The organism is Corynebacterium qintianiae, from assembly GCF_011038645.2.
Taxonomy (GTDB): domain Bacteria; phylum Actinomycetota; class Actinomycetes; order Mycobacteriales; family Mycobacteriaceae; genus Corynebacterium; species Corynebacterium qintianiae.
Window position 1 is genome coordinate 901998 of sequence record NZ_CP064955.1, and the last position, 230686, is coordinate 1132683.

The following is a 230686-nucleotide window of genomic DNA, read 5'->3' on the forward strand; positions in this document are numbered from 1 at the left end:
AAAGGCGAGAAGGACCGCAGCCGCGACGAGAGCGGGGATCCACCGCGCGACAATGACAAACCAGTTGGGAATGACGGCATCGAACAGCAAAAACACTGCGCACACCGCCGTGATGGCGATAAGGACGGCGACGGCAAAGACCGCGGCCATGGAGTAGTTGGCGCTCTTTGGGGGCTGCACGGGTGAAGCGTAACAATCTCTTCACCGACGCGCTGGGGATCAGCTACCGTAGCATCGCGCCGATGATGTGTCCCAGGTCCCTGATTTGCGTCACTTCGGAGGCGAGGAAGTCCGGCCCGCCGACACGGCCGACGACAAGGACCAGATCCGTGTCGGCCAAGGGCGTGATAGCAAGCGTGGTGTCCAGTAGCCACCACGCCTCCGGCACCCAGGTGTCGGAGTCGCGCTGCAAGATCCGCGCCGTGGTGACGTCGACGAGCGTGGGCTTGGAACCGTCGTCGCCAGGTGCTGCTTGGGAGGCCGCGACGCGCTCCAGCCCCTCGGACGTGTCGCGCAGCACCACCGCCCACGATGACGTCATGGCCTGCGGCATCACGCTGACGAGCTCCTGCGCCGCGGCGGTGACGTCGCCCGTGGTGTCGGCGATGCGGGCGAGCATCTGAATTTGGCCGCGACGATCCACGGTGCCTGTGAATGGGCGAATCGAGTCAACTTCCGTGCCCTCGATTGAGCTGGCTGCGGTGATGAGGGCGTCGACAAGCGTGCCCGTGGGAAGTTCGACGACGATGTCGTCGGTTACTACCCCCGCGCGATCCATCTGAACGATGTCCACGGAGCGAATGTCGGCATCGATCATGCCGAAAGCCTCGGCGAGCTCGCCGAGGCTGCCCGGGACGTCCGGTAGGTGGACGCGGATGAGGTATGACATAACACAAGTTATATCACCGCGCCCAAACACCGCCCCCAACCGGAGTGTCTGGGCCGTGACGTAAGATGAGGTCGTTTTCATCTCCAAGGTTAGGAAAGACATTGTCCGAAATTTCCAGAGACGAGGTCTCGCGCATCGCGCGTCTGGCCCGCATCGCGCTGAGCGATGAGGAGCTCGACCAGATCGCGCCGCAGCTCGACCACATCGTCGACGCCGTGTCCAAGGTGCGCCAAGTCGACACCGAAGGCGTGACGCCGATGAGCCACCCGCACTCCATCGACGCCGGGATGCGCGAGGACGTGGAGAAAAAGACGCTGACCCAAGCGCAGGCGCTGGACCAAGCCCCTGCCGTGGAGGAAGAGCGCTTCGTGGTGCCGCAGATTCTGGGAGAAGGGGACTAACCATGACCAACTACGTCATTCCCACCGACGGGCTCATCTCGCTGCCCGCGCACGAGCTCGCCGCCAAGATCCAGGCCGGCGAGGTGACCTCGCGCGAGGTCACCCAGGCGTTTGCGGACCGCATCGCGGAGACCGACGCCGAGCTGGGCGCGTTCCTCCACGTCAGCGCTAACGCCGCGCTCGCCGCCGCAGAAGCCGTCGACGCCCAGGTCGCGGCAGGCGAGGCCCCGGCCTCCGCGCTGGCCGGTGTGCCCCTGGCGCTCAAAGACCTGCTGGTGACCACCGACGCGCCCACGACCGCGGCGTCGAAGTTGCTCGAGGGCTACATCAGCCCCTACGACGCCACCGTGGTGACCAAGCTGCGCGCGGCCGGCATCCCGATCATCGGCAAGACCAACTTGGACGAGTTCGCGATGGGCTCCTCCGGCGAGAACTCCGCCTACTACCCGACGAAGAACCCGCACGACATCACCCGCGTGCCCGGCGGCTCCGGCTCCGGCACCGCGGCCGCGCTGGCTGCCGGGCAGGCGCCGTTGGGCATCGGCACGGACACGGGCGGCTCGATCCGCCAGCCCGCGTCCCTGACCGGCACCGTTGGCGCCAAGCCGACCTACGGCGGGGTGTCGCGCTACGGCGTGATCGCCAACGCCTCCTCGCTCGACCAGGTCGGCCCCTGCGCCAATAACGTGCTCGACACGGCGCTGCTGCACGAGATCATCGCCGGCCACGACGAGTTCGACGCCACCTCCGTCGACCGCGCGGTCCCTCCCGTGGTCGCTGCAGCGCGCGAGGGCGCCTCGGGCGATCTCAGCGGTGTGAAAATCGGCCGCGTCAAGCAGTTCGCCCGCCCCGGCACCCAGGACGGTGTCAACGAGGTCGTCGACGCCGCGTTCGCCCAGCTCGAACGCCAGGGCGCGGAGATCGTCGAGGTCGACTGCCCCAACTTCGACAACGTCATCGGCGCCTACTACCTGATCCAGACCTCCGAGGTGTCGTCGAACCTCGCGCGTTTCGACGGCATGCGCTACGGCCAGCGCCGCGGCGACGACGGCTCCCGCTCGGCCGAGGAGGTCATGGCGCTGACCCGCAGCGAGGGCTTCGGCGACGAGGTCAAGCGCCGCATCATCCTGGGCACATACGCCCTGTCGGTGGGCTACTACGACGCCTACTACCTGCAGGCGCAGCGCGTGCGCACACTCGTTGCCCGCGACTTCGCCCGTGCCTTCGATAGCGTCGACGTCATCGCCGGCCCGTCCGTGCCCACCACGGCATTCAAGCTCGGCGACAAGGTCGACGACCCGCTGGCCATGTACAACTTCGACCTGTTCACGCTGCCGCTGAACCTCGCTGGCCTGCCCGGCATGTCCGTGCCCGCGGGCACCGCCCCGGATACGAACCTGCCCGTCGGCCTGCAGATCATCGCCCCGGCCTTCGAGGACGACAAGATGTATCGCGTCGGTGCAGCCTTTGAAGCCGGACGCCGCTAGCTCGCCAGTCTCTGCGCTTGCGGCGCTTGCCACGGGCTACTTCCTGATCATGGTCGATCAGGGGATCATGCCCGTACTCACACCGCACCTGCCCTTCGGCGTCGGCGCGGCGGTGTGGCTGACCAGCGTCTACCTCATCTGCACCGTGGTGCCCATGCCGGTTGCGGGCCGCCTCGGCGACCGCTTCGGTCAACGCCGCATCTTCATCGCCGGCATCGCGCTCTACCTCGGCGCGCTGTTGCTCGCCGCCGCGTCGTGGTCCCTGGCCTCGCTCGTCGCGGCCCGCGCGCTCCAAGGCCTCGGCTGCGCGGCATTTTTGCCCCAAGCCTTCGGCATGATTAACCGGTTCGTGCCTAACGACCGGCGCGGCAGAGTCTTCGCGGTGTGGGGCGTCGTCGGCTCCGTCGGCTCACTGCTCGGCCCCATCCTCGGTGGCATCCTCGTCGGCGCCGGCTGGCGCACAGCCTTCGCCGCCCAGGCCGCAATCGCGCTGGTCGGCCTCGTCTTGGCGCTTAAGTTTCTGCCCCAGCTGCCGGTCTCGCCCGCGCGTATCGACGCCCTGTCCACCGCCCTCTCCCTCGCCGGACTCGGCGCACTGGTCTACGGCATCCAGTTCCTGGCCTGGGCCCCGGCGTTCATTGGCGCGGCCCTGCTCGCAGTGTTCTTAGGTATCCAGGCGCGCGGGGGAGACGACGCGCTGGTGCCGGTGCGACTGTTTTCGGACGGCAACTTCGCGGCGGGCACGTTCGGCATTGCCACGATGGGTTTCGCCGTGGCTTCGATGTTCATCCCTGTGATGTATTGGCTGCAGGGCGTGGCCGGGGTGGCGTCGACAAGCGCTGGCCTGCTCACGGCGCCGATGTCGCTGCTCGCGATGGCGCTGACACCGTATGCCGGCGAGCTCAGTGATCGGGTGAGCCCGCGCGTGCTGTCGGCGGTGGGGTTCGGGTTTATGGCCGCGGGTTTGGGGCTCGCGTGGTGGGTGATGCACACGGGCGCGCCTGCGCTGCTCTTCGCCGCGGTGACGTCGCTGCTCGGCGTGGGCAGCGCGTTTGTGTGGGCGCCGAACGCGACAACCACCATGCGGTTCGTGCCCGATCACGCGGCAGGTGCCGCATCGGGGCTGTACAACACTGTGCGCCAGGTCGGGTCCGTGCTGGGCGTGGCGCTGGTGGGGGCAGTGCTCGCCGGCGGCGATGTTTCCTCTACCGCGGCCTCCGCGATCGTGCTGCCGCTGACGGCTATGCTGTTGGGGCTTGTCAGCACAGCATTCCTGCGCAGGGACGTGACCGCCAAAACCCGCTAGGGTATACACCATGCGACTTGCCACACTCACATCAGGTGGAGACTGCCCGGGGCTCAACGCGGTGATCCGCGGAATTGTCCGTACCGCCAGCTCTCAGTACGGCTCCACCGTGGTCGGGTACCTAGATGGTTGGGTCGGCCTCATCGAGGACCGCCGGATCGACCTTTACGACGACGCGTTCATCGACTCGATCCTGTTGCGTGGCGGTACGATCCTGGGCACTGGCCGCCTCCACCCGGACAAGTTCAAGGCGGGACTGGACACGATCAAGCGCAATCTTGACGACGCCGGCATCGACGCCCTGATCGCCATCGGCGGGGAGGGCACCCTCAAGGGCGCGAAGTGGCTCTCCGACAACGGCATCCCTGTCGTCGGCGTGCCCAAGACCATCGACAACGACGTCGCCGCCACCGACTACACCTTCGGTTTCGACACCGCCGTCTCCGTCGCAACTGACGCCATCGACCGCCTGCACACCACCGCGGAGTCGCACAACCGCATTCTCATCGTCGAGGTCATGGGCCGCCACGTCGGGTGGATTGCGCTGCATGCCGGCATGGCTGGAGGGGCCCACTACACGGTGATACCTGAGGAACCCTTCGACGTCGCGGACATTTGCAAGGCGATGGAGCGCCGCTTCCAAATGGGTGAGAAGTACGGCATCGTGGTTGTCGCCGAGGGCGCGGTGCCCAAGGAAGGCACGATGGACGCGGGCCTGGGCGAGGAGGACGAGTTCGGCCACAAAACGTTCAACGGCATGGGCCAGATCATTGCCGACGAGATCAAATCGCGCTTGGGCTACGACGTTCGCACCACCGTCCTTGGACACATCCAGCGCGGCGGCACGCCAACCGCCTACGACCGCGTGCTGGCCACACGTTACGGCGTCAACGCCGCGCGCGCTGTTCACGAGGGCAAATTTGACACCTGCGTCGCGCTGCACGGCGAGAACATTGAGCTGGTGCCGCTCGAAAGCGCGGTGGCGCACCTGAAGCAGGTGCCGGAGGGCCGCTACCGCACAGCGCGCACTATGTTCGGCTAGATGCGTGACCTCTTTTTGGATACTGCTTCATTCTGGATCATCGGCATCAACCCCGGTGTGCTTTCCGAGCGTGTCGACGCCCCCTTCTCCCACCGCGGTAACCGCTTCTGGCCGGCCCTTTTCGAGGCGGGAATGACGCCCTATTTGGTGGACGCCTCCGGGGGTCTGAGCCCCGAGGACGAGCAAATGCTCAGGGAGTCCGGGTTCGGGTTCACGAACATCGTGCCCCGCATGACCGCCCGGGCTGCGGAGCTTAGCCAGCGGGAGTACCTCGACGGCGCGGAGCGGCTGTTTAATCTCGCCGAGGAGCACCGACCGCGGGCGCTGATGTTCGCGGGGATCGGCGCGTACCGCACGGCCTTTCGCCGCCCCAAGGCGGCCAAGGGCCGCCAACCTGAACTTATCGCGGGCGCCGAGGTGTGGGTCGTGGGAAACCCCTCGGGACTCAACGCGCACGAGACGGTGTCAACCCTGGCGGAGTCCTACAAGCAGGCCTGGACCTCCGGTCGACCACATTGACGAGGCGCACGTGAAATCCCTGGCCAACCGTGGCTGAAGTGGCGCAACAGCAATGTGGTCGACCGGGGGCGGGGTGCGGTGTCACACCCTTGTGCTACACCTTTGCGCATGACGTACTCGGGGGACAACAGCGCGGAAGTTGCGCTGATTCACAAGCTTTACAAGGGTTGCCGCACAGCCGTGGTGACGGGGCCCGCGGCTCTGCGGTTACACGGGGTGGCCACGCTCGACTGGGTCAAAAAGATTGACCTGGTCTACCGGGGCCGCAACCGGGCGAAAAGTCGCGGTAAGTGGCGCCGCGCCGCCCATTACCGGAGCGGCTTGCTTGACGACGCCCATGTGACGCACCGCCACGGCCTCCGGACCACATCTGTTGTCATGGCGCTGTTCGACACCTACCGCTACCACGGGCGCCTCCCCGCACTCATTTCCATTGAGTCGGCCCTGTTCCACATACCGTGGTTGACCAAGGCAAAACTTTTGACCTGGGCAGGGGCATTGCCGCAGTCACCGGGGGTGAGGGGTTTTAGGGAATTGATCGGTTACGCGGCCGAGACGTCGCAAAGCCCGCTCGAAAGCTGGGGGAGAGACAGCCTTCTGCAAGCCAGCATCCCGGGCCTGGCCAAGGTGGAGGGGCAGGCCGAGTTCCGCTACACCGTGGGAGGGGAGGAGAAGGCGGGCCGGATTGACCTGCTGCTCAACGAGATTGTGGCGCTGGAACTGGACGGCAGAATCAAGACGGACGGGCGCTACGGGGAGTGGGCGCAGGTCACCGCGAAGGAACGCGCGCGCGAGATTGGGTTGATGCAGTCCGGGAAGTGGGTGCTTCGCGCCGGGTGGGACGACGTCAAATCGGGCAGGCTCGTTCGGATGGTCTCGGATTGTTTGAAGACGTTGGGGTGCACGGGTCCCGGGTTACACTGGGCGCATGAACCAGCACACATCCCGGGGTGCAGATCCCCGCGAAGCGGTCACGATGCAACTCGGGCGGGTGCGGTTGGAGGCGCTCGGTTCGAGCCATGTCAGAGACCTGGGTGAGGCCGTCGGCACGCTAGGGGAGGCCTGGTTTCTAGACCATGTGCCGGCACCCGACGGGGTGGCGGAGCAGGTCCAGTATCTCACCTCGAGTGAGAACTATGTTCCCTGGGCGGTGCTTGTAAACGGCCGCGCCGTCGGCGTGACCTGCATGTACAACATTGACCAGCGCAACCGGCACTGCGAACTCGGTTACACCTGGCTGTCCCAAAAGGTGCAGGGTGCCGGCATCAATCCCGTGCTTAAATTGCTGCTGCTCACCCGCGTCTTCGAAGAACTTGGCTTCATGCGCGCGGAGTTCCGTTGCCACTCCATGAACTGGCAATCCCGTCGCGCCCTGGAGAAACTGGGGGCGACCTGCGAAGGAGAGTTGCGGCGCCACAGGGTCATGAACAACGGTACGGTGCGCAACTCCCGCATCTACTCCATCCTGGATTACGAATGGCCGGCGGTGAAATGCGGTCTGGAGGCCCGCCTCACTCCCGGTCGACCGCAATGAAACTTGCGGCAGAATCGCCAGCTCGGATGTGAAAATAGGCAACCCGTTTTCAATGTGGTCGACCGCAGGAACAGGGTGGCCCGCACCCCACTAGACTGTGGTTCATGACTGCCTACGACCTGATGGATTTTAACGACGTCCTGGAGAAATACGACCCGGTGATGGGTCTGGAGGTGCACGTCGAGTTGGCGACGGAGACGAAGATGTTCTCCACCTCGTCAGCGCATTTCGGGGCAGCCCCGAACACCAACATCGACCCGGTCTCCCTCGGACTGCCCGGGGCGCTGCCCGTGGTTAACGCCAAAGGAGTGGAGTGGGCCATCAAGATAGGCTTGGCCCTGAACTGCACTATCGCGGAGAGCTCCCGCTTCGCCCGGAAGAACTATTTCTACCCGGATCAGCCGAAGAACTACCAGATCTCGCAGTACGACGAGCCCATTGCCTTTGACGGCTACCTGGACGTGCAGCTCGAGGACGGCACCGAGTGGCGCGTGGAGATTGAGCGCGCCCACATGGAAGAGGACACGGGCAAGCTCACGCACCTCGGATCCGCGTCCGGCCGCATTACCGGGGCGACTGCGTCACTCGTGGACTGCAACCGCGCAGGTATCCCGCTCATCGAGATTGTGACCAAGCCGATCATCGGCGCCGGCGAGCGAGCCCCGGAAGTAGCGAGAGCGTATGTGGGCGCGCTGCGCGAGCTGGTCAAAGCCCTCGGCGTGTCCGATGCGCGCATGGACCAGGGGTCGATGCGTTGCGACGCCAACGTGTCCCTGCGCCCCATCGGCCAGGAGAAGTTCGGCACCCGCACCGAGACGAAGAACATCAACTCTCTCAAGTCAGTCGAGCAGGCAGTGCGCTTCGAAATGCAGCGCCAGGCGCACGTTTTAGAAAACGGCGGGGAGATTGTGCAGGAGACCCGGCACTACCAGGAGAAGGATGGCTCCACCTCGAAGGGCCGCCCGAAGGAGGAGGCGTCCGACTACCGCTACTTCAATGATCCGGACCTGCCGCCGGTGATCGCCAAGCCCGAGTGGGTCGAGGAGATCCGCGCGACCCTTCCGGAGTTGCCGTGGGTGCGCCGCGCCCGCATCCAGGAGGAGTGGAGGCTGCCGGAAAAGGAGTTCCGCGACCTAGTCAACGCTGGCGCCCTCGATCTCGTGGTGGACACCGTCGAGGCGGGCACGACACCGGATGAAGCCCGCGCCTGGTGGGTGTCCTACATCACTTCCAAGGCCAATGAGCAGGGCAAGGACCTTGACTCCGTCGGTGTCGAGCCCAAAGATGTCGCTCGGGTTGTCACCCTTGTGAAGGAGGGCAAGCTGACCACGAAGCTGGGACGCCAAGCCATCGACGGCGTGATAGCAGGTGAGGGAAGCGTTGACGAGGTCGTCGCTAAGCGCGGTCTCGAGGTTGTGCGCGACGATTCCGCCATTGAGAAGGCAGTGGACGACGCGTTGGCCGCGAACCCGGACATCGTAGAAAAGTACCGCGCCGGCAACACGAAGGTCACCGGCGCGATCGTGGGAGCTGTGATGAAGGCCACCCAGGGCAAGGCAGACCCGGGTCAGGTCAACCAGCTCATTGCGAAGAAACTGAGCTAGCTCGCTGCGTTCGAGCCGCCGGCACCGCGCTTGGCGTGCTCGGCCTCTTCCGGGGTGACGGCCGGGAAACTACCGGTGTGGTACATCTCGTCGTACGCCTCCCAGTCGATGGGGGCATCGGCCGGGGACTCCGGCGCTCCCTCGTATTCATCGGACTCGGGATTCAGCGCGGGGGTGTCCTCCAGCGAGAACTCGCTCGCGGGGTCGGCGTCGAGGTCGGCCGCAACTTCCTCCTGGACGGACTGCCACAGCTGGGTCTCTTCAACGTGGGACTCGGAGACTAGCTCCTCGACCTCTTCACGCTGGCTGTCGGTTAGCTCCTTCGCATCCGGGTCGAGGGCCTTCTCCGCCAGAGCCGCCAGGCGCTCGCGCCGCTTCGTCTCCTGCTGGATCAAGGTGCGGTCCTTGATCCACGCGTAGACCATGACAACAATGAGTACCATACCGAGGTAGCCGATGACCGGGTAGACCCAGTTCACCAGCTCCGCGAACCCGATAAAGGACAGGGCGAAGCCGATGCCGACCACCGTGAAGTAGATCGGGCGGAAGCGCTCAGGGTGTTTGGCGGACATGCGGCGGGCCATGGCGTAGAACATGCCGACGGCGGTGTTGTAGACCATCAGGTAGATGATGATGGAGACGACGAGGCCGACGGCAGGATGCATGTTGTCGAACACCATGAGCAGCGGGAAGTCTGCGCCGAATACCCCGTCCATGTTGGCGAAGATAACGAACGCCAGGGTCACAAGGAGGACGGAGAAGATAATGCCGCCGAGCAGGCCTCCCAACCCGGCTTCGCGCGGGTTCATCTGGGAGCCGGCGATAACCAGGATCATGGACACGCCGACGAGAACGCACAGGGCGGCGTAGTTCAGCGCGGAGAGGAACCAGTTGCCGAAGACCCCGGAGGCCGGGTCATTCTGCATTGCGAGCTCGTTGAGCGAGCTCATGTGGTCCGGCATGTTCAGGATGGTGACCACGAGAGCGCCGATCACCGCGAGAATGAGGAACGGCGTGATCACGGAGATGACGTTGGTGAGCTTGTCCACGTCGAGGAATCCGGAGGCGACAAGCGCGATGGTCATGATGACCGCGCCGACCCATGTGGGGAAGCCGAACTGTTGCTCGAGGTTGGAACCGGCTCCGGCGATCATGACGAACCCGATGGCAAAGAGAGTGAACATGGTGGACAGGTCCATGAAGGTGGACACCACGGGCCGGGAGACGGACTTGAACACCGCAGAATGGTCGTCTGCCAGGTAGTAGGAACCGAGCTGGAACAGAGTCGTTCCGACGACCACGATGACGATGCCGGCGAGGATCGAGCCGACGATGCCCCAGTATCCGTAGGCCAGGAAGTACTGAATTGTCTCCTGGCCGGACGCGAAGCCCGCTCCGACGAGGAGGCCCACGAAGGCGAGGGCGACTTTAACTGCTTTTCTCACGAAGTTTTCCCAAATACTTTGATGAATAGAAACTTGCAATGTACAAGTCCGCAATGATATCAAAACGTCTAGTCACCGTTTTTGGTGCGAAACGCGCCCGGTGCATTAGTGTTGGCTCGCATGTCGAACATTCGCCCGGCGAAAGCCGAGGTCGCAGCCGAGATCCTCTCCATGATCCGAGAGCTCGCGGAGTACGAGAAAGAGCCCGACGCTGTCGCTGCGGCGGAGCAGGACATTCACGATCATCTCTTCGGTGAGGACCCCAAGGTCTTCGCTCATGTGGCGGATGAAGACGGCCGTCTCGAAGGTATGGTTATCTGGTTTGTCAACTTCTCTACGTGGGAGGGGCGCCACGGCATCTGGATGGAGGACCTCTACGTCCGCGATTCCGCCCGGGGCAAGGGCGTGGGCACGAAGCTGCTCAAGGAGCTCGCGAGTATCGCCGTGGAAAACGGCTACCGCCGCGTGGAGTGGTCTGTGCTCAAGTGGAACGCCCCGTCGATAGGCTTCTACACCTCGATTGGGGCGCACGACATGGGCGACTGGCAGACGATGCGTCTCGACGGCCAGGCGCTGCGTCTCATGGGCGCCTAGCGCTGGAACGGCTCGGGGTTTTTGACCTGCTCGCCGTCGCGCACTGGCCGCGGTTCCGTCACGCCTGAAGCGTAAGGAGAGCCGCCGAAGCGGCCTCGGTCGTGGTTTTCCGCGAGCCAATTGAGGTCCGGTCCCAGTGGGACCACGCCGGTGGGGTTCACCTCGGCGTGGGTGATGTAGTAGTGCTGCTTGATCTCGGTGAAGTCGGTGGTGTCGCCGAAGCCGGGGAGCTGGAACAGCTCCTGCAGGTAGCCTCGCAGGTTCGGCATCTCGGCGATCTTGGTGCGCGATGCCTTGAAGTGACCGTAGTAAACGGGGTCGAAGCGCACGAGTGTGGGGTAGAGGTAAATGTCTGCGAGCGTGACGTGGTTTCCCACTAGATAGCGCTGCTGGCCGAGGCGCTCCTCCAGCCAGTCCATGTGCTCCCACAGCTCGTGGTACGCCTCGTCGTAGGCTTGTTGTGTGGCGGCGAACCCGCAGCGGTAAACGCCGTTGTTTACGTGCTTGTAAACGCGGTCGGTGATCTGGTCGATTTCGTCGCGCAGGTGCTCCGGGTATAGGTCCGGGGCGCCCTCGCGCTGGAATTGGGCCCACTCGTCGTTGAAGTCGACCGGGATCTGGCGGAACCAGTTTGTAACAACCTTGTTGGTGCCCACCTCCACGATCGCGGGCACTGTGATGCCCTCCGGGTAGTCGGGGAAGCGGTTTTCGTAGGCCTCCTTGAGACGGCGCAGACCGGTGACCGGGTCCTTCTCGCTAGGGTCGACGTCGAACACCCACGAATCGGCGTCGTGTGTCGGGCCCGCCAGGCCGAGCGAGATCACGTCCTCGAGTCCGAGGAGACGGCGGGCGATGATCGTGCGGTGCGCCCAGGGGCAGGCGCGGGCGGCCATCAGGCGGTAGCGGCCGGGCTCGACGGGCCAGAGCTTCCCGCTGGATGCGCGGGGCTTGTCGACGTCCGCGACAATGCGGTCCTCGATATACGTCGTGTCGCGCTCGAAGGCGCCGTCGGCGGAGGCGTTTTGGGGGGCGTTCTTCCACTTCTGTTTGTCCATTGCACCTATTGTCCTCACAATAGGATGACAAATCAACAAAAGTTGGGCGGGGCGCGCCGGAATCGCTTCCGCAGAAAACCGGTTTCCTGCAATAAGTTCCTAACTATGACTAGCAAATTCCCCCGCAACAATCCCCGTGACGTCACCCCCGACGACTTCAACAATTTCGAGGATGTCCCCACGTACGGCGAGGCCGGCAGCACCTCGCACATCCGCGCGGGCGAGCCCTCTTCCATCTACGAACGCACTGGGAAGGCCGCTCCGACGGAGGTGTTCCCGAGCTCTGCTATGCAGTCGACTGAATCTCTCGTCACCGATGAATCGACCGTCACCGTCGACCGGCAACCGCTCGAGGTGATGCCCGCCGAACCCGTCTACGCCGAAGAACCGGTAGTAGTGGAGGAGCCCGCGCGCCGCGGCACGATCGACCTCGGTCTGCTCCTGCTGCGCCTCGTTCTGGGCGGCTACCTCATCTTCCATGCGATCCAGACGTTCTTCCGCCTCGGCGCCTCCGACGGCATCACCGGCCTAGAGAACGACTTCTCCGGTTATGCGTACGGCGAGGTCCTCGCCATCGTCGTGCCCACACTCGAACTCGCCGCCGGTGTATTCATCGTTCTGGGGTTGATTGGCCCTGTCGCGGCCATGGTAGCGGTGGCCGTTACCGCGTTCATGAGCGCCCACGCCGTCGCGTCGTCCGGAGCGGGTGCAAACATGCTTATGTGGGACGCCGCGGTGTGGCTTCCAGTGCTCCTCTTCGGTATCTCGCTGGCCCACCAGTTCACCGGGCCGGGCTTCTACGCCGTCGACTCAGGACGTAGCTGGGCTCGCCGACCCCTGGCTTCGTCGTGGATCTTTGCCGTCCTCGGCATCGCCGCGGCCGCCCTCTTGTGGTGGTTCGGCACCGGCATCAATCCCTTCGCGTAGCCGGGGCTCCGCGGGCACGCCACGCAGCGCGAGTGCCCAGGCCCCCATTAGGGCGATTCCCAACCATACGAAGTCCGACACGAGGAACTTCTGCCACAGCGCAAGCTCGTGGACGGCGATGGAGTCGCCGAACCACCACTTCGGCGGCCGCGTCAGCACGAGCGCGGTCCACAGAGTGACCACCCCTGTGAGCAACGGCGGCCACCGCAGCACCGTGGCGCAGCGCCAGGCGGCCACTGGGAGGATCAGCGCCAGCCACACCCAGTGGTGCGACCACGAAACGGGGGAGATAAGTAGCATGACCACGGCGTTGACCAGGGCAGCGTCGATAAGCATGCGGCGGCGGATCAGCGCAGCCATGAGCCAGGCCCCAAGGCCGACCGTGGCCAGCACGAGTGCGAACCAAATCAGGTTTGAACCGAGGGAATGCGCCTCGAGAGATTCCGCGCTGGGGTAAAAGCGCATGACCATGCCCTTGAGCGAGCTGTTCGACTGGTAGGTGGTGTCTACGCCGAATTCCGAGCTGGTGCCCATGCTGAAGAGCGTTACCCCGAAGAATTCCACCGTCGCGTCCCACCTCAATAGCGCCGCGACCACTGTCGCGGCCAAACCGGACACGCCGGCAACGACGATCGCGCGGAAATCCTTGCGCAGCAAGAAGAACAGCAGCATCGCCACGGGGGTGATCTTGATCGCGGCGGCGATGCCGATGAGCGTTCCCTGGGGCAGCCAGCGCTTTCGCGGTACCAGATCGAACACCACGAGGGCCATGATGACCACATTGATCTGGGCGAACATGGCATTGAGCCGCATCGGCTCCATGCACACGCCAGCCGCCCACACGACGGACGTGGCGGCGAGGAGAGTGCGGCGGCCCAGTTTGTCGTTGGTGAGAGCGCGCAGGACGAACCAGAGACAGGCGAACAGCAACGCGGACGACAGGCCGATCATCACGTTGCCGGCTGCATCGTCGGAAAGACCGCTGGCCATCGCCAGCGGCGACAAAACGAGCGCACCGAACGGCGGGTAGATGAAGGGCAGCGCCACATCGGCCGCGTGCATCGGCTCGGAGTAGACGGGCCTGCCCTCGAGGAACGCCCGGGCGCCCTCCCGGTAAATGATCACGTCGACAGGGAAGTCGGTCGCGAGCATCAGGCTCCACGTGGCCGCGCAGCCGACCGCGAGACCCAGTGCCGTGACGAGGGTGAGTAGGTGAGTTTTCACCCGCGTTAGCCTAGTCCACCTGTCGGACAGCGCCCTTGTCGGCGGAGGTTGCCATCTTGGCGTAGGCGCGCAGCGCCTTGGTCACCTCGCGGGTGCGGTTCGGCGTCCACGGGCGCTCGGACGCCTCCATCTTCGCGCGGCGCTCGGCGATGACCTCCTCATCGACGTCCAGACGGATCTCGCGGTTGGACACCGAGATGCTGATGGTGTCGCCGTTTTCCACAAGGCCGATCAAGCCACCGTGCGCGGCCTCCGGGGAGATGTGCCCGATGGACAGCCCCGAGGTGCCGCCGGAGAATCGACCGTCCGTGATCAGGGCGCACTTCGTGCCCAGACCCGCGCCCTTGAGGAAGGACGTCGGGTGCAGCATCTCCTGCATGCCCGGACCACCCGCGGGGCCCTCGTAACGGATGACGATGACCTCGCCCTCCTGGACCTCGCGGTTGAGGATGACGGAGACCGCCTGCTCCTGGGAATCGAGAACGCGGGCGGGGCCACTAAACTCCCACAGGCCCTCCTCGACGCCCGCGGTCTTTAGGATCGCGCCGTCGGGGGCGATGTTGCCGCGCAGGACGACGAGGCCGCCGTCGGAGGTGAAGCTGTGCTCGACGTCGTGGATCACGCCATTGGCGGAGTCCGTGTCCAGCGACTCCCAGCGCGCAGACTGCGAAAACGCCTCGGTGGTGCGCTTGCCGCCGGGCGCGGCGTGGTAGAGCTCGATGGCCTCGGGCAGGGGGGACTCGGCGCGGATGTCCCAGTCCGCCAGCCACTCGTCCAGCGAGGGGTAGGCCACGGTGTGAACGTTCTTGTTCAGCAGCCCGGCCCGGTTGAGCTCGCCGAGGATCGCGGGGATGCCGCCGGCGCGGTGAACGTCCTCGACGTGCGCCTCGCCGTTCGGGGCGACCTTGGACAAGCAGGGGATTGAGTGGGAGAGCTCGTCGATGTCGTGGAGGCTGAAGTCCACCTCGCCCTCCTGGGCGGCGGCGAGGATGTGCAAGATGGTGTTTGTCGAGCCGCCCATAGCCATGTCCAGCGCCATCGCGTTGCGGAACGCGTCGACGGTGGCAACCGAGCGCGGCAGTACCGACTCGTCGCCCTCGCCGTAGTAGCGGTCGCACAGCTTCACAATGGCCTCGCCGGCCTTCTCAAACAGGGCGCGGCGCGCCGTGTGGGTGGCCAGCGTGGTGCCATTGCCCGGCAGAGACAAACCGAGGGCCTCGGTGAGGCAGTTCATCGAGTTCGCGGTGAACATGCCGGAGCACGAACCACAGGTCGGGCAGGCCGCGTTGGCGATCGACTCGAGCTCGGAGTCGGAGACGGCGTCGTTGGCGGACAGGGAGATCGCGTCAATCAGGTCGGACTTCGGCTTGGTCACGCCGCCGACCGAGAACGCCTTGCCGGCCTCCATCGGCCCGCCGGAGACGAACACGGCCGGGATGTTTAAGCGCATCGCGGCGTTGAGCATGCCGGGGGTGATCTTGTCGCAGTTGGAGATGCACACCATCGCGTCGACGGTGTGGGCGTTGATCATGTACTCGACGGAGTCGGAGATGATCTCGCGCGAGGGCAGGGAGTACAGCATGCCGGAGTGGCCCATCGCGATGCCGTCGTCGACCGCGATGGTGTTGAACTCCTTAGGCACGCCACCGGCAGCGCGGACGGCCTCGGCGACGATGTCACCGACGTTTTTCAGGTGAACGTGGCCGGGGACGAACTGGGTGTAGGAGTTAACGATGGCCACGATCGGCTTGCCGAATTCCTTCTCGCCGGTGCCGGTCGCGCGCCACAGGGCGCGTGCGCCGGCGGCCTGGCGACCGACGGTTGTGACTCGTGAGCGGAGGGGGATCACAGCGTTACTCCTTGCTGTCGGTGGGCTGGGCGGTCTCGGGCCGGGGGCCCGGTGTGTCAGGGTGGTCCCGTAGGTACTCGTCGTACTCTTCGCGGCTGAGCAGTACCCTGCGGCCTTCCCTGTCGATGATTTCGTACTTTCCGTCGGCGGCCTCGGCGGATGAGGTAATTACGTCCGTGATGCGCCCGCCTGAGGCCTCGGAAAGTTCCGGAATAGTGTTAAACGTTACACCCGGCATTGGGTGCTCCTTGCCCGCGGAGGTCGTGGCCAGCGCTTTCGCACCCTTGAAAGCGATGCCGGAGAGGTTGTCCCAGGCGATGGACACGTTCGGTCGGAGGGGGTACGTGATGGTGACACCGCGGGTGTCAACCCGCGTAGAAGACCCGAAAACCCAGACCAGGTACGCCGCGGGGATGATCAACAGCCAGCTCAGCAGCAGCGGAGCCCAGGCGATACCGATGAGCGCGATGCCCGTCATCAACACGATGGCGAGGACGTGTTCGCGTGAGGGGCGGAAAACCTGGGGTGCATCAGTCATGGGTACATGCTAGCCAACGGGAGTATCAGTTTGGGAAGGGGGAGTATCGCTAATCGACGCCCCGCCCGGCGCCCCGGCAGCCGTCCCATCCGCCGCGGTTGTGGGCGCATCGGTAGATGCCGTGTCGGTCACGTCGTCGCCAGGCACCGCCGGAGGCTCGGTCGTCTGAGCCACCGTGGGCTCCAGGGCGGTGGTGGGTTGAGGAGTCGGCGGGAGCTCCGTCTCAGCAGCGGCGGTTGACGGGGTGGTGCTCGTCGCGGCGGGAGCGGAATCGGTGCCCGCGCCGGCCTCGGCAGGCTCAAACGTGATGGCCCGAATGACAAGCAGGATGGCGAATGCGCTGAGCAGGACGAGCGTCGACAAGCGCATGGCTCCGCCGAACGCCATGCGCGGCGCGGGTTTCTCCTCGTCGGCGAGCGCGTCGGTGGCGGGATCGTTCTCGGACTCGACGGGGGAGAGGTCGTCGGTGTCGTTGCTGGCGGGCCGGACAGGCGGCATGTATTCGGTCGGGGGAAACTTGTCGAACTGGCCGGTGTGTTCGACCACGTGGTCCAGGCGGGTGCCCTCGATGGTGGTGGCGGAGCCGTACTCGTCCCAGAACTCGTTGAGGATGGACATGCGGATGGCGCGCTCCACCATCCACTGCGAGAGGGGCTCGACGCGGACGATGAAGCGCATGTCCACCGTCCACGGCATCCCCACCGTCACCGGTGGGTTGACGGCCACGGCCGGGTGGACGGCGAGGTCGTCCAAAACCTTCGGGCGGATGTCCGTCCGGGATAGCGCGCGACGGGCGGCGGACTCGGAGCGGGCGACGGCGGCGTCGGCACTGTCGGAACCAAGTAACGGAACCGGGATGACGACCACCGCGGACGACCAGTAGTTGGACTGGTTGATGCAGATCCGCGCCGTGGAGTTCGGGATGCTTACCGTTGCCTGCTCGAGCGTGCGGATCTGGGTCGCGCGCATGGTGATCTGGATGACGTCGCCGGAGACCTTGACGCCGTTGCCCTCGAATGTGACGAAGTCACCCACTCCGTACTGCTTCTCCGAGAGGATGAAGAAACCGGCAACGAAATCCGCGATGATGCTTTGCGCACCGAAACCGATGGCCGCGGAAACGACGGTGGCGGGGATCGCGGCACCGGCCAATGAGAAGCCGAGCTGCTGGAGAAAGAACACCAGGATGAGGAAGAATGCGATCGCCTGGACGATGTAAATGGCCACGCCCGAGATGGCGAGATGGCTCTTCGCCTCGTCCGCATCCGACAGTTGATCCGCGCGGCGCTCGGCGACCCGGTTGGCAAACCGCCCGGCTCGGGGAACCAGCAGGGCGAGGAGGATGAGCAACGCGATGTTGACACCGGTGTCGGCGAACCAGCTTCCGGAAAACCAGTTCCACGCTTCGGCGGCGATGTGAGTGATCGACATAGTGGTTATCAAGGGTAGCGCCTAAGGCGCACCTGTTAATCAACAAATATTCGGGTGCTGTGTATGATGATGCCCATGATCAATGTGCGACTAGTAGTAATTATTCCGGTGCGGCGCTTGCCGTAGCGGTCTGAAATCCTTCTCAGTCCCACAACAAGCGCCCTCGACAGCACACGCGTGCTGGTCGGAGGGCATTTGTGTTTTGGTCTTCAACCTCTCTCCTCCACCCGTTTAACTCAAGGAGCTATCTCCCGTGGCAGCTTCCAAAAAGCCCTCACACAAGGCCCCGAAACACGAAGAGGTCGCGCCCGAGCGCATGACCGGAGCGGACGCAGTCGTCCGCAGCCTCGAAGCGTTGGGTATCGACATTGTCTTCGGCCTGCCGGGCGGGGCGGTCCTTCCCCTGTACGAGTCCCTTTACGCCGCGCGGGAGCTGCGCCACGTGCTGGTACGCCACGAGCAGGGCGCAGGTCACGCGGCGACGGGTTACGCCCAGGTATCCGGGAAGGTCGGCGTGTGCATCGCCACCTCGGGCCCGGGCGCGACCAACCTGGTCACCCCGCTGGCTGACGCGTACCTCGACTCTGTGCCTATCCTCGCCATCACCGGCCAGGTCGGCTCGCCCTTGATCGGCACTGACGCCTTCCAGGAGGCGGATATCAGGGGTATCACCATGCCGATCACCAAACACAACGTCATGGTGCGCAGCGTGGAGGAGATTCCGGCGGCCATTGCCGAAGCGCATCACATTGCCTCAACGGGCCGCCCGGGACCGGTACTGGTGGATATTCCGAAGGACATCCAGAACACCGAGTTCGAGTTCACCTGGCCTCCTGTGCTGGATTTGCCGGGTTACAAGCCGAACACGAAGCCGCACTCACGCCAGGTCGTCCAGGCCGCTCGCATGATCGAGAAGGCGAAGCGCCCGGTGCTCTACATCGGTGGAGGTGTGATCAAGGCTGAAGCGCATGAGGAGCTCCTGGCATTCGCGAACGAAACGGGTGTGCCCGTTGTGACTACCCTCATGGCGCTGGGTGCATTCCCGCAGTCGCACCCGCTGTACATGGGCATGCCAGGTATGCACGGCTCTGTTCCCGCTGTCGGAGCCTTGCAGGAATCTGACCTGCTCATCGCGATCGGCACGCGTTTCGACGACCGCGTCACCGGCGACACCGACACTTTCGCGCCGGATGCGAAGACGATCCACGCTGACATCGACCCGGCCGAGGTGGGCAAGATCCGCGAAGTGGACGTGCCCATCGTCGGAGACGCGAAGCGTGTGCTGTCCCAGCTGCTGGACGCGTTCAAAGACGGCAAGGCGCATGCCCCGAATATCGACGCCTGGATCGAGCGGTTGGGCGACCTGAAAGAGCGCTTCCCCCGCGGCTACGACCCGCAGTCGGACGGGTCGCTTTCTCCCCAGTACGTCATCGAGACCCTTTCCGCCGAGGTCGGCCCGGACGCCGTCTACGTGGCAGGTGTGGGCCAGCACCAGATGTGGTCGGCCCAGTTCCTCGACTTCGAAAAGCCCCGCACGTGGCTGAACTCCGGTGGCCTGGGGACCATGGGCTACGCCATTCCCGCCGCCCTCGGCGCGAAGGCCGGAGCTCCGGACAAGGAGGTCTGGGCGATCGACGGCGACGGCTGCTTCCAGATGACCAACCAGGAGATCACCACCGCCGCCAAGGAAGGGTTCCCCTTCAAGGTCGCCCTGATCAACAACGGCAACCTCGGCATGGTGCGTCAGTGGCAGACCCTGTTCTACGACGGCCACTACTCCCATACGAAGCTCGGCGGCGACGTGTACGTCCCCGACTTCGTCAAACTGTCCGAGGCGCTTGGCGCGGAGTCGATCCGCGTGACCACGGAGGAGGAGGTCATCCCCGCCATCCAGCGCGCGCGGGAGATCAATGACCGCCCGGTGGTAGTCGAATTCATCGTGGGTGAGGACGCGCAGGTATGGCCGATGATTTCGGCTGGCGCCTCCAACTCCGACATCCAGTACGCGCTGAACATCCGCCCGTTCTTCGACCTGGAGGAGCACGCGGGCGAAGCGCCGGAGGACATCGACGATGTCGTCGAGATCGTGACCGAGAAGGGAAACTGACATGAACCGAGATGAGACAACCCGCAACATCCTGTCCGTCCTCGTCCTTGACCTCGACGGCATCATCACACGCGTCACCGCGCTGTTCACCCGCCGCGGCTACAACCTGGTTTCGCTCGTCTCAGCGAACACGGAGACGGAGGGAGTCAACAGGCTCACCATCGTCGTCGACGCGAGCGGGTACCACATCGAGCAAATCACCAAGCAGCTTCATAAGCTCATCCAGGTGCTCAAAGTCGCCAGGCTTGACGACGACAACACCATCGCGCGTTCCCTCCTCCTGGTGAAGGTCAACGCCGACAACTCCAACCGTCCCCAGGTGGTGGACGCGGCGAACATCTTCCGCGCTCGCGTCGTCGATGTCGCCCCGGATTCCGTCGTTATAGAGGCAACCGGAACCCCGTCGAAGCTCAGGGCGTTTCTCGACGTCATGGAGACGTTCGGTATTCGCGAGCTCGTCAGCTCAGGCCAGGTCGCGCTCAGCCGCGGACCGAAATCGATGGGCTCGGGCAAATAGCGCCCACGCCGCGCCGAAAGCGATGCCACCTGTGGCATAATTTGAAACATCCGTCTCACATACTAAGAAAGGTACGTGGTTCATCCATGGCAATCGAAGTCTTCTACGACAAGGACGCTGACCTCTCCATCATCCAGGGCAAGAAGGTCGCCGTGATCGGTTACGGCTCCCAGGGTCACGCACACGCCCAGAACCTCCGCGAATCCGGTGTCGAGGTCGTCATCGGTCTGCGTGAGGGCTCCAAGTCCGCCGAGAAGGCAAAGGAGGCCGGCTTCGAGGTCAAGTCCAACGCCGACGCGGCGGCGTGGGCGGACGTGATCATGCTTCTGGCTCCGGACACCTCTCAGGCGGAGATTTTCAAGAACGACATCGAGCCGAACTTGAACGACGGGGACGCACTGTTCTTCGGCCATGGCCTGAACATCCACTTCAAGCTCATCGAGCCGGCTGACAACATCACCGTCGCCATGGTCGCACCGAAGGGCCCGGGTCACCTGGTTCGCCGCACCTTCGCCGACGGCAAGGGCGTGCCCGCGCTCATCGCCGTTGAGCAGGACCCGGCCGGAAACGGTCAGGAACTCGCGCTCTCTTACGCAGCCGCCATCGGTGGTGCCCGAGCGGGTGTCATCCCCACCACCTTCGAGGCCGAAACCGTCACGGATCTCTTCGGCGAGCAGGCTGTCCTGTGCGGCGGCCTCGAGGAGCTGATCATGAACGGCTTCGATGTCCTGACCGAGGCCGGGTACGAGCCGGAGATGGCGTACTTCGAGTGCCTGCATGAGATCAAGCTCATCGTCGATCTCATCTACGAGGGCGGAATCGCCAACATGAACTACTCTGTGTCCGACACCGCGGAGTTCGGCGGCTACCTCTCCGGCCCGCGCGTCGTTGACGAGGGCTCCAAGGAGCGCATGCGCGATGTCCTGAAGGACATTCAGTCCGGCGAATTCACCCGCCGCTTGGTGGCCAACGTTGAAAACGGCAATACCGAGCTCGAGGGCCTCCGCGACAGGATCGCACAGCACCCGATTGAGAAGACCGGTGCCGAGTTGCGTGACATGATGAGCTGGGTCAAGAACCCACTCACCGAGACCGCGTAAACTACCAGCATAAACAGGATTACGGCACCGCTTTCAGGTGCCGCGATCCCGCAAAAATCCCGCAACCGATCGCGCTGGAGATCGCATCCCGCATCTCACGACCATCCCGGTCAAGGATGTGGGTGTACACATCCAGCGTCATCGACGCGCTACTGTGCCCCATCACGGCACTAACTTCATGAATCGGCCGACCCGCCGTAATCAACGAAGACGCGAAGAAATGCCGCAGGGAATGGAAATGCACCCGCTCCACCCCCGCGAACTTCGCCGCACGCGAGACATACACCGACAACCGAGATGACCTCAAGGCTTGTTCCCGGGCCCCACAGAACACCCAATCTGTGGGGCCCTTCCCATCCATCTGGGCCCGCAACACGACCTCCAACTGAGGAGCAATAGGAATATCGCGCCGGGAGGCCCTGGACTTCAACGGCCCCCGGTTACGGGTGCGGACATCCAACTGCTGGCTCACCCGGATGACTCCCTCATCGAGGTCGATGTCGCTGACGATGAGATCGCAGAGCTCATTGATGCGCATCCCGGTCATCGTGGCGGTGAGCATCATGTCCGCCACCACTGGTGCCGGCTTGGTTGTCGAGACTTGTGGGCCTGTGCCCTTCTTCTTGGTGTCGAGGTATTCCACCCCGCCGTCCCGGACGTAACCGGCGACGGTTAGGATGTCCTCCATGGTGGGGATGTCCTCCCGGCGGACAGCATCACTGTCATCGAGTTTGGGGATCACGACAGGGGAGCGCAGCACGATGCCTTGCTCGATGGCCCATCGGTAGGCAGAGCGTAGCCGGCGGAGTTGATCCCGCGCGGTGCCGGGGGAGAGCCCCGTATCGTTTTTGTCCAACCACTTCCGGCACGTGATCAACGATTGATACCACTGCGCTACGTCCTTCGGTGTGAGCTTGGCGGCGGGGTAGTCAGCGATCGGGGTGAGTTGTAGGCGCAGGGTGTTGTCGTAGAGGTCGAGGGTGGATTGCCGGCGTTACCCACCCTTCGAAGATCTCCCGGACGGTGATGTTGTCATACCCCGGGTCCACCCAGGTGCCGCGGTTGATGGCCTGGAGCTGTTTAGCGTCGTAGTCCTTCGCCGCTTTTTCGGTGTCGAAGGTTCGGGAGTGAAGTGCCCCGGGTTTTGTTCCTAGGCATTTGCCTTGATTTCCATTCTCTCGTGATTTGGGTTGCCAGTCCAAAACTCTTCTTCTACTTCTGCCGGCGTGCGGTAGCCGAGACTTTGGTGAAGCCTTGATTCGTTCCACCACGTGACCCACTCGAAGGTCGCGATTTCTACGTCGACCACATCGTTCCAAGTGCGGGTATGAATGAGTTCATTTTTGTAGGAACCGTTGACATTTTCGGCTAAGGCATTGTCGTAGGAGTCACCGACCGTCCCAGTAGAGGCCGTGATTCCGTGCTCGGCTAGACGCTCGTTGTAGACAATGCTGACGTATTGCGATCCGTGATCTGCATGGTGAACAAGGCCCGCTGTGTCCTTGGCACACACAATGGCTTGATTTAAGCGCCTGCAGCGGCAACGCCTCGGTACGCATCGAATCGGACAACGCCCACCCGACGATCCGACGGGGCCCGAACCCCGGAAAGTGGACACGGGGATTTAATCAAGATGCGATAGTAAGTGTAGCTGATCCGGTGGCCTCGAAGGCGTTCGGCGAGCGGTAACCACACCACGAGTGCAACCGTTGGGTGTTGTACCGGATGCACCACTGGAACACGTCCCGGCGACACACGAGCTGGCTGGCGAAAACAGGCTCGTCCTGAAGGACTTCCCGTTTCAGTGTGGCGTTGAACGACTCCGCCAACGAGTTGTCCGCGCTCGTCCCGATCGTACCCATCGACTGGGTGACACCGAACCGCTCACATAACCTCCGGTACTGCTCAGAGGTATAGACACTGCCGTGATCCGAGTGAAAAATCGCCCCGTCAAGGCTACCTCGGACCCCGTGAGCCATCGTGAGGGCTTCTTCGACCAACTCGGTGCGCATGTGGTCGGCGATCGCGAAACCGGTCAACTGCCGCGAATAGCAGTCGATGACCGTGGCCAGGTACATATTCGACCCGTCCGCGATCGGCAGGTACGTGATATCGCCGACGTAGACCTTGTTCGGTTTCTCCGCGGTGAACCGGCGTTTCAGAAGGTCAGGGAATTTAGGCGCACGTTTCGCGGACACGGTGGTCTTCACCCGGCGTTTCCTGGTGTAGCCGAAAAGGCCCATCTGCCGCATCAACCTGGCAGTGTGCTTGTGATTGAGACGGTCACTATTGCCCCGGTCGTTGGCGGGATCGGCGTTGATGGCCGCAGTCACACGTTTCGCCCCGTAACAGCCGTTCTCGGCCGTGAACACGGCCTTGATCCTCGCTCCCAGCGCCGCGTCAGCGACGAGGCGTCGCCGGCGGGCAGGAGCAGCAGATTTCCATTTGTAATACGAGGACCGGTTGACCTTCAGGACCTCACATAACCGCTTGACCTCGTAGAAGTCTCGGTGGTCATCAACGAACTGAAAGCGGTTCACCAGTTCGTCTCTTTAAGCGAAATATTTGGCCGCCTTGCGCAGGATCTCTCGTTCCTCCCGGAGCTTGACGTTCTCGCGTTCCAACACGCGGATCCGCTCGGCATCGGAGAGTCCTTCAGCCGGGGAGCGTTCGCTGTTGGCTGCGGCGATCGGGCTGGCGACTTTTTCACCGTTGGCGTTGGTTTTGGTGCCGGTGCCGAAGGCGTCGAGCCAGGTGCGCAGGGAGTTGCGGTTGACCCCGAGATCGGAGGCGATCGCGTTGATCGTGGCTCCGGGGGTCGACTCGTACAACGACACTTCCGTCACGCTTGAACTGCTCGGTGTAGGTCTTGCGTGGCATGGTGGAAAGGTACCTTACTTTCCCAGCGAGATGCTGGTTTCAGCGTGTCCACCACCAAGGGGTCAGGTCCCCCCACTTCACGCAGCCTGCTCCACGCTTCGTGGGAGTCGCGGTAGGGGAGGAAGCAGGATCGGGGTAGGGGGTTGTCATGGCGCCTCTATGCCTTGCAGTCCAGCTCGGCATAGCGGCTCTGCGACGAAAACGAACGACCCCGCAACAAAGCCGAGTCGCGCAAAGTTGGTTGGCATGCCCGTCGATGAACCCGTGGCCCCTAAACGACTACTTTGGGGGCATGATTGAAAAGAAGCTGACCACTCTTATTTTCGGAAACCTCGTACTGGAGTCGACACTAACAGCGTGTTACGTACGGGTGTATGCAGATGATAAACGGTCCTTTTCTATGAGCGCAAACCCTCCAGTTGAATTGAAAGTGCCTCTTGATGAATTGAAAAAGAATGCTTCAAGAGAGCAAAAAGAAGCAATCGCCTCTCGCATTTTCGATGAGACTAGACATCTTTTAGATGCAGACTATCCGGGCGGATCTGATGCTGCATCTAGGGAACTACTCGATTGGTTATGTGCACCTTAACCCACATCGCAGGGAAGGTGAATTTCATCGGATAGACCGACTCCTCGATGGTCTCCAGCGTTGATTGTCGCACTTATGCGGTAGTCGTGGCCGATAAGTAGAAGGTGATCTAAATACTCGTAAGCTAACACTCGTGTGAAGCTAGTGAGGCTGTTTTCGGACGTGCTACCCCTAAGAATGCCCCCATCACCTCACGGTGATAGGGGCCGTTCTTATTTCTAAACTTTATTCTGCTATGACTGCTGGAAAATTGATGCTGCAGCCATCGCGATCTTCCTTGCTAGCGTGTGACTGGGCTGGGGAAGGGAAAATATAACTCCAGATATCCCATGCGAACTTATTCTCCTCGGGGAGAAGAGTACGATAATGCTGAAAATTCTAGGCTCTCAGTATGGATAAACTGGTCATAATTGAAATCGAGTGCTGATACAACCTCGGAATGAATCGAAGCGACTTCTGTATTAAGTTCACTCTGAAGATACTGATCGTAGACATGGTCGGCATAATGCTCCCATAGTGCATATTTCGTTCCCAGGGAGACGTCCGAGCCGATGTTGGAACAGATTAACTCGGCTGTCTTCTCAAAAGAGAGATCTTGGCATTGGGTTTGCTTAGGGTCGAGGCCGTGAATTTTGCCCGTAGACCAAGTCCATTCTACCTCAATGAAGTCCTCAGAAGATAGAAGTTCTGCAGGAAGAAGATAGTACAGTGTTAACTCTCGACCTGGTTGATTCCATTCCTGGCATCCAATTCTAATATCGGTTAGATAATCAAGAGCTTCTGCTATGTGGCTACTCTTGAAGTATCTATCCCTTAACTTCGTAGAAAATTTTTGCATTACGAGATTAACTTCGTCAGGGAGCGCCGCTCGGGAATATGCCCGTCCGATTCTACTACTAAGAACTGAAGCTTCTTTACCACTTGCGTAATCGACGGTTTCCCCTACTATCGGGCAACCCACAAGAACATCCCGGGGCACAGAGTGGACTTCCTCGAGATTGGCGGCACGGTTAGGGGAGGGGCCAACTGGAACAAAGAGAGGTTTGCGACCTTTTTTGATATTACTTTGATCGCCCTTGCCAATTTCAATTACTGGTGCAACAGAGACAAATTCCCTATTTTTATTACGCACATCACAGGTCTGGCTGACGACTGCAATATCCCCGTCTGGAATACTGCAGTTGAAACCCGCTGTACTTGGTTGCTCAAGGATGTCACCCTGCTTAAGATTCGCAAGGGCAGGCTCGACTACTTTCTCGCTCATAATGTTAGCCGAGTCTCTCCATTACCGGCAGGGTATGCTGCAGCTGATACCCTTGACGACCCTCGGCTATGAACTGCTCGACCAAGCTTTTCCCACCCGTTGAAGAGAGTAGGAGAGTGCGGCGCTGTTCTGGCGAGTTAACCCCTAAAGAAGAAACTAGAGCATGGAAGGCACGTATGCGCTGCGCGTTACTCACGGATATTGAGCTGCCGTTAGCCCAGTTATGGATCGAACGGCGACTCACGTTGAATACATGTCCTAGTTCCTTGGCAGTTAGTCCGGAAATGTTCTGAAGACTTTTAACAAGAAATGCAGGACTTACCTCAGGCTTCTTGGCTGTTTTAGGGGTTGATGTTGCCGTCTGCTGTTTCAAACCTAGTCCTGACCAATAACGGGTAAATGCTGAATCAGGATAGAGGCTTTTCGTTTGGGCGGGGGCGTGCGCCGTTGGTAGCCACATGGCCGCAGTTGTTATCAGTGCAACACCGAAACCGGTAGTGGTAGACGAAAGTGCCTTAGTTTTAACCTTCATGGTCTCCTCCGAACGCGGTTTCCCCTGCTTCCAAGAGAACATATTTGAAGAAATCGTAACAAGTGTCTGAAAGTGTACCTACGGTCTCCATCACAAAATTGGGTGAGAAGCGTTGATTAGTCACTTGAAATGCATCTAGATCAAGCGCCCAAGCCCGTTTATCTAAAGGGGCTAGAGCTTGGTCGGGGGTTTGACCAGGGGCCATTAATCCGGAGCGGACATTCAGAGCTATACCGTCGAGTTCGTATAGAGCCTGGGATAAAGATCCATGAAGTGTGATCCCTTCAGGAACATCAAGAAATTGGTACCCTAACGCTTCGCTTTTAAAGTGCTGGTTGAGATTGGTAATCTTATTTGCATCTTCTACTCGGTTGACGTAACGCACGCCCACTCGAGAGATCACTTCGATGCCCAAGCATTTGTGAACTGCAAGAAGAATTGGTTCTAATCTGTCAAGGACATCCTGGAACTTATAGTCAGGATAAGCGCCACAGGACAAGCTAATAAACTTTTGATTTAGATGAACAGTCCACACATTGTCGGCACTACTGTATTGATAAGAAACCCCGCCCTGGACTTGCTCTATTCCTTCCGGGGAAATTTTAAACTCAGCCTCAGAGGCTGTGCTGGCGAGAGGGAATCCTTTCAGTTCCGAGCTGAAGGAGTTAATAGCTGCCTCGAAAGAAGAATTCAAATGAGTATGCTCAGGCCATTGAATTTGAGCAATGACCAGCTGGAGTGGAGCGGCATCGAGTCGCACCTTCCGGTTGGTGTCGCCAGTGAAGGGTCGATATTTTTTGCGGATTTCCATACTTCACACCTTACTTCACACCTTCAGATGATTTCAGGTAACCCTCCGTTTCGCAATGATTCTTAGGGGAAATCCTGGGTACGCACCCCATGAGTTACCAATCCGAGCTTGTCGGCCTCTCAAATACATTGAATGGTATATCCGTGAGTGGCGAGCGAGGGTTCATTCGTTATCGTTGCCTAGAAAGATCGTGTTTAGTTGGACTGCGAAAGGGGCTGAATGGTTCCCCGTTCCATCCCGCAAATATCCCGCAGCAGCTGGCCAACAGCCTGATTCAGGTGATTCTGGCACATCATGTGACCATCTCTGACCGGCGTAAACACACCCTCCAGGGGCTACACTCTCATGAGCTGGGTGAAGAACCCCCTCACCGATACCGCTCAGTAAAAACCTGCAACGTCTCTGAAGGCCCCGCTCCTCTACAGGGGAGCGGGGCCTTCTTCTCTGCCCCGGTCTTGCCGCAGTGCGGGGGAGGGCATATGAAAAACCCCGCTTCCAGCGCGGAAGCGGGGAGATGTGCCAGCGGGCGCGGAGCCCGCCTCACATATTAATTGGTGGCGACAGCGCTCTCTGCGGCGTTGCCGGCGCTCTCTGCCGCGTTGCCAGCACCGTTAGCGGCGCTCTCTGCCGCGTTGCCAGCACCGTTAGCGGCGCTCTCTGCCGCGTTGCCAGCGGTGGTGTTGTCGGCAGCCTCGGTCTCGGTGACGTTCTCGGTCTCGGTCGCAACCACGGAGGTGGAGGTCTCGCCGGTGGTGGCAGCCTCGTCGTCGTTGTTGAACAGGGACCACAGCAGCCAGCCGAGGAGCAGCAGGGCCAAGAGGCCGAGCAGCCACTTCCACCAGCCGCTACCCTCGTTCTCTGCAACGGCGGTGGAGCCAGCGGTGTCGCGGGTGGTGCGCTCGGTGGTGACCTTCTCAACGCGGGTCGTATCCGCGTCGCCCACGCGGCGGGTAACTTCCTCGTTGTTGAGGTTGCGGGGGTCCTTCGGATCCGGGGTGAGGTTGTTGTTCGTCATAGCGAGGTCCTTTCGTCTAACGGTCTAATGTGTCGGCGCTGGGCGCCAGCTAAAGCGATCCTGCCGGTTTGCCGTTTGGGGTTCCACCCGGCACCGAACTGGTCGCTTGAATAGGTTAACAACAATCGAAGTTTCCATGCGTTCACGTTTGTGTAACGGAATGGCAACTTCCGACGTTTGCCCAATTCAGAAGCGTTTCGGTCGGCTCACTCGCATTGTCAATAGGTTGCCGATAATGCGGTTAAGCGTTTAGGGTGGGTCACATGAGCCACAGCCACGGTCATTCGCACGGCGGTGCACCCCTTATCACGCTCCTCACTTCCCTCGTAATCACCGTGACGGTGTTTCTCGTCGAATTAGTGGGAAGTTTCCTGTCCGGATCCGTAGCGCTTGCGGCTGACGCTATGCACATGCTCTCCGATTCGGCTGGTTTAATCGTCGCCGTGATCGGTGTCCTAATCGGGCGGCGCGCGGCCACTAGAACTGCCACCTTCGGCTATGCCAGGGCGGAGGTGTTCGCGGCGCTGCTCAACGCTGCCGCCGTACTCGTTGTCACCGGATGGATTGTGTTCGAAGCCGTGTCCAGGTTGCAAGAGCCCGCCCAGATTGAGACGGACACAATGATGGCTGTGGCGCTTACCGGTTTGGTGGCTAACGCGGTCTCAGCCTTCATCCTCAACCGGCAGAGAGGCGCATCGATCACCGTAGAGGGTGCGTTCCTCCACGTGATCGTGGACCTGTTCGCCTCCGTGGCGGTGCTCGTCGCCGGGGCGGTCATCGTGCTCACCGGGTTTCACGCCGCCGATGTCGTAGCCTCGCTCATCATCGCGTCGGTGGTTGTGCCGCGTGCATGGCAGCTGGCCCGCCAATCGGTGCGGGTGCTCTTGGAGCAGGCGCCCCGCGGTTTCGACGCGGACGCCGTTGCAGCTGCGCTCCGCGGCATCGACGGCGTGGCCGATGTGCACGATGCCCACGTCTGGTCGCTCGACGGAACATTCGTCGTAGCTACCGCCCATCTCGTCAGCGACGGCTCCGTGAAGAATGGCCCGCTTCTTGACGCGGCCCAGCAACGCCTCACCGACCTCGGTGTCGACCACCCGACCGTCCAAATCGAACGCCCGGAGCATGCCGAACACGAGCATGTGTGCTGAGATTACTCGGCCGGAAGGTTGGCGTCGTTTGTCTTAGAGTGTGGGCATGAGCTTCACCACGCCGAGCTACTCGTTGACCGACCTCTTCGCACGCGCTCACCGCGGTGAGCTCCAACTCCCCGATTTCCAGCGCGAATACATCTGGGACGTCGACCGCGTCCGCACGCTGGTGACCTCCGTGCTGCGCGGCTACCCGATTGGTTCGTTGCTGGCGCTGGACACGCGCAACGCACCGGTGCGCTTCAAATCGCGCCCGCTCGCTGGGGCGCCAGAAACCCAGGAGGACCCTGGCCTGCTGCTTCTCGACGGCCAGCAGCGCCTGACCTCCCTGTACCATGCGCTGCGCGGCGGCGGGGTTGTGCCGACGGTGGATTTCCTCGGAAACCGCATCGAGCGGCGCTTCTTCGTTGATATCAGGCGCGCCGCCAGCGCGGATCCGATGCCCGTCGAGTCAGTCTTCGCGGTGGATGTCGACGGCCGCGTCCGGTCGCACTTCGGCCCCAATCTCACCGAGGGTATTCGGACAAGGGACGACATGCTCATCCACGGTGTGATTCCAGTGTCCGATCTTCTCGGGGCAGAGGGCAATGCGCTCCTCTTCGACCTCGCCGCCTCGACCGGGGACCCAGCCTTGCGGGAGGCCGCCACCATTTTCCAGGTTCGCGTGATGAACCAGTTGCCGGCGTACGACGTCCCGGTGGTGCGTATCGACCGCGGCACCTCGCTCATCGGGATCGGCCAGATCTTCGCCCACGCCAATTCCGCGGGTGTCCAGATGGACGTTTTTGAGCTGCTCACGGCGCTGTTCGCCCTCCAAGAACCGGGTTTTGTGTTGGCAGAGCATTGGGCGGGCGTCGACAAGCAGCTGCGCGAACACCCCGCACTGGACAACATTGGGCGGATCGAGTTTCTACGTGCGATGTCGTTGCTCGTCACCGGTCGCCGCGGCCCCGCCCGTGGGCACCGCGGCGACATTCTCAGCCTCACGCTCGTGGAGTACCTCGGCCACGCCGACGAGATGGCGGCCGGGTTCGCCGCCGCGGCGGAATTTCTCGCCGAGCGCCGCATGCTGGACACTAGCCAGGTCCCGTATACCGCGCAGGTAATACCGCTGGCGGTCGTGCTCGCGCGTCTGGCCGAAAGACCCGGAGTCCTAGAAGGCGACCAGGCTCGCGACCGCCTGAACCGCTGGTTCTGGTCCGGCGTGTTCGGGGAGCTCTACGGGGCGCACTCACCCATGATCCGCGCGGGCGCCGATGTCGACGAAGTTACGCCGTGGGTGGCGGGGGAGACCGAGATGGTTCCGCGCACCGTGGAAGATGCCCGTTGCACACGGGCGCGTATTGCCGCGGCCGGCCCGGACTCCGGCGTATTCCGCGCCCTGTTCGCGCTGCTCATGGCCAGAGGCGCGCGTGACTGGCGCACAGGGGCGCAGTTCAACCGCGAGACCATGGGTGAACTGCAGCCAGTGTTCGAGCAAGTTTTCCCGGCAGCGGTGTGCGCAGCCCGCGGCGTCGATAAGGCTCTCGCGGAGTCGGCGGTGAACCGCACGCCGATGGGGATTCGCACCCGCATCCTCATCGAGAACAACGTACCGAAGCGCTACATTCCACGGCTGCAGTCCAAGAGCCTCATGGAGGATTCCGAGTTCGACGCAATGCTGACCGCCCACGAGATTGACGTGGCGCACCTGCTGGCCTCAGACATCGGCACGTTTATGGGTGAGCGCCTGCACCGCCTGTCGGCGCTCGTCGAGCACGCCATGGGCAAGCAGGTTGACGCTAGCTGACACAATGGTCGGTATGAGGCGCACCCAGCTCTGCACTGCAGCGACGTTCGTGGCGGCCGCGACCCTCGTGGCGCTCCTAACCGCGTGCGCACCCGAAGCCGGCGTGACTCCGCTCGATGGCGCCCGGGCGCAAAACCAGGCCCGCCACGTCTCCGAACGCTTTGAGTCTCACCCCGTCGTGGTCGACGACCCGTACGGGTTCGAAACTTCGCGGCTGTTTTTCACCGCCTCCGAAACCGTCGTCGTCGCCGACGCGACGGGGGAGGCGCTGTTGCGCGCGGCGTCGTTGGCAGTGACAGCCCACGCGCCCCTGCTGATGTACTCGCGTGACATCCACACGCAGGTGGTGGAGGAGATCCGCCGGCTCGGCGCGCACACTGTCTTAACCGTCGGCAACGTCAACCTCGCGCCGACCAGTGGGCACGTGACAGTACAACGGGACCCGGGCGGGCTCGAGGCGCTGCATAAGATGACGAGCCTGCAGTTCGAGATTCGCGACATCGACGAGCCCGCAGGCGCCGTAGCCGCGGTGGCGGATTTGGCGGGGGATTCGCCGACGTGGCTGCGCACCGCGGACTCACCGGCAACGATGCCGGGGGCTAGCGCCCGGCCTTTCCCACTGCAGTCGCGCCGCGATGCGGACATGGCGCCCCTGGTCGTCGCAACGCCCCGCAGCCCCATTCCGGCCGTGGCCAACGCCCGTAGTTTCGGCGCCAGCGTTGAAGTGGTCGGGGAGCCGGACCCGCGCAAGTCGGAAGAAACGCTGTACGCACTCGCGGGGCTTGACGACGCACCGCTCATCGCGCTCGGTACCCAGTTCGGGTCAGCCGAGGACCTCGCGCAGCGCATCATGCAGGCAGAAGAATATTATTAATGGCGCAGTGTTTCGCCCCGCCACGTCGGGGGTTACGATAACTAGCGTCATCCGCCTCCCAGATATAAACCCAGGAGATCAACCCCGTGTCCAAACCAGTCGTGCTCATCGCTGACAAGCTCGCCCCTTCCACCGTCGACGCACTCGGGAGCTCCGTGGAGGTGCGCTGGGTGGACGGTCCGAACCGCGCCGAGCTGCTGGCGGCCGTTCCTGAGGCCGATGCACTTCTCGTGCGTTCCGCCACCACCGTTGACCGCGAGGTTATCGAGGCCGCGCCGAACCTGAAGATCATCGGCCGCGCAGGCGTGGGTCTGGACAACGTCGACATTGATGCGGCCACCGAGCGCGGCGTCATGGTCGCCAACGCGCCGACCTCCAACATCCACTCCGCCTGCGAGCACGCAATCGCCCTGCTTTTGGCCACCGCGCGCCAGATTCCGGCAGCGGATAAAACCCTGCGTGACGACGAGTGGAAGCGCTCCGCGTTCAAGGGTGTCGAGGTCTTCGGAAAGACCGTGGGCATCGTCGGTTTCGGGCACATCGGCCAGCTGTTCGCCCAACGTCTGGCGGCTTTCGAGACCACGATTATCGCTTACGACCCATACGCCAACCCCGCCCGCGCCTCCCAGCTCGGTGTCGAGCTCGTCGAGCTCGAACAGCTCATGGCCTCCTCCGATTTTGTCACGATCCACCTGCCGAAAACGAAGGAGACTGCGGGGATGTTCAACGCGGATCTGCTCGCAAAGTCGAAAGAGGGCCAGATCATCATCAACGCGGCCCGTGGAGGGCTTGTCGACGAGCAGGCGCTGGCCGACGCCATCGTGGCCGGACGCATCCGTGGCGCTGGGTTCGACGTCTACGCCACCGAACCGTGCACCGACTCACCGTTGTTCGCCCTCGACCAGGTTGTTGTTACCCCCCACCTCGGTGCCTCCACCGTCGAAGCGCAGGACCGCGCGGGCACCGACGTGGCCGACTCCGTACTCAAGGCTCTACGCGGCGAGTTCGTCGCCGATGCCGTCAACATCACCGGCGGCCGCCTGGGCGAAGAAGTCGCCGCGTGGCTTGACCTCTCCCGCAAGCTTGGCCTGCTCGCAGGCAAGCTTATCGACGCCGCCCCGGTGTCCCTGCGCGTCACCGCCCGCGGTGAGTTGTCGACCGAGGACGTGGACACACTCGGCCTCTCCGCCGTGCGCGGTCTGTTCTCCGGCATTATCTCGGAGCCGGTCACGTTCGTCAACGCGCCGTCGATCGCCGAGTCCCGCGGGCTCGACTACGCGGTGGACACCCAGAGCGAGGCGCGCAGCCACCGCAGCGCCCTTGAGGTGCAGGTCGCGTCGGCTTCTGGCGAGGTAGCCACGGTAACCGGCGCGCTGACCGGCCTGGAGCGCGTGGAGAAAATCGTCAACATCAACGGCCGCGGCGTGGACATGCGCGCCGAGGGCCGCAACCTCTTTTTCCGCTACACCGACGCCCCGGGTGCGCTGGGCAAGGTCGGCAGCCAGCTCGGTGACGCCGGCATCAACATCGAGGCGGCAGCAATGACGCAAACGTCGAAAGCTGACGGAGCTGTGCTCATCCTGCGTGTGGAGCGCGAGGTGCCGGAGGATCTCGAAGCCTCCATTGCACGGTCCATCGACGCAAGCTCCATCCAGATCAACCTGGATTAGATCTTCGGTTCGTTCGAACCCGACACCTCCGACCCCGCGCAGCCGGCGTGGATCGGGGGTGTCAGTGTCTTTCTTTCGCATTTTTCGCTTTATGTCTGAAAAATATGAGACGATTCGTCTCACTGCACAAACGTCGGTATCTGAAAGGAACCCCATGAGCACAGTCGTGAATGGCCCAGGCAACCCCAGGGGTTCAGAGTTGAGTGAGCGGCCGGACTTCAACCGCCTCGAGATTTCGATGACGGGAAACGGATGCGAGCACGTTGTCGGTGTGAAGCCGGAGAAGGTGATCGGGCCAGTCGAGCGCGTGGTCATTGCCATCGCGGCCGTACTTGCCGCGCTCGGGTGGGGCGCGCTGGCGCTCAACCGCGACGAGGAGATCAGCTCGGTGTGGCTGGTGTTCGCCGCGATCGGCTCCTACATCATCGGTTACACGCTCTACGCCCGCTTGATCGAGTACAAGGTGGTCAAGCCGCGCAACAACCGCGCCACCCCGGCTGAATACATCGATGACGGCAAGGATTTCGTGCCCACTGACCGGCGCGTGCTATTCGGCCACCACTTCGCCGCCATCGCGGGCGCCGGCCCTCTCGTCGGCCCCGTTATGGCAGCCCAGATGGGATACCTGCCCGGCACCCTGTGGATCATCATCGGCGTGGTTTTCGCCGGTGCCGTCCAAGACTACCTGGTTCTGTGGGTCTCCACCCGCCGCCGCGGCCGCTCGCTCGGCCAGATGATCAACGACGAGATCGGTCGCGTGGGTGGTGCTGCGGGCATCTTCGCCACGATGGCCATCATGGTCATTATTATCGCGGTCCTGGCGTTGATCGTGGTCAATGCGCTCGCGGACTCCCCGTGGGGCGTGTTCTCGATCTCCATGACCATTCCGATCGCTCTGTTCATGGGTTGCTATTCCCGTTTCCTGCGCCCGGGCCGCGTTGCGGAGGTCTCCGCCATCGGCGTCACCCTCCTGCTGGCCGCGATCATCGGCGGCGGCTACGTGGCCGACACCGCGTGGGGCAGTGAGATGTTCACGTTGTCTAAAACGGTGCTGGCGTTCGCGCTGATCGTCTACGGCATCGTCGCCGCCATTCTTCCTGTGTGGCTGCTGCTCGCGCCCCGCGACTACCTGTCTACCTTCATGAAGATCGGCGTCGTGGCGCTGCTTGCCGTGGCCATCCTTGTCGACCGCCCGATGATCCAGATGCCTGCTATCACCCCTTTCGCCGTCGAGGGCGATGGGCCTGTGTTCGCGGGATCTCTCTTTCCGTTCCTCTTCATCACCATCGCCTGTGGCGCCCTGTCTGGCTTCCACGCCCTCATCTCCTCGGGCACCACGCCCAAGTTGATCGAGAAGGAATCCCACATGCGCGCCATCGGCTACGGTTCGATGCTGGTGGAGTCCTTCGTGGCCATTATGGCAATGATCACCGCCGTCATCCTCGACCGGCACTTGTATTTTGCCGTCAATTCCCCGGCGGCCGTCACGGGAGGAACGCCGGAAGGCGCGGCGGATTTCGTCGGCACGCTCAACTTGCCGGGGGACCCGGTGACTGCCCATCAGCTCGCGGACACCGCCGCCGCCATCGGTGAGGCCACTGTGGTCTCGCGTACGGGCGGTGCGCCAACGTTCGCACTCGGCATGTCCGAGATCATGACCAACGTGCTTGGCCACCCGGGTCTGCAGGCCTTCTGGTACCACTTCGCCATCATGTTTGAGGCACTGTTCATCCTCACCACGGTTGACGCGGGCACCCGCGTCGCGCGCTTCATGATGTCGGATGCCCTCGGGCATGTGCCCGGTCTGCGCCGTTTCAGGGATCAATCTTGGACACCGGGTTCGTGGATTTCCACGTTCGTGGTGTGCGGCCTGTGGGGAGCCATCCTCATCATGGGCGTGACCGACCCGCTGGGCGGCATCAACGTGCTGTTCCCGCTGTTCGGCATCGCCAACCAGCTTCTCGCCGCCATCGCGCTAACACTCGTGACGGTCATCCTGGTGAAACAGGGCCTCTACAAGTGGGTGTGGATCCCGGTGATCCCGCTCGTGTTTGACCTCGTAGTCACGCTCACCGCGAGCTGGCAGAAGATCTTCCACTCAAACCCGGCCATCGGTTACTTCGCGCAGAACGCCCGCTTCCGCGACGCGAAGGCGCAGGGTATCACCGAGTTCGGTAGCGTAAAGTCCGCCGAGGCGATCGACGCGGTGATCCGCAACACCTACATCCAGGGCGTTTTGTCAATCCTCTTCGCTTCGCTGGTGATCATCGTGGCCGTCACAGCGCTCGGCGCCATCGCCAACGCGGTGCACGCGCGTGCCGACGGCCACCCAGTGCACACCTCCGAAGAAACCGGCCACCCGTCCACGCGGTTCATTCCCCGCGGCATGTCCGCCAGTGCGGAGGAGAAGCGGGTCGCAGACGATCTCGGACTGACGTTTGCTGAGAGCGGGAGGACGCATTAAATGGTGGTGAAAGTGCTTTCCGGAGTTTCCTGGTACATCAAGGAACTCATGGGCGACAACGATTACAAGAAGTACTGCGCGCACTTCGCGGCGCATCACCCCGGAACGGAGCCGCCGACCGAGAAAGAGTATTGGAAGCAGCGGTGGGCTCGGCAGTCCGCGAACCCTGGCAGCCGGTGCTGTTAGTGCTGCTAGGCTGATGCGGAAAGTCCACTCAGTGAGAAAGGTATTCCAAGGATGAAGATTGCAGTGATCGCCGGCGACGGCATCGGCACGGAAGTGATGGCGGAGGGCCTGAAGGTACTTCACACGGTGCGTGATGATGTCGAGACCACCGAGTACGACCTCGGTGCACGGCGGTACCTGCGAAACGGGGAGCTTCTCACCGACGCGGATCTGGACAGCCTGCGCGGGCACGACGCCATCCTCCTCGGTGCGATCGGTGACCCCGCGCGCGTCCCCGCGGGCGTGCTGGAGCGCGGCCTGCTCCTGCCGCTGCGCTTTAAGCTGGACCACTTTGTCAACCTCCGCCCGTCGCGTCTCTACCCGACGGCTGTGAGCCCGCTGGCCAACCCGGGCGACATCGATTTCGTGGTCGTGCGCGAGGGCACGGAGAGCCTCTACGCGGGCAATGGCGGCGTACTTCGCGCTGGCACGCCCCACGAGGTGGCGTGCGAGGTGTCGCAGAACACCCGGTTCGGCGTCGAGCGTGTCGTCCGCCATGCTTTCGAGCTCGCGATGGAGCGCCGCAAGCACGTCACCCTCGTGCACAAGACCAACGTTCTGGTCAACGCCGGCGGCCTCTGGCAAAAGACCGTCGACGCCGTGTCCGCCGAGTACCCCGAGGTCACCGTGGATTACAACCACATCGACGCCACCACCATCTACATGGTCACGGACCCGCAGCGCTATGACGTGATCGTCACCGACAACCTGTTCGGTGACATCATCACTGACCTGGCGGGTGCCGTCACCGGCGGAGTCGGCCAGGCCTGCTCGGGCAACATCGACGCCTCGCGCACCAACCCGTCCATGTTCGAGCCGGTTCACGGCTCCGCCCCGGACATCGCAGGCCAGGGTATCGCCGATCCGACCGCCATGATCCTTTCCGTTGCCATGATGCTGCGCTGGCTGGGCGACGCCCCGACCGCTGACCGCATCGAGTCCGCGGTAGCGAGGGACGTCGCTGCGCGCAAGGCCGGTCCCGTGGTCACGGCGGAGGTTGGTGACCGCATTGCGGGTGCCCTCGCGTAGGGTATTGCGCGTACCCGTCCCGGATTAAAGAAGGCCTTATATGAGCACCTCCTCCGTTCGTTCGCGCGCCACTTTCGCCCTGGCGATCTCCACCGCACTCGTTCTGAGCGCGTGCGGGCAGAGCGGCACCTCGCTCGGCGGGGCGCCTGCGGAGCCTGAGCGGCTTGAGACGAACGGGCCCGAGGTGCTTGCCGACGGGGACGGAACCGGCATCGAGGTCTCCCGGCGCCTGTTCGAGCAGTCCGACGCGGTCGTGGTGGCGTCGGCAAGTCGCCCGGACCAGCTGAAGGGAGCGGCGGTGGCTGCCTCGCTCGGCGCCCCCATGCTCGTGCGCGTGCCAGGATCAGACGAGGCCGTCGCCGCGGAGATCGAGCGGCTCGGGGCCGAGCGCGTCATCGACGTTCCGGGTCAGGACGAGGCCCTCGCCGCGACCGAACCGGTCGCTTCTGACGCGCCGGAGAAGGATGTCGAGGCGGTCGCGCAGCTCGCGCCCGCCGAGCCCGTCGACCTGATCCTGCCGCCGATGCTGGCCACCCCGGAGACCTCGCTGGCTGCCGTCGCCACCGCGCGCTCCGCCGGCGCCGATGTCACGGTAATCGGGTTGCCGGACCCGCGCCTGACCTCGGAGTCTATGAGCACCGTCACCGGGCAGGACACCCTCGCGCTCGGCCAGCAGTGGGGCACCACGGAGGACTACGCGCGCCACGTCGAGCTCGCCGGCAACGGTGAGCTGCCCGGTGGCGGCGGGTTGGTCTTCCCGGGCCGCCGCATGATCGCTCTCTACGGCCATTCATTCGCACCCGAGTTGGGCGTCATGGGCGAGCAGGACCCGGCCGCCGCAGCGGCGCTGGCCGCGGATTACGCGAAGCAATACCAGCCGATGGAGGAACAGCCAGTCATTCCGGCGTTCGAGATCATCGTCACCGTCGCCTCGGAGTTCCCGGGTGAGGACGGCGACTACTCCAACGAGGCGCCGATTGACACGATCGTTCCCTGGATCGACGCCATCACCGACGCCGGGGGATACGCCGTGCTGGACCTGCAGCCCGGCCAGGGCGATTTTCTACACCAGGCGAAGCTCTACGAAGAGCTGCTCAAGCGCCCCAACGTCGGCCTTGCTCTCGACGCTGAGTGGAAGCTCAACCCGGGCGAGCAGCCGTTGTCGCGCGTCGGCTCTGCGAGCGCCGAGGAGATTAACGTCGTTGCCGACTGGCTCGCCGAGCTGACCCGCGAGAACAACCTGCCGCAGAAGGCGTTCGTGCTGCACCAGTTCCAGGTGGCCATGTTCCCGGACCGGGAGAACATTCAGACGGCGCACCCCGAGTTGGCGTACGTGCTGCACGCCGACGGCCACGGCAGCCCGGAGCAGAAGTTCGAGACGTGGAACGTGCTGCGTCAGGGCCTCGACCCGAACTTCTTCATGGCGTGGAAGAACTTCATCGACGAGGACCAGCCGATGTTCACCCCCGAGCAGACCTACACGGAGGTCGAACCGCGCCCGTGGTTTGTCAGCTACCAGTAAAGTGGGTGCATGACTGTCGAACTCGACGAGGTCCGCGCCTTCCTCGCCGACCACGAGCCCTTTAGCCACCTCCCCGAGGAGACATTGAACGGGCTCCCGCAGCGGATGGGCATCACGTACGTCCGCCGCGGTGAGACCGTGATCAACTACGGGGATGTCAACGACACGCTCTACATCATCCGCTCCGGTGCCGTCGATGTCATCGGCCCTGACAACATGTTGCTTGACCGCCGCGATGCGGGCCGCAATTTCGGCTACTCCACGCTTGTCGACGACCCCCGCTCCCGCTATTTGATGTCCGCGGTGGAGGACAGCGTGCTCTACATGCTGCCCCGCGGTGCGTTCCGGGAGCTCGTTGACGCGCACCCCGAGACCTTGCGCTACTTCGACACTGCCTCGCGACGCGTCAAGGCTGCCGCCGACGAGCTGAGAAAGGACGCCGGGGACTCCGGGGTTCTGCGCATTCCCGTTGGTGAGCTGGTCAGGGAGGCCAACCTGGTCACCATTGACGCGGGTGCTTCGATCGCCGAGGGCGCGCGATTGATGGATACCCACCGCATTTCCAGCCTCGTTGTCACCGGCGGCGGTGAGGTCGGCATACTCACGGACCGTGATTTCCGCTCCCGGGTCGTTGCGGCGGGCGTCGATACGCGAAAACCGCTGGGGGAGGTGATGACGTCGCCCGCGCGGACCATCGCGCAGGACGCGCTCGTGTTCGAGGCGATGCTGGTGATGGGCGAGCTCGGTATCCACCACCTGCCGGTGACGGGCCCGGACGGGATCGTTGGGGTCGCCACCAGCAGCGACATCATGCGCCAGCTCCAGGCGGACCCAATCTACCTCGCCGCGGACGTGCAAAGGAGCGGCCGCGAGGACTTAGAGGGGGCTTTCGTACGAGCCGGCGAGGTCGCGGCGCGCTTCCTCGAACGCGGCGCCTCGGCGTTCGAGTCACAGCGTCTGCTCACCAGCGCCGCCGACGCTATCGCCCGCAGGCTCTACGCGCTGGCTGTTGATGAGCTCGGTGAGCCGCCCATCCCGTTCGCGTTCGTCGCTGTCGGTTCTCAGGCTCGCGGTGAGATGGGCCCGGCCTCGGACCAGGACAACGCCCTAGTACTGGATGATTCCTACGACGAGGCGGCGCACGGTGAGTACTTCGCGCGCCTGAGCGAATACATCTGCCACGGGCTCGCCGACGCGGGCCAGGCCCTCTGCCCTGGTGGGATCATGGCGATGACGCCGCAGTGGCGCATGACTGAGACTCAGTGGAACGAGACTTTTCACCGGTGGGTCACCGCGCCCGACCCGGACGCCCTGCTCAACGCGCAGGTGTTCTTCGACTTCCGCTGCATCTTCGCAACTGCGGGCGGGGAGGACATGGCGCAGCGGGTGCACGACAACGCGGTCGTCGCCGCTCGCGGTTCGAAACGCCTGCACACCCACCTCGCGGCGCTGGCTACGTGGCGCGAACCCCCGATCGGGTTCTTCCGCGGTTTCGTGGTCGAGCGCAGCGGCGAGTACGCCGACACCCTCGACGTGAAGAAGGGCGGCACCGCGGCGGTGGTGCAGATGGCGCGCCTCTACGCCATCACCGCGGGCCTGGGTGAGGTGGACACCCTCGCACGAATTACAACCGCTTCCGGCAAGACGGTCTCCGCCAAAGGTGCGCAAGACCTGCTTGGGGCGTACGAGTACCTGACCAACCTGGCGCTGAAGCAGCAGGCCAGACAAGTTCGCGCTGGTGAGCGTCCGAACTACCACATCGACCCGAAGGCGCTGCCGAGCCGCGACCGCGACGCCCTGCGCGACGCGTTCGGTGTGATCAAGAACCTGCAGTCGGCGCTGGCCAGCAAGTACCCGGTGAGGTCGGTCTAGGTGTTCGGCCGAGGGAAGAAGCGCGAGCTCGTCAGTGGCTCCCTGCTCGCGGTCGATGTCGAAACCACGGGTCTGAAACCGGGGCGTGACCAGCTCGTCTCTATCGGCTGGGTGCCGGTTGACGGCCGGGTGATCGACCTCTCCGGTGCGCGCTATTTCGTCTTCGCCGGAACATCGGTGGGAGATTCTGCGACGATCCACGGTGTGACGGACGATGACATCGCCGCCCACGGGGTTGCGGCCGATACGATTCTGGCTGAGTTCGAGACGGCTTTCGCGGGACGCACGCTCCTGGCGCACTTCGCACAAATGGAGGTCGGTTTTATCGGCCACGCCATGAAGCAGGTGCGCGGCCGGAGTTGGCGGTTGCGCGATACGGAAGTCGCTGACACGTTCGCGCTCGAACGGCGCCACATGGAGCGCATGGCCACCTACCCGCGCGGGGAGGACCTCCGCCTCGCGCGGGTGCGACAGCGCTACGGTCTGCCCGCCTACCGCAACCACAACGCGCTCACCGATGCGGTTGCATGCGCTGAGCTGTACCTAGCGCTGACCGCACCGTAGCGTTCCTGTACGCTCGCTGGCATGCGCTTTGGACGAATTGCAACCCCCGAAGGAATGACGTTCGCGGTCATCGATGACGAAGGAACCACCGCGAAGGCGATTGCCGGAACCCCGTTCACCGAACCCGAGTACACGGGCAAGGAGTGGCCGCTTGCCGACGTCCGCCTGCTGGCCCCGATGCTGCCGTCCAAGGTGGTGGCGATCGGCCGCAACTACGCCGACCACGTCGCCGAGGTGTTCAAGCAGTCCGCCGAGCACCTCCCGCCGACCCTCTTCCTCAAGCCGCCGACCGCCGTGATCGGCCCCGAGGCCGCCATCAAGATCCCCGAGTTCGCCACAAAGGTCGAGTTCGAGGGCGAGATGGCACTGGTAATCGGCTCCCCGTGCAAGAACGTTAAGGCCGAAGACTGGAAGTCCGTTGTCCGCGGCGTCACCATCGTCAACGACGTGTCCTCGCGCGACCTCCAGTTCGCCGACGGCCAGTGGGCCCGCGCCAAGGGCATTGACACCTTCTGCCCGCTGGGCCCGTGGATTGAGACGGACCTAGAGAAGTTCGACTTCACCAACACCCCGATCAAGGCGCACCTCACCCACGACGGCGTGACCGAGACGAAGCAAGACTCGAACTCGAACCAGATGATCATGAACCTCGGTGAGATTATCGAGTTCATCACCGCCTCATTCACCCTGCTGCCGGGCGACGTCATCTGCACAGGCTCACCGGCCGGCACCGCCGAGATGGTCCCGGGTGACCGCATCGAGGTCGAGATCCCGGGTATCGGCTCCCTGTCCAGCCCGGTGGAGAGAGCGTAGCGGCTTCGGCTCTAGCTCAGTCCCAGCGCGCGCATGATCGTGCGCAACTTGGCTGTCGTCTCATCCAGCTCCGCCTGCGGGTCGGAGTCCGCCACCAGCCCGCCGCCGGCCCAGGCGCGGGCCGTGGTGCCGTCGCCGCTGACCTCGGCGCAGCGAATCGCTACCATGTATTCCCCGTCGCCGCTGGCCTCTGTGTAGCCGACAGTGCCGGCGTAGAAGCTGCGGTCCGTCTCAGCAGTGCAAATGAGCGCCTTCGCTGCCTCCGTCGGGGTCCCGCATACGGCCGGGGTGGGGTAGAGCCGGTCAGCCAGATCTAAGGCGCTCGGCGCCGGGTTCTTCAACACGCCCTCAATTGGTGTCGCCAGGTGCCACATCTCGTTCGTCTTGTCCAGGATCGGACGATCCGGCACCTCGAGGTGGGTGCACAAGGGCGCGAGCACTCCGCGAATGTGGTCGACAACAAAGGCGTGCTCCGCCAGGTCCTTGGCCGAATCGTAGAGTGCTTCGCCTGTGGCGCGGTCAGCTGAGGCGTCGTCAAGCACTCGCGGAGCCGAGCCGGCCAGGGGGTACGAGCTGACCTTGTTCCCGCGGCGGCGCACGAGCACTTCGGGGGAAGAGCCGACGAGCATGTGGCCCGTAAACCCTGCCGGGGTGAGGTCGGCGATGAAACCGTCGCGCGTATAAGAAAGATCGATCAACCGTGCGGCGACTAGACGCGGATCCACCGGCGGGTCGAAGGCGATGTCCACCGCGCGGGCCAGCACCACCTTGTCCAGCGCGGAGTTTTGGATGGTGGCCACCGCCGCCTCGATGCGTCGCAGGTGCTCGGACGGGGAGGGATCGAAACCGCAGATACGCGCGCGAAGTGTTGAACCCGCGCCGACCCGGTAGAACGGGTGCGGCTCCAGCGTGCCCGGCTCGCGCACAACCGTCTCCGGTACGGTCAGTGCGGCCTCGGCGTCCTGGTCAAAGGGGAGCGCCCCGACGACCATGTCCACCTTGCCGTCGCTCAGGGCACGAATCGCTTCGTCGACGTCGGTGAACGCCGCCCGGCGGCCCTGGGTGCGCACGGAGCCGTGGCTGCGCGAGAGCAGGAAGTCGGGGGCGGTCGCTGGGCGAGCGGAATGCATGGTAGGCAAGTGTACTTATCGGCGCGCGGGTAGCCGCGAGCGGGCGCGGGCCCGCGCGCTACGATTGGGCGCATGACTAATACCACCCCAACGACTAGCCGAAACCCCGAGATGCGCGTCCGTTTCTGCCCCTCGCCGACCGGAACCCCGCACGTGGGCATGGTCCGCACGGCCCTGTTCAACTGGGCCCAGGCCCGCCACTCCGGTGGCACCCTCGTCTTCCGTATCGAGGATACCGACGCCGCCCGCGACTCCGAGGAGTCCTACCAGGCGATCATCGACTCGCTCACGTGGCTCGGCCTCGACTGGGACGAGGGTGTGGTCAAGGGTGGCCCCCACGAGCCGTACCGCCAGTCGCAGCGGATGGACATTTACAAGGACGTGTTGAACAAGCTTATCGACGCTGGCGAGGTCTACCCCGCGTATTCCACCACAGAAGAGGTCGCCGAGCGCCACAAGGCAGCCGGCCGCGACCCACAGCTGGGCTACGACAACTTTGACCGGGACCTGACCGAGGAGCAGATCGCGGCTTACAAGGAGCAGGGGCGCGAACCCGTGTGGCGCCTGCGTATGCCCGAGCAGGACTGGACCTGGACCGACCTGGTGCGTGGCGAGGTGACCTTCAAGGCCCACACCCAGCCGGACTATGTGGTCGCACGCTCCAACGGCGCGCCCCTGTACACGCTGGTCAACCCGCTTGACGACGCCCTGATGGGCATCACCCATGTCCTGCGCGGCGAGGACCTCCTGTCGTCGACACCGCGCCAGCTCGCACTCTACGAAGCCCTCAAGCGCCTCGGCATCGCTAAGGCCACCCCCGAGTTCGGCCACCTGCCCTTCGTCATGGGCCAGGGCAACAAGAAGCTGTCCAAGCGCGACCCTGAGTCGAACCTGTTCAACCACCGCGACAACGGCATCATCCCCGAGGGCATGCTCAACTACCTCGCGCTGCTGGGCTGGTCGTTGTCGGCGGACCAGGACATTTTCACCGTCGACGAGATGGTCGCTGCGTTTAGCGTCGACGACGTGCTGGGCAACCCGGCCCGTTTCGACCAGAAGAAACTCGAGGCCATCAACGCCGACCACATCCGCCTGCTAGAGCCCGCCGACTTCGCCTCTCGCCTGCGCGCCTACCTCACCGAGTACACCGACTTCCCGGCCGACTACCCATCGGACAAGTTCACGGTCGCCGCCGACCTGGTGCAGACGCGAATCAAGGTGCTTGGCGACGCTTACGGCCTCCTGAAGTTCCTCGTCACGGCCGACGCCGACGTGGTGTTAGACGAGAAAGCCGCGAAGAAGAACCTGAAGGAGGATGCGACCCAGCCGCTGGATGCGGGAATTGCCGCGCTGGAAGGCCTGGGCGAGTGGACCACCGCCACCGTCGAAGCTGCCCTGAACAAGGCGTTGATTGAGGACCTCGAGCTCAAGCCCCGCAAGGCTTTCGGTGCGCTGCGCGTGGGTATCTCCGGCGAGGCCGTGTCCCCGCCGCTGTTCGAGTCCATGGAGCTGCTGGGCAAGGAGTCGACGCTGGCGCGCCTGCGCGCCGCCCGCGCCGTAACACCGTACGAGGCTACGGAGTAGTTACAACGCTGTTATTTACGCCCTTAAGCTGGCGATTTGTCCGCTCTGGGGCGTTCTCGCTATAGTAATCAACGTTGTTCAGAGCGGGAGTTTTTCACAAACAAATGCTCTGGAAAACGATTGGCCTATGGTGTAATTGGCAACACAGCGGTTTCTGGTACCGCCATTCTTGGTTCGAGTCCAGGTAGGCCAGCAGCGGAGTTTCATCCGCGAGTCCTTGCCCCGTTCGTCTAGCGGCCTAGGACGTCGCCCTCTCACGGCGGTAACACGGGTTCAAATCCCGTACGGGGTACACAGTAAAGCAGTCGGTCTTCGCCGGCTGCTTTTTGTATTTCGAACGACCGCAATATGGGGAACGGGGAGTTCGGCCCCGGACGCGTTGCGGTTCAAGGCGCAGTCTTTGATGGACGGGGACGAGCAAATCCGGAATTGCGGGTGAGCACACTAGACTTATTACGGTGTTGCGCACCATGCTGAAATCTAAAATCCACCGGGCCACCGTTACACAGGCCGACCTGCATTACGTCGGCTCCTGCACCATCGACGCCGACCTCATGGAGGCCGCCGACATCCTCGAGGGCGAGCAGATCGACGTCGTGGACATCAACAACGGCAACCGCCTGACCACATACGCCATCACCGGTGACCGTGGCACGGGTGTGATCGGCATCAACGGTGCCGCCGCGCGCCTGATCAGCCCGGGCGACCTGGTCATCGTCATCGGTTATGCCCAGTACGCCCCCGAGGAGCTGGCGGAATACAGCCCGCGCGTCATCTTCGTAGACGAGGACAACCGCCAGGTGGAGAGGGGCGACGACCCGGCCCACGCGCCAGCAAACTCGGGCTTGATCAACCCTCGCCACCCGGAGTAACGGCGTACGACTTCAAGAACAAGCAGAAGGTACTCCACCGCCTCCTGGGGACTAAACTTTCACTCATCGTCGAAGGAGACCCCGATGGTGACGACGGTGCTGCGGCGCCCGGTCCGGCGGGCTCGAGTGAGAGATGTTTCACCCGGCGAAATGTGACCTGGGGAAACTGAGAAATGTCGGGGCACAGACAGCACATTTCTCACAGAATCCGCCCACCCTGCAGAGTCGAGCGGGCTGTGAGAACCTATCCTGTGATGAATCCTCCACAAACCCGAGGTAACGCCCTCGAGGTGTTCCTCGTTTTCCTGCGCCTCGGCCTGACCTCTTTCGGCGGCCCGACGGCCCACCTGGGGTATTTCCGCGACGAGTTCGTGGGGCGGCGCAGGTGGATGAGCGAGAAGACCTACGCGGACCTAGTAGCACTCTGCCAGTTCCTGCCCGGCCCGGCGTCGAGCCAGGTGGGGATGGCCGTTGGTCTGCAGCGCGCCGGTTACCTGGGCATGTTCGCGGCCTGGTTCGCGTTCACCATACCTTCGGTCATCGCCCTGGTTCTCTTTGCGCTGGGTGTCGCGGCCATGGGTGACATTTCGGACGCCGGGTGGCTGCGCGGGCTCAAGGCCGCCGCGGTGGCGGTGGTGGCCCACGCCGTGCTGGGAATGACGAAGTCACTGATCACCGACAAGATTCGCGCCGGGATAGCTCTGGCAGCGTTCATCCTGGTCCTCCTGGTGCCGAGCCCCTTCGTCCAGGTCGGCGCTATCGCCATCGGTATGGGTGCCGGCTTCACCCTGCTCAAGGATCAACCCGGGGTCGACGAGACCCTTGCGTTCACCTCGCGCGTGCCCAGGAAAACCGCGGTGGTGTTCCTGGCGTTGTTCGCCGTCCTGTTCGCGGCCCTTCCCGCGCTTACGGTCGCTGGAAACAGCACCGCGGCCTACATCTTCGATACCTTCTACCGGGCCGGCGCCCTCGTTTTCGGCGGCGGTCATGTGGTACTCCCGCTGCTCGAAGGCGCGACTGTGCCCACTGGTTTGGTCGACCATGACACCTTCCTCGCCGGGTACGGTGCGGCACAGGCGGTGCCGGGCCCGCTGTTCACCTTCGCGTCCTTTCTGGGAGCCTCGGTGCAGGGGGTGCACTGGCTCGCCGGTGCGACCGTCGCCACCATCGCAATCTTCCTGCCCGCTTCGCTGCTCGTGTTGGGAACGCTGCCGTTCTGGGACGATCTGCGCCGCCGCCCTACAGCTTCGCGCGCCATCGCGGGTGCGAACGCGGCCGTGGTGGGGATCCTCGCCGCCGCCCTGTACGACCCAGTGTTCATCGCGGGTGTCACGGACGTGGCCACGATGGCCGTCGCTGCCGCATCATTTACCGCGCTGCAGTCCTGGAAACTCCCCGCGTGGGCCGTTGTGATCGGTGCGGCTCTCGTGGGCTGGGTCGTGCTTTAACCCTCCCAAACCGTTGTCTTCGATGCAGGGCCACGATTGGGCCCGCCCTGGGAAAACCTGGTAATGTTTTGCAGGTGAAAATTTTCTCCCGCCCAGCCGTGGCCCTCTGCGCGGCAGCAGCCCTCACTGCCTCTACCGTGGCCGCCCCGCACGCAGAAGCCCAGTCCTCCGGGTCGTCGTTGTTCACCGGCCAGCCCGCCGACACGAACTCGAGCCTCATCGACGCCTCCTCGGTCGCCGCGGCGTTCTCCAGCTTCCGCTCGGACATCCACCCGGTTGCGCTACCCGCGCTGATCATCTCGGCCCTCATGGGCGGGTTGCTGGGTTACCTTTCCTTCGAGCGTTTCACCTTCCAAGGCAGTTCGAGGCTCGGCTCGAGCAACGTCGACCTGGCCAGCACCTTCCCCGATCCGGATGCGCCGCCGGCGGAGTTCGTCGACCTTGTCCATGTGCGTGACAACCTCTACGAGCTGACGGTGTACTCGCCGTCCATGCAGCGCAACATCACCAACGACCTCGTGCTTCCCGCGGGTGGCGTGGACAACACCACCCCGCGCCCGACCTTCTACCTTCTCGGCGGCGCCGGAGGAGGTGGCTGGACGGGCACGGGCGGCGCGCCCGACTTCTTCCGCGACAAGCTGATCAACGTGGTCACCCCGCGCGGTGCCATCGGCTCCCAGCAGGCGGACTGGGCCGAGGAGGATCCCAAGCTCGGTCTGTACAAGTGGACGACATACCTCACCAAAGAGCTTCCGCCGCTTATCGACGCCCATTTCCACGGCACCGGCAACGACGCCATCGCCGGAATGTCCATGTCGGGCGGGCCTGCCATGCACATCGCCACCATGGACGACCGTTTCAAGGTGGCGGGTTCTTACTCCAGCTGTCCGACGACGACGGGTGTTCTCGGCCAGGCGTTCGCCTCTTCGACCACACGCTTCTACGGTGCGGATCCGGACAATATGTGGGGCAGCTCCGCGGACCCGGCGTGGGCGGCGCATTCCCCGGTGCTCAACCTCGATCAGATGCGCGACCTGAAGCTCTTCGCCGCGGCCTCCCGCGGTGTACCCGCGGAGACGGACCAGGAGGTGAAGGATTCCCCGGCGCCCCTGCTGGTCATCGACGAGCAGTTCAACTACACTTGCACCAGGTACTTCGTGGATGAAGCCCGCGAGGCGGGAGTAGACATCGACTTCTACGAGTTTGATGAAGGCACCCATAACTGGGGCTTGTTCCGGCGCCAGCTTCCTGAGACCTGGAACACTATCGGCCCCGCGCTCGGCGTCGAGTAACGTTCCTGCGCCGGGCCCAGTGAGAAATGTCCGCCCGCACCCTTAACACTTCTCAGTATGCCCAGGTCAGTTTCCGCCGCGGTCAACATTTCTCATAGAGCACCGGTCGGCACCTCCCCCTTACCTGTCTGGTGCAAAACCGCGCCGTGCAGGGCAGATGAGGGGCGGCGGGGTCATACCACCGCAAAATACGGGCAAGGCCTTCCGCAGCCCGTTGTCCGCCGGTAGCATCAGTTTTAGCAGGTCAGAGGGAGTAATTCCCCTTCATCTGCATTGAGAGCCGTTTCCCCGCGGCGAGCGCGTTTCGCCCCCGGAGCTGATTGTTCTCCACAACATTGCGGACGCGGATACGGGCACGTAGCAGCCCGGTCCGGCGATACTTTCGCACTAGAACACCCCGGATGCGGCGATCCAGCTCGTCGCGGGGATTCGTCATTCACCAGCCGATTTGTCCTTGGCGGCCGCTGTGCTCCATGTTTAACAAGTCGCAAACAGCAAGCGAACGCGCCCCGTTCGTCTAGCGGCCTAGGACGTCGCCCTCTCACGGCGGTAACACGGGTTCAAATCCCGTACGGGGTACCATCGTGTGCTTACACATACGAGTACGAAAGTTATTAGAGAAAGCCAGGTCTTCGGACCTGGCTTTTTCTGTTTCTTGAGATATTTCCCCCCCTATAGCCAGGTTCTCGTCCGGTTCTTGTACTAGTACTGGCTCGGGTTGGTGCTCTAAGCCAATTGCCTGGTTCTCGGCGACGTTGGTGGTGCGGAAGACTAGCGTCCAAGGGGCGAGGTGGGCGTGGACGTGGTGGTCTTTGTCCTCAAGGGAGCAGACCAGCACCTTCTCGAAGAAGACCTGGTTCAGAAGACGCTTCTGAGCCGGGGAGGCTTTGGCGTAGGCGGAGTAGCAGTTCGAGGCGAGACGAAGTGCAGTGTCGAGGAGAGCGTCTTGCTCCACGTCGTCACCCTCGAAGGACTTAAGGCGGCGCTCTACCTGAGGGAGACAGCTATGGGAGTAAAAGCTAACCAGATCACGGTCAAGCGGATGAAGACTAAGTGGGGTTCATGCAACCCTGGCAGCCGGAATACCTGGTTTAACCCGGAGCTGGCGAAGAAGAATCCTCGGAGTCTGGAGTACCTAGTAGTTCATGAGCTGGCGCACTTGCTCGAGCGAAGCCATAACGAGAAGTTCGTAGCCATCATGGATCGTTATCTACCGGACTGGACTGCTCGGCGGGATGAACTGAATAAGGCTCCGCTTGCAGCGGAGGATTGGGGTGATTTAGAGAATGTATGAGCTGGAAGAATCTAAAACTGTAGAAACAAGATTCCCGAGGTTGAGCGCAAGCCAGAAGAAGAGAGCAGCGGGACCAGCGATTGATGGGTATCTCTATCAATTTGAACATTCGCTACTGCGAATAAAGGTAACGTCGCCGAAGTCTTCTCCGTCTTCCTCCGCCTCGGGCTGACCTCCTTCGGAGGGCCGACGGCGCACCTCGGCTACTTCCGCGACGAGTTCGTGTCCAGGCGCAAGTGGATGAGCGAGAAGACCTACGCCGACTTGGTCGCCCTGTGCCAATTCCTGCCCGGGCCCGCCTCAAGCCAGGTAGGCATGGCGGTCGGGCTACAACGCGCCGGCTACCTCGGCATGTTCGCGGCGTGGTTCGCGTTCACCATGCCGTCGGTAATCGCGCTTGTACTCTTCGCCCTTGGGGTCGCGGTCATGGGGGACATCTCCGACGCCGGGTGGCTGGCGGGCCTGAAAGCCGCGGCGGTCGCCGTCGTTGCGCACGCGGTTCTCGGCATGACAAAGTCGCTGATCACCGACAAGATCCGCGCGGGTATCGCCCTGGCGGCATTCATCCTTGTGCTTTTAATCCCCAACCCGTTCGTCCAGGTCGGCGCGATCGTCGTTGGTATGGTCGCGGGGCTCGCAGCGCTCCGGGCGACTCCCGATGCAGACGATGACGTTGGGTTTAGCTCGCGGGTGCCGAAGAGCGTGGCGTTCGCGTCGCTCGCGGTTTTCGCAGCCCTGCTCGTGCTTCTGCCTGTGCTCGCGGCCGCGGCCAGCAGCACAACAGCCTTTATCGCTGACACCTTCTATCGCGCCGGTGCGCTCGTCTTCGGCGGCGGCCACGTTGTCCTACCGCTGCTGGAGAGCGCGACCGTGCCCACCGGGCTGGTTGACCACGACACCTTCCTCGCCGGGTACGGCGCCGCGCAGGCGGTGCCGGGTCCGCTGTTCACCTTCGCCTCCTTCCTCGGCGCATCCGCCCAAGGGGTGCACTGGGCGATCGGGGCCGTGGTGGCGACGATCGCGATTTTCCTTCCCGCCGCCCTCCTCGTCCTCGGGGCGTTGCCGCTGTGGGAGGGCTTGCGCAAGCACGCGGCCGCGGCGCGCGCAATCGCTGGTGCGAACGCGGCCGTGGTGGGCATCCTCGCCGCCGCGCTGTACGACCCTGTCTTCATCGCCGGTGTGACCTCCGCGGCCACGATGGCTGTGGCTGCGGCATCGTTTACCGCGCTGCAGGCGAGGAAACTGCCGGCGTGGGCGGTCGTGATCGCCGCCGCCGTCATCGGTTTGATCGCGCTGTAGCTCAATAGAGCAACCTGGCACTTTCCCGTAAGCGGTGTATTCTTGGACACGTACAATAAAAATTTTCATTATAGCAAAGGAAGTGTCATGACTGACATTAAGAACGTTTCCGTCATCGGTGCAGGCGTCCTGGGCGCCCAGATCGCATTCGTCGTCGCCCACGCCGGGTTTAAGGTCACCGCATGGGACATCAACGACGACGCGGTTGAGGCCGCCAAGGGACGTTTTAACTCCATTGGCAAGTCCATGATCGCCGACCTCGACACCGCTAGCGAGGAAAGCGTTGCCAAGGCTCACGAGAACCTCTCGCTGACCACGGACATGGAAGCAGCCGTCGCTGAGGCGGACATTATTATTGAGGCAGTTCCGGAGAAGCTCGACCTGAAGCGCTGCACCTGGGAGAAATTGGGCAAGGCAGCACCGTCGCACACCATCTTCTGCACCAACACCTCGTCGCTGCTCGGCAGCGAGATTGCGGACGCCTCCGGCGACCCGAAGCGCTTCATCAACACCCACTTCGCCAACCGCGTATGGGTCAAGAACATCGTTGAGATCATGCCGAACCCGGAAACGGACCTGAAGTACCGCGACATTGTCGAGGAGTTCGCCCACGAGGCTGACCTCGCACCCGTCGTGCTGAAGAAGGAGCAGCGCGCCTACCTCCTCAACACCATGATGGTTCCGTTCCTGCAGGCAGCGCAGTACCTCTACGTCAACGATGTCGCTGACGTCGACCAGATTGACAAGGACTGGCGCATCTCCATGAGCACCGAAATGGGCCCGTTCGAGATCATGGACATGATCGGCATGCGCTCCATCGTTAACGTTGCTGAGGGTTCCGGCGAGGACCAGCCGGAGTGGAAGAAGAAGTTCACCGAGATCGCCAAGCAGATGATCGAGGAAGGTCGCTCCGGCCAGGGCGACGGCGAGGGTTTCTACAAGTACGACGACAACGGCAACAAGATCGAGAAGTAACCCGCCCGCGGTAGGGGTGCCGGCATGCTGATTTGTCGGATAGCGGGGGCGTGTTCTATCTTTTAGGAGTCGCAAACGACAGAAAGAACGCGCCCCGTTCGTCTAGCGGCCTAGGACGTCGCCCTCTCACGGCGGTAACACGGGTTCAAATCCCGTACGGGGTACAATCGTGTGCTTACACATATGAGTACGCAAGTTATTAGAGAAAGCCAGGTCTTCGGACCTGGCTTTTTCTGTTTCTTCAGATATTTCCACCCCTATAGCCAGGTTCTCGTCCGGTTCTTGTTCTAGTACTGGCTCGGGTTGGTGCTCTAAGCCAATTGCCTGGTTCTCGGCGACGTTGGTGGTGCGGAAGACTAGCGTCCAAGGGGCGAGGTGGGCGTGGACGTGGTGGTCTTTGTCCTCAAGGGAGCAGACCAGCACCTTCTCGAAGAAGACCTGGTTCAAAAGACGCTTCTGGGCCGGGGAGGCTTTGGTGCATGCGGAGTAGCAGTTCGAGGCGAAACGAAGGGCAGTGTCGAGGAGAGAGTCTTGCTCCACGTCGTCACCCTCGAAGGATTTGAGGCGGCGCTCGACCTGAGCCAGGCTCTCCTCCAGTTGCTTCTGCTCTCTGGCCATCAGCTCCATGGGTAGGGCTTGGTCGTAGAAGGCTTCGAGGAGCTTCTCCTGCTTGCGGCGGATAGCTTGCGCCTGAGCCTTGAGCTGTTCGCGCTCTTCGTCTCTGGAAGTGTTATGGAGCTGGAGCTGTTCCTTGAGGCGAGGACGCATCAGACGACCTGATCATGAAGGATAAGGCTCGGCTGCTTAGCCACGATGAGCCAGTCCGTTTCATTTTCTCCCACTCGGCTCTTCGAGAGGGTTGGGATAACCCCAACGTCTTCCAGATTTGTACGCTCCGGGAAATGGGTGGTGAGACAGAACGTCGACAGACCATTGGCCGTGGACTACGGCTGCCGGTGAACCAGGAGGGTGAGCGTATCGCTAATCCTTCAGTTGCTCAGCTGACGGTGGTAGCTAATGAGTCGTATCAACAGTTCGCGAAAAGTCTTCAACAGGAGTACGTCAAGGCCGGCGTGGCGATTGGTTATGTCCGACGTGAGGAGTTCGCCAAGATCCCCCGCCCAGACTCTGAGGCTGGTGAGGTGCTGGGCTACGTTGAGTCTTCGTTGATCTGGGATCAGCTTCATACCAAGGGATTCCTCGACAAAGATGGCCGAGTCACCGAACGTTTCAGACCTGAAGACGAGCACTTCACCTTGGATTTGTCGGAAGGGATTACGTGGCTCGAGCCCTTCGTGACGAAGATTCTCCAGGACAGCAAGATCGAAAAGTTCGTGAAACAGCAGCGGAAGCGCCGCACTCGTAAGCTCAACAAGCAGATCTATGCGTCCCGGGAGTTTGAGGCATTTTGGGAGGCTATTAGTCAGCGCACGACCTACAAGGTCAGGGTCGATCGTGATGACCTCATCGCCAAGTCGATCAAGGCGATTAAACAGGCACCTGACATTGAGCCTTTGCGTGTACAGGTGACTCGAGCGAATCTCAAGGTGGTGCGCGGCGGAGCGCACGGCGAGGAACTAGGTACCAGGTCAGCTGATCTGCGGGGTGGCTATCAACTGCCCAACATAACTAATGAGCTGCAGGAAGCGACCTCACTCACCCGTCAGACCATCATTGATATCCTCGTCGGCAGTGGACGTCTGGATGAGTTTCTCTCCAACCCTCGCAGATCCGCCGGCGCACCGACGTCGTGGGGATCTTCCCGAACCGAGATGCCGTCGTGCGCCTGGTCGGGGCGGTGCTGGCTGAGCAGCACGATGAGAAGGATCCAGCAGAAGCGCTACATGTCGCTGACGGCCCTGGACCAGACGAAGACCATGATGAACGCCAACGTCATCGACGCCGGCGAAGCCACTCAGGAGGTCGCATGAGCCAGTCGCAACACCGGGCTCGTGCCGGTCCCTGAGATCGTCATGCTGCCTGTTTTATCGAAAGGGCAGATACACCACTCGCGTGGACTTGACCTCTTCCACTCGGATCACGGCAGTGTTTATACCTCTGATCAGTACCGGAGACTATGCGTGCGCTTCGGTGTCACCCAGTCGATGGGCGCGATCGGGACGAGTGCGGACAACTCGTTGGCGGAGTCGTTCAACGCCTCGTTGAAGCGGGAAGTCCTGTAGGATGAGTCTGTTTTCGCTAGTCAGTTGGCCTGCCGCCGGGATGTGTTTCGGTGGTGCACGCGGTACAACACCAAACGATTGCATTCCTGGTGCGGTTACCGCTCACCGAACGCCTTCGAAGCCGCCGGGTTAGCTACACTTACTATCGCATCGTGATTAAATCCCCGTGTCCACTTTCCGGGGTTCGGGCCCGTTCCTCTTGCGTTGTCTGGGTAGTTTGTCGCCCATTTCCATGACAGCACGAAAACCGCTGGTCAAAGTGGTATAATATCCCCATATGATTCTATTTGAAGTGGGCCAGGACTCGGCCAAGCAGGTTAAGCCCATGACTACTGTCAATGGAAAGAAGGTTCTGGAGCGAGATATCCAGAAGATCTTCGAGGGCAGCCTTCATGAGATCTTGGGTGTACACTTTCTTGCCAGCGAATATGCCACCAGCTTTGGTGGGCGGATGGATACCTTAGGGATCGATGATGAGGGAAACCCCTGCATCGTTGAGTACAAGAAGGGCCAAAATGAGAATGTCATTAACCAGGGCCTTTCTTATCTGCGCTGGCTGCTCGACCATAAGGACAGCTTCCATGTCCTGTGCCAGCAGAAGGGTGTGGAGAAGGAGGTGCAGTGGGATGCACCTCGGGTGATCTGTGTGGCGGAGAGCTACAACAAGTTTGATACCGACACCGCCGACCTCCTGCCGATCAAGATTGAACTTCTTAGATACCAGCTGTTCGAGAACGGGATGCTGACCCTCGATACCGAGAGCTACCAGAAGGTCAAGATCTCTGGGATGCCAAAGCTCGAGGCTGGGAACAAGGAGGCCATCGAGCCTCTGCAGCAGACCTTCACTCTCGAAGAGCACATCGCCAAGGGCGGGCCAAACAGCCGCAAAATCTTCGCTGACCTCCGGGAACGCATCCTCGGCCTCGATCAGGAGATGCAGGTTGAACCGAAGAAGCTATATGTAGCCTTCAAGATGACCCGCAACGTGGTGGATGTCGTGGTGCAGAAGCCAAAGCTCTGGCTATTTCTTAACGTCAAGACGGGGACACTTGATGACCCCGAGGGTCTTGCGCAAGATCTGGAGACCCCGGTGAAGATTGGTCACTGGGGGAATGGGGATTATCGGGTGGAGATCACTTCGCAGACTGATCTGGACTACGTGATGACGCTGGTCAAGCAGAGCTACGAGATGAATCGGTAGCAATTCATGGGGTGAACTAGAGAAATCGCACCACCCTTCTGCAGAGGGCGGGCATCGCCCTATCGACCATTTGTTTGATAATTGTTATTCTATGTCTAGTATTGGACGTAGACTCTGTCGGTGATGGCCGAGGAGCAAAGGGGAATCTAGATGAGTGCTAGTCAAATTGCTCGTGAACTGGAGCGAGCGCAGAAAGCCAAGACAGAAGCAGAAAAGAAGACGGGGGAGTATCGCACCCTGGAGTCGCAGAAGAGGATGGCAGCCGAAAAGGCCCTTGAGTCCGCGGGGAAGACGACGAGTGACTCCACTCGTCGGATGAGAATCTCAGAGCACGGCCGGCGCCTCAAGGAAGCGCAGGATGCAGGAAAGAAGGCTACACAGTGGCAAAAGAAGGCGTCAGATGCCGCCAAAAAGGTAAGTGATCTGACCACTAGATTGACGAAGGCTCAGTCGGACGAAGCGGCCAAAGCCGAGAAAAAGCGTGCAGCTGAACATGAAAAGGCGATGGCTGAGCTAAAGCGCGAGCAGGCTGCGCTAAAGGCGCGGGTCGTTGAGACCGGAAACTCGGTGGTTGCTCTGGAACAGAGACTGCCGGCCCCTATCGCCGAAAAGCTACGAATTCTTGTCCTTACTTCGGACCCGAAGGGGACGCTACCCGGCGAGAGAGGCCTACGGCTCGGAAGAGAGCAAAAGCGGATCAGCCAGGCGGTAAAGTCTGCGACCCATCGAGATTGGGTGGAGTTCGATTTTCGTACGGCAGCAACACCCGAAGACCTTCTCGACGGGTTGACCGAATTCTCACCTCACGTACTGCATTTCTCGGGCCATAGCAACGAGGAAATTATTCTATTTGAGGAGGACCAGGATGGCTCTAACCCTGGACGAGCCATCTCACCGACAACGCTTTCCAGAGCGCTCGCTGCGGTGGATAATCCACCTTCCCTGGTCGTGCTCAACTCCTGCAAGTCCGCCGGACAGCTGGACACTCTCACTAAATGGGGAATTCCGTTTGTCGTTGGGATGCTGGACTCAATTGGGGATACAGACGCTATCGTATTTTCAGCCCGTTTCTACGCCACGATAGCCAACGGACAGTCTTTGGCTTCTGCGGTGGCCACGGGACAGGTCGCTCTAGAAATGGCAGGTCTTCCGGGCAGTGAGCTACCTGTTCTCGCGCATGCTGGGGACGTAGACCCGTCAAATCTGTTTCTGGTGAAGTCCCCGGAAGGTGAAATAGGCAATCAGTCCTGAGATTTACTAGAGAGATTAAACAAATAATCTGGATCGAGCGGTCTGGAAAATCGCGAGGCACTCGCGCAGCAGCGTGAAGAAGACCACAGTGAGTTCAACGCGCTCTAATAGCAGAAGAGCTGGCAAACGTGCAGCTCAGCTTGATATAATGTCGGTATATGACTCCACTTAAAGCGCCTCAGAGTCACGACCGACAGATGAAGATTACTGCAGATTACACCGACAGCCTGTGGAGCGATTCGCACTACAGAGAAAAGCCCTTGGATGAGGTAGGTCGTTGAATAACTTAGATATCTCCCGTGCTCCTCGAGGCATTATGGCTGCAACAAATCTTGTTGCAGCCGTTGCCAAGCTTGGCGATCTGGCGGAGCGGCACTACCTTGAACTCAAGAGCTCTCTCGACCTATCTCAGAAGAAGGATAAAGAGAAGATTGCCAAGTTCATCCTTGGGGCGGCAAATCGGATGCCGGACATTGCGCAATCTGCTTTTGAGGGCGTGGCCGTCATGATCGTAGGTGTGGCCAAGGGGCAGGTTGAAGGTATTCCGCCGGTGGAGATGATGGATATCTCCAAGGTAGTGCAGAAGTTTCTCGGTGCTGACGGCCCTCGTTGGGATGTCTTATGGGTGCCGCTCGAGGACTCCACGAACCAGGTTTTGGTTGTGCTGGTTGATCCGCCAGTGGTGGGACGAGGTCCGTTTCCCTGCCGTGCTCATGGAGACTCTCTGACTGATGGAAGAGTCTATATCCGGGCAGAGGGGGAAACACGAGAGGCATCCTCGGATGAGCTGGATCTTCTTATCCAACGTGGGAACACAGCCAGTAGGCTCGACCTGGATTTCTCCGTCGAAGTGTTGGGGCAGTGTTAGCGACGCTTGAAAAGTAGCCCACTTGCGACGGTCGAAAAGTAGCCCACCGACAAGATTGGATGGGTGATTTCCGTGGAGGATTGGGCCAAGATCAGGTATCTGTGTCGGCAGGGCCTGTCGATCAGGAAAATCGCGGCTGAAGTTGGCTGCTCGAAAAAGACGGTGGAAAGGGCGTTGGCCTCAGATGCGCCGCCTGTGTACAAGAAGCGTGCAAGCACCGAAAACAGCTTCACCCCGTTTGAATCGCGGGTGCGTGCCCTGCTGGAGCAGACCCCGACGTTGCCTGCCACTGTGATCGCGCAGCGTGTGGGGTGGTGTGGGTCGATCACATGGTTTCGCGATAATGTGCGCCGCATCCGCCCCGACTACCAGCAGGCGGACCCGGTGGACACGCTGATTCACCGCCCTGGTGAGCAAATCCAGTGTGATCTGACTTTCCCCGCTGGCGGGATTCCCGACGGGACCGGGCAGAAAGTGGCGTTTCCGGTGCTGGTGATGGTGGCGTCGTATTCGAGGTTCATGGCCGCGCGTGTGCTGCCGACACGCACGACCGCAGATCTTGTTGCAGGGATGTGGGCATTGTTGTCGACATCGTTTCAGGCCGTACCTGAGCAGTTGTTGTGGGACCGAGAGACTGGAATTGGGCAAAAGGCGCTCACCCAGCCGGTGCTGTCTTTTGCTGGCATTTTGGGCACCAGGATTCAGCAGGCTCCACCTCGTGATCCGGAAACTAAAGGCGTGGTGGAGCGGGCCAACGGGTATCTGAAGTCCTCGTTTTTCCCCGGCCGCGATTTCACGTGCCCAGCAGATGCCCAACGCCAGCTCGACGAGTGGATTACTGAGGTGGCTAACCAGCGTATCCACGCGACCACAAGGAAAATTCCGGCGGTGGCTTGGACAGCCGACAAGGCGCACATGGCCGCTTTGCCGCCGTATCCCCCGCAGATCGATGTGCTACGACAGGTGCGGCTGCCACGTAACTACTACGTCGCCGTCGACGCCAACCACTATTCAGTGGATCCGCGAATGATCAACCGAATTGTCACCGTCCACGCTGGCTTGGAGCAGGTGGTCGTGCGCGCCCCGGACGGGACGATCGTCGCCCGCCACGAACGGGTGTGGGGCACACATCAGACAATCACTGACCCGATGCACGCCGCCACTGCGAAGCAGATGCGCCGCCAACTGGCCACGCCACCTGTTTCGCCGCAGGAGCTCGAGGTCGAACAGGCAGACCTGAACATTTACGACCGGCTGACCGAACTGGAGGTAGAGTCATGACCCGTCCACAACACACCACAATCGACTCCGAACTGGCGTATCTGGCCAGGGCGCTGAAGGCCCCGCGAATCGGATCAGACTATGCGACCATCGCCGAGAAGGCACGCCAAGCGTCGTGGACCTACGAGGAATACTTGGCAGCGGTGCTGTCGGTCGAAGCGTCGGCCCGGGCGGAATCCGGCGCCGCAGGCCGGATAAAAAGGGCGGGCTTTCCCCAGATTAAAACGATTGACGAGTTCGACTTTTCCACCCAGCCCGCACTCGACCGGGCCCGTATCGCCCGGTTGGAAACCGGCGGATGGATCACCGAGGCCGCAAACGTCATCTTCCTCGGCCCGCCGGGCACCGGCAAAACGCACCTGGCAACTGGGTTAGGGGTCATCGCAGCCCGGCAAGGCTACCGGGTCGCTTTCGACACCGCCGCCGGATGGATCACCCGCCTGACCCAAGCCCACAGTACAGGCGGGCTGACAACATTGTTGACCAAACTCAACCGCTACCACCTGCTCATCATCGACGAGGTGGGCTACGTCCCGATCGAGGCAGAAGCAGCGAACCTGTTCTTCCAGCTAGTGTCCAACCGATATGAGCGCGGCTCGTTGATCATGACGTCGAACCTGCCGTTTTCCCGCTGGGGCGAATGCTTCGGTGACGTCACCGTCGCCGCCGCGATGATTGATCGCATCGTCCATCACGCGGAAATCTTCACGCACACAGGCACCAGCTACCGAATCGCCGGCCGAGAAAGTGTCCTACCGTCGATCACCGCTGAACGTCAGGCAGAATAAGAAACACACGAAAATGGGCTACTTTTCAACCGTCGCAACTGGGCTACAATTCGACCGTCGCTAACAGGGCAGATTGCTGCAGTGGAGTGTGATGATACATCGACGGTGGAGGAGTACCTGACCGGTAAGAGCACGGAGCTGCTGGATGCGTTACCGAAGAAGAAGCCGAAGGTAGTGGAGAGAGCAGAACCACAGCGTGGAATCGCGGGTCTAGGTTCAATCTACTCGGTAACTGATTGGGCTGCGGACGAGGCACTACGCGTTAACAGCGTCTTGATGGAGCCGGAGGAGCGCACCGAGGAGGAGTACCGCGCAGAAATTGAAGCTTGGGAAACTCAGGTTCGCGAATCGTGGGCCGGTGCAAAAGCGAAAATAGCTGCCGGAATACTGCAGCCGGCCACCGTCAGGGTTAAGAACAACACCAGCGTATTTCTGCATGACGTGGAGCTAAGACTCCATCTCGAGGGAGATATTTCTGGCCACGACTGGGTAGAGGTTGAGTCCATCCTCACCCCCTCAGCTCTGGAACTGCCGACTCCTCCGCGACGATGGGGGCCGAAGGAGCGACAGCCCTTGGGACTAGCTCATGATCTTTCGTGGGCGAGTCAGATGGGAAACACTTCGGTGCTGATACCGTCCTCCATCAGTTACGAGAATGGAGGTTCAGTCCATCTCACGGTTGACATCGGGGATCTCCGTCCTCGGGGAGTGTTTGAATCCGAAGACAAGGAACTGGTTCTCCTGGTCAACGACAAGGAGATGAAGACAATCCACGGGACGTGGGAGATAACTGCTAGGGGCCATAACGAGGTATTTTCTGGCGAGATCAACCTACCGGTCGAAGACTACAGAGATGTTACTGAGCTGGCCCAGTTTATCCTAGAGGTTGGTAAGAAAGAATAGAATGACTATCTAATGGAGAACCGTATTGTGCCAAAAAGCATTGAACGCATTGTCGAACTCATAGAATCGCAGGCAAATATTCTCACCACTACGGGCACGGGTGGAGGTACATTTGATGATTTTGAAGCCTCCTACAAAAAGCAAGATCGGGAACTTCGTTCAGCTCTGAATTCGTTAGGCATGCGCCCACCATTTCCCTGGCGTTCCCTTTGGGAGTGGCATGGATATTACAAGCAAAACCTACCTACGTATGCCGAGCGACGTACGTGTATCCTTGACCTGCGCAATAAGGCCGAAGATCAGCTGGAGAACCTTGCGACCTCTTCGGGAGTTAGCTCTCCGGAACCAAGCTTTACGAGCGCGGTAGTTCGCCTCTCTCTTCAGGAGGCAGAACGCCAGATAGGTCAAGGTCACCCGCTCTCTGCTGTTGATCGAGTCCATACCGCCATTCACGGACACCTACGATTGCTTTGCGGAGAAGAAGGCATTACTTTTGCCAACGACGCCTCTGTTACGGCGTTGATGAAACTGCTTCGTAAGTACCATCCGGCGCTTACGACGTCCAGCCCCTACGGTGGCGAGATTGGAAAAGTTCTTAATGCAATGTCAAGCATCCTCAACGAACTAAATACCATCCGAAACAACGGCAGTATGGCACACCCTAACGAGAACCTTCTAGGCGAAGCAGAAGCAATGCTTGCCGTAAACGCTGGCCGTACGATCCTCGGTTATCTTGATGCAAAGCTGTCCGCCCCAGTAGCGGAACCGTTTACCAACTAAGCAACCAAGGATGTTCTGTGCAGTTGGTCAAGCAGAGCTATGCGATGAATCGGTAACCTACGCTATCGTCCGACTGTTCGGTAGAAGCGTCCGAATGTGCCTGCGGTGTCGGGAGGGCTTAGTAAGATCGTGAATATTGAACCGCTGACCTCGGAGTCTCGAGGCGATCGAATTCCTCCATGGTGAACTTGGCTGGGATTAGAACAGGAGCTTGCTGTGGACGACAGAACCAACGGCATTGACGAGACCACCCAGGATGATGCTGGCAGCAGCCTGGGTGGCGGTATCAACCTGGAGGATGGATGCGGCGAAGACGGGAAGCTAGACGACACCACCAAGCCCGACGAGGCCGATCAGACCTCGGAGCCCTTTCCGGATGAAGAGGCCGGCGACGACCCCGGCTCTAGCGACGAGGGGGAGGAGGCTTCCGACGGCGGTCTGGAGCCTCTGGAGGTTGAGCTAATTGTGCAGGGCAACGCGGCTATCGTCGCCGGCGGTGATGTAGCTGTGCAAGATTTCTTGAAGTCCCTCGCCGTCCCCGAAAGGAAGAGAGTAAAGCTACAATCCAAATCCCTCGGTCGACTCCGGGATCAGATGAAGAACACTGGCACCATTGCTCAGGGCCTGTCTGAGATCGCAGAGGAGTCCGGCTACTACATCAAGCTCACGAAGGAGAGTGCTGCTCTCCGTAAGGAGCACGGCTTATACGAGACCGCAGGTGGCATCACATATGCGAAGATCGCCAATTTTGAAAAGCCCGGAAAGCCTGGGAAGTGGCTAAAGGTCGACGAAAGCCTCGGCGCGCAGTTCGCCAATCCGGCTGTGCTGTCCGGACTTGGTGGCCTGATGACGCAGGCGGCCTTGGAGCAGGCGCTATCTGAGATAGCCAGCTACCTCAAGCGGATCGATACGAAGCTTGTCGATATCAGCGACACGATCAATGATGCCAATGTTTCGAACCTGATTGGCGTGCATACGGCCATCCAGAAGGAGATTCGTCGGCGAGATAGCGGGATTAGGGTAGACCAAGATACGTGGTCGAAGGTCTCTTCGTATGGCGACAAGCTGTCGGGTCCGCAAGATAACGCTTTAAGGCGGATCGGCGCCATAAGCAAGAAGTTGACGGCCTGTATCAGCATCTCTGAAGCAAACTCGGCGCTGGACTCCGCAATGCGTGACGTGGGGAATTGGCTTGTAGTCCTGGTACACGTTCGCCAGGCGGAGTTGTGGCTAGACGAACTGGAGCTGGAGTATCGCTCCAATGAAAACTCCGCTGACTACGGTAAGTACGTAGATAGTGTTCGCAAGGAGGAGATAGAAAGTCTCGCCAAGGCTAACCAGGGACTGGACAACCCTGGTAGTTGGGTGGTTTTGAAGGGCTCGGCGGCACTTGACAGCACCTCGTATATGTTGCGTGATGTCTGGTGTACAAATAGCCCGGACCTCGAAAAGGTCCGGGCTTTCGCGTTTAACCCTTCGGGCCCAGCTCCGCCTCCAGGACTTCCTGGGCCACTTTCATCGCCGACAGGGCAGCGGGAGCCCCGCAGTAGCCGCTGGCATGAATAATCGCCTCCGTGATTTCTTCCCGGGTCAGGCCGTTGGTCAGCGCTCCGCAGACGTGGCCGCGCAGTTCCTCGGTAGCGCGCAGGGCGACGAGCATGCCGATGTTGAGCAAGCTGCGGTCGCGCCGGCTGAGCCCCTCGCGGGTCCACACCGAACCCCACACCGTTGCGGTGACGTGGTTTTGCAGCTCCTCGCCATCGGAACCGGCGGCGCGGTCAAGCGCAGCGTCGACAAACGCGTCGCCCATCACTTCACGGCGTACCTTGATGCCGTCGTCGAACCTGCTGTCGCGGTGATTATTTTCCATACGGGGAAGTGTAAGCCGTTGCTAGCGCGACGATCCGAAAAAGCTGGACACGTGCGACGAGAACTCGCCGGAACCGTGCGTTTGGGACGGCGGCTCTGGAGTGGGGGCGGGTTGAGCACCGGGGACGGTGACGTAGACCGGGAACGCCGCCGGGGCGTCGATAGGCTGTTTCGCGGGGGCCATGTCCGCGCCGAGGTCCTTGGCAAAGACGAGGCGGGTCGACTCGTAGACGCGCTCGGTGTTTTCGTTGAGCTCGAACACGCGCGCGCCGCGCAGGGTGTGCTGGGCGCGGGTGCCGTCGAGAAGCCCGTAAGGCGCGAAGCCGGTGCCGGGGCAGTACCCGAGCTGGACGCCGTAGTAGTCACCGTAAAAGCTGTTGATGTGGTCATGGCCGCAGTAGATGCCCTGGACGTCGCCGCGGTCGCGCACCGCGGCGTAGATGCCGGAGTTGAAGGAACCGAAGTAAACGTCCTCATGTTTCTCGCCCACGATGCCGTGCTTCTTTTCAGCGGACAGATGGTCGATCGCCGAGCTTTTCGACGGCCCCCCGAACCACATGTCCCGGTGCTCGTACGTCGGGATGTGGAAGTACATCAAACCCGGCACCTTTTGGCCGAAGCGTTCCTCGGCTGCGCGGGAGTTCTCCAGGTACCACTCGATCTGGGCGGGCCGGATGTAATCGTAGTGCGGCATGTCGTCACCGGCCTGGTTCTGGAACTCAGCAGGCATGTAGTTGCCGGAGTCAAGCAGCCAGATCGCGAACGCCGCGCTCGCTGGGTTGGCGGCGGAGCGGACAAGCAGCTGCACGTCGGAGTGACCGAAGGCGCGGTCACCCGCCGGCGGGTTGAGGTTGTGGCGGTAGGTGCGCACGAAATCGGCCATCTGCTTCTCGTGCACGCCGGTACCCGCGTCGTCGACAGAATCCTCGTCGTGGTTGCCGAACGTGATGGCCCACGGGATGGCGCGTTCCTCCATCGGCAGGACCACGTTGTTGATCGCCTGGTAGACCTGTTCTGGGTTTTGCGGTCCACTGCTGATGACGTCGCCGTTGATCAGGGCAAAACCTGGTTTTTCCTGGTCGAGCACGCGGGCCATGAATTCAATAGTGCGCCGGTCAGTCAGGTGGTCGTCCTGGGTGTCGTTGAACTGGACAATTTTGAAGCGGCCGTCGGCGTTGAAGAAAAGGGGGAATGAGGGGTGGCCGGTTGGTTGCGCGGGCAGCTGCTGCTGGGCACCCGCCGTTGCGGTCTTCCCCGTCAACGCGGCTCCCGCCGTCACAGCAGCGATTCCGCCGCCGAGGAGGAGGTTGCGGCGGGACAGGCCCGGGTGCTGAGGCGAGTTTTCGTCCATGGCAGTCTCCGTGTGCTCCGTGAATTCGACGACGCAAACGGTAGACCCTTCGCGTGAACGTGTCAGTGACGGTACGTGAACGTTGCGTGAACCGCCTCTCGAAGACGAACGTTAGTTCGAAAGTGGCGCGGTCGGTGTCGGGGAGGGCTATACAATTTAGGCGTACCCGGAACAACGAACGAGAGGAACCCCTTGACCCCCGTTTCTGTCGCTACCTCTCCGCGCCTGATCAAGGCAATCAATACTGCCGCCTGGGCCCACCGCGACCACGTGCGCAAAGGCACCGACATCCCCTACGTATCGCACCTGTTCGGGGTGATGACTCTTGTTCGGACAGTAACTGAGGACGAAGATGTTCTCGTCGCCTCACTTCTCCACGACGCGCTCGAGGACGTGCCCGAGGAATACGGGGAGGAGCAGATGCGCGCAGACTTCGGAGACCGAGTGGTTGAGCTGGTCAGGGGTGTGACCAAGGACGGCTTTCTCCCCAGCTGGCAAGAGCGCGCGGACGCCTACCTGGCCCACCTTGCACTCGCTAATGAGGGGAGTGTACTTATCTCGGTCGCGGACAAACTGCATAACCTCATCTCCATTCTCTCCGATGTCGAGGTATACGGGGAGGACCTCTGGTCGCGCTTCAACTCCGGGAAGGAACGGCAGCAATGGTGGTACGCGTCTGTGTACGAGCTCGCTGCGGCGCGTTTGCCGGGTAACCCATTGGTAGCGGCTCTGGGTGAGAGGTTGGAAGAATTGAGACGGGTGTAGTCGTTTATGTCACAGTTGCGGAGGGTGACCGGCAATACGCATAAGCTTGCGTTCATGCATTCTCTAAATCAGTCCGGTGTGCTCTCAGCAGTGGGCCGCACGCCGTTGGTCGAGCTCGACATCGCTCCGGGTTCCCGCGTCTGGGCCAAGCTTGAGTCGTTCAACCCCGGGGGCAGCGCGAAGGATCGCACCGCGCGGGCCTTGGTGCAGGACGCTGTCGACCGAGGGGTCATCAGCGCAGGCAGTGTGGTCGTTGAGTCCAGCTCGGGAAACCTCGGTGTCTCCCTCGCCCGCGAGGCGGTCGTTGGCGGGTGGGACTTCCATTGCGTCGTGGACATGCGGACAAACGGTGCGACCCTGGCTCACATAAGGGCACTGGGGGCGACGATCCACGAGGTCACCGAACCGGATCCCGAAACGGGCGACTGGCTCGCGGCACGGCGCACCAAGGTAGCTGAGCTGGTCGAGGAGCTCGGCGCAATCAACCTCGACCAGTACTCCAACCAGGCGGCGTTTACCGCGCATAGCGAAGGGACGATGCGCGAGATCGTCGAGCAACTTGGCCACGCACCGGACATACTCGCCGTCGCGGTAAGCACGACCGGAACTGTCGGCGGGTGCATCCGTTACATTCGAGAGCACGAGCTCCCGACGCGCGTTGTCGCCGTTGACGCCGAGGGCTCCGTCTTGTTCGGCGGCGAGCGCGGTCAGCGCATCCTGCCCGGTTACGGTGCGGGTGTGGTCACAGATCTGTCGACCCGCAACGACCCGGACGAGATCATCCGGGTCACCGCTAGCGACGCGGTCGCCGCGGCGCGGAAGACAGCGCTGACAACAGGGTTCATGCCAGGGGCTTCGGGCGGAGCGGTGGCGTGGGGCGTCGATAAGCTTGCTCGGGAGAATCCGGGCGCGGAGATCGCCGCAATCTTCCACGATGACGGCCGCGCGTACCTGGACACGGTGTACAACGACGAGTGGGTCGAAAGGAACATCTCATGAAGGTAGCCATCATCGGTGCCGGTCCGCGCGGTTTGTGGGCGGCCGAAGAACTCATGGAGAGGGCGCGACAGCGCGGCGCCCGCATCGACCTCACCGTTTTCAACGACGGTCCGCTCGATAGCGTGAGTGGGCCCGGGGCGTTCCAACCAGCGGTTCCCGACGAGTGGCTGCTCAACGTGCCCGCCAGTGTGATCGAGTCCCGCCTCGGATCTTTCAACAGCTGGCGCGGCGCGGAGGATGCGTTCCCGTCGCGCCGAACGGTGGGAGAGTTCCTTGTCGCTTCGTGGCGCGCGCTGTTCGAGAATGTCCCATACGGTTGCAGCGCCGAGTTCCGCGAGTTCGCGGTCACCGAGCTCGTTCCCGACGGCGGCGGCTTCGAGGTAGGGGGCACGCTTTTCCACGAGGTGCTGCTCTGCACCGGCCACGCCCAACCGAGCCCGGTCCAAGGGGCGATCGCCGCGTATCCCCACACCAACCTGGACTCCATCTCCAGAGATGACGTAGCTCTGGTGCGCGGCGCGGCTTTGACGTTCATCGACGTCACCCGCTACGCACAGGCAAAGACCTTCTACCCGGTGACCCGTTCGGGACGGTTAATGGAAGTCAAGGCGTTCCCCACCGACGAGTCAGTGTTGGCGCCCGCTTTTCGACGTTTGGGCGACGCAATCCTCCAAAGCGGCTCGTACGGGGAATTTGTTGGTGCGCTCACCGAGGCCGCGCAAGCGGTACTCGAGGCGCAGTGCGGAGACGGTGACGTTACTGCGGTGATCAACGGTGATGATTTCACCGGTGACGCGGCGGAGGAACTGCGGGTTTCGCTGGCGGCCGCGGAGGGGCGGCGACCGTGGACGGCGGCGCTCGCCGTCGGCTACGCCTTCCGCGCTCTGTACCCGCAGATCGTCGAGCGTGCCTCGTTCGGCGGCCGCGACACGCTGGGCGGCGAGCGCTTCTATGGGCTCACACGCACCCTCGAGCGCGTGGCGTTCGGGCCGCCCCCGGAGACGGCGCGCGGGCTCGTGGCTGCGATTGACTCCGGCCGGGTCCGCACTGACGTGCTGGGCCGGGGCGGTGAGGATCTCGCCGCGCTCGCGCGGGAGGTCGGCGCCACCGTCATCGTCGATTCCGTCACCGCCTCGCCTGGCGTGGTGAAAGGGACGCTCGTGGGCAACCTCGTCGCCGCTGGCTTGGCTCAGACCTATGACGGGTCCGCGCTGATGGTTGGCCGCGACGGGACTGTCGTCGGCCAGGAACACCTCGCCGCGGCGGGCCGGATGAACGAGGGCTGGATCCTCGGCCACGACACGCTGCGCCGCGATGATCACGAGGTCATTCCAGCGTGGGCCGCCCGTGTGTCGGCCGCCGCGATGGGGCAGCCGGAGCGAGTCCACGGCGCGCCGCCGCTTACTGCACGCACGGAAAAGTGGGCCGAGGAACTGCTCGCCGACCCGGAGGCGTGCCAGCGTCTGCTGGACAACTACTCCAGCCCCGTCAATGTTCTGGACCCGGGGCCGATGGAGTCCAACATCGACGAACTAGTCTCCGCGGGCGCTAGCCGCGGGGTGGAGGTCAAGGTGTTCTTCGCCCGCAAGGCGAACAAGGGTCTCGTCTTCGTGGACACGGTCCGCGACGCGGGCCACGGCGTGGATGTCGCCAGCTTCGACGAGCTGCGCCAGGTGATCGGCCGGGGTGTGCCGGGCGAACGGATCATCGTTTCGGCTGCCATCAAGACCGACGAGCTGTTGCGTCTGGCCATCGACAATGGCGTCGTCATCTCCGCCGACAACCGCGACGAGTACGACCGGATTGCAGCCCTGGCCGGGGACAAGATCGCTTTAGTCGCACCGCGGCTTGCCCCGGATCCCGACACGATGCCGCCGACCCGCTTTGGCGAACGCCTCGATGACTGGGCCGCCCACCTGGCGGAACCTCGAGGCAACGTCCGCGTCGTGGGTGTGCACGCCCACCTGCACGGCTACGCGGCCGCCGACCGTTCGGCGGCATTGCGCGAGTGCATGGAACTCACCGACGTGCTCCGCAGCGCGGGCCACGCCCCCGAGTTCATCGACATCGGCGGCGGTGTCCCGATGAGCTACCTCGATGACGCGGAACAGTGGGCCGCCTACCAGGCGGCCATCCAAACCCAGCGCGCAGGCTACGCTGCGCCGTTCACGTGGAAGTCCGACCCGCTGACCACCACTTACCCCTATCACCAGAGGCCAACACGCGGGGAATGGCTTGAACAAGTGCTCTCCGGCGGCGTCGCAGAGGCTCTGATTGAGCGGGGCATGCGCCTGCACCTCGAGCCGGGCCGCTCGCTTCTCGACGGCTGCGGGATCATCCTCGCCCAGGTCGCCTTCGTGAAAACGCGTAGCGACGGCCTGCCTCTGGTCGGCCTGCACATGAACCGCACCCAGTGCCGCACGACTTCCGACGACTACCTCGTCGACCCGATCTTGGTGAAGCGCACCCCGCCGGGTGCGGAGGTCGAGGCGTACCTCGTCGGCGCGTACTGCATCGAGGACGAGGTGATTCTGCGCCGCCGTATCCGTTTCCCGCAGGGCGTGTCCGCCGGAGACATCATCGCCATCCCGAACACGGCTGGTTACTTTATGCACATTCTCGAGTCAGCCTCGCACCAGATCCCGCTGGCGAAGAACGTGACGTGGCCGTCGGGGGAGCTGGACGCCATCGACGTCCGCTAGTCGTTGAACCGGGCCACAGCGGCCGTGAGCTCCGCGCCCCACAACTCGGCGGGGCTGGGGCGCATGCGCTCCACCGGGCCGGAGATGGACAGGACCGCCAGCAAGGTCCCGTCTGCGTCCAGCACCGGGGCGGAGACGCTCGCGAGGCCGACCTCGCGCTCGGCGACGGATTCCGCCAGGTGGGTGGAACGAACGTGGGTGAGGTCGCTGGCGGTGAAGGATGCGTTGGAGGGGGCGTCGATACGCGAAAACGCCGCGAAGACGCGGGCCGCCGAGCCGGCAGTGAGAGGGAGCTTGGACCCGACTGGCACGGTGTAGGTCAGCCCGCTCGGGGGCTCCTCCGCGGCGATACACGTGCGGGTGTCGCCGGTGAGCACGTACAGCTGAACCGATTCGCCGGTGGCGGAGACAAGGTCGCGCATGACCGGTTCGGCTGCGGCGAGCAGGCGCGGGGACGCTTTGGAGGAGAAGCTCGCCAGCGCTGCGCCGATCGTCCACTCACCAGTGGATGTCCGGGTGAGAACTCTGTGCACCTCGAGTGCGGAAGCGATACGGTGGGTCGTCGCCCTGGGCAGGCCGGTATCCTCGCTCAACATAGCCAGTGTTTTGTCGCCTGTGGCGACGGACCGCACAATCGCGATCGCGCGGTCGAGCACCTTAATGCCGGAGTCTTCGCTATACTGTCTCACACGATGGATTCTACCATCCCGCATTTTGGGAATGTGCGGGAAAACGCTGAGGAGGAACACGATGGCTGATCAAGCCCTGACGCTCGCCGAAAAGGTGTGGCGCGACCATGTGGTGACCAAGGGAGAGGGCACGGACCCCGACCTGATCTACATCGACTTCCAGCTCCTCCACGAGGTGACCAGCCCCCAGGCCTTTGACGGCCTGCGCATGTCAGGGCGCACCATCCGCCGCCCCGAGCAGCACCTCGCCACCGAGGACCACAACGTGCCCACCCTCGGCATCAAGACCGGCAACTTGCTTGAAATCCAGGAACAGACCTCGCGCGTCCAGGTCGAGACGCTGCGCACGAACTGCGAGGAGTTCGGCGTGCGGCTGCACCCGATGGGTGATGTCAAGCAGGGCATCGTCCACACCGTGGGCCCGCAGCTCGGAATAACCCAACCCGGCATGACCATTGTGTGCGGCGACTCGCACACCTCCACCCACGGAGCATTCGGCTCCATCGCCATGGGCATCGGCACATCCGAGGTCGAGCACGTCATGGCTACCCAGACGCTCTCGCTCAAGCCGTTCAAGACGATGGCCATCGAGGTCTCCGGCGAGCTCGCCGAGGGTGTCACCGCCAAGGACCTGATTTTGGCCATCATCGCCAAGATCGGCACCAACGGCGGCCAAGGCCACATCATCGAGTACCGGGGCGAGGCCGTGCGCAAGCTCTCCATGGAGGCGCGCATGACGATTTGCAACATGTCCATCGAGGCCGGCGCCCGCGCGGGCATGGTCGCCCCGGACGACAAGACATTCGCGTATGTCAAGGGCCGCGAGTACGCACCGAAGGGCGCGGACTGGGACGCAGCAGTGGAGTACTGGAAGACCCTGCCGACCGATGAGGGCGCCCAATTCGACACCGTCGTCGAGATCGACGGCTCCGCTCTCACCCCGTTCGTCACCTGGGGCACCAACCCCGGCCAGGGCCTGCCCCTGTCCGAAACCGTGCCCGACCCGGAATCCTTCGGCGACGACACTGCGAAGCGCGCCGCGGAAAAGGCCCTGCAGTACATGGACCTGACCCCCGGCACCCCGCTGCGCGACATCAAGATCGACACCGTGTTCCTGGGCTCCTGCACCAACGCGCGCATTGAGGACTTGCGTGAGGCCGCGGCTGTGATCAAGGGCCGACGCATCGCCGAAGGCACACGCATGATGGTTGTGCCGTCCTCCGCGATGGTGAAGAAACAGGCCGAGGAGGAGGGACTCGATGCCGTGTTCACCGAGTTCGGTGCAGAATGGCGCACCGCCGGCTGCTCCATGTGCCTGGGCATGAACCCCGACCAGCTCAAGCCGGGGGAGCGTTCCGCATCCACGTCAAACCGAAACTTCGAGGGCCGCCAGGGCCCGGGCGGGCGCACCCACCTCGTGTCCCCGCTGGTGGCAGCGGCCACAGCTGTTACCGGCCACCTCTCCAGCCCCGCCGACCTCTAAGGAGTAAAGACAATGGACAAGTTCACCACGCACACCGGCGTCGGGGTCCCGCTGACCCGCTCCAACGTCGACACGGACCAGATCATCCCCGCGCGCTACCTCAAGCGCGTCTCCCGTACGGGGTTCGAGGACGGCCTATTCTCCAACTGGCGCGAGAACGAGCCCGACTTCGTGCTCAACCAGGACGCGTTCAAGGTCGGCTCCGTGCTGTTCGCCGGGCCCGACTTCGGCACCGGGTCCTCGCGCGAGCACGCCGTGTGGGCGTTGAACGATTACGGCTTCCGGGCCGTGTTCTCCCCGCGCTTCGCCGATATCTTCCGCGGTAACTCCGGTAAGGCGGGCCTGCTAGCGGGCATCATGAGCGAGTCCGACATCGAGTTAATTTGGAAGCAGCTCGAGCAGAACCCGGGCATGGAGGTTACGGTCAGCCTCGAGGACCGCACCGTCACCGCAGGCGAGAATACCACTACCTTCGACATCGACGACTACACGCGCTGGCGCCTCATGGAGGGCCTCGACGACATCGGCCTGACGCTTCGCGACGAATCGGCGATCGACACCTTTGAGGCGTCTCGCCCGGCGTTCAAGCCCAGCGTCTAGCGCACGCTTGTCGACGCCCTCGCAGCGCGCCCGAAGAACGCTGAGAAGACCTCAGCGCGTTTTCGGGCGTTTTTTGGGTGCGTTTTCGAGTTGAGGTCTTCCACAGGGGCGCGCTAAGGCGCCGGTTGTCGCAACTGTGCCAGCGCCTCGGGTGAGGATTCCTCAAGGTACGTGGTTACCGCATCGACGATGCCGTGGATGCCGGAGCCCATCCAGTCGGCGAACTGCTCGTCCGTGTACTGCCAGAGGCCGGGCAGAACGTAGGTCGCGCCGAAGGCGGTGAGGTCGCGCTTGTCGTCCTTCAACGCCACCGTCGAAGGGAATGCGTGGGCGTTGTTGTACCGCTCGACCCACTCCAGGACATTTTCGAAGCGGTCTCCCGTGATGGCGTCGACGGCGACGGTGCTCACCAGCGCAATGTTCGGCTCCGTGTAGCGGATCTCGAACGTGATACCGGAAAAAGCAGTGATCAGAGAGTATTCGCTGTCCGTCTCGTTGAACTGGTAGTGGTTGGCGCGGAAAAACTCTCGGACGCGGTCGAGATCGTTCTTGCGGGTGGGCGGGTGGGTTTCGGGGTGGGTCATTGCGTTGAATCTTTCTCTGCGAGCTGCGGCAAGCGCTTCTCCAGCTGCGCCTTGACGTGGTGGATGGCGGAGAAATAGAACTCGATCATCGCGGCGAACTGCTCGTCGCTGACGGCGCCCGACGTGAAGAAAGGCGCCTCAATGAGCACGACCGTGCTGCCGTCTTCGCGCCGAACGGGGTGCACGCGCACAAGCGGCAGGGAGCGGTTGAGCTCGTTGACCACGAGGCGGAGCTCGAGGGCGTCAGCGTTGGTGTCGCAGATGGGCAACCAACGCGCGGTCACTTTGAACCCTGCGTCTTCGACTTGGAAGAAACAGACCAGCCCGGGAAAACCGGTGCGGGTCAACCCGTCGGACTCGCCGCGGAAGTGGGTCAGGTTGAGCGTATCCAGGTGACCTTCGATGCGCTCCTGTGTCACGGGTGCAAACATGGCACTAACTCCTAGCGGACGGGGAGGGCGGAGGGCATGTAGTCGGCGCCGGTGAGGTCCTCGCCGTGGAAAGAGAGGACCCAGGCGCCTCCTTTTTTCACGTTGATGGGGGCGTCGATAGGCAACCGGCCGGAGTCCGAAAGCCACGCGATCATGTCGGGCATGATGTGGCCCTGGGCGCAGATGACGCTGGTGCCGCCGAGCTTGACCACGTTCATAAACGCCTCTTTGCACGCCACCTGGTTCTCAATCCAGGCATTGTCACCGAAGTGCTGGTCCACGGTCACGTCGAGGGCGAGCTCGTCAGCAAGAGGCGCGACGGTGGTCTGGCAGCGGTCGGGTTCGGCGGAGAAGATGCGTTCGGGGAAGAAGGGGGCGAGCATGGGCACGAGCATCTCGGATTGGCGCCGGCCCTTCTTGTCCAGGGGGCGCAAGTTGTCGTCACCGCTCCACTTCTCGCGGTCGTGGGCGCGCCCGTGTCGCACATACAAGATGCGCGAGGTTGCCGGCAGACGGAAGCGCTTCTCGGCCTTCTCCAGCACCTGGCGGTCGAGGTCGTAGGTCAGCAGCGGCTTCGCCTCGTCGAGAGGCACCCAGCGAATCTCGTCGACCTCGCTGTTGGGGGTGAACTTACCGCCGGTGACCTCGCCCGTCCAGTAGTAGACCACCTTCGTGGTGTTCTTGACCGGGTAGATCGTCTTGCCCAAGAGCTTGCCCAGGCGGACATCGTAGCCGGTCTCCTCCTTGATTTCGCGCACGGCGGTGGCCACGAGGGACTCACCCGGGTCGACCTTGCCCTTGGCCAGCGACCAGTCGTCGTAGTGCGGACGATGGATGCAGGCAACTTCAATGCTGCTGACATCCGAGACGTCACCGCGCCACAGGACCGCACCCGCGGCCAGTGTCGTTTTCGCGAACTCGCGCTCCGGGTGGCGCGGGATCTCCTGGTGGCGGCCGGTGAGGAACATTTCCCCCCGGTCGTCCTTGTCCGTCTCGTGCAGTTGCGCTGTGGAAGGTGCTGAAGACTTGGAAGCCATACGGACATTGTAGAAACAATGCGCCGCGCACCGGGCGCGAGTGCGGGTGAGCCCCGGCGCGTGTCGGAGCGGGCGTCCCGCTAATCTCGGTAGGGTGCCGAACTGACAAGGAGGACGCGATGGTTAACGTGAGCGTGATGGGTGCGGGCTCGTGGGGCACGACCCTGGCCAAGGTGTTCGCGGACGCGGGCAACGCGGTCGTGCTGTGGGCGAGGCGGGCGGAGCTCGCCAGCGCCATCAACGCCACTCGCGAAAACGCGGACTACCTTCCCGGGGTCGCGCTGCCGGCGGCGGTCTCGTCGACGCCGGACCCGCAGCTTGCCCTCGAGGGCGCCGACATCGTGGTCTTCGCGGTGCCGAGCCAGACGATGAGGGAGAATCTCACCGCATGGCGCGACTACCTCCCAGCGGATGCGACGCTGGTGTCCATCTCCAAGGGCATCGAAAAAGGCACCCACCTGCGCATGTCGCAGATCATCGGAGAAATAACCGGGGCCGACCAGGAACGCATTGCGGTGCTCACCGGCCCCAACCTCGCCCGCGAAGTGGCCGAGGAGCAGCCTGCAGCCACCGTGATCGCGTGCGCGAACCTCAACCGCGCGAAGCTGGTGCAGGCGGCGTGCGCGACGGGGTACATGCGCCCGTACACTAACGCCGACGTGGTCGGCGCGGAGTTCGGCGGCGCGTGCAAGAACGTCATTGCGCTAGCGTGCGGCATGTCGGCGGGCCTGAACTTGGGGAGCAATACCCAGGCCACCTTGATCACACGCGGCTTGGCCGAGATCACACGCCTCGGCGTCGAGCTGGGGGCGGACCCGCGCACATTCGCCGGCCTGGCGGGGATGGGCGACTTGGTGGCGACGTGCACCTCGCCGCTGTCGCGCAACCGCACGTTCGGTGCTGCGCTGAGCGACGGAGCGAGCGTGGAGGAAGCGAAAAAGGCCACCAAGGGCCAGGTCGCTGAGGGTGTCATCTCGTCGCAGTCGATCCACCAGCTCGCAGAGGAAGCCGGGGTGGACATGCCGATCACCGCCGCTGTTCACGCGGTGTGCCACGAGGGCGCCGGGGTGAAAGATGTTATTGTGGCCTTGATGGGGCGCTCGAAGAAATCGGAGTAGCGCCTTGTAGGCTTCGAGGCGTGATTCGCGTAGCAGTAATTTACGGTGGCCGTTCCACCGAACATTCCATCTCCTGCATTTCCGCCGGGGCAATCATGGCGCAACTGCCGAAGGACATCTACGAGGTCGTCCCCGTCGGCATCACGCGCGACGGCACGTGGGTCTCCGGCACCCTAGACCCGGTCGGCGGTGCGACGCTTCCGGAGGTGCCGGGAGGCCGCGAGGTCGTGCTGTCAGCGAACCCGGCGCGGCGCGGAACCTTGTCGGACGTGAAAACCGGCGACGTCGTCGCCCAGGTCGACGTCGCTTTCCCGGTGCTGCACGGCAAGTTCGGCGAGGACGGCACAATCCAGGGGTTCTTCGAGCTCTCCGGTCTGCCCTACGTCGGCCCGGGCGTGTTGGCGTCGGCGTGCGCGATGGACAAGGAGTACACCAAGTTGATCGTCTCGTCGGCGGGTATCGCCGTCACCGACGAAGTGATTCTCCGCCAGGGTGAAACGCTTGGCGACGCCCAGAAACAGCGCCTCGGTCTTCCAGTCTTTGTTAAGCCCGCAAGCGGCGGATCGTCGATCGGCGTGTCCAAGGTCAGCGACTGGGGTGAGCTCGATGAGGCCGTTGCGCTGGCGCGCGAGTCCGACGGCAAGGTCATCGTAGAGGCGGAGCTCGTCGGCGACGAGGTCGAGGTCGGCGTGCTCGAATACCCGGACGGCCGCCGCGAAGCATCGCTACCCGCCAAGCTCAACGGCACGGGTGACAGCGAGGAGGGCTTCTACGGCTTCGAGACGAAGTACCTCGACGACGGCGTCACCGCCACTATCCCGGCACCGTACGGCGAAGCGCAAACGGAACAGCTCCGCGCGCTCGCGATTACGGCGTTCAACGCGCTGGGATGCCGCGGCCTGTCGCGGGTGGATTTCTTCCTCACCGAGCGCGGCCCTGTACTCAACGAGGTCAACACCATGCCGGGGTTCACATCCATCTCGATGTACCCTCAGGTGTGGCAGGCTTCCGGTGTTTCTTACCCGGAGCTTCTGGACACCCTTATTCAGACTGCGCTTGCCGCGCCGGCAGGCTCGCCTCGATAGCCTCCGACAGCGCGGTCACCGCGGCGTTTCCTTCGCCCTGGGGCAGGTGTGCGGCGACGACCGCGTCGCGCCCGAGGGCGAACCACGTCGACGCGCCGGGACTGGGGGAGAGCTGGGTGTCCTCGAACCAGGTCACCCCGTTGATCTGGTAAAGCTGCAGACCCGGCTGGTAGTTCTCCGGGTGGGCGACGTTGCACCTGACCACGATCGGTTCCTTGCCCTCGGCCTGCCACACGATGGCGCCTTCCTCGGAGGAGACGCGGTTGTATCCCTCGGCGATGGAGTCGGGCAGAGCCTCCTGGAGATCACCGCAGTAGGTCCCGTCGGCGGCAGGACCAGCGGCGAGCTGCGACAGGGGTGCGGGTGCAGGGTCGTGCTCGGAACGCGGCAGTGCTCCGGCGTTGAGCTGCGCTACAGGGTCTCCGCCCACAGCTTGCCGGTCCGCAGTCACGGCAAGCACGGGGGAGCGGTCTGTGGTGTACCAGGTGCTCAGGTCCGAACCGGTGACGGGATCGTCGATACGCATCCACTGCGCTCCGCCCGCCTCGAACGTGGGGGTGTACTCGTTGTATTGCAGCGGCATGTCAACGCCGCAGCGCAGCGTGATGCGCTCGTGTGACGACGACTGCCACGCCGCCGCCCCGGCAGGCGCGGGCTCTGCCAGTCTGGCGCGGCGGTGGCCGAGGATTTCGTCGGGCAGGGCGTCGATAAGCGAGGTGCACTCCGGGGAACCCGCCGCGGGCGAGGGCAGCTCGGGCATGGACACCGGCTGGAGCGCGACCCGGTTGAAGTAGACTTTGGCACCGGCGAGGACTCCCACGATCAGCGCGGCCGCGAGGACGAGGCTGACCACCACAAACGTTTTGTTGACCGGGATGGAGGGATCCTTGCTCATGATCAAGCAGTCTAACGAAAGGCCCACGTCACCCGTGATTCACACAGGTTTTCCGGCAGAGGGGCCGACCTTGGGCGAGGTGGGCGAGCACGAGGTCATCCGCGCAATTGTCGACGCCGCCCCCTCGACCTTCAACGGCGATGACGCGGCTGTGCTCACCCCGGCGGTGCCGAATTCGCGGGTCGTGGTCACCACCGACATGCTGGTGGAAGGTCGCCACTTCACGTCTGATCTGACCACGCCTTTCGACGTGGGGCGCAAGGCCGTGGTCCAGAACTTCGCCGACATTGAGGCCATGGGTGCGCGCCCGATCGCGGCAGTGCTGGCGTTCTCCGCGCCGCCGGAGCTGCCCCTCGACGTGGTGCGGCAATTGGCTGCCGGAATCCAGTCGAAGGTGTCGGAGTACTCCTCGGAGCTCGTCGGCGGCGACGTCACAAGTGGCCCGGGCCTGGTGCTGTCGATCTCGGCGGTCGGCTCGCTCGGGGGCAGCCTCCCCGCCCTCGAGCTGCGGCGCGCGAAACCGGGGCAGCGTGTCGTGGCCCACGGGCGGATCGGTTACTCCGCAGCGGGACTGGCGCTTCTGCAGTCGGGTCGAGACATCCCGGAGAAGTTGCACCCGCTCGCCCACGCCTACCAGACGCCGGATGTGACGCCCGGCCGGGGAATGATCGCGCGCGCCGCGGGGGCGACGGCGATGACGGACAACTCGGACGGCCTCATCCACGACATCGGCACCGTGGCGTCGCGCTCGAACGTGTTGATCGACCTTGATGCCGCCGCACTCGCGCCCGACGAGCTGCAGGTCGCGGCGGGTGAGCTCCTGGGGGTTGACCCGTGGCAGTGGGTGCTCTCTGGGGGCGAGGACCACACCCTGTTGGGAACCATCGAAGGCTCGGCGCCAGTGGGTTTCCGCACGATCGGTAGCGTCCGCAAAGGCGCCGGAGTGTTGGTCGGCGGTCAAGCCCCCGCCTACACCGGGGGATGGGAGAGCTTTTCGTGATTGCCGATCACCCCCTGCCCGTCCACGAATCGTGGCAGGAGCCGCTGGAGCCCGTTGCCGAGCGCATCCACGCCATGGGCGACTTTCTGCGGGCCGAGCGCGAGTACCTCCCGCGCGGCAACGACATCCTGCGCGCTTTCGCCGACCCCTTCGATGAGGTGCGCGTGCTCATCCTCGGCCAGGACCCGTACCCCACGCCGGGCCACCCCATGGGCCTGAGTTTTTCTACCCAGCCGGGGGTCGCCCCGCCGCGCTCCCTGGTCAACATCTACAGGGAGCTCAACGATGACCTGGGCGTGCCGCCCCGGCGGGACGGCGACCTCAGCAGCTGGGCGGCGCAGGGAATCCTGCTGCTCAACAGGGTGCTCACGGTCCGGCCGGGCCAACCCGCGTCGCACCGCGGCAAAGGATGGGAGGCCGTGACAGAGACGGCGATCAGGGCGCTGGCCGCCCGCGAGGCACCGCTAGTTGCCATCCTGTGGGGCCGCGACGCGCAGACCGCCGCGGCATTCCTCGGCGACACTCCGCGCATCGAGTCCGCACACCCGTCGCCGCTGTCCGCCAGCCGCGGTTTCTTCGGGTCGCGGCCGTTCTCGCGCGCCAACGAGCTTCTGGCGCAGCAGGGTGACAGCGGTGTCGACTGGGCGTTGTAAACTCGGTTGCCATGGTTAACCCACCCTTGTTCGACGGCGCCCGGCTCCTGTCCTGGGCGCAGCGCTCAGCGGCAGAGCTCGAACGGCGCAGGGTGGAGATCAACCGGCTCAACGTGTTTCCGGTCCCGGATTCGGACACCGGATCCAACATGGCGCACACCATGGCCGCGGCCGTTTCCGAGGCCGCGAAGCTCGAGCCGGGGGCCTCGGCGCGCGACGTGGCCGAGGCGCTGGCGGTGGGCAGCATGCGCGGGGCTCGGGGCAACTCCGGGGTCGTGCTCTCCCAGGTAATCCGCGGCGTTGCCCAGTCAGCGGGCGACGGGGCGTTGTCCGGCCACGTCGTAGCGCAGGCGCTGAGCGCGGGGGTGCAGTTCGTCGACAGGGCCATCGCGGACCCAGTCGAAGGCACGGTGGTGACGGTGCTGCGCGCAGCCGCTGAGGCGGCGACCGCTGCGCAGGACGGCACCCTTGAGGACGTTGTACTGGCCGCCCGCGATGCGGCCCGCGATGCGCTCGCCGACACCCCGTCGCAGCTCGCGGCCTTGCGCGAAGCAGGTGTGGTCGACGCTGGCGGCACCGGTCTCGTGATCCTGCTCGAACAGCTCGCCAACGAGGTGACCGGAGTCGAGGGCGAGGACTACGTGCCCTTGGTCGACGCCCCTGGTGGGAAGGCCCACCTAGAGATCATGTTCATCTTCCGCGGCCCCCTCGACGCGCTGGAGAGGAAGTTGCTCGAGCTCGGGGGCGACAGCCTGGTCATCGCCCGCGCCGGGGGCGCCGAGGGTGACGAGGAGAGTATGGGCAAGGTGCACGTCCACTCCTACAACGCCGGGGAGCTCATTGAGGCCGCGTTTGCGCTAGGCAGCGTCAGCGAACTGCGCCTCGAAATTCTTCCGACCGACGTGGGTGCGGGCAGTCCCGAACGCCTGATCGTGGCGGTCACGCCTCCCGGTTCGCTCACCGAGCTGTACTCCACTGCGGGCGCGGTTACCGTCGCGCCGGGCGGCAATCCCGACGTCACCGGTGAAAGGCTCCTCGAGGTAATCCGCGAGTCGCACGCCAGTGAGGTGATCCTCCTACCCAACGGGTTGATGGGCAACACCAGCCTGGTCGACGTCGAAAAGGCCGCGCGCGCACTAGAGCAGACGCTAACGGTGCTGCCCACCGTGCGGCTGGTTTCGGGCATCGCCGCCCTGGCGGTGTACGACGCCACCCAGCCGCTGGCCACCGTCGCCTTCACCATGTCGGAGGCCGCAGGTGAGATGCGCACTGCCGTAATTCAGCGGGTCAAAGGTCAGGTAACGGTCACCGCCTACGGTGAAACCTCATCCTTCCAAGGTGAGCCCCACGATGCCGTGGCGACAGCCTGCGCGCGCCTGTTGGAGCACGGCGGCGAGCTCGTCTCCGTACTGTTCGACCCACTGGAGATCCCCGAGCTCGACAGCGACACCCTCACAGAGAAGCTGGGCGCCGAGGTTCACGTCTACCCGGCCGACGGCCTGGGTGCGGTGGCGGAGATCGGGGTGGAGTAGCACCGTGCTGGGGACCATCGATTCGCGCCCGCTCAACGTTGTCATCCCCCTTAAGCAGGCCCGCGCCCTGCACAAGCACCTCGGCATGGAAACGTGCGGCGACCTGCTGCGCCACTACCCGCGCAAGTACCTGCACTATGGTTCGGGCAGTGCGCTCGAGGGCACCCGCGAGGGTGACACCGTCAGTGTGATCGGCCACGTTGTGAACGCGCAGCGCATCCCTCGCGGCGGTAAACCGATCTACAAAATCACCGTCAACGACGGCCACCACGCTATCGGGGCGACGTTCTTCGGCTCCCAGTACGCGATGCGCGTGCTCACCGAGGGAAAGCGAGTGATGCTGACAGGGAAGCTCAGCTACTACCGGCAGACCCCGCAGCTCCAGCATCCGGATTTCGTGCTTCTCGACGGACCCACCCAGGCCACCGGGGCACTCAAACAGCTCTCGCACTTCGGTGACTTGGAGGAGATCCTTTCCGGTCGCGAGTGGCTGCCCCTGTACCCGGCGTCGTCGAAGGTGAGCACGTGGACGATTATGGGCGCGGTTCATGCTGTTCTGGCGACTCTGCCAAAGGTGGAAGAACCGCTGGGCTTCACGCCTATCGGGTACAAGTCCCTGGACAGGGCGATCCGCGGCATCCACGAACCCGGGCCCGCGGGACCCGACGCCGCGCGCAAACGTCTAAAGTACGAGGAGGCCAGCGGCATCGCGCTGGTCATGGCCGTGCGCCGCGCCGAGCGCGCCACCGAGGGAGCGGCCGCGCTCCCGCACGTGCGCGGCGGTGACATGGACAAACTCGTCAGACACCTGCCGTTCCCCCTGACGGACGGGCAGAAGTTCGTCCTCGGGGAAATCACCTCCGACATGGAGCGCCAGCGCCCGATGAGCCGCCTGCTGCAGGGTGAGGTGGGTTCCGGCAAGACGATCGTGAGTCTGCTGGCCATGCTGCAGGCCGTTGACAACGGCGCACAGTGCGCCCTGCTCGCGCCTACGGAGGTGCTCACGCTGCAGCACGCGCGCTCCCTGCAGGAGACGACGATGCGCGCCGGGCTGCCCACCCGCGTGGTTGCCCTGACCGGTTCCATGAGCGCGGCGCGCCGCCAGGATGCGTTGCTGAAGATCGTCTCGGGCGAGGCCGATATCGTCGTGGGCACCCACGCGCTTATCCAGGAGGGCGTGGAGTTCTTCCGCCTCGGCCTTGTGGTGGTCGATGAACAGCACCGTTTCGGCGTGGAGCAGCGCGACGCCCTGCGCGCGAAGTCGGGGGAAAATCCGCCCCATCTTCTGGTGATGACGGCCACGCCGATCCCGCGCACCATGGCGATCACGGTGTTCGGTGACTTGGAGATCTCGACGTTGCGCGAACTGCCGGGCGGGCGCAAACCGATCCTGTCGTCACTGGTCCCCGAGTTCAAGCCGAACTGGGTCATGAGAGCGTGGGAGAAGATCCGCGAAGAGGCCGCCGCAGGCCATCAGGCTTATATCGTGTGCCCGCGTATCGACGGCGACGGCGGTGTCCTCGACACCGCCGAGGTGCTGGCCGCGACCCAGTTCGATGGCCTCAGCGTCGGTGTGCTCCACGGCCGGATGAAAGGGGAGGAGAAGGACGCGGTGATGGGGGACTTCGCCGCGGGTGGGACCGACGTGCTCGTCGCCACGACTGTCATCGAGGTCGGCGTTGACGTGCCCAACGCGACTGTGATGATGGTGCGCGAGTCGGAGCATTTCGGGGTAAGCCAGCTCCACCAGTTACGGGGGCGCGTGGGCCGCGGCGGCAACGCTTCCTTGTGCCTGTTCCACACGCTCGCTGAAGAGGGGACATCGGCGTTCGAGCGGGTCCGCCAGGTAGCCGCGACGTCGGATGGCTTCGCGCTCGCCGAGCTAGACCTGCGCAGCCGCCAGGAGGGCGACATCCTGGGGGTGAATCAGTCCGGCAGCAAGCGCACGCTGCGTCTGATCAATTTGGTCGACGACTACGACATTGTTCGCCGTGCTTACGACGACGCCGAGATTTTTGTCGAGCAGCATCCCGAGCTTGCCCGCCGCGCCAAGGATGCGCTTTTGTCCACCGTGCCGGAGGAGTGGGAGTACATAGACAAGAGCTGACAGAGTTAGAGTGTGACGTATGAACCGCATCATTTCCGGCGAGGCCCGCGGCCGCAAGATCAAGGTCCCGCCAGAGGGGACGCGCCCGACATCCGACCGGGCGAGGGAAGGGTTGTTCTCCTCGCTGCAGGTCCGCTTCGGGTTCGTCGGCCAGACGGTTCTCGACCTCTTCGCGGGTTCCGGCGCCCTGGGTTTGGAGGCGGCGTCGCGCGGCGCGGCGGAGGTTGTGCTCGTCGAGAACGACCCGCGTGCCGTGCAAGTCATTGAGTTCAACGCGGGAGTAGTCGGCCACCCGAAGGTGAGCATCGAGCCGGTCAAGGTCTCCACCTACCTCGCCCGGGCGCCGAAAAACTATTTTTCGATGGTGCTCGCTGACCCGCCCTACGCGCTCGCGGACGAATCCGTCGCGGACATGCTCGCAGCACTAGAGCCCGCGCTCGTCAGCGGCGCGGCGGTCGTCGTCGAGCGCCACCGCGACAGTCCCGAAACCGCCTGGCCCGACGCGTTCACCCCGACGACGCAGAAGCTGAAGAAGCGGCTCTACGGCATCGCCCGCATGGACATGGCCGTCTACGAAAGGAATGTGACATGACCACCGCAGTATGCCCCGGCTCCTTCGACCCGGTCACCAACGGCCACCTCGATATTTTCGCCCGCGCCGCGAAACACTTCGACGAAGTCGTCGTTCTCGTCACCGGCAACCCGACCAAGACCTCGGGGTTGTTTACCGTGCACGAGCGCGTGGAGCTCATCGAGCAAGTGCTTGGCGACGTCCCGAACATCCGCGTCGACTTCTGGGGCGGCCTGCTGGTGGATTACACCACCGCCCACCACATCACGGCGCTGGTGAAGGGTTTGCGCTCGTCGCTTGATTACGAGTATGAACTCCCGATGGCGCAGATGAACCGCCGGCTCTCCGGGGTGGACACATACTTTCTTCTCACCGACGAGAAGTTCGGTTACACCTCCTCGTCGCTGTGCAAGGAGGTGGTGAAGTACGGCGGCGATGTGACTGGCCTCGTGCCCGACCTCGTCCTGGAAGCCATGAAGGAAAAATACAGGTGACCGCCGCGGCGATCGGACTGTTCCTGGCGATCCTCGTCGGTTCCTGCCTGCAGCGGATCTCGGGCATGGGAGTGGGGCTCATTGCGGCCCCAATTTTGTCGTTGCTGATCGGCCCGGTGGAGGGTGTGCTCGTGGTCAACGTATTGGCCACCGCTAATGCGGCTCTGACAACGCTTACCGTGCGCGATCGCGTTGACTGGAGCAAGTTCGCGTCTATCGCCCCCTACCTAGTCCTGGGGGCAGTGCCCGGGGCGTTCCTCATCCGCGCCGTATCGACGGATGTGCTCCTCGTCATCGTCGGCGTGATCCTCCTCATCGCGTTGAGCGTGGTCACGCTGGGCAAGCGCTTTGTCCCGGTCGTCGAGGGCCGCGTGCCCGCGGCCGTATCCGGTGTGATCGGCGGCTTCATGAACACCCTGGCCGGTGTCGCAGGACCCGCTATCACCGTGTACTCGCAGGCGGCGCGCTGGGATCAGCGGACCTACGCCGCCACTCTGCAGCCGATTTTCATGGTGGGCGGTGCCGTGTCTTTCGCCATGAAGGAGCTGACCGGCGCCGCTGACCTCGCCGCGGTCGACCCTGTCCTGTGGGTCTCCGGCGGCATCGCCATGGCGGGCGGGATCTTCCTCGGTGTGAGAATCTCCCCCCACGTGCCCAGCGGCAAAGCCCACGCTATCGCGCTGACCCTAGCCGTGCTCGGGGGAGTGACTGCGCTTGTGCGCGGCGGCGCTGGCATGCTCTAGCCACCCGGGCTAGGATCTCCGAAGCGCTAACGCACTTTAAAACAGGGTCGAGAGGAACGACTGAGTACGCTCCTGCTGCGGGTTGTCCAAAACCTGGGCGGGGGCGCCGTACTCGACGATGCGGCCGTCGGCCATGAACGCGACCTTGTCGGCCACCTCGCGGGCGAAGTTCATCTCGTGGGTGACAACGAGCATGGTCATCCCGTCTTCGGCGAGGCGCTTCATCACGCTCAAGACTTCGCCCACTAGTTCGGGGTCGAGCGCGGAAGTGGGCTCGTCGAAAAGCATGAGTTTGGGCTCCATCGCCACCGCCCGCGCGATGGCGACGCGCTGCTGCTGGCCACCCGAGAGCTGGATCGGGTAAGCGCCCGCCTTCGATTCGAGGCCGACCATGGCGAGCAGCTCCATCGCCCGCTCCTTGGCCTTTGCAGCGGGCAAGCCCTTGACGTGGATGGGGGCTTCGATGATGTTCTCCAGCACGGTGCGGTGGCCGAAGAGGTTGAACTGCTGGAACACCATGCCGATGTCGCGGCGTTGGGCGGCCGCGTCTTTTTCGGACATTTCGTGGAGCACACCGTCGCGTTCCCGGTAGCCGATGAGTTCGCCGTCGACGTAAAGGCGGCCCGCGGTGACCTTCTCCAAGTGGTTGACGCAGCGCAGGAACGTGGACTTGCCGGAGCCGGACGGGCCGACGAGGCAGGTCACCGAACCCGGGGCCACATCCAGAGTGATGCCCTTGAGTACGTCGAGGTTGCCGAACGACTTCCAGACGTCAATGGCACGGATCATGGGAGAAGTCATGGTTTAGCGGCCCTTTCGCTCGGTGGCTTCGATGATCTGCACGTTGTGCGGGATGGTTCCTTCGGCGTCGGCGAGGCTGGCCAGTTGACGGGCGGTGAGCTGGCGCGTGGCACCGCGGTCGAAGTACTTCTCCAGGTAGTGCTGGCCGATCATGAGGATCGACGTGATCGCCAGATACCAGGTGGCGGCGACGAGCAACATCGGCACCGGCTCGAAGAGAGCGGCGGCGATGTCCATGGAGCGGCCGTAGAGCTCGAGCGAGTACGGAACGGCGACCACAAGGGATGAGGTTTTGAGCAGGGAGATGAACTCGTTGCCCGTCGGCGGGATGATAATGCGCATCGCCTGCGGCAGCACCGTGCGGCGCATCGTCTGCGTCCAGCTCATGCCGAGCGCCTTCGACGCCTCGACCTGTCCCTCGGGCACAGAAGAGATGCCGGAGCGCACGATCTCGGCCATATACGCCGCCTCGTTGAGTGCCAGCCCCACGACGGCGAGCATGAACGCCGACGACGTGAACGGCTCGAGCGGGACCTGTACAACGCCGAGGTTGATGGTGTCGTAGATCGAACCGATGAGCCCCCAGAAAATCAGCTGGACGTACACCGGGGTCCCGCGGAAGACCCAGAGGAACACCCATGCCACGGCCTTGAAGACGGGGTTGGGCGACATGCGCATCACCGCGAGGATCACGCCGCCGATCACACCCAGCGCCATGGCCAGGATAGTGATGGCGAGGGTGTGAAGCGCGGCGGTGGCGATGCGGGTGTCGAAGAGGTAGCGGAAATACGTGTCCCAGCCGTATGCCTCGTTGCGCGCGGCACCGATGACGAACCAGGCCGCCAGGGCGACGATGACGGCCGCAAGGACCCATCGCCCGGGGTGGCGCAGAGGTGTGGCTTGAATGCGCTCTGGTGTGCTCATTACATATTTCCTTCCACGGGCTGCTCGTTGATCAGCGCTTCTTCCAACAAACCGGACTCGATGTTCCACTGCTTGAGGATGCGCGCGTATTCACCGGTGTTGATCAGGTGCTGCATCGCGGCCGCCATCGCGGGCGCCAGCTCGGAATCCTTGTTCACCGCAAAACCGTAAGGCGCCGCGTCGAACATGTCGCCGACGAGTTCGAGCTCGCCACCGGAGCGTTCCACGGCCCATGCGGTGACGGGGGAGTCGGCGCTAAACGCATCGGCGCGGCCCGTCAGTGCGGCGAGCGCAGCATTGTCGGAGGTGTCGAAGGACAGCACGGTGATGGGTTCTTCACCGCGCTCGACGCATGCGTCGGACTTGGGTCGGACGTCGTCAGTTTCGGACACGGTGGTGCGCTGCACCGACACTGTTAATCCGCACGGGTTCGCTGGATCCACGTCATCGCCAGGTTTCTGCGCCCACTGGATGCCGGCGGAGAGGAAATTGACAAAGTCGTAACTCTCGCGGCGCTCTTGCGTGTCGGTGAACCCGGACATGCCTGCGTCGATGCTGCCGGCCTGCACAGCGGGCAAGATCATGGAGAAATCCATCTCCTGCGGGTCGAACTCGAGGCCCATGACGGAGGCGACGGCGCGGCCGAGGTCGAGTTCGACGCCGATGAGGTTGCCCTCGGAGTTCTTGAACTCGAACGGCGCGAACGGAGGGTTGGTGCCGATGGAGAGTTTTCCGTCCACGGCGGTGCTCTCGGGCACCATTGCGGCGATGTCGGGAACCTCGCCCGGCATGATCGGCTCCCACCCCTCAGGGGTTCCGCCCTCGGTGTTGGTGACGCAGCCGGTCAGTGCCGCAACTGCGGCGAGCCCGCTGATGGTGGCCGCCAGGCGAAGGCCACGCGCGGGAGCCATTATTGCACCAGCCGGAGGCCGCGCATGACGAGCTCGATGGCCTGGCCGATAGCAAGCACGATGAGTCCCCAAATGAAATAGCTACCCGTCAGCTCGCTGGACCCCTGTGCACTGAGAACCACGTCGCCCGAGAACAATTTGGATGACGCGACGATCTCACGGTTGGCGAGGTCGACGGGGTTGAGCGAGTTCGGCAGTGATGATCCGCTGACCCAGGCGTCGAGCACCGGCGTGTCGTTTTCGGAGGAGCCGAGCGCTTTGCCCATCCAGTTACTAGATTGGACGGTCTCCCTCGCTTCCTGGGCGCCTTCGCTTTCGGAGGAGAGGTTCTGGTACGTGTCCGTGCCGAAGCCCTCGACGGAGCTCTCGGCGTTGTCAGATTGGGCGACGGCGGGCACCGCCGTGGCAACAAGGGCGAGGGCGGTTGCTGCTGCGGTTAGGGATTTACGCATGGGTGCATAATAACCATCGCCTGTAAGGTTTGCCCAATTATTTGGGCATTCTTACCCCGCCTGGACCACAATGATCCACACCGCGATGAGGTGGAGTACCGCCGCCACGATGGTGAGCGTATGGAAGTGCTCGTGGTAGCCGTAGATGCGCGCGTGGCGGCCCGGCCACTTGAACCCATACATGATGGCGCCCACTGTGTAGGCGACACCGCCCAAGAATAAGAGCCAGACTACGGCGGGGTCGGTTTCGCGCCATAAGACCGGGATAATGGGCACGACGAGCCAACCGAGAATGAGGTAAACGAGCACAGCCAGCCAGCGCGGGTGGGTGATCCACACCATGTTGAGGATCACCCCCATGATCGCGCCCGCCCACGCAAACACCAACATCCAGGTGGAGTGCGGGCGCTGGAGTAAAATGACGCAGATCGGCGTGTACGTCGACGCGATGAAGACGGCTATGGTGGCGTGGTCTGCCCGCCGCCACCACTGCACTGTGGCGGCGGACCTCCACGGCCAGCGGTGGTAGAGGCTGGAGACCGCGAACAGGAGGATGAGTCCCGCGCAGTAGACGCTGACACTGACTATCTGGGGTGGGGTCAGTGTCATCCATGCGTAGGTAATCAGGACGGCGGAGGCGATTGCAGCGAGGAAAGCGGAGATGAGGTGAGCCCAGCCGCGGGTGGCGGGACGATCGCCGCGGTCCGCCACCGTGTAGGTTCGCTCGATTGTGGTCACTCAGTTAAGGCTACGCGGACGTAGGTTCAGTTGCCAGAGGTTAACGCGCGGTAATAATTCTGCTGGGCGGGGAAGTATGCGTCCCACGCGGGCATTCGCTTATCGACGACCGCCCCAACGAGCCGGTCTAAGTAAAATTCCCATCCCGGGCCGATCTCGTGGAGCTGGTCGAGGTCGACGTCGTAGTGAGTGAAAAGGATCTTCGTGCCCTCCGCCTCCTGCGTCAGGTCGAACGCGACATCCCAGGCGAAACCACCCTGGGACACGAGCCGGAGCCGGCTCGGTCTGTCACACTCGGTGGGGATCATCTCGACGATGTTGTCCCCGTTCTCGAACGCCATAGAAATGCGCACCGGTTTATCCAGCTCGCCCGTACCTACCCAGTGGCCGTACCAGAGCGCGGTCTTCTCTGGGTTGGTAAGAAACGTCCACGCGGCGGCGGCGTCGACGGGTACATCGCGTGAAAGCATGAGGTCGCACGCGGCGGGCTGGCGGTTCAGGATTCCGGTGGGGATCGGATCGATAGTGTGCTCGGTCATGGCGCCGATGGTATCTGGATTTTCGCGCGGGTATTGCGCTGCGCTAAGATGATTCAGCACGCCCCAGTAGCCCAATTGGCAGAGGCAACGGATTCAAAACCCGTCCAGTGTGAGTTCGAGTCTCACCTGGGGCACACAAGCGGGCGGGGGTTTCGGAAAAGTTTCCCAATTTTTTCAGGAAACTACGCTCTAACCCTCGCGGCACGAACCACAGGGACCTTCGGGTCCCTTTTTTCGTTCCACAGGCGACTTCTCACCAAAGTCTCGGCTATCGCACACCGGCTGAGGTTGAGGCGGAGTTTTGGGGGCACAACCCGGCTCACGAAATAATGGAAATCAAGGCACAAGCCTAGGAACAAAACCCGGGGCACTTCACATGAGTTTAGTGCGTTCCACTCCGACCCGCGACAACCGCACCCATCGCTAGAGATGCACCCAGGGATTCCGGTGCGGCAATCATACTACTTGCGACCGTACCCCCAAGGATTCCAGTTTTGAATACACGACTTACTCGTCCGTTGGCATCGAAGCGGAACTAGGACGGGTCCACTCGGCGCGCTCGCTAGACTAGTCGGCGTGACTCAACGCCTTCTGCTTATCGACGGCCACTCCATGGCATTCCGGGCCTTCTACGCGCTTCCGGCGGAGAACTTCTCCACCTCGGGCGGCCAGCACACCAACGCGGTGTACGGCTTCCTCTCGATGTTCTCCAACATCCTCGCCGAGGAGAACCCGACGCACGCCGCCGTTGCGTTCGACGTCGGCCGCAAGACGTTCCGCACTGAGAGGTTTCCGGAGTATAAGGCGCAGCGCGAGGCATCTCCGCCGGAGTTCAAGGGCCAGGTCCCGATCATCGAGGACATTTTGGGCGAGCTCGGCATCGTGACCCTGTCCAAGGAGAACTTCGAGGCGGACGATATCGTGGCCACCCTGGTCACCGAGGCGCGGGCCGCAGGTGATTTCGAGATCGTGCTCGTCTCCGGCGACCGCGACTACATCCAGCTTGTCGACGGTGCAACGACCCTGCTCTACCCGATGCGCGGCGTTTCCAATATGACGCGCTTTACTCCGGAATCCGTGGAGGAGAAGTACGGCCTGACCCCGGTGCAGTACCCGGACTTCGCGGCGCTTCGCGGGGATCCGTCCGACAACCTCCCGTCGGTGCCGAAGGTGGGGGAGAAGACCGCTACCAAATGGATCGCACAGTACGGCGATCTCGAAGGGCTCATCAGCCACGCCGAGGAGATCAAAGGCGTGGCCGGCAGCAACTTCCGCGAACGTGTCGACCAAGTCCGCCTGAACCGGGAGTTGACGCAGATGGTCACAGATGTCGAACTGCCCGTCGGCCCTGAGGACTTGGAGCTTAAGCCCGCAGACGTGTCGGCCGTGGCCGCCTCCTTCGACAAGCTCGAGTTCGGAGTCAATCTGCGCGAGCGGGTGCTTGCCGCCGTCCCCACCGACGGTGCGGCGCCGGAACCGGCAGTCGAGCTCGCCGAGGTCGAGATCAACGACGTGCCGCTCGACGAGTGGCTTGAGGAGCGCAAGGGTCAAGGTCTCGCCCTGTATCTGACCGGCAGCGGCGCGCCGGGCCGCGGGGACGTGTCGGCGCTGGCGGTCGTCGACAAGCAACGCCGCGGCATCCAGAAGGAGGCCAGTGAGCTCTCCCCCGCAGAAGACGCGGCCTTTAAGCGCTGGGCCGAGTCCGAGGACCCGAAGTTTCTGCATGATGGTAAGGCCGCGTTCCACATGCTCAAGGGCCGCGGCATCACCCTCGGGGGCATCGCGCACGATACTGCGATTGCCGCCTACCTGCTACGTCCCGGCCAGCGCACCTACGAGCTCGCTGATGTCTACCAGCGCCACCTGCAACGCCAGCTCGCGCAGGGGGGCGACCAGCTCAGCCTGCTCGGTGATACATCACTGGTCGACTCCGCCGTCGCCGTCCTTGAACTCGCCGAAGAACTTGCGTCCCAGCTGCGCGGGATCGACTCCTACGAGCTCTATGCCGACCTCGAGCTGCCACTAGTCTCCATCCTCGCGGAGATGGAGAATGCAGGCATTGCCGTCGACCTCGATGTGCTCAACGAACAGCTGGGAGACTTCACCGCCAAGGTCGCCGGGGTAGAGGAGGAGGCGCGGCAGCTTGTCGACGAGCCCGCGTTGAACCTGTCGAGCCCCAAACAGCTCTCCGTGGTGCTCTTCGACAAGCTCAACCTGCCCAAGACGAAGAAGACCAAGACCGGTTACTCCACCGCCGCGGGGGAGATTGAGGCGCTGGCGGAGAAGAACCCCCACCCCTTCCTGGACAAACTGCTCGCGCATCGCGAGTACCAGAAGATGAAGTCCACCATCGAGGGCCTGATCAAGGCCGTGCTTGGTGACGGCCGGATTCACACCACCTTCAAACAAACCGTCGCCTCCACTGGGCGTCTGTCGTCGGTGGACCCGAACCTCCAGAACATCCCTGTGCGCACGGAGGCCGGCCGCCGCATCCGCTCCGCCTTCACCGTCGGCACGGGCTACGAGCGCTTACTCACCGCCGACTACTCGCAGATCGAGATGCGCGTGATGGCCCACCTCTCCGCCGACGAGGGCCTTATCGAGGCGTACCGCGCGGGCGAAGACCTGCACAACTTTGTCGGCTCGCGCGTGTTCAACGTGCCCATCGACCAGGTCACCCCGGAACTGCGCCGACGGGTCAAGGCCATGTCGTACGGCCTGGTGTACGGCCTGTCCGCCTACGGCTTGTCCAACCAGCTCTCCATCTCCGCCGGGGAGGCGAAGAGCATCATGGAAAACTACTTCGAGCGCTTCGGCGGCGTGAAGCGCTACCTGGCTGACGTGGTCGAGCAGGCGCGTCGCGACGGCTACACATCCACGGTCTTCGGACGCCGCCGCTACCTGCCGGAGCTGACCAGCGACAACCGCGTCGCGCGCGAGAACGCCGAACGCGCGGCACTCAACGCTCCGATCCAGGGCTCTGCCGCGGACATCATCAAGGTGGCTATGATCCGCGTCGACCATGCTCTCGAGCCGTTCCAATCCCGCGTGCTGCTGCAAGTCCATGATGAACTTGTCGTCGAAGTTGCCCCGGGCGAGCTCGATGAAGTCCGCGAGATCGTCGAGCGCGAAATGGATTCCGCCATCACCCTGCTCGTGCCGCTGGAGGTGTCGGCGGGCACGGGAGCGAACTGGGATGAGGCAGCGCACTAGAGCCCGCGCCCGCCTGCTCTCCCAGCGACTGGTCGGCCAGGGCTGGGCCACCGCTAGTGAAGCTGTGGGCGCGTTCGGGCTCATGCAGGGCCAAGAACCTACGGTGTTCTCCTCGATCGCGCTGCGCACCACCGGCGGCATCGACTCTGTTGCCCAGGCGCTGGACCGCCACGACATCATCCGCGCCTACCCCATGCGCGGTACCGTTTTCGTCGGCCTCGCCGAGGACATGCGGTGGATGACCCAGTTACTGGCAAAGCCCGCCGCCGAACGCGCCCTGCGCAACTGCGAAGCCGCTGGTGTCAGCCCCGCCCAGGTCGACGAAATCCGCGAGGCAGTCTTGCTCGACGGGCCCGTCAGCAACGCGCAGCTCAAGGAGATTGTCACCCGAGTTGCCGGGGGTGTGCCCGAACCGGCGATGATTTACCGCCCCCGCTACCTCTTTCTTGTCGACGGGAGCTGCGCCTATCTCGGGTCTGCCCAGCTCCTCGGCCCCGCGCCGGACGCCCCCGGCATCGCCGAGCGCTTCAACGGGGAGCGCCAGGAGGCCGTCAACGAGGTGGTGCGCCGCTACGTCGCCACGCGGGGCCCAGTCACCTTCGACGACGTTGCATGGTGGTCGAAGCTGCCGGTGCGCGAGATCCGCACGGCTCTCGACAGCCTCGGTGACGGATTCATCGACAACGATGGCGACTACTTCCACGCCTCGCTTATCGACGCCCTTGCTGGCGCACCCGCCTCAGCCTTCCGCACCCCGCATTTGCTGCCAGCCTTCGACGAATACATCCTCGGTTACAAGGACCGCCTCTACGCCATGAGCGAAGACGTGCACACCCATCTTGTGCCGAGCAACATGGGTGTGTTCCGCAAGTCCATCGTGGTCGACGGCATAGTGCGCGGGACATGGAGGGGCGCGGGCGGCACACTCGCCGTCGAGGATGTCGGCGGGCTACCGAAGTACGCGATGCCCGGAATTCGCCGCAAGTTCAGAGATTTTCCCGTACTTCCTGCGACAGCGGTTTAATCTCGCCCTACGATGCTGTACATGAGAAAGTCCCTGTCAGCCATCTCCGCGTTTTCCGTTCTCGCACTCGCCGGGTGCGGTGCGCAGGGTGAGGCGGGTCCGCAAACGGTGACAATGACCACCATCGCATACGTCGACCCTGAAACGCCTGAGGAGCAGGCTAGCGCCGGCCCAGGTGAGCGGCCTGAGACTGCTGAGAAGCAGACCTCTATCCCGGCCAGCCAGGTCGGCGGAGACTGCGGAACTATGGAAAACGGTATTACGGTCACGGCATACACCGCGACATCGTGCGAGTTCGCGCGAGCTATTTACCCGGTGGCTACTTCGGCAACTTACGCACCGGTTACTAAAGACCCGACTGTAACGGCCCTTGACTCCGTCCGCGGACTTCAGGTTGCCAGCCCGGTGACGGGCGAGACCTACACAATTGACTGCTTCAAGTCGTCTGCCGGAGATACGCTGCGGTGTCACGAACCAGGTAACGAAAAAACGGTCGGTGCAGACTACTCGGGTCCCGGCCCGGCGTATTGGCACTCCGTCCAATCCCCGATTTAGTCCACACCAGGGAAGACGTCAACGCATTGTGAGCGCGAGAAATGTGCGGTTTTTCCGCTGACGTCTTCCGACGCCGCAGGCGGTTAGTCCAACGCAGCAGGATCGGGCTTCTCGCACACAAAAATCGCCGTGCCCGGGAAAACTCGCCCGCGCTCTGGTGACCACTGGCCCCAGGAGGCGTCGAGGTCGTCCGGCCACGCGGGCTCGAGGACGTCGAGAAGCGAAAAGCCGCTCGAACGCAGCGCGCGGACCCAGTCACCGAACGTGCGGTGGTATTCCGCGTACGTCAGGTTGCCGGCATCGTCGCGCTCCTCGTACTCGCGCTGGAAGTAACTGATTTCGGCCGTCAGTGAAGCGGGATCGTCGGGGAAAACCCAGCGCATCGGGTGCGTGACGGAGAAGACAAAGCGCCCACCGGGTGCGAGAACGCGGTGGATCTCGGCAAGTGCGGCGTCGAGGTCGCGGACGAAGGGCAGCGCGCCGAAGGCGGAGAATGCGACGTTGAACACAGCGTCGCGGTAGGGGAGAGCGAGCACGTCTGCCTGGGTCAGCGCGGCTTTGCGACGAGCCCGTGCCAGCATCCCGGCCGAAATATCGAACGCGGCGACAAAGCCTGCGCCATGCTCGACAAGCCACGAGGCGCACGGTGCGGAGCCGCACCCGATTTCGAGGACGGCGCTGGTCGAGACGTCGCCAAGCAAGTGCGCATTGGCCTCGGACAACATCTCCGGACACCAGTAGAACCCGTCAAGGTAGGTGGCATGCTCGGCGTGGTAGCGTGCGGCGTCAGCATCCCAGAAGGACCGGTTCGCGCGGGACGGGGATGGCACCGTTGTTGACCTCCCGTTTATTTGCTCTAGCTGGTCAAAATGACTACTCTATCAAGAGCGTATCTGCGTTGAGGGGCGGTTTCGGCTGAATAGGAGGGCTGAGCTGCGCCCGAGATGAGATCACCAGCAGTGAGAGATACGCCCATGTCCATTTTCGATCTCCTATCTTTTCGGAGCACTTTACAAATATGCCCACTTCCAACGCACCCCAGGTTGCCATCAATGACATCGGCAGCGCTGAGGACTTTCTCGCCGCAGTAGACGCGACCATCAAGTACTTCAATGATGGCGACATCGTCACCGGCACCGTCGTTAAGGTCGACCACGACGAGGTTCTCCTCGACATCGGGTACAAGACCGAAGGCGTCATCCCGACCCGCGAGCTCTCCATCAAGCACGACATCGACCCGGACGAGGTTGTCGAGGTCGGCGACGAGGTTGACGCACTTGTCCTGACCAAGGAGGACAAGGAAGGCCGCCTGATCCTGTCCAAGAAGCGCGCACAGTACGAGCGCGCCTGGGGCACCATCGAGGAGCTGCAGAGCAACGACCAGCCGGTCACCGGTACGGTCATCGAGGTTGTCAAGGGCGGCCTGATCCTCGACATCGGGCTGCGCGGCTTCCTGCCGGCTTCCCTCGTCGAGATGCGCCGCGTTCGCGACCTGGACCCCTACATCGGCCAGGAGCTCGAGGCGAAGATCATCGAGCTGGACAAGCACCGCAACAACGTGGTCCTGTCCCGCCGCGCGTACCTGGAGGAGACCCAGTCCGCGGTCCGCTCCGACTTCCTGCACCAGCTGCAGAAGGGCCAGGTCCGCAAGGGTGTCGTTTCCTCCATCGTCAACTTCGGCGCCTTCGTCGATCTCGGCGGCGTTGACGGCCTGGTTCACGTTTCCGAGCTGTCCTGGAAGCACATCGATCACCCGTCCGAGGTTGTCACCGTCGGCGACGAGGTCACCGTCGAGGTTCTCGACGTCGATCTCGACCGCGAGCGCGTCTCCCTGTCGCTGAAGGCGACCCAGGAGGATCCGTGGCGCGTCTTCGCCCGCACCCACGCTGTGGGCCAGATTGTGCCGGGCAAGGTCACCAAGCTCGTCCCGTTCGGCGCGTTCGTCCGCGTCCAGGAGGGCATCGAAGGTCTCGTCCACATCTCCGAGCTGGCTCAGCGCCACGTGGAGGTTCCGGACCAGGTTGTGGGCGTCGGCGAGGAGGTCATGGTCAAGGTCATCGACATCGACCTGGACCGCCGCCGCATCTCCCTGTCGCTCAAGCAGGCTGACGAGGACTACACGGAAGAGTTCGATCCGTCCCGCTACGGCATGGCCGACTCCTACGACGATCAGGGCAACTACATCTTCCCGGAGGGCTTCGACCCGGAGACCAACGAGTGGATGGAGGGCTTCGACGAGGCCCGCCAGGCGTGGGAGGCACGCTACGCTGAGGCAGAGCGCCGCCACCAGGCCCACACTGCCCAGATCGAGCGCCACCGCGCGGCTGCCGCAGAGGCAGCTGAGAAGGGTGAGGACCAGTCGAACTACTCGTCCGAGTCCGCTGACGCTGCAGCTCCGGCAGCATCCGACTCGGAGGAGTCCATCGGTGGCTCCCTCGCCTCCGATGAGCAGCTCGCCGCACTCCGCGACAAGCTTGCCGGCAACTAACATTTAGGAACCCGCAGGACCCCGCCAGGTATTCACCTGGCGGGGTTTTGTCGTCGGGGACGTAAAGCATTTGCATTTTGTGGGGCAGACAACTCGAGGCGCACTAGTATCGTCCGCATGATCAGAATCGGACTGACAGGCGGGATTGGCAGCGGCAAGTCGACCGTGGCGGCGATGTTGCGCGATGCGGGCTACCCCGTTGTCGACGCGGACCAGGTGGCGCGCGACAACATGGAGCCAGGCTCGTCCGTCCTCCAGGAGGTTGCAGAGGTTTTCGGGACCGACATACTCGATGACAACGGTGTCCTCGACCGGGCGGAGCTTGCGCGCAGGGCCTTCTCCAGCGAAGAGCAGACGCAGAAACTTAACGGGATTACCCATCCCGCGATACGGCGTGAGTCGGAGCGTCGATTAGCTCAGTTCGAGAAGGAGGGGGCGCGGGCGGCCGTGTACGACATGCCGCTGCTGATAGAACTTGGGCTGGACGAGTCAATGGATGTGACCGTGGTAGTCGATGCCGATGCGGAAGAACGCGTCCGGCGGCTCGTGCGCAGCCGCGGCCTGGAGGAGCAGGACGCGCGAAACCGCATCGCGCGCCAGATTGACGATGCCACGCGAAAGGCGCGCGCCGATGTGGTGATCGATAACAACGGCCCGCTCACGGAGCTCGAGCCGCAGGTGAACGAACTCGTCGAATATATAGAGAAGATGTTATGAACCGTTAAACTATTGGCTAGATCCCATTAAGGACGGTGGGATAGCGTTGCCACGCATGGGAACGTGGAACTGGGGCCCTTTCGACAACGACATCGCCTTCGACGCCGTCCGGCAGCTCGCCGACGGCACATTCCGCATGGACCAGTTCCGTTTCGATTGCGAGCAGTCCCGCCTGGACACCGAGCAGCTGCAGGTGCTCGTCGCTCTCGCGGCGGTAGTGAACGGGTACGTTCCGGCCCAGTTCGAGAGCGCTCGTGCGTATGAGTTCGGTTTCAAGGACCGCCGCTGGATCGAGGCCAGGGTGCGCGAAGCTGTCGCGCCCACCGGTTCCGAGCTGTACGACATGTGGAAGGACGCTGGCGAGCTGGAGCAGTGGCTGGCCGCCACGAACAAGGTCGTGCGCTAACCCCGCTAGACTGTTAGCATGGCTTTCGCTGCTGAACATCCCGTCATCGCCCACTCCGAGTTCCGCCCGGTCGGTGAGATCGAACGCCGGGAGAAGCCGTTCGAGGTGGTTTCGGAGTTTCAGCCCTCGGGCGACCAGCCGGCTGCAATCCGGGAGCTTGATAAGCGCTTGTCCCGCGGCGAGAAGGACGTGGTCCTGCTCGGCGCGACGGGCACCGGTAAATCGGCGACCGCGGCGTGGTTGATTGAGAAACAGCAGCGGCCCACCCTGGTAATGGCGCCGAACAAGACCCTTGCCGCGCAGCTGGCGAACGAGCTGCGCCAGCTGCTGCCCAACAACTCCGTAGAGTACTTCGTCTCGTACTACGACTACTACCAGCCCGAGGCGTACATCGCGCAGACGGACACCTACATCGAGAAGGACTCCTCGATCAACGATGACGTCGAGCGCCTCCGCCACTCGGCCACCTCGGCGCTGCTCTCGCGCCGCGACGTGGTGGTGGTGGCGTCGGTCTCCTGCATCTACGGCCTGGGTACGCCGCAGTCCTACCTCGACCGCTCCGTCGTGCTGCGCAAGGGGGAGGAGGTCGAGCGTGACCGGTTCCTGCGCTTGCTTGTCGACGTCCAGTATGAACGCAACGACATTGACTTCAAGCGAGGGACATTCCGCGTCAAAGGCGACACGGTAGACATCATCCCCGCCTATGAGGAGGTGGCGGTCCGCGTGGAGTTCTTCGGCGACGAGGTCGATGAGCTCTACTACATCCACCCGCTCACCGGTGACGTACTGAGCAGGGAAGAGGAGGTGCGCATTTTCCCGGCCACCCACTACGTGGCTACGGAGGACCGGATGGAAAAGGCGATCGAGGCAATCAAGCTGGAGCTTGCGGACCGGCTCGAGGAGCTGGAGAACAAGGGCAAGCTGCTTGAGGCGCAGCGCCTGCGGATGCGCACTGAGTACGACCTGGAGATGATCCAGCAGGTCGGTTTCTGCTCTGGCATCGAGAACTATTCGCGGCACATGGACGGCCGCCCGGCCGGCTCCGCGCCCGCGACGCTGATCGACTACTTCCCGGAGGACTTCCTCACCATCATCGACGAGTCCCACGTCACCGTCCCCCAGATAGGCGGCATGTTCGAGGGAGACATGTCGCGGAAGCGAAACCTGGTGGAGTTCGGGTTTCGCCTGCCCAGCGCAGTGGACAACCGGCCGCTGACGTTCGACGAGTTCGAGTCGCGCATGGGCCAGGTGGTCTACATGTCGGCTACCCCGGGTGACTACGAGCTTGAGGCCACCGGCGGCGAATACGTCGAGCAGGTTATCCGCCCGACGGGCTTGGTGGATCCGCAGGTGGACGTCCGACCCACGAAGGGGCAGATCGACGACCTCATCGAGGAGATCCGCCAGCGCGTGGAGAAGAACGAGCGCGTGCTGGTGACCACCCTGACAAAACGCATGGCGGAGGACCTGACGGATTACCTGCTGGACAACGGCATCAAGGTCCGCTATCTGCATTCGGACATTGACACCCTGCAGCGTGTGGAGCTTTTGCGCCAGCTGCGCCTCGGCGAGTACGACGTGCTCGTCGGAATCAACCTCCTGCGCGAGGGCCTCGACCTACCGGAAGTCTCGCTCGTGGCAATCCTCGATGCCGACAAGGAGGGTTTCCTGCGCTCCACGAAGTCGCTCATCCAGACCATCGGCCGCGCGGCCCGCAACGTGTCCGGTTCCGTGATCATGTACGCCGACAGGGTCACCGACTCCATGCGCGACGCTATCGACGAGACGGAGCGGCGCCGCGAGAAGCAGATCGCCTATAACACCGAACATGGCATCGACCCGCAACCGCTGCGCAAAAAGATCGCCGACATCCTCGACCAGGTTTACGAAAACGCCGACAGCGACGGTGCCCGCGGCGGGGAGGCGGCGGTCGTCGAGAAGCCGGATGTGACCTCGATGACGTCCAAAGACGTGCAGAAGCTTATCGACGACCTAACCGCGCAAATGGGAGAAGCCGCCCGTGAGCTCAAATTCGAGCTGGCCGGGCGCTTGCGCGATGAGATTGCGGATCTGCGCAAGGAGCTGCGTGGTATGAAAGAGGTTGGAGTTTAAGAGAGGATTTGACTGATATGCACACCTATTCTTCTATCGCAGTGGGTACCGACGGGTCCGCGACTTCGCTCATGGCGGTCCGCGCCGCCGCCAGCATGGCGCGGGTGTACGACGCCGACCTCACCGTGATCTGCGCCCACTACAGCGCAAACACATCGCTGCTGAACTCGAGCAACGCCGAGCTGTCCCGCGTGGACATTGTCACGGACGACGACGCCGACCGCATCCTCAAGTCCGCAGAAGCCATAGCGAAGGAGGAGCAGGCTCCGCGCGTTAACCTCGTGACCAAGCCAGGCATGCCGGCGAACGTGCTCGTCGAGGCGGTGCAGGAATACGGTGCGGATTTGCTGGTCGTGGGCAACAAGGGCATGCGCAGCCTTGCAGGCAGGATCTTCGGCAACATCCCGGGGGACGTGGCCAAGAAGTCACCGGTCGACGTCGTCCTGGTGGATACGCGGGCCGAGGGGCACCACTAGACCATGGGGGCAGGCACGGACATCGATTACTCCGTTATTGTCGTGGGCAGCGACGGCTCGAAGTCGTCCCTGCTCGCGGTCGAGCGCGCCGCCCGGATCGCCGCTGCCTTCAACGCCGAGCTGATCATCGCGACGGCGTTCTACGAGTCCAAGGAGGACGCGTTGAAAGCGCAGCGCCAGGACTCGGTGACAATTCTCGGCGACGAGCAGGCGCGCGCGAACCTCGAATCCGCGGCGTCCCATGCGCGCAGGGCCGGGGCGGGCAAGGTGCAGATCGCAGCCGCCGCGGGCACACCGGTGGAAGCGCTCATGGCCGTCGTCAACCAATTCGATGCGGACCTGCTGGTTGTGGGCAACAGGGGCATCAACACGCTCACTGGGAGATTGCTAGGTTCGGTGCCAGCGGATGTCGCGCGGCAGTCCGACTGCGACGTGATGATCGTCCACACCGTCAAGTAACTAGCTCAGCGGGAGCTCCCCGATCACCGTCAGCGTTTGCGTCGCGCGGGTCACGGCCACGTACAGGTCCTGCCAGCCTTGGGGGGACGCGCCGATGATCGCCCCCGGATCCACGACGGTGACGTGGTCGAACTCGAGGCCCTTGATATCGGCGACGTTCTCGGCGGTGATAGTAACCGAGGTCCGGCCGTCTTCTGCCGCCGCCGCGATCGCAGGATCCGTTCCGGCAGGTAAGCGGCGCACCGCCTCACCCGTTGAGCGGATCGCCGTCGCTGGCTTGGCCTCCGGGTCGATCTGCGCGAGGATGCGGTTGGCCACCCCCATGATCTCCACGGGCGTGCGGTAGTTCACTGTGAGCTCGTGAACCTTGTATCTCGTGCCCACGAACGGCTCCAGCGACGCCGCCCAGTCGTCGGTGCCCGAGGGTGCGGAGGTTTGTGCCGTGTCTCCCACGAGTGTCATCCACCGGGAGGGGGAGCGGCGGAACACCATGCGCCACTCCATGGGCGAGAGTTCCTGCGCTTCGTCGACGATGACGTGGCCGTATGCCCACGTATGGTCCTCGCGTGCGCGCTCGGCGATGGAGCGCACGTCGACGGCCCGCTGGCGGCGCGCGAGCGTCTCGGCGTCGATGACGTCGTGGGCCGAGAGGATCTCCGCCTCGAACTGGTCGTCGTCATTGTCGGTCGATTCGGACGACGTCAGGATGTCGAGGGCGTCCTCAGCTTCCGCGACGAGGGCGCGCCACTCTTCTCTCTCTTCCTGCCGCTTGGTTTCCGGGTCGGGGAGCCCGATAAGCTCCGCGAGTTCGTCAATGAGTGCGGCGTCCGACGGCGTTGTCGGGGAGCCCGCGGGCCGGTACAAGGCCCCCCGGGTGTAGTCGTCGTAGTCCCCCGCGACATCGGCGATCACCTCCTTGCTGGTCAGTAGGCCGTTTAGCACCGCGAGGGGCTCGAGGTGGGGGAAGTGGGCGTCGATAAGCTCGTGCACCTGCGGCTCCTCAGCGAGCTCGTCGTGGAGCTGGTCGATGTCGGCGGCGCTGAGCAGGTTTGGGCCACCCAGCGGGTCCTCGCCGATGCGGTTGGCCAGGGCTTGCGCGAGCGACTGGGTGAGGTGCTCCGCGAAAACCGGGCGAGCTGAATTGTGGGGTTTTCGTGAACGGCGCGCCCGGGTGCGCGCGGCCCTGACCATTGCCGGGGTCGCCTCGATGGTCACCGAGCCAATCCGCAGCGCCACCGCCGCCTCGGGCACCGTCTCCTGCGCCTGCACCGCGCGCTTGAGCACTGTCACCATCTCCTCCGAACCCTTCACCTCCCGCGCCGCCGCGGGCTCGTGGCGGGCCTCCGGGACGAACCCCGGAACGAGCGTGTCGACGGTCCCGAGAACCACGCCGGTCTCGCCAAGCTCAGGCAGCACCCGGGAGATGTAGTCCAAAAACGTCGCATTCGGACCGATAATGAGCACACCGGTGCGCGAGAGCTGCTCGCGCCAGGTATAGAGCAAGTACGCCACGCGGTGCAGCGCGACGGCAGTCTTGCCCGTACCCGGTCCGCCCTGGACGATGAGGACTCCGCGGGTGGGGTCGCGGATGATTTCGTCCTGTTCGCGCTGGATGGTCTCCACGATGGAGCGCATCCGGCCGGTGCGGGCGGCATTCATCGCGCGGCGCAGTGCTGCCTCCGAGCCCACGTCTGACATGCGGCCGTCGGCGGCTTCACCGGAGAGCACCTCGTCGTCGACAGCGGTTACCGAGCGGCCGCGCATGCGGATCGTGCGCCGCATCTCTACCCCCTCCGGGTGCGCGGTGGTGGCAAGGTAGAACGGCCGGGCCATCGGAGCACGCCAGTCGAGCAGCAACGTGCGGTAGTTGTCGGCGCGGTCCTCGATTCCCAGGCGGCCGATGTAACGGCGGTCGAGGTCGGGCCGGCCCCCGACGGGGTTGTCCGGGTCGTCGTCGGCGATGTCCAGGCGGCCAAACACGAGGCCCACTTCGGCGACGTTGAGAGTGTCCAGTTTGGCGTTCAGCGCGTGGTATTGCGTTTCGCGACGCACCAACGCGTCCGGATCGGGATTGTCGGGATCAACATCGGCCTGGACGTCCTCTAGCTGGGCACGCGCGGCGGCCACTTCGGTGTCGAGGCGCGAGAAAAGCATGTCCGCATGGGCCTGCTCCCGCTCGATCTCCAGCGAACCGCTCACCCGTGAACCTCCTACAAAATCGGAAAGGGCCATTCTACCAACGGGCAAACCCCGCCTCCGCGAAGTCGCGGTGGCGGGGTGTAATGCGTGCAATAAAACTAGCTGAGCTTCTTCTGTGCCTGCTTGACGGCCTTCTCAGCGCGCTTCTGCAACTGCTTGACGTTCTTCTTGGCCTTGCGCTGCTGGCGCTTGGAAGGTGCCAGATCGAGATCGTCGAACGCACCCTGAAGGCTGGAAACTGCGTCTTGAGCGCGGTTCTGCAGCTTAGTGGCCTTGCGCTTCGCCTTTGCCTTGTCCAGAGCGGACGGGGAGAGGCCCTCGAGCGTGGACTGAAGGTTGTCTACGATGTCGTTTGCAGAAGACTTCGCCTTGCGCTTCGCCACGAACCGCTGCACCTTATTCGGCTTCGCGTCGTTGTAGGCGTCCTGAGCCTGATCCGTCGCATCTTCGATCCAGTCCCCGGCGGTGGAGATGAAGTTGGAGGTCTGCTTCTTGGCATCTTTGGCCAGTGCGGTCGCGGATTTCGCCCAGTCGTCCTTGTTCTCACCGACGTAGGAGGTGACCTGGTCAGCGGTATCGGAGATCCAGTTGCCGGCCTTGTTCAGTGCCTTCTCGGACTCCGACTGGGTCGGCAGGGCCTGCTGGACGTTCTTCTTGGCCACGCGAGCGGCGTTCTTCGCGCGCCACTGCAGGCCAGGGTTGCCGGCAGTGTCGACGGAGGCGAGGAGGATTCCGCCAAGGAGGGCGACATCGGTGACCGCTCCGTTGCGACGGCGGGTCTTCTCCTCCTCGTTGGTGGCCTCCCAAAAGGCGTGGCGGCCGATCACAGAAGGAATCGCCGTGGCGGCGAGGAGTGTCGCCGCGGTGCGCGGCGCCTTCCCGAGGGCGAACAGCGAGCCAGCGCCAGCCTTGACGCCACCTACAACCTGCGCCGCGGTCTCCGGGGAGGACGGCAAGTAGGCGCGGTAGGGAGCCGGAACGACGGAACGCAGCTTCTTCAGAACGGATTCAGCGCTCTCGCGGTGCGCGGACGGGTTAACCACGGTCTCGACACCGTCGATCACGTAAACGGATGCGAGCATCGGGCGTGCAAGCTTGCGAATCATAGAAACAGTCCTTCTTCGTATTCGTAACTTTGAGTTGCTTGTCCCACAAGTCTAAACAAAAACGGCTACCAGCGTCGCTGCCACCAATCGTCGAGGGAACCCCGCTCCTCGCCCAGGGTCGTGGGTTCACCGTGGCCGGGGCGAACAACAGTGGCGTCGGGGTAGGCGTCGAAAAGCATTGTTTTGACGTCGTTGAAGAGGCGGGTGAACTCGCCTTCTCCGGCGGTTTTGCCAAGCCCGCCCGGGAAGAGTGAGTCGCCGACGAACGCGTTGGGTGTTCCGTCGACACTGGCGACGACCGCGACACCGCCCGGCGTGTGCCCGCGCAAGATCATCGTGTCTAGGCTCCGGCCTGCGAAGAACACTGCGTCGCCGTCACCCAGCTCTTTGTCGACGGGCGCAGGAAGCGCGGGGGCGTCCAGATGGGATGCCCAATGGCGTGCACCGGTGCGCTGCAGCACCTCGGCGAGGGCGCGGGTGTGGTCGGAGTGGCGGTGAGTGGTCAGCACATCCGTGATCTCGACGCCGGCGGACCTGGCCATGTCAAGAATGGCCGGGGCGTCGGCGGCGGCGTCGATAAGCAACCCCTTGCCTCCTGCCGCGAGCAAATAGACGTTGTTGTCCATGTCGGAAACGGAAATGTGGTGCAGGGTGAATTCGTCAGCCATGCGCCCCAGGGTAGTCAAGCGCTTAGCGGGTGCGCCCTTCTCGCTGGTATGTTCGGAGACTGTTGCTATCTAACCGAAACGAAGGATAAACACAGGTGGCTGACCGTCTGACAGTGCGCGGCGCGCGCGAGCACAACCTCAAGGGAGTCGACCTCGACCTCCCGCGCGACAAAATGGTCGTGTTCACCGGCCTGTCGGGATCGGGTAAGTCCTCGCTCGCTTTCGACACCATCTTCGCCGAAGGCCAGCGCCGCTATGTCGAGTCGCTGTCCTCCTACGCGCGCATGTTCCTCGGGCAGATGGACAAGCCGGACGTCGACTACATCGACGGGCTTTCGCCGGCCGTGTCCATCGACCAGAAGTCCACAAACCGCAACCCGCGCTCGACGGTGGGCACCATCACCGAGATTTACGACTACCTCCGTCTGCTCTACGCGCGCGCCGGCACGCCGCACTGTCCGGTGTGTGACGCCGAGATCAGCCGCCAGACGCCGCAGCAGATCGTCGACCAGATCCTCGAGCGCGAGGAACGCACCAAGTTCCAGGTTCTCGCCCCCGTCGTGCGCAAGCGCAAGGGTGAGTTCGTCGACCTCTTCGCCGACCTAAGCGCGCAGGGTTATTCCCGCGTGACGGTCGACGGTGAGACGTACCAGCTCTCCGAACCGCCGAAGTTAGAAAAGCAGGTCAAGCACACGATCGATGTTGTCGTCGACCGCCTGCAGGTGAAGGAGAGCCAGAAGCAGCGGCTCACCGACTCCGTGGAGACGGCGCTCAAGCTGGCGGACGGCCTGGTGGTGTTCGAGTTCGTCGACGTAGATGAATCCGATCCGGAGCGCTACCGGATCTTCTCGGAGAAGATGGCGTGCCCGAACGGCCACACGCTTGACGTAGAGGAGTATGAGCCGCGCGCGTTTTCCTTCAACGCTCCTTTCGGTGCCTGTCCGGCCTGCGACGGGCTGGGCACCCGCAAGGAAGTCGACATCGATCTCATTATCCCGGACCCCGATGCTCCGGCCGTCGACGCGTTCCAGCCGTGGAACTCCTCTCCGAACAAGAGCTATTTTGTCAAGCTCATCGAGGCGCTAGCGAAGGAGGAAAACTTCGACGCCGGTGCGCCGTTCAGCTCGCTGACCAAGACCCAGCAGAAGCACCTCATCCACGGTTCGTCTACTGAGGTAAGCGTGAAGTACAAGAACCGGTACGGGCGCCAGCGCGGGTTCACGGCCGCCTACGAGGGCGTGATCGGTTACCTCGAGCGCAAATTGGAGCAGGCCGAGTCGGACCACCAGAAAGACAGGCTCCTCGCCTACACCCGCGAGATCCCGTGCCCGACGTGCAAGGGGGCGCGCCTCAAGCCGGAGATCCTCGCGGTGCGGCTTGCGTCGTCAACGCACGGCGAGCTATCAATCGCGGGCCTCGCGGACCTATCTATCGAAGGCGCGTCCGAGTACCTAGACAACCTCGTCCTGGGTTATCGCGAGGAGATGATCGCCGGCGCGGTCTTGCGCGAGATCCAGGCACGTCTGCGCTTTCTTCTGGACGTTGGGTTGAGCTACCTCACCCTGTCGCGCTCCGCAGGAACCCTCTCTGGAGGCGAGGCGCAGCGCATCCGGCTAGCCACACAGATCGGGTCCGGCCTCGCGGGCGTGCTCTACGTGCTCGATGAGCCGTCCATCGGCCTGCACCAGCGCGACAACCTACGGCTTATCCGCACCTTGAAGAAGCTGCGCGACTTGGGCAACACCCTCATCGTGGTCGAGCACGACGAGGACACCATCAACGAGGCTGACTGGCTTGTCGACGTCGGCCCGCGCGCCGGCGAGTACGGCGGTGAAGTGGTCTACCAAGGTGAACCCAAGGGAATTTTGAAGGCCAAGAACTCCATCACCGGTGATTATCTCTCCGGCCGCAAAGAGATCGCGGTCCCGGAACGCCGCCGCGAAACGGACAGGGGCCGCCTTCTGAAGGTCGTCGGGGCGCGCGAGAACAACTTGGACAACGTCAACGTGGACATTCCGCTCGGAGTCCTCGTTGCCGTCACGGGAGTCTCTGGATCAGGCAAGTCCACGTTGGTCAACCAAATCCTTGCCAAGACGTTGCAGAATCAGCTCAACGGCGCCCGCCAAGTGCCCGGACGAGTCAAAAAGATCGAGGGTTTGTACAACCTGGACAAGCTGGTTCAGGTCGACCAAAGCCCAATCGGCCGCACCCCGCGCTCCAACCCCGCAACGTACACCGGTGTCTTCGATAAAATCCGCAACCTTTTCGCCGAAACTCAGGAGGCCAAGGTCCGCGGTTACAAGGCTGGGCGATTCTCCTTCAACGTTAAGGGCGGGCGGTGCGAGGCCTGCCACGGTGACGGCACCATCAAAATCGAAATGAACTTTCTGCCAGACGTCTACGTCCCCTGCGAGGTGTGTGAAGGCGCGCGCTACAACCGCGAAACCCTGGAGGTGCGCTACAAGGGCAAGAACATCGCGGAAGTTTTGGATATGCCCATCTCGGAGGGCGCTGAGTTCTTCGAGCCGATCACGTCGATCCACCGATACCTGAGCACGCTTGTCGACGTCGGCCTCGGCTACGTCCGCCTCGGCCAAGCCGCCACCACGCTCTCGGGCGGCGAGGCGCAGCGCGTCAAGCTCGCCGCTGAGCTGCAGAAGCGTTCCAACGGCCGAACGATCTACATTCTGGACGAGCCCACGACAGGCCTTCACTTCGAGGACATCCGCAAGCTGATGATGGTGCTCAACGGGCTCGTGGACAAGGGCAACACGGTCCTCGTCATCGAGCACAACCTCGACGTGATCAAGTCCGCGGACTGGATCATCGACATGGGCCCGGAGGGCGGTTCCGGAGGCGGAACCGTCGTGGCCCAAGGCACTCCTGAGGACGTGGCGCAGGTCGCGGGTTCGTTTACCGGAGAATTCCTCAAGCAGGTTCTGTAGACGCAGCCGGTCCCGCCCGGATGGGTGGAGACGAAGGTAGACACCGAGGTGGCAACAGGGGTTCCCGGCCGAGTTCAGCGCCCACCCCGGGATCTCGCATGCAAAAGGCAACTTTCGTACACGTTCGCTCACCACACTTTGCCAGGGTTCAGATCGTTCATAACCTCTGTTCAGGAACTGACACGTGGACAGAGGAAACGCCATGAAGAACATAATGATGTCTTTGGCCGTCGCGGCGGCAACCGCAGCGGCGGCCATGGGCGCCGGGACGGCGGCTGCGAGTGCCACGACGGTCCCGCCCATGCCGCAGGGATACCCCGTCAGGGATCTGTATACGCAATGCACGCCAGAACTGGCTCAGGCTGACGGTTACCCTAACTGGCATTACGGGGAAACCGCGCGACGCTACTTGAGCGACGGAGTCGTCGAATTCAAGAACACCACGAGCCAGCCCGTGAAGTACTCGGCGAAGGTGGAGAGTGGCACCAACCACGTCATTTCCGCCAATTCGAAGGCCGAGCTGCCGTCGGGGTGGAGCACCACCGCTCGCTCCGATATCGGCCTGACGACCGACAACGGCTGGGTTCAGGGAGAGACCTTCGGCCCGATTACGCTTGCGCCCGGGGAGTCATTCCGGGTGGAGTTCGGTGTCCTGGAAAAGGACTTCATCGCCATGATGGTGTCCTGCGAGGACGGGGTCTATCGGAATACTGCCGGAGCGAACGTTATCCGGGGCACGGGCCCGGCAGAGCGCTACGCATTCGCCAACATTATCCGCGCTGACGGAAGCGTCGACCCGCAAGCCCTCAACATTCCCGCCCGCGCTCAGGGAGCAAATAGCAAGCCCGTCGACCTGCCCTACAATGCAATAACGGGTCCCAGCCTGGAGAAGATCGCGGACGAGAAACAAGATCGTATCGTCCAGCCTGTCACCACACCGCTCCGCGACCCGGATTGGCCCGAGTTCAGCTCCGTGTGCGACACCGCCTACCCGCGGTGGTACCCGCACGAGATCCACGCAATTGCCCCGACGTACCGCAAACCCGGGTACTCCCAGGACTTCCTGAACTGGTCGGAAGGGGAGCAGACCTACACGCCTGTTGTGGACAATGTCGTGGGTGCGCAGTACAACATCGAAATGAACTACCGGGGCAACGGCGGCCTCCTCCCCGAAGGGTGGTTGGAATCCGTCGGCGCGGTTTACCGCGCGTACATGCCGGTCGGCACCGCTCTCACCCCCATCCAGCTCCAGCCGGGGGAGCGGGTGCGAGTCGAATACGGAACCACCATGATGCGCGTGCAGTTCTCGGAATACTCCTGCGGCGCGTCGGGGGCAAACCGGAAATACGACCGAGTTGTCGAAAAACCGGTCGGAAGCGCTCCTGCCGGTTTCTGGGCAGAGGCGACAATCACGTCAGCCGACGGCACCACCAGAACCGTCGACGTCACACCCCACGAGTTGGCGCAGCTACCCGTTCCAACCCAAACCAACTACTAACGGATCCACCACAAGGAGAACCTCACATGAAGATCGCCACCCGGGCAGCGATTGCTGCCACGACCCTCGCCGTTGCCGCTGGCCTCACCGCCGCCCCCGCCACCGCGCTACCCGTCCGTGACATGGGTACCGCTAACCCGACCACGATTGGAGCCGTGTGCTCGAATCCCGGTGACACCGGACAGACGATCCAGATTGACCGCACCTACTTTGACTCCTCGGCCGGCACCTGGACCGTTTCTAATTACAACTCGACTCCGATCCCGTTGACCCGCTCCATCACGGAGAAGAAGACTTCTGAGTGGAAGGTTTCCGCCGGTGTCGACTTCCCGATTCTCGACCTGATCAAGATCTCCTTCTCCACCAGCTACTCCAAGTCCTCGTCCTACGAAGTGGGCGAAGTTGTCGGGCCGTACGACGTGGCCCCCGGCACCACTGCCGTAATGCGCGCGGGTTGGGTCGTTTCCGACTTCTTCGGAGAGAAAACCGTCTGCGGCACCGACCGCACCTGGCACGGCACCGGCCAGACATTCACGGCGACCTTGCCTGCCGAGCGCCACGTGGAGATCAGCACCCGACAGAACATCAGGTTCGACTAATGCGCAAAGTACTCTCATCGTGCCTCATCGCCGTCGCAGCCGCCTCTGCGCTGTTGCAGCCTGTGGCCCACGCTGAAACCAACGGGCCGGCGGAGTACATCCTCCCGCAGCGATGGAACGACGACTACAAACCCGGCAGCCGGTGCAGCACGCCGGGTCAGGGTGGGATTTACGTCACCGCGGAGCGGCGGTGGTTCGACCAGACGGACGCCGCCAGCGTCGCGAACCGGAACGATTTCGCGGTGCCAGTCACGCATACGGTCACACTGGCGAGGACCACGACTCTGCGAATCTCCGCAACGATCCAGCCCAAGGGGGAGATAGAACGCTACCTAGCCACCGCATACGGACTGAATTACGTCCGCGTTCAGCACTGGTCCGTGGGTGAGACCGTTGGGCCCTATGAACTGGGTGCAGGACGCCAGGGCAAGCTCGTGTGGGGATTCATGATGCTGGACACGGATGCGCAAAATGTCCGCTGCTCCGCAGACCAGCAATGGGTAGCTGAGGGCAAGCCATACTCGGCAACGGTGCCAGAGTCGCGGTACTCGGAACTGCGCGAGGACACAGCACCTGTGTTCGGGTGAGCCTGCGGGGTGAAGGTGCTTGAAAGCCGCTAATACTCGGCGTTGAGCACCTTCACCACGAGGTTCAACCTCGAGGTGGCCCCGAACTGTTCCATGATGTTGGAGACGTACTTCTTGATCGTGGATTCGGAGTACGCGAGGTCGTGAGCGATCTCAGAGTTCGACATTCCCCGGCACAACAGCACCAAGACTTTCTTCTCCGACTTGGTCAGCGTCTGGAGTTTGAGTGCCTCGTCGATTGGGTCCACATGCGAGCTTTGGTGGTCATCTCTCAGGTGCGTAGCCAAGCGAGTCATCGCCTGCGGCGAGACGACCATCCCGCCGTCGACGGCGGCGCGGACGGCGTCGATAAGCATCTTCGGCTTCTCGCTTTTAAGCACGTACCCTGCCCCGCCGTTGCGAATAATGCGGACCATTGTGCGATCTGAGTCAAATGCCGTGACCGCAATGAAGATCGGGTGGGTATCGAGCTGGTTGATGTGTTCGAGCAGCGTTGGCCCGTCCATCGTCGGCATATGAATGTCGGCCAGCACGACATCGACGTCGTGCTGCTCTAACTGAGCAAGGGCTTCCTCGCCGTTGGCCGCCTGGGCGACCACGTGAATGTCGTCTGTGGTGCCGAAGTAGTGGCGGAATGAGCTGAGGACTAGCGGATTGTCATCAACGAGAAGAACGTTAATGCGTTGGCTCATGCGTAGCGGGAGGCGTTAGGGCACCACGGGCGCATGGGGTAGTAGGTGCACGAAAGAATGTCGCTCATGGCGGAGTAATAACCGATGTTCGGCGTTGAATCATCGGAGGCTACCGTCTGCGCGTGAGCGGACGGCATGGAGCTGAAAGCGCTCAGGGTCAAAACGGCGGCAGTGAGGCCGGTGGCGAGGCGATTCTTCACGGCGTTTCCTTCCAAACGATGTACACGACGAATAGTATCTTCGTCCGCCAGAGCGGTCTATGCGTAACCGGGGTCCGAATTGGGTACCAAAGTACCCACCCGTTCGGGTCTAACGCCGGAGTTCGCTCAAAGGAATGGAAAATTCGACGACCCACTGCCCGTTTCTCCGCCCTGCGGTCATGGATCCCCGGTGTTTGGACACCAAGTGGCGGGTTTGGCTGAGACCCAGGCCCGAAGACATATGGGTAGGGGAGGGGCTGGCTCGTACCGAGTTGGCCATGGTGCAACTGATGCCGCTTCCTGTTTGCTCAACAGTGAGATGTATTACGGATCCAGGTTCGCCGTACTTGATCGCATTTGTGGCCAGCTCGGCGAATACTTGTTCAAACCCGGGTGGGAACGACCATGCGCATTCTCTCGCGGTCTCATCCCCGTGGACAGCAAAACCGTGGCTGCGAAGCAACCGGGAAGTCACACTGAACTGGTCTTTAATCGTGCGGTTGATCGACGGAGAATCTTCTAACTCCTCGTCCTGCATGAAGTGGAGGAGATGCCTCACCTCTTGCATCGCCTGGCGGGTCTCGTCCGCGATGAGCTCAGCCGTCCTGCCAATCTCCGGGTCGTGGGTCGAGGTGAGCCCGAGCGTTTCGGCGCGCATCACGACCGACGTGAGAGTAGTCGCTACCGAATCATGGAGTGAGCGGCTCAACCTCTCACGGCGTTCCTCCATCTCCCTCCGCAGATGCTCTTGATGGGTGGCGTGCTGGAGTCGCTGGCGGCGGTAGTAAATGCCGCCCCAAAGCCCCGCGCCGACTGTCGTTGCGTAGATGAACGCCCCAGTGAAGTCATAAGGGAACCACTGCCCGGTGAACGGGCTTGTCGTGGTGATGTACGTGAACAGAAGGCCGAAGACAACCGCGGCACGAGCGTGACCGGAGAGCGCCACCAACGCAACTAAGAACGGTGCCGAGAATATGACAATGAGACTGCGAATCTCTTCCACCGCGGCCGCCCAGACGAACAGGCCCACAAGTAAGCACCCCATCGCCACGGGCCATTTCTGGGCCAGCGCGAGTACAAACACCGCCAGCAGGCTCGCCGCAAGCTTCCACCAACCCATGGGGGAAATCGCCAGCGAGAGCGCGATGACGAGTACACCAATCGCAGCCACTTTCCAATTGATGCCGGAGCGGCCAAAGGCTGCTGAATTTTCCACGCGCCTAGGGTAGCCCGCATCCGCCGTCAAGTCAGACTCGCAGGAGTGCGAACGCGTTTTGTGGCAAAGCCACCCCTCGTGCTACTCTGTTGAGCACTACCGCTCGGGTCGTCGCAAGTCTGGCGTCCCGGGCCGCAAGAGGAGTCACTCCCACCCCAGGCCGCCGATTCCGGTTGGTAAAGGGTAAAGCGTAGTGCGGGCGTCGATAAGCGTCCGCGTTATGTGGAAGAACTCCCGCGACCATCTCTCATGGCGCGGGATTTTCGCGTGGGAGAACTCGTCACCGGTGGTTCGGTAGCGATCAACCTTAACCCTCTAGAGTCTTAGGAGTTCTCATCAGCGCTGACACTCGTATCAACGAACGCATCCGCGTTCCCGAAGTTCGCCTCGTCGGTCCCTCCGGCGAGCAGGTTGGCATCGTCCGCACGGACGACGCCCGCAAGCTGGCTTACGAAGCAGACCTCGATCTCGTCGAAGTGGCTCCCACCGCGAAGCCGCCAGTGTGCAAGATCATGGACTACGGCAAGTTCAAGTACGAGCAGGATCAAAAGGCCCGCGAGGCCCGCAAAAACCAGCAGCAGACCGTGGTCAAGGAGCAGAAGTTCCGGCCCAAGATTGATGAGCACGACTACCTGACCAAGAAGGCAAACGTTGAGCGCTTCCTGGAGAAGGGCAACAAAGTCAAGGTCACCATCATGTTCCGCGGCCGCGAGCAGTCGCGTCCCGAGCTCGGCTACCGCCTCCTCGAGCGTCTCGCAGACGATATCGGGGAGCTCGGAGTGGTCGAGTCCCGTCCGAAGCAGGACGGCCGCAACATGACGATGGTTTTCGGCCCCTCCCGCAAGGCTAAGAAGTAGTTTTCGTTTTCGACTCGAAGGGCTTTCACAATGAAGCAGAAGACCCACAAGGGCACCGCCAAGCGCATCAAGGTTTCCGGCTCCGGCAAGCTGCGCCGCGAGCAGGCCGGTAAGCGCCACCTCAACGAGGGCCTCTCCTCCAAGCGCCGCCGCAAGCTCTCCGGCACCACTGACGTCGCCCCGGCGGACACCAAGCGCATCAAGCGCCTCCTCGGCAAGGCGTAAGACACCTGCCCTGATCAAGCACCATATTCTCGATTTAAGACAAGGAAGTATTGACTGATGGCACGTGTCAAGCGTTCAGTTAACGCCAAGAAGAAGCGTCGCGCGATTCTCAAGTCCGCCAAGGGCTACCGCGGCCAGCGCTCCCGCCTGTACCGCAAGGCCAAGGAGCAGTGGCTGCATTCCCAGACCTACGCTTACCGCGACCGCCGCAAGCGCAAGGGTGAGTTCCGCAAGCTGTGGATCCAGCGCATCAACGCTGCGGCCCGCATGAACGACATCACTTACAACCGCCTCATCCACGGCCTGAAGCTGGCCGAGGTCGAGGTCGACCGCAAGATCCTCGCCGAGCTCGCCGTTAACGACTTCGCAACCTTCTCCGCGATCTGCGAAGTTGCCAAGAACGCTCTTCCGGAAGACGTTAACGCTCCGGCTAACGCCGCCTAGAGCTTTTCGCTTCTCGACGCCCGCCCGGCGCCTTCCCTCCAGGAAAGCGCGCCGCGGTGGGTTTGGCGTTCTTCGGGGTTCGGTAACGTTAGCGGCATGGCTCTCGACTTCTCCCAGGCTTTCACCGAACGAACCCCGCGCATCGTTAATGCGGCGAAGCTGCACAGGGCAGCCGCCCGGAAGAAGGCGGGGCAGTTTATCGTGGAGGGGTCCAACTCCGTGGAGGCGGCTGTTGCGACGGGGGCGGCCACAGACGTGTTTGTCACGGAAAGCGCCGCGGGAGAGTTTGCCGATATTGTCACCACCGCGGGTTACATGGAGGTGTACACGCACGCCATCACCGATTCCGCCGCCCGCCACCTGTCCGACACGGTGACATCCACGGGTATTTTTGCTGTGTGCAAGCCCGCGCTGTGGTCGGTGGGCCAGGCGTTGCGCGGAGGCCCGCAGCTGGTTGCCGTGTGTGTCGAGACAAACGACCCGGGCAACGCCGGCACGCTCATTCGTATTGCGGACGTGTGCGGCGCCGATGCCGTTATTTTTGCCGGTGACACCGTGGACCCGGAGTCGAGCAAGGCCGTGAGGTCGTCGGCTGGCTCACTGTTCCATTTGCCGGTGGCGCGCAGCCGCAAGATCGCGGACGTTATGGGGCAGCTTCGTGCGGCGGGGCTGAAGATTGCCGCGACGACAATGGGAGGTGAGGTTTCCCTCGACGCCGCGGGGGATATGCTCCAGCAACCCACGGCGTGGCTGTTCGGCAACGAAGCCCACGGGTTGCCGCGGGAGTTAATCGACGCGGCCGACTACCGCGTCTCCATCCCCATCCGTGGCCACGCCGAGTCGCTCAACCTTGCCACCGCCGCCGCGATGTGCATGTGGGAGTCCTCGAAGGCCTTGTCCCAGCCGGGGGTAAGCTGATGGGCGGCTTTAACCGTCGCGACTAGTGGAAGGGACAAGCGTGTCCGAAACGCCAGAAACCCCAGAACTGACCGAGGAGGCGCTCAATGCCGCGGCTGACGCCGCCATTGCCGCCTTCGAGCAGGCAGAGGATCTTGCTGCGCTGGAAGATGCGCACCGAACTCACCTGGGGGAGCAGGCGTTTATCCCGCAGGCGCGCCGCGCCCTCGGCCAGCTGCCGAAGGACCAGCGCAAGGACGCGGGCCGCCTGGTGAATATGGCGCGCGGTCGCGTTGAGAAGTTCTACGCCCAGGTGCGCGAGGTCCGCGAGGCCGAATACCGGGAGCAGCGGCTCAAGGATGAGACCGTCGACGTCACCATCCCGACCACCCGCCACCAGGGCGGGGCTATGCACCCCATTACCGCCCTGTCGGAGCACATCGCCGATATCTTCCTCGGCATGGGCTGGGAGGTCGCCGAGGGCCCCGAGGTGGAGGCGGAGTACTTCAACTTTGACGCCCTCAATTTCATCCCAGACCACCCCGCGCGGACGCTGCAGGACACGTTCTACGTCGGTAAAGAGGGCTCACGCCAAGTGTTGCGCACGCACACGTCCCCGGTCCAGGTCCGCACCATGCTCGAGCGTGACGTTCCGGTTTACATTGCCTGCCCGGGCCGCGTCTTCCGCACCGATGAGCTCGACGCCACCCACACCCCCGTGTTTCACCAAGTCGAAGGACTAGCGGTGGACAAGGGCCTGACCATGGCGCACTTGCGCGGCACCCTGGACCACCTCGCCAAAGTGCTGTTCGGTCCGGAGACCGAGACGAGAATGAGAACTAACTATTTCCCGTTCACCGAACCCTCCGCCGAGGTGGACGTGTGGTTCCCCAACAAGAAGGGCGGCGCGGGCTGGATCGAGTGGGGAGGCTGCGGCATGGTCAACCCGAACGTGCTCCGTGCCGTAGGCATCGACCCAGAAGAATACTCGGGTTTCGCGTTCGGCATGGGTCTCGAGCGCACCCTGCAGTTCCGCAACGGCCTGTCTGACATGCGGGACATGGTAGAGGGCGACGTCCGTTTCACCCTGCCGTTCGGTGTGCAGGCGTAGAAGGCAACTGAGAAAGATAACGAGGAGCATATAATGCTGATTTCCCAGAACTGGATTACGGACCTTCTGCGTAACGCCGGCAATGATAACTGGTCGGTGTCGCCCGAGGAGCTCGACGCCGGGTTCGTGCGCGTCGGTTTCGAGACCGAGGGCTACGGCCGCATCGAAGAGACCACCGGCCCGCTCGTAATCGGCCGCGTGCTTGAAATCGAGGAGCTCGAAGGGTTCAAGAAGCCGATCCGTTACTGCCACGTCGATGTGGCTGACGCGAACGGTACCGGCGAGCCTCAAGGCATCGTCTGCGGCGCGCGCAATTTCTCCCAGGGCGACCTCGTTGTCGTCTCTCTACCGGGTGCTGTGCTGCCCGGAGGGTTCGCCATCGCGGCGCGTGAGACCTACGGCAAGATCTCGAACGGCATGATGGCATCTGCCGCCGAGCTGGGCCTGACGCAGAAGAGCGACGGCATTATCACCCTTCCGGAAGGTACCGCTCAACCCGGTGAGGACGCGAGGGAGGTGCTGCAGCTCGACGACACCGTCTTCGAGGTCAACATCACCCCGGACCGCGGTTACGCATTGTCCGCGCGCGGCCTCTCTCGCGAGGTCGCGTCCGCCTTCGACCTGTCTTACCGCGATGTCGCGCAGGAGCCCTCCATCGCGGGCATCGACGTCGCCAGCGTTCCCGCGCCGACGGGTGACCTAATCCAGATCGCGCTCGAGGAGTCCACGAAGGCCCAACGGTTCGGACTGCGCAAGGTCGAGGGAATCGACCCGGCGGCCCAGGCACCGTTCTGGATGCAGCGGGAGCTAATGCTTTCCGGCATCCGCTCCGTTAACGCGCCGACCGACGTGACCAACTACGTCATGATTCTGCTCGGGCAGCCGATGCACGCCTTCGACGCCGACAAGGTCGCGGGGAATCTCCGCGTGCACAACGCCGCGGGCGGTGAGACGTTCGAGACGCTCGACCACTCGACCCGTACGCTCACCCCGAACGACGTCGTCATCTCCGACGACAACGGGATCCAGTCGCTCGCCGGAATCATGGGCGGGACCACCTCCGAAATCTCGGAGGAGACCGTCAATGTCTACTTTGAGGCCGCGACGTGGGATGCGCTCACCGTCGCCCGTTCCGCGCGACACCACAAGCTGAGCTCTGAAGCTTCTCGACGCTTCGAGCGCGGCGTCGACCCCGCTCTCGTTGAGGTCGCCCTCGACGTGGCATGCGCCCTTCTCGCCGACGTCGCCGGTGGCGCCATCGTGGACAAACGGACGCTTATCGGTGAGGTGGCCGCGCGACCCGCCATCGAGATGGCGGTCTCCCGTCCGGGTGAGCTCATCGGTGTTGAGTACTCGCGCGAGACGGTCGTGCGCCGCCTCGAGGAGATCGGTTGCCGTGTCGACGGCGGGGGAGAGACCGTGACGGTGCTGCCGCCGACGTGGCGCACCGACCTGAACGTGCCGGTTGAACTGGTGGAGGAGATTGTTCGCCTCGAAGGCCTCGACGACATCCCGCTGGTGCTGCCCGCCCCGCGCGGCGGACGCGGCCTCTCGCCGGTGCAGCGCCGCCGCCGTGCCGCGACGCACGCCCTGGCGTACTCGGGCTACGTCGAGGTGATTCCGACGCCGTTCATTGCGAACGACACCTTCGATGTGTGGGGTCTCGATGCCGACGACGCGCGCCGCAGGACGGTCAAGGTCCAGAACCCGCTGGACAAGGATTACGGCATTCTGGGCACGACTGTTCTGCCGTCGATGTTGGAGGCCGTCGGGCGCAACGTCGCCCGCGGCCGTAACGACTTGGCGCTGTATTCGGTCGCGCAGGTCAGCTTCGCGCGGGCGGACGTCTCGCCGATGCCGAGTGTTGAGACGCGCCCGGACGAGTCAGCGGTCCGCGAGCTCGTCGACTCCCTGCCGCAGCAGCACCTCCACGCCGCGACCGTCGCATCGGGCAACTGGGAGCTCGAAGGCCCGTGGGGCAAGGGGCGCGCTTACTCTTGGGCTGACGCGATCGAGTCGGCGCGGGTGGTTGCGCAAGCTGCAGGCGTGAAGCTTGTTGTCGAGGCCGCGTCTGAGCGGCCATGGCATCCGGGCCGTTGCGCCGCGCTGAGAGTCGGCGGCGAGACGGTCGGCTACGCCGGCGAGCTGCACCCAGAAGTCCTTGACACGCTCGAGCTGCCCCCGCGCACCTGCGCCATGGAGATCGACCTGACGGCTCTTCAGTTCGACGAGAAAATCCCTGCCCCTGTGCTGTCGTCGTTCCCGGCGTTGAACCAGGACATCGCGCTCGTCGTCGACGAGGGCGTCGCCGCCGAATCGGTGCGTCTGGCCGTCGAGGAGGGGGCGGGCGGGCTCGTCGAAAGTGTGAAGCTTTTCGACGTCTACCGCTCCGCGCAGTTGGGCGAGGGCAAAAAGTCTCTCGCTTTCGGGCTTGTGTTCCGCGCCGGCGACCGCACGCTGACCGAGGACGAGGCATCCGCCGCGCGACTCAATGCGGCTAAGGTGGCGGAACAGAAGTTCGGCGCCTCCATGCGTGCATAAATTGCGCGGAGGTGCATATTCGGTTACGCTTCCGGTATGACACTCACAGTAGCAGTGGCAGGTGCCACAGGATACGCCGGAGGAGAAATCCTCCGTCTGCTCCTGAACCACCCCGCCTACCACTCCGGCGAGCTCGAGATCGGCGCGTTGACCGGCAACAGCAACTCGGGGCAGAAAGTCGCGGCGCTCATGCCAAACCTGCCCCCTCTGGCCGACCGCACGATCCAGAAGACTGCCCCTGAGACCCTCGCAGACCACGATGTCGTGTTTCTTGGCCTGCCGCACGGTTACTCTGCCGAGATAGCGAACAAACTGCCCGCGGAAACCCTGGTCCTCGACTGTGCCGCTGACTTCCGCCTCACGGACGAGGCCGATTGGGTGAAGTACTACGGAAACGACCACGCTGGAAGCTGGCCGTACGGCATTCCCGAGGTGCCCGGTCGGCGCGAGCTCATCGCCTCATCGCGTCGCGTGGCCGTTCCCGGGTGTTTTCCCACGGGCGCGACACTCGCCGCGCTTCCCGCTGTCGCCGGCGGCCTCGTCGAGCCCGACCTGAGCATCGTCTCCATTACGGGCGTGTCGGGAGCCGGAAAGAAGGCTGCCGTATCGCTGCTCGGCTCCGAGACCATGGGGTCGCTCAAGGCGTATAACACCGCGGGCCGGCACCGCCACACCCCGGAGATCGCGCAGAACCTCCGCGCGGTCACCGGGGGCGAAGTTCGCGTAAGCTTCACCCCCGTTCTCGCGCCGCTGCCGCGCGGCATTCTCACCACCGTCACCGCCCCTGTGGGGGCCGGAGTGACGACGGAATCCGCGCATGACGCGTTTTCCGAGTTTTATGCGGAAGAGCAGTTCGTCTGGGTGCTGCCGCACGGCAGCCAGCCGCAGACCCAGAACGTCGTGGGTACCAACATGTGCCACATCCAGGTCGAGGTCGACGAAGCTGCTGGCAAGCTCCTCATCACCTCTGCTATCGACAACCTGACCAAGGGCACCGCCGGCGCAGCCGTGCAGTGCATGAATATCGCGCTGGGGTGGGACGAGGCCGCTGGCCTGCCCACCGCCGCCGTCGCGCCGTAGGAGAGCTGGACAGATATGACGCACACAGGAGTAACCGCCCCCGCAGGCTTCGGCGCCGCGGCCACCACCGCGGGTATCAAGGCCTCCGGCAAGCCGGACATGGCGCTGGTGCTCAATGAGGGCCCCGAATTCAACGCCGCAGCTGTGTTTACGCGCAACCGCGTGGTCGCATCCCCGGTCAAGGTCACACGTGAGGCGGTCGGCGACGGCACTCTGAAGGCGGTGGTTCTCAATTCCGGTAACGCCAACGCATGCAACGGCGCACAGGGCGACCGCGACGCCCGCGAGGAGGCGCAGCTTGTCGCGGGCGCTCTTGACATAGACGAGGGTGACGTCGCAGTGTGTTCCACCGGGTTAATCGGCGACGTTCTACCGATGGCCACGATCCGCGAGGGCATCGCCCAGCTCGCCAGCGGCCTCGCGTCAAACGCAGGCGACAACGGGCCGGCCGCCGCTGAGGCGATCATGACCACCGACACCGTCGCTAAGCAGGCTGTCGCACATCGCGACGGCTGGAGCGTCGGGGCGATGGGCAAGGGAGTCGGCATGATGGCGCCGTCGCTCGCGACAATGCTGGTGTGCGTGACCACGGACGCGTCGGCAAGCTCGCAGGCTCTCGACGTTGCCCTGCGCAGGGCAACGAAGGCCACCTTTGACACGCTCGATATTGACGGCTCCACATCAACGAACGACACCGTCGTCGTCATGGCGTCCGGCGCGAGCGGTGTCCGCCCGTCCCAGGAGGATCTCGACGCAGCGATTCTTGAGGTGTGCGCGGACCTGGCCGAACAGATGCAGGCCGACGCCGAGGGCGTGACCAAGCGCGTCACCATCACGGTCGAAGGCACGACCAACGACGAGCAAGCGCTCAACGCCGCCCGTACCCTTGGCCGGGACAACCTGTTCAAGTGCGCCATGTTTGGTTCGGACCCGAACTGGGGCCGCACGCTCGCCGCAGTAGGCATGGCCGAATCGGACATGGACCCCGAGAAGATCTCCGTGTATTTCAACTCGCACCCGGTGTGCGTGAACTCCACCGGTGCGCCCGGTGCGCGCGAAGTCGATCTCTCCGGCCCAGACATCGACGTACGCGTGAACCTCGGCACCGGTGGACCCGGCAGGGCCACCGTCCGCACGACGGACTTGTCGCACGCCTATGTAGAAATCAACTCGGCTTACAGCACGTAAAGGAGCATCTGTGTCACCCACCCGCAGCTTAAGCAGTGAGGACCGTGCGCACGTCCTCGCTGAAGCCCTGCCATGGCTCCAGCACTTCCGCGACAAAATCGTCGTGGTCAAGTACGGCGGAAACGCGATGATCGATGAGTCGCTCAAAATGGCGTTCGCCTCCGACATGGTCTTCTTGCGCACCGTCGGTGCCAAACCGGTCGTGGTGCATGGCGGCGGCCCGCAGATCTCCGCAATGCTCACCCGCCTCGGTCTCGACGAGGGCGAGTTCGTCGGTGGTTTCCGCGTGACCACGCCTGAGATTCTCGACGTTGTGCGCATGGTCCTCTTCGGCCAGGTCGGCCGCGATCTGGTGGGCAAGATCAACTCCCACGGCCCGTACGCGGTGGGCACGTCCGGTGAGGACGCCGGCCTGTTCACCGCCGAGAAGCGTTACGTCGATCTCGGCGGCGAGAAGCTTGACATCGGGCTCGTGGGAACGATCGTTGACGTCGACCCCTCCGCCGTCATGGACATCATCGAGGCCGGGCGCATCCCCGTCGTCTCCGGCATCGCCCCCGGTGACGACGGCAACATGTACAACATCAACGCCGACGAAGCAGCCGGGGCCCTCGCTGCAGCGATCGGCGCCGAGAGGCTCGTCGTGCTCACGAACGTCGAGGGCCTCTACACTGACTGGCCGAACAAGGACTCACTGGTGTCCAAGCTCGAACTGTCCGACCTGGAGAAGATGATGCCCGAGCTGGATTCCGGGATGATCCCGAAGATGGAGGCCTGCGTGACCGCCGTGCGCGGGGGAGTCAAAGCCGCGCACGTCATCGACGGCCGCATCGCGCACTCCGTCCTGCTCGAGCTTTTGACCATGGGAGGTATCGGAACGATGGTGCTGCCCGACAACTACGACGCGGCAACCTACCCGGCCGGAACGGTCTTCAGAAAGGACGAGCAGTGAACGCGCGCGACAACTGGTCCTCGGTGCTCATGAACAACTATGGCGCCCCTGCCGTGGAACTCGTCTCCGGACGAGGGGCGAAAGTAACCGACGCGCAGGGCCGCGAGCACATTGACATGCTCGCCGGCATCGCCGTCAACGCGCTCGGCCACGCCCACCCAGCCATCGTCGAGGCCGTTACCCGCCAGGTTTCGACGCTCGGCCATGTCTCCAACCTCTTCGCGTCCGAGCCCTCCGTTCGGCTCGCGGGCGAGCTCGCGAAAACACTTGACGACGCCAGCGCCCGGGTGTTCTTCTGCAACTCAGGCGGCGAGGCGAACGAAGCCGCCTTCAAGCTCGCTCGCTTGACAGGGCGCCGCAGAGTTCTCGCCGCGCACCACGGTTTCCACGGCCGCACCATGGGCTCGCTGGCGCTGACTGGCCAGCCGGCGAAACGGGCACCTTTCGAGCCGCTGCCCTCAGGGGTGGAGTTTTACCCCTACGGTGACGTCGACTACATGCGCTCGCTGGTGGAGATGGATCCCGGCTCCGTCGCCGCGATCATTCTCGAGCCGGTGCAGGGGGAGACGGGTGTCATCCCCGCGCCAGAGGGATTCCTGAAGTCAGTGCGCGACTTGTGCGATACCCACGGAATTCTCATGGTTGTCGACGAGGTGCAGACAGGTGTCGGCCGAACTGGAGCTTTTTTCGCCTTCGAGCACGCGGGCATCAAACCGGATGTTGTCACGATGGCCAAGGGCCTCGGGGGCGGCCTGCCGATCGGTGCCGTTATCGCCCGGGGCCCGGCGGCGGGTCTCTTTACGCCTGGATCGCACGGCACCACGTTCGGCGGGAATCCCGTCGTGTGCGCGGCGGCACTCGCGGTGCTCAGCGTTGTCGACAACGAGTTCATCAACGACGTAGCCCGCAAAGGGAAGCTGCTGCGTGAGCTGCTCGAGCAGGTCAGCGGCGTTGAATCGGTCCGCGGTTTAGGACTCATGCTCGGGGTCGTGCTCGAGCGCGACGTCGCCAAGGAGGTTGTCGCAGCGGGGTTGGACTACGGCGTAATTCTCAATGCGCCGTCGTCACGCGTCGTGCGCCTGACACCGCCGTTGGTTATTACCGACGAAGAAATCTGCGAAGCCGTCAGCCGCATCGCGGCTGCAATCCGCACCACCGAAGGAGGAACACAACTATGACCCGACATTTCCTCGCCGACGACGACCTCACGCCTGCGGAACAGGCCGAGGTGCTAGCGCTCGCGGCGGAGTTGAAGCAGGCGCCGCTCTCGCGCCGTCCGCTGGAGGGCCCGCTTTCTGTCGCGGTGCTGTTCGACAAGACGTCGACACGCACGCGATTCTCTTTCGACGCGGGCATCGCGGAGCTCGGCGGGCACGCGATCGTGACCGAAACCGGTAGCTCACAGATGGGTAAGGGAGAGACCTACCAGGACACCGGCGCCGTGCTCTCGCGTTACGTGGAGGCGATCGTATGGCGCACCTACGCTCACCAGAACCTTCTCGATATGGCCGAAACCACGACCGTGCCGCTTGTCAATGCTCTGTCCGACGATCTGCACCCCTGCCAGATCCTCGCGGACCTGCAGACGTGTGTGGAAAACCTCTGCCCGGAGGCAGGGCCGGCTGGGTTGCGAGGCAGGAAGGCCGTTTACCTCGGTGACGGCGACAACAACATGGCCAACTCGTACATGATCGGCTTCGCCACCGCCGGGATGGACATCACCGTCATCGGCCCCGAGGGCTTCCTCCCTCGCCCTGAATTCGTCGACCGCGCCCTGGCGCGCGGGGCAGAGACCGGAGCGACTGTCACTGTGACCTCGGACATCTCCGCTGCCACCGGCGCCGATGTTGTTATCACAGACACCTGGGTATCGATGGGAATGGAAAACGACGGCAAGGACCGTCGCACCCCGTTCCTTCCGTACCAGGTCACGGAGTCGGTCATGGATGCCGCCGCCGAGGGCGCCACCTTCCTGCACTGCCTACCGGCCTACCGTGGCAACGAGGTCGTCGCCGAGGTGATCGACGGCCCCGCGTCACGCGTCTTCGACGAGGCGGAGAACCGCCTGCACGCCCAGAAGGCGCTGCTTGTCTGGCTTTTGGAGAACCAATGATGGCGGTGCCCGTATCCCGCACAGCCCGGCAGGCGAGGATCATGGAGATTCTGAGCACCGCGCGAATCTTTTCGCAGGTACAGCTCTCCGAGCTGCTGAACGACGAGGGCATCGACATCACCCAGGCGACCTTGTCGCGTGACCTCGACGAGCTGGGGGCCAAGAAGATCCGGCCCGCCGATGGCGGGCGTTCCTTCTACACCGTCAGCTCGGATGTGAACTCCTTCGAGCACACGGTGACCGGTGCCCGCGAGAAGCTTCGCCGCATGATTGAGGAACTCGTGGTCTCCGTCGACCACTCGGGGCCGATGGCGGTGCTTCGCACCCCACCGGGTGCGGCGCAATACCTGGCGAGTTACATCGACCGAGTGGGTCTCGAGCAGGTCGCCGGGTGCATCGCCGGCGACGACACGATCTTCGTCCTCGCCCGTGATCCGTCGACGGGCAAGGACCTTGCTGAAAAGCTCTTCATCCCTGGCGGGTCTATCTGAGTATCGCGCCGCCCCTTTCCGGGCGGCGGGTAACCTACGTAAACAAACCACATTAAAGGAGAATTACCCATGACTAACCGCGTTGTGCTTGCCTACTCAGGCGGCCTTGATACCTCTGTCGCAATCCCGTACCTCGGTGAAATGATCGGTGGCGAGGTCATCGCCGTGGCTCTCGACCTCGGCCAAGGCGGAGAGGACATGGAGTCCGTCCGCCAGCGCGCCCTCGACTGCGGCGCCGCTGAGTCCATCGTCATTGACGCGAAGGACGAGTTCGCCGAGGACTACTGCCTGCCCACCATTAAAGCCAACGGCCTGTACATGAACGAGTACCCGCTCGTCTCGGCGATCTCCCGTCCCCTGATTGTCAAGCACCTCGTCGCGGCGGCGCAGAGCCACGGCGGCACCCACGTCGCCCACGGTTGCACCGGCAAGGGCAACGACCAGGTGCGATTCGAGGTCGGGTTCCTGAACCAGGACCCGAACCTGGAGATCGTGGCGCCAGCGCGAGACTACGCGTGGACCCGCGACAAGGCCATCGAGTACGCCGAGGGCAAGGACCTCCCCATCGAGCAGTCCGCGTCGTCGCCGTTCTCGATCGACCAGAACGTCTGGGGTCGCGCGGTGGAAACCGGTTTCCTCGAGGACTTGTGGAACCCGCCGACCAAGGACCTCTACGCCTACACCGAGGACCCGGCCATCGGCAACGCCCCCGATGAGGTCATCATCTCCTTCGAATCCGGCAAGCCGGTTGCCATCGACGGCCGGCAGGTCACCGTGCTGGAGGCCATTGAGGAGCTCAACCGCCGTGCCGGCGCGCAGGGCATCGGCCGTCTGGACATGGTGGAGGACCGCCTCGTGGGTATCAAGTCCCGCGAGGTCTACGAAGCCCCGGGTGCGGTCGCGCTCATCACCGCCCACAAGGCGCTGGAGGATGTCACCGTCGAGCGCGAACTCGCGCGCTACAAGCGGCTTATCGACGCCCGCTGGTCCGAGGAAGTCTACGACGGGCTCTGGTTCGGCCCACTCAAGCGCTCCCTTGACGCGTTCATCGAGTCGACCCAGGAGCACGTCACCGGGGATATTCGCATGGTGCTGCACGCGGGCACCGCGACGGTCAACGGTCGCCGCTCCAACCACTCGCTGTATGACTTCAACCTGGCTACCTACGACACGGGTGACACTTTTGACCAGACCCTGGCCAAAGGTTTTGTACGTCTGCACGGCCTGTCCTCCCAGATCGCCAACAAGCGCGACCGCGAAGCTGGGAAGTAGGCCCGCCGACACATGGAGCAACACAAGACCAACGAGGGTGCGCTCTGGGGAGGCCGCTTCTCAGGCGGCCCCGCGGAGGCGATGTTCGCCCTGTCCGTGTCCACCCATTTCGACTGGGTCCTCGCCCCATACGACGTCCTTGCGTCCAAGGCACACGCAAAGGTACTGAACCGTGCGGGCCTGCTGAGCGACGGGGACTTAGAGACCATGCTCACCGGGCTTGACCAGCTCGGCCGCGATGTGGCCAACGGGTCTTTCGGGCCGCTTCCGACGGACGAGGACGTCCATGGCGCCATGGAGCGGGGCCTGATCGAGCGCGTCGGCCCCGAGGTGGGCGGGCGCCTGCGCGCCGGTCGCTCCCGCAACGACCAGGTGGCTGCAATGTTCCGCATGTGGTGCCGCGACGCTGTGCGGGGCATCGCCCTCGATGTCGCAGGCCTGATCGACGCGCTCGTTGCCCAGGCTGCCGCGCACCCGGACACGATCATGCCCGGCAAGACCCACTTCCAGGCCGCCCAGCCGATCCTGCTCGCGCATTCGTTGCTGGCGCACGCCCAGCCGTTGTTGCGCGACCTCGAGCGCATCCGCGACCTGGATAAGCGTCTCGCCATCTCGCCGTATGGGTCCGGGGCGCTTGCGGGTTCCTCGCTCGCCCTGGACCCCGAGGCTATTGCGAAAGAACTGGGTTTCGCCGACGCGAGCGACAACTCGCTGGACGGGACGTCGTCACGCGACTTTGCAGCGGAGACCGCGTTTGTGCTCGCCCAGATTGCCGTTGACCTCTCGCGGTTGTCGGAGGAGATCATCGCCTGGTCGACACCGGAGTTCGGCTACGTCACGCTTGACGACGCTTGGTCAACGGGATCCTCCATCATGCCGCAGAAGAAGAATCCCGACGTTCCCGAGCTCACCCGTGGCAAGACCGGTCGTCTCATCGGCAACCTCGCGGGCCTCATGGCGACTCTCAAGGCGATGCCGCTCGCTTACAACCGCGACCTGCAGGAGGACAAGGAACCAGTCATCGATTCCGTGACTCAGCTGCGGCTCCTCTTGCCGGCCATGACCGGGCTCGTGTCCACCCTGGTGTTCCACGAGGACCGAATGCGCGAGCTCGCGCCAGCCGGGTACACCTTGGCCACCGACCTCGCCGAGTGGATGGTGCGCCAGGGCGTGCCGTTCCGCGAGGCCCATGAGGCCTCCGGCGCCTGCGTCCGGATCGCGGAGGCTAGGGGAGTGGGCCTGGACGAACTCACCGATGACGAGCTACGGGGTGTCGATGCGCGGTTGACGCCCGCGGTCCGGGATGTGTTGACCATCGACGGCGCAGTGGCATCGCGAAGCACCCGCGGCGGAACTGCGCGGCCGCGGGTCGAGGAGCAGCGCCAGCGTGTGGAAGAGGCGGTTCGCGGCCACCGCGTGTGGGCCACTACGCCTGTGCGCGGCGGCGCTCAGTAGGATGTCAGCCATGAGTCTCGATCCCAAGCTTCTCGAGGTCCTTGCCTGCCCGAAGGACAAGGGGCCACTCGCCTATAAGCAATCCGAGCAGCTGCTCGTCAACGAGCGGCTCGGGATCGCCTATCGCATCGACGACGGGATTCCCGTCTTGCTTATCGACGAAGCCCAGGCGTATCCGGCCAAGGGCAACTAAACCGCTCAGCGCACGCGCAGAAAGACCCCTAAGACTCCATGGCAATCAACACCGACATTATTTCCGAACTCGAGTGGCGCGGACTGATTAACCAGTCCACAGATCTAGACAACCTTCGCGAGGAAACCCGCAAGCCGATCACCCTGTACTGCGGTTTCGACCCGACTGGGCCCTCGCTGCACGCCGGCCACCTCGTGCCGCTGCTGATGTTGCGCCGGTTCCAGATGGCGGGCCACCGCCCCATCGTCCTGGCCGGCGGAGCGACCGGCAAGATCGGCGACCCGCGCGATGTCGGCGAGCGCTCGATGAACTCCGACGACACCGTCGCCGACTGGGCGCAACGAATTTCGGGTCAGCTTTCCCGCTTCGTCGATTTCGAGGGATCGAACGCCGCGCTGCTGGTCAACAACAACGACTGGACCGCAGACATGAGCGTGATTGCGTTCCTGCGCGACGTCGGCAAACACTTCTCCTTGTCCACCATGCTCAGCCGAGACACCGTGAAGCGCCGCCTAGAGAACGACGGCATCTCGTACACGGAGTTTTCCTACATGCTCTTGCAGGCGAACGACTACGTTCAACTGCGGCGAACCCATAACTGCGTTCTTCAAGTAGGCGGCGGTGATCAGTGGGGCAACCTCGTCGCGGGAGTCGACCTCAACCGGCGCATGGACGGTGCGCACGTCCATGCCCTGACCGTGCCGCTGGTAACGGACTCGGAGGGAAAGAAATTCGGCAAATCGACCGGCGGCGGCTCGTTGTGGCTTGATCCCGAAATGACCTCGCCCTACACCTGGTACCAGTACTTCGTAAACACCGCTGACGCCGACGTCATTCGCTACCTGCGGTGGTTCACATTCTTGGACCAGGAGGAACTGGCTCGATTGGAATGTGAAGTCTCGGAACGCCCGTTCAAGCGGGAGGCGCAAATCCGGCTCGCCCAGGAAATGACCGACCTCGTTCACGGGCCGGAGGCGACACGCAACGCGGAACTCGCGGCGCAGGCACTGTTCGGGCGCGCCGAGTTGCGCGACCTTGACGAACCCACCCTTGCGGCGGCCGTGGCCGAGACACGGCTGTACGAAACCTCGTCCGGCAGCGGCGAGAACATTGTTGACCTGCTCGTCGGCGCAGGGCTCGCGGATTCTAGGGGTGCCGCACGGCGATCCCTCAAGGAGGGTGGTGTCTACGCGAACAACAACCGCATCGAATCGGAGGAATGGGCTCCTGGCGATGATGACTTCCTGCACGGAAGGTGGCTGGTGCTGCGGCGGGGCAAGAAGAACTTCGCCGGAGTGAAACGCGTTTAAACCAGTTTGTGTGAAAGGCCCGCTATTGCGGGCCTTTTCTGTTCCGCCTTTGGGGCTTTGTGCTGGGGATTTGTGTTGTTGGGGTGGGGTGGCTAATGTTTGTCCTCGCTGCCGGTTGAGGTTGCCGTGAGGTTAACTTCTGGTGGTGGTGAGTTTCATGGCTGTTTGACTTTGTGTTGGGTGGTTGTGTAGATTCATTTTTCCCGGTTGTGGTTTGGCTGGGGTGTGTTGTGTGAGAACTCGATAGTGTGCCAATGTATTTTTTATTTTTTGTTTGTGGTTTGTTGGTTGTGCATTGTGGTGTGTCTGCTTATGCCTGGTTTTGTTTTGGGTGTGGGTGGGTGTGTGCCGGTGGTGGTGTCGTGAACCTTTGATGGCGGCATTGCTTCGTGGTTTTGCCATGGTGTGCGGTTTTCGGATCGCGTTTTTTGCTGGCTCTTGGTTTTTCCTCGTCGGATTGTGAGGGCTGGTGGCTAGTTTTTGCTAGTGAAATTTTAGGATTTTGTGCCAGTGCTGCTGGCCCTGCGGTTGTTGTTGTGGGGTTGGTGGTGTGGTTTTTGTTGTGGTTGGGTTTGGGCTTTTCACGCCTGGATGTTTCTGCTGAAATGTTTTTGTGGAGAGTTTGATCCTGGCTCAGGATGAACGCTGGCGGCGTGCTTAACACATGCAAGTCGAACGGAAAGGCCCTGCTTGCGGGGTACTCGAGTGGCGAACGGGTGAGTAACACGTGGGTGATCTGCCCTGTACTTCGGGATAAGCTTGGGAAACTGGGTCTAATACCGGATAGGAATCACATGTGGGTGTGTGGTTGGAAAGCTTTTGCGGTATGGGATGAGCTCGCGGCCTATCAGCTTGTTGGTGGGGTAATGGCCTACCAAGGCGTCGACGGGTAGCCGGCCTGAGAGGGTGTACGGCCACATTGGGACTGAGATACGGCCCAGACTCCTACGGGAGGCAGCAGTGGGGAATATTGCACAATGGGCGCAAGCCTGATGCAGCGACGCCGCGTGGGGGATGACGGCCTTCGGGTTGTAAACTCCTTTCGCCAGGGACGAAGCGTAAGTGACGGTACCTGGATAAGAAGCACCGGCTAACTACGTGCCAGCAGCCGCGGTAATACGTAGGGTGCGAGCGTTGTCCGGAATTACTGGGCGTAAAGAGCTCGTAGGTGGTTTGTCGCGTCGTTTGTGTAAGTCCACGGCTTAACTGTGGGACTGCAGGCGATACGGGCATAACTTGAGTGCTGTAGGGGAGACTGGAATTCCTGGTGTAGCGGTGAAATGCGCAGATATCAGGAGGAACACCGATGGCGAAGGCAGGTCTCTGGGCAGTAACTGACGCTGAGGAGCGAAAGCATGGGTAGCGAACAGGATTAGATACCCTGGTAGTCCATGCCGTAAACGGTGGGCGCTAGGTGTGAGTCCCTTCCACGGGGTTCGTGCCGTAGCTAACGCATTAAGCGCCCCGCCTGGGGAGTACGGCCGCAAGGCTAAAACTCAAAGGAATTGACGGGGGCCCGCACAAGCGGCGGAGCATGTGGATTAATTCGATGCAACGCGAAGAACCTTACCTGGGCTTGACATACACCAGATCGCCGTAGAGATACGGTTTCCCTTGTGGTTGGTGTACAGGTGGTGCATGGTTGTCGTCAGCTCGTGTCGTGAGATGTTGGGTTAAGTCCCGCAACGAGCGCAACCCTTGTCTTATGTTGCCAGCACGTGATGGTGGGGACTCATGAGAGACTGCCGGGGTTAACTCGGAGGAAGGTGGGGATGACGTCAAATCATCATGCCCCTTATGTCCAGGGCTTCACACATGCTACAATGGTCGGTACAACGCGTTTGCGACACTGTGAGGTGGGGCTAATCGCTGAAAGCCGGTCGTAGTTCGGATTGGGGTCTGCAACTCGACCCCATGAAGTCGGAGTCGCTAGTAATCGCAGATCAGCAACGCTGCGGTGAATACGTTCCCGGGCCTTGTACACACCGCCCGTCACGTCATGAAAGTTGGTAACACCCGAAGCCAGTGGCCCAAACTTGTTAGGGAGCTGTCGAAGGTGGGATCGGCGATTGGGACGAAGTCGTAACAAGGTAGCCGTACCGGAAGGTGCGGCTGGATCACCTCCTTTCTAAGGAGCTTTTGTTTTTGTGAGTCACATTGTGTGCTGCTGACAGTTGTTGGTGGTGTGTGGTGTCGTGGGTGGTTGAGTCGCCGTGTGTGTGACTGCCGCCGATATATTTGAAATCCGGGTGGATGCATGCCGGCATGATCGTTGGAAATGGTTGTGCTTGTGTCGCGCTGGTGTGCAATTGATGGTTGCAGGCAAAAAATGATTGTGGTGTGTTGGCATGCTGTTGGGTTTCTGGTGCAGCAGATGTGTTGTTACCGTGTGGCCTGCATTGTGTCGTGTGTGTTCCTTGTTGGGGCGCGTGCGGTGGGTGTGGGTGTGGTGTGTGAGAACTGTATAGTGGACGCGAGCATCTTTATTCTTGAAATTGTGTTTTGTGTGTGTGCCTTAGTGTTATGTGTGTTTTTTATTAAGGGCGTACGGTGGATGCCTTGGCATGCTGAGCCGATGAAGGACGTGTGAGGCTGCGTTATGCCTCGGGGAGTTGCCAACTAAGCGTTGATCCGAGGATGTCCGAATGGGGAAACCCGGCACCAGTTATGTGGTGTTACCCGCAGGTGAATTCATAGCTTGTGTGGGGGTGACGCGGGGAAGTGAAACATCTCAGTACCCGCAGGAGAAGAAAATAAAATATGATTCTGCTAGTAGCGGCGAGCGAACGTGGATAAGGCTAAACCATGTGCGTGTGATACCTGGCAGGGGTTGCGTGTGTGGGGTTGTGGGATGCGATTTGTACGAAGGCTGTCGACTTTGTGCGCGTGTGTTGTGTGTTAGCGGAAGTCACTTGGGATGGTGCGCCGTAGTGGGTGAGAGCCCCTGTACGTGAAAATGCATGGCAGCGTGTTGATTGTGTCCCGAGTAGCAGCGGGCTCGTGGAATCTGCTGTGAATCTGCCGGGACCACCCGGTAAGCCTAAATACTCAGTGTGACCGATAGTGGATAGTACCGTGAGGGAATGGTGAAAAGTACCCCGGGAGGGGAGTGAAATAGTTCCTGAAACCGTGCGCTTACAATCCGTCAGAGCACCTCGTGTGTGTGATGGCGTGCCTTTTGAAGAATGAGCCTGCGAGTCAGCGGCATGTCGCGAGGTTAACCCTGGTGGGGTAGCCGTAGCGAAAGCGAATCCTAAGAGGGTGTTGTAGTGGCATGTCCTGGACCCGAAGCGGGGTGATCTACCCATGGCCAGTGTGAAGCAGCTGTAAGAGGTTGTGGAGGCGCGAACCCACTTAGGTTGAAAACTGAGGGGATGAGTTGTGGGTAGGGGTGAAAGGCCAATCAAACTCCGTGATAGCTGGTTCTCCCCGAAATGCATTTAGGTGCAGCGTTATGTGAGCTTGCCGGAGGTAGAGCTACTGGTTGGTTGAGCGGGACTATCATCTTAGCAATGTCAGCCAAACTCCGAATGCCGGTTTAAGTGTTGCATGGCAGTGAGACTGTGGGGGATAAGCTTCATAGTCGAGAGGGAAACAGCCCAGATCGCCGGTTAAGGCCCCTAAGGGTGTACTAAGTGGAAAAGGATGTGGGATCGCGAAGACAGCCAGGAGGTTGGCTTAGAAGCAGCCATCCTTGAAAGAGTGCGTAATAGCTCACTGGTCGAGTGGTTCCGCGCCGACAATTCAGTGGGGCTCAAGTACACCGCCGAAGCCGCGGCATGCTTTTAGCATGGGTAGGGGAGCGTCGTGTATGGGGTGAAGCAGTACCGTAAGGGGTTGTGGACTGTGCACGAGTGAGAATGCAGGCATGAGTAACGAGTGGTAAGTGAGAATCTTATCCGCCGGATGACTAAGGGTTCCTGGGTCAAGTTCGTCTTCCCAGGGTGAGTCGGGTCCTAAGGCGAGGCCGACAGGCGTAGTCGATGGTTAACGGGTTGATATTCCCGTACCCGTGCATACGCGCCCAAGGGTGAATCGGTGATACTAACCACCCTGATCGGCAACCATGCGCGTCTTTGACGTGTGGGTTGTTGTGATGCGTGGGGCCTGATCCGTAGTAGCCGAGTGATGGGGTGACGCAGTGAGGTAGCTCAGCCACTTATTGGATTGTGGTGCAAGCGTGTGGCACGAACTGTGAGTGAAATGCTTCGGTTCATATGTGTGAGGCGTGACGCGTAGCCCCTTGAGGGGTGATGTGGGTGATCCTGTACTGCCGAGAAAAGCCTCTAGCGAGTGTGTGCACGGCCCGTACCCGAAACCGACACAGGTAGTCAGGTAGAGAATACTAAGGCGGTCGGGTGAACTGTGGTTAAGGAACTCGGCAAATTACCCCCGTAACTTCGGGAGAAGGGGGACCTTCACCGGTGAAGGCCTTTAACGGCCGGCAGCGGGTGGGGGTCGCAGAGAATAGAGGGGAGCGACTGTTTATCAAAAACACAGGTCCGTGCGAAGACATACTGTTGATGTATACGGACTGACGCCTGCCCGGTGCTGGAAGGTTAAGAGGACCTGTTAGGTAGTGATACCGAAGCGGAGAATTTAAGCCCCAGTAAACGGCGGTGGTAACTATAACCATCCTAAGGTAGCGAAATTCCTTGTCGGGTAAGTTCCGACCTGCACGAATGGCGTAACGACTCCCCTGCTGTCTCAACCACAGGCCCGGTGAAATTGCAGTACGAGATGCAGTACGATAAAGATGCTCGTTTCGCGCGGCAGGACGAAAAGACCCCGGGACCTTCACTATAGCTTGGTATTGGTGTTCGGTGCGGTTTGTGTAGGATAGGTGGGAGACTATGAAACCGCCACGCCAGTGGTGGCCGAGTCGTTGTTGAAATACCACTCTGACCGTAGTGGATACCTTAACCTTGGCCCATGATCTGGGTTGGGGACAGTGCCTGGTGGGTAGTTTAACTGGGGCGGTTGCCTCCCAAAGAGTAACGGAGGCGCCCAAAGGTTCCCTCAGCCTGGTTGGCAATCAGGTGCAAGAGTGTAAGTGCACAAGGGAGCTTGACTGTGAGACGTACATGTCGAGCAGGGACGAAAGTCGGGACTAGTGATCCGGCACCAACGTGTGGAAGTGGTGTCGCTCAACGGATAAAAGGTACCCCGGGGATAACAGGCTGATCTTCCCCAAGAGTCCATATCGACGGGATGGTTTGGCACCTCGATGTCGGCTCGTCGCATCCTGGGGCTGGAGTAGGTCCCAAGGGTTGGGCTGTTCGCCCATTAAAGCGGCACGCGAGCTGGGTTCAGAACGTCGTGAGACAGTTCGGTCTCTATCCGCCGCGCGCGTTGAAACTTGAAGAAAGCTGTCCCTAGTACGAGAGGACCGGGACGGACGTACCTCTGGTGTGCCAGTTGTTCCGCCAGGAGCACCGCTGGTTGGCTACGTACGGAAGGGATAACCGCTGAAAGCATCTAAGCGGGAAGCCTGTTTTAAGATGAGGTTTCTTTTGAGGTTCCCCACAGACTATGGGGTTGATAGGCCAGATCTGGACAGTAGGCAACTACCGGAGGTGACTGGTACTAATACACCAACAAAAAACAACGAATCAACGGCCCAAACAAAACACAACAGTGTTTCAACAATAACAGCCGCACGCGTCCACTATGCAGTATCTGACACACCACACAACCACCACAAAAACCACCCACCCGGGTGGAAACAAGTGGACCACAACAACAAAATACTTGTCGCACACAAGCGACACACCTTAAAAGATGTGTCGGTGGTTGATGGCGGCGGGGAAACGCCCGGACCCATTCCGAACCCGGAAGCTAAGCCCGCCCGCGCTGATGGTACTGCCCCCGGGAGGGGGTGGGAGAGTAAGTTACCGCCGACCCAACAACTTCATCAACACCAAAGCCCGCAACCCCCACCACCACGGTGGACCGGTTGCGGGCTGTCCCCATCGCACCCCACAACTCCGCAATGCGGACTCAAACTCCGACACCAGACTCCGTCACCAAACTCCGCCACTGCACAGTTGCCGCGAGATCAACGGACTGGGCACGACAAAGTCCGCAATGCGGACCCCGCAGTGGCAGAGTTCCTGCACAAACAACCGGTTGGGGCCGCTGTGTGCTCCGCAATGCGGACGTAGTGGCCCACCGAGATCAACGGATCGGACACAAGAAACTCCGCAATGCGGACACCGCCACAGCGGAGCTGCTGCAGAAACAACCGGCTGGGGCCGCTGTGTACTCCGCAACGCGGACTCCGCCCCGACACGAGACTCCGTCACTGCAAAGCCCCGGGGCATAAACCCTCAGAGTCAGCCCGCGCTGAAACTTCGCAATGCGGACTCCGCCGCTGCAGAGTCCCTGTGGAAGCAAGGGATCGAGACAGCCAAGACTCGGCAATGCGGAGCCGTGCCTGGGTTCCAGGCTCGTACATTTCGAGGAGCGCTCACAGAGCCGTTGCTTCGCCGAAAGGCGAGGTTCCCGTGCCCGCCTCCACGACGAGCCGACTTACCTAATAGCACGACCGATTAATCCAATCCTGCGAAGATTTAGGACGCGTGTCGTAGGTGAACCAAACCGAGAGGGGCACCCCGGCGGTTCAGTGCGAGCCAATCATCCGTGGATACTTCCGCTGGCTTGAGCGGGCTCGCTAAACCGGATAGGTCGCCCGACAAGGCCTGCGCCTATAATGGTGTCGACGTTTAGGAAGGGCAGTATATGAGGGATGATTTCGGCTCAGAGTCGCGCGGCGAAAGGCCAGGACGCGACAGCCGCGGGGGTCGCAATGACCGTAGGGAGCGAGGCGACCGCAACGAACGCCGCTACTCCGGCGATCGTGACAATCGTAGAAGTGGCGCTCGGTCGGATGCCCGCGGCGGCCGCGATCGCGAGGACAACCGGCAGCGCCGCGACCGTTTCAGCCCCCAGCGGCAGGGATTTCGCGAAGACAGGATGAACCAGAAGCTCTCCGAGCCGGATCTCCATGAGGACATCGATATCAATGACCTCGACCGTGCAGTACTCCAGGACCTGCGGGTGCTGGCGAAGGACAACGCGGACCGCGTTGCTAAGCACATGATTATGGCGACGACGCTCTTAGCTGATGACCCGCAGCTCGCTCTCCGCCACGCCCGAGCTGCGAAGAATCGCGCCGGCAGGGTCGGAGTGGTCCGGGAGACTAACGGGATTGTCGCTTACCACGCGGGTGAGTGGAAAGAGGCTCTCTCCGAACTGCGTGCCGCGCGCCGGATGTCGGGTGGCCCTGGTTTACTCGCGGTCATGGCTGATGCTGAGCGCGGGCTGGGACGCCCGGAGAAGGCGTTGGAGATCGGCCGTGGGCCGGAAGTGGCGGAGCTTGATCCGGCAGGTAAGATTGAGTTGGGCATCGTTCTCGCGGGGGCTCGGCACGACCTAGGCCAGCACGAGGCTGCTTTGGCGACGTTGCAGCGTCTGAACCCGTCCCTCGATTCGCGGGATCCGGACTCCGCGCGCCTGTCGTACGCGTACGCTGACGCGCTGCTCGCTCTCGGACGAAGGGATGAGGCCCGCACGTGGTTTACCCACGCCGCAGATATCGACCAGGATGAAATGACTGACGCGGCCGTCCGCGTCGAGGAGCTCAGCTAGGGTGAACCCCATGACGCTGAGCTCGCTTTTCGACGCCCTGTTGCTCGATCTCGACGGCACGGTCTGGGCGGGGGACGCAGCGCTGCCTGGGGCAGTCGAGGCGATAATCTCGTCCGGGCTGAGGGCTTTGTACATCACGAATAACGCGTCGCGCGGCCCGGCCGAGGTCGCAGACAAGCTCCGGGTGATGGGTTTGAACGCGGGTCCGGACGACGTTGTGACATCCGCCCAGGCCGCGGGGGTGCTTGCAGGTAGACATCTGAGTCCGGGTGATCCTGTGCTCGTGGTCGGCGCCCCCTCTTTCCGGATGCTCGTCGATGAGGCCGGTTACCGTGTAGTCGATACCGCAGCGGATGCTCCGAAAGTCGTTCTCCATGGCCACAGCCCGGAGACGGGGTGGGCGCAACTTTCTGAGGCGGCGCTGGCAATCGCGGGCGGCGCGATCTACGTCGCCTCCAACCTTGACACCACCCTGCCCACCGAGCGCGGTTTGCTCGTGGGCAACGGTTCGATGGTCGCGGCGGTGACGTCGGCCACCGGAGTCGTTCCGGAATCTGCCGGCAAGCCAGAGCCCGCCATGTTCCTGCAGGCCGCACAGTTGGCGGGTGCGAAGCGCCCGTTGGCGGTGGGCGACAGGCTCAACACGGATATCGCGGGCGCCGTTGCCGCGGGCATGCCATCGCTGCATGTGCTCACGGGAGTTTCCGGTCCGATTGAGCTGCTGGAGGCGCCCCCGGCGCATCGCCCCACCTACATTGGCGAGTCGATGTCCGCCCTTGCCCAGGACCCCGAAACACTGAAGCCGTCCGCACAAGGCGGCTTTTCGGCACGGATCGACGGGGACGACATCATCCTGAGCCGGGGCAACGAGGGAGCCACCAGTATCCAAGCTCTGCGCACCGTCCTGGAGGTCGCGTGGCACATGGACAAACCGCCCGCCCTGGTTCGCCCGAATTCGGAGGTCGCGGAAGCTGCGACCTTGCAGTGGTGGTGACGGAGGTGGCAGCACCGGTTCCTCGGGACCCGAGGTCATTACGGATAACACCGGATGAGGTTGCCCAGCGGGTCAGCGCGATTCTGGGCGAGCCTGCCAGCACGCTCGCGGAGGAGGTGGACCAGCTCTCGAGGGCGCATGCTGTGTTAAGTGACGCACTGAACAACAACTAGCCGAAAGGAGGCCCACGTGGCCCCAGGACGCAGGAGACTCGACGCGGAACTGGTGCGGCGCAAGCTGGCCCGGTCCCGCGAGCAGGCCCAATCCTGGATCAAGGAGGGACGCGTCGAGGTTGGCGGTTTTGCCGCCACGAAGCCGGCGACGGTGGTCGAGCCGGAAGTCTCGATCAAGGTCAACATTGACACCGCCGATGACTGGGCGTCTCGCGGCGCGCACAAGCTGCTGGGTGCGTTGGAGTATTTTGAGGCGCGTGGGCTGGGCGTCGATAAGCGCCGTGCACTTGATGCAGGGGCGTCCACCGGTGGGTTCACTGACGTCTTGCTGTCCAAGGGCGCGAAGGAAGTCGTGGCAGTCGACGTTGGCTACGGACAGCTCGTGTGGCGCCTGCAGAACGACCCGCGCGTGCGGGTGCTTGACCGGACCAACATCCGTAACCTGACGCGGGAAATGATGGGTGGGACTGCGGACCTGATGGTAGGGGACCTGTCCTTCATCTCCCTGGAACTCGTGCTGCCGGCGATCACGGAGTGCATGGCTGACGGTGCGGACCTCCTGCCGATGGTCAAACCCCAGTTCGAGGTGGGCAAGGACCGTCTGGGTAGCGGCGGTGTCGTGCGCTCGCCGGAGCTGCGCGCGGAGGTGACCTCGCGCGTCGCCCAGTTCGCGCAGTCGTTGGGGCTAAGTACGCGCGGGGTAGTCGCCTCGCCGCTGCCGGGTCCAAGCGGCAACGTAGAATACTTTTTATGGCTCGTCAAGGACGCAGGCGCTACCAAGCTTGACGACGACTCACTGACCGCTATGGTGGCCCGCGCCGTCGAGGAAGGACCTGAGTAAGACTATGACCGGTATCAACGAGCGCACTATTCTTCTCGTCCCGCACACCTACCGCGCAGGCAATATTTCTGCGGCGGCTCGTGCAGCGGAGCTGCTCAGCCAGGCTGGCATCGAGGTCCGGCTTCTCGATCAGGGGCGCATGGGCCCCGTCGACGAAGAACCCGCGCTGCAGAAGCTCGACCGCGCCGAGGACGGACCCGAAGCAGCTGCAGGGTGCGAGCTCGTGCTGGTCCTCGGCGGCGACGGCACCTTCCTCCGTGCCGCAAACTACGCCCATGAGCAGGACGTTCCCGTACTCGGTATCAACCTCGGCCACGTCGGGTTCCTCGCCGAGTGGGAGCAGGAGAGCCTCGACGAGGCTATCGGCCGCGTCATCGACCGGACGTACCGCATCGAGGACCGCATGACCATCGACGTGTTCGTCAGCGACTCGGAGAACAACGAAATCGGCAAGGGCTGGGCGCTGAACGAGGCCAGCATTGAAAACGTCAACCGCACCCGCGTGATGGACGCGATCCTGGAGGTCGACTACCGCCCGGTGTCTTCGTTCGGTTGCGACGGTGTGCTCATCTCCACCCCGACCGGTTCCACGGCCTATGCCTTTGCCGCCGGTGGCCCCGTGATGTGGCCGGAGGTCGAAGCGCTGCTCGTCGTCCCGAACAACGCGCATGCGCTATTCACCAAACCGCTCGTCGTCTCGCCACGCTCCATGGTTGCGGTCGAGTCCGAGTCCAGCACCGGTGACGCGAACGTCGTGCTCGACGGCTTCCGCACAATCGAGATGCCTCCGGGCTCGCGCGTGGAGGCTGTCCGCGGCCGCCGCCCGGTGCGTTGGGTGCGTCTCGACGAGCACCCGTTCACCGACCGCCTCGTGCACAAGTTCCAGCTGCCGGTATCCGGTTGGCGTGGTCCCCTGAACAAGTAACCGAGTAGGAGCTGCATGCTCGCAGAAATCACGATCACTAATCTCGGTGTCATTCCGCGTGCCACTGCGGAGCTGTCATCGGGCCTCACCGTGCTCACTGGCGAGACGGGCGCAGGTAAAACCATGGTTGTCAGCGGGTTGCGCCTGCTCACGGGTGGCCGCGCCGACGCTTCCCGGGTGCGGGCCGGCACGGAACAAGCCGTGGTCGAGGGGTCCTTCTCTGTTGCGGGTCTGGATGCGCAGCCCGCGGAAGCCGCCGTGGCCCTCGCGGGCGGTGCGGGTGCCGAGGCGGACGAAAACGGGGAGTACATCGTCTCTCGCTCCGTGCGCGCCACGGGTCGCTCAAAGGCGCACATTGGAGGGCGCACAGTCCCAGCCGCGACGCTGGGAGAGTTCGCGAGCCACCTCCTGACCATCCACGGCCAAAACGATCAGCTCCGGCTCATGTCGCCGGATGAGCAGCTAGCCGCACTCGACCGGTTCGACCCCGCCATCGCCGCGAAGCTCTCCGCGTACCGGGCGGCGTGGGCGGCGTGGAGGGAGGCCGCCAAGGATCTCAAGGCGCGCACAGAGAAGCGTCGCGAGCTGGCGCAGGAGGTCGACCAGCTGCAGTTCGCCATCGGGGAGATCGATGCCGTCGCCCCTGCAGAGGGCGAGGACGCGGAGCTGGTTACCGCGATCAATCGTCTCCAGGACGTCGATGCGCTCCGCGACGCCGCGCGAGCCGCGCTCGCGGCGATTGATGGTGCGGAGGCGGTGGGAGCCTACGCCGGGGGAGGCGAGGAGTCGGCGGCGTCAACGCTCGTGGGTGTCGCTGCCGACGCACTGTCCTCCTCCAGCGATGCGGCGCTCAAGGAGCTAGGCGCGCGTCTGGCCGAGGTGGCGGCGGTGCTGTCCGACGTCTCCGGGGAACTAGGCAGCTACGCGGCAGACTTGCCCGACGACGCGGACGAGCTGGAGAAAATGCTGCAGCGACAGCAGGAGCTCAAGGCACTAACCCGCAAGTATGCCCCCGACGCCTCGGGCGTGATCGCTTGGCGCGCCAAGGCCGCGAAGCGGCTGAGCAAGATCGACACCTCCGCGGAGGCGATCGAGGAACTGCGAAAGCGCGTTGTAGAGCTGGAGAAGGAGATGGCGACGCACGCCAACGCCTTGACGAAGGCACGAATGGCGGCGGCTGGCGAGCTCGGAGCAAAGGTTACCGCGGAGCTGCACGGCCTGGCCATGCCGAAGGCCCGTTTGTCGGTCGATGTCAGTGCCCACGACTACACAAAGGACGGTGCTGACGCGGTGGAGCTCAAGCTCGCCCCGAACTCGTCCATGGAACCGCAGCCGTTGGCGACCAGCGCGTCGGGGGGTGAGCTCTCCCGTGTGATGCTCGCCCTCGAGGTGATCCTCAGCGGTTCCACCAGCGGCGCCACGCTCGTATTCGACGAGGTGGACGCGGGCGTCGGCGGGCGCGCCGCTGTGGAGATTGGCCGCCGGCTGGCGCGGCTGGCCACCAACAACCAGGTCATCGTTGTCACCCACCTTCCGCAGGTCGCCGCGTACGCGGACACCCACCTGCACGTGGCCAAGAATGTGGGCGAGGACAACGTCAGCTCGGGCGTCGTCAAGCTTGAGGGTGACGAGCGCGTCGCGGAACTGGCCCGCATGCTTGCGGGAATGGACGATTCGGACACCGGCCGAGCACACGCGGCGGAGCTGCTCGAGCGGGCGCGTCGCGACGTCGCGGAAATGCGCCCGTAGCTTCCGCGCGCCTCCCTCAAACACGCAGGTTGGCGCTGCATAATGTGGCGCATGACTGTCAATTCTGGAGAAACGGCCACGACCACCGTCCAGGGGCGCATCCGCGATTGCACTGCCCAGGGCAAGGGTCTGAGCAAACTCGGCGCAGGTGACATCGCCGTGGTGGATTCGCCGGACATGACGCGCCGCGAGGCGGATGTGCTCGCGGACGCCAAGCCGGGCGCCGTGGTCAACCTGTCGCGGTTTACCACCGGTGCGATTCCCAACTACGGCCCCCATCTGCTCATGGACGCCGGGATCCCGCTCGTGGAGGGCGCAGGTGCCGAGGTACGTTCGGTTCTGCGCAGCGGTAAAAAAGCGGCAATCGGTGCCGACGGCGCCATCTACGTGGGTAAGAAGCTGGCGGGCAAGGGCGAATACGTCGACCGCGCCGCCGTCGACGCGAGCTTCGCCGCGGCCCAGCAGAGCCTGGTAGACCAGATGGAGGCTTACTTCGGGAACACCATTGAGTTCATCCACTCTGAGTCGCCCCTGCTTATCGACGGCGTGGGCGTCCCGGAACTCGGCGACGCGATGGCGGGACAGAAGGTGTTGGTGGTCTCCGGCTTCCCGGGTGAAGGCGGTCTCCTGCGCGAGCGGCTCGGAAACCTTCGTAACTTCATCCGCGAATATTCCCCGGTGATCATCGGTGTCGGGGGAGCGGCCGACACTCTTACCGATCTCGGATACGACCCGGATTTCATCGTCGGCGATCCGTCGGACATTTCTGCAGAGGCCTTGCGCGGAAACGCCCGCGTGATCCTGCCCGCCGACCCGGACGGCCACGCGGTCGGTCTCGAGAGGATCCAGGACTTGGGCGTGGGGGCAATGACGTTTCCTGCTGCGACAAACTCGCCGATGGACCTGGCGATTCTGCTCGCCGCCTTCCACGACGCCGAAACGATCGTGGCGGTCGGCGACGCCGTCGACCTGGACCGGATTTTCGCCAACCCGGAGGGCGCCTCGCCCGCCGCATTGCTGGCGCGGCTCAAGGCTGGGCGCAGGCTCGTGGACTCCACCGTCATCGAGAATCTCTACCGGTCAACCTCCGGCGGAGGTGTGGCCTGGGCGTGGGCTATCCTCGGCCTGCTCGTCGCCCTTGCTGCGGTAATCCTCATCGTTGGCCTTGGTGGCCCGGGCGAGTTCACGGAGAACCTGGTGGACACGTGGAACCAGATCGCGCTGCGCGTGCAAGGGTGGTTTAACTAGATGAACGGCAAGAAGGGACAACCGGGTCTCGTTGCCGCCGGTCTCGGCTGGGGCCTGGCGGCGGGCCTGGCGCTCGGCGTTTTGCTCGTCGCACCGGCGATGCGGGAGGTTGCTGACGGGGCGTCCGGCGGGGCGTCGATAAGCGGGCCCGAGCAGGCGAACCCGCGTGCGGAAGCCGCCGAGGCCGCCAAAGCCGAGGCCGCCGCGGCAAACGAACTGTTGTCGGCACAGGCCGAGGAGATGGTCGACGGCGCACTAGAAGGCCGTTCAATCATCGTGTTGCGCTCCGCCGGAGTGGGCGACGAGGAGGTGGCCAAGCAACGCTGGCTGCTCAACACCGCCGACTCGGACGACGCGGGCACAATTACGCTGACTGAGAAATTCACGTCGCAGGACGCAGCGGACGAGCTCGGTTCCATCATCGCGAACAGCCTTCCTGCGGGGGCCCAGATTTCGGTGGACAACCGCGCTCCCGGCATCCACGCGGGGGAGGCACTCGCGGCCGCGCTCTCGAAGGACGCCAGCGGCCAGCCGCGCGCAAGCGTCGAGGACCGGGCCTTCCTGCTGGACACCCTCGCTGAGGCCGGATTCATCGAGTACGAGCCGGGTTCCGTCATCGCCGCCGATTCAGCTGTGCTGATGACCGGGTCAAATGACGGGGAGCAGAGTTTCGGCGATCGCACGCTGGCTGATTTTGCCGCGGCGTTCCGCACCGCAGGCGCACCACTCGTTGTAGCGGCTCCCGGCGCCGGCGGGAACGGGGAAGTGCCACGAGTTGGTTATGCGGGCACGGAGGCCGGACGCGTTAACACGGTTTTCACTCTGCGCGACGAGCTGTCCTAAGGCGTTAGAGTTGGTGGCTATGTCCCACGAATTCACCGTCACCTCATCAGAACTGCTTGTCGACGCCCCCATCCTGGCGCTCCGGCGCGACACCGTCACGATGCCGGGCGGGCGCGACGCGACCCGCGAAATCGTCGAGCACCTCGGTGCGGTCGCCGTCGTCGCGCTCGACAGCGACAACCGCATCGCGCTCGTTGAGCAGTACCGCCATTCCGTCGGCCGTCGACTGCAGGAGCTGCCGGCCGGCATCCTGGACGTCGCAGAGGAGCCCGAGCTGGAGTGCGCGAAGCGTGAGCTGCATGAGGAGGCCGGTCTCACGGCCGCGGCGTGGAGCGTACTCGTGGATTTGGTCACGTCCCCGGGTTTTGCCGAGGAGGCCGTGCGGGTCTTCCTCGCCACGGATCTGACACAGGTAGACCGACCGGAAGCCGAGGATGAGGAGGCGGACATGTCGCTGGAGTGGGTGCCGCTTGAGAAGGCTCGCGCACGCATTTTCTCAGGTGAGATTACCAATTCGATCGCAGTGGCGGGCATTCTAGCCGCCTCGGCCGTCGCCGCCGGGGTGGCGCCCCCGCGCAGCACCGACGAGCCTTTCGACCTTCGCCCCGCCTCCATGGTGCGCCGCCGCATCGGCCGCGGCCGCGACCTGAAGAAGTTTTCCTAGGGTCCGCCCGTGGAGCCGCGCCAGGTGGCCACGATGTGGCTGAACCACCTCGCCGTCGAGCGCGGCGTGTCCGCAAACACCCTGTCCAACTATCGGCGCGACGTCGAGCGTTACATGGGCTGGCTCGAGGCGGCGGGGCGCACGAACCTGCGGGAGGTCGCCTCCACGGACTTGGAGGCGTACGTTTCGGATCTGCGCCGCGGCGCCGACGGTGCGCGTCCGCTCGCCGCGTCGTCCGCGGGCCGGGCGTTGGTGGTCGCGCGGGGCCTGCACAAGTTCGCGGTAGCTGAGGGGCTTGTCGACGCCGACGTGGCGTCCACGGTAGCGCCTCCTGCCGCGGGCGAGAAGCTTCCGGACACCCTCTCGGTGCACGAGGTTGCCGGGTTGCTCGAGGCCTGCCCGACGGGGACACCGGCTCAGCTCCGAGACAAGGCGCTGCTGGAGACCATGTACGCTACCGGGGCGCGGGTGTCCGAGGTGCTAGGTCTCAATGTTGACGACGTGTCCGACGGTGCCGATGTTCTTACCGTGACCGGCAAGGGCGGCAAGCAACGGCTGGTGCCGGTGGGGTCGCACGCCCGAGCCGCGATTGACGCCTACCTCGTGCGCGGCCGGCCCGCGCTGGCTAACGGATCTTCCCACGCTCTGTTCCTGAACAAGCGGGGGACGTGCTTGTCACGTCAGAGCGCGTGGGGGATTATCAAAGACGCCGCGGCACGCGCGGGCCTAGAGAAAGACATTTCCCCCCACACTCTGAGGCATTCGTTCGCCACCCATCTCCTCGAGGGGGGCGCCGACGTGCGCACCGTCCAGGAGCTGCTCGGGCACGCATCGGTGACGACCACGCAGATCTACACGCACGTGAGCGCGGAGAATCTACGCGAAGTGTGGCGCACTGCCCACCCACGGGCGTAGGATTTCCGTCTTGTCCCGCGGTCTACGAATACGGAGTTGTTTCCAGGTGGATTTCACACGAGCATCGCGCTTCTCGACGGCCCTAGCGACCGCGGCGACCGTTGCGAGCGCGACGGCCGCCGCACTCTTCGTTCCTGTCGCCCATGCGCAACTGCCCCCGGGGCTTGATCCCGCGCTGCTTCAACAGTCGATACCCTCGCAAATTGAGGTGCCAGCAGGTGAGACGACCACGGTGGACGTCGGCGTCCCCGTCCAGGCGAACTACAACTCGGAAGGGTGGGCGGTCAGTTCCAACGGCACAACCGTGACCGTCTCGGCACCGAACACTCCGGGAGCGACGGTGAGCGTACCCGCCAGCGCTGCCGGTTACACCGCCACCGTCACCCTGGTCGCTGTCGGTGGTGTGCAACCCCAGGAGGACAATCAATCGGTGGAAGCACCGACAGGCCCGGAACCTGCCACCCCCGCCCCCGAGGTGCGACGGGACCGTACTCCTGCCGCGGGTGTCGACACAGCGCCCGCGAAAATCATCCATTTCAACGGTCAGATCGACGGCAATGTCATCACGGTGAAGGTCTCCTTCGGCCAGGCCGCCGACCTGATGAAATACGCCGGAGCCGACAGAGAGGGGGCCAAGCTGCGCTATCTCGATGTCAACGGCCGCATCATCGAGGGAGTGAAACGCGATATTGACCCGGCCACGCGCACTTTGACCCTCACCTACCCCCCTGAGGAGACGCCGGACAACCCATTCATCATGGAAGTCGTCCGCGACGGTACAACCTCGGAATTTATCGCAGTGATCACGTCGTCCAATTCTCCATCCGAGGCCGCTGAGGAGGACAACCCATATGCGAAGTTCGGTGCCGATCGAGTGGATGGGACAGGGGGCAACACTCAGTCAGCTGACTCCGCTGCCGCCGGAGCAGAGGAGGGTGAGCCCGCCACCACTCTGGTGGTCACCGTGGGCGCGCTCGCCCTCGCCGCCATCGTCGGGTTGCTTGTCTTGCTGAGCCGTCGGCGTGGGAAATGACAGTGTTGTAAGCTTGACGCAGAATGGTGCCCGCACGAGGGGAAGGGATGGCGATGGCGAGCGATTCGTTATTCGAAGCGGAAGAGTCCGCTGAGGTCGAGGTTGGCCTCACCGGCCGCCCCGTGCGCGAGTACCCCGCACCTAAGCAGTTGGACCGGCACGGGCCCGCGAAAGTGATTTCGATGGTCAACCAGAAGGGCGGCGTGGGCAAGACAACGTCGACGATCAACCTCGGGGCCTGTCTCGCGGAACAGGGACGTAAAGTCTTGCTCGTTGACTTAGATCCGCAGGGCGCACTGTCCGCGGGCCTCGGCGTCGCCCACGACGAGGATCAGGTGACAGTCTACGACCTGCTCTTCGACAACACCGCCAGCATTCATGCGGCGATTAAGCACTCCAACGTGCAGGGCTTGGACCTCGTGCCGGCTAACATCGACCTCTCCGCGGCCGAGATCCAGCTTGTCAACGAGGTCGGTAGGGAGCACACCCTCTCCCGCGCGCTGCGTCCAGTGCGCGGGGAGTACGACATCATCATCCTCGACTGCGGGCCCTCACTCGGACTGCTCACGGTTAACGCCCTCGCGGCGTCGCACGGGGTCATCATCCCGATGGAGTGTGAGTACTTCTCCCTTCGCGGTCTGGCGCTGCTGACGGACACGGTGGAGAAGGTACGTGACCGCATCAATTTCGACCTGGACATCGTGGGCATCCTCGTCACGATGTTCGACCGGCGTACTTCTCACGCGCGCGAGGTCATGGATCGCGTTCTCGAGGTCTTCGGCGACACTGTCTTCGACACCGTCATCACCCGCACGGTCCGTTTCCCGGAAACCTCAGTAGCTGGCGAGCCCATCATCACCTGGGCACCGAGGTCTCAAGGAGCGGAGCAGTACCGCAACCTCGCCCTCGAGGTTCTCGAGCGCACGGGCAAGTAGGCGTGCTGGAGCAGCCGGAGATTACCGGGTTCACCCTGGTATTAAACAACTTTGAGGGGCCCTTCGATCTGCTTTTGACCCTCATCAGCTCCAAAAAGCTCGATGTCACGGAGGTGGCCCTTTCCGAGGTCACGGACGAGTTCATCGCTTATACCCGTGCGCTGGGTCAGTCCGCTGGACTTGACGAGGTCACGGAGTTCATCCTCATCGCCGCCAGGCTCCTCGACCTCAAGGCGTCGAGGTTGCTCCCCCGGGGTGAGGCCAGTGACGACGAGTCTCTGGAGCTGCTCGAGTCCCGCGACCTCCTGTTCGCCCGCTTACTGCAGTACCGCGCCTACCAGCGCGTGGCCGACCAGTTCAGCCGGTGGGAGAAGAACGCCGCACGCAGGTATCCTCGGGCGGTGGCAATGGAGGCCCAGTTCGCTGACCTGCTCCCGCCGGTCACGCTCGGCCACACCCCGGCGAGCTTCGCAGTACTCGCGGCCAGCGTCTTCCGGCCCCGCCCGCCGGAGGAAGTGCGCACGGACCACGTCCACACGCAGGCTGTTTCGGTTCCGGAGCAGGCAGGAAAGATTCTGTCCGCCTTGCAGCTCATAGGTGCCGACCACTGGGTTACGTTCGGAGCGTTAACGCGCGACTGCACTCGCTCGATCGAGGTGGTAGGTCGGTTCTTGGCCCTGCTCGAACTTTTCAAGGCGCGCGCCGTCGAGGCGCGGCAGGACGAGGCGCTTGGACCCCTCGATGTTTCGTGGACGGGGCGCGAGGTTGACCCGGCGGTCGTCGCCGCCGGTAATTGGACTTAGGATCGGTGCCCATGGTAGGTCTCCCCATGGTTTCGCAGCTACGGTCGCGGCTCGAGTCCGTTTTGCTCGTCATCGACACCCCGGCGCCGACGGCGCTTCTCGCGCGAGCGCTTGACGCGGTTGAAGGGGACGTCGAGAAGCAATTGCTCGAATGGGCTCGCGAGTTGGATGAGCGGGGCAGCGGCATCGAGCTGCGCGAGTCCGCCGAAGGGTGGCGGCTGTACACCCGGGCAGGGAACGCGAAGGCGGTCGAGGCTTTTCTTCTCGACGGCACCCAGTCGACGTTGTCCCGTGCGGCGATGGAAACCTTGGCCGTTGTCGCGTACCGCCAACCCGTGACCCGCGCCCAGGTCGCCGGCGTGCGCGGCGTGAACGTTGACGGCGTCATGCGCACGCTGGCTCTGCGGGGCCTGATCGCGGAGGTTGACCCCGACGAGGTGACGGGCGCGCACCGTTACGTCACCACCGAGTTGTTTCTCGAGCTGCTCGGGATCGATTCGCTCGAGCGGTTGCCCGACCTGGCGCCGCTGCTTCCGGAAATCGATTCCATCGAGGATGCCTGGTAGGCTCCCTGAGCATGACTCCCCCCGCTCGCCGAGACGGCACACCGGATAGTGAGATGAACGACCCGTTCTACATCTCCTACGCCAAACCGGCCAAGAAACAGAACGTCACCCCCCATCCCCTCGAGGACAACTGGTGGGACGACGCCCCGGAACGCGCACCTGATGCCGAAGGCGTGCGCCTGCAGAAGGTGCTGGCTCAGGCCGGTGTCGCTTCGCGCCGCCACGCCGAGATCATGATCGCGCAGGGCCGCGTCGATGTCAACGGCAAACGGGTGACGGCCCAAGGCATGCGGGTCGATCCCTCACGCGACATTATCCGCGTCGATGGCACCCGCATCAACGTCAACGAGGAGCACGAGTATTTCGTGTTCAACAAACCCCGCGGCGTCCACTCCACGATGAAGGACGAAATGGACCGCACGTCCGTGGGCAGCTACCTTTCGGAGAAGACCGCCGCGGGGCAGCGCCTGTTCCACGTCGGGCGCTTGGACGCCGACACCGAAGGCCTGCTCCTCCTCACTAACGACGGCGAGCTGGCCAATCGCCTCACGCACCCGCGCTACGAGATCGCGAAAACCTACATGGCGACGGTGCTGGGTGAAGCCAAGCCCGCGCTTGTCAAGCAGCTGCGCCAGGGCATCGAGCTTGACGACGGTGTCGCGAAAGCCGATTACGTCCAGATCGTGGACACGCACAATGGCCAGTCCATCATCCGCGTCGAGCTGCATGAGGGGCGCAAGCACATTGTGCGCCGTATGCTGAAGGCGGCCGGCCACCCGGTGCAGCGCCTCGTGCGCACGAAGGTGCATACCGTGCAGCTGGGCGATATGAAGCCCGGTTCTCTGCGCGCACTCAACTCCGCAGAGCTGACGTCGCTGTACAAGGCGGTGGAAATGTGATGGAGCTTTCCAACATGCCTGACGGCGGGCTCATCGTCGCCGTCGACGGCCCCTCCGGCACAGGCAAATCCACGACGTGCCGCCGCCTGGCGAAAGAGCTCGGAGCGAAATATGTCGACACCGGCGCCATGTACCGCGTGGCGACCCTCGCTGTGCTCCGCGCCGGCGCCAACCCCGCCGATGCCGCCGCGGTCATCGAGGCTACGCGCGATCTGCCGCTGACCGTGTCCGACGATCCGGACTCCACCGAGGTGCTCCTCGACGGCGAGGACGTCTCCCGCGAAATCCGCGGCCCCGAAGTCACCCGTAACGTCACCGCAGTCTCCGCGATCCCTCAGGTGCGCGAGAACCTCGTGGCGCTGCAGCGCGCGCTCACCGCCGATGCCCACCGGGCAATCGTCGAGGGCCGCGACATCGGCACGGTCGTGCTTGTCGACGCCCCCGTGAAGGCGTTCATGACCGCCTCCGCCGAGGTGCGCGCGCGGCGCCGCTATGACCAGGACGTAGCTGCCGGCCGCGACGCCGACTTCGACACGGTGCTCGCTGACGTCCAGCGCCGCGACGCGCTCGACTCCTCCCGTGCGACGAGTCCGCTCACACCCGCCGAGGACGCCACCATAATTGACACCTCGGACATGGATCGCGACAGCGTGCTCGCCGCGCTCATTGCGTTGATCGAAAGGAGCGCGCAGTGAGCGACAACGAAAACGAGATGGACACCGAGTTCTACCTCGACGAGGGGGACTTCGACGACTCCGAGTTCGGGGAAGCGGACTTCGGCGGCGACGACAGTGACGGTGATGACGACCGTGACAACGACCGTGACGATTACACCGAGGAAGAGTGGGCCGCGCTCGAGCGCGATTACGGTGTTGCCGCCCCCGAGATGATCGAGGAGGCTCTGCCGACCGTCTCTATTGTGGGCCGCCCGAACGTGGGCAAGTCCACGCTGGTGAACCGTTTCATCGGCCGTCGGGAAGCGGTCGTCGAGGACCATCCGGGTGTGACCCGCGACCGCGTCAGCTACATCACTGATTGGAATGGGCGCCGCTTCTGGGTTCAGGACACCGGCGGGTGGGACCCGGACGCCAGAGGCGTTCACGGCGCCATCGCACGCCAGTCCGAGGCGGCCATGGAGACGTCTGACGTCATCGTGATGGTGGTCGATTCCCACACCGGCATCACCGAGACTGACGCCGTTATGGCGCGCAACCTCCAGCGCGCCGAGGTGCCGGTAATCCTGGTGGCCAACAAGTTCGAATCCGAGTCCCAGTGGGGCGACGTCGCCGAGTTTTACTCGCTGGGATTGGGTGACCCGTGGCCCGTATCCGCACTTCATGGCCGCGGTGGCGCTGACGTGTTGGACGAGATCATGCGGTTGTTCCCGGAAGTACCCCGCGCCGCGGACTCCATTACCGACGGGCCGCGCCGCGTCGCGCTGGTGGGCCGGCCCAACGTGGGCAAGTCCAGCCTGTTGAACAAGCTCTCGCGTTCCGACCGCTCCGTCGTGGACAGCGTCGCGGGCACGACCGTCGACCCGGTGGACGAGTTGATCCAGCTCGACGGCGCGCTGTGGAAGTTCATCGACACCGCAGGTCTGCGTAAGAAAGTCAAGAACGCCCAAGGCCACGAGTATTACTCCTCACTGCGCACGCGCGGCACCATCGAGGCCGCCGAGGTCTGCGTCGTGCTCATCGACGCCTCCCAAGAAATTTCCGAGCAGGACCAGCGTGTCATCTCTATGGTTCTGGAGGCTGGCAAGGCCATGGTGATCTGCTTTAACAAGTGGGACCTCATGGACGAGGACCGGCGCTACTTCTTCGACCGCGAGTTCGACGAGATGATGGGCCACCTACCGTGGGTGTCCAAGCTCAACATTTCTGCGGATACGGGCCGCGGCCTGCACCGCCTCGAGCCAGCTATGACGGAGGCGCTTGAGAACTGGGACAAGCGAATTTCCACCGGCCAGCTGAACAACTGGATGCGGGAGACGATCGCGGCAAACCCGCCTTCGATGAAGAACAACCGCCTCCCACGCGTGCTTTTCGCCACCATGGCATCGACTCGCCCGCCGACCGTCGTCCTCTTCACCACCGGGTTCCTCGACGCGGGCTACCGCCGCTACCTGGAGCGCAAGTTCCGCGAGCGCTTCGGCTACCACGGCACTCCCATCCGCATCGCGGTGCGGATCCGCGAGCGGCGCCAGCGGACGCGCTAGTTGCGTCGCTAGCCCCGCCGGTACACAAAGGCGTCGGTGCGGTACGGAAGCGGCAGCACCTGGCCACGGTCGAAACCGAGCCGCTCGTACAGGTACCACGTGAGGTTGGCCGTCATCTTCCGCCGGGTATTCTCACTAGCGCGCAGCCAGTAGGAGCGCGTTGACATGAGCTCGAATAGCTCGTCGGTGGTGATGGGCTGCAACCACGTCTCCCGATGTTCCCGCTCTAGCTTCCATGGAGCAGCGACCCCGGGATAGAACCCGTCACGAAGCACGTCGCCGGAGTGCATGATTCTGCTCAACCGCAACACCCACGGGTGGCGCACATCCAGCGTGTTCCAGCACAGCAGCAGCGCGCCTTCGGGTCTGATCACCCTGTCGGCCTCGGCGCTCGCCGAGGACACATCGAGCCAGTGCCACGTCTGGGCACACGTGAGCGCATCAACGGCGCCTGTGGAAAGTGCGGTCGCCTCGGCGGTCGCCCGCCACACCGGGACAGCGGGGAAGCGGCTCGTGAAAACCCGCACCATGTCTTCGGAGGGGTCACTCGCATAAACAACCCGCCCGTCGCGCAGGAGAGACTGCGTCAATTTTCCGGTGCCGCACCCGATGTCGGCGACGTGGGTGGAGTCGTCGATAAGCTTTGCGACGCTCGCGGGGTAGCCCGGCCGGACGTCGTCGTAAAGCTCAGCTCCCCGAGAGAATGCCGCTGCCGATACGGACCTGTGCGCCGAATTGCGGAACGCCGGTGAATCCTTACGGCTGGGTTTCATGCAATACAACATATATTGAATACGTGGAGACTCAGCACCGAGAAAAGGTCGTCGTCGTTTTTAACCCCGCCAAGGTGGACGAGGACGAGCTTCGCGAGCTTGTCACCGCCCAGGCACCCGCTTCCGCCCGCGTTGAATGGGTTGAGACGACCCCGGAGGACTCCGGTTATGCGCAAGCCACCGCCGCGGCGCAGTCAGGTGCCAGCCTGGTTCTCGCCGCCGGGGGAGACGGCACGGTTCGCCTTGTCGCCTCAGCACTGACCGGTACCGGTGTGGCGCTGGGGGTCATTCCCGCAGGCACCGGCAACCTGCTCGCACGCAACCTGGATTTGCCGCTCAGCCTTTCCGACTCGGTCCGAAGGGCTGTGCACGGTTGCGACAGCACCATCGATGTCTGCGAGGCGCGCCTGCATTGGGCGGACCGCTCCAACGATGTCATGCGGTTCGTCGTCATGGCGGGCGTCGGCGCCGACGCGCAGATGATCGAGCACACCGACGAAAACCTGAAGAGACGTGTCGGGCCGCTCGCCTACATACCCGGAGTCCTGCGCGCACTCGGCGGCGGCAACAACGTCACCGTGACCTTCACCTTCGATGGTCAGAGGGTGGCGAAGAAGCGTCTGCACACCCTCATCATCGGCAACTGCGGCGACGTCTACTCCAACGTCCCGCTACTGCCGCACGCGGTGCCAGACGACGGCAAACTAGACCTCGTCGCCATCGCGCCCCGCGGTATCTTCGGATGGCTGCGCATCGGCGGAGACATCGTGGTGAACACACTCGTTAGGCTGTGGAACCGCGATCCGCGCAACGTAGACAACCAAATGCGAGTTCCCCGCCCGCCGAACGCGCTGACGTACGACAAGGGCGAGCGGGTGACAATCGAATTCGACTCGCCGGAGGTTTTCGAAGTCGACGGCGATCCGGTGGGTCGCGTGCGTGCGGCGGAGATTGAGATCATGCCGGGGGCACTCGTAGTGCGGGTGTAGCGCGGGGCGACACAGTGGACCCTGAAAAAGATGAGGACTAAACAAAAAGCAGGCCAAGAGAGTGTCCTGGCCTGCCGACGGGTTTGGGAAACCCTGCTCAGCATAGGTTTCTCTAGGGAATTCCATCCCTGATTCCCTCGAGTTCCGTGGAAAATTCCATGGGTTCGACGGGGTGTCATTGGCGGCTTCGTCACCACAGCCGCGGTACTAGTTGACACTTTTCCTAGAGACAGTCAGCCGGACGGGATTTCCTCTATACCTATACCGATCTGGCGTGTCGAGATGTCCCAACGGGACATGAACAACCCGTTTCCGAACGAACATAGTCTGCAAGGGTTGGCTAGGGTCCCCATGTGCTTTGGCTCTATTTTGTCGTTGACATAAATCAAAGCATCCGAGCCTTGGGGGAGATAGTTGACCAACTATGATTTCATTTGCGGTGCGATTACCAACCGCTGGATGCTCTCAAAGCCACCAAGTGGTTCCAGTATTTCGTAATTCAAAGACCCTAAACACGCGGAAAATTAGAGTTAAATCCTACCTATGGGGATATAAACACATTTAGTAGTTCATCTACAATTTATCCACTAGTTTATATCCGTGCCCAGGTAATCTGTATTTCACTGGAGCTAGAGGAGCTTTAAAATCGCTTATCGCAAATCAAAGAAGAAAAATAAAGAGAAGGCCCGTCGCCAGCGGCTAGAAAAAGACTCGCTGACCCTTGCTTTGTTTGAGGGAATCGAATTCTTTGACAAAGTCTTTCAAGGATTTGATGGACAACCTGAGGACCATGTAGCTCTGCGACAACACCTAGACACCAAGCTTGATCACGCATGGGCCGACCTGAGTGCTGCAGTGTCCCAGTACAGTCCTGTTCAAATTGTCGGCGGCCTAAGACTTCGCTACAGCATGCCACTCTATACCGGGGGGCCCAATCCTAATATCAGTGATGGATTGTTTTTGATCGACCTGGGGGCCTCGCTCCTTTTGTTGTCCCCCGCATCTTTGAGCTGCGTTGAAAGGCAGCCGGTAGATAAGAGCTCTGAAGGCGATAGTGAACCACAGCATCTAATTGACGAGGTGGTCATTCCCTTGCTTCGAGATATCGGGCGCCTTCTGTCAATGCTCATCCTACTTGGTGGCGACGCACAACATTCTAAGGCTTCTATTGCTTATCGCACTGAGCTGTCTCATTTGTGGATAAGTGAAGCGAGCTATACGCAAATATTAGCCGATACGTATAGCGTCATTTTTGCAGATGATTCGATGGAAAACCTGATGCGAGAAACATTCGGTTTCACCTTTACTGAAGCATTAGACGTGATCCAGGCCGTTCAACTTGAATACCGTGCGCGTATGGAGACCCATTGGGAGGAGATCAGGCAGGCAGGCTTCTCTAATGAGAAAGAGAAAGCACTCTCTGAGGCTGGTATGCGCCGCATGGTTGAATATACGCAGACTATGGCGCTACCGCCGTCTGTGGACGAAGCTACTTTCGACGTGGAGTCCTTGCTCACTCACATTGACTTGGAGGAGGACACAGTCCGGCTTGTTCTCGACGAATGCTCATTCGACTATAGACAGCGCACACCTGCAGACGTAAAGCAGCTCCTCCTAAATGGAATAAAACCAGTGGCAGGTCATCCGTTTCACCGTGAAGGGGCACGCTACTTACTAATTAACGAAGCACTCATGCTGCCCGGGCTGAAGACCAGGATAGAAGAAAAACTTAGGAATCATCCTCTCTACGCAGAGGTGAAGGGTCACACCCTCGAAGACCTTGTAGAGCTATGTTTTGTCCAATTCTTTGGTGATGAAGCAGTGTGCCCGCAAGTGCACTATCTGTCAAAAGATAATCAACGGGGAGAAATAGACCTTTTTATCCGCAACGGTGATATTGCCCTTATAGTCGAGGTAAAAAGCGGTAGTCTTCGAGATCCGGAAAAGAAGAACCATCCAGGTAGCTTCACGCGCAAAATTAATGCCAGTATTACTAAGGCTTCGAAGCAGATTCATCAGGCTGCCGAAGCAATTTTATTAGACGGCGGTTTTTACTCTCTGAAAAAAGAGTGGCTCGATTTAGCAAGTATTAGAGAAGTACACACGATTATCGTGACTCTCGATGATCTCTTGGAGCTGGGAACAAACCAACTATCACTAGAAGAAGTTGACCTACTTAAACATGGCGGCACGCTCCCGTGGATAGTGTCTTATAATGACCTGTCCTTATTGCTTGAGATGGTTGAAGAACCTGGTGAGCTCATTGCATATCTTCGACGTCGCACTAGCGCCGATATCGTTTCTAGATATTGGAGCACGGATGAGCTCGATCTATTTCTCGAGTTCCGGGAAACGGGAATGTGGGTGGAGGTAGACCGTAGCGTTGATAATGTTGGTGCCGAGCTTTCTCCGGCTCCTGTAGTAATGGTGCCTTCGCGCACTGCCCTAGTCGATGCATGGTTTTATGGCTACGCGACTAAGCCAAAAATCAAGAATGTTCCTATGCTTCCATATGTCCAGCAGGCCAGGCAGCAAGGCTTTGAACAATGGCTCGCTCTTGGAGCTGACCTTCTATCTACTGCAGAGGACGTCCAAGAGGATCTTTGGGGAGTCATGGAAAAGTTGGAACAGATGGCCGTACAAGATGGTCGTTCCCACTCATTCACGTCAGTATTGGTAGGTCAAGCAATCGATCAAGTCACCCTGCTCACTGTCTACACCGGCGGCATCCTCGATAATTCACAGAAAAAGGATGCCGAGATTCGGGAGTACCTAGCAATGAAGAAAACGCAGGTAGGTGCACAACGGGCATATGGTATGCGCTTTGAGAAAGGCAAACTCATCAGCGTCGCGTATGATGCTGAGACTTACGATCCTGCAGAGTTTGATCAGGAAAAATACTCTCGCCTTAAGCCGCCGCCCTCTGACTTCCTCCGGTGAGGTACTGTACTTGCTCCCCGAAGTTACATGTGCTGTTGCAAAGTAGGGGCGTTGCACTGTGCTTTGTGCTGATAGAACTGTCAGCACAAAGCACGTAAAGGCCAGAAGGGACCTGACCCCTTGGTGGTGGACACGCTGAAACCAGCATCTCGCTGGGAAAGTGAGGTACCTTTCCACCATGCCACGCAAGACCTACACCGAGCAGTTCAAGCGTGACGGAAGTGTCGTTGTACGAGTCGACCCCCGGAGCCACGATCAACGCGATCGCCTCCGATCTCGGGGTCAACCGCCACTCCCTGCGCACCTGGCTCGACGCCTTCGGCACCGGCACCAAAACCAACGCCAACGGTGAAAAAGTCGCCAGCCCGATCGCCGCAGCCAACAGCGAACGCTCCCCGGCTGAAGGACTCTCCGATGCCGAGCGGATCCGCGTGTTGGAACGCGAGAACGTCAAGCTCCGGGAGGAACGAGAGATCCTGCGCAAGGCGGCCAAATATTTCGCTTAAAGAGACGAACTGGTGAACCGCTTTCAGTTCGTTGATGACCACCGAGACTTCTACGAGGTCAAGCGGTTATGTGAGGTCCTGAAGGTCAACCGGTCCTCGTATTACAAATGGAAATCTGCTGCTCCTGCCCGCCGGCGACGCCTCGTCGCTGACGCGGCGCTGGGAGCGAGGATCAAGGCCGTGTTCACGGCCGAGAACGGCTGTTACGGGGCGAAACGTGTGACTGCGGCCATCAACGCCGATCCCGTCAACGACCGGGGCAATAGTGACCGTCTCAATCACAAGCACACTGCCAGGTTGATGCGGCAGATGGGCCTTTTCGGCTACACCAGGAAACGCCGGGTGAAGACCACCGTGTCCGCGAAACGTGCGCCTAAATTCCCTGACCTTCTGAAACGCCGGTTCACCGCGGAGAAACCGAACAAGGTCTACGTCGGCGATATCACGTACCTGCCGATCGCGGACGGGTCGAATATGTACCTGGCCACGGTCATCGACTGCTATTCGCGGCAGTTGACCGGTTTCGCGATCGCCGACCACATGCGCACCGAGTTGGTCGAAGAAGCCCTCACGATGGCTCACGGGGTCCGAGGTAGCCTTGACGGGGCGATTTTTCACTCGGATCACGGCAGTGTCTATACCTCTGAGCAGTACCGGAGGTTATGTGAGCGGTTCGGTGTCACCCAGTCGATGGGTACGATCGGGACGAGCGCGGACAACTCGTTGGCGGAGTCGTTCAACGCCTCGTTGAAGCGGGAAGTCCTGAAGGACGAGCCTGTTTTCGCCAGCCAGCTCGTGTGTCGCCGGGACGTGTTCCAGTGGTGCATCCGGTACAACACCCAACGGTTGCACTCGTGGTGTGGCTACCGCTCGCCGAACGCCTTCGAGGCCACCGGATCAGCTACACTTACTATCGCATCTTGATTAAATCCCCGTGTCCACTTTCCGGGGTTCGGGCCCCGTCGGATCGTCGGGTGGGCGTTGTCCGATTCGATGCGTACCGAGGCGTTGCCGCTGCAGGCGCTTAAATCAAGCCATTGTGTGTGCCAAGGACACAGCGGGCCTTGTTCACCATGCAGATCACGGATCGCAATACGTCAGCATTGTCTACAACGAGCGTCTAGCCGAGCACGGAATCACGGCCTCTACTGGGACGGTCGGTGACTCCTACGACAATGCCTTAGCCGAAAATGTCAACGGTTCCTACAAAAATGAACTCATTCATACCCGCACTTGGAACGATGTGGTCGACGTAGAAATCGCGACCTTCGAGTGGGTCACGTGGTGGAACGAATCAAGGCTTCACCAAAGTCTCGGCTACCGCACGCCGGCAGAAGTAGAAGAAGAGTTTTGGACTGGCAACCCAAATCACGAGAGAATGGAAATCAAGGCAAATGCCTAGGAACAAAACCCGGGGCACTTCACCGGTGTGGCCTTCAACGTGGTGTGAACGCGTGCGTTGGCGATTGTGGTGAACCACTCATCAAGTTGGGCTTGCACATCCACCGGGTCGCTGAACCGGCGCCCGGGGAAGAAGGAACGCTTCATGTACCCGTTGGTGCGCTCGACGATGCCTTTAGATTCCGGGTCCCGCGGTGGGGTCTGAACGATTCTGCAGCCCAGCGCCCCGCCGAATGCGGCAACAGGCTCGCACAGCTTCGCCTTGCCAATCCCGGACTCGTGATCCCACACGAGCCGATCTGGTACCGCTTGGAAATCACGTGTTATCAACTGCCACATCCCAGCGATCAAGTCATCAGTCGTGCGCGAGGGAAGCACACACGCCGCAGCGAGAATGCGAGGCTGCCATCACCAACACCGGCAACGCGCGGTAGACCCCATCAGCATCAGGTAGTCCACCCGGTGCAAAAGTGAGATCACATTGGATCTCACGCCCCGGGGCGTGAGTAAGGGTATCGACTGGGTCGGCGGGCATATACTCAGGCCGGATCCTGGCAACGTGTTTGCGAAACCATGAATCCGAGCCTGTCCAGCCCACTCGCTGAGCCAACACCTTGGCATTAAGCTGCGGTGTTTCCGCGAGAAGTTCCCTGACCTGCGGTTCAAACGGATCGAAACTCGTGCCTTTGGCATCCCGTGGTTTGTAACAAGGCGGCGAATCTGAAGCCAGAGCCTTCTCCACCGTCTTCTTCGCACAGCCCACTTCGGCCGCGATCTTCCTCAATGACAGACCCTGCCCACGCAGGTATCGGATCTGCGCCCATTCCTCCAATAAAATCACCCATCCAATCTTTTCCGGGTGGGCTACTTTTCGAGGAGCGTTTTGGGCTACTTTTCAAAGAGCGCTGACACAAGGAACGGCGCTTGTACGCGATGCGTCGTAAAGGTGCCGACGACACGGGTGCGTCCATGGCGTTCATGTGCCCCGCTCGTGGATCGGGCAAGACGGTGTACTGTCCGAACGCTCAGAAGTCAGAGCGTGAGGACGCTCAGAACAAGAGGCTTTTCCGCATTATCCCGGCCCAGCTGCCAAAGGATCGTCGTAAGTGCTGCAACAATCCGGCCTCGGTGAGCATTCCTCACAGCGAGGGGATGAAGTACCGCCAAACGGGACCGGCGTATGAGACGCCGGCGTGGAGGAAGACGTTTGGCACCTCCCGCAACGTCAGCGAGACGCGCAACGCCCTCCTCAAGAACGGCCGGGGTGCTTCCTTTGGCGATCACACTCGTCGTCTGGTGCGCGGTTTCGCTGCCGCGTGGATGTTCACCGCCTTGGGGGTCATCAGCGTGAACCTTTCCTTGATCGCGCAGTTCCTCCGCCGAGTCGCCGCCAACGTCACGACGCCGCCGGTGACGACACCACCATCTCCGCGTGGTGCGTCGTCGCCGGTGGGGCTACCGCATGGGCCCCCACCCGATGCGTCAGGCGAGGTAGCGGCCTAAACGTGAAGAATTTAATACTTGAACCCGATCACCGGCGATTCCGCGGAACGCTGGTGGTCTTCCATGCCCACAAGTGGAAGCGCGGCACCGTTAGGGGGCCTGAAGTTCTCTGGAGGAGCTGTCAAGCCCCGGGAAAAAGGAAAAAAAGAACGATCCCCGCTGAAAATCAGCGGGGATCGTTCTTGTCTAGCAGTTTCCCAAACGATTCTGGCGTGTAACCCAAAACCGTCCTGCCGGATTGTCGGGCTAACAGGATTTGAACCTGCGACCCCTACACCCCCAGTGTAGTGCGCTACCAAGCTGCGCCATAGCCCGTATCCAGTTGCGCCGCGGTGTGCGCGGCAACTGGTACAGGTTATCGCACGCCTTCGCGGAAATGGTAATCGGCAGGTCATGGCGCTGGTCGGAAACCGTGCCGTACAGTCGACCGGAGAGCAAACGTCAACGGAAGGACTCTCCAAGAATGGGCAAGTTCGACTGGTTCTGGAAAGCGATGGGAGCCACTGCCGAGCGCAACGACAAGAAGTCGAAGGGCATCGTGGACCGCTCCCAGGAGCTCGCGAAGGATTTCGCCAGCTACAGCGACTCCGACGTGGTTGCCGCCGTGCGCGGGGCAGTCACGGGAGCGGGGATCGTCGATAAGCCAGCGTTCCTCGCAGGGCTGTCGGCGGCATCGACGCGCACCCTCGGGTTGACTCCTTTCAACGTCCAGGGCCAGGCGGTGCTGCGCCTCCTCGAGGGTGACGTGATTCAGATGGATACGGGCGAGGGCAAGACACTCGTCGGCGCGATGGCGGCGACCGGGTTCGCGCTGACGGGCAAACGCGTTCATCTGATTACGGTGAACAACTACCTTGCCGCTCGTGACGCGGAATGGATGCGCCCGCTGGTGGAATTCTTCGGGCTTTCCGTGGCGGCGGTCACGGAGGCGTCGACACGCGATGAGCGCGTGGCTGCGTACCGCAGCGACGTTGTCTATGCGCCCGTCACCGAGATCGGCTTCGACCACCTGCGCGACAACCAAATCACCCGCCGCAGTCAGACGGTCCAAGCTCCCGCGGACGTCGCCCTCGTGGACGAGGCGGACAGCGTGCTTATCGACGAAGCCCTCGTCCCGCTCGTTCTCGCCGGCAACGTCGGCGCGCAGCAGGCAACGGGGCAGATTACAGAGGCGGTGTCCCGCCTCGTCACGGGCACGGATTACGTCATCGACGCGGAGGGCCGCAACGTGTCGCTCACGGATGACGGGGCCCGGAAGGTCGAGCGCACCCTCGGTATCGAATCCCTCTACGACGCGGAACACGTCGGCGACACCCTCGTGCGGGTCAACCTCGCATTACACGCTCAAGCCCTGTTGCACCGGGATGTCCATTACATCGTCGATGAAGGAAAGGTTTCGCTTGTCGACGCCTCCCGCGGGCGCGTCGCAGAACTCCAACGCTGGCCCGACGGCCTGCAAGCAGCTGTCGAGGCCAAGGAAGGGCTGAGCGTGTCGGAGGGTGGGCGCATCCTCGACTCGATCACCCTGCAAGCGCTGATGCGCCGTTACCCGACGGTGTGCGGCATGACCGGTACGGCCGTCGAGGCGACCGAGCAGCTGCGGACGTTCTACGGGCTGCACGTTTCGGTGATCGACCGCGCCACGGAGACGAAGCGCTTCGACGAGGCAGACCGCATCTACGCGACGGCGGCCGAGAAGAACCGTGCGATCGTGGATGAAATCGAGCACCTGAACAGCACCGGCCAGCCGGTACTCGTGGGCACACACGATGTGGCGGAGTCTGAGGCGCTTGCCGACGCCCTCGGAGAACGCGGTGTCACCGTCAACGTGCTCAACGCGAAGAATGACGCCGAGGAGGCGCGCATCATCGCCGAGGCCGGTGATGTCGGCCGCGTAACCGTGTCCACCCAAATGGCGGGCCGCGGCACCGACATCCGCCTGGGTGGTGCGGACGAGGCTGCCCGTGATGAGGTCGTCGGCCTCGGCGGTCTCGCGGTGATCGGGACTGCCCGCCACCGCACCTCACGTCTGGACAACCAGCTACGGGGCCGCGCCGGCCGACAGGGTGATCCCGGTTTGACCCTGTTTTTCGTCTCCCTGGAAGACGATGTGGTCGTCGCTGGTGGAGCGGACAGCGCGGTCACCGCGCGGCCGGGCCAGGATGGACGCGTGGCCGATTCGCGGGTGCAGAGCTACGTGGAGCACTGCCGCCGTGTCACCGAAGGCCAGCTCCTAGAGATCCACGCGCAGACGTGGAAGTACAACAAGCTGCTGGCCGACCACCGCGACATCCTCGATGAGCGACGGGCCACGCTTCTGGACACTCCCGCCGCCTGGGAGGAGCTGTCATCCAGGAGCCCGGAACGCGCGAAGCAACTCGACCATCTACCGGAGGACGTGAAGGTGCAGGCCGCCCGCGACATCATGCTCTACCACCTGGACACGGAATGGAGCGAGCACCTGGCGCTCATGGACGACGTTCGCGAATCGATCCACCTGCGGGCCATCGCACGTGAGACACCGATTGACGAATACCACCGGATTGCAGTGCGCGAGTTCAAGGACCTCGCTAACCGGGCCGTCGATAAGGCGGTTGAGACATTCAATGAAGTGACCATTGACAGCGCGGGCGCGCACCTCGAAGCGGCGGGGTGGAAGCGACCTAGCGCTACGTGGACGTACATGGTCAGCGATAACCCGCTATCTGGCAGCGGGAACTCGTTCATTTCCGGTGTAGCGAATATGTTCCGCTAAACTGCTTCTGGTTAACCAACGAGCGCCACTGCTCCCGTCACGCACGTGTTGGCGGTACTATGGCGAGCAGTTGTTTAGAGATCCGCAGACATTCACGAACAGCGTCAGGAGAAAAGATGAGCGAGAACACTGGTGCGCCGGAGACCCAAGTAGAGACCACTTCGGTTTTCCGCGCAGACCTGCTGAAGGAAATGGAATCCGGCGCGGCGCCGTCTGACGCAGCAACCGGCGCGGAGAACCTTCCTGAAGGCGCAGCACTTCTCGTTGTCAAGCGTGGCCCGAACGCAGGGGCTCGCTTCCTCCTCGACCAGGACACCACTACCGCTGGTCGCCACTCTGAGGCCGACATCTTCCTGGATGATGTCACCGTCTCCCGCCGCCACGCTGAGTTCCGCCGCAACGAGGGCTCGTTCGAGGTGGTGGACGTGGGCTCCCTCAACGGCACCTATGTCAACCGTGAGCCGCGCAACTCCCAGACTCTCGCCGCTGGCGATGAGATCCAGATTGGCAAGTTCCGCCTCGTGTTCATTTCCGAGGACAAGTAAGAGCCCGACCGTATCTCTCCACCCCTACGACCGAGTTAGAGCACCGTGAGCGCAATCCGCAAATCCTCCCCGCAGCAGCCCGCTAAAGCCGTCAAGACGATGTCTATCGGCGTTGTCTTGGAACGCCTGCGCGAGGAGTTCCCGGATGTCACAGTGTCGAAGATTCGCTTCCTCGAGTCGGAGGGTCTCATCACCCCCCAGCGCACGGCGTCAGGCTACCGCCGCTTCACCGACGCTGATGTCGACCGGTTGCGCTACATCTTGGTCACGCAGCGGGACAACTACCTGCCGCTCAAGGTTATTCGTGAGCAGTTGGAAGCCATGGACTCTGGCCACCTGACGGCCATCGTGTCGCCAGCCGACAACGCACCCATGATTTCACCGGAAAACTTCCGCGCACCGGCGGCGACCAAGCTCACTGACGTGGACGTTGCGGAACAAGCCAAAGTCGAAGAGGCTTTCGTGGACGGTCTTATTGCTGCTGGTCTCATCAGCCCAGACGCCTCAGGGCACTTCACTGCCGACGACGTACGCATAGCCTCCTCCGCATCTGCTTTGGCGGACTTCGGTTTCGACGAGCGCCACCTCAAGACTCTCCGCACTACCGCGGGGCGTCAGGCAGATCTGATCGCCCGCATCACGGAGCCGGTTGCGAAGTCGCGTCAGAGCGGTGCCCAGCAAAAGGCGGAGGACATGGGCCAGCAGCTTACGGCCCTGGTTGTTTCCCTCCACGCGACGCTGGTTAAGAGCGAGCTCCGAAATTACGGTAGGTAGGCACTTCCCGTGGTTGACGCACATCTGCTCGGGGTCCGTCCGATCGGGCCTGAGGAGTTTCTCTGCGCCTTGTTCCATGTCGAAGACGCTTCCCGGTATATGACCATCTGGCTTCCGCCTGTGGAGGGCGCGCGCCTGCTGGCCCGGATAAACGGGTGGCGCCCGAGTCGGCCCCACGCCGCAGACGCCCTGGCGGAGCTAATCACCAGTTCCGGGCTGGGCGCGGAATTGTTGGAGCTATCGAGCTACCACGAAGGTGTGTTCCGCGCCTCGCTCGCACTGCGCGACGGGGGAGAGGTTGATTTGCGTCCCTCCGATGCTTTGGCCCTGGCGCTCGAGCTGGAAATCCCGGTCGAAGTCGATGAATCAGTCGTCGCGGCCGCGTCCCTATGGATTCCTTCCGACGACGTGGAACGGTACTTCGAGGTGAATGCACCTGAATTCGACTCTGAGGACGAGCAGCCCGGAGCGAGCGCGGAGGTAGACGCCGAGTTTGAGGAGCTGATGCGTCGTCTCGGAGTCGCAGAAGATGACCTCGATCGGGAGAGTGAGCCCGATGTGAAGGATGGGGAAGAAGAACTTTAAACGTAAAGTATGGGTTTAGAGTTCGGCGTGTTGCGCGGGTGCGGCTTGACCAAACCCTATGCTTGGCATTTAATAAGCACTAGGCCCACACTTAAACTTCATGGGAGTAATTACGTGAGCGAGAACTTCGAACCCCAGTCGGCCGAGGCCGCAAACGCCGCCCCGGTCCAGGAGACCCTTTTCGATCTGGGCCCCTCCGACGAGGTCGGATACCGAGTTCCCATCGCCTGCCAGGTCGCGGGCATCACGTACCGCCAGCTCGATTACTGGGCCCGGACCAACCTCGTGCGCCCTTCGATCCGCGGTGCTAAGGGCTCCGGATCCCAGCGTTTGTACTCCTTCAAGGACATTCTCGTCCTGAAGATCGTCAAGCGCCTACTCGACACCGGAATTTCGCTGCAAAACATCCGCCTCGCCGTGGACAAGCTGCGCGACCGCGGTGTGAATGACATCGCCGAGATCACGCTGGTCTCGGACGGAACTACTGTCTATGAGTGCCGCAGCAACGAGGAGATCATCGACCTCCTTGGCGGGGGCCAAGGCGTGTTCGGCATCGCTGTCCCGCAGATCATGCGCGAGCTCAGCGGCACGATCTCCGCGTTCCCGTCCGAGCGCATCGAGGATGAAACCGGCACCGAGGTGTACTCCATCGACGAGCTGGCGGCTCGTCGCCGCCGCAGGTCCTCCTAGCTCTAGCGGCTAATCCCCGCCGCCGCCTCGATAGAGATTGCGACTTGGTCGGGCCGGGCCGCGTCCGCGGCCGACGAACTCGCTCCCCGCAGCGCTTGGTCCTGCTGGCCTTCTCCCACATGCACAACCGAAACGGTCACGCCCGCGCCGGCTGCTTCTGAAACGGCTCCCGCAAACGTCCCGTCATCCCCGCCGTCAGCCGTTCCCGTTGTCACCACTACAACGCGAGCGGGCGTGCCCGTCTCCGCGACTTGCTGCACGGCGGCTGTCACAGCCTCGCGCGTCTGCGGTTTCCCGCCGGTGAGGAAGCGGTTTACGGTCTGAACTACCTCGCCGGCGTCCGGGGTGAAGGCTACGTTGCGGCGGTAGCCTTTGGTCACGCCGGGGTTTAGCGGAGAAGAGTAGTTCCACAGCGCAACTTGGTGGCCAGTGTCGGCGACCGCCTCGGCAGCCGAGGCTATGCCTGCGGCCGCGCTGTCCAAGTAGGGCGCCATCGCCTCAGAGGTGTCGAGCAGGAACAGGGTATTCACCGGGCCGCCGTCCGCGACCGTGGCGCCGGTCTCAGTGTGGTCGGTGATGGTCTCGCCGCCCGTGGGGGTCGCGGCGGCCCAGACGAGATCGGAGATCGCGGGCTGGTCCACGCCGCCGTCCTGGAAGCGCTCAGAAAGAACGCGTGCGAAATCCTGCCCTGCGCGGGACTGATCTTCCGATACCTTTTCCCCCTGGTTCAACGGGATGGCGGTATACAGAACCGACGCGTCAACCGGCACGAACGAGTACCCATCGGGCACGTTGTCCTCGGAGGTAGCGACGAGCGGAGAATTCCCGGCATCGGCAATTGCCGCCACCCGCTGGTTTGTCAGCGCATTGACAGCGTCCTGGTCGTTGCCCGCGATGGTGGATGCTACGAGGGCAGAGGCAGCAGGCTCCTCGTCGACTGGGAAGGCGACCGATTCAAGTTCGATATCGGCTGCGGACGCGGGAACGCTCGCTCCGGCAACCCCGACCCTCACGGAGAGCACCGGGGCGGGCTCGGCGGTCGACGCCGTGCGGTTGCGCTGGGCGAGCTGCTGGTGGGCGACAGGGGTGTTGGGCGCAATGTATACCGCCGCGTCAGCAATGGAGTCCACGAGGGACGGCCGGACGCAGAAGTCGCGCACGACAGGGTTGGCGTCAGAGTAGGCGTCGACTAGCGATTGTCCGATCGCATCGTCCGAGGCCGCGACGGGCAGGTCGAGGTCGCCGGCGACGCAGTTCGTCGCGGGTGAAGCGGAGTCCTGCGCCGCCCTGTCACCGCGGGTGGCCAGATAGACGACGAGACCGGCGACCAGGACGAGCACAGCGACAAGCGCTGCGACTGCCCGGCCCGACAGAGCGTAGTTATTCTTCCCGGATGCGTGTCGTCCCATGGCTACATCTTAGGACTCGTGGGTCCAGTCCGACACAGTTCCCACGTACTCCTCGATGATGTCCTCTAGAGCGAGGACTCCCACGAGCTCGCCGTTGTCGCGCACTTGCGCCATGTGGGCGGAGCGTCGGTGCATGGACGTCAGGGCGTCATCGAGCGAACCCGCGCCGTCGACGATGCTGAGGCGGCGGATGCGGGAAACTGGAACCACCGGATCCGCCTCGTCGGATTCCATGAGGTCAAGTATATCCTTGACGTGCAGATAACCCACCAAGGCGCCCCCGGTCCGCTCGACGGGGAAGCGGGAGAACCCCGTCTCACACACCGTCCGCTCGATAGTGGACAAGGGTATGCCCCGGCCCGAGTAAGGGATGGTGGTCAAGTGATCGAGAGGGATCATGACCTCTTTAAGGCTGCGGGAGTCCGAGCGCAGGGCTTTGGCTAGGCGAGCGGTCTCCTCGGCGTCGAGAAGACCTTCGTCGCGCGACTCCAAAATCATGGTCGCCAGCTGTTGCTCGTCAACCGTGGACTCCAACTCGTCGCGCTGCTCTACACCGAAAGCCTTCAACGTGAGGCGGGCGACCGCGTTGAGAACCCGGATGATCGGGCCGGTGATTTTCACCCACACCTGCATTGCGGGAGTGAGCCACAGCGCGAGCTGCTCTGGGCCCGCGATGGCGATATTTTTGGGCACCATCTCGCCGAACAGGATGTGCAGCCAGGAGATGATGGCCAAGGCAATGACGAAGGCGACCGGGTGGAGCAGGTCGGCTGTCACGCCCAGCGCCATGAACGGAACCTCGATGTAATGGGCGATAGCCGGCTCCGCGACTTTGCCCAGGATCAGGGAACAGACGGTGATGCCGAACTGCGCGCCGGCGAGGTAGATCGAGAGGTGCTCGATCGAATGGATGACGCGCTCGGCCTCCTGCTTGCCTTGTGCGACCATGGACTCGAGGCGGTCGCGGCGCGAGGATACGAGGGCGAACTCCGCCGCGACGAAGAACGCGTTGGCCGCGAGGAGTACCACGATGAGGAGAAGCGCGAGCCAGATGCTCATGATCGGGCCTCCTTTGCGGGAATGGGGGTGAGGATCGCCTTGTCCACACGGCGCTCATCCATGACGGTGACGTGCGCCGTCCAGCGGCCGACGTTGCCGGACTCGAAATCTTCTTGGAACCCGCCGTCCGCCTCGGGGAGCAAAACCTTGTCGCCGAGGGAGGGGACACGGCCCAGGGTGGCCATGATGAGACCTCCGAGCGTCTCGTAAGGGCCCTCGGGCGCGGTGTAGCTCATGTGTTCACCCAGCTCGTCGAGGCGCACGAGGCCGGAGACCTCCCAGGACGATCCGAAGCGCTGGAAGTCGCGCTCGGACTCGCGATCGTCGTACTCGTCGTAGACCTCTCCGAGGAGCTCCTCCACGACATCCTCGATGGTGACCAAGCCCTGCGTACCGCCGTATTCGTCGGCGACGAGCACCACCTGGGAGCCGGCGGAGCGCACACGGTTGAGTACGGAATCGCCGTCGAGGGTGCCCGGGATGAACGGCACCGGGCGGGCGAGTTCGCCGAGCTTCGTCGTGCCGCGCAACGACTTATTTACGGAAAATGCGTCCTTGATATGGACGACGCCGATGGTGTCGTCCAAGTCGCCGCGCCGCACCGGAAAACGGGAATGACCGGTGGTGCGGGACAGCGCGATGAGGTCGTTGACAGTGTCGTCTGCGTCGAGCGACTCAATGGTAGAGCGCGGCGTCATCACCTCCTCGGCGGTGGTGTCGCCAAACTGTAGGGAGCGATCGATGACCCGCGCGGTGTCGGCGTCGAAGCTGCCCGCCTCGACAGAGTTGCGCACCATGGCGCCAAGCTCCTGACCGGAGCGTGCCGACGCTAACTCGTCCGCCGGCTCAATTCCCAGCTTGCGCACGAACCAGTTGGCGGAGCGATTGAGCGATTTGATGAACCACTTCAGCACCGTGTTGAAGGCGTTCACAGGTGGGACAACAAAGCGCGCGGTGCCAAGCGGTTCCGTGATCGCCATGTTCTTGGGCACGAGCTCCCCGAAGACCATGGAAAGGAACGTAGCGATCACCAGCGCGAGGATCAGTGCTAACGCCGAACTCGCATTCGCGTTCAACCCGGCGGCTTCGAGCATGGGAGTGAAAAACTGGCCCAGGACGGGTTCCGCGAGAAAACCCGCGGCCAGCGTGGTCACCGTGATGCCCAGCTGCGCGCCGGACAGTACGAAGGAGAGGTTCGAGTGATCCCGCGCAACGGCCTTGGCTGTGCGGTCACCCTTTTCGCGGACGTGCGCGTCCACCGTCGAGCGCTCGAGCCCGGTCATGGCGAACTCGATGGCCACAAAGAGGCCTGTCGACGCCGTCAGGGCGATGAAACCGATGAGCGAGAGGATCGATATGAGTATGTCCATGTCAGTAAGGACGTGGCGGCACCAGGAGAGTGTCAGCCGCGCCCGCTACTCCTTCGAGGCCGACGCCTTGAAGAGCGCCCGGCAGAATTCTGGGGGTTTTTGGGTGCACCCCTGCGCCCGCCGGAACTGGCCTTTTGCGGGGCTTGTCCGGGCGGCGGCAGCGGCGCTCCCGAGGGTTTGCGTGCGCCAGTAATCTTAACCAACTCGTCCGAGTCTGCAGTGACGCGAACGGGCGTGGCGCTGACACCGGCCTTGTTCATGAGCTGCTGGACTTCCTTCTCCTGCTCGTCGAGCACGAGCGTGACGACGGTCCCGGAAGATCCGGCGCGAGCCGTGCGGCCAGCACGGTGCAGGTAGGCCTTGTGCTCCGCGGGCGGGTCGACGTGGACGACGAGGGAGACATCGTCCACGTCGATGCCGCGTGCCGCAATGTCCGTGGCCACGAGGACTGGGGTCGAACCGTCGCCGAAACCTTCGAGAGCGCGCGTGCGCGCGCCCTGGCCCTTATCGCCGTGGAGGCCCTGGGCGTTGATGCCTGCGCGGCGCAGCTTCTTCACCTGGCGGTCCACGCCGTGCTTGGTACGCATGAACATGATCGTCTTACCGTCGCGGGCGGCGATGCGCAGAACAACATCGCTGCGTTGGTCGCGGTCGCCGACGAGGAGACGGTAATGCTCCATGGTGTCCACGGCAGCCTGGACAGGCGCAGTGGAGTGGGTGACGGGGTCCGACATATAGCGGGCGATAAGCTTCTCGACGTCACCGTCGAGCGTGGCAGAGAACAGCAGTCGCTGCCCGCCCTTCGGGGTGCGGTCGAGGAGCTTGCGCACCTGGGGCAGAAAGCCCATGTCCGCCATTTGGTCGGCCTCATCCAAGGCCGTGATCTCGACGCGGTCGAGAAAGAGCTTGCGCTGGTTGATTAAGTCCTCCGCCCGACCCGGTGTAGCGACCAGCAAGTCAACCGGCGCCGCGAGAGAGCGGATGTGGTGGTTGATGTTGACCCCGCCGACAACGTCGAGGACGCGGAGGCCGAGCGCGGCAGCCGGGTCGTCGAGACGCTCGCGGATCTGCGTCGCCAGTTCGCGTGTGGGGGCTAGAACAAGGCCGCGCGGGTGCCCGGGCTTGGAGGGTGCACCCGCGAGGCGCGCCAACATGGGCAGGCCGAACGTGAACGTCTTGCCCGAGCCGGTCGGGCCGCGCCCGAGGACGTCCCGGCCGTTAATCGCATCCGGAATGGCCGCTGCCTGGATGGGGAAGGGCTCCGTGATCCCCTGCTTGTCCAGAACAGTGACAATGGGGCGAGGCAGGCCGAGGTCGGCGAATGAAGTCATTGGCACGATTCTACCCGCCGGACGTGCGCAAACGTTAAACGTTAGTAGGAGAGCTCCTCGCGGTCGCCCGACCACGCGGTGTGGAAGGTGCCCTCCATGTCCACGCGACGGTAAGTGTGGGCACCGAAGAAGTCGCGCTGGCCCTGGATAAGCGCCGCCGGAAGGCGCTTGGAGCGCAACGAGTCGTAATAGGACAGCGACGACGCGAACACCGGGATCGGCAGCCCGAGCTGGGTGGCAATGACAACCACGCGGCGCCAGGAATCAATGAGGTCTCCCTCTAGCTCGGCCTTGAAGTACGGGTCGAGCAGCAGCGACGGCACATCCGGGTCGTTCTCGTAGGCCTCGGTGATGCGGTTAAGGAACTTGGCGCGGATGATGCAGCCACCGCGCCAGATGCGGGCAAGGTCGCCCGGCTTGATGTCCCAGCCGTAGGCCTGGGACCCGGCGTTGATCTCGTCAAAGCCCTGCGCGTAGGCGACGAGCTTGGATGCGTAGAGGGCGCGGCGGACATCCTCGATGAACTGACCCTTGTCAACACCGAGCGCGTCGAGAGTGGTCACCTCGCCGGAAGGAAGGCCGATGCGCTGGGCTGCCTCGCGCTGTGCGAGCGCCGACGACAGAGCACGGGCAAAAACGGCCTCGCCAATGCCGGTGACCGGCACACCGAGGTCGAGCGCCTCCTTGACGGTCCAGCGACCGGTGCCCTTCTGCCCAGCGGCATCGACAATGACGTCGATAAACGGGGTTCCGGTACGGTGGTCCACCTGCCGCAGGATCTCCGCGGTGATCTCAATGAGATAGGAGTCCAGGTCGCCCTGGTTCCACTCCGCGAAGATGCCGGAAAGTTCCTCCGGCTCGATGCCCGCGGCGTACCGCAGCAAGTGGTAGGCCTCGCCGATGACCTGCATGTCGGCGTACTCAATGCCGTTGTGCACCATCTTGACAAAGTGCCCGGCACCGTCAGATCCGATGTGCGTCACGCAGGGCACGCCGTCGACCTTCGCGGAAACGTCCTCGAGCAGCGGGCCGAGGGTTTCCCAGGACTCTTTCGGGCCGCCCGGCATGATGGACGGGCCGGTCAGCGCACCCTCTTCGCCGCCGGAGATGCCTGCGCCGACGAAGTGGCGGCCGCGCTCGGCGATCTCTTTCTCCCGGCGGATGGTGTCGGTGAACAAAGCGTTTCCGCCGTCGATAATGATGTCACCGTCCTCCATCGCTTCGGCCAGCTGGTTGATCACGGCATCGGTCGCGGGGCCGGCCTGCACCATGATGATCGCCTTGCGGGGGCGCTCCAGGGAGGCGACGAAATCCTCGACCGTTTCAGAGGCGATGAAATCCCCCTCATGGCCGTGTGCCTCGATGACCGCGCGGGTCTTCTCGGGCGAGCGGTTGTAGATGGCCACGGTGTGACCCTTGGAGGCGAAGTTGCGTGCGAGGTTGGAGCCCATCACGGCCATACCCACGACGCCGATCTTGGCGAGTTTGTTACCGGTAGTCATGGGTGAAATAGTACGCAACGCGAAGTGGCGGCGGGCCGCCTGTCCTATAGTGGTGTCATGGATCACAGGTTTGGCACCACGCCCATCAAAGCACCGCTTAGCGACGAGGAACTTGCCGGCGTCAACTCAACCAACAGAGGGCTGGCTGAGACTTTGGGCATCCGGATCAGCTACGTGGACGGGGAGCGTACGGAGGGGTACGTCGATGTCACCCCGGACCACCACCAGATCACCGGAATCGCCAACGGCGGGCTCTACTGTGCGATCGGGGAGACGCTCGGCTCAATCGCCGCTGTCGCGGCCTCCGGTGCAGTCGCGGTGGGCATGAACAACAACACCGATCTGCTGGGCAGCGTCGCAGAGGGGCGAATTGATGCCGTGGCGCTGCCAGTGCACGTGGGTAAGTCCACTCACCTCTGGCGGGTGGAGATGTACCACGAGGCGAAGCTTGTGGCCACCACCAACCTCAAACTCATGGTGCTGCGCGACCGCAGCTAGTGAGCTAGAGCCAGTGGTTCTTGCGGAACCACCAGTACATCACGATCATTACCGTGGCCATCACGACCAGAACGGCGGGGTAACCCCACCGCCACGCCAGCTCAGGCATGTAGGCGAAGTTCATGCCGTAGATGCCGGCGATCATTGTCGGGGCCGCGGCCATTCCGACTACTGCGGAGATGGTGCGCATGTCGCTGTTCTGTTGCATGTTCACCTTCGCCACGGATGCATCGAGCAGCGAGGAGAGTCGCTCGTCGAAACCCGAGACGGCGTCGCTCACGATTGTCGCGTTGTCCTGGACGTCGCGGAAGTACGAGCGCAGCATTTTGCGCAGCATGTCCTTGTTGTTGGTTAAACCGGTGCGCATCGCGGGAACGAGTGGGTCGATTGCGTGGCGCATTTCGAGGATCTCGCGCTTGTACATGTAGATCTTGTCAATATTGATGTCCCGGCGCGGGGTAAACACCTCGTTTTCCAGGTCGTCAACGTCGCGGCCGAGCGCCGAGGCGACGCGCAGGTAGTTGTCCACCACGTAGTCGAACACCTTCCACGCGGCGGCTGGCGGGCCGAGGATGGCGAGTTCCTCGTCCTCCTCGAGCTGGCGGGTCAGATCGGGCAGGGGAGCATTATGGCGGATTGTGATGGCGAACTTCGGGCCGAGCACCACCTGGACCTCGCCTGTCGAGATGATCTCGCGGGCGTCGTCGACCTCCTCGTCGTCCCGGTAGTACACGGGGCGTGCGACCATGAACAGCTGGTCGTCGTAGCGTTCCATCTTGGGGCGCTGGTGCGCATCGACGATGTCGTCGACGATGAGTTCGTGCAGGTCGAATATCTCGGCGATCTTCTCCATCTGGTTCGTGCTGGGCTCGCTCAGCGACAGCCAGACGAAGGCGTTCTCGTGCACTTCGACGAGCTCGAGGGCCTGGGAGATGCGCGCCTCCCCCGGCAGCTTCTTGCCGTCGACGAAAATGCGGCAGAAGTCCATGTTGCGCTCAATGGGAACCGGCACGCTACCGGTCATGGACTCGGGGCGTTTAGGACGCTGCAGGGACAGCGGTAGGCGTGGCGGCATGGAGAGATGGCCCCCCTTCATGTGAAGCACGGGTGGAAAATCTGGACTCCAGAGAATGATACTCGTCGAATCAGAACACCGGGATACCCGTGCTGCGCAATTGCGCCCGCACCTCGTCGAGCCGCTGCGCGGTTGGCGGTGCCACGTCCGCCAACTGGTAGTCGAGGCCAATCCGCTCCCACTTGTCAGCGCCCATGTTGTGGAAAGGGAGCACCTCGACACGTTCCACGTTTGAGCTCCACCTGCCGATGATCTCGGCGATCCTGGCCACGTTGTCCGGGCTGTCGGTGAGACCGGGTACGACGACGAAGCGGACCCACACCTTTTTGCCCCGCGCGTTGAGACGATCGCCGAAGTCAATCGTGGGCTGCAGCTGGCGGGCGGTCACGCGCTCGTACAGTGCGGGGTCCCCGGACTTTATGTCGAGGAGGAACAGGTCGACGTTCTCCAGATCGCCGTCGGTCAGGCGCGATCCGAGGAAGCCGGACGTGTCGACTGTGGTGTGGACGCCGGCTGCGTGGACGTCGCGAAGCAAACGCCGCACGAACGCGATCTGGAAGAGTGGCTCGCCCCCAGAGAGCGTCAACCCGCCGCCCGACGCCTTGAACACGGGCCTGTAGCGGAGGATTTTGCGGGCCACGTCCTCAATGCGCTCGAGGGTGCCCTCCTTCATCTCCATTGTGTCCGGGTTGTGGCAGTACACACACCGCAAAGGGCACCCCGACATGAACAGTGTCATGCGCGTGCCCGGGCCGTCGACGGCGGTGACGAGCTCCCATGAATGGATGAGCGCGATGTCACCTGTGCGGCGGGCGTCGAGAAGCTCGGGCCGGGTGATTTCGAGGCCATCCGTCGAAAGTCCGCCGAGACCCGCCGCGATGCCACGCACGCGCTCGCCCTGTTCGGGCGTCAGCGAAACGACACCCGTTGTACCGTCGTGGGCCATTTACGCTCCCTGGTGGAAGGTGCGGGAAATGACGTCGCGCTGCTGCTCCTTGGTCAGCTTCACAAAGTTGACGGCGTAGCCCGAGACACGGACGGTGAGGTTGGGATAATTTTCCGGGTGCTCCATTGCGTCCTCTAGGGTGTCCTCGTCGAGGACGTTGATGTTGGCGTGGAACAGGCCGGTTTCCATGTTGTGCTCCGCGCGGTTCGCCTTCATGGCGGCGAGGCGCTCGTCGAAAGTCTGTGCAGGCATTGGATGCTCCTTAGTAGGTGGTGGTCTCGTCCATGACGAAACCGGCGTCGAGCACGCCGACGAGGTTGCCGACCTGCTCGTCCTTGGTGCGGCCGAGGCCGGACGGGGTGATGGTGTTGGTCAGTGAAATGCCGTCGAGCGCGTCGTTGTAGTCGAGTTTGCCCACCGACAGCATCGAAGCCACCATGCCGTGGGTGTCGCGGCCGTTCTCCGGATTAGCACCCGGGGCGAACGGGGTGCCCGCTTCGTGCCCGGAGGGGAAGGACCCGGTTGCCTTGCCGTAGACCACGTTGGAGGTGATGGTCAGCACCGACTGCGTCGGAATCGCGTCGCGGTACATCGGGATGGCCTTTATCTTCTGCATCACCGTGTGGACCACGGTGGCAGCGATGTCGTCGACGCGGTCATCGTCGTTGCCGTAGAAGGGGAAGTCACCCTCGGTAACGTAATCCACTACGAGGCCCGTCTCATCGCGCACGGGGGTGACCGTGGCGTACTTGATGGCGGACAGAGAGTCCGCGACGATGGACAGCCCGGCAATACCGCAGCCCATGGTGCGCACAATGTCGGAATCGTGGAGGGCCATCTCCACAGCTTCGTATGCGTACTTGTCGTGGCAGTAATGAATGATGTTGAGGGCCTCGACGTAGGTGCCAATCACCCAGTCGAGCATGAGCTCGTATTTCTCCCACACCTCGTCGAAGTCCAGCGGGCCGTCGCCTTCGACGGGGCTGTGCCCGGTGGTGATCTGCTTGCCGGTAACCTCGTCGCGGCCACCGTTGATGGCGTAAAGCAGCGACTTCGCCGCGTTGACGCGGGCGCCGAAGAACTGCATCTGCTTGCCCACCTTCATCGGGGAGACGCAGCAGGCGATGGCGGCGTCGTCCCCCCACTTGCCGCGGATCTGCTCGTCGGACTCATACTGTACGGACGAGGTCTCGATGGAAATGGCGGCGCAGAACTCCTTGTATCCGTCCGGCAGCGACGGGTCCCAGAAGATGGTGATGTTCGGCTCCGGAGCGGGGCCGAGGTTGCGCAGGGTCTGCAGGAGCCGGAAAGACGTTTTGGTCACCTGGTGGCGGCCGTCCGCCGAAAACCCTGCGTCACTCCAGGTGGCCCAGTACGGGTCGCCGGAGAAAATCTGGTCGTAGTCCTCGGTGCGCAAGAAGCGGACAATGCGCAGCTTGATCACCAGCGCGTCAACGATCTCCTGGGCGTCCCGCTCGTTCAGCGTGCCCTTGGCGAGGTCGCGCTCGAAGTAAATGTCGAAGAAGGGGGAGAGACGGCCGATCGACATCGCGGCACCGTCCTGGCTCTTGACCGATCCAAGGTATCCGAAATAGGTCCACTGGACGGCTTCGCGCGCGTTCGCGGCGGGCCCGGAGATGTCGAAACCGTAGCTGGCGGCCATCTTCTTGAGCTTTTTCAGCGCCTTGATCTGCTCGGAGTGCTCCTCGCGGTAGCGCGCCCAGTGCTCGGAGAACCCATGTTCCAGGGTCGCGTCCTTCGCGCGTTCCTTATCGGCAATGAGTCTGTCCACGCCGTATAAAGCGACGCGGCGGTAGTCACCGATGATGCGGCCGCGACCGTACGCGTCAGGCAGACCAGTGATGATATGGGAGGAGCGGGCCGCGCGGATCCGCGGGGTGTAGATGTCGAATACGGCGTCGTTATGGGTCTTGCGGTAGGCGGTGAAGACCTTCTTGACCGCCTCCTCCGGTTGCTTGCCGGCCTCGCGGATCGCCTGCTCGACCATGCGCCACCCCCCGTTGGGCATCATGGCGCGCTTGGTGGGCACGTCCGTCTGGAGACCAACGATCACGTCGTCGTCCCCAGAGATGTATCCGGCCGGGAACGCGTCGACGTCGGCGGGGGTGTGGGTGTCCACGTCGAAAACGCGGCGCTCCCGTTCGACGGACAGGTAGGTGGAGTCGAGCTCGTTCCAGAGTCGGAGGGTCTTCTCGGTGGGGCCCTCGAGGAACGAGGCATCCCCGTCGTAGGGGGAGTAGTTGCGCTGTATGAAGTCCCGGACGTCGATCCCATCGACCCACGGGCCGGTGCGGAACCCGTCCCATGCGTCTTTGGTGTCTGCGGGTGGCTGAGTCTGGGTGGTCACAACCTCCATTAAACGTCCGACCTGCGGGAAGCGCAACAGCCCAGCCCCTCATTGAGGAACCGGGCCTGTGGGTCAGCGGGAGACTAGTTCTCGCCGTTGGTGTCGCGGACCTCCGGCAGCGACGCTGCATCGTCCGTAGTGCGCTCGCCCAACTTGAGCAGCGCGGTACGACCGTGCATCTGGGCCAGGGTAGTGGCCAGGTTGTAGCGCTTCGGGGTCAGCGCGTTGAGCGTCCAGGACAGCAGGGCGACGAACTGGTTGCGGGCGCCCACCAGGAAGGACAGGTGGACGGCAAGCCACATGAGCCAACCGATGAAGCCCGTGACCTCGACCTTGCCCATTTTCACAACGGCGTTGTAGCGGGAGACAATCGCCATCGAGCCCTTGTCAAAGTACTCGAAATCGTCGCGCGCCTCGGGAGCGACGTCGTGCTCGACCTGCTCCTTGATGATCTTGGCGACGTACTCGCCGGTCTGAATGGCGACCTGCGCCACACCCGGAAGGCGGTCTCGGCTCATCATGTCTCCGATGATGAAGACGTTGGACTTGTCGCCGACAGTCAGGTCGGAGTTGACCGGGACCTTGCCGTTGCGCTCGGCCTCGACACCGACCTGGTCGGCGATGAGCTTGCCCAGCGGGGACGCCTGGACGCCGGCGGACCAGATCTTGGTGGAGGAAGCGATGGTGACTTCCTCCTCGGTCTTGGTGTCCTTGTACGTGACAGAGTTCTCATCGACGTTGACCACCATGGCGTTGAGGACGACGGTGACGCCCTTCTTTTCCAGCTCTCGCTGCGCCTTCTTGCCGAGGCGCTTGCCGAAGGGCGGGAGCACCTGGGGCATGCCGTCGATAAGCACGATCTTGGCCTGGGAAGGAACGAAGTTGGAGTACTCGTCCTTGAAGGAACGGTGCGCCATCTCGGCGATCTGGCCCGCGAGCTCGACACCCGTCGGGCCGGCACCCACGATGACGAAGGTGAGCAGGCGGTCGCGCTCCTCGGCGGTTTCGGCGACCTCGGCGCGCTCGAACGCGGTAACAATGCGGGCGCGGATCTCAAGCGCGTTGTCCAGGGTCTTCAGACCCGGGGCGAACTCGGCGAAGTGGTCGTTGCCGAAGTAGGACTGGCCTGCACCGGCGGCGACAATGAGGGAGTCGTAGGCGTAGGTGCGCGTGAACTCGCCCTCGAAGGAGGTCACCGTCTGGGCGTCAACGTCAATACCGGTGACATCGCCGCGGACGACGTTGACGTTGTCCTTGCCGGAGAGGATCTGGCGCACGGAGGTCGCGATCTCACCGGTGGAGAGGATGCCGGTAGCCACCTGGTACAGAAGCGGAGCGAACAGGTGGTGGTTCGTGCGGTTGATGATGGTGACGTCGACGTCCGCGTCACCGAGCTCATGGGCTGCGAAAATACCGCCGAAGCCAGCGCCGATGATGACGACGTGGTGGCGGTTACCTGCCGGGCGGAAAGCCGTATCGGCCATGGATGTACCTTCCTTGCTGGACGAGTTTGATCTATCTCGGCATAGTCTACGCGTTCGCTGGGCATCGGTTGTGCGCAGGCCCGTCGCGCCTCCCACAGCGGTGGTGCGCAAGGCAATAGTGTAGTCGGGGTGTCGCCCGCCCCTGACGTTCCCGAGCACCTGTTGATAGTCGACGCCCAGGCCTGGCCCGGAGTGGCCGCCGTGCCGGGTGGTGCACTCATGAGGGCGAAAGCTCGGTTTGCGGAGGCCAAGTTTGCCGCGGCTTGCGCAAAGGCGGGACTCGAGCTTGATCCTGGCGTGGGGGCGCATATTGTCGTCGAACACGACGCGGTGTTTCGCCGCGTGGCCGACAGTGGCTGGGTGGGTCTCGCCGAGGGCTACATGGCAGGTGAGTGGGCGTCACCGAGCAGTTCGATGCTTGTCGACGCGCTGGTAGCGCTGCTGCGGGTTGACTACCGGCCGAGGACGCCGGGCATCGCGGCGGGGCAGCTGGACCCCGCGGGTGAGATCCCGCCCGACCTTGTCCAGCATTTCTCCGGCGACGGAATGAGCGGGTTCGCGGGCCATTTCGCCACCGGCGTGCCCACGACTGAGCGTGTCCGAGTGAAATTCTACGCGCCGCGCTCGGGGCAGGCGGGCGCATCGTATTTTGTGGACCGCACCGAGTTCACCGCGCCATTGGACGCTGAACGGGGGGACCTGGGTGATGTCCAGCAGCGCTCAGTGGAGATGCTTCTTGACGCCGCGTTGGCCGGGCGGGGAACGCACCTGCTGGAGTATCCGTCGTCAGGTGGCGCTGTGGGACTCGCGGCCGCGAAGCGCGGGGCCACCGTTGACGCGTGGGTAGCGGACGAGCGGGCAGAGGCAGCGTTGCGCGACCGGTTGGTGTACGCGGGTGTGGGCGGTGCCGTGCACGTCGAGATGGTCGGCCAGTCGTGGCTGGTCATGCCCAAGCGGCGTGGTCACTACGACTGCGTGGTGGGAGTCGAGCGGTTGGAGACGCTGAGCGCGGCGCGCAAGGCCGATTACCTCGCCGCAATGGGGCGCTTAGTCGAACCGGGGGGACGGGTCGTAATGCAGACGATCTTGCGCACGCCGGCGTTCACGCCGGCCGCGTCGGCAGCACTGGAATCCCTGCGCGCGTACATCTGGCCGGGCTTAAGCTTTGCGACGCCCGAGGGGCTGGCGCGGACGGTCGACCGGCGCACGAGTCTGCGGATCGTGTCGGAGACGCGCGCGCCCGAGCACCTGGAGGCTTCGTTGCGCCTGCAGCGCGAAATGTTCGACGGGCGTTTTCGCGAGGCGGCCGCCGACGGTTTTGACCTCGTGTACCGGCGATTGTGGCAGTGGCAGTTCGCGCTGAAGGAGGCGCTCGCGCGGCTCGGCATGATTGATCTTGCTCAGGTGACGATGGTGCCGCGCGACAGGCGGGGGCGCCGATAGAGCAAGAGGGCGGACGCCCAGAAATTACTTGACATAATGTACATTATCGGACAAGGGGGAGGTTCGAGATAAAGCCGGAAGTTCCGTCACTTTTACGTAACGTGACGTAATCAGCGAACTTTCTCCAGGTTGAGCTTGATATTGATCTCGCCCTCGTCCGCGATCTTCGCCGCGACGAGCTCCGGCGTCTCCACACCGAAGTCCGAGCGACTGATCGGAATGTCTCCGGCGACTACCAAGTGGTCTCCGGAGCGTACCGCTTCAAACTCGTGAGTCACGGAGTTCGTCTCGCCTCTGATTGTCAGATCCCCCGTGAGCTCGACGGTGCCCACGGAGCCGTCCTCCGGCAGTTGGCTGACATCGGCGGGCTCGGTGAGGCTGAACGTTGCCTTCGGGTACTCATCGGTGTTCAGGATTGACCGACGGACGTTCACGTCGCGACGGTCGTTGTCCGTTGTCACCGTTGCCATGTCGACGGTGATCTCTCCCGCGGCTACCGTTCCCGCTTCGACTACCACCTCGCCGTCGACGGCCCGCGTTGAGCCGGAGGTAACTTTCTTTTCGGCGGGCAGGATCTCGAAGAACGTGAAGCCTGCGGACGTCTGGTTCGGCCCGAGCTTATCTGAGACAACCCAGGTGCCGTCGACATCCGTTGTCGCCGCTCGGGCGTTATCGGTGCTGATTCCCTCGGTCTTCACCCCGTGGTCGCCGAACAGCAGCGCGTAGATGACCGGGACGATCGCCAGCGCGGCCAGGGCGACGATGAATATAAATGCGAAGATGAGAAGGGGTTTCGGGATCTGACGCTGCCTATTCACCGTTCCTACCTTAGCCTTTCGATGCGTTTGGCCATACTCACCAGCTCCGCACACAGTTGCGAAATCTCTTCGTGTCCAGCACCCTCAGCGTGCGCAGTAGCGATATCCTCGGCCGCGCACCGCAGCTCGAATAGATGATCTCGCAGTTCATCGGCCCTTTCTGGGCGCATAATCACCGCGTCATCGGGAATACGCGTACCCGCCACCCCATGCCGTTGCTCGTAGGCGCGTTGTTTACAAGATGCCCCGCAGAACTTCCTTCGGCGGCCTCTCCCCTCTTGGGGAGGCAGCTCGCGCCCGCACCACTGGCACGCCTGGTGACTCTCTCCCCGCGGTTCGGTCATGGCAGTAGCGTAATACAGGGGATGGCGCGGAACTTAACTGCGCTGCCGGTCGTTATAATGGGGCGACTATCAACTGAGGGAAGGGATTCAAAGCATGGCTGATCGCGTTTTGCGCGGAAGTCGAATGGGTGCTGTCAGTTACGAGACTGACCGTGACCACGACCTGGCCCCGCGCCGCATGGCAAAGTACCGGACCCCGAACGGCGAGGTTTTCGACGTCCCCTTCGCCGACGAGGCTGAGATCCCCGAAGAGTGGATGTGCAAGAACGGCCAGATCGGCACCCTCATGGAGGGCGAGGGCGTCGAGGCAAAACCGGTCAAACCGCCGCGCACCCACTGGGACATGCTGCGCGAGCGCCGTTCCATCGAGGAACTTGATCTTTTGCTCGAAGAGCGGCTCGACCAGCTGCGCAAGCGTCGCCGCACCGCGGCACGCTTGGCCAAGGAGCAGGAGCAGCAGCAGGCCAAGGCTGATTCCTAGGTAAGAAGAAAGCCCGGGTGCCTGGACTATGATCCAGACCCCGGGCTTTGTTATGGGAGGCTAGGCTCTCGAGCGCTTGATTTCGTGGTCAGCCAGTTTGAGCCCCTCGCGGAACATCTCGACTAGGGTGTCAGCGGCACGGGAGGCTTTCGCGGGCAGCTTGTTCACGCCCGCATGGTTGAACTCGTAACGCGCCAGTTTCGAGCCCTCGCCGATCATGTTCACGATCAGCTCGGGAGAGCTCTCGAGATCGCGCTTCCATCGCGGCAGGCGTGAGCGGTCAAGCTCGTAACGCGCGAAGCGCCAGAGCTCTTTGGCTCCTTCTCGCAGCAGCTCGGACTTCTCCACCACAGCCCACTTGGTAACTTCACTGAGCGACTCGGCAGCGAAGCTCGCATCAAGCTTGGACTCACCGAGCGTGCGGTCGGTGAAAGTGACGGGGACCTCCCGGACGTCGAATCCCGCCTTTAACGCCCGGTGGGCGATGTCCGCCTGGAAGATGTAGCCCTTGTCCGATAGCGCGTCCAGGTCGATACCTTCGAGGACCTCCCGGCGGAAGGCGCGGTAGCCGGCGGTCATGTCGGCCACTTCGTCGCCAAGCGCGAGCGAAATGTATTTGTTGCCCGCCTTGGAGAGAAGGTAGCGGTCGCGCGGCCAGTCGGTGACCTCGCCTCCCTCGACGTAGCGGGAGCCGATGACCAGGTCCGCGCCGTTGTCGATCTCCGCGAGCAGCAGCTGGAGTTCCTCCGGAGCGTGGGACCCGTCGGCGTCCATCTGGCAAATGACGCTGTAATCGCGAGCAAGGGCCCAGTCGAAACCGGCGCGGTAGGCGGCAAGCAGGCCTTCCTTGCCTTCGCGGTGCACGACGTTGATCTCCTCGTGTACCGCGGCGAGCTCGTCCGCCTTAGCTCCCGTGCCGTCGGGAGAGTTGTCGTCGACGACGAGAATATCCACCTGGTCGGTGGCAGCTAAGATGCGGTCGACGATCAGCGGAAGATTCTCCACCTCGTTGTACGTCGGCATGATCACCACGGTGGTATTCGCCACGGCTAAAACTCCTTGGGTAGATGTGCGTGCTTGAAACTCTTCCCCGAATCATACCCGCGCCTGGAGGCCGCCAACGCAGCGAGCATGAGAAATAACCCGGCGGCCACCCCGAGCCACTCGAGGTACCGGCCGTACGCCACGGCTGGGGTGACGGAGTTTTTGAGAGGCAACGTCTCGGTGAGGTGCGCGGGCTCGAAGATCCCCGTGTGCTGGGAAACAGTGCCGTCGGGGTGGACGATTCCAGACACGCCCGATGTGGCCGCGACGACAACCGCTCGGTCGGTTTCGATCGCGCGCATCCGGCTCATCGCAAGCTGCTGGTATGTCATGTCCGTGAACCCGAACGTTGCGTTGTTTGTGGGCGTGGTCAGAATCGCCGCGCCGTTGCGGACGGCCGAGCGGTAGGCTTCGTCGACCGCTACCTCGTAGCACGTGGCGATGCCGACGCGGATTCCCGCCATCGTAACCACGCCGTTACCGCTACCCGGTTTGAAGTTTCCGGCCATGTCGACGTACTCGGAAAAATTGCGGAAGAAGTCGCGCATTGGCATGTATTCACCGAACGGCTGGAGGTACTTCTTGTGGTGGTAGTCCCCCGCCCCGCTATCCGGGTCGAAGACTTGCATGGTGTTGCGCTGGCCCACCTCGTCGCGGGTGAGGGTACCGACGAGCACGGGGGCGTCGATACGCGTGACCGCCACCTTGATTAACGCGGCCGCCTCCGGGTCCGTGAACGGGTTGACGTCGGAAGAGTTCTCAGGCCAAATGACGATATCGGGCTCGGCACCGGATTCGGCTAGCTCGATGGTCTGGTTGACATGGTTCGCCAGCACCGCGCGCCGTTGCGCATTGAAGTCGAGGCCCATCCGCGGCACGTTGCCTTGCACCGCGGACACGGTTGACTCCCCGGTGACTGAGCGATCGCTATCCACCCCGATCTGAGCGATCAGGCCCAGTACCACCGGCAGCGCGGCGGTAAAGATTCCGGCTCGTAGGTTGGCGCGCGCGTACACGATCACCGCGGCGACGCCGCATCCCGTTAGCACGGTGGCCAGGGTTACCAGCGCCGGCCCACCCCAGGCGGCGAGGTTGGCCAGCGGACCGTTGATCTGCCCCCACGCAAGGCGCACCCAGGGGAAACCCCCGAACGGGAAGGATGAGCGCGCCCATTCGACGGCGAGGTAGATGAACGGGAAGGCGAAAAACCCCCAGCGGCGGCGCGCCGCGAGGGCACCAAAGATGCCGGTCGCGATGGCGTAGAGGGCGCAGACGAGCGAAAGCGCTACGTAGGGCAGGGTGCCGACAAATTCACCGATCCAGGGAAGGAGGTAGAGGTAGCAGAACAGGGCATGTGTGAAACCGAGCAGCGCACCGAACCCGCCGGAGGGCCCGGGCCGCTCGCCACGGGGCGGGCCGGTGAAACGGTTCCACGACGCGGGCCAAGGCGAGAGCGCAGAGTGAAACAGCGCGATACCGAGGATTCCCATCACCCACATTCCGTGGGGTTCGTAGGACAGGTAGACCGCCGCACCGGAAGCCGCGGAGAGGGCGAAACGGAGAAAAGCCCTCACTGCGCTGTGTCCTCCGGGCCGTCGCTGCGGGGTCTATCGCCGCGCTTCGGGTCGGCGCTGTCCATGCGGAAGAGCTTCTCTAACTCGTCCGCGTCGATGTAGCTCGGGTTCTCCGCCTGCGGCGAGGTGGAGCCCGCAGGGCGGGTGAACGTGCCATAGGTGGTGTGGAACTGCGACATGGGCGACGCTGAGTATGCACGTACGCCGAAGTCCTCCACCGCCCGGCGTGCCCTGGCGGTGAGTCCGCGTCGCAGAATCGCCCGGGTGGGACCGAACACCATCAAAAGGCCGATGAGCGACGAAGCAAACCCCGGAATGATGGTCAAAACCCACCCGGTGACCAGGATGGCGGAGTCACCCGCCAGGGTGCCCAAGCTCGAGCGGCCTTCCGCCGCCTTGCGTAGGGAGTTGCGCAGGGCCACGTTCGCCGCAATGCCGCCCAGCACCATGAGCGCGAACACGGCCACGAACGCCCACCCGATACCGATCAGTTTGGCGACACCGAGAAAGGCGAGGACCTCGACGAGAAAGTAAGCGAAGAAGAGCAGGCGCATGGGGCCAGACTACCCGCCCAGCTGGCGCATCAGCCATTGCGCGTCGCGGGGCGCGTGGAGGAAGTATGGCATGAAGTGGTTCAGTCCCATCCGGCCCGGAATCCTCGGCAGCCGGTGGTTGAGCAACTCGATTCCCCACCGCTGCGCTAAGCGTTGCGACCCCGCGTAGGGAATAACATCGTCGTGGCGCGAGGCCCAGAATCGGATCGGGATGGAGGCGGGAGCCCTGTGGCCGAGTCCCATCCGGTCAAGCGCCTCACCCGATGCCGGGAATCGGTCGAGGACTTCGCCAAGCGGAAGCCCTGTGGTGGTCCAGTTCTCGGTGCGGGCGTAGCGGTACTTCAGAACCGCGCCAGGGCCGCACACCGTCGCATCGAACGCGATGGCGGCCAGGCCTTCGTCGGTGAGCACGGGCGAGAGCTCGGCGAAGACCTCGGGGTCGGAGGCCATGAGCCCTGCCACCGAGTAGAGGACCACGGCGGCGGGCATGGCACCGTCGATGTGCTTGAGTACCTCCGCGAGGTCGGCGGGCGGCGAACCGACCACCGCGGCGAGCGGTTGCAGTTCGGGGGCGTACTCGGGCTGTTCCAGCCACGCGCCGACGGCACCCGCGCCCTGGGAGAAACCCCACAGGCCAAGGTTGTCGCTTTCAACACCGAGGCTTGACGACGCCCGCACCGCGTCCGCCAGTGCCCTCGCACCAGAAGCGTGATCGCAGTAGAACTGGACGTTGCTTTCGGGGTCACGCGGGTAGTCGGTGAGCACGACGTTGCAGCCGAGGGCGATGAGGTAGTTGATCACCGGCTGCTCGTGGGCGGCGATGGCGTCGAACGGCTTGGTGCGCAGCTCGAGACCCACGGAACAGGAATAGGACGGGTCACAGTGCGGCGCCACGCCCTGGGTTGACGGGGCGAACGCGATCGTGGGCCGCGGTGTGTTGCCCGCCCACGGCACCCGCGAGCGAAACACCGCGCCCGTGGCGGTGAGGATGCGGCGCTGCGCGTCGGAGGTGGCGTAATCGATCCGCCACGCCTCGGCGGGGTTGAGTCGTGTTCCCAAACCCACGGCGTCGACAGGGGTCGCGTTGACCAGCGACCCCGGTGTCACACCGGTGAGCCACGTGGCGTGGCCGAACTCCGGTTCCGTGCGGGGCCTGATGTTGACGGCGTCGACGACAAACGGCGCGAGCGCGCGGACTAGCTCGGGGATCATGGCTAACCTACCTTGGCATATGGCGCCACACGGGGCGCGGGACGAGTTTCATCACCGCAGCGAGCACGGCCAACTGCCGCGGGATCCACACCGTGGCGCTTCTGCCCCTGCCCGCCGCCGCGACGACCGCGTCGGCCACCTCCGCGGGCCGTACTGACATCGGCGCCGGTGTCATGCCCTCGGTCATGGAGCCGATGACGAAACCGGGTCGGGCGGTAATCAGGTTCAGCTCGGTGCCGTGCAGACGGTCGGCCAGACCCTGGCAGAACGCGTCCAGGCCGGCCTTGGTGGAACCGTAGACGTAGTTGGCGCGCCGCGCCCGCCACCCGGCGATGGAGGAGAACGCGAAGATCTCCCCTGCCTCCATGGTGTCCGCGAGCACGGTCAGCGCGTTGACCTGCGCGAGGTAGTCGACCGTGGCGATGCGCGCCGCCTCACGCTCGTCGGACTCGGCGCGCTCTTGGTCGCCGAGGACCCCGAACGCGACGATGGCTGTGGTCACCGGCCCCGCAGCTTCAAAAAGCGGCCGGTGGGACTCGAGGTCCGCAGCCTCAAACTGCTCGAAGCGCACCGTCGCGGCTCCCGCGTCGAGAAGCCGCTTTGCGACGCCCTCCGCACGCTCTCGGTCCCTCCCGGCGAGCACGACGTTCCTTCCTCGGCACATCCGCATCGCCACTTCGCCACCGATGTCACTGGTCGCCCCGAGCAGGAGCAGGGTCCCGTTTCGCGCGTTACTGTTCATAACTGAACAGCTTATTGCAGATCCCGCGGCTGGTTGTTCAACCTCTCGCAGCCATCCCCGGTAACAACCACGATGTCTTCGACCCGCATCCCCCACTTCCCCGGCACGTAAATGCCGGGTTCGACCGAGAATGCCATGCCCTTATTTATCACCTGGTCGCTGCCGCCGATAATGTAGGGCGCCTCGTGGGTGTCAAGCCCGATGCCGTGGCCCGTGCGGTGGGAGAAATAGTTGCCGTAGCCGGCACGCTCAATAAGCTCGCGCGCGGCGGCGTCGATCTCCCCCGCCGTCACGCCCGGTCGCACCGAGGCGACGGCAGACGCCTGCGCCGCGACAAGCGTCTCGTAGGCGCGGAGGAATTCCGGGTCGCGTACCCCCTTGACTTGGTAGGTACGGGTGCAGTCGGAACGGTAGCCGGAAACGAGTGTGCCCCCGATGTCGACGACCACCGGGTCGCCCGGCTCCAGAACGCGGCTGGAGTAATCGTGGTGCGGGTTCGCCCCGTTGGGCCCGGAGCCGACGATGACGAAGTCGACCGCGGCGTGGTCCTGCAGGATGAGGCGGCGGAGATCTGCGGCGACATCGGCCTCGGTGCGGCCGGGCTTGAGCAGCTCGGGCACGCGGGCATGGACGCGGTCGATGGCCTCCCCCGCTTGCCTCAGCGCGGCGATCTCCGCGTCGTCTTTGACCATGAAAAGCTGGGCAAGCACGTCCTGGGCGAGAACGGTCTCGCGGAAGTGAGTCTGCAGCCGAAGAACGTGATCGGCGGTCAGCGCTGTGCCGAGCGCGACCGTGCCTTCACCAGTAAATTTCGCACAGAGGCGGTACGGGTTGTCACCGTCGCGCCACGTCACCACGTAGTGATCGTCCAACCCCGCCGCGTCGGTGGCCGGGACGACCAGAACCGGCTCGCCTTCAGCCGGGACGACCAGGGCTGTGAGCCGCTCGTGCGAACTCAGCGTCAGCCCGGTGAGGTAGCGCAGCTGCGAGCCAGAGCCGACAACGAGACCGGCAAGACCAGCCTCGCCAACGAGTTGCTGTGCACGGTTAACGCGGCGCGAGTAAGCGGGAGAGGTCACCGCCCCACGCTACACTCGGCAGGCGTGCGCCCGACACTTTTAGCAAGACTCTCCCACCCCGGCGGCTACTGCTCCGGGGTGCTGCTCAACCCGACGACGGTGCTCACCTGCGCCCATTTCTTCCGCGGTGTGGACGTGCTCGTCAACATCCACGTTGCAGGCACGAGGCGGCGCGCCAAGCATGTCGAGGTCGTTGCTGGCACGGACGTCGCGCTTGTCGACATCGCCCGGGTCACGCTCCCCGAGGACACGGTCTTCCCCACCGTCGGCGAGGCACCCGCGCGGTTCGGCCAGACCGTGACATTCGGCTACGGCGGCAAGCTGCGCCACGCCGCCGCGCGCGACGGCCGCTACCTCAACGCGCTGCCGTTCGCGGTGTCGCGCAACTTCAAAACGCTGGTGCAGCCCGCCGGGGTAATCTTCAACAACACACCCGCGGTCAAGGGAGATTCCGGCGGCCCCGTGCTGGCGGGTGGAAAAATCTTCGCCGTCCAGTCGCTCATTCTCGACCCCTTCGGCGTCAACCTGAGGTTGGCCACAGTCTCGCTTATCGACGGGCGCGTGCGCGACGCCGTCGATAAGCTAAACTAGCTTCCGATGGCCACGACGCCGCGGCGGATCGCGTCGATTGCCTTGTTCGCCGAATGCCTGACGTCGGCGTTGTACCCAGTCTTGGCGACCTGCTCGAGCAGGTCGATGACCTGGCGGCACCAGCGTACGAAGTCGCCCGGGGTCAGCTCCGCGCCCGACTCGGCGGCCGCGGCGAGGCAGTAGCCCAGCGGCGCGCCCGCCGTCCACTGGTGGACCGACAGGCTGAAACCGGGATCCGGCATGCGGGTCACCGGCAGTTGGTGGCGCTGCTCGTCGGAGACCAGCTCGTTGTAGATGCGCATGGTGGAGTTCATCGCGTCCGCCATGTTCTCCGTCGCGGCCTCGGCAGCTCCCATCGTGGCCTTGCGGTTCTCGAACACGCACATCGACGCCACACCGGCCAGCTCGGCAGGATCCAGTTCGTCCCACACCCCCCGCTTGAGACACTGCGCGACCAAAAGGTCGGAGACGTTGTGGATGGTGGCGAGGCGCTCACCTTCCTCGGTCACTTCTGGCTCGCCCTCGACAAGCTCGACGTAGTCCATCTCGGTGAGCAGGCCGATAATGCGCGCGAAGGTGCGGCCCAGCGAATCGGTCGAGGTATCGACGGTGCGCTGCAGCTTCGCTAGCTTGCGCTCCTCGCGCACGACCTCTTCGCCGACGCGGGCGAGCATCTCGCGGTCGGTCGCGGGCCAGCCGTGGACCGGATGTTCACGGATTGCCTCGCGCAGGGCGGTGACGCGTTTCGACGGCCGCACCCGCGCCTGATCCTTCAGCTTGCGTGGCGCGTTGAAACTCCCCCGCTGGATTAAACCGACGACCTTGCGCGCGTGGCGGCGGGGCTGCTCGGCCATGTGGCGCGGAATCTTGACCCGGCCGACGACGACTGGGGGGTTGCGGAGTGCGGAGGCGTCGATACGCCCGGACCAGCCGCGCTCGGTGGTGACCCACGGGCGCGGGTCGTCGTGCTTGCCGGCGGCCTGTACCACGGCAGCGAGCTCGGGCTTCTTCTTGCTGGGCAGTGCGATGACTTCCCCGATCTGCAGGCGCGCCAGAATCTTCACCGTCTCGGTGTGGCGGTCCGTCAGCGCGCTGGCACGAGACTCCTTCTCGGCCTCTGTGAGGTTGCGGCGCAGCTGCAGGTAGTCAACCAGGTCGGCGGCCGGGTCGTCCGAGGGCGGGGCGAACGACGAGATGTCGCGTTCGAGCTGGGCGCGCAACGAGCTCACCCTCGAGCGCAGCCGCTCGATGTCGCGCACCTCCCCGACCACGGAGCGGTCGGTCTGGAACTGGGCGAAGGACTGTTCCACGAGCCGGATGGAGTCATCGAAACCGTTCATCTTGAGCATGTTGATGGCCATGTTGTAGCCCGGCATGAACGGCGAGATCAGCGGGTACGTGCGGGTAGAGGCCAACCCGGCGACCTCGCGCGGGTCCATCGCCGGGGCCCACTGCACCACGGCGTTGCCGATGTGGTCGATGCCGCGGCGGCCCGCACGTCCCGTGAGCTGCGTGTACTGCCCGGGGGTGAGGTCGACGTGCGCCTCGCCGTTAAACTTGACCATTTTCTCTAGGACGACGGTGCGCGCGGGCATGTTGATGCCCAGGGCGAGGGTCTCTGTGGCGAAGACGACGCGAACCAGACCTTGGACGAAGAGCTCCTCCACGATGTGCTTGAACGCGGGCAGCATCCCGGCGTGGTGGGCCGCGAATCCGCGCAGCCACGCGGTGCGGACCTGGCGGTAGTTGAGAACCTGGAGGTCCTCATCGGGAATGCCCTCGACGCCGGCGTCCACGATCTCCGCGATGCGCTCCCGCTCCTCGGGCGTTGTCAGCTCCTTGCGTGAGCGCAGGCATTGGAACAACGCGCCGTCGCACCCCGCGCGCGAGAAAATGAACACGATCGCCGGCAGCATGTCTCGACCCTGCAGAGCTGAGACGACTTCCGGCCGGCCGACGGGCTTGGTCTTGTCGGCGGGGCGGTCCCGGCCGGAGCGGCGGCCGTCGCTACGCGCCCGGAAGCCCCTGCCCTGTTCGTAGTCGCTGCGGCCCTCGTCGGCGCGGCCGGACTCGATGCGCTCGATGGCGTGCTCCAGGTCGCGGTTGACGCGGCCGTCGGTGCCCGGTTCGAAAAGCGGAAAGACCTTGCGCCCGACCATCATGTACTGGCTCAGCGGCACGGGGCGGTGTTCGGAGACGATGATGGCGGTGTCTCCGCGCACCGTGCCCAGCCACTCGCCGAACTCCTCCGAGTTAGACACCGTGGCGGATAAGCCGATCAAACTGACGGAGTCGGCGAGGTTGAGGATGACCTCTTCCCAGACCGCACCGCGGTCACGGTCGGCTAGGTAGTGAATTTCGTCCATCACCACGTGGGAGAGCCGGTCGAGCTGCGGCGACTCGGCATAGATCATGTTGCGCAGTACCTCGGTGGTCATCACCACGACCTCTGCGGAGCCGTTGATGCTCACGTCGCCCGTGAGCAGGCCGACAGCGTCCTCACCGTGCTCGGCGACGAGGTCGTTGTACTTCTGGTTGCTCAATGCCTTGATGGGCGTCGTGTAAAAACACTTAGTTCCGCGCGAAAGCGCCAGCGAAACGGCGAACTCCCCCACGACTGTCTTGCCCGAACCCGTTGGCGCGCAAACGAGCACCCCGCGGTCCCGCTCCACCGCCCGGCACGCCTCGATCTGGAAGTCGTCGAGCTCGAATCCCTTCGAGGCCCGGAACTCGTCGAAATGGGTCGGCGGGGTAGGCATTGGCATGCCCCCTAGAGTACGTCCTTGAAGTGGTCTTCCGGGGGAAGGTCCGGCGACGGCGACACGCTCGACGGTGCTGACGCGGACACGGCCTCCGGTGCGCTAATGGGCGTCGCCGCGCTGATGGGGCCGGACGCGGACTCGTCGTCAAGATCCATCCACTCCGGGCGCTGCTCCGCACGTCGCCTGTCGTTAATGCGGCAGAATTGGAATGCGAGCTCGACCAGCACGGTCATTGCCGCGGCGAGTGCGATCATGGAGTACGGATCTTGGCCCGGGGTCATGAACGCGGCGAAGATGAACAGGCCGAGAATGATCATGCGGCGCTTCCCCCTGACGTGCTCGTAACGCAGAATGCCAGCCAGGTTGAGCATGGCGATGATCAGAGGCAGTTCGAAGCTCACACCGAAGATGACGATGAGCGACAGCAGGAAGTTGTAGTACTCGCGGCCCGCCAGCGCCGCGACCTGGAACTCCGACCCGATCGACATCAGAATGTACAACCCTTTGTCCAGTACGAAGTACGCCAGCAGCGCCCCGAGCACGAACAGGGTCACCGCGAGGGTGACAAAGAAAAAGGTGTAGCGCTTCTCATTGCGGTGCAGTCCCGGAGTAATGAACGACCAGATCTGGGTCAGCCACACCGGGGAGGACAGGACCATGCCAGCAAGCGCGCCCACCTTCAGGCGCAGCATAAACATTTCGAACGGGTTCGTCGCCAAGAGGCGGCACTCGCCGTCGCCGGTAAAGTCAGCGCGCAGATCGGAAGGCAGGTTGCAGTAAGGCCCACGGATAATTTCGCCGAGCGGCGCCATTCCAAACGGGGCGTTTTGGTACCAGATGAACCCGATGACGGTGCCGACCACGAACGCCGCGAGCGAAATGATGACGCGCCGACGGAGTTCCTTGAGGTGCTCCACCAGCGGCATGCTGCCGTCGGGGTTCTTCGCCCGCCTCTTCGCCGGACGCTTGATGCGGGTCACGACGCTAGCCACGCCAGGTTAGTTCTGCGGGCGGGGCTGGTTCTCCGGCTTGTCCCAAAAGCCGTCGGCAGTCTGTGCGGCGCTCTGCGTCTCCTGGGAAGCCTGGGTCAGTTCGCCCTGCGCGGGGCCGGGTTTGCCGTCGTTGCGCATCTCGTTGACCTCGCTCTTGAAGATGCGTGCGGAGCGTCCCATGGAACGAGCCAGGTCTGGCAGTTTGTTCGCGCCGAAGAGGAGCAAGACAATGACCAGGATAATGAGGATTTCCGTCCAACCGAGGTTAGGCATGGGGTTCCTTTCGCGAGAAGAGCTGTCGCCTCACCGGGCGCCGTGCCGGTTCAGCTTAACGCATCTAGCGCGGTTTGAGCGCGCGCAACTACGTCGCGTGCGAGTTCCACCGGTTCCACGAGCTCGACCCTGTCCGCCTGGCTGAGACAGAAGCGCACCAACCAGTCGTCGGAGCCGTACGGCATGGCTGCGGGCACCCACTCCCCTGTGCCGGCCTCGAGGTCGAGCTCGATCTCCCAATAGTCCGCCAGCCACGTCGCCTCCCGGCGAATGAGTAGTTCGGCGCGGTGCCGGTTCGCGAACCCGAAGGGGTCGGTCGGGTCGAACGTTCCGGAGTTAAACGGGGCGTCGGAGGGGGCGTCGATAAGCTGCGCGTTCTTTATGCGGTCGAGCCGGAAGCTTTTCGGCTCGTCTAACCCATCCTCGTAGGCGCGAAGGTACGAGTGACCATTCTGGTGAAATACCGCGACGGGCGAGACCGTGCGGGCGGTGATCGCGCCGGAAGATGCGGAATAATACGTGATTGAAAGCCTGCGGGAGCGGGCGATGGCGTCGGTGAGGACGCGGACATCGCTTGTCGACGCCCCTGTAACCGGTTCCGTGTCATCCACGCTGTGACCTTTCACCGCTGCGCGCAACTTCACCGCAGCCGAGGTCACCGCCGCTTGGTCCACCAGCCCCGGCATGGTCTCGAGTGATTCGAGGGTGAGCAGGAGCGCATTGGCTTCAGTGGGAGTCAGGCGCAGGGGCTTGTTCAGGCCCTGGTCGTCGATGACCGTGATGCCGGTCCAGCTGGCCACGAGGTCGATAAGCTCACCTGGCCCGCTGCCAACTCCTGACATGCTGAGCCGCGTCAAATCGCGCATCACCTCCTCGTGCGGGTAGCCCAGGTCGCGCGATATCTCCATTGGTGTGGCCCCCGGGTGCCGGTGCAAGTACGGGATGAGGTTGAGCGAGCGCACGACGCCCACGAGCTTGGCCGGGCTATCTTTCATTGCCCGCCTCCTGGGTCTTGGTCAGTAGAGCGACGACATCGCCTCTGACGTCGGCGGGTTCAATCCCGCGCACGTGCGGGGCGGCGCTGGCTACTGTGCGCACGAGCCAGTCCCGCTCAACACCCGTGAACTCGAGCGCGTCGCCGGCGCGCGTACCCCTGGACTCGAGCTCGAACGACGCTTCAGGCGCGACGCGAACTCGGGCGTCAGTGACTGGGCCGCGCAAGATGTCTTCCACCACCTCGCTTAAGGGCCGCGTAGCCTCGTGGAACTCCCGCGAGGCGGTTGTGCGGATGTTGCTGACACGCATCGCACGAAACGCGCGCTCGGCTCCGCGCTCGACGTCCCAGCCCACGACGTAGGCTCGGTTGTTAAGAGCCACGATCCCCCACGGGTCCATTTCGCGCCGTTGCGTGTCCGCGGCAGGGGCGGGCTCGTAGTCGAAGACCATGCGCTTTCGCCCCCGCACACATGCCGTCACGTTCTTCACCGTCTCGGCGTCGAGGCGCATCACGTCGTTGTCCACGCTGGCCAGCACCGGGCTGTCGAAGGAGCGGGTCGCGCCCGACGCGGCGAGTTTCGTCCAGCCGGAGCGTGCGAACGCTCCGAGGCTGCGTTCGCGCCCGAGATCCCCCGCCAGACCGAGGACAGTGGCCTCCTCGTCGGTGAATTCGATGGGAGGCAGGACGTAGGCGTCTTTATCAACCCACACCAAGCCGTTCTCCATCCGCGCGGGCACGCCAGCGCGCCGGATGGTTTGCACGTCCCGGCTGAGTTGGCGGTGGAAAGCGGACTTTTCCCGGCCCTTGTACTCAGAGACGCGGGTCTGCACCCAGTCGTAGTCGCGGGGCCGGTCGGTGCCCAGGAGGGCAAATGTGAGGTTTGTTAGGCGCTCGATAACCGGACCGTCGTTCGCCATACCTGTTCCACCTTCTCCCGAACCGTTTGCTTTCTACACAATACGTGCCTTCAGGCGTCTACGCTGGGCTATTCAGCATGTACTCAATGAGCTCGTCTGCGGCTTTGTCCTCTGTGGCGAAGGGGTCGAGCAGCTCGACGGTGCGCGGCTCTGGGTGGTTGACTTTCAAGTGGACCCAGTCGACGTTTGTGGCGGCGCCGGTGTCGCGAGCCGCCGCGAGGAAGCGCCCCCGCAGTTTCGCCCGTGTCGTCTGCGGGGCCTCAGCCACCGCCGCCTCAATCGCCTCGTCCGTGGTCCACCTCTGGGCGAGCCCCCTGTTCTGCAGGTGGTAAAACAATCCGCGCTCGCGCCGGATGTCGTGGTAGGCGAGGTCGATGTGGGCGAGCTTCGGGTGGCTCCAATCGCAACCGAGCTTCACCCGGAATTGCTCGAGGAGTTTGCGTTTGATCACCCAGTCGATCTCCCTGTCCACCCGAGAGAAGTCCTGCGTCTCAATCGCCTCGGCGACACGGCCCCACAGGTCCACCACGCGTGCCATTTCGGCGTTGGGCGTGCCCTCATCCGGGCGCTGCTCCAGCCAGCGCCGCGCCGCGCCGAGGAGCCCGGCCTGCACCTCAAGCGCCGTCACCGTGCCACCGTCCTTGAGCCGCAGCACCGTCTGGCCCGTCGGGTTGGCGGAAATGTCGCGGATGTGCTCGATGGGGTTGTCGAGTTCGAAGCGGGGCATCTCGAATCCGGCCTCGAGCATCTCGATGACCAGCAGCGTCGAGCCAATTTTGAGGGCGAAGGTGGGCTCGGCCATGTTGGAGTCACCGACGATGACGTGCATGCGGCGGAACCGGTGCGAATCCCCGTGCGGCTCGTCGCGGGTGTTGATGATCGGCCGGGTGCGCGTGGTCGCGCTGGACACACCCTCCCACACTTGGTCGGCGCGCTGGGAGATGAGGAAGCGGTTCTTCTTGATCAACCCCGCGCCGCAGATCAGCTGCCGGGTGATCATGTGCGGCATGAGCTGCAGCGAGAACGGCTTGAGCGAGAGCTCGCGGCTGATCAGGTAGTTCTCGTGCGCCCCGTAGGAGTTGCCGCGCGAGTCAACGTTGTTTTTGAACAGGTACAGCTCACCGCCAATGCGGTCGTTCGCCAGCGCCTCCTCGGCCTGGCGGGACAACCGGTCGAAGATGAGCTCGCCGGCTTTGTCGCAGTTGAGCAACTGCGTGATGGAATCGCACTCGGCGGTAGCGTACTCAGGGTGCGCGCCCACGTCGAGGTAGAGCCTGGAGGCGTTGTCGACGAAGATGTTGGAGCTGCGGTGCTCGGCGACGACGGGCCGGAACAGGTAGCGAGCGACCTCTTCCGGGCTGAGCACGGGCGATCCGTCACGAAACGCCGTAACCCCGAACTCCGTCTCGACACCCATGACCCGGCGCGTGAACACGTGCTATTCGCCGCCTTTTTGCACGTACGAGCGGACGAACTCCTCGGTGTTGGTGTCCAACAGCGCGTCGATCTCGTCGAGGAGGTCGTCCGTGCCGGACGTGTTAATCTGCGCCTGGCCGGACTCGAACTCGGCGGAGTTTTCGTCACCCGCGCCGCTGTTGCCGCCGTGTATTTGCTGTTGTGCCATGGTTAGAGCTTATCTCCCAGCCGGTCGAGCCCGGCGATTAACTCGTCCACGGTCCCCGCCCGCTCGAAGATCTCGCCCACCTCGGTGCGTGTAAAGGCGTCGACATCGTCGATGCGGATCTTCCGTGGCCCCGCGGCGGTATCCAGCAAGACGGCCTGCCAGTTCGACGCCAGCACGCGGTCGCCGAACGCGGTGCCGACCCTGCCGCGGAAGTACGCGCGCGAGTCCCCGGGCGGTGTCGTCGCCGCGCGGGCGACAACCTCCGCGTCGACCAGCGTGCGCATCCGGCCCTTGCGCACCAGCGCGTGATGCAGCGAGCTGGCCGGGTCGATATCCGCGTACTGCAGGTCGATCGCCTTGAGCTTTGGGTCCGCAATGTCCACCCCGCGGTCAAGATACGCCTTGATCAGGGCCCATTTCGCAGTCCAATCGAGGCGGTCGGCGGTGGAAAGCGGGTCGTGCTCCAGGTCGACGAGAAGCTCGCTCCAGTACTCGAGCACGCGCTTGTCGACGTCCCCTTCTCCCGCCACCCGCGAGCGGTACACGCGCTGGAGGGCGATGGCTGTCAACCTGCGGCCGTCGCTAAGCAAAAGCTCGTGCGTGCAGGTCGGGTCGTGCGAAACCGCTTTGATCTCCGCGACCGGGTCCGCGAGCCTCAGGTCCGAGAAGTCCATGCCGGCCTCGATGGCGTCGAGGACTAGCTTCGTCATGCCGAGCTTGAGGAAGTTGGAGTACTGGCTCATGTTCGCGTCCCCGACGATGACGTGGAGGCGGCGGAAACGCTCCTCATCAGCGTGCGGCTCGTCGCGGGTGTTGACGATACCGCGGTTGAGCGTGGTTTCGAGGCTGATCTCCTGCTCGAAGTAGTCGGCGCGCTGGGAGATCTGGAAACCTTCCCGCTGTCCCTCCTGGCCGATGCCGACGCGGCCGGCGCCGGTGATGACCTGTCGGGTGACGAAGAACGGGATGAGAGCCTGCGCGAGCTTTCCGAAGTCAGTGTGGCGCGAGTTCTGGTAATTCTCGTGGCTGCCATAGGAGGCGCCCTTGCCGTCGACGTTGTTCTTGTAGAACTTCAGCGGCGGGCACGGCGCCTTGTCCTTGAGCACGCTCACACCCTGTTCGTACAGGTCGGCGAGGTTCGCCGCGGCCTCACCAAGGATGAGGTCTCCGGCGGCGTCATACACCATTGCGTCCCACGCGTTGGAGACCTCCGGAGAGGAGTACTCGGGGTGTGCGTGATCGACGTAGAAGCGCGCGCCGTTCGAGGTGACCACGTTGGCCACCCCGAGCGCATTCGCGTCTACGACGGGGACCGTGTGGTAGCGGCGCAGGTCGAACCCACGGGAGTCTTTCAGCGGTGCCTCGTCCTCGTAGTCCCACCGCGCGCGGGCACCCGTGTGCGTGGCGGCGTACGCGACCACCGCGTGGGTGGAGGTGACGATGGGGCTTAACGACGGGTCGCCCGGACAGCTAATCCCGTACTCAGTTTCAGTTCCCATGTAGCGCGTCATGCGTCCACGGTACCGCGCACCTTGCTGAGGAACCTCTCATGGATCGTGGTGTCGCCGGTAAGTTCCGGGTGAAAACTCACGGCGAGGGCGCTCGGCGTTTCGACGCCGACAATGCGCTCGCTCGTAACAGCAATAACCTCGGCGTCACCTCCGACGGAGACGACCTCCGGCGCGCGGATGTAGGCGGCCCTGACCGCGCCGTAGCGCGTCACAATCGTCTCCACGGCGCTGTCGACCTGCCGGCCGAATGCGTTGCGACGCACGCGCATATCCACGATGCCGAGCGATTTCTGCCCGGGCGCGGGGTCCTCGATCTCGGTGGCCAGCGTGATCAGGCCGGCGCACGTGCCCAGGACGGGCAGGCCGCCTCTGAGGGCTTCGGTGAGCGGGTCGGCGAGGCCGAAAATGCGCATCAGCCGGTCGATGGTGGAAGATTCTCCCCCGGGGATGACCACTCCGTCAAGATTGTCGAGGTCGTTCGGCTTCCGCGCGAGGATGGCCTGCGCACCGAGGGCCCGGAGCATTTCAGCGTGCTCGCGGACCCCACCTTGGAGCGCGAGCACCCCAATTACCACCCGCGTTCCGCCAGGCGGTGCGGCGCCGCCAGATCCGCGACGTTGATGCCCACCATGGCCTCGCCGAGCCCGCGCGAAGCGTCGGCGACCACCGAGATGTCGTCCCAAGCGGCGGTGGCCTTGACGATCGCGGCGGCGCGCGCCGCGGGGTCACCCGACTTGAAGATTCCCGAGCCGACGAACACGCCGTCTGCGCCGAGCTGCATCATCAGCGCGGCGTCGGCGGGCGTCGCAACGCCTCCCGCGGTGAAGAGCACCACCGGGAGCTCACCGTGCTCGGCGACGCGGGCGACCAGCTCATAGGGTGCCTGGAGCTCCTTCGCCTTGACGTAGAGCTCGTCGCGGTTGGTGTTCCACAGGGCCTGCAGGCCCGCGATCTCCGCCGTGATGGTGCGGATGTGCTTCGTGGCCTCAGAGACGTCGCCGGTGCCGGCCTCGCCTTTGGAGCGGATCATCGCTGCGCCCTCGTTGATGCGGCGCAGCGCCTCGCCGAGGTTCGTCGCACCGCACACGAAGGGGACGGTGAACGGGCGCTTGTCAATGTGGTTGACGTAGTCCGCGGGGCTGAGCACCTCGGACTCATCGATGTAGTCCACGCCGAGGTGCTCGAGGATGCGCGCCTCTACCGTATGGCCAATGCGAGCCTTGGCCATGACGGGGATGTCCACGGCCTCGATGATCGCCTCGATGAGGTCGGGGTCCGACATGCGGGCCACGCCGCCTTGGGCGCGGATATCCGCCGGGACGCGCTCGAGAGCCATGACGGCGACGGCGCCGGCATCCTCGGCGATGCGGGCCTGCTCGGGCGTGACGACGTCCATAATCACGCCTCCCTTGAGCATCTGGGCGAGCCCGGATTTTACGGTGGTTTCAGTTGTTTCAGTAGTTTCAGCCATTTCTCAATCTTGTCGCTCCAACTGGTAAATTCCTAGGTCCACCTATCCGCCACTTTTTTGGACCAGTTGTGTTTCCTATCGACCGCACCCTCTCCACGTCTCTCCCGAACCAGATCGCATCCGGCGTCCGGGGCCTCGTCGCCTCCGGGCGGTTGGCGGGTGGCGACAGGGTCCCCTCAACTCGCGAGCTCGCACGCCAGCTCGGTGTCTCCCGGGGCAGCGTCGTGTCCGCCTATGACCAGCTCATTTCCGAGGGCTTCCTTTTATCAACGCAAGGCGCAAACACGGTGGTGCACCCCGACCTCCCCCGCCGATCGTTGCCCCCGAGCTCGACCGCGGTGCGCTCGCCTGCACCACCCCGGTTACGCATCTCACTAAAACCTTCCTCGGGACATGCCGGCACGATTCGGCCCGCCGCGTGGCGACGAGCGTGGCGGGACGCAGCGCAGGAATCACCAGCGACGATCGACAAGGCAGGGCAACCCCAGCTGCGTACCGCGATCGCGCAACACCTCCGGCTCGCCCGCGGCCTGACCGTCGACCCTAACAATGTGCTCGTCACGGGCGGCTCTCGTGAGGGCCTCCTGCTCATCCTCATGTCGCTCGGACGCAACCTGCGTGTGGGCGTGGAGTCCCCCGGGCATCCGGGCCTCGGCGCCATCATCCCACTAGCGGGCCATACTCCCGTCACGTGCCGGACCGACGCGCAGGGCGTCATTGTCTCCTCGCTCCCACCCGATCTGGATGCTCTCCTCGTAACCCCTTCACACCTCTACCCCGTGGGCGGAACAATGCCGGCTGCGCGCCGTGCCGCGCTCCTCGAATGGGCCACTCGGAACCGCGTCGTGGTCATCGAGGACGACTTCAACAGCGAGCTGCGCTACCGGGTGTCCCCCCAGCCCACCATGGCGACGCTGGCCACCGAGGCCTGTGTGATCACCCTCGGTACATTTTCGACTTTGTTGAGCAGGCACCTCAGCGCAGGGTACGTCGTCGCGGACGTGGCTATGGCGGACTCCCTTCAAGTCACACGGGGGTTACTCGGCATGCCTGTTTCCCCGGTGACACAGCACGCGATCGCCCGTCTTCTCGAGGGCGGATTCGTTCGCCGTAATACGAAGTCAGTGCACAGCCGCCTGGCGCATCGTCGAGAGATCCTGAGTACTTCCGTACTGCCCGCGCTGCGTATTCTTGGCGCGGACATCATCGAGCGTGAGGAGTCCCTCGGTGTGGACATGGTTGTCAGGTTCTCCGAGAGGAGCGCACGAACCGATTTTGTGGCGACGCTGACTCGCCTGGGGGTGGAGTGCGGGGAAGTAGGTACGCAGTCAAGTGAAGGCCTACTGCTGAGTTTCGCGCACCTCGACGACGCGGATTTCGACCGGGCCGTCGAGATTCTGTCTTCCGTTGGCAAGAGCGCTACCGCCAATCCACAGAGTTGTACTCCTCGAGGGTAAAGGCATCGTCATCGCGTACAGGCAACCCCCGACTGTGGCTCACGTACCGGGATCCGTCCGGGAAGGTGAAATGGATGTCCCCGCAATCCTTCAAGATCTTGACGTAGCCGTCGCTGACGAGGCTGTGACAGGCAGAGCACAGAGGCAACAAGTTCTCGAGGTCGGTGAGTCCCCCGTCCGCCCATTCGTGGATGTGGTGCATTTCCATAAAGCGCGTATGCGAGCAACCGGGCATCGCACATTCTCCCCGCCACATCAGCATGAGGGCGTTGACTTGGGCGTCATTAGCCAGGCGGAAACTACGCCCGGTGTTGAGAACGAGGCCTTCCTCATCGACCCTGTTCACACGGTACGATGCGTTGCTGAGAAAGCACTCCACCGCGGCCGAAGGAGCTCCCGGGTTATTGGGCAGATACGCTCTTCCGTCCTTGGACATCACGATGTTCACATGGGCCCCCGGGGCACGCAAGGTGTTGCGCGGTCGACTCAACGCGATGTTGACCATGCCCATAAAGGCGCTGACCAGTGCTTCCCTGAGCGGCAGCCCAAATCCCGAACAACCGGCCGCCCTGCGTTTCCGCCTATCCAGCTCGGCACCGAGCCGCCCCGGGTGTATCTCGCCGTTGTCCCCGCCCAGGGAATCCCAGTCGACGTCTTGCCAGGCCAATTCACCGACTTTCATCGCAGCCATCACGCGCGCGCCTTCTGACGCGTTAAAGTCGGCCCACATACCGACACGGCCGTCGCGCCGGGCCTTCAATCTCACGTAGGTCTGCCGGGGTGGCTTCCCAGTCTCTTCCCGGTACATAAGCAGGGCTAGCTCGAGTTCGTGGTACGGCATCGTCACGGCTAGTTCCACGAGCTCCGCTTCGTTCCCCGGGGTCAGATGTGGTAGCAGGAGCCGGACCTTTGAATACGTTGTTTGTCCCGCCAGGAATGCTTCCGCGAGCAACTCGAAGGCCGCCATGGCACGGGCCACCTTGACGTATTCGTGCGCGGTTGAGTTTGAAAGTGAGAGGGCCCGCACCATCCACGCCGCTGTGGAGCGCGCACCGAACCGGGTGGCAAGGTTCCAGGCGTCAAAAAGCGAAATGGCCAGCAGAACTTCTGCTTACGGGTGAATGTCCCGAAACCGTCTTCGATAGCGGCGACGATATGTTTATCGGATTTGAGTTGATCATGCAGGTCTAAAACTTTTGTTGTCATGGTGCCCCCAACGGGATGGATCGTGTGTTCGTTAACTTCGATCCGAACCATAACAAGCAGGTACGACAAGTTCGGTGACCTGCGCAAACGTCGTGAAAAAGTCCGCAATGCGGACTTTCACTCCTCGGTCAGCACCTCCGCGGAAACAACGCGGCGGCCCTGGCGCCCGGTGATGCGGGCCCACTCGTCCGGGTTTGTGGTGTTCGGCAGGTCTTCGTTCTCATCCTGCTCGGCGCGCACGGCGGCGTGCAGGTGATCGGAGCTCACGCCGCTTGTCGACGCCCCCGCGATGTGGTCCTTGATAGCCATCTTCTTTGCCCGGTCAGCGATGTTTGCAATCATCGCGCCGGAGACGAAGTCGGAGTAGTGGAGCACTTCGGTGGAACCGTCGACAAGCTCGAGGCGCACGAACGGGCGGGGCTCGAATAAAGCGGCAACCGCGGCGCGGATAAGCGTGGCTACGGGTTCGGCATGCGGGACGGACTCGGTGAGGTGGCGTGCGAAGATGTCCGCGGCCTCCGCCCGGTTCGGGCGGGAGACACGGATCTTGATGTCGAGGCGACCGGGGCGCAGGATGGCGGGATCAATGAGTTCCTCGCGGTTCGTCGCGCCGATGACGATGACGTTGGCGATGTCCTCGACGCCGTCGATCTCGGTGAGCAGCTGCGGGACCACTGTTGTCTCCATATCGGAGGACACGCCCGAGCCGCGGGTGCGGAAGATGGACTCCATCTCGTCGAAGAATACGATGACGGGCCGGCCGTCCGAGGCGAGCTCGCGGGCGCGCTCGAAAATGAGACGGATGCGGCGCTCAGTCTCACCGACGAACTTGTTGAGGAGCTCAGGGCCTTTGACGTTGATGAAATGCGCCGAGCCGCCGTCGCCGATTCGGTTGGACAGCGAGTTGGCCACGGCTTTTGCGATGAGCGTCTTCCCGCAACCGGGCGGGCCGTACAAGAGCAGGCCTTTCGGCGGGGCGAGGTCGTAGGCGCGGTAGAGCTCGGGGTGGGCGAAAGGCAGCTCGACGGAGTCGCGGATCGTCTCGATCTGCGTGGCCAGGCCGCCAATGTCGGCGTAGGTCACGTCCGGGACTTCCTCGAGGGACAGCTGGTTGACCTCAGTCTTGGGCACGCGCTCGAAGGCGTAGCCGACGCGCGGATCGTATAGAAGGGTGTCACCGGAGCGCGCGGTAGCGAGCAGCGGCTGGGCGAGGTGGACAAGGGTTTCCGCACCCTGCTGGTCCGCGACGACCGCGCGGTCCGTACCAATTCGCTCGACCATCGTGCCCAGTTGACCGGCAGTGTCGAAGCCGCAGGCCTCGACGATGACGGTGCCGTCGCCGAGACGCACCAGCGCGCCGGGCACGAGCGAGCCAGGCGCGACGTTGGGCGATACCTTGACGCGCATCCGCCGGCCCGAGGTGAAAATCTCGGCCTCCAACCCCTTGCGCGAGCCGGAGAGGTAGACACCGTACGGATTGGCAGGCTCCTCGAGCGATTCGAGCTGCGCGTAAAGGTCGTTGAGCTTGTCCCGCGATGCCTTAAGTAACTCGGCGAGTTGCTTATTGCGCGAGCTCATCGCCTGGTTCTCGCGCTTGAGCTCACGGATCTCTGGGCCGAAAGCGCCGTCCTCTATAGCCATGGGTCTACCCTACCGCCGGGCTTTGCGCTGGGGACGCGGCGGCGTGACGCCGTCGGCAAGCCTGCGCGTCCACACCAGAAACGCGGTGTGCGCGTTCATCCGGTGCTCCGGGCGGGTGGCCAGCCCGTCGACTTTCCACTCGCGCAGCAGCGTCTCCCAAGCGCGCGGTTCCGTGAAGCATTTCGCCTCGCGGATTGTCTCCATGATGTTCATTAGCTGCGGTACGGTGGCCACGTACGTCATGAACACGCCGCCCGGGATGAGCAGGTCCTTGACAGTGTCGATGAACAGCCACGGCTCAACCATGTCGAGAATGATGCGGTCGACCGGCCCGCCGAGTTCGTCGCGAGTGATCGCACCGAAGTCACCGAGGCGCGGCTCCCACCACTGCGGCTCGGACCCAAAGTAATCCTTGACGTTATCGCGGGCGAAAGCGAAGTGGTCCTCCCTGATCTCGTAGGAAAACACCTTGCCCTCGGGCCCGACCGCGCGCAACAAGGACATGGACAACGCGCCGGAGCCCGCGCCCGCCTCAAGCACGCGCGCGCCCATGAAAATGTCGCCCTCGACCAGAATCTGGGCTGCATCCTTCGGGTAAATCACCGCGGCGCCGCGGGGCATGGACAGGACGTGGTCGACCAGCAGGTGGCGGAAGCAGAGGAAATCAGACCCGAGCGAGCTCTTGACCACGCTGCCCTCGTCGGCCCCGATAATGTCGTCGTGCGCGACAATGCCCTTGTGGGTGTGGAACTGCCCGCCTGCGACGAGTTCGACCGTAAAGTGCCGGCGCTTCGCGTCGGTGAGCTGGACTTTGTCGCCTGCCTGGAAGGGTCCGGAATACATGGGGCTAGTATGCCTCACCGCATGTTTCGGGTGTTAACGGGCGCTTCCTGTTGCAGGGCTGGCAAACAGCTGATAAAAACGGGAAGTGAGGCACACGCAACAGGAAAATTAATAACAGGTTGTTGGTCACACTGTGACGCGTCCGCCGCCACCGGGGGGATCGGCGGCGGACGGGTGCCTTGGGGTTAGTGTCCCGCCATGAACGCCGTCAGCGCTTCGACGAACCATTCCATATCCCGCACGCCGGCCTGCTCGCGTGCCGAGTGCATGGACAGAAGCGGGACGCCCACGTCCACCGTCGGAATGCCTAGCCTGGTGGAGGAAATCGGCCCGATTGTAGAACCGCACGGCACATCGTTGTGGCCGACGAAGGTCTGCACGGGAACGTTGGCTGCCCGGCACACCCGGACCCACTCGGCTTCTGTCACGGCATCGGACGCGTAGCGCTGGTTGGCGTTGATCTTGAGCACGGGGCCTCTGTTCAGCAGGGGGCGGTGGGTCGGGTCGTGCTTGCCCGGAAAGTTCGGGTGCACGGAGTGTGCGGCGTCAGCGGAAACAGCGATCGAGTTCGCGTAGAACTCCACCGGGTCTCCCACGGCTGTGGCGAGCCGGGCCAGCACCCGTTCCAACAGCGGCCCGCCCGCACCGGTGGCAGAGGCGGAGCCGACCTCCTCGTGGTTGAAAGAGGCGAGGACCAGGATGTCGCGCGCCTCATGCCGAGCACCCAACAGCGCCCGCAGTGACGCCCACACGCTCGTCAGGTTGTCTAGGCGCCCGGCCATGATCGACTCTCCAACGACCGCGGCGGGCTGAGCGTCGGTTGAGATGAGCTCGTGCGCCAACACATCGGCCGCATCGACGCCGGCGGCGCGTGCCACGATCGCCGAGAGTGGCGTATCCCCGCCGAGCACGGGCTGGGTGTGTACCTGCCGGTCGATCTCCGGTGCGCCACCGTTGCAAAGATGAATCGCGAGGTTGGGCACGCGGGCCACCGCGCCAGTGTCTACCAGCCTCTCGGAGCGGTCCGCGCAGATCACGCGGCCGGCGAAGCGAATGTCGCGGTCGAACCAGCTCGACAAAATTGGGCCGCCGTACACTTCGACAGCGACCTGCCGAAAGCCTTCGCGAAGGAAATCAGGGTCGGGCTTGACCATGAGGCCAGGCGAATCGGTGTGCGACCCGATGATGCGCACGCGCGGGTTCGGGTTCTCCGGCACCCACCAGGCCAGCACCGCTCCCCCGCAGACCATGACGTGGCCGCCGGGGGTGACATCGGAATCCGGGGCGAATCCGGCGTCGACAAGCTCGCTCGCGACATTCGCCGCGGCGTGGAAGGCGGAGGGGCTGGCATTGAGGAAGGAGAGGAATTGCATGGCCCCACTCTAAGATGTTTGGCACCATGACATCACGCCCCCTCGCACTCTCCCCATCCCGCGCGTCCGATTACAAGCAGTGCCCGTTGCTCTACCGGCTGCGCGCCATTGACCGCCTCCCGGAGCCAAAAACCGAGGCCCAGGTCAAGGGCACTCTGGTTCACGCTGTGCTGGAAGAGATGCACGGCTGGCCGCGTGAGCAGCGCACCTACCCGGCCGCGGTGAAGCGGATCGTACCTGCGTGGGAGAAACTGGTTGCGGAGGATCCGAGCGTCGAGGAACCTGTCGCGGACCGCACGCAACTGTTCGTCGATGCCCGCACGCTCATCCGCGGTTACTTCCACATGGAAAACCCCCTCGGTTTCGACTCAACCGAGCAGGAGATGTACGTTGACGGCGTTCTGCCCAACGGGGTGCCCGTGCGCGGGTTCATCGACCGCGTCGACGTCGCCCCGACCGGGGAGGTGCGCGTCGTCGACTATAAGACGGGGAAGAAACCCCAACCGCGCTACTCCGGTGACGCGCAGTTCCAAATGCGCTTCTACGCGCTGGTGTACTGGCGTTTCTTCGGCACGATTCCCGCCCAGCTTCGGTTGATGTACCTCAAAGTGATCGACTCGATGTTCCTCGCCCCCTCGCGCGAAGAACTGGAATACTTTGAGCGCGACCTCGGCGACCTATGGGCGAAAATCGAGGCGGACGGCCGCGGCGGCACCTTCCGCCCACGGACCTCCAAGCTATGTGGATGGTGCTCATTCCAAGCCATTTGTCCGGCGTTCGGGGGGACGCCTCCCGTCTACCCTGGTTGGCCGGGCGGCGCGCTTATCGACGACTCCCCCACGCACCCGGAGGACTAACCCCTGTCAGAACAGCCCCGAGATGACCCCGTCCGCGTCGATGTCGATGCCGTCGGCGGCGGGCTTCTTCGGCAGGCCCGGCATGGTCATTACGTCACCGGTCAGCGCGAGGATGAACCCCGCGCCGGTGCGGGGGATGAGCTTACGCACGTGCAAGGTGTGGCCCTCAGGAGCTCCAAGCACCGACGGCTCGTCGGAGAACGAGTACTGCGTCTTCGAGATGCACACCGGCAGGGTGTCGAAGCCGTTCTCCTTCAGCGTGGCCAAATCCCGCTGCGCGTTGACCGAATACTGCACGCTGCCTGCACGGTAGATTTCGCGGGCGATCGTCTCTATCGAGTGCTCGACGCCGGCAGCGGCGTCGTAAAGCGGCCTCGAGGTTGCCTCACTGAGGTTCGCCATGACCAGGTCAGCGAGCTCGGAAGCTCCGGCCCCGCCCTGCGCCCAGACGTCCGCCTCCGCCAGCGCGATGCCGCGCTCGGTTGCCCAACCACGGAGGAAGGCGCGCTCCGCCTCGGTGTCGCTGGCGAACAGGTTCACTGCAACGACAGGGGTGACGCCGAACTTAGTCACGTTGTCCACATGGCGCTCCAAGTTGACCACACCGCGCCTGAGTGCCTCGACATTCTCCTTGCTGGTCTCCTCTTTGGACACGCCGCCGTTGTATTTCAACGAACGGATGGTGGCCACGACAACAGCGCCGGCAATATCCAGGCTGCCGTAACGGGCCTTGATGTCGAAGAACTTCTCTGCCCCGAGATCGGAGCCGAAGCCGGCCTCGGTGAGGACGACGTCGGCGAACTTCTGCGCGGTTCGGGTGGCGATGATGGTGTTGCAACCGTGGGCGATATTGGCGAAGGGGCCGCCGTGGATGAAGGCGGGGGTCCCGCCGAGTGTCTGCACGAGGTTGGGGTTGATCGCGTCTTTCAGCAGGGCGGCCATCGCCCCCTGGGCGCCCAGGTCGCCCGCTGTGACCGGCCTCTTGTCGTAGGACAGGCCGACGGTGATTCGCGCCAGCCGTTCCTTCAAGTCGGCGAGGTCCGTGGCCAGGCCGAGGATCGCCATAATCTCGGAGGCGGCGGTGATGGTGAACCCGCTCTGCGCGGGAACTCCATTGGCGGGCCCGCCGAGCCCCGTGACAACGCTCCGCAAGGAGCGGTCGTTGACATCGAGGCAGCGCTGCCAGGTAATGCGCCTGGGGTCGATCCCGAGCGCGTTGCCCTGATGAATGTGGTTGTCCACCAGGGCCGCGAGCGTGTTGTTGGCGGATGTGATGGCGTGGAAGTCGCCAGTGAAGTGGAGGTTGATATCCTCCATCGGCACGACTTGGGAGTAGCCGCCGCCGGCGGCACCGCCCTTGATGCCCATGACGGGCCCGAGGGAGGGCTCGCGCAGCGCCACCAACGCCTTGGTCCCCTGCGCGGTGAGCGCGTCCGCCAAGCCAATCAGCACTGTGGATTTGCCCTCGCCGGCCGGTGTCGGAGAAACACCGGTAACGAGGACGACTTTGCCTTTCGCTTCGAGGCCCGGCAGAGCGGTGGAGTCAACCTTGGCCATGTACCTGCCGTACGGGATCAGGGCGTCCTGCGGGACGCCCACCCGGGCGGCGATGTCGGCGATGGGTTCGAGCTTGTGGGCCTGTGCGATGGCGACATCGGTGTTCATGACACCTAGAGTACAAGCGCTCCGATGCCGTAACCGAGGAGCACGGAGACCGTGATGCAGATGACACCCGGAATGATGAACGGGTGGTCGAAGACGTACTTGCCAATCCTTGTCGAACCGGTGTCGTCCATCTCCACAGCGGCAAGAACCGTCGGGTAGGTCGGTAGCACGAACAGAGCGGAGACCGCGGGGAAGGCGGCGATGGCCGTGAGCGGGCTGACACCGATGGCGAGGGCCGCAGGGATGAGGGCCTTCGTGGTCGCGGCCTGCGAGTACAGCAGCGAAGCCGCGAAGAAGAGCACGACCGCCAGCAGCCACGGCTGGGCTTGCAGCACGTTACCCGAGATCGCCTGGATGTCCTCGATGTAGTGGTTGATGAAGGTGGTGCCGAGCCAAGCGACGCCGAGCACGCAGACCGACGCCGACATGCCGGAGCGGAACACCTGGGTGTTGAGAACCTCCGCCGCGCGGTTCCGAGTCACCAACAGGATGACTGCGGCGGCGGCCAGCATGATGGCCATGATGGCCTCATTGCGCGGGACGGTGGGTTCGGCAATCAGCCCCACCTGATCGGAGATGAGGGTGGCGTAGACGATCACGATTGCGATGGCGGCAATGAAGATCCACACCGAGGCCCGCGCGCCTTTCGGCGCGGTGTAGGCCGACTGCGGCTCCGGCATGCTCACTAGGCCAGCCTCGCGGCGTTCTTGGTACAGGGGGTCGTCGGCAAGCTCTTTGCCCAGACGGTTCGCAACCCAGGCCGTCGGGAAGATGGCGAGGAAGGTCGCGGGGATCATGATCGCGAGGAGCTGGAGATAACCCACGCCGAGGGGCTCCATGATCGACGCCATGAAGACGACGGCCGCGGAGATCGGCGAGGCAACGATGGCCATCTGCGACGCGATGACCGCCACTGACAGCGGGCGGGAAGGGCGGACGTCACCCTCCTTAGCTACCTCCACAATGACGGGCAGCGTGGAAAACGCGGTGTGGCCGGTACCGGCAAGGGTGGTCATGAGCCACGTCACAATTGGAGCGTAGAGGGTGATGCGCTTGGGGTTGCGGCGCAGGAATCGCTCAGCGACGTGGACGAGGTAGTCCATGCCGCCCGCGAGCTGCATCGCGGAAATCGCGGCAATGACGCACATGATGATGCCGATGACGTCGAACGGGATGTCGTCGGCGGTGACGTTCATGCCGGTGAGACCAAGCAAAAGGACTCCAAGGCCGCCGGCGAAGCCGATGGCGATGGAGCCCATGCGGGCGCCGAGAATGATGGCGCCGAAAAGGATGATGAGCTGGATGACTAGTAGCATCTCGGGGTGTCCTTATGGCTGGAACTGATAACAGTTATCAGTATTCACCCATGAAACCCCGGGGGCAACTCGAGGCTAAGCTTCCTCGTCGTCCAGGTAAAGCTTGCCTTGGAACTCCGGATGCATGAGATTCTCCTTGCTCAAAGCCCTGTCGAGATCCTCCTCCGTGAGCAGGCCCTTCTCCAAAACGAGCTCGCGCACGCCACGGCCGGTGCGGGCGGCTTCCTTGCCCACCAAATCGCCGTTGTGGTGGCCGATCAGCGGGTTGAGGTAGGTGATGATACCGATGGAGTTGTTGACGTACGCCTCGCACACCTCACGGTTCGCGGTGATCCCGTCGACGCACTTCTCGCGTAGCGAGTCTGCGGCGTTGCCCAGCAGCTTCACGGAACCGAACAGACACTGCGCAATGACCGGCTCCATCACGTTGAGCTGCAGCTGGCCGGCTTCTGCGGCCATGGACACGGTGACATCGTTGCCGAAGACCTTGAAGCAAACCTGGTTGACCACCTCTGGAATGACCGGGTTGACCTTGGCAGGCATGATCGAGGAGCCGGCCTGGCGCTCCGGGAGGTTGATCTCGTTGAGGCCGGCACGTGGGCCGGAGGAGAGCAGACGGAGGTCGTTGCAGATCTTGGACAGCTTCATCGCGGCGCGCTTGATGGCGGAATGCATCATGACGTAGCCGCCGGTATCCGATGTCGCCTCGATGAGGTCCGGGGAGGCCTGAATGTCCAGACCCGTTACTTCGCGCAGGGCCGCGACCGCCTGGTCGCGGTACCCACTGGGGGTGTTGATGCCGGTGCCGATAGCGGTGGCACCGAGGTTGATCTCCAGCAACGCGTTTGCGGCGGTGGAGATGGTGCGCTGCTCCTCCGCCAGGTTTGAACCAAAGGCGATGAACTCCTGCCCCAGTGTCATCGGGACGGCGTCCTGCAGCTGGGTGCGACCCATCTTGATGATGTCATTGAACTCATCGCCCTTGGCACGGAACGCTTTCTGCAACTCGTCCAGCTGCACGAGCAAACGCTGCACGGAGTAGTAAAGTCCGAGACGGAAGCCGGTGGGGTACGCATCGTTGGTGGACTGAGACATGTTGACGTCATCGTTGGGGTTGATGATGTCGTAGGAGCCCTTCTCCTCACCGAGATGCTCCAAGGCGAGGTTGGCGATGACCTCGTTGACATTCATGTTCACCGAGGTGCCAGCGCCGCCCTGGTAGATGTCGATCGGGAATTGATCGAGGCAGCGTCCGCCCACGATGATCTCGTCGCAGGCCCACATGATTGCATCAGCTTTCGCCTTCGGCAGCACGTGGAGACGGCGGTTCGCCATTGCGGCCGCCTTCTTCACCTGGGCCATGCCGCGGATGAAATCGGGGATGTCGTTAATTTTGGTCCCGGAGATCTGGAAGTTGTCCACGGCCCTCAAGGTGTGGACGCCGTAGTAGACGTCCGAGGGCACTTCCAACGTTCCGAGCAGGTCTTCTTCAATGCGAGTAGCCATGTTCACCAGCATACCCGTGACCGGCGTCCTTAGAGTCGGGCGATCCTGAGCTCGGTGGCGAGGATTCCTTCGGCGCCGACAACGGCTAACTCGTCCATGGTCTGGTTCGCCTTCTTGCGCGGAACCATAGCGCGGACCGCGACCCAACCGTCGCGCGACAGCGGTGACACGGTGGGGCCGGTAATGCCCGGTGTAATGGAAGTTGCGCGCTCGAGATTCTCTCTGGAGATGTTGTAATCAACCATGAGGTAGTTCTGCGCGTTAAGGATGCCCCGGATGCGCTTGAGCAGCACGTCCTGCTCGGGGCAACCCTCATGTCCGCGGCGGCGGATGACCACGGCCTCGCTGGTGACCATCGGCTCCCCGAACGGAGCGAGGCCCTGTTGCCGCAGCGTTGCCCCCGTGGACACAACGTCGGCGATCGCATCAGCGACGCCGAGCTTGATCGAAATTTCCACGGCCCCGTCGAGACGCGTCACCTCACCCGGGGTGATGCCGCGATCGGCGAGGTAGTCGGTGACTAAGTGGGGATACGACGTGGCGACGCGTTTGCCTTCAAGGTCCTGGATTGTCCATGGCTCCCCCGCGGGGGCGGCGAAGCGGAACGTCGAAGATCCGAATCCCAACGCCATCACCTCTTCGACATTCGCGCGGGAGTCTGCGGCGAGATCCCGGCCGGTGATCCCGAGGTCGAGGTGGCCTTGGGCGACGTAGATGGCGATGTCCTTGGGGCGCAGGAAATAGAACTCGACTCCATTCGCCTCGTCGAGAACGTTCAGCGATTTGTTGATGCCGCGGCCCTTGTACCCGGCCTCTTTCAACACCTCTACCGCTTTCTCAGACAGCGACCCCTTGTTGGGTACTGCGACTTTGATCATGGCAGATCAGCTCCTTCGGGGTGCCTAGAGGTACTTGTAGACGTCGGCGGGCGTGAGGCCGCGCTTGAGCATCATCACCTGGGTCCAGTAGATGAGCTGGCTCATCTCCTCCGCCAGCTCCTCATCGGACTGGTATTCGGCCGCGATCCACACCTCGCCGGCCTCCTCGATGATCTTTTTGCCGATGTAATGCTCCCCGCTGTCCAGCGCCTTGACGGTCCCGGAGCCGGCGGGCTTGGACTCGGCTTTCTCGGCGAGCTCGGCAAAAAGTTCCTCGAAGTTTTTCACGGAGACTTACTCTATCGCACTCTCCCGCTTTAGGTCCGCAATATCCGCGTACCACTGCATAACATGCGCATGGGTGGCGCCGAGGAAGTTAGCCGGGTCGAACGCGACAACGCCCTCGGGCACTGTCTCCGAGAGACCGAGGACTGCGCACCCAGCCGCCGCGGCGGCGCTCATTCCCGCCCATGAGTCCTCGAACACGAGGCAATTCGACGGTCTTTCCCCCACCCTGCGAGCCGCCTCGACGTACATGTCGGGCGCCGGTTTTGCGCGTTCGACTTCGTCGCCGGTGATCGAGTCAACAAAGAACCCCCGTCCGACGGCGTCGATGCAGGCGTCGGCAAGCACGCGCTCGGTGTTGGTGGTGACGAGCATCGGGATCCCAGCCTCATGCAGGGAGGCGAGCAGGCCGCGGACACCGGGATTCGGCTCTAGAGTGCCGGACATGAGATCGGCCATGCGCGCGTACATCCACGCCTTGTGGTGGTCGTAGTCCCCCTCGGCGAGCGCCACACCCGCGTGGGTGGCGGCGATACCGAGTGTGTTGGCGAAGCTGCCGCCGACGGTACGCTCGCGCAGCTGCGGCGTCAGACGCCTGCCCAGGTTCTCCGAGAGTTCGTAGGTGGCAATCCCCCACAGCGGCTCGGTGTCGACGAGGGTGCCGTCCATGTCCCAGAAAATAGCCTTTGGCAGCACGTTACTCCAGCTCTGGCAGCTCGTTGAGGGCCTCGTCGTCGGCACCCGTCGCGGCGGAGGCGCGGAACACCAGGGACTCCAAGTCCGCCTTCTCCTCCGGCTCCAGCACCGCGCCGGCATGCGCGGCGTTGAAGTCCTCGAGCGCGGAGTAGAACGGGGCGACCACCTTTTTCAACTCCTCGCCGTCCGGGTCGTCACCAAGCAGTTCGAGCGCGTCGAGAAAGCCCTCGATCTTTTGCTTCAGCTCGGGCAAAACCGCGGCGTCGAAGGGCTCGTCCCACAGCTCCTTGTCCTCGTCGCGCAAGTAGGAGCCGGTGGCGAAGGTGTGGAGGTCGGAGATGAACTCGTCGACGTCGGATTGGAACTGCTCGCGAATTGTCATGCGTTCATTGTGGACGAAAACCGCTACACCCGCACGCCAAGCAAACCGTCAAGGGCACCGGCGATCATTCCGTCGTGGTCGCCCGCAACCTCGTCAACTACCCGCAGCGCCGCTGGGGTGTCGAGGTCGTCCGCAAGAGCTGCGCGAAGCTTATCGACGACCCGCTCAGCGTCAGCGGACGAAACCTCCCGTGCCAGGTTCACGCGCCAACGCGCCAGGCGCTGCTCGGCCCCGCGGAGAATCGCCTCGGAGAATTCACGGTCGGTGCGGTAATGGTCGGTGAACACGGCGAGGCGGATCGCCGACGGCTCGTGGCCTTGCTCGGTGAGCTTGTGCACGAACACGAGGTTGCCCAGCGACTTGGACATCTTCACCCCGTCGAGTGCGATCATGCCGGCGTGGACGTAGTGCCCCGCCATGCGCGGTTCGCTGTATGCGGCCTCGGCGTGCGCCGCGGAGAACTCGTGGTGCGGAAAAGCGAGATCAGAGCCGCCGCCCTGGATGGAAAACCGGGCGCCGAGGCGGTTTGTGGCGATCGCGGAGCACTCGATGTGCCACCCCGGCCGGCCGGGGCCGAAGGGGGAATCCCAGGCGGGCTCGCCCGCGCGGTGGCCGCGCCACACGAGGGCGTCGAGCGGGTCGCGCTTGCCCACGCGGTCGGGGTCGCCCCCGCGCTCGGCGAAGAACATCTCCATGTCCGCGCGGGAATAGTTCGACGCGTAGCCGAACTGCTCCGTCGCGGCGATGGAGGCGTAGATGTCGCCGTGGTCGAGGCGGTAGGCGGCGTCGGCGTCGAGAAGCTTTTGCACCATCTCGACGACTTCGCCGACCGACTCAATCGCACCGATGTAGTCGCGCGGCGGAATAACGCCGAGGATCTCCATGTCGGAACGGAACAGGTTGATCTGCTGCTGACCCAGCTCGCGCCAGTCCACGCCGTCGCGCGCCGCCCGCTCGAAGAGGGGGTCGTCCACGTCGGTGATGTTCTGCACGTAATGGACCTTGTGGCCGTTCGCGAGCAGCTGGCGCTGCACCAGGTCGAACGTGAGATACGTCGCCGCGTGACCCAGGTGGGTCGAGTCATACGGGGTGATGCCGCAGACGTACATTCCCACCTCACCGTCTGCGTTAGGGGTTGTGTCTACCGGCTTGACGGCCTGGTCTGCGGTGTCGTAGAGGTTCAGATTGACGGGTGTCCCGGCAACCTGGGGAACCTCGGGGGTGGGCCAAGAATGCATGGTGACTACCCTACAGCCACCCCTACAGCGGGTTCATGACCCCGGCGGCGAGCAGGATCATGACGATGATGCCCAGCGGGATGCGGTAAGCGGCGAACCATGAGAACGAGTGGTGGGACACGAACTTCAACAGCCACGCGATGGAAACATAACCGAGCGCAAAGGCGACGCCGCTACCGACTAGCAATTGCATGCCGGTCGCCGCCTGGCCCGACTGAGGAGCGAACGCGTCGGGCAGCGAGAACAAACCGGAGGCGAGCACGGCGGGGATGGCGAGGAGGAAGCTGAAGCGGGTAGCCACTTCGCGGTCCAAGTTGAGGAAGAGGCCGCCGGATATCGTGCCTCCCGAACGCGACACCCCGGGGATCAGCGCGAGGCACTGCCACAAGCCCATGATGATGGCGTCTTTCATGGTCAGATCCCCAAAACCGCGGTTCTTTGTACCCCGTCGCTCGGCGAGGATAAAGACGAGGGAGAACAAGATGAGCACGGTGGCGGTAATCCAGAGGTTGCGGAAATTCTCGCGAATCAAGTCCTTGAGCAGTACACCGAGCAAGGCGACAGGGACGGTCCCGACGATGACCATCCATCCCATGCGGTAGTCGAAACCGCGCTTTTCCTTGTTGAACAGGCCAGCAAACCAACCGGTGAGGATCTGCCAGATCTCCTTCGCGAAGAACACAAGCACCGCCAACTCGGTGCCAAGCTGGATCACTGCCGTGAAGCTTGCGCCGGCGTCTTCACCCCAGAAGAGCTCAGAGACGATGCGGAGGTGCCCGGACGAGGAAACCGGCAAAAATTCGGTCAGCCCCTGCACCACGGACAGGACAATCACCTGGAGCCAGCTCATCGGCTCCGTCACGTCAGTTGCGGTGTTCATGCTGAGATACGCTACCCCCGCGGCGCACGGTTGAGCGCACCGCGGCGGTGGGAGAAGGCCTGTGAGTTCTACAGAGCCCGGTTGCTAGTGTTGGTCGGTGTGATGCGCGTAAAATTGTTTGCCCTCGTTGGAGCCGCCGCTGCGGTATTGACGCTCTCCGGGTGCCAGGGGCCCAGCGGCCGAGACGAGCTCGCCGGGCCGGGACGCGAACAGGCCGCGATCATGGGCAACGCCGAGCCGCAGGCGTCCCCCGCCTCGACCGACCCGGCGGGCACGGTGCACGAGCACGCGCCCGTCGACGACCTTGACGCCACCGGCGGCCTCGTCGCGGTGAGGTCCGGGGGCACCCTCAGCATCGGGACGCTTGAGGACGTCGTTTCGGGCAAAGCTACCGAGTACGCGCTGGGCCAGGAGTGCGGGGACACCACCGCGCGCGACGGGCGGTTCGTCACCGCCTGCGGCCGCGAGATCCGGATGTTCGGATCTGCTGGGGAGGAGAAGTTCAGCACACAGGCCCAGGCAACCGCCGCGGCGCTGACCGCAGACGGTGACGTGATTGCGGGATCCGAGGACGACCGCGAGGTGCGCGTCTACCGCGGTGGCGAGGAGATTGACAGCTTCAACGTCGCCCGGGAGACCGACCAGCTGCTCACTGTGCCCCGAGCGGAACAACCTGACACGGCTGTGCGCATCAACCACTTCGACACCACGATCCAGGATCTGGACCTCGACAACGGCCGGCAGGGCGGAACTTTGCGCGTCGGGCTCGGCGTCGGCGGGGTCTCGACCGGCGGCGACGGACTCGTCCTCGCGGCGGACAACACGGGTTCTCAACTTCTCGTCTACACCGCCACCGACATCATCCGGTTGCAGCAGTCGGCTCCCGTCGCGGAGAGCCCGTGGGCCGTCGCGTGGGACAACGACGCTTCCCTCGCCTGGGTCACCTCCACGGCAGGCAACACGGTGTCCGGCTACGACATCTCCCAGGGTGTGCCCCTGGAGAGGGTGAGCCTGCGTACCGTCGCCGACGCTCTCAACATGGCCGCGCTTGACGACGGCACCCTGATCATCGCCTCAGCTTCCGGCGACGGGCTGCAGGTCATCTCCCCCGACGAAAAGAACGCCCCCGAAGGAGACCGCTAACCCATGAGTGTTCCCACCACCGCGTACAACGCCGTTTACGGCGCAGCCTTGAAAGCGATGTTCCGCCTCCCCGCCGAGAGGATCCACGGGATCATGGGCGGGGTCCTTCGAGCCCTGCACACCGCTACCCCGATCAACCGCGCGTTGGAACGGTTCGTTCGAGTCCATGAACCGGTGCTGGAACAGACGCTGTTCGGCGTGACGTTCCCGGCCCCGCTGGGGCTCGCGGCGGGGTTCGACAAGAACGCGAAGTGCGTCGACGCCTGGGCGGCCCTCGGCTTCGGATACGCCGAGTTGGGCACGGTCACTCCTAAGCCGCAGCCCGGCAACCCCGCGCCGCGCTTGTTCCGCCTCCCACAGGACAGGGCCATCCTCAACCGCATGGGGTTCAACAACGACGGTGCGCTGGCTGCTTCCATGAACCTGAGTTCCCGGAACTCCGACGACATCATCGGCATTAACATCGGGAAGAACAAGACGTCCGAGGATGCGGTGGCTGACTACCGGGCTGGTGCTTCCGCCCTTGGGCCGCTCGCCGACTACCTCGTGGTCAACGTGTCGTCCCCTAATACCCCGGGGCTCCGCGACCTGCAGGCCGTGGCGGAACTGCGCCCCATTCTCAGCGTGGTCAAGGAGGCGACGACGACTCCCGTGCTGGTGAAGATCGCGCCCGACCTCAGCGACGACGACATCGACGCGGTGGCGGACCTGGCGGTGGAGCTCGGCCTCGACGGCATTGTGGCCACCAACACCACAATCTCACGCGAGGGGCTGGCCACCGACGCCTCCGAGGTTGAGGCGATGGGAGCTGGCGGCATCTCCGGCGCCCCGCTCAACGAGCGCTCGCTTCAGGTGCTGCGCAGGCTGCACGAACGCGTCGGCGGGGAGCTCGTACTGGTCAGCGTTGGCGGCATATCGACCCCGGAGCAGGCCTGGGAGCGCGTCGCCGCGGGAGCGAGCCTGCTCCAGGGCTACACGCCCCTCATTTACGGCGGCCCTGGCTGGATCCGCGGCATTCACAAGGGCATCGCGGCGCAAGTAAAGGCCCACGGCCTGAACTCCATTTCAGATGCTGTGGGCAGCGGGCTTAAGTGGCGTTCAGACGCAAAATAAGCGCGCACAGGATGGCCGCGCCCGCCCACAGCAGCAACCAGTAGGTCTGAGTGAGGAACAGCACCGTCGACGGCACGAGCACGCCGACGACCACGAGCGCGACAGCCACCGCGAGGGCGAGGACCTGGGTGCGCGAACGGCTCTGCTCGCGCACGAACGTGGCGTTGGCGCCGAAGATGAGCGCCGCCGCGAGGATGCTCAGCACCTGCGGGGTGAGCTCGAATACGCCCTGCCCGCGAAAGAATGCCACTGCCGCGTAAATCACCAGCACAAGGGCGAGGGCGATAAAGGCCCCGCCCACCCGGAGTTGAATCGGAATCATCTGGAAGAGGTTACCCGGCTAGTTCTCGTACCAACCCCAGAGGATGGCGCGGCCGAGAGAGTGGAAGTACAGGTTGAATCCGAGCTGCGTCGGGTTGGCGATCTCCTCGGCGGGCAACTCCTCGACATCCACGGCGTGCACGACGAAGAGGTAGCGGTGCGGGCCGTGGCCCTCCGGCGGGTTGGCGCCGTAGAACGCCTTCTGGCCCGAGTCGCCGGGGAGCGTCACAGCGCCCACCCCAAGGTCCTCCCTGGCGCCGGCGCCGGCGGGCAGCTCTGCGACATCGACCGGGATGTTGAAAGTGGACCAGTGCCAGAACCCCGACGCCGTCGGGGCGTCCGGGTCGAAGCACGTCACGGCGAGTGATTTAGTGCCCTCCGGCAGGCCCGACCACGCCAGCTGCGGTGAGGTCGCGTCATCGCCGGTCAGGCTGTCGGGAAGCTTCTCGCCGTCGGCGATGTCGGTGGACGTCAGCCCGAAGGATGGCACGTCCTTCAACGGGGCATAGGGGTCAGGTCCTGGGAAGCGGGCATCATTGTAATTCGTCATAACTCCAGTCATACCGAAATGCGTGGCCCAGGGAAATCACACGGGTGGAAGCCGGGGCGTTGAGGTGGGCGTCGATAAGCGAGATGAGCAGGCGATTTGTGCTCCGCGCAACCCTCCCCTTATAGTTATCCAAGTGCCAAGCCGGAAGGCTGACAGACACCCAGCCCGGGTGGCGGAATGGCAGACGCGCTAGCTTGAGGTGCTAGTGTCCTATTAACGGACGTGGGGGTTCAAGTCCCCCCTCGGGCACAGACGGCCGGCTCCCACGTGGAGCCGGTTTTTGCATTGGAAGGACCCATGACCAAATCGCGGATAGCGCTCCTCGCGGTGGCGGCCGCCGCGTTCTTTGCGGCCTGGATGCTTCTCGACGTCCCTCCCCTCGCCGTCCTGCGCCAGTGGGCCGAGCGCACCGGCCTGTGGTTCCCCGTGCTGTTCTGGCTGCTCTATGTCCTCGTGACGCAGTTCCCTGTTCCCCGCACCGTAATGACCATCTCGGCGGGCATCCTCTTCGGGTCGCTGTGGGGCGTCATCATTGCGCTGAGCGCAACGACCGTAGCCGCGGTGGTTTCTCTTTTGATGGTGCGCTTCCTGCTGCGCGACTTCGTCGAACCCCGGCTGAAGCACCCCGCGATTGAGTCCATCAACGGGCGGCTGGAGGCGCGCGGCTGGCTCGCCATCGCCAGCCTCCGCCTCATCGCGGTGGTGCCCTTCTCCATCCTCAACTACGCCGCGGCGTTGACCCGTGTAGGCGTGCTGCCGTTCGCCGCGGCGACGCTTGCCGGTTCCGCCCCGAACACCGTTATCGTGGCCATCTTCGGCGACGCCCTGACCGGGGAGGCCAACACGGTCGTGCTGGCGATCATGGGGATCCTCGCGGTCGTGGGAGTGGCGGGCTTGCTTCTCGACGCCTCCTTGCCCACGCGACGCCCACGCGGGGCTCAGCCGGTTCACCGGACACTTGAGTAAACCCGCTAGACTAGACAACCATGATTGCTGTCCACGCCCGATACCGCGGCAGAGAAAAGGGGCGCGCCCAGTTGGTGAAGCGCTCCGCGTACGCGCTGTCCACGCTTCCCGGCGTCGGCGAGTTCGAGATCGTCGGCGTCGAGGACATTCGAGCCCACGTCGAATCACCCGGCGACGCACTCAACCTCATTATGGCGCTGCTCTCCGACGGAAACTGGGCGATCGGGCTCGGTATCACGCGGCGCGGCGGCGCCGTGCACGCGGCGACTGATGCCACGGGTCGGAAACCCGCGACTGTGGGGGTCAGCGCTGATGCGGAGGGCAGCGAAGCGTCGGATATCGCGGCCACGTTCGCACTCATCGGGCATGTCCTGATGAAGCGGACGTACGAGGGGCGTGAGGCGACAGCTCTGGTACGCAGGGGCCTGAACCAGAACGAAGCCGCCGAGAGGCTGGGCATCTCCAAACAGGCGATGAGCCAGCGCCTCCAGGCGGCTGGGTGGCACGCCGAGCAGGCCGGTGTGCAGCTTGCGCTGAACCTGATCAGCCGAGCCGCGGGCGTCGATTAGCTCTGCTCGTCGCGGTACCCGGCATCCTCAACGGGTGCGGCACCGGCCGGGTTTGCCCGCAGGGTCTGGGGCACGTCGCTTTCCGACGGCCGGTGGGCGCGCTCCAGCTCAGCCGGCTGGATGCGCGGGGGCTCGGGCCGCTCGCTTTTCGCGGGCTCCATCGTGGGGTCAGGAGCGTCGACGTGCTTGTTCGCAACCGCGCGGGCCTCGGCGAGCGCTTTGGCAAGTTCCGGGTCCGTGGAGGTGTCGAACCAGCGGTCGGTGTCCTCCACCTCGGCCATGTCCCGCGTCTCCTTGTCCACGCTAGCGGTTTCGTACCGGAACACGCCGTCGTCGCCCTTGTGCGCGAACGCCTTGGCGAACTGCTCCAGCGAGTCTCCCAGCTGCGACGGGATCATCCACATCGTCGCAGCCTCGTTCTGCGCAATCTCCGGCAGCTTCTCCAAGTACTGGTAGGCCAGCAGCTCCGGTGTGACACCGGACGACTTGATCGCCGCGTTGACCTTCTGCAGCGCGCGTGCCTCACCCTGGGCGGAGAGGTACTTCGCGGCGCGGTCGCCCTCAGCGCGAAGGATCATCGCCTGGCGCTCCGCCTCGGCCGAAAGAATCGCGGCGTGCTTCTCGCCCTCGGCGGAGAGGATGCGGGCCTGTTTCTCACCCTCGGCGGTCTTGATGTCGGATTCGCGCTTGCCCTCGGCGGTGAGAATCATGGCGCGCTTCTCGCGGTCCGCCTTCATCTGCATCTCCATGGACTGCTGGATGGACGGCGGCGGATCAATCGCCTTCAGCTCGACGCGGCTGATGCGCAACCCCCATTTGGACGTGGCGGCGTCGAGCTCGCCGCGCAGGCGGCGGTTGATGGTTTCGCGCGAGGTCAGGGTCTCCTCCAGCGTCATGCCTCCGACGACGTCGCGCAGTGTCGCCACGGAGATCTGCTCGACGCCGACAAGGTAATTGTCCACGCCGTAGATGGCCTTCGCTGGGTCGTTGATCTGGAAAGTGACCACAATGTCGATTGCGACGGTGAGGTTGTCCTGGGTGATCACGGCCTGCGGCGGGAAGGAAACGACGCGCTCGCGGGTGTCCACGCGCTGGCGGACACGGTCGATGAACGGCACAAGGAGAGTCACGCCGCCGGATACTGTTCGGGTGTAGCGGCCGAGGCGTTCGATGACGGCCGCTTCACCCTGCTGGATCATCTTGATTGAGCTGAAAAGGATCGCCACCACCAAAACGATGATGACGATCGCAGTGATTCCGCCCATTAGGGCTCCTTCCAGACGACCGCGACAGGGCCGTCGATATCGGATACTGTGACGTGCTGACCGGCCGGGATCGATTCCGCGGGGTCGAGGGAGCGGGCGGACCAAATCGATCCGTCAAGGCGCACCTGCCCGCCCTCGGGCGTGATGTCCTCCAGCACCTCCGCGCGGGCGCCGACGAGGGCGCGCGGGGTCTCGTCATAGGCGCGGGGCTTGAGAAACTGCCTGTGCAGGTAGGGGCGCAGAAAGAGCCAGAACGCCGCTGACGACGCGACAAAGACTCCAACTTCCGCCCACAAGGGGATGCTGGCGAGCGAGACACCGGCCGCGGTGAGCGCACCCGCTGCGATCATGAGGAACGTGAATTCTCCGGCGGCCAGTTCGAGACCGGCCAGTACTGCCGCTGCGATAAACCATACGAGTGCGCCCACGGGGCCCACCTTACATGCGCTACAGGTCGGACTTGGAGAGCTCCGGGTTGGTGACGAAATCGACAAGGCGCTCGACTGCGCCGATGAGGGTGTGGTCGAGATCCTTGAATGTGTTCACCGCGCTGTAGACCCGGTGCCAACCCTCCTTTGGGTCGCTCCAGCCGAGCCTGCGGCACACTCCTTCTTTCCAGTCCTCCCCGTGCGGCACGTCGGGCCACGACGTGATGCGCACGCTCGCGGGCTTCACGGCCGCCCAAATGTCAATGTAGGGATGCCCCGTGACAAGCACGTCCGGCCCGACGTTCTCCACGAGCCGCGTCTCCTTGCTCCCCTCGACGAGGTGGTCTGCGAGCACGCCGATCCGCCTGCCTGGGCCGGGCTGGAACTCAGCGAGCCGCTCCTGAAGGTTATCCAGGCCCTCCAGGTACTCGACGACTACGCCTTCGACACGCAGGTCGTGGCCCCACACCTTTTCCACGATCGCGGCGTCGTGGATGCCTTCCACCCAAATCCGGCTCGGCATGGCTACCTTGGCGCGAACCCCCTCGACGCGCCTCGAGCCAGAGTTCGACACCTCCGGTGCCCGCTTCTCCACGTACCGCGTCAGTGTCACAACCTTCCCCTCGAGCAGGAACGCTCCGGGGAGCATTTTGAACAACTGCTGCGTACCACGGCGATCTTCGAGGCGCACGAAGTCTCCGTCGTAGGTCCGCTCGAAACCCACGACCGCTCCTACGAAGTTGTTTCCGGCAACCTCTACGACGATGCCGGGCTTTGCGGGCACCTCTGGGTGCACCGGCTTGCGGTTTCGAGCGTGTCCTTTGAGAATGTCCCCACCGTACGGATCGTTGTGTCTCATAGTCGGCACAGTCTACCGCCGTCGCATCCGCTACCATGACCCGCTATGTACACGCGCGCCGAAGTATATTCACCGCTCCAGAACACGGCCATCTGGCTCGCGGCGTGGTTGTACAGCGTCGAGTCCACCGACGAGACGGTGGCTGCGCTTACAGACCTCGGCGGCCGCCATTCCTACGGCGGCCAAGGGCTCGCCGCCCTGCTTCTCGACGCCCGTGCGAGCGCCGACCTGAGCTCCCACGAACCGGTGGTTAGGCTGATTTTGTGGGGCCCGGGCCAGGCGGCGGGACTTCACGCGGGCTCCGCCGCCGCGGAGGCCCTCGGACCAGCCGGCGCGATCGTGATCAAAGCCGCTGGCGGTTTCTCACACGTTCTGGTGCCGCGATACTGGGATGACGGCGTCGAATGGCGCTGGTTTGAGGAGAAGAAGCGATTGCCTGAACCTTCATGGCTCTCACCCGGCGAGGCCGACTCGCTCCTGTCGCGCGCCACCGAGCAGGCGGCGGTTCTCATCGAGGCCGCCGGCGGTACGCGATCTGATCTGCCCAACCCCCGTTTGACGGTGGGTACGCTGGCGGACTTCTACGACACGCCGGGTCTGCCACGGGGAGTCACACCGCGCGCAGCCAAGGTGCTCGCGCGGGCGGACCGCGTCGCTGCGATCGTGGAGACGGTCACTGACCGCCTCGGCGACCACAGCTACGACCCCCAGCTCTTCGCTTTGTGGCGCCACATCCGGACTGCCCGGATGGCGGGCGTCGCAGACGCGGTGCAGGACTACCGGAGGGCGTCGATAAGCTAGCGCTTAGGTGACGGGGTTCTGCGGGTGGCGTGGCGCGGGCTTGCCCGGGCGCTGCATCATGCAGCAGTCGGGAGCGCACGGCGCGCCGTTGACAGTGCATCCCTGGACGGTGACCTCGGAAAGGCTCGCCGGGCTCGCACCCTGCGTGACGTTTTCAGCGAGGTCGACCACCATGGAAGCGAACTCCGGGTCGAGGCCGACAGTGGGCACGCGGTCAACCGTCATGCCCTCCTTCTCGCACGCTTCTTTGAGTTCGGTATCCAGATCCCACACGACCTCCATGTGGTCGGTGATGAAACCGATGGGGACGCAGATGATGTGCTTGACGCCCTGCTTGCCAAGCTCAAGAGAGCGATCGACAACGTCCGGCTCCAACCACGGCGTGGCCGGGTTGCCCGAGCGAGACTGCCAGACGACCTCGTAGTCGCGCACCCCGGCCGCCTCTGCAACGAGACGGGAAGCCTCCGCCACCTGGCGGGAATAGAGGTTGGAGTCCTGTGGCCCGCCCGACGAATCGTCAGCGGCGTTCGGGACGGAATGCGCAGAGAACAGTACCTTGGTTACCGACTGGTCCGCGGCCTCCCACGCTCGCTTGGTCGCTTCCGCCATGAGCTCGACAAACGTCGGATGTCCGTAGAACTGCCACAGCTTCGTGTACTCGATCTCCGGCGTCACCTCGCGCAGGCGAAGAATGTCTTCGTCGTACTGGCGGCACGCGGAGTACCCGCCCCACGCCGAAGTGGCGAACACTAGAACGCGCCTGTGCCCGGCGGCCTCGATCTCCTTGGCAGTGTCCTCTCCCATCGGGTGCCAGTTGCGGTTGCCGAAATAGACCGGCAGGTCGTGGCCGCGGGAGGCCAGTTCCCTCTCCACGTTCGCGATGATCGCGCGGTTCTGCTCGGTGATGGGACTGACGCCACCGAAGTGGAAGTAATGCTCGCCCACCTCGGCAAGGCGCTCGCGCGGGATGCCCCTGCCGCGGGTCACATTCTCGAGAAATGGAATGACCTCGTCCTCCCCTTCGGGGCCGCCGAAGGAGAGGACGAGGAGTGCGTCGTAGTCGTTCAATGCCATGGCTTCGATGTTAGAGCAGTCGTACCGCCTTCGGGGACATTCCCGACCACCGGACGGGTGTGACCCGCACCGTCTGGCCTGATGACGGAGCCTCAATCATCGTGCCGTCTCCAAGGTAGATAGCGACATGGCTGTCGCCGTTGTTGCCCCAGAAGAACAAGTCGCCGCGTTGCGCGTTGTGCGGGTCGATCTGCTTTCCGCGCTGGTACTGGTACCCGGTGTAGTGAGGCAGGGAGACGCCGGCCCCGGCGAAAGCGTAGAGGACGAGACCCGAGCAATCGAAGCCCTTCTGGCTATCGCCGTTGACCCCTGTAGTCGGGCCGTTGGCGTCACCGCCGCCCCACACGTACGGGGTACCCACCATGGCCTGTGCCCGTGCGATGACGGTTTCAACCTGGGAAGAGTTGGGCGCGGCCGGCAGAGTGTCCTTGATGGCGTCAGTGACATCTTCGGAGGTGGAGACATCGGGCAGCACGTCTTCGACCTCGGGGGTGGGTGTATGCGCCTGCGCGGCCGCGAGCACGGAGGACAGGCCACTCGAGAACGCGGCGATGACCTCGCTGTCGCTGCTGCCATAGGGATTGTCGAAGGTGCCGTGAGCCGCCTGGGAGGACCCCACCAGCGCCGCCGCCGCAGCAATGCTCGCGGCCTGGGCGGTGACGTCGTCACTCGAGGCCTCTCCGGCGACCGGTTCCTGCGATTCCTGCGAGGTTTCGGCGGTGGCTGTGGCGGTGGCTTCGTTGCTCGTTTCGGCGGCGGATTCGGTACTGCGCAACCGCAGCGCGGTCTCCACCGCTTGAGTGACCTGCTCCGTGCTCGGTGCTGGCGCCTCCGGGGCTACCTCGGCGACGGTTGACTCCACCGCCGCGATGGCCTGGTCGTCCACAATGTCGCCTGGGTGACGCTCAGCCGCAGTTTCGCTCACGGACGGTTCAGCGGCCGGTGCTGCCCCGGGGCGCACGTCCTCCAGCTGACGCTGGGCCGAGGTTTGCTCTGCGACGGCTGCGTCGCGCGCAGTGAGCTGGACTTCCAACTCGGCCTGGCTAGCATCCAGAGCTGCTCGGGCTTGTGCTTCAGCCTCCTTCGCTTCGCTGGCAGTCCGCGTCGCACGCTCACTGGCGAGGCGCAGCCGCGATTCCTCGTTGGCTGCTTCCGCACGGGAACGCTCGACGTCGTCAAGCCTCGCCTGCTTGGCCGCGGCCTGCTGGCGCAGGAACAGGGAACGGTCGAGAACGTCGCGCTGTGCACTACTGCTCCCGAGGCCTTCCAACGCGGATGGTGATCCCTGGCTCCTGTACTGCGTGCGAGTCAGACCTGCAAGATCCCTGCGGGCTGCCTCCACGTCGCGTTGCGACTGCTCAAGGCGTCTTTGCGCCTCCTCAGCGCCGCGACGCGCCTGCTCGGCGAGAGCTTGGGCATCGTGGAGATCAACAAGGGCCTGGTTGACGGACTCCCGGAGGTCACCGATCGCCACATCGAGCTGGTCGATTCGCCCTTGTGAGGTCGAGATTGCCCCGACCAAAGCAGCCGCGGAGGCACCGAGATCCTGAACCGGATCCTGGGCGTTTGCGGGCGCGACGGCGGCGCTGCTGGCCACCCAGAGGACGGAGAGTGTTGTCGAGCACGCGACAGCACTGGTCGCCATACGCGACCAACGACGTCGAGCGCCCGTGGCATGAATATCCACGAAAGGTGCTCCTCACGACGCGTGCCTGTGCCTATACCCGGTGAAAAACCGTAAGAACCCGAGGTCGACTTAGACGCGGAACCGGTTGACTAGACAAGTTCCGAGACTGGACACGCGCTGACTATTGACTGACTACTGGAGCCGGTTCGCGCAACGCGATCTACCGCATTCGTCTTCGCTAGTGCTTGGCGTGCTTCCCCACATGCCCGTACTGCATCAGCCGCACGACTTACGCGTGATGACTGTGGCCGATGATGTTGAAGACAGAATTGAAGTTGATCTCGACTCGCGAGCCGACATTGACACCATACGTCACTTAATCGATCCGTTGCACAAACTTTACCAATTTTCACACTCGTCAAGTTCTGGGTCATGACGGTGACCGGCTTCAGCCAGCGTTTACCCGACACGCGAAAATGCGGGGTGACATTCGTCACACCCGCACCTGGCCAATCTGGTAAAGTCTAGCGTCTTGACATCTTCCGCGCCTGTGTCGCACTGACGGCCGCTACGAGCATCAAGAGCACCACCGTCGCGATCCCTACGAGACCCCAGTTCCAAGACGTAGATTGAGCCGTGTCCAGGAACAGCTCCAGCCCCGCCGGATAGTCCGGCTCCCCGGCCATCGCGCGCTGCGCCGTTTCGATCTGGTGCCTGTTGAGGTGGTCGCTGACTGCGGAGGCTGCGTGCGGTGTGCGCACGATGACAGTTTCGTACGGGGTCGACATCGCCAGATCCTGAGCGATATCGCGGAGGTCGGCGACCTGGGTCGGTGTCGTCTCGAGGATGACGACCCCTACTGGGTCGACCGGAGCTGTCTCGGTCTGACCGAGGGAGCTTCGCAGCGCCTCCTCGAGCGGGGAATTCACGGGATTGTCCGTGCCGAACGCGATGCCGTCGTCGAGTAACTGGGCGTGCAGCGAATCCATGTCGACGTCGGCGGGAATCATGTCGCAGTCTCCTCGGGGTTGGGTGCCCTCGGCGGGCTGTCGGATTAACCGTCATTATCTCAGCGAAAGGCTGGTCCCACCGAAAAGGGGTAACTGGCGTGTCGCGGGACGCACCCGTTACGAAGGGGCCCGGGCACTGTCCTGCGCTTTTAGGGGGCAATAGGGGGAAGTCGGACTTCTCGGCCACCCGCGAGCTCACAAACATAACGCCCGTTACGTTAGAATTCCCGCCGTGCGGTCGCCTGTCCCCTTAAGATGGGCACTGACCACCCAATGGGTCACCTACGTCCCAATTTGGTTAATCGACGAGAAACGGAGCTCACTGTGGCTGAAAGCAAGAACTCCTTCAACGCCAAGAAGACGCTCGAGGTCGGTGGTAAGTCTTACGACTACTACGCGCTCGACGCCGTCGAAGGCATGGAGAAGCTTCCCTACTCCCTCAAGGTTCTCGGGGAGAACCTACTGCGGACCGAGGACGGCAAGAACGTCACCGCGGACCACATCAACGCCATTGCGAACTGGGAGCCGGCCGCCGAGCCCTCCATCGAGATTCAGTTCACCCCGGCCCGCGTCCTCATGCAGGACTTCACCGGCGTCCCTTGCGTCGTGGACCTCGCCACCATGCGCGAGGCTGTTTCCACCCTCGGTGGCAACCCCGACCAGGTCAATCCCTTGAATCCGGCCGAGATGGTCATCGACCACTCCGTGATTATCGAGGCTTTCGGCACCTCCGACGCGTTGGACAAGAACGTCGAGATCGAGTACCAGCGCAACGAGGAGCGCTACCAGTTCCTGCGCTGGGGTGCCGAGAACTTCTCTAACTTCCGCGTCGTTCCCCCCGGAACCGGCATCGTCCACCAGGTCAACATCGAGTACCTCTCCCGCGTTGTCTTCGACAACGAGGGCGTCGCGTACCCGGACACCTGCATCGGCACCGACTCCCACACCACCATGGAAAACGGCCTCGGCATCCTCGGCTGGGGCGTCGGTGGCATCGAGGCTGAGGCCGCCATGCTCGGCCAGCCGGTCTCCATGCTCATCCCCCGCGTCGTCGGCTTCAAGCTCACTGGTGAGATCCCGGTCGGCGTAACCGCGACCGACGTCGTCCTCACCATCACTGAGATGCTCCGTCAGCACGGCGTGGTGCAGAAGTTCGTCGAATTCTACGGCAACGGCGTGCGCCAGATCCCGCTGGCAAACCGCGCCACCATCGGCAACATGTCTCCCGAGTTCGGCTCCACCTGCGCGATCTTCCCGATTGATGAGGAGACCATCAACTACCTCGAGCTCACCGGCCGCGACAAGGAAACTGTCGAGCGCGTCGAGGCATACGCCAAGGCGCAGGGCATGTGGCTCGAGCAGGACGCCCCCGAGGCTGAGTACTCCGAGTACCTCGAGCTGGATCTGTCCACCGTGGTTCCGTCCATCGCCGGCCCGAAGCGCCCGCAGGACCGCATTCTTCTCTCCGAGTCGAAGCAAACCTTCCGCACTCAGCTTCCGGACTACAACGACGCAGGGAACGAGACCTTCGAACCGGTGCGCGCCGAGAAGGTCGAGACCGTCTCCTACAACGAATCCTGGCCGGGCAACGGAGAGTCCGCCGCCGTCGGCGCCGAAGGCCGCGCGTCCAAGCCGGTCGTCGTCGAGTCCCCGCAGGGTGGCGAGTACACCGTCGATCACGGCATGGTCGCCATTGCCGCTATCACCTCCTGCACCAACACCTCGAACCCGTCCGTCATGGTCGGCGCGGCATTGCTCGCGCGCAAGGCCGCGGAGAAGGGCCTTAAGGCTAAGCCGTGGGTCAAGACCATCATGGCTCCGGGCTCCCAGGTCGTGGACGGTTACTACAACCGCGCTGACTTGTGGAAGGATCTCGAGGCCGTCGGCTTCTACCTCACAGGCTTCGGTTGCGCGTCCTGCATCGGCAACTCCGGCCCGCTGCCGAACGAGGTTTCCGACGCCATCAACGAGTACGACCTCACTGCGACCGCCGTCCTTTCCGGCAACCGCAACTTCGAGGGCCGTATCTCTCCGGACGTGAAGATGAATTACCTCGCTTCCCCGCTGCTGGTCATCGCCTACTCCATCGCCGGTTCCATGGACTTCGACTTCGAGACACAGCCGCTCGGCCAGGATCAGGACGGCAACGACGTCTTCCTCAAGGACGTCTGGCCGTCGACTGAGGAGATCGAGGAGACCATCTCTGAGACCATCTCCCGCGAGATGTACGAGGCTGACTACGCCGACGTGTTCAAGGGCGACGCCCAGTGGCAGGGTCTGGACATCCCGCAGGGCAAGACCTTCGACTGGAACGAGGACTCCACCTACATCCGCAAGGCACCGTACTTTGACGGGATGCCGACGGAGCCCGAGGCGGTCGAAGACATCACCGGTGCGCGCGTGCTGGCGAAGCTGGGCGATTCGGTCACCACCGACCACATCTCCCCGGCATCCTCCATCAAGCCGGGCACCCCGGCGGCCAACTACCTCGACGAGCACGGCGTGGAGCGCCAAGACTACAACTCTTTCGGCTCCCGTCGCGGTAACCACGAGGTCATGGTCCGCGGTACCTTCGCCAACATCCGCCTGCGCAACCAGCTGGTGGAAGAGGCTGGCGGGTACACCCGCGACTTCACCCAGGAGGGTGCACCGCAGGCGTTCATTTACGACGCTGCCCAGAACTACGAGAAGGCCGGTGTTCCACTCGTCGTTCTCGCTGGCAAGGAGTACGGCACCGGCTCGTCCCGTGACTGGGCGGCCAAGGGAACCAACCTCCTCGGCGTGAAGGCCGTCATCACCGAGTCCTTCGAGCGCATTCACCGTTCCAACCTCATCGGCATGGGCGTTCTCCCGCTCCAGTTCCCTGAGGGCGAATCCCACGAGACCCTCGGCCTGGACGGCACGGAGTCCTTCGACATCTCCGGTGTCACCGCATTCAACGAGGGCGACGCCATTCCGGAGACCGTCCACGTCACCGCCACCAAGGAGGGTGGTGAGACCGTGGAGTTCGACGCCAAGGTCCGCGTGGACACGCCTGGTGAGGCAGAGTACTACCGCCACGGCGGAATTCTGCAGTACGTGCTGCGCCAGATGGTCAAGAGCTAACACCGTCTAAGTAGCTCGGCCAGTCAAGGAGGGGTCCCCGGCAGATTGTCGGGAGACCCCTTCTTCCCTATTCGCCCTCCCACCGAAAAGAGCCCTCATGCCCATCGTCAGCGACAATGAACTGTCCCGGCGCCGCCAGGAAATCATCGAGTCCGCTCGCGTTTGCTTCGCACGCCACGGTTACGAGGGGGCGACGGTGTCACGGTTAGAGGCGGCCACCGGCAAGACCCGGGGCGCGATTTTCCACCATTTCAAGGATAAGGAAGAGCTCTTTCTCGCGATAGCGAGCGAGGACGCCGCCCGGCAAGCCGAGGTTGTGGCCGAGCACGGCCTCATCGAGGTTATGCGTCGTTTGGTCCGCAACCCGGGATCTAACGACTGGTTCATCACCCGGGCAGAGATCGTGCGCAAACTCCGTACGGACCCCGCGTTCGAGGCGCGGTGGCGCGACCATCAGGTGGTGCTCGATCAGGCGGTCCACCAACGACTCGAGGACAACGAGTCCATGCGTGACGACGTCTCGGTCGACGTCATCCAGGAGTACCTGACCACGGTAATGGAGGGATTGATCATCAAACTCGCTGCAGGCGAGCCCGCCAGCCGCCTCGAGAGCATTCTCGACCTCGTGGAACAGTCGGTGCGGGACCCGGGGGCAGGGCACTAGACAGAGCGGTATAGAATGTGCGCCATGGCACGCATTCTCCTCGTCTCTCTCCGCACCGGTGACATTGGGCCCGAGGTTGCCCGAGCCGAGCTTGACGACGTCTTGTCGGCGTCCCGGTTGAGCGAGCCTGACATCCAGATGCGCGTGCTGGATAATACCTCCGTCAAAATCGGCCCGCTCGACGGTTACGACGGAGTAATCGTCGGTGGCAGTTCCTTGAATGTGACGGCCCCCGAGTACAGCGAGTGGCAGAGACACATCCACGCCGAGCTCGCCACCCTACTGAGCTGCGGTTTGCCCGTGTTCTTCGTCTGCTTCGGCATTAGCTGGCTGGTCGCGGAACTGGGCGGGACCGTGGGACTTTCGGCTCCGGAAGCGTCGGGGCCAAGCGTCGTCACGCTCACTGCAGCCGGGAAGAAGGACCCGCTGCTCGAGGGCTTCCCCTCCTCCTTCAACGCGCTAACTGGGCACACGGAGAACCCTGAGTTTCTGCCGGACTCGCTGGAGGTGCTCGCGACGGGCCCGACAAGCCCCGTGCAGATGGTGCGTTACGGCGACCGGGTGTGGGCCACACAATTCCACGCCGAAATGGACGCGGCCGCGATGAAAACGCGCATGGACTTCTTCTACGATTACGGCTACTTCCCGCTGACCGAGTACGACACGATCATCGCCTCCCTACCCAGCGTGGAGGTGCGATGGGCAAACGAGCTGCTCAGGCGTTTTGTGCGTTTTTGCAGCCTCAACCCCACGGTTAAACGGTGACACCTTAAGATTGCGCCTTATGCACGCAATCATCACCACAACAGGCCAGGACCGAGTTGGCATCATCGCGGGTGTCGCGGACGCCGCCGCCCAGCGCCACCTCAACATCGTCGATGTTTCTCAGACGCTCATGGACGACTTCTTCACCATGATTATGCGGGTCTCTTTGCCCGAGAGCGGAGTAGACATGGGCGAACTTAAAGCACACCTGGCTACCGTCGGGGAGAAACTGGGCGTAGTGATCCGCATCCAGTCCGAAGACCTGTTCACGGCAATGAACGAGATCTAGGTTCCCATCATGGCAACAGATTTCGACTTCAAATCCAAGAACATCCTCGACGTCATCCACATGATCGAGGACTACCGCCTCGACATCCGTACCGTCACCATGGGAATTTCGCTGATTGGCTGCACACGCGCTTCGATGGCGGCGACCGCACAGGCGGTATACGACCGTGTCACTGAACGCGCCGCGCGCCTTGTCCCCGTTTGCGAAGAGATAGAACGCGAGCTCGGCATCCCGATCGTGAACAAGCGCATCTCCGTCTCCCCCATCTCGCTGGTCGCGGCGGGTGTGGACGGCAGCCCCGTCGAGATCGCGCAAGCCCTGGACCGCGCGGCCGCAGCACTCGGCGTTAACTTCGTCGGCGGTTACTCAGCCCTTGTCGAGA

The 230686-nt window shown here is 63.3% G+C and carries 212 protein-coding genes, 7 tRNA genes, 3 rRNA genes and 5 pseudogenes (2 of these 227 only partly in view); 138 read left to right on the top strand and 89 right to left on the bottom strand.

The genetic code is table 11. From position 1 onward, the window contains the following. Together G7Y29_RS04470 and G7Y29_RS04475 are read right to left on the bottom strand one after the other, a co-directional pair. Window positions 1–180, bottom strand: partial view of a CPBP family intramembrane glutamic endopeptidase gene (locus G7Y29_RS04470; protein WP_144742037.1) — the 5' portion only. It extends 609 nt beyond the left edge of the window; the window shows 180 of its 789 coding nt (coding positions 1–180); its start codon is at window positions 178–180; its stop codon lies off the left edge, out of view. A 43-nt stretch (window positions 181–223) separates the two neighbouring features. Continuing rightward, window positions 224–889, bottom strand: a complete 666-nt coding sequence (locus G7Y29_RS04475) for an ACT domain-containing protein (protein WP_165002170.1) — start codon at window positions 887–889, stop codon at window positions 224–226. A gap of 101 nt (window positions 890–990) precedes the next feature. Here G7Y29_RS04475 and gatC point away from each other — a divergent pair, with 101 nt between their 5' ends. From gatC to gatB, 8 genes are all read left to right on the top strand, one after another. Beyond that, window positions 991–1290: an Asp-tRNA(Asn)/Glu-tRNA(Gln) amidotransferase subunit GatC gene (gatC, locus tag G7Y29_RS04480; protein WP_136653550.1), complete on the top strand. Its 300-nt coding sequence runs from the start codon at window positions 991–993 to the stop codon at window positions 1288–1290. Between the two features lie 2 nt (window positions 1291–1292). Continuing rightward, window positions 1293–2777, top strand: a complete 1485-nt coding sequence (gene gatA, locus G7Y29_RS04485) for an Asp-tRNA(Asn)/Glu-tRNA(Gln) amidotransferase subunit GatA (RefSeq protein ID WP_165002171.1) — start codon at window positions 1293–1295, stop codon at window positions 2775–2777. Further along, window positions 2749–4083, top strand: a complete 1335-nt coding sequence (locus tag G7Y29_RS04490) for an MFS transporter (RefSeq protein ID WP_249399810.1) — start codon at window positions 2749–2751, stop codon at window positions 4081–4083. The genes gatA and G7Y29_RS04490 overlap by 29 nt, the downstream gene beginning before the upstream one ends. Window positions 4084–4093: 10 nt before the next feature. Beyond that, window positions 4094–5125 carry an ATP-dependent 6-phosphofructokinase gene (locus G7Y29_RS04495; RefSeq protein WP_165002172.1) on the top strand — a complete coding sequence of 344 codons (1032 nt, stop codon included), beginning with the start codon at window positions 4094–4096 and terminating at the stop codon, window positions 5123–5125. Beyond that, complete coding sequence (locus tag G7Y29_RS04500) at window positions 5126–5644, top strand: mismatch-specific DNA-glycosylase (RefSeq protein WP_165002173.1); 519 nt, start codon at window positions 5126–5128, stop codon at window positions 5642–5644. Between the two features lie 108 nt (window positions 5645–5752). After that, window positions 5753–6682, top strand: coding sequence for a hypothetical protein (locus G7Y29_RS04505; RefSeq protein ID WP_165002174.1), 930 nt, complete (start codon window positions 5753–5755; stop codon window positions 6680–6682). After that, entirely contained in the window at window positions 6621–7178 is a 558-nt protein-coding gene (locus G7Y29_RS04510) for a GNAT family N-acetyltransferase (protein ID WP_249399811.1), read from the top strand. The genes G7Y29_RS04505 and G7Y29_RS04510 overlap by 62 nt, the downstream gene beginning before the upstream one ends. A gap of 104 nt (window positions 7179–7282) precedes the next feature. After that, the gene (gene gatB, locus G7Y29_RS04515) at window positions 7283–8782 is read left to right on the top strand and encodes an Asp-tRNA(Asn)/Glu-tRNA(Gln) amidotransferase subunit GatB (protein WP_165002176.1); all 1500 of its coding nucleotides are present in this window, start codon (window positions 7283–7285) and stop codon (window positions 8780–8782) included. On the opposite strand, the gene G7Y29_RS04520 is transcribed toward gatB, so the two are convergent. After that, complete coding sequence (locus G7Y29_RS04520) at window positions 8779–10227, bottom strand: YkvI family membrane protein (protein ID WP_165002177.1); 1449 nt, start codon at window positions 10225–10227, stop codon at window positions 8779–8781. The two genes, gatB and G7Y29_RS04520, sit on opposite strands and share 4 nt — an antisense overlap. 120 nt (window positions 10228–10347) lie before the next feature. Between G7Y29_RS04520 and G7Y29_RS04525 the strand changes: the two genes are divergently transcribed. Next, the gene (locus tag G7Y29_RS04525) at window positions 10348–10821 is read left to right on the top strand and encodes a GNAT family N-acetyltransferase (RefSeq protein WP_165002178.1); all 474 of its coding nucleotides are present in this window, start codon (window positions 10348–10350) and stop codon (window positions 10819–10821) included. On the opposite strand, the gene G7Y29_RS04530 is transcribed toward G7Y29_RS04525, so the two are convergent. Beyond that, the gene (locus tag G7Y29_RS04530) at window positions 10818–11876 is read right to left on the bottom strand and encodes a glutathione S-transferase family protein (RefSeq protein ID WP_165002179.1); all 1059 of its coding nucleotides are present in this window, start codon (window positions 11874–11876) and stop codon (window positions 10818–10820) included. The two genes, G7Y29_RS04525 and G7Y29_RS04530, sit on opposite strands and share 4 nt — an antisense overlap. A gap of 105 nt (window positions 11877–11981) precedes the next feature. Here G7Y29_RS04530 and G7Y29_RS04535 point away from each other — a divergent pair, with 105 nt between their 5' ends. Further along, a complete protein-coding gene (locus G7Y29_RS04535; RefSeq protein ID WP_165002180.1) occupies window positions 11982–12803 on the top strand; it encodes a DoxX family protein in 822 nt (273 codons plus the stop codon). Here the strand turns inward: G7Y29_RS04535 and G7Y29_RS04540 are convergent. Genes G7Y29_RS04540 through G7Y29_RS04555 form a run of 4 tightly spaced genes read right to left on the bottom strand, consistent with a single transcriptional unit; the run spans window position 12687 to window position 17845 of the window. After that, the gene (locus G7Y29_RS04540) at window positions 12687–14027 is read right to left on the bottom strand and encodes a glycosyltransferase family 87 protein (RefSeq protein WP_249399812.1); all 1341 of its coding nucleotides are present in this window, start codon (window positions 14025–14027) and stop codon (window positions 12687–12689) included. The genes G7Y29_RS04535 and G7Y29_RS04540 overlap by 117 nt on opposite strands. Before the next feature lie 10 nt (window positions 14028–14037). Then, on the bottom strand, window positions 14038–15876 hold the full coding sequence (ilvD, locus tag G7Y29_RS04545) for a dihydroxy-acid dehydratase (protein ID WP_144742059.1): 1839 nt from the start codon (window positions 15874–15876) through the stop codon (window positions 14038–14040). A 4-nt stretch (window positions 15877–15880) separates the two neighbouring features. Next, window positions 15881–16414, bottom strand: coding sequence for a PH domain-containing protein (locus G7Y29_RS04550; protein ID WP_165002181.1), 534 nt, complete (start codon window positions 16412–16414; stop codon window positions 15881–15883). A 9-nt stretch (window positions 16415–16423) separates the two neighbouring features. After that, window positions 16424–17845, bottom strand: coding sequence for a mechanosensitive ion channel family protein (locus G7Y29_RS04555; RefSeq protein WP_165002182.1), 1422 nt, complete (start codon window positions 17843–17845; stop codon window positions 16424–16426). A 253-nt stretch (window positions 17846–18098) separates the two neighbouring features. Between G7Y29_RS04555 and G7Y29_RS04560 the strand changes: the two genes are divergently transcribed. The 3 genes from G7Y29_RS04560 to ilvC all read left to right on the top strand — a co-directional run bounded on the left by G7Y29_RS04560 (window position 18099) and on the right by ilvC (window position 21569). Beyond that, window positions 18099–19952, top strand: coding sequence for an acetolactate synthase large subunit (locus G7Y29_RS04560; protein WP_165002183.1), 1854 nt, complete (start codon window positions 18099–18101; stop codon window positions 19950–19952). Window position 19953: 1 nt separating this feature from the next. Further along, window positions 19954–20469: an acetolactate synthase small subunit gene (ilvN, locus tag G7Y29_RS04565; RefSeq protein WP_165002184.1), complete on the top strand. Its 516-nt coding sequence runs from the start codon at window positions 19954–19956 to the stop codon at window positions 20467–20469. 86 nt (window positions 20470–20555) lie between these two features. Beyond that, a complete protein-coding gene (ilvC, locus tag G7Y29_RS04570) occupies window positions 20556–21569 on the top strand; it encodes a ketol-acid reductoisomerase (RefSeq protein WP_165002185.1) in 1014 nt (337 codons plus the stop codon). A 19-nt stretch (window positions 21570–21588) separates the two neighbouring features. Here the strand turns inward: ilvC and G7Y29_RS04575 are convergent, their stop codons facing one another. From G7Y29_RS04575 to G7Y29_RS04585, 3 genes and pseudogenes are all read right to left on the bottom strand, one after another. Then, entirely contained in the window at window positions 21589–22425 is an 837-nt protein-coding gene (locus G7Y29_RS04575) for a tyrosine-type recombinase/integrase (protein WP_165002186.1), read from the bottom strand. A gap of 294 nt (window positions 22426–22719) precedes the next feature. Beyond that, window positions 22720–23082, bottom strand: a complete 363-nt coding sequence (locus tag G7Y29_RS04580) for an integrase core domain-containing protein (RefSeq protein ID WP_165002187.1) — start codon at window positions 23080–23082, stop codon at window positions 22720–22722. Between the two features lie 115 nt (window positions 23083–23197). Beyond that, window positions 23198–24449, bottom strand: a pseudogene (locus tag G7Y29_RS04585) (IS3 family transposase). Window positions 24450–24741: 292 nt separating this feature from the next. Here G7Y29_RS04585 and G7Y29_RS04590 point away from each other — a divergent pair. Beyond that, window positions 24742–25038 carry a hypothetical protein gene (locus G7Y29_RS04590; protein WP_165004994.1) on the top strand — a complete coding sequence of 99 codons (297 nt, stop codon included), beginning with the start codon at window positions 24742–24744 and terminating at the stop codon, window positions 25036–25038. Window positions 25039–25375: 337 nt separating this feature from the next. Here G7Y29_RS04590 and G7Y29_RS04595 read toward each other — a convergent pair whose 3' ends face one another. From G7Y29_RS04595 to G7Y29_RS04610, 4 genes are all read right to left on the bottom strand, one after another. Then, window positions 25376–26302, bottom strand: coding sequence for a hypothetical protein (locus G7Y29_RS04595; protein WP_165004996.1), 927 nt, complete (start codon window positions 26300–26302; stop codon window positions 25376–25378). A 4-nt stretch (window positions 26303–26306) separates the two neighbouring features. Next, a complete protein-coding gene (locus G7Y29_RS04600) occupies window positions 26307–26834 on the bottom strand; it encodes a hypothetical protein (protein WP_165004998.1) in 528 nt (175 codons plus the stop codon). Continuing rightward, the gene (locus tag G7Y29_RS04605) at window positions 26824–27645 is read right to left on the bottom strand and encodes a TIGR04255 family protein (protein ID WP_165005000.1); all 822 of its coding nucleotides are present in this window, start codon (window positions 27643–27645) and stop codon (window positions 26824–26826) included. The genes G7Y29_RS04600 and G7Y29_RS04605 overlap by 11 nt, the downstream gene beginning before the upstream one ends. Before the next feature lie 547 nt (window positions 27646–28192). Further along, window positions 28193–28660 (bottom strand): hypothetical protein, encoded by a 468-nt coding sequence (locus G7Y29_RS04610; protein ID WP_196820182.1) that lies wholly within the window; start codon window positions 28658–28660, stop codon window positions 28193–28195. A gap of 263 nt (window positions 28661–28923) precedes the next feature. On the opposite strand from G7Y29_RS04610, the gene G7Y29_RS04615 reads away from it, so the two are divergent. The 11 genes from G7Y29_RS04615 (at window position 28924) to G7Y29_RS04665 (ending at window position 42633) form a co-directional block, all read left to right on the top strand. After that, window positions 28924–29811 (top strand): cation diffusion facilitator family transporter, encoded by an 888-nt coding sequence (locus tag G7Y29_RS04615; RefSeq protein ID WP_165005002.1) that lies wholly within the window; start codon window positions 28924–28926, stop codon window positions 29809–29811. Between the two features lie 46 nt (window positions 29812–29857). Next, complete coding sequence (locus G7Y29_RS04620) at window positions 29858–31600, top strand: DUF262 domain-containing protein (RefSeq protein ID WP_165005003.1); 1743 nt, start codon at window positions 29858–29860, stop codon at window positions 31598–31600. 13 nt (window positions 31601–31613) lie between these two features. Beyond that, complete coding sequence (locus tag G7Y29_RS04625) at window positions 31614–32474, top strand: hypothetical protein (protein WP_249399813.1); 861 nt, start codon at window positions 31614–31616, stop codon at window positions 32472–32474. Window positions 32475–32560: 86 nt separating this feature from the next. Further along, window positions 32561–34144 (top strand): phosphoglycerate dehydrogenase, encoded by a 1584-nt coding sequence (gene serA / locus G7Y29_RS04630; protein WP_413228034.1) that lies wholly within the window; start codon window positions 32561–32563, stop codon window positions 34142–34144. 238 nt (window positions 34145–34382) lie between these two features. Further along, window positions 34383–36608 (top strand): carbon starvation CstA family protein, encoded by a 2226-nt coding sequence (locus G7Y29_RS04635; RefSeq protein ID WP_165005040.1) that lies wholly within the window; start codon window positions 34383–34385, stop codon window positions 36606–36608. Then, window positions 36609–36794: a YbdD/YjiX family protein gene (locus G7Y29_RS04640; RefSeq protein ID WP_165005005.1), complete on the top strand. Its 186-nt coding sequence runs from the start codon at window positions 36609–36611 to the stop codon at window positions 36792–36794. It begins immediately after the preceding gene. Between the two features lie 51 nt (window positions 36795–36845). Further along, window positions 36846–37862 carry a 3-isopropylmalate dehydrogenase gene (locus G7Y29_RS04645; protein WP_165005007.1) on the top strand — a complete coding sequence of 339 codons (1017 nt, stop codon included), beginning with the start codon at window positions 36846–36848 and terminating at the stop codon, window positions 37860–37862. Window positions 37863–37902: 40 nt separating this feature from the next. Next, window positions 37903–39384 (top strand): cell wall-binding repeat-containing protein, encoded by a 1482-nt coding sequence (locus G7Y29_RS04650; protein ID WP_165005009.1) that lies wholly within the window; start codon window positions 37903–37905, stop codon window positions 39382–39384. Between the two features lie 9 nt (window positions 39385–39393). Continuing rightward, window positions 39394–41256, top strand: a complete 1863-nt coding sequence (locus tag G7Y29_RS04655) for a DUF294 nucleotidyltransferase-like domain-containing protein (RefSeq protein ID WP_165005010.1) — start codon at window positions 39394–39396, stop codon at window positions 41254–41256. Further along, entirely contained in the window at window positions 41257–41820 is a 564-nt protein-coding gene (locus G7Y29_RS04660; protein ID WP_165005012.1) for a 3'-5' exonuclease, read from the top strand. Between the two features lie 21 nt (window positions 41821–41841). Next, window positions 41842–42633 carry a fumarylacetoacetate hydrolase family protein gene (locus G7Y29_RS04665; RefSeq protein WP_165005014.1) on the top strand — a complete coding sequence of 264 codons (792 nt, stop codon included), beginning with the start codon at window positions 41842–41844 and terminating at the stop codon, window positions 42631–42633. An 11-nt stretch (window positions 42634–42644) separates the two neighbouring features. On the opposite strand, the gene G7Y29_RS04670 is transcribed toward G7Y29_RS04665, so the two are convergent. Then, on the bottom strand, window positions 42645–43763 hold the full coding sequence (locus tag G7Y29_RS04670) for an isochorismate synthase (protein WP_165005016.1): 1119 nt from the start codon (window positions 43761–43763) through the stop codon (window positions 42645–42647). 72 nt (window positions 43764–43835) lie between these two features. Between G7Y29_RS04670 and gltX the strand changes: the two genes are divergently transcribed. The 23 genes and pseudogenes from gltX (at window position 43836) to G7Y29_RS04780 (ending at window position 63348) form a co-directional block, all read left to right on the top strand. Then, entirely contained in the window at window positions 43836–45347 is a 1512-nt protein-coding gene (gene gltX / locus G7Y29_RS04675) for a glutamate--tRNA ligase (protein WP_165005017.1), read from the top strand. Between the two features lie 121 nt (window positions 45348–45468). Next, window positions 45469–45540, top strand: a tRNA-Gln gene (locus G7Y29_RS04680). 26 nt (window positions 45541–45566) lie between these two features. After that, window positions 45567–45639 (top strand) — tRNA-Glu (locus G7Y29_RS04685). 166 nt (window positions 45640–45805) lie between these two features. Then, entirely contained in the window at window positions 45806–46219 is a 414-nt protein-coding gene (gene panD / locus G7Y29_RS04690) for an aspartate 1-decarboxylase (RefSeq protein WP_165005019.1), read from the top strand. Window positions 46220–46473: 254 nt separating this feature from the next. Beyond that, on the top strand, window positions 46474–47667 hold the full coding sequence (gene chrA, locus G7Y29_RS04695) for a chromate efflux transporter (protein ID WP_165005021.1): 1194 nt from the start codon (window positions 46474–46476) through the stop codon (window positions 47665–47667). A 74-nt stretch (window positions 47668–47741) separates the two neighbouring features. Further along, on the top strand, window positions 47742–48959 hold the full coding sequence (locus G7Y29_RS04700; RefSeq protein WP_249399814.1) for an alpha/beta hydrolase: 1218 nt from the start codon (window positions 47742–47744) through the stop codon (window positions 48957–48959). A 506-nt stretch (window positions 48960–49465) separates the two neighbouring features. Then, window positions 49466–49541 (top strand) — tRNA-Glu (locus G7Y29_RS04705). A gap of 214 nt (window positions 49542–49755) precedes the next feature. After that, window positions 49756–50253 carry a M48 metallopeptidase family protein gene (locus tag G7Y29_RS10820; RefSeq protein ID WP_249399815.1) on the top strand — a complete coding sequence of 166 codons (498 nt, stop codon included), beginning with the start codon at window positions 49756–49758 and terminating at the stop codon, window positions 50251–50253. A gap of 168 nt (window positions 50254–50421) precedes the next feature. Next, window positions 50422–51552: a chromate efflux transporter gene (gene chrA / locus G7Y29_RS04715; RefSeq protein ID WP_165005045.1), complete on the top strand. Its 1131-nt coding sequence runs from the start codon at window positions 50422–50424 to the stop codon at window positions 51550–51552. 42 nt (window positions 51553–51594) lie between these two features. After that, window positions 51595–52527, top strand: a complete 933-nt coding sequence (locus G7Y29_RS04720; RefSeq protein ID WP_283248423.1) for a 3-hydroxyacyl-CoA dehydrogenase — start codon at window positions 51595–51597, stop codon at window positions 52525–52527. A 91-nt stretch (window positions 52528–52618) separates the two neighbouring features. Continuing rightward, window positions 52619–52691 (top strand) — tRNA-Glu (locus G7Y29_RS04725). A gap of 217 nt (window positions 52692–52908) precedes the next feature. Continuing rightward, window positions 52909–53160: a hypothetical protein gene (locus G7Y29_RS04730; protein WP_165005025.1), complete on the top strand. Its 252-nt coding sequence runs from the start codon at window positions 52909–52911 to the stop codon at window positions 53158–53160. A gap of 125 nt (window positions 53161–53285) precedes the next feature. After that, window positions 53286–54251: pseudogene (locus G7Y29_RS11020) on the top strand (restriction endonuclease); the annotation flags it as partial. A 2-nt stretch (window positions 54252–54253) separates the two neighbouring features. Next, window positions 54254–54458, top strand: a pseudogene (locus G7Y29_RS04735) (transposase); the annotation flags it as partial. A 93-nt stretch (window positions 54459–54551) separates the two neighbouring features. Beyond that, window positions 54552–54866, top strand: a pseudogene (locus tag G7Y29_RS10825) (integrase core domain-containing protein); the annotation flags it as partial. Between the two features lie 121 nt (window positions 54867–54987). Next, the gene (locus tag G7Y29_RS04745; protein WP_165005029.1) at window positions 54988–55911 is read left to right on the top strand and encodes a DUF5655 domain-containing protein; all 924 of its coding nucleotides are present in this window, start codon (window positions 54988–54990) and stop codon (window positions 55909–55911) included. Between the two features lie 150 nt (window positions 55912–56061). Further along, the gene (locus G7Y29_RS04750) at window positions 56062–57162 is read left to right on the top strand and encodes a CHAT domain-containing protein (protein ID WP_165005032.1); all 1101 of its coding nucleotides are present in this window, start codon (window positions 56062–56064) and stop codon (window positions 57160–57162) included. 316 nt (window positions 57163–57478) lie between these two features. Beyond that, window positions 57479–58030, top strand: coding sequence for a hypothetical protein (locus G7Y29_RS04755; RefSeq protein ID WP_196820183.1), 552 nt, complete (start codon window positions 57479–57481; stop codon window positions 58028–58030). Between the two features lie 72 nt (window positions 58031–58102). Next, window positions 58103–59311, top strand: coding sequence for an IS21 family transposase (gene istA, locus G7Y29_RS04760; protein WP_196820198.1), 1209 nt, complete (start codon window positions 58103–58105; stop codon window positions 59309–59311). Continuing rightward, entirely contained in the window at window positions 59308–60099 is a 792-nt protein-coding gene (gene istB, locus G7Y29_RS04765; protein ID WP_165005153.1) for an IS21-like element helper ATPase IstB, read from the top strand. The genes istA and istB overlap by 4 nt, the downstream gene beginning before the upstream one ends. A 105-nt stretch (window positions 60100–60204) precedes the next feature. Beyond that, window positions 60205–61002: a hypothetical protein gene (locus G7Y29_RS04770; RefSeq protein WP_165004674.1), complete on the top strand. Its 798-nt coding sequence runs from the start codon at window positions 60205–60207 to the stop codon at window positions 61000–61002. 12 nt (window positions 61003–61014) lie between these two features. After that, entirely contained in the window at window positions 61015–61782 is a 768-nt protein-coding gene (locus G7Y29_RS04775) for an abortive infection family protein (RefSeq protein WP_165004676.1), read from the top strand. A gap of 216 nt (window positions 61783–61998) precedes the next feature. Next, the gene (locus G7Y29_RS04780) at window positions 61999–63348 is read left to right on the top strand and encodes a hypothetical protein (RefSeq protein WP_165004678.1); all 1350 of its coding nucleotides are present in this window, start codon (window positions 61999–62001) and stop codon (window positions 63346–63348) included. Here the strand turns inward: G7Y29_RS04780 and G7Y29_RS04785 are convergent. Beyond that, window positions 63251–63652, bottom strand: coding sequence for a carboxymuconolactone decarboxylase family protein (locus tag G7Y29_RS04785; RefSeq protein ID WP_165004680.1), 402 nt, complete (start codon window positions 63650–63652; stop codon window positions 63251–63253). The genes G7Y29_RS04780 and G7Y29_RS04785 overlap by 98 nt on opposite strands. Before the next feature lie 21 nt (window positions 63653–63673). Then, complete coding sequence (locus G7Y29_RS04790) at window positions 63674–65002, bottom strand: metallophosphoesterase family protein (RefSeq protein ID WP_165004682.1); 1329 nt, start codon at window positions 65000–65002, stop codon at window positions 63674–63676. Between the two features lie 192 nt (window positions 65003–65194). Between G7Y29_RS04790 and G7Y29_RS04795 the strand changes: the two genes are divergently transcribed. Genes G7Y29_RS04795 through G7Y29_RS04805 form a run of 3 tightly spaced genes read left to right on the top strand, consistent with a single transcriptional unit; the run spans window position 65195 to window position 69468 of the window. Continuing rightward, window positions 65195–65767: an HD domain-containing protein gene (locus G7Y29_RS04795; RefSeq protein ID WP_165004684.1), complete on the top strand. Its 573-nt coding sequence runs from the start codon at window positions 65195–65197 to the stop codon at window positions 65765–65767. Window positions 65768–65821: 54 nt separating this feature from the next. Continuing rightward, window positions 65822–66766, top strand: a complete 945-nt coding sequence (locus tag G7Y29_RS04800; protein ID WP_165004686.1) for a pyridoxal-phosphate dependent enzyme — start codon at window positions 65822–65824, stop codon at window positions 66764–66766. Further along, window positions 66763–69468 carry an FAD/NAD(P)-binding protein gene (locus tag G7Y29_RS04805; RefSeq protein ID WP_165004688.1) on the top strand — a complete coding sequence of 902 codons (2706 nt, stop codon included), beginning with the start codon at window positions 66763–66765 and terminating at the stop codon, window positions 69466–69468. Before G7Y29_RS04800 ends, G7Y29_RS04805 begins: the two co-directional genes overlap by 4 nt. Here G7Y29_RS04805 and G7Y29_RS04810 read toward each other — a convergent pair. Beyond that, the gene (locus G7Y29_RS04810) at window positions 69465–70181 is read right to left on the bottom strand and encodes an IclR family transcriptional regulator (RefSeq protein ID WP_165004690.1); all 717 of its coding nucleotides are present in this window, start codon (window positions 70179–70181) and stop codon (window positions 69465–69467) included. The genes G7Y29_RS04805 and G7Y29_RS04810 overlap by 4 nt on opposite strands. 37 nt (window positions 70182–70218) lie before the next feature. Here G7Y29_RS04810 and leuC point away from each other — a divergent pair, with 37 nt between their 5' ends. Both leuC and leuD read left to right on the top strand, forming a co-directional pair. Further along, on the top strand, window positions 70219–71640 hold the full coding sequence (gene leuC / locus G7Y29_RS04815; protein ID WP_165004692.1) for a 3-isopropylmalate dehydratase large subunit: 1422 nt from the start codon (window positions 70219–70221) through the stop codon (window positions 71638–71640). 12 nt (window positions 71641–71652) lie between these two features. Next, window positions 71653–72240, top strand: coding sequence for a 3-isopropylmalate dehydratase small subunit (leuD, locus tag G7Y29_RS04820; RefSeq protein ID WP_165004694.1), 588 nt, complete (start codon window positions 71653–71655; stop codon window positions 72238–72240). Between the two features lie 113 nt (window positions 72241–72353). Here the strand turns inward: leuD and G7Y29_RS04825 are convergent, their stop codons facing one another. The 3 genes from G7Y29_RS04825 to G7Y29_RS04835 are packed head-to-tail and all read right to left on the bottom strand — an operon-like array spanning window position 72354 to window position 74292. Beyond that, complete coding sequence (locus tag G7Y29_RS04825; RefSeq protein ID WP_165004696.1) at window positions 72354–72824, bottom strand: hypothetical protein; 471 nt, start codon at window positions 72822–72824, stop codon at window positions 72354–72356. Next, window positions 72821–73255 (bottom strand): YbjN domain-containing protein, encoded by a 435-nt coding sequence (locus G7Y29_RS04830; protein WP_165004698.1) that lies wholly within the window; start codon window positions 73253–73255, stop codon window positions 72821–72823. Before G7Y29_RS04830 ends, G7Y29_RS04825 begins: the two co-directional genes overlap by 4 nt. A gap of 11 nt (window positions 73256–73266) precedes the next feature. Further along, entirely contained in the window at window positions 73267–74292 is a 1026-nt protein-coding gene (locus tag G7Y29_RS04835) for an NUDIX hydrolase (protein ID WP_165004700.1), read from the bottom strand. A gap of 119 nt (window positions 74293–74411) precedes the next feature. Here G7Y29_RS04835 and G7Y29_RS04840 point away from each other — a divergent pair, with 119 nt between their 5' ends. Beyond that, on the top strand, window positions 74412–75410 hold the full coding sequence (locus G7Y29_RS04840) for an NAD(P)H-dependent glycerol-3-phosphate dehydrogenase (protein ID WP_165004702.1): 999 nt from the start codon (window positions 74412–74414) through the stop codon (window positions 75408–75410). Between the two features lie 20 nt (window positions 75411–75430). Continuing rightward, window positions 75431–76495 (top strand): D-alanine--D-alanine ligase family protein, encoded by a 1065-nt coding sequence (locus tag G7Y29_RS04845; RefSeq protein WP_165004704.1) that lies wholly within the window; start codon window positions 75431–75433, stop codon window positions 76493–76495. Here the strand turns inward: G7Y29_RS04845 and G7Y29_RS04850 are convergent. Continuing rightward, on the bottom strand, window positions 76452–77390 hold the full coding sequence (locus G7Y29_RS04850; protein WP_165004706.1) for a DUF3515 domain-containing protein: 939 nt from the start codon (window positions 77388–77390) through the stop codon (window positions 76452–76454). The two genes, G7Y29_RS04845 and G7Y29_RS04850, sit on opposite strands and share 44 nt — an antisense overlap. Here G7Y29_RS04850 and G7Y29_RS04855 point away from each other — a divergent pair. From G7Y29_RS04855 to G7Y29_RS04885, 7 genes are read left to right on the top strand one after another with little or no spacing between them, the layout of a single operon-like run. Further along, window positions 77389–78390, top strand: a complete 1002-nt coding sequence (locus G7Y29_RS04855) for a thiamine-phosphate kinase (protein WP_165004708.1) — start codon at window positions 77389–77391, stop codon at window positions 78388–78390. The genes G7Y29_RS04850 and G7Y29_RS04855 overlap by 2 nt on opposite strands. Further along, entirely contained in the window at window positions 78372–79043 is a 672-nt protein-coding gene (locus G7Y29_RS04860; protein WP_165004710.1) for a uracil-DNA glycosylase, read from the top strand. The genes G7Y29_RS04855 and G7Y29_RS04860 overlap by 19 nt, the downstream gene beginning before the upstream one ends. 11 nt (window positions 79044–79054) lie before the next feature. Then, window positions 79055–80575 (top strand): DAK2 domain-containing protein, encoded by a 1521-nt coding sequence (locus G7Y29_RS04865; protein WP_165004712.1) that lies wholly within the window; start codon window positions 79055–79057, stop codon window positions 80573–80575. 4 nt (window positions 80576–80579) lie between these two features. Beyond that, window positions 80580–82682, top strand: a complete 2103-nt coding sequence (locus G7Y29_RS04870; RefSeq protein WP_165004714.1) for an ATP-dependent DNA helicase RecG — start codon at window positions 80580–80582, stop codon at window positions 82680–82682. Window positions 82683–82701: 19 nt separating this feature from the next. After that, on the top strand, window positions 82702–83274 hold the full coding sequence (locus G7Y29_RS04875; RefSeq protein WP_165004716.1) for an RsmD family RNA methyltransferase: 573 nt from the start codon (window positions 82702–82704) through the stop codon (window positions 83272–83274). Continuing rightward, the gene (gene coaD, locus G7Y29_RS04880; RefSeq protein ID WP_165004718.1) at window positions 83271–83747 is read left to right on the top strand and encodes a pantetheine-phosphate adenylyltransferase; all 477 of its coding nucleotides are present in this window, start codon (window positions 83271–83273) and stop codon (window positions 83745–83747) included. The genes G7Y29_RS04875 and coaD overlap by 4 nt, the downstream gene beginning before the upstream one ends. Next, the gene (locus tag G7Y29_RS04885) at window positions 83744–84490 is read left to right on the top strand and encodes a sulfite exporter TauE/SafE family protein (RefSeq protein ID WP_165004720.1); all 747 of its coding nucleotides are present in this window, start codon (window positions 83744–83746) and stop codon (window positions 84488–84490) included. Before coaD ends, G7Y29_RS04885 begins: the two co-directional genes overlap by 4 nt. 36 nt (window positions 84491–84526) lie before the next feature. Here G7Y29_RS04885 and G7Y29_RS04890 read toward each other — a convergent pair whose 3' ends face one another. Genes G7Y29_RS04890 through G7Y29_RS04915 form a run of 6 tightly spaced genes read right to left on the bottom strand, consistent with a single transcriptional unit; the run spans window position 84527 to window position 88855 of the window. Beyond that, complete coding sequence (locus tag G7Y29_RS04890; protein WP_165004722.1) at window positions 84527–85291, bottom strand: amino acid ABC transporter ATP-binding protein; 765 nt, start codon at window positions 85289–85291, stop codon at window positions 84527–84529. 3 nt (window positions 85292–85294) lie between these two features. After that, entirely contained in the window at window positions 85295–86215 is a 921-nt protein-coding gene (locus G7Y29_RS04895; protein WP_165004724.1) for an amino acid ABC transporter permease, read from the bottom strand. Beyond that, complete coding sequence (locus tag G7Y29_RS04900; protein ID WP_165004726.1) at window positions 86215–87126, bottom strand: ABC transporter substrate-binding protein; 912 nt, start codon at window positions 87124–87126, stop codon at window positions 86215–86217. The genes G7Y29_RS04895 and G7Y29_RS04900 overlap by 1 nt, the downstream gene beginning before the upstream one ends. Further along, the gene (locus tag G7Y29_RS04905; protein ID WP_165004728.1) at window positions 87126–87578 is read right to left on the bottom strand and encodes a hypothetical protein; all 453 of its coding nucleotides are present in this window, start codon (window positions 87576–87578) and stop codon (window positions 87126–87128) included. Before G7Y29_RS04905 ends, G7Y29_RS04900 begins: the two co-directional genes overlap by 1 nt. Before the next feature lie 51 nt (window positions 87579–87629). Then, window positions 87630–88316, bottom strand: coding sequence for a PAQR family membrane homeostasis protein TrhA (trhA, locus tag G7Y29_RS04910; RefSeq protein WP_165004730.1), 687 nt, complete (start codon window positions 88314–88316; stop codon window positions 87630–87632). 26 nt (window positions 88317–88342) lie between these two features. Further along, window positions 88343–88855 carry an SRPBCC domain-containing protein gene (locus G7Y29_RS04915; RefSeq protein WP_165004732.1) on the bottom strand — a complete coding sequence of 171 codons (513 nt, stop codon included), beginning with the start codon at window positions 88853–88855 and terminating at the stop codon, window positions 88343–88345. A gap of 60 nt (window positions 88856–88915) precedes the next feature. Here G7Y29_RS04915 and G7Y29_RS04920 point away from each other — a divergent pair. From G7Y29_RS04920 to G7Y29_RS04935, 4 genes are all read left to right on the top strand, one after another. Continuing rightward, window positions 88916–88989 (top strand) — tRNA-Leu (locus G7Y29_RS04920). A gap of 442 nt (window positions 88990–89431) precedes the next feature. Further along, window positions 89432–92068, top strand: a complete 2637-nt coding sequence (polA, locus tag G7Y29_RS04925) for a DNA polymerase I (RefSeq protein WP_283248424.1) — start codon at window positions 89432–89434, stop codon at window positions 92066–92068. Next, the gene (locus tag G7Y29_RS04930; protein WP_165004734.1) at window positions 92052–93092 is read left to right on the top strand and encodes a winged helix DNA-binding domain-containing protein; all 1041 of its coding nucleotides are present in this window, start codon (window positions 92052–92054) and stop codon (window positions 93090–93092) included. The genes polA and G7Y29_RS04930 overlap by 17 nt, the downstream gene beginning before the upstream one ends. A 21-nt stretch (window positions 93093–93113) precedes the next feature. Next, on the top strand, window positions 93114–93647 hold the full coding sequence (locus G7Y29_RS04935; RefSeq protein WP_165004736.1) for a hypothetical protein: 534 nt from the start codon (window positions 93114–93116) through the stop codon (window positions 93645–93647). Between the two features lie 83 nt (window positions 93648–93730). Here the strand turns inward: G7Y29_RS04935 and G7Y29_RS04940 are convergent, their stop codons facing one another. Then, on the bottom strand, window positions 93731–94477 hold the full coding sequence (locus G7Y29_RS04940) for a class I SAM-dependent methyltransferase (protein WP_165004738.1): 747 nt from the start codon (window positions 94475–94477) through the stop codon (window positions 93731–93733). Between the two features lie 188 nt (window positions 94478–94665). Here G7Y29_RS04940 and rpsA point away from each other — a divergent pair, with 188 nt between their 5' ends. From rpsA to G7Y29_RS04970, 6 genes are all read left to right on the top strand, one after another. Next, on the top strand, window positions 94666–96135 hold the full coding sequence (rpsA, locus tag G7Y29_RS04945) for a 30S ribosomal protein S1 (protein ID WP_165004741.1): 1470 nt from the start codon (window positions 94666–94668) through the stop codon (window positions 96133–96135). A gap of 117 nt (window positions 96136–96252) precedes the next feature. Continuing rightward, window positions 96253–96852 (top strand): dephospho-CoA kinase, encoded by a 600-nt coding sequence (coaE, locus tag G7Y29_RS04950; protein WP_165004743.1) that lies wholly within the window; start codon window positions 96253–96255, stop codon window positions 96850–96852. 55 nt (window positions 96853–96907) lie between these two features. Next, window positions 96908–97258, top strand: coding sequence for a DUF4259 domain-containing protein (locus G7Y29_RS04955; protein WP_165004745.1), 351 nt, complete (start codon window positions 96908–96910; stop codon window positions 97256–97258). An 18-nt stretch (window positions 97259–97276) separates the two neighbouring features. Further along, window positions 97277–99370 (top strand): excinuclease ABC subunit UvrB, encoded by a 2094-nt coding sequence (gene uvrB / locus G7Y29_RS04960; RefSeq protein WP_165004747.1) that lies wholly within the window; start codon window positions 97277–97279, stop codon window positions 99368–99370. A 17-nt stretch (window positions 99371–99387) separates the two neighbouring features. Next, entirely contained in the window at window positions 99388–99846 is a 459-nt protein-coding gene (locus G7Y29_RS04965; protein ID WP_165004749.1) for a universal stress protein, read from the top strand. Between the two features lie 3 nt (window positions 99847–99849). Beyond that, window positions 99850–100305, top strand: coding sequence for a universal stress protein (locus tag G7Y29_RS04970; RefSeq protein ID WP_165004751.1), 456 nt, complete (start codon window positions 99850–99852; stop codon window positions 100303–100305). Here the strand turns inward: G7Y29_RS04970 and G7Y29_RS04975 are convergent, their stop codons facing one another. The 3 genes from G7Y29_RS04975 to G7Y29_RS04985 all read right to left on the bottom strand — a co-directional run bounded on the left by G7Y29_RS04975 (window position 100306) and on the right by G7Y29_RS04985 (window position 104278). Then, window positions 100306–102537, bottom strand: a complete 2232-nt coding sequence (locus tag G7Y29_RS04975; protein WP_165004753.1) for a HelD family protein — start codon at window positions 102535–102537, stop codon at window positions 100306–100308. Window positions 102538–102602: 65 nt separating this feature from the next. Next, window positions 102603–103610, bottom strand: coding sequence for a DoxX family protein (locus G7Y29_RS04980; protein WP_165004755.1), 1008 nt, complete (start codon window positions 103608–103610; stop codon window positions 102603–102605). A 65-nt stretch (window positions 103611–103675) separates the two neighbouring features. Continuing rightward, on the bottom strand, window positions 103676–104278 hold the full coding sequence (locus G7Y29_RS04985; RefSeq protein ID WP_165004756.1) for an MBL fold metallo-hydrolase: 603 nt from the start codon (window positions 104276–104278) through the stop codon (window positions 103676–103678). A 95-nt stretch (window positions 104279–104373) separates the two neighbouring features. Here G7Y29_RS04985 and uvrA point away from each other — a divergent pair, with 95 nt between their 5' ends. From uvrA to G7Y29_RS05005, 4 genes are all read left to right on the top strand, one after another. Continuing rightward, window positions 104374–107223, top strand: coding sequence for an excinuclease ABC subunit UvrA (uvrA, locus tag G7Y29_RS04990; protein WP_165004758.1), 2850 nt, complete (start codon window positions 104374–104376; stop codon window positions 107221–107223). A gap of 202 nt (window positions 107224–107425) precedes the next feature. Then, window positions 107426–108721: a hypothetical protein gene (locus G7Y29_RS04995; RefSeq protein ID WP_249399816.1), complete on the top strand. Its 1296-nt coding sequence runs from the start codon at window positions 107426–107428 to the stop codon at window positions 108719–108721. Between the two features lie 26 nt (window positions 108722–108747). Next, entirely contained in the window at window positions 108748–109320 is a 573-nt protein-coding gene (locus G7Y29_RS05000) for a hypothetical protein (RefSeq protein ID WP_165004760.1), read from the top strand. Further along, window positions 109320–109907 (top strand): hypothetical protein, encoded by a 588-nt coding sequence (locus tag G7Y29_RS05005; RefSeq protein WP_165004762.1) that lies wholly within the window; start codon window positions 109320–109322, stop codon window positions 109905–109907. The genes G7Y29_RS05000 and G7Y29_RS05005 overlap by 1 nt, the downstream gene beginning before the upstream one ends. A 29-nt stretch (window positions 109908–109936) precedes the next feature. Here G7Y29_RS05005 and G7Y29_RS05010 read toward each other — a convergent pair whose 3' ends face one another. From G7Y29_RS05010 to G7Y29_RS05020, 3 genes are all read right to left on the bottom strand, one after another. Then, window positions 109937–110599: a response regulator gene (locus G7Y29_RS05010; protein ID WP_165004764.1), complete on the bottom strand. Its 663-nt coding sequence runs from the start codon at window positions 110597–110599 to the stop codon at window positions 109937–109939. Then, window positions 110596–110799 (bottom strand): hypothetical protein, encoded by a 204-nt coding sequence (locus tag G7Y29_RS05015; RefSeq protein ID WP_165004766.1) that lies wholly within the window; start codon window positions 110797–110799, stop codon window positions 110596–110598. Before G7Y29_RS05015 ends, G7Y29_RS05010 begins: the two co-directional genes overlap by 4 nt. 109 nt (window positions 110800–110908) lie before the next feature. After that, a complete protein-coding gene (locus G7Y29_RS05020) occupies window positions 110909–112015 on the bottom strand; it encodes a sensor histidine kinase (protein WP_249399817.1) in 1107 nt (368 codons plus the stop codon). A 335-nt stretch (window positions 112016–112350) separates the two neighbouring features. Here G7Y29_RS05020 and infC point away from each other — a divergent pair, with 335 nt between their 5' ends. The 35 genes from infC (at window position 112351) to der (ending at window position 150600) form a co-directional block, all read left to right on the top strand. Then, the gene (gene infC, locus G7Y29_RS05025) at window positions 112351–112872 is read left to right on the top strand and encodes a translation initiation factor IF-3 (RefSeq protein WP_165004801.1); all 522 of its coding nucleotides are present in this window, start codon (window positions 112351–112353) and stop codon (window positions 112870–112872) included. Between the two features lie 30 nt (window positions 112873–112902). Then, window positions 112903–113097 carry a 50S ribosomal protein L35 gene (gene rpmI / locus G7Y29_RS05030; protein ID WP_165004768.1) on the top strand — a complete coding sequence of 65 codons (195 nt, stop codon included), beginning with the start codon at window positions 112903–112905 and terminating at the stop codon, window positions 113095–113097. 57 nt (window positions 113098–113154) lie between these two features. After that, window positions 113155–113541 (top strand): 50S ribosomal protein L20, encoded by a 387-nt coding sequence (rplT, locus tag G7Y29_RS05035; protein WP_165004770.1) that lies wholly within the window; start codon window positions 113155–113157, stop codon window positions 113539–113541. Between the two features lie 96 nt (window positions 113542–113637). Then, window positions 113638–114459, top strand: a complete 822-nt coding sequence (locus G7Y29_RS05040) for a TrmH family RNA methyltransferase (protein ID WP_165004772.1) — start codon at window positions 113638–113640, stop codon at window positions 114457–114459. A gap of 40 nt (window positions 114460–114499) precedes the next feature. Then, a complete protein-coding gene (pheS, locus tag G7Y29_RS05045) occupies window positions 114500–115549 on the top strand; it encodes a phenylalanine--tRNA ligase subunit alpha (protein WP_165004774.1) in 1050 nt (349 codons plus the stop codon). Window positions 115550–115582: 33 nt separating this feature from the next. Next, entirely contained in the window at window positions 115583–118090 is a 2508-nt protein-coding gene (gene pheT / locus G7Y29_RS05050) for a phenylalanine--tRNA ligase subunit beta (protein ID WP_165004776.1), read from the top strand. A gap of 36 nt (window positions 118091–118126) precedes the next feature. Beyond that, window positions 118127–119170, top strand: coding sequence for an N-acetyl-gamma-glutamyl-phosphate reductase (gene argC, locus G7Y29_RS05055; protein WP_165004778.1), 1044 nt, complete (start codon window positions 118127–118129; stop codon window positions 119168–119170). 15 nt (window positions 119171–119185) lie between these two features. Beyond that, window positions 119186–120358, top strand: coding sequence for a bifunctional glutamate N-acetyltransferase/amino-acid acetyltransferase ArgJ (argJ, locus tag G7Y29_RS05060; RefSeq protein WP_165004780.1), 1173 nt, complete (start codon window positions 119186–119188; stop codon window positions 120356–120358). Between the two features lie 10 nt (window positions 120359–120368). Continuing rightward, on the top strand, window positions 120369–121310 hold the full coding sequence (gene argB, locus G7Y29_RS05065) for an acetylglutamate kinase (protein ID WP_165004782.1): 942 nt from the start codon (window positions 120369–120371) through the stop codon (window positions 121308–121310). Beyond that, a complete protein-coding gene (locus G7Y29_RS05070; RefSeq protein WP_165004784.1) occupies window positions 121307–122488 on the top strand; it encodes an acetylornithine transaminase in 1182 nt (393 codons plus the stop codon). Before argB ends, G7Y29_RS05070 begins: the two co-directional genes overlap by 4 nt. Beyond that, window positions 122485–123423: an ornithine carbamoyltransferase gene (gene argF, locus G7Y29_RS05075; protein ID WP_165004785.1), complete on the top strand. Its 939-nt coding sequence runs from the start codon at window positions 122485–122487 to the stop codon at window positions 123421–123423. The genes G7Y29_RS05070 and argF overlap by 4 nt, the downstream gene beginning before the upstream one ends. Continuing rightward, the gene (locus G7Y29_RS05080) at window positions 123423–123914 is read left to right on the top strand and encodes an arginine repressor (protein WP_165004787.1); all 492 of its coding nucleotides are present in this window, start codon (window positions 123423–123425) and stop codon (window positions 123912–123914) included. The genes argF and G7Y29_RS05080 overlap by 1 nt, the downstream gene beginning before the upstream one ends. Window positions 123915–123983: 69 nt before the next feature. Next, window positions 123984–125186, top strand: coding sequence for an argininosuccinate synthase (locus G7Y29_RS05085; RefSeq protein WP_165004789.1), 1203 nt, complete (start codon window positions 123984–123986; stop codon window positions 125184–125186). A 12-nt stretch (window positions 125187–125198) separates the two neighbouring features. Then, window positions 125199–126641, top strand: coding sequence for an argininosuccinate lyase (gene argH, locus G7Y29_RS05090; RefSeq protein WP_165004791.1), 1443 nt, complete (start codon window positions 125199–125201; stop codon window positions 126639–126641). Between the two features lie 10 nt (window positions 126642–126651). Then, window positions 126652–126834 (top strand): Trm112 family protein, encoded by a 183-nt coding sequence (locus tag G7Y29_RS05095; RefSeq protein ID WP_165004793.1) that lies wholly within the window; start codon window positions 126652–126654, stop codon window positions 126832–126834. A gap of 44 nt (window positions 126835–126878) precedes the next feature. Then, window positions 126879–128144 carry a tyrosine--tRNA ligase gene (gene tyrS / locus G7Y29_RS05100; RefSeq protein ID WP_165004803.1) on the top strand — a complete coding sequence of 422 codons (1266 nt, stop codon included), beginning with the start codon at window positions 126879–126881 and terminating at the stop codon, window positions 128142–128144. A gap of 610 nt (window positions 128145–128754) precedes the next feature. After that, a 16S ribosomal RNA gene (locus tag G7Y29_RS05105) occupies window positions 128755–130272 on the top strand. A 399-nt stretch (window positions 130273–130671) separates the two neighbouring features. Further along, window positions 130672–133754 (top strand): 23S ribosomal RNA (locus G7Y29_RS05110). A 175-nt stretch (window positions 133755–133929) separates the two neighbouring features. After that, window positions 133930–134047: ribosomal RNA gene (rrf, locus tag G7Y29_RS05115) — 5S ribosomal RNA — on the top strand. The 16S, 23S and 5S rRNA genes sit together here, the layout of an rRNA operon. A 1072-nt stretch (window positions 134048–135119) precedes the next feature. Further along, the gene (locus G7Y29_RS05120; RefSeq protein WP_249399818.1) at window positions 135120–135794 is read left to right on the top strand and encodes a tetratricopeptide repeat protein; all 675 of its coding nucleotides are present in this window, start codon (window positions 135120–135122) and stop codon (window positions 135792–135794) included. Between the two features lie 10 nt (window positions 135795–135804). Continuing rightward, the gene (locus G7Y29_RS05125) at window positions 135805–136788 is read left to right on the top strand and encodes an HAD-IIA family hydrolase (protein ID WP_165005076.1); all 984 of its coding nucleotides are present in this window, start codon (window positions 135805–135807) and stop codon (window positions 136786–136788) included. Window positions 136789–136977: 189 nt separating this feature from the next. Next, the gene (locus G7Y29_RS05130) at window positions 136978–137802 is read left to right on the top strand and encodes a TlyA family RNA methyltransferase (protein ID WP_165005074.1); all 825 of its coding nucleotides are present in this window, start codon (window positions 136978–136980) and stop codon (window positions 137800–137802) included. A gap of 4 nt (window positions 137803–137806) precedes the next feature. After that, on the top strand, window positions 137807–138727 hold the full coding sequence (locus G7Y29_RS05135; protein ID WP_165005072.1) for an NAD kinase: 921 nt from the start codon (window positions 137807–137809) through the stop codon (window positions 138725–138727). A 15-nt stretch (window positions 138728–138742) separates the two neighbouring features. Beyond that, window positions 138743–140476 carry a DNA repair protein RecN gene (gene recN / locus G7Y29_RS05140; RefSeq protein WP_165005070.1) on the top strand — a complete coding sequence of 578 codons (1734 nt, stop codon included), beginning with the start codon at window positions 138743–138745 and terminating at the stop codon, window positions 140474–140476. Window positions 140477–140518: 42 nt separating this feature from the next. Further along, window positions 140519–141724, top strand: coding sequence for a putative cytokinetic ring protein SteA (steA, locus tag G7Y29_RS05145; RefSeq protein WP_196820184.1), 1206 nt, complete (start codon window positions 140519–140521; stop codon window positions 141722–141724). After that, the gene (locus tag G7Y29_RS05150; RefSeq protein ID WP_165005066.1) at window positions 141725–142567 is read left to right on the top strand and encodes a copper transporter; all 843 of its coding nucleotides are present in this window, start codon (window positions 141725–141727) and stop codon (window positions 142565–142567) included. A 19-nt stretch (window positions 142568–142586) separates the two neighbouring features. Beyond that, window positions 142587–143231, top strand: coding sequence for an NUDIX domain-containing protein (locus G7Y29_RS05155; protein ID WP_165005064.1), 645 nt, complete (start codon window positions 142587–142589; stop codon window positions 143229–143231). A 9-nt stretch (window positions 143232–143240) separates the two neighbouring features. Next, on the top strand, window positions 143241–144146 hold the full coding sequence (gene xerD, locus G7Y29_RS05160; RefSeq protein ID WP_165005062.1) for a site-specific tyrosine recombinase XerD: 906 nt from the start codon (window positions 143241–143243) through the stop codon (window positions 144144–144146). A gap of 46 nt (window positions 144147–144192) precedes the next feature. Beyond that, on the top strand, window positions 144193–145179 hold the full coding sequence (locus tag G7Y29_RS05165) for a hypothetical protein (protein ID WP_165005060.1): 987 nt from the start codon (window positions 144193–144195) through the stop codon (window positions 145177–145179). Between the two features lie 53 nt (window positions 145180–145232). Further along, window positions 145233–146114, top strand: a complete 882-nt coding sequence (locus tag G7Y29_RS05170; RefSeq protein WP_165005058.1) for a ParA family protein — start codon at window positions 145233–145235, stop codon at window positions 146112–146114. Between the two features lie 5 nt (window positions 146115–146119). After that, on the top strand, window positions 146120–146917 hold the full coding sequence (locus G7Y29_RS05175) for a segregation and condensation protein A (protein ID WP_165005084.1): 798 nt from the start codon (window positions 146120–146122) through the stop codon (window positions 146915–146917). A 26-nt stretch (window positions 146918–146943) separates the two neighbouring features. Beyond that, window positions 146944–147483: an SMC-Scp complex subunit ScpB gene (gene scpB, locus G7Y29_RS05180; protein ID WP_196820185.1), complete on the top strand. Its 540-nt coding sequence runs from the start codon at window positions 146944–146946 to the stop codon at window positions 147481–147483. Window positions 147484–147494: 11 nt separating this feature from the next. Continuing rightward, window positions 147495–148382, top strand: coding sequence for a pseudouridine synthase (locus G7Y29_RS05185; protein WP_165005055.1), 888 nt, complete (start codon window positions 147495–147497; stop codon window positions 148380–148382). After that, on the top strand, window positions 148379–149077 hold the full coding sequence (gene cmk / locus G7Y29_RS05190; RefSeq protein WP_430393283.1) for a (d)CMP kinase: 699 nt from the start codon (window positions 148379–148381) through the stop codon (window positions 149075–149077). The genes G7Y29_RS05185 and cmk overlap by 4 nt, the downstream gene beginning before the upstream one ends. Window positions 149078–149094: 17 nt before the next feature. Next, the gene (gene der / locus G7Y29_RS05195; RefSeq protein ID WP_165005082.1) at window positions 149095–150600 is read left to right on the top strand and encodes a ribosome biogenesis GTPase Der; all 1506 of its coding nucleotides are present in this window, start codon (window positions 149095–149097) and stop codon (window positions 150598–150600) included. Window positions 150601–150608: 8 nt separating this feature from the next. Here the strand turns inward: der and G7Y29_RS05200 are convergent, their stop codons facing one another. Continuing rightward, window positions 150609–151373, bottom strand: a complete 765-nt coding sequence (locus G7Y29_RS05200; protein ID WP_249399819.1) for a class I SAM-dependent methyltransferase — start codon at window positions 151371–151373, stop codon at window positions 150609–150611. Between the two features lie 23 nt (window positions 151374–151396). Here G7Y29_RS05200 and G7Y29_RS05205 point away from each other — a divergent pair, with 23 nt between their 5' ends. The 4 genes and pseudogenes from G7Y29_RS05205 (at window position 151397) to G7Y29_RS05220 (ending at window position 157210) form a co-directional block, all read left to right on the top strand. Then, window positions 151397–152362, top strand: coding sequence for a diacylglycerol/lipid kinase family protein (locus G7Y29_RS05205; RefSeq protein ID WP_165005049.1), 966 nt, complete (start codon window positions 151397–151399; stop codon window positions 152360–152362). Between the two features lie 726 nt (window positions 152363–153088). Then, window positions 153089–155302, top strand: coding sequence for a hypothetical protein (locus G7Y29_RS10830; RefSeq protein WP_249399820.1), 2214 nt, complete (start codon window positions 153089–153091; stop codon window positions 155300–155302). Between the two features lie 178 nt (window positions 155303–155480). Beyond that, window positions 155481–156732: pseudogene (locus G7Y29_RS05215) on the top strand (IS3 family transposase). Window positions 156733–156847: 115 nt separating this feature from the next. After that, window positions 156848–157210 (top strand): integrase core domain-containing protein, encoded by a 363-nt coding sequence (locus tag G7Y29_RS05220; RefSeq protein ID WP_165002187.1) that lies wholly within the window; start codon window positions 156848–156850, stop codon window positions 157208–157210. Here the strand turns inward: G7Y29_RS05220 and G7Y29_RS05225 are convergent. Both G7Y29_RS05225 and G7Y29_RS05230 read right to left on the bottom strand, forming a co-directional pair. Next, the gene (locus tag G7Y29_RS05225; RefSeq protein ID WP_249399821.1) at window positions 157207–157500 is read right to left on the bottom strand and encodes an integrase core domain-containing protein; all 294 of its coding nucleotides are present in this window, start codon (window positions 157498–157500) and stop codon (window positions 157207–157209) included. The genes G7Y29_RS05220 and G7Y29_RS05225 overlap by 4 nt on opposite strands. A 64-nt stretch (window positions 157501–157564) precedes the next feature. Next, entirely contained in the window at window positions 157565–158050 is a 486-nt protein-coding gene (locus tag G7Y29_RS05230) for a hypothetical protein (RefSeq protein ID WP_196820187.1), read from the bottom strand. A gap of 83 nt (window positions 158051–158133) precedes the next feature. On the opposite strand from G7Y29_RS05230, the gene G7Y29_RS05235 reads away from it, so the two are divergent. Beyond that, entirely contained in the window at window positions 158134–158712 is a 579-nt protein-coding gene (locus tag G7Y29_RS05235; RefSeq protein ID WP_249399822.1) for a hypothetical protein, read from the top strand. A gap of 241 nt (window positions 158713–158953) precedes the next feature. Here the strand turns inward: G7Y29_RS05235 and G7Y29_RS05240 are convergent. Then, window positions 158954–159027, bottom strand: a tRNA-Pro gene (locus G7Y29_RS05240). Between the two features lie 148 nt (window positions 159028–159175). Here G7Y29_RS05240 and secA2 point away from each other — a divergent pair. The 5 genes from secA2 to G7Y29_RS05265 all read left to right on the top strand — a co-directional run bounded on the left by secA2 (window position 159176) and on the right by G7Y29_RS05265 (window position 164061). Beyond that, the gene (gene secA2 / locus G7Y29_RS05245; RefSeq protein WP_165004241.1) at window positions 159176–161467 is read left to right on the top strand and encodes an accessory Sec system translocase SecA2; all 2292 of its coding nucleotides are present in this window, start codon (window positions 159176–159178) and stop codon (window positions 161465–161467) included. A 116-nt stretch (window positions 161468–161583) separates the two neighbouring features. Then, complete coding sequence (odhI, locus tag G7Y29_RS05250; protein ID WP_165004238.1) at window positions 161584–162012, top strand: oxoglutarate dehydrogenase inhibitor Odhl; 429 nt, start codon at window positions 161584–161586, stop codon at window positions 162010–162012. A gap of 99 nt (window positions 162013–162111) precedes the next feature. Further along, entirely contained in the window at window positions 162112–162786 is a 675-nt protein-coding gene (gene ftsR / locus G7Y29_RS05255) for a transcriptional regulator FtsR (protein ID WP_165004310.1), read from the top strand. Window positions 162787–162795: 9 nt separating this feature from the next. Next, a complete protein-coding gene (locus tag G7Y29_RS05260; protein ID WP_165004235.1) occupies window positions 162796–163371 on the top strand; it encodes a bifunctional nuclease domain-containing protein in 576 nt (191 codons plus the stop codon). 114 nt (window positions 163372–163485) lie between these two features. After that, window positions 163486–164061 (top strand): MerR family transcriptional regulator, encoded by a 576-nt coding sequence (locus G7Y29_RS05265; protein WP_283248425.1) that lies wholly within the window; start codon window positions 163486–163488, stop codon window positions 164059–164061. A 2-nt stretch (window positions 164062–164063) separates the two neighbouring features. Here G7Y29_RS05265 and G7Y29_RS05270 read toward each other — a convergent pair whose 3' ends face one another. Genes G7Y29_RS05270 through gndA form a run of 5 tightly spaced genes read right to left on the bottom strand, consistent with a single transcriptional unit; the run spans window position 164064 to window position 170732 of the window. Then, window positions 164064–165470: a vWA domain-containing protein gene (locus tag G7Y29_RS05270; protein ID WP_165004230.1), complete on the bottom strand. Its 1407-nt coding sequence runs from the start codon at window positions 165468–165470 to the stop codon at window positions 164064–164066. Window positions 165471–165479: 9 nt separating this feature from the next. After that, the gene (locus G7Y29_RS05275; protein ID WP_165004227.1) at window positions 165480–166529 is read right to left on the bottom strand and encodes a hemolysin family protein; all 1050 of its coding nucleotides are present in this window, start codon (window positions 166527–166529) and stop codon (window positions 165480–165482) included. After that, on the bottom strand, window positions 166526–167899 hold the full coding sequence (locus tag G7Y29_RS05280; protein ID WP_165004224.1) for a hemolysin family protein: 1374 nt from the start codon (window positions 167897–167899) through the stop codon (window positions 166526–166528). The genes G7Y29_RS05275 and G7Y29_RS05280 overlap by 4 nt, the downstream gene beginning before the upstream one ends. Before the next feature lie 32 nt (window positions 167900–167931). Further along, window positions 167932–169230 (bottom strand): DEAD/DEAH box helicase, encoded by a 1299-nt coding sequence (locus G7Y29_RS05285; protein WP_165004220.1) that lies wholly within the window; start codon window positions 169228–169230, stop codon window positions 167932–167934. Between the two features lie 41 nt (window positions 169231–169271). Continuing rightward, complete coding sequence (gene gndA, locus G7Y29_RS05290; RefSeq protein WP_165004217.1) at window positions 169272–170732, bottom strand: NADP-dependent phosphogluconate dehydrogenase; 1461 nt, start codon at window positions 170730–170732, stop codon at window positions 169272–169274. A 57-nt stretch (window positions 170733–170789) separates the two neighbouring features. On the opposite strand from gndA, the gene G7Y29_RS05295 reads away from it, so the two are divergent. Beyond that, window positions 170790–171230: a PaaI family thioesterase gene (locus G7Y29_RS05295; protein WP_165004215.1), complete on the top strand. Its 441-nt coding sequence runs from the start codon at window positions 170790–170792 to the stop codon at window positions 171228–171230. Window positions 171231–171234: 4 nt separating this feature from the next. Here the strand turns inward: G7Y29_RS05295 and G7Y29_RS05300 are convergent, their stop codons facing one another. From G7Y29_RS05300 to G7Y29_RS05320, 5 genes are all read right to left on the bottom strand, one after another. Then, the gene (locus tag G7Y29_RS05300; RefSeq protein ID WP_165004212.1) at window positions 171235–172305 is read right to left on the bottom strand and encodes a magnesium and cobalt transport protein CorA; all 1071 of its coding nucleotides are present in this window, start codon (window positions 172303–172305) and stop codon (window positions 171235–171237) included. A 70-nt stretch (window positions 172306–172375) separates the two neighbouring features. Next, window positions 172376–173251 (bottom strand): pyruvate formate-lyase-activating protein, encoded by an 876-nt coding sequence (gene pflA, locus G7Y29_RS05305; protein WP_165004209.1) that lies wholly within the window; start codon window positions 173249–173251, stop codon window positions 172376–172378. Further along, a complete protein-coding gene (grcA2, locus tag G7Y29_RS05310) occupies window positions 173252–173503 on the bottom strand; it encodes an autonomous glycyl radical cofactor GrcA2 (RefSeq protein ID WP_165004206.1) in 252 nt (83 codons plus the stop codon). Window positions 173504–173513: 10 nt separating this feature from the next. Beyond that, window positions 173514–175628, bottom strand: a complete 2115-nt coding sequence (locus G7Y29_RS05315) for a pyruvate formate lyase family protein (RefSeq protein ID WP_165004203.1) — start codon at window positions 175626–175628, stop codon at window positions 173514–173516. A 74-nt stretch (window positions 175629–175702) separates the two neighbouring features. Continuing rightward, window positions 175703–177103: an NAD(P)/FAD-dependent oxidoreductase gene (locus G7Y29_RS05320; protein WP_165004201.1), complete on the bottom strand. Its 1401-nt coding sequence runs from the start codon at window positions 177101–177103 to the stop codon at window positions 175703–175705. A 129-nt stretch (window positions 177104–177232) separates the two neighbouring features. On the opposite strand from G7Y29_RS05320, the gene G7Y29_RS05325 reads away from it, so the two are divergent. Further along, window positions 177233–178546 (top strand): SAM-dependent methyltransferase, encoded by a 1314-nt coding sequence (locus G7Y29_RS05325; protein WP_249399823.1) that lies wholly within the window; start codon window positions 177233–177235, stop codon window positions 178544–178546. A gap of 110 nt (window positions 178547–178656) precedes the next feature. On the opposite strand, the gene G7Y29_RS05330 is transcribed toward G7Y29_RS05325, so the two are convergent. Together G7Y29_RS05330 and G7Y29_RS10835 are read right to left on the bottom strand one after the other, a co-directional pair. Beyond that, window positions 178657–179364, bottom strand: a complete 708-nt coding sequence (locus G7Y29_RS05330; RefSeq protein WP_165004198.1) for a YceI family protein — start codon at window positions 179362–179364, stop codon at window positions 178657–178659. A gap of 5 nt (window positions 179365–179369) precedes the next feature. Then, window positions 179370–179708: a hypothetical protein gene (locus tag G7Y29_RS10835; RefSeq protein ID WP_249399824.1), complete on the bottom strand. Its 339-nt coding sequence runs from the start codon at window positions 179706–179708 to the stop codon at window positions 179370–179372. Between the two features lie 94 nt (window positions 179709–179802). Here G7Y29_RS10835 and G7Y29_RS05335 point away from each other — a divergent pair, with 94 nt between their 5' ends. Beyond that, window positions 179803–180189 (top strand): RNA polymerase-binding protein RbpA, encoded by a 387-nt coding sequence (locus G7Y29_RS05335; protein WP_165004195.1) that lies wholly within the window; start codon window positions 179803–179805, stop codon window positions 180187–180189. Between the two features lie 60 nt (window positions 180190–180249). Here the strand turns inward: G7Y29_RS05335 and G7Y29_RS05340 are convergent, their stop codons facing one another. From G7Y29_RS05340 to G7Y29_RS05365, 6 genes are read right to left on the bottom strand one after another with little or no spacing between them, the layout of a single operon-like run. After that, on the bottom strand, window positions 180250–181236 hold the full coding sequence (locus G7Y29_RS05340) for a polyprenol monophosphomannose synthase (RefSeq protein WP_249399825.1): 987 nt from the start codon (window positions 181234–181236) through the stop codon (window positions 180250–180252). Between the two features lie 2 nt (window positions 181237–181238). Beyond that, window positions 181239–182807, bottom strand: a complete 1569-nt coding sequence (gene lnt / locus G7Y29_RS05345) for an apolipoprotein N-acyltransferase (protein ID WP_196820188.1) — start codon at window positions 182805–182807, stop codon at window positions 181239–181241. Continuing rightward, window positions 182804–183361 (bottom strand): FxsA family protein, encoded by a 558-nt coding sequence (locus G7Y29_RS05350; protein WP_165004192.1) that lies wholly within the window; start codon window positions 183359–183361, stop codon window positions 182804–182806. Before G7Y29_RS05350 ends, lnt begins: the two co-directional genes overlap by 4 nt. A gap of 9 nt (window positions 183362–183370) precedes the next feature. Next, window positions 183371–184573, bottom strand: a complete 1203-nt coding sequence (locus G7Y29_RS05355) for a lipase family protein (RefSeq protein WP_165004189.1) — start codon at window positions 184571–184573, stop codon at window positions 183371–183373. Window positions 184574–184580: 7 nt separating this feature from the next. Then, on the bottom strand, window positions 184581–185315 hold the full coding sequence (locus tag G7Y29_RS05360; protein WP_165004186.1) for an SDR family oxidoreductase: 735 nt from the start codon (window positions 185313–185315) through the stop codon (window positions 184581–184583). Between the two features lie 11 nt (window positions 185316–185326). Continuing rightward, on the bottom strand, window positions 185327–186394 hold the full coding sequence (locus tag G7Y29_RS05365) for a M24 family metallopeptidase (RefSeq protein ID WP_165004183.1): 1068 nt from the start codon (window positions 186392–186394) through the stop codon (window positions 185327–185329). Between the two features lie 24 nt (window positions 186395–186418). Here G7Y29_RS05365 and G7Y29_RS05370 point away from each other — a divergent pair, with 24 nt between their 5' ends. Continuing rightward, window positions 186419–186985 carry a S1 family peptidase gene (locus tag G7Y29_RS05370; RefSeq protein ID WP_165004179.1) on the top strand — a complete coding sequence of 189 codons (567 nt, stop codon included), beginning with the start codon at window positions 186419–186421 and terminating at the stop codon, window positions 186983–186985. Here G7Y29_RS05370 and G7Y29_RS05375 read toward each other — a convergent pair. The 10 genes from G7Y29_RS05375 to pdxS all read right to left on the bottom strand — a co-directional run bounded on the left by G7Y29_RS05375 (window position 186982) and on the right by pdxS (window position 197532). Then, window positions 186982–189750, bottom strand: coding sequence for a DEAD/DEAH box helicase (locus G7Y29_RS05375; protein ID WP_165004176.1), 2769 nt, complete (start codon window positions 189748–189750; stop codon window positions 186982–186984). The genes G7Y29_RS05370 and G7Y29_RS05375 overlap by 4 nt on opposite strands. A gap of 5 nt (window positions 189751–189755) precedes the next feature. Continuing rightward, window positions 189756–190673 (bottom strand): twin-arginine translocase subunit TatC, encoded by a 918-nt coding sequence (tatC, locus tag G7Y29_RS05380; protein ID WP_165004298.1) that lies wholly within the window; start codon window positions 190671–190673, stop codon window positions 189756–189758. A gap of 72 nt (window positions 190674–190745) precedes the next feature. Next, window positions 190746–191012, bottom strand: a complete 267-nt coding sequence (gene tatA / locus G7Y29_RS05385) for a Sec-independent protein translocase subunit TatA (protein WP_165004174.1) — start codon at window positions 191010–191012, stop codon at window positions 190746–190748. Between the two features lie 50 nt (window positions 191013–191062). Then, window positions 191063–192007 carry a helix-turn-helix transcriptional regulator gene (locus tag G7Y29_RS05390; RefSeq protein WP_165004171.1) on the bottom strand — a complete coding sequence of 315 codons (945 nt, stop codon included), beginning with the start codon at window positions 192005–192007 and terminating at the stop codon, window positions 191063–191065. After that, on the bottom strand, window positions 191997–192926 hold the full coding sequence (locus G7Y29_RS05395) for a helix-turn-helix transcriptional regulator (protein ID WP_165004168.1): 930 nt from the start codon (window positions 192924–192926) through the stop codon (window positions 191997–191999). Before G7Y29_RS05395 ends, G7Y29_RS05390 begins: the two co-directional genes overlap by 11 nt. 58 nt (window positions 192927–192984) lie before the next feature. Continuing rightward, entirely contained in the window at window positions 192985–194343 is a 1359-nt protein-coding gene (gene pafA / locus G7Y29_RS05400; protein ID WP_165004296.1) for a Pup--protein ligase, read from the bottom strand. A 21-nt stretch (window positions 194344–194364) separates the two neighbouring features. After that, window positions 194365–194550 (bottom strand): ubiquitin-like protein Pup, encoded by a 186-nt coding sequence (locus G7Y29_RS05405; RefSeq protein ID WP_165004165.1) that lies wholly within the window; start codon window positions 194548–194550, stop codon window positions 194365–194367. Window positions 194551–194552: 2 nt separating this feature from the next. Then, on the bottom strand, window positions 194553–196061 hold the full coding sequence (gene dop / locus G7Y29_RS05410; protein WP_165004162.1) for a depupylase/deamidase Dop: 1509 nt from the start codon (window positions 196059–196061) through the stop codon (window positions 194553–194555). Further along, on the bottom strand, window positions 196058–196630 hold the full coding sequence (gene pdxT / locus G7Y29_RS05415; protein ID WP_196820202.1) for a pyridoxal 5'-phosphate synthase glutaminase subunit PdxT: 573 nt from the start codon (window positions 196628–196630) through the stop codon (window positions 196058–196060). Before pdxT ends, dop begins: the two co-directional genes overlap by 4 nt. Continuing rightward, the gene (pdxS, locus tag G7Y29_RS05420) at window positions 196630–197532 is read right to left on the bottom strand and encodes a pyridoxal 5'-phosphate synthase lyase subunit PdxS (protein WP_165004156.1); all 903 of its coding nucleotides are present in this window, start codon (window positions 197530–197532) and stop codon (window positions 196630–196632) included. The genes pdxT and pdxS overlap by 1 nt, the downstream gene beginning before the upstream one ends. 68 nt (window positions 197533–197600) lie before the next feature. Here pdxS and pdxR point away from each other — a divergent pair, with 68 nt between their 5' ends. Further along, on the top strand, window positions 197601–198989 hold the full coding sequence (pdxR, locus tag G7Y29_RS05425) for a MocR-like pyridoxine biosynthesis transcription factor PdxR (RefSeq protein ID WP_165004154.1): 1389 nt from the start codon (window positions 197601–197603) through the stop codon (window positions 198987–198989). Here the strand turns inward: pdxR and G7Y29_RS05430 are convergent. The 4 genes from G7Y29_RS05430 to G7Y29_RS05445 all read right to left on the bottom strand — a co-directional run bounded on the left by G7Y29_RS05430 (window position 198952) and on the right by G7Y29_RS05445 (window position 204052). Beyond that, the gene (locus G7Y29_RS05430; protein WP_249399826.1) at window positions 198952–199956 is read right to left on the bottom strand and encodes an HNH endonuclease signature motif containing protein; all 1005 of its coding nucleotides are present in this window, start codon (window positions 199954–199956) and stop codon (window positions 198952–198954) included. The two genes, pdxR and G7Y29_RS05430, sit on opposite strands and share 38 nt — an antisense overlap. A 356-nt stretch (window positions 199957–200312) precedes the next feature. Further along, window positions 200313–201836 (bottom strand): proteasome ATPase, encoded by a 1524-nt coding sequence (gene arc, locus G7Y29_RS05435; protein WP_165004149.1) that lies wholly within the window; start codon window positions 201834–201836, stop codon window positions 200313–200315. A gap of 9 nt (window positions 201837–201845) precedes the next feature. After that, window positions 201846–202679 carry a tRNA (adenine-N1)-methyltransferase gene (locus tag G7Y29_RS05440; protein ID WP_165004146.1) on the bottom strand — a complete coding sequence of 278 codons (834 nt, stop codon included), beginning with the start codon at window positions 202677–202679 and terminating at the stop codon, window positions 201846–201848. A gap of 185 nt (window positions 202680–202864) precedes the next feature. After that, complete coding sequence (locus G7Y29_RS05445; RefSeq protein WP_165004143.1) at window positions 202865–204052, bottom strand: M18 family aminopeptidase; 1188 nt, start codon at window positions 204050–204052, stop codon at window positions 202865–202867. Window positions 204053–204078: 26 nt separating this feature from the next. Here G7Y29_RS05445 and G7Y29_RS05450 point away from each other — a divergent pair, with 26 nt between their 5' ends. Beyond that, complete coding sequence (locus G7Y29_RS05450; protein WP_165004140.1) at window positions 204079–204909, top strand: RecB family exonuclease; 831 nt, start codon at window positions 204079–204081, stop codon at window positions 204907–204909. Between the two features lie 6 nt (window positions 204910–204915). Here the strand turns inward: G7Y29_RS05450 and G7Y29_RS05455 are convergent, their stop codons facing one another. The 9 genes from G7Y29_RS05455 to G7Y29_RS05495 form a co-directional block, all read right to left on the bottom strand. Further along, a complete protein-coding gene (locus tag G7Y29_RS05455; RefSeq protein WP_165004137.1) occupies window positions 204916–206574 on the bottom strand; it encodes a formate--tetrahydrofolate ligase in 1659 nt (552 codons plus the stop codon). Between the two features lie 5 nt (window positions 206575–206579). Continuing rightward, window positions 206580–207890 (bottom strand): anaerobic C4-dicarboxylate transporter, encoded by a 1311-nt coding sequence (locus G7Y29_RS05460; protein ID WP_165004133.1) that lies wholly within the window; start codon window positions 207888–207890, stop codon window positions 206580–206582. 75 nt (window positions 207891–207965) lie between these two features. Beyond that, entirely contained in the window at window positions 207966–209396 is a 1431-nt protein-coding gene (aspA, locus tag G7Y29_RS05465; RefSeq protein ID WP_165004130.1) for an aspartate ammonia-lyase, read from the bottom strand. Window positions 209397–209425: 29 nt separating this feature from the next. Then, entirely contained in the window at window positions 209426–210274 is an 849-nt protein-coding gene (gene hisG / locus G7Y29_RS05470) for an ATP phosphoribosyltransferase (protein WP_165004127.1), read from the bottom strand. A 24-nt stretch (window positions 210275–210298) separates the two neighbouring features. Beyond that, window positions 210299–210562, bottom strand: a complete 264-nt coding sequence (locus G7Y29_RS05475) for a phosphoribosyl-ATP diphosphatase (protein ID WP_165004124.1) — start codon at window positions 210560–210562, stop codon at window positions 210299–210301. 6 nt (window positions 210563–210568) lie between these two features. After that, a complete protein-coding gene (locus G7Y29_RS05480; RefSeq protein WP_165004293.1) occupies window positions 210569–211252 on the bottom strand; it encodes an HAD family hydrolase in 684 nt (227 codons plus the stop codon). Between the two features lie 4 nt (window positions 211253–211256). Continuing rightward, on the bottom strand, window positions 211257–211637 hold the full coding sequence (locus G7Y29_RS05485) for a hypothetical protein (protein WP_165004122.1): 381 nt from the start codon (window positions 211635–211637) through the stop codon (window positions 211257–211259). 23 nt (window positions 211638–211660) lie between these two features. Further along, on the bottom strand, window positions 211661–212875 hold the full coding sequence (gene mshC, locus G7Y29_RS05490) for a cysteine--1-D-myo-inosityl 2-amino-2-deoxy-alpha-D-glucopyranoside ligase (RefSeq protein ID WP_165004120.1): 1215 nt from the start codon (window positions 212873–212875) through the stop codon (window positions 211661–211663). Between the two features lie 22 nt (window positions 212876–212897). After that, window positions 212898–213755 carry an undecaprenyl-diphosphate phosphatase gene (locus tag G7Y29_RS05495; RefSeq protein WP_235933565.1) on the bottom strand — a complete coding sequence of 286 codons (858 nt, stop codon included), beginning with the start codon at window positions 213753–213755 and terminating at the stop codon, window positions 212898–212900. A gap of 102 nt (window positions 213756–213857) precedes the next feature. Between G7Y29_RS05495 and G7Y29_RS05500 the strand changes: the two genes are divergently transcribed. Further along, the gene (locus G7Y29_RS05500; protein WP_165004118.1) at window positions 213858–214898 is read left to right on the top strand and encodes a YncE family protein; all 1041 of its coding nucleotides are present in this window, start codon (window positions 213858–213860) and stop codon (window positions 214896–214898) included. A gap of 3 nt (window positions 214899–214901) precedes the next feature. Continuing rightward, window positions 214902–216011, top strand: coding sequence for a quinone-dependent dihydroorotate dehydrogenase (locus tag G7Y29_RS05505; protein ID WP_165004115.1), 1110 nt, complete (start codon window positions 214902–214904; stop codon window positions 216009–216011). Here the strand turns inward: G7Y29_RS05505 and G7Y29_RS05510 are convergent. Together G7Y29_RS05510 and G7Y29_RS05515 are read right to left on the bottom strand one after the other, a co-directional pair. Next, window positions 215986–216333 carry a hypothetical protein gene (locus G7Y29_RS05510; RefSeq protein ID WP_165004112.1) on the bottom strand — a complete coding sequence of 116 codons (348 nt, stop codon included), beginning with the start codon at window positions 216331–216333 and terminating at the stop codon, window positions 215986–215988. The genes G7Y29_RS05505 and G7Y29_RS05510 overlap by 26 nt on opposite strands. A gap of 18 nt (window positions 216334–216351) precedes the next feature. Further along, complete coding sequence (locus tag G7Y29_RS05515; RefSeq protein ID WP_165004110.1) at window positions 216352–216882, bottom strand: YbhB/YbcL family Raf kinase inhibitor-like protein; 531 nt, start codon at window positions 216880–216882, stop codon at window positions 216352–216354. 163 nt (window positions 216883–217045) lie between these two features. On the opposite strand from G7Y29_RS05515, the gene G7Y29_RS05520 reads away from it, so the two are divergent. The 3 genes from G7Y29_RS05520 to G7Y29_RS05530 all read left to right on the top strand — a co-directional run bounded on the left by G7Y29_RS05520 (window position 217046) and on the right by G7Y29_RS05530 (window position 218417). Beyond that, window positions 217046–217131, top strand: a tRNA-Leu gene (locus G7Y29_RS05520). 48 nt (window positions 217132–217179) lie between these two features. Next, entirely contained in the window at window positions 217180–217848 is a 669-nt protein-coding gene (locus tag G7Y29_RS05525) for a TVP38/TMEM64 family protein (RefSeq protein WP_165004107.1), read from the top strand. A gap of 20 nt (window positions 217849–217868) precedes the next feature. Next, entirely contained in the window at window positions 217869–218417 is a 549-nt protein-coding gene (locus G7Y29_RS05530) for a MarR family transcriptional regulator (RefSeq protein ID WP_165004104.1), read from the top strand. Here G7Y29_RS05530 and G7Y29_RS05535 read toward each other — a convergent pair. From G7Y29_RS05535 to G7Y29_RS05545, 3 genes are read right to left on the bottom strand one after another with little or no spacing between them, the layout of a single operon-like run. Further along, window positions 218414–219682, bottom strand: coding sequence for an SPFH domain-containing protein (locus G7Y29_RS05535; protein ID WP_249399706.1), 1269 nt, complete (start codon window positions 219680–219682; stop codon window positions 218414–218416). The genes G7Y29_RS05530 and G7Y29_RS05535 overlap by 4 nt on opposite strands. Further along, entirely contained in the window at window positions 219682–220110 is a 429-nt protein-coding gene (locus G7Y29_RS05540; protein ID WP_196820113.1) for an NfeD family protein, read from the bottom strand. The genes G7Y29_RS05535 and G7Y29_RS05540 overlap by 1 nt, the downstream gene beginning before the upstream one ends. A 19-nt stretch (window positions 220111–220129) precedes the next feature. Then, window positions 220130–220969: a DUF3097 domain-containing protein gene (locus tag G7Y29_RS05545; protein WP_165004099.1), complete on the bottom strand. Its 840-nt coding sequence runs from the start codon at window positions 220967–220969 to the stop codon at window positions 220130–220132. A 45-nt stretch (window positions 220970–221014) separates the two neighbouring features. Between G7Y29_RS05545 and G7Y29_RS05550 the strand changes: the two genes are divergently transcribed. Continuing rightward, window positions 221015–221770 (top strand): hypothetical protein, encoded by a 756-nt coding sequence (locus tag G7Y29_RS05550; protein WP_165004096.1) that lies wholly within the window; start codon window positions 221015–221017, stop codon window positions 221768–221770. A gap of 3 nt (window positions 221771–221773) precedes the next feature. Here G7Y29_RS05550 and G7Y29_RS05555 read toward each other — a convergent pair whose 3' ends face one another. From G7Y29_RS05555 to G7Y29_RS05565, 3 genes are all read right to left on the bottom strand, one after another. Further along, window positions 221774–222844 carry a ferrochelatase gene (locus G7Y29_RS05555; RefSeq protein ID WP_165004093.1) on the bottom strand — a complete coding sequence of 357 codons (1071 nt, stop codon included), beginning with the start codon at window positions 222842–222844 and terminating at the stop codon, window positions 221774–221776. 10 nt (window positions 222845–222854) lie between these two features. Beyond that, window positions 222855–224489 (bottom strand): DIP1281 family NlpC/P60 protein, encoded by a 1635-nt coding sequence (locus tag G7Y29_RS05560; protein WP_165004091.1) that lies wholly within the window; start codon window positions 224487–224489, stop codon window positions 222855–222857. Between the two features lie 506 nt (window positions 224490–224995). Next, on the bottom strand, window positions 224996–225481 hold the full coding sequence (locus tag G7Y29_RS05565; RefSeq protein ID WP_165004089.1) for an Rv1476 family membrane protein: 486 nt from the start codon (window positions 225479–225481) through the stop codon (window positions 224996–224998). Between the two features lie 324 nt (window positions 225482–225805). Here G7Y29_RS05565 and acnA point away from each other — a divergent pair, with 324 nt between their 5' ends. The 5 genes from acnA to G7Y29_RS05590 all read left to right on the top strand — a co-directional run. Beyond that, window positions 225806–228586, top strand: coding sequence for an aconitate hydratase AcnA (gene acnA, locus G7Y29_RS05570; protein WP_213014499.1), 2781 nt, complete (start codon window positions 225806–225808; stop codon window positions 228584–228586). 97 nt (window positions 228587–228683) lie between these two features. Next, a complete protein-coding gene (locus G7Y29_RS05575; RefSeq protein ID WP_165004083.1) occupies window positions 228684–229250 on the top strand; it encodes a TetR/AcrR family transcriptional regulator in 567 nt (188 codons plus the stop codon). A gap of 24 nt (window positions 229251–229274) precedes the next feature. After that, complete coding sequence (locus tag G7Y29_RS05580; RefSeq protein WP_165004079.1) at window positions 229275–230015, top strand: glutamine amidotransferase-related protein; 741 nt, start codon at window positions 229275–229277, stop codon at window positions 230013–230015. Window positions 230016–230034: 19 nt separating this feature from the next. Continuing rightward, window positions 230035–230304 (top strand): ACT domain-containing protein, encoded by a 270-nt coding sequence (locus G7Y29_RS05585; protein WP_165004076.1) that lies wholly within the window; start codon window positions 230035–230037, stop codon window positions 230302–230304. 9 nt (window positions 230305–230313) lie between these two features. Further along, window positions 230314–230686 carry the 5' portion of a PFL family protein gene (locus G7Y29_RS05590; RefSeq protein ID WP_165004073.1) on the top strand. Its footprint extends 998 nt past the window's final position, so the window shows 373 of its 1371 coding nt (coding positions 1–373); it begins with the start codon at window positions 230314–230316; its stop codon lies beyond the right edge, outside the window.

Excerpts from the sequence above, each read along its gene's own strand:
- G7Y29_RS04475 (WP_165002170.1), bottom strand. The coding sequence starts at position 889 with ATGTCATACCTCATCCGCGTCCACCTACCGGACGTCCCGGGCAGCCTC.
- gatA (WP_165002171.1), top strand. The coding sequence starts at position 1,293 with ATGACCAACTACGTCATTCCCACCGACGGGCTCATCTCGCTGCCCGCG.
- G7Y29_RS04495 (WP_165002172.1), top strand. The coding sequence starts at position 4,094 with ATGCGACTTGCCACACTCACATCAGGTGGAGACTGCCCGGGGCTCAAC.
- G7Y29_RS04500 (WP_165002173.1), top strand. The coding sequence starts at position 5,126 with ATGCGTGACCTCTTTTTGGATACTGCTTCATTCTGGATCATCGGCATC.
- G7Y29_RS04505 (WP_165002174.1), top strand. The coding sequence starts at position 5,753 with ATGACGTACTCGGGGGACAACAGCGCGGAAGTTGCGCTGATTCACAAG.
- G7Y29_RS04510 (WP_249399811.1), top strand. The coding sequence starts at position 6,621 with ATGCAACTCGGGCGGGTGCGGTTGGAGGCGCTCGGTTCGAGCCATGTC.
- gatB (WP_165002176.1), top strand. The coding sequence starts at position 7,283 with ATGACTGCCTACGACCTGATGGATTTTAACGACGTCCTGGAGAAATAC.
- G7Y29_RS04525 (WP_165002178.1), top strand. The coding sequence starts at position 10,348 with ATGTCGAACATTCGCCCGGCGAAAGCCGAGGTCGCAGCCGAGATCCTC.
- G7Y29_RS04530 (WP_165002179.1), bottom strand. The coding sequence starts at position 11,876 with ATGGACAAACAGAAGTGGAAGAACGCCCCCCAAAACGCCTCCGCCGAC.
- G7Y29_RS04535 (WP_165002180.1), top strand. The coding sequence starts at position 11,982 with ATGACTAGCAAATTCCCCCGCAACAATCCCCGTGACGTCACCCCCGAC.
- G7Y29_RS04550 (WP_165002181.1), bottom strand. The coding sequence starts at position 16,414 with ATGACTGATGCACCCCAGGTTTTCCGCCCCTCACGCGAACACGTCCTC.
- G7Y29_RS04555 (WP_165002182.1), bottom strand. The coding sequence starts at position 17,845 with ATGTCGATCACTCACATCGCCGCCGAAGCGTGGAACTGGTTTTCCGGA.
- ilvN (WP_165002184.1), top strand. The coding sequence starts at position 19,954 with ATGAACCGAGATGAGACAACCCGCAACATCCTGTCCGTCCTCGTCCTT.
- ilvC (WP_165002185.1), top strand. The coding sequence starts at position 20,556 with ATGGCAATCGAAGTCTTCTACGACAAGGACGCTGACCTCTCCATCATC.
- G7Y29_RS04590 (WP_165004994.1), top strand. The coding sequence starts at position 24,742 with ATGATTGAAAAGAAGCTGACCACTCTTATTTTCGGAAACCTCGTACTG.
- G7Y29_RS04595 (WP_165004996.1), bottom strand. The coding sequence starts at position 26,302 with ATGAGCGAGAAAGTAGTCGAGCCTGCCCTTGCGAATCTTAAGCAGGGT.
- G7Y29_RS04600 (WP_165004998.1), bottom strand. The coding sequence starts at position 26,834 with ATGAAGGTTAAAACTAAGGCACTTTCGTCTACCACTACCGGTTTCGGT.
- G7Y29_RS04605 (WP_165005000.1), bottom strand. The coding sequence starts at position 27,645 with ATGGAAATCCGCAAAAAATATCGACCCTTCACTGGCGACACCAACCGG.
- G7Y29_RS04610 (WP_196820182.1), bottom strand. The coding sequence starts at position 28,660 with ATGACGAACAACAACCTCACCCCGGATCCGAAGGACCCCCGCAACCTC.
- G7Y29_RS04615 (WP_165005002.1), top strand. The coding sequence starts at position 28,924 with ATGAGCCACAGCCACGGTCATTCGCACGGCGGTGCACCCCTTATCACG.
- G7Y29_RS04620 (WP_165005003.1), top strand. The coding sequence starts at position 29,858 with ATGAGCTTCACCACGCCGAGCTACTCGTTGACCGACCTCTTCGCACGC.
- G7Y29_RS04625 (WP_249399813.1), top strand. The coding sequence starts at position 31,614 with ATGAGGCGCACCCAGCTCTGCACTGCAGCGACGTTCGTGGCGGCCGCG.
- G7Y29_RS04635 (WP_165005040.1), top strand. The coding sequence starts at position 34,383 with ATGACGGGAAACGGATGCGAGCACGTTGTCGGTGTGAAGCCGGAGAAG.
- G7Y29_RS04640 (WP_165005005.1), top strand. The coding sequence starts at position 36,609 with ATGGTGGTGAAAGTGCTTTCCGGAGTTTCCTGGTACATCAAGGAACTC.
- G7Y29_RS04645 (WP_165005007.1), top strand. The coding sequence starts at position 36,846 with ATGAAGATTGCAGTGATCGCCGGCGACGGCATCGGCACGGAAGTGATG.
- G7Y29_RS04650 (WP_165005009.1), top strand. The coding sequence starts at position 37,903 with ATGAGCACCTCCTCCGTTCGTTCGCGCGCCACTTTCGCCCTGGCGATC.
- G7Y29_RS04655 (WP_165005010.1), top strand. The coding sequence starts at position 39,394 with ATGACTGTCGAACTCGACGAGGTCCGCGCCTTCCTCGCCGACCACGAG.
- G7Y29_RS04665 (WP_165005014.1), top strand. The coding sequence starts at position 41,842 with ATGCGCTTTGGACGAATTGCAACCCCCGAAGGAATGACGTTCGCGGTC.
- G7Y29_RS04670 (WP_165005016.1), bottom strand. The coding sequence starts at position 43,763 with ATGCATTCCGCTCGCCCAGCGACCGCCCCCGACTTCCTGCTCTCGCGC.
- gltX (WP_165005017.1), top strand. The coding sequence starts at position 43,836 with ATGACTAATACCACCCCAACGACTAGCCGAAACCCCGAGATGCGCGTC.
- chrA (WP_165005021.1), top strand. The coding sequence starts at position 46,474 with ATGAATCCTCCACAAACCCGAGGTAACGCCCTCGAGGTGTTCCTCGTT.
- G7Y29_RS04745 (WP_165005029.1), top strand. The coding sequence starts at position 54,988 with ATGATTCTATTTGAAGTGGGCCAGGACTCGGCCAAGCAGGTTAAGCCC.
- G7Y29_RS04750 (WP_165005032.1), top strand. The coding sequence starts at position 56,062 with ATGAGTGCTAGTCAAATTGCTCGTGAACTGGAGCGAGCGCAGAAAGCC.
- G7Y29_RS04755 (WP_196820183.1), top strand. The coding sequence starts at position 57,479 with ATGGCTGCAACAAATCTTGTTGCAGCCGTTGCCAAGCTTGGCGATCTG.
- istB (WP_165005153.1), top strand. The coding sequence starts at position 59,308 with ATGACCCGTCCACAACACACCACAATCGACTCCGAACTGGCGTATCTG.
- G7Y29_RS04775 (WP_165004676.1), top strand. The coding sequence starts at position 61,015 with ATGGAGAACCGTATTGTGCCAAAAAGCATTGAACGCATTGTCGAACTC.
- G7Y29_RS04785 (WP_165004680.1), bottom strand. The coding sequence starts at position 63,652 with ATGGAAAATAATCACCGCGACAGCAGGTTCGACGACGGCATCAAGGTA.
- G7Y29_RS04790 (WP_165004682.1), bottom strand. The coding sequence starts at position 65,002 with ATGGACGAAAACTCGCCTCAGCACCCGGGCCTGTCCCGCCGCAACCTC.
- G7Y29_RS04800 (WP_165004686.1), top strand. The coding sequence starts at position 65,822 with ATGCATTCTCTAAATCAGTCCGGTGTGCTCTCAGCAGTGGGCCGCACG.
- G7Y29_RS04805 (WP_165004688.1), top strand. The coding sequence starts at position 66,763 with ATGAAGGTAGCCATCATCGGTGCCGGTCCGCGCGGTTTGTGGGCGGCC.
- G7Y29_RS04810 (WP_165004690.1), bottom strand. The coding sequence starts at position 70,181 with ATGCGGGATGGTAGAATCCATCGTGTGAGACAGTATAGCGAAGACTCC.
- leuC (WP_165004692.1), top strand. The coding sequence starts at position 70,219 with ATGGCTGATCAAGCCCTGACGCTCGCCGAAAAGGTGTGGCGCGACCAT.
- leuD (WP_165004694.1), top strand. The coding sequence starts at position 71,653 with ATGGACAAGTTCACCACGCACACCGGCGTCGGGGTCCCGCTGACCCGC.
- G7Y29_RS04825 (WP_165004696.1), bottom strand. The coding sequence starts at position 72,824 with ATGACCCACCCCGAAACCCACCCGCCCACCCGCAAGAACGATCTCGAC.
- G7Y29_RS04830 (WP_165004698.1), bottom strand. The coding sequence starts at position 73,255 with ATGTTTGCACCCGTGACACAGGAGCGCATCGAAGGTCACCTGGATACG.
- G7Y29_RS04835 (WP_165004700.1), bottom strand. The coding sequence starts at position 74,292 with ATGGCTTCCAAGTCTTCAGCACCTTCCACAGCGCAACTGCACGAGACG.
- G7Y29_RS04840 (WP_165004702.1), top strand. The coding sequence starts at position 74,412 with ATGGTTAACGTGAGCGTGATGGGTGCGGGCTCGTGGGGCACGACCCTG.
- G7Y29_RS04855 (WP_165004708.1), top strand. The coding sequence starts at position 77,389 with ATGATCAAGCAGTCTAACGAAAGGCCCACGTCACCCGTGATTCACACA.
- G7Y29_RS04850 (WP_165004706.1), bottom strand. The coding sequence starts at position 77,390 with ATGAGCAAGGATCCCTCCATCCCGGTCAACAAAACGTTTGTGGTGGTC.
- G7Y29_RS04860 (WP_165004710.1), top strand. The coding sequence starts at position 78,372 with ATGGGAGAGCTTTTCGTGATTGCCGATCACCCCCTGCCCGTCCACGAA.
- G7Y29_RS04865 (WP_165004712.1), top strand. The coding sequence starts at position 79,055 with ATGGTTAACCCACCCTTGTTCGACGGCGCCCGGCTCCTGTCCTGGGCG.
- G7Y29_RS04875 (WP_165004716.1), top strand. The coding sequence starts at position 82,702 with ATGAACCGCATCATTTCCGGCGAGGCCCGCGGCCGCAAGATCAAGGTC.
- coaD (WP_165004718.1), top strand. The coding sequence starts at position 83,271 with ATGACCACCGCAGTATGCCCCGGCTCCTTCGACCCGGTCACCAACGGC.
- G7Y29_RS04890 (WP_165004722.1), bottom strand. The coding sequence starts at position 85,291 with ATGACTTCTCCCATGATCCGTGCCATTGACGTCTGGAAGTCGTTCGGC.
- G7Y29_RS04895 (WP_165004724.1), bottom strand. The coding sequence starts at position 86,215 with ATGAGCACACCAGAGCGCATTCAAGCCACACCTCTGCGCCACCCCGGG.
- G7Y29_RS04900 (WP_165004726.1), bottom strand. The coding sequence starts at position 87,126 with ATGGCTCCCGCGCGTGGCCTTCGCCTGGCGGCCACCATCAGCGGGCTC.
- G7Y29_RS04905 (WP_165004728.1), bottom strand. The coding sequence starts at position 87,578 with ATGCGTAAATCCCTAACCGCAGCAGCAACCGCCCTCGCCCTTGTTGCC.
- G7Y29_RS04915 (WP_165004732.1), bottom strand. The coding sequence starts at position 88,855 with ATGACCGAGCACACTATCGATCCGATCCCCACCGGAATCCTGAACCGC.
- G7Y29_RS04930 (WP_165004734.1), top strand. The coding sequence starts at position 92,052 with ATGAGGCAGCGCACTAGAGCCCGCGCCCGCCTGCTCTCCCAGCGACTG.
- G7Y29_RS04935 (WP_165004736.1), top strand. The coding sequence starts at position 93,114 with ATGAGAAAGTCCCTGTCAGCCATCTCCGCGTTTTCCGTTCTCGCACTC.
- rpsA (WP_165004741.1), top strand. The coding sequence starts at position 94,666 with ATGCCCACTTCCAACGCACCCCAGGTTGCCATCAATGACATCGGCAGC.
- coaE (WP_165004743.1), top strand. The coding sequence starts at position 96,253 with ATGATCAGAATCGGACTGACAGGCGGGATTGGCAGCGGCAAGTCGACC.
- G7Y29_RS04955 (WP_165004745.1), top strand. The coding sequence starts at position 96,908 with ATGGGAACGTGGAACTGGGGCCCTTTCGACAACGACATCGCCTTCGAC.
- uvrB (WP_165004747.1), top strand. The coding sequence starts at position 97,277 with ATGGCTTTCGCTGCTGAACATCCCGTCATCGCCCACTCCGAGTTCCGC.
- G7Y29_RS04965 (WP_165004749.1), top strand. The coding sequence starts at position 99,388 with ATGCACACCTATTCTTCTATCGCAGTGGGTACCGACGGGTCCGCGACT.
- G7Y29_RS04970 (WP_165004751.1), top strand. The coding sequence starts at position 99,850 with ATGGGGGCAGGCACGGACATCGATTACTCCGTTATTGTCGTGGGCAGC.
- G7Y29_RS04975 (WP_165004753.1), bottom strand. The coding sequence starts at position 102,537 with ATGGCCCTTTCCGATTTTGTAGGAGGTTCACGGGTGAGCGGTTCGCTG.
- G7Y29_RS04980 (WP_165004755.1), bottom strand. The coding sequence starts at position 103,610 with ATGATTCGCAAGCTTGCACGCCCGATGCTCGCATCCGTTTACGTGATC.
- G7Y29_RS04985 (WP_165004756.1), bottom strand. The coding sequence starts at position 104,278 with ATGGCTGACGAATTCACCCTGCACCACATTTCCGTTTCCGACATGGAC.
- G7Y29_RS04995 (WP_249399816.1), top strand. The coding sequence starts at position 107,426 with ATGAAGAACATAATGATGTCTTTGGCCGTCGCGGCGGCAACCGCAGCG.
- G7Y29_RS05000 (WP_165004760.1), top strand. The coding sequence starts at position 108,748 with ATGAAGATCGCCACCCGGGCAGCGATTGCTGCCACGACCCTCGCCGTT.
- G7Y29_RS05005 (WP_165004762.1), top strand. The coding sequence starts at position 109,320 with ATGCGCAAAGTACTCTCATCGTGCCTCATCGCCGTCGCAGCCGCCTCT.
- G7Y29_RS05010 (WP_165004764.1), bottom strand. The coding sequence starts at position 110,599 with ATGAGCCAACGCATTAACGTTCTTCTCGTTGATGACAATCCGCTAGTC.
- rpmI (WP_165004768.1), top strand. The coding sequence starts at position 112,903 with ATGAAGCAGAAGACCCACAAGGGCACCGCCAAGCGCATCAAGGTTTCC.
- rplT (WP_165004770.1), top strand. The coding sequence starts at position 113,155 with ATGGCACGTGTCAAGCGTTCAGTTAACGCCAAGAAGAAGCGTCGCGCG.
- G7Y29_RS05040 (WP_165004772.1), top strand. The coding sequence starts at position 113,638 with ATGGCTCTCGACTTCTCCCAGGCTTTCACCGAACGAACCCCGCGCATC.
- pheT (WP_165004776.1), top strand. The coding sequence starts at position 115,583 with ATGCTGATTTCCCAGAACTGGATTACGGACCTTCTGCGTAACGCCGGC.
- argC (WP_165004778.1), top strand. The coding sequence starts at position 118,127 with ATGACACTCACAGTAGCAGTGGCAGGTGCCACAGGATACGCCGGAGGA.
- argJ (WP_165004780.1), top strand. The coding sequence starts at position 119,186 with ATGACGCACACAGGAGTAACCGCCCCCGCAGGCTTCGGCGCCGCGGCC.
- argF (WP_165004785.1), top strand. The coding sequence starts at position 122,485 with ATGACCCGACATTTCCTCGCCGACGACGACCTCACGCCTGCGGAACAG.
- G7Y29_RS05080 (WP_165004787.1), top strand. The coding sequence starts at position 123,423 with ATGGCGGTGCCCGTATCCCGCACAGCCCGGCAGGCGAGGATCATGGAG.
- G7Y29_RS05085 (WP_165004789.1), top strand. The coding sequence starts at position 123,984 with ATGACTAACCGCGTTGTGCTTGCCTACTCAGGCGGCCTTGATACCTCT.
- argH (WP_165004791.1), top strand. The coding sequence starts at position 125,199 with ATGGAGCAACACAAGACCAACGAGGGTGCGCTCTGGGGAGGCCGCTTC.
- G7Y29_RS05095 (WP_165004793.1), top strand. The coding sequence starts at position 126,652 with ATGAGTCTCGATCCCAAGCTTCTCGAGGTCCTTGCCTGCCCGAAGGAC.
- G7Y29_RS05120 (WP_249399818.1), top strand. The coding sequence starts at position 135,120 with ATGAACCAGAAGCTCTCCGAGCCGGATCTCCATGAGGACATCGATATC.
- G7Y29_RS05125 (WP_165005076.1), top strand. The coding sequence starts at position 135,805 with ATGACGCTGAGCTCGCTTTTCGACGCCCTGTTGCTCGATCTCGACGGC.
- G7Y29_RS05135 (WP_165005072.1), top strand. The coding sequence starts at position 137,807 with ATGACCGGTATCAACGAGCGCACTATTCTTCTCGTCCCGCACACCTAC.
- recN (WP_165005070.1), top strand. The coding sequence starts at position 138,743 with ATGCTCGCAGAAATCACGATCACTAATCTCGGTGTCATTCCGCGTGCC.
- steA (WP_196820184.1), top strand. The coding sequence starts at position 140,519 with ATGTGGCGCATGACTGTCAATTCTGGAGAAACGGCCACGACCACCGTC.
- G7Y29_RS05150 (WP_165005066.1), top strand. The coding sequence starts at position 141,725 with ATGAACGGCAAGAAGGGACAACCGGGTCTCGTTGCCGCCGGTCTCGGC.
- G7Y29_RS05155 (WP_165005064.1), top strand. The coding sequence starts at position 142,587 with ATGTCCCACGAATTCACCGTCACCTCATCAGAACTGCTTGTCGACGCC.
- G7Y29_RS05170 (WP_165005058.1), top strand. The coding sequence starts at position 145,233 with ATGGCGAGCGATTCGTTATTCGAAGCGGAAGAGTCCGCTGAGGTCGAG.
- scpB (WP_196820185.1), top strand. The coding sequence starts at position 146,944 with ATGGTTTCGCAGCTACGGTCGCGGCTCGAGTCCGTTTTGCTCGTCATC.
- G7Y29_RS05185 (WP_165005055.1), top strand. The coding sequence starts at position 147,495 with ATGACTCCCCCCGCTCGCCGAGACGGCACACCGGATAGTGAGATGAAC.
- der (WP_165005082.1), top strand. The coding sequence starts at position 149,095 with ATGGACACCGAGTTCTACCTCGACGAGGGGGACTTCGACGACTCCGAG.
- G7Y29_RS05200 (WP_249399819.1), bottom strand. The coding sequence starts at position 151,373 with ATGAAACCCAGCCGTAAGGATTCACCGGCGTTCCGCAATTCGGCGCAC.
- secA2 (WP_165004241.1), top strand. The coding sequence starts at position 159,176 with ATGGGCAAGTTCGACTGGTTCTGGAAAGCGATGGGAGCCACTGCCGAG.
- odhI (WP_165004238.1), top strand. The coding sequence starts at position 161,584 with ATGAGCGAGAACACTGGTGCGCCGGAGACCCAAGTAGAGACCACTTCG.
- ftsR (WP_165004310.1), top strand. The coding sequence starts at position 162,112 with ATGTCTATCGGCGTTGTCTTGGAACGCCTGCGCGAGGAGTTCCCGGAT.
- G7Y29_RS05270 (WP_165004230.1), bottom strand. The coding sequence starts at position 165,470 with ATGGGACGACACGCATCCGGGAAGAATAACTACGCTCTGTCGGGCCGG.
- G7Y29_RS05275 (WP_165004227.1), bottom strand. The coding sequence starts at position 166,529 with ATGAGCATCTGGCTCGCGCTTCTCCTCATCGTGGTACTCCTCGCGGCC.
- G7Y29_RS05280 (WP_165004224.1), bottom strand. The coding sequence starts at position 167,899 with ATGGACATACTCATATCGATCCTCTCGCTCATCGGTTTCATCGCCCTG.
- G7Y29_RS05285 (WP_165004220.1), bottom strand. The coding sequence starts at position 169,230 with ATGACTTCATTCGCCGACCTCGGCCTGCCTCGCCCCATTGTCACTGTT.
- gndA (WP_165004217.1), bottom strand. The coding sequence starts at position 170,732 with ATGACTACCGGTAACAAACTCGCCAAGATCGGCGTCGTGGGTATGGCC.
- G7Y29_RS05295 (WP_165004215.1), top strand. The coding sequence starts at position 170,790 with ATGGATCACAGGTTTGGCACCACGCCCATCAAAGCACCGCTTAGCGAC.
- G7Y29_RS05300 (WP_165004212.1), bottom strand. The coding sequence starts at position 172,305 with ATGCCGCCACGCCTACCGCTGTCCCTGCAGCGTCCTAAACGCCCCGAG.
- pflA (WP_165004209.1), bottom strand. The coding sequence starts at position 173,251 with ATGGCCCACGACGGTACAACGGGTGTCGTTTCGCTGACGCCCGAACAG.
- grcA2 (WP_165004206.1), bottom strand. The coding sequence starts at position 173,503 with ATGCCTGCACAGACTTTCGACGAGCGCCTCGCCGCCATGAAGGCGAAC.
- G7Y29_RS05315 (WP_165004203.1), bottom strand. The coding sequence starts at position 175,628 with ATGGAGGTTGTGACCACCCAGACTCAGCCACCCGCAGACACCAAAGAC.
- G7Y29_RS05320 (WP_165004201.1), bottom strand. The coding sequence starts at position 177,103 with ATGGCCGATACGGCTTTCCGCCCGGCAGGTAACCGCCACCACGTCGTC.
- G7Y29_RS10835 (WP_249399824.1), bottom strand. The coding sequence starts at position 179,708 with ATGACCGAACCGCGGGGAGAGAGTCACCAGGCGTGCCAGTGGTGCGGG.
- G7Y29_RS05335 (WP_165004195.1), top strand. The coding sequence starts at position 179,803 with ATGGCTGATCGCGTTTTGCGCGGAAGTCGAATGGGTGCTGTCAGTTAC.
- G7Y29_RS05350 (WP_165004192.1), bottom strand. The coding sequence starts at position 183,361 with ATGCGCCTGCTCTTCTTCGCTTACTTTCTCGTCGAGGTCCTCGCCTTT.
- G7Y29_RS05355 (WP_165004189.1), bottom strand. The coding sequence starts at position 184,573 with ATGATCCCCGAGCTAGTCCGCGCGCTCGCGCCGTTTGTCGTCGACGCC.
- G7Y29_RS05360 (WP_165004186.1), bottom strand. The coding sequence starts at position 185,315 with ATGAACAGTAACGCGCGAAACGGGACCCTGCTCCTGCTCGGGGCGACC.
- G7Y29_RS05375 (WP_165004176.1), bottom strand. The coding sequence starts at position 189,750 with ATGCCAATGCCTACCCCGCCGACCCATTTCGACGAGTTCCGGGCCTCG.
- tatC (WP_165004298.1), bottom strand. The coding sequence starts at position 190,673 with ATGCCGCTGGTGGAGCACCTCAAGGAACTCCGTCGGCGCGTCATCATT.
- tatA (WP_165004174.1), bottom strand. The coding sequence starts at position 191,012 with ATGCCTAACCTCGGTTGGACGGAAATCCTCATTATCCTGGTCATTGTC.
- G7Y29_RS05390 (WP_165004171.1), bottom strand. The coding sequence starts at position 192,007 with ATGAAAGATAGCCCGGCCAAGCTCGTGGGCGTCGTGCGCTCGCTCAAC.
- G7Y29_RS05395 (WP_165004168.1), bottom strand. The coding sequence starts at position 192,926 with ATGGCGAACGACGGTCCGGTTATCGAGCGCCTAACAAACCTCACATTT.
- pafA (WP_165004296.1), bottom strand. The coding sequence starts at position 194,343 with ATGGGTGTCGAGACGGAGTTCGGGGTTACGGCGTTTCGTGACGGATCG.
- G7Y29_RS05405 (WP_165004165.1), bottom strand. The coding sequence starts at position 194,550 with ATGGCACAACAGCAAATACACGGCGGCAACAGCGGCGCGGGTGACGAA.
- dop (WP_165004162.1), bottom strand. The coding sequence starts at position 196,061 with ATGACGCGCTACATGGGAACTGAAACTGAGTACGGGATTAGCTGTCCG.
- pdxS (WP_165004156.1), bottom strand. The coding sequence starts at position 197,532 with ATGGCTGAAACTACTGAAACAACTGAAACCACCGTAAAATCCGGGCTC.
- G7Y29_RS05430 (WP_249399826.1), bottom strand. The coding sequence starts at position 199,956 with ATGGCGGCCTTCGAGTTGCTCGCGGAAGCATTCCTGGCGGGACAAACA.
- arc (WP_165004149.1), bottom strand. The coding sequence starts at position 201,836 with ATGGCTATAGAGGACGGCGCTTTCGGCCCAGAGATCCGTGAGCTCAAG.
- G7Y29_RS05440 (WP_165004146.1), bottom strand. The coding sequence starts at position 202,679 with ATGTATTCCGGACCCTTCCAGGCAGGCGACAAAGTCCAGCTCACCGAC.
- G7Y29_RS05445 (WP_165004143.1), bottom strand. The coding sequence starts at position 204,052 with ATGCAATTCCTCTCCTTCCTCAATGCCAGCCCCTCCGCCTTCCACGCC.
- G7Y29_RS05450 (WP_165004140.1), top strand. The coding sequence starts at position 204,079 with ATGACATCACGCCCCCTCGCACTCTCCCCATCCCGCGCGTCCGATTAC.
- G7Y29_RS05455 (WP_165004137.1), bottom strand. The coding sequence starts at position 206,574 with ATGAACACCGATGTCGCCATCGCACAGGCCCACAAGCTCGAACCCATC.
- G7Y29_RS05460 (WP_165004133.1), bottom strand. The coding sequence starts at position 207,890 with ATGCTACTAGTCATCCAGCTCATCATCCTTTTCGGCGCCATCATTCTC.
- aspA (WP_165004130.1), bottom strand. The coding sequence starts at position 209,396 with ATGGCTACTCGCATTGAAGAAGACCTGCTCGGAACGTTGGAAGTGCCC.
- hisG (WP_165004127.1), bottom strand. The coding sequence starts at position 210,274 with ATGATCAAAGTCGCAGTACCCAACAAGGGGTCGCTGTCTGAGAAAGCG.
- G7Y29_RS05485 (WP_165004122.1), bottom strand. The coding sequence starts at position 211,637 with ATGACAATTCGCGAGCAGTTCCAATCCGACGTCGACGAGTTCATCTCC.
- mshC (WP_165004120.1), bottom strand. The coding sequence starts at position 212,875 with ATGCATTCTTGGCCCACCCCCGAGGTTCCCCAGGTTGCCGGGACACCC.
- G7Y29_RS05495 (WP_235933565.1), bottom strand. The coding sequence starts at position 213,755 with ATGAACACCGCAACTGACGTGACGGAGCCGATGAGCTGGCTCCAGGTG.
- G7Y29_RS05500 (WP_165004118.1), top strand. The coding sequence starts at position 213,858 with ATGCGCGTAAAATTGTTTGCCCTCGTTGGAGCCGCCGCTGCGGTATTG.
- G7Y29_RS05505 (WP_165004115.1), top strand. The coding sequence starts at position 214,902 with ATGAGTGTTCCCACCACCGCGTACAACGCCGTTTACGGCGCAGCCTTG.
- G7Y29_RS05510 (WP_165004112.1), bottom strand. The coding sequence starts at position 216,333 with ATGATTCCGATTCAACTCCGGGTGGGCGGGGCCTTTATCGCCCTCGCC.
- G7Y29_RS05515 (WP_165004110.1), bottom strand. The coding sequence starts at position 216,882 with ATGACGAATTACAATGATGCCCGCTTCCCAGGACCTGACCCCTATGCC.
- G7Y29_RS05525 (WP_165004107.1), top strand. The coding sequence starts at position 217,180 with ATGACCAAATCGCGGATAGCGCTCCTCGCGGTGGCGGCCGCCGCGTTC.
- G7Y29_RS05530 (WP_165004104.1), top strand. The coding sequence starts at position 217,869 with ATGATTGCTGTCCACGCCCGATACCGCGGCAGAGAAAAGGGGCGCGCC.
- G7Y29_RS05535 (WP_249399706.1), bottom strand. The coding sequence starts at position 219,682 with ATGGGCGGAATCACTGCGATCGTCATCATCGTTTTGGTGGTGGCGATC.
- G7Y29_RS05545 (WP_165004099.1), bottom strand. The coding sequence starts at position 220,969 with ATGAGACACAACGATCCGTACGGTGGGGACATTCTCAAAGGACACGCT.
- G7Y29_RS05550 (WP_165004096.1), top strand. The coding sequence starts at position 221,015 with ATGTACACGCGCGCCGAAGTATATTCACCGCTCCAGAACACGGCCATC.
- G7Y29_RS05555 (WP_165004093.1), bottom strand. The coding sequence starts at position 222,844 with ATGGCATTGAACGACTACGACGCACTCCTCGTCCTCTCCTTCGGCGGC.
- G7Y29_RS05560 (WP_165004091.1), bottom strand. The coding sequence starts at position 224,489 with ATGGCGACCAGTGCTGTCGCGTGCTCGACAACACTCTCCGTCCTCTGG.
- G7Y29_RS05565 (WP_165004089.1), bottom strand. The coding sequence starts at position 225,481 with ATGATTCCCGCCGACGTCGACATGGATTCGCTGCACGCCCAGTTACTC.
- G7Y29_RS05575 (WP_165004083.1), top strand. The coding sequence starts at position 228,684 with ATGCCCATCGTCAGCGACAATGAACTGTCCCGGCGCCGCCAGGAAATC.
- G7Y29_RS05580 (WP_165004079.1), top strand. The coding sequence starts at position 229,275 with ATGGCACGCATTCTCCTCGTCTCTCTCCGCACCGGTGACATTGGGCCC.
- G7Y29_RS05585 (WP_165004076.1), top strand. The coding sequence starts at position 230,035 with ATGCACGCAATCATCACCACAACAGGCCAGGACCGAGTTGGCATCATC.